General features: G+C 62.2%; 197 protein-coding genes and 4 pseudogenes (2 of these 201 only partly in view). 121 read left to right on the forward strand and 80 right to left on the reverse strand.

Going from position 1 to position 230,686, the window contains the following annotated elements; all coding sequences use genetic code 11:
* The 4 genes from AB8B02_RS06385 to AB8B02_RS06400 all read right to left on the reverse strand — a co-directional run.
* A protein-coding gene (locus AB8B02_RS06385) for an LLM class flavin-dependent oxidoreductase (RefSeq protein WP_439063457.1) crosses the window boundary here: on the reverse strand, window positions 1-131 show its beginning. Its footprint begins 895 nt before the window's first position; only the first 131 of its 1,026 coding nucleotides appear in the window; the start codon lies at window positions 129-131; the stop codon falls past the left edge of the window.
* A gap of 78 nt (window positions 132-209) precedes the next feature.
* Window positions 210-908 (reverse strand): fumarylacetoacetate hydrolase family protein, encoded by a 699-nt coding sequence (locus AB8B02_RS06390; protein WP_439063458.1) that lies wholly within the window; start codon window positions 906-908, stop codon window positions 210-212.
* Between the two features lie 78 nt (window positions 909-986).
* Complete coding sequence (locus AB8B02_RS06395) at window positions 987-2,789, reverse strand: ABC transporter ATP-binding protein (RefSeq protein ID WP_439063459.1); 1,803 nt, start codon at window positions 2,787-2,789, stop codon at window positions 987-989.
* 246 nt (window positions 2,790-3,035) lie between these two features.
* The gene (locus tag AB8B02_RS06400; protein ID WP_439063460.1) at window positions 3,036-3,845 is read right to left on the reverse strand and encodes an outer membrane protein; all 810 of its coding nucleotides are present in this window, start codon (window positions 3,843-3,845) and stop codon (window positions 3,036-3,038) included.
* Window positions 3,846-4,137: 292 nt separating this feature from the next.
* On the opposite strand from AB8B02_RS06400, the gene AB8B02_RS06405 reads away from it, so the two are divergent.
* On the forward strand, window positions 4,138-5,160 hold the full coding sequence (locus AB8B02_RS06405; RefSeq protein WP_439063461.1) for an AraC family transcriptional regulator: 1,023 nt from the start codon (window positions 4,138-4,140) through the stop codon (window positions 5,158-5,160).
* Window positions 5,161-5,168: 8 nt separating this feature from the next.
* Here AB8B02_RS06405 and galE read toward each other — a convergent pair whose 3' ends face one another.
* A complete protein-coding gene (gene galE / locus AB8B02_RS06410; protein ID WP_439063462.1) occupies window positions 5,169-6,182 on the reverse strand; it encodes a UDP-glucose 4-epimerase GalE in 1,014 nt (337 codons plus the stop codon).
* A 115-nt stretch (window positions 6,183-6,297) separates the two neighbouring features.
* Between galE and AB8B02_RS06415 the strand changes: the two genes are divergently transcribed.
* A complete protein-coding gene (locus AB8B02_RS06415; RefSeq protein ID WP_439063463.1) occupies window positions 6,298-7,356 on the forward strand; it encodes a glycosyltransferase family 4 protein in 1,059 nt (352 codons plus the stop codon).
* Here AB8B02_RS06415 and AB8B02_RS06420 read toward each other — a convergent pair.
* Together AB8B02_RS06420 and waaF are read right to left on the reverse strand one after the other, a co-directional pair.
* Window positions 7,338-7,868, reverse strand: coding sequence for an HAD family hydrolase (locus AB8B02_RS06420; protein WP_439063464.1), 531 nt, complete (start codon window positions 7,866-7,868; stop codon window positions 7,338-7,340). The two genes, AB8B02_RS06415 and AB8B02_RS06420, sit on opposite strands and share 19 nt — an antisense overlap.
* Window positions 7,865-8,938, reverse strand: coding sequence for a lipopolysaccharide heptosyltransferase II (gene waaF / locus AB8B02_RS06425; RefSeq protein WP_439063465.1), 1,074 nt, complete (start codon window positions 8,936-8,938; stop codon window positions 7,865-7,867). Before waaF ends, AB8B02_RS06420 begins: the two co-directional genes overlap by 4 nt.
* Window positions 8,939-9,129: 191 nt before the next feature.
* Here waaF and rfaD point away from each other — a divergent pair, with 191 nt between their 5' ends.
* The 3 genes from rfaD to AB8B02_RS06440 are packed head-to-tail and all read left to right on the forward strand — an operon-like array spanning window position 9,130 to window position 13,509.
* A complete protein-coding gene (rfaD, locus tag AB8B02_RS06430) occupies window positions 9,130-10,110 on the forward strand; it encodes an ADP-glyceromanno-heptose 6-epimerase (RefSeq protein WP_439063466.1) in 981 nt (326 codons plus the stop codon).
* A 22-nt stretch (window positions 10,111-10,132) separates the two neighbouring features.
* Window positions 10,133-11,602 carry a D-glycero-beta-D-manno-heptose-7-phosphate kinase gene (gene rfaE1, locus AB8B02_RS06435; protein ID WP_439063467.1) on the forward strand — a complete coding sequence of 490 codons (1,470 nt, stop codon included), beginning with the start codon at window positions 10,133-10,135 and terminating at the stop codon, window positions 11,600-11,602.
* Complete coding sequence (locus tag AB8B02_RS06440) at window positions 11,599-13,509, forward strand: SDR family NAD(P)-dependent oxidoreductase (protein ID WP_439063468.1); 1,911 nt, start codon at window positions 11,599-11,601, stop codon at window positions 13,507-13,509. The genes rfaE1 and AB8B02_RS06440 overlap by 4 nt, the downstream gene beginning before the upstream one ends.
* A 7-nt stretch (window positions 13,510-13,516) precedes the next feature.
* Here AB8B02_RS06440 and AB8B02_RS06445 read toward each other — a convergent pair whose 3' ends face one another.
* On the reverse strand, window positions 13,517-14,530 hold the full coding sequence (locus AB8B02_RS06445; protein ID WP_309946299.1) for an MraY family glycosyltransferase: 1,014 nt from the start codon (window positions 14,528-14,530) through the stop codon (window positions 13,517-13,519).
* 256 nt (window positions 14,531-14,786) lie between these two features.
* On the opposite strand from AB8B02_RS06445, the gene AB8B02_RS06450 reads away from it, so the two are divergent.
* From AB8B02_RS06450 to AB8B02_RS06485, 8 genes are all read left to right on the forward strand, one after another.
* Window positions 14,787-15,785 (forward strand): NAD-dependent epimerase, encoded by a 999-nt coding sequence (locus AB8B02_RS06450; RefSeq protein ID WP_309946298.1) that lies wholly within the window; start codon window positions 14,787-14,789, stop codon window positions 15,783-15,785.
* Window positions 15,786-15,794: 9 nt separating this feature from the next.
* Entirely contained in the window at window positions 15,795-17,207 is a 1,413-nt protein-coding gene (locus tag AB8B02_RS06455; protein ID WP_439063469.1) for a mannose-1-phosphate guanylyltransferase/mannose-6-phosphate isomerase, read from the forward strand.
* A 392-nt stretch (window positions 17,208-17,599) separates the two neighbouring features.
* Window positions 17,600-19,183 carry a TolC family outer membrane protein gene (locus AB8B02_RS06460; protein ID WP_089268214.1) on the forward strand — a complete coding sequence of 528 codons (1,584 nt, stop codon included), beginning with the start codon at window positions 17,600-17,602 and terminating at the stop codon, window positions 19,181-19,183.
* Window positions 19,184-19,399: 216 nt separating this feature from the next.
* Window positions 19,400-21,586, forward strand: coding sequence for a type I secretion system permease/ATPase (locus AB8B02_RS06465; RefSeq protein ID WP_089268213.1), 2,187 nt, complete (start codon window positions 19,400-19,402; stop codon window positions 21,584-21,586).
* Complete coding sequence (locus AB8B02_RS06470; protein WP_120290683.1) at window positions 21,573-22,907, forward strand: HlyD family type I secretion periplasmic adaptor subunit; 1,335 nt, start codon at window positions 21,573-21,575, stop codon at window positions 22,905-22,907. Before AB8B02_RS06465 ends, AB8B02_RS06470 begins: the two co-directional genes overlap by 14 nt.
* Before the next feature lie 222 nt (window positions 22,908-23,129).
* Entirely contained in the window at window positions 23,130-24,167 is a 1,038-nt protein-coding gene (locus AB8B02_RS06475) for a transglutaminase-like cysteine peptidase (RefSeq protein ID WP_309946295.1), read from the forward strand.
* A gap of 124 nt (window positions 24,168-24,291) precedes the next feature.
* Window positions 24,292-24,636, forward strand: a complete 345-nt coding sequence (locus AB8B02_RS06480; protein ID WP_309946294.1) for a hypothetical protein — start codon at window positions 24,292-24,294, stop codon at window positions 24,634-24,636.
* A gap of 637 nt (window positions 24,637-25,273) precedes the next feature.
* Complete coding sequence (locus AB8B02_RS06485) at window positions 25,274-43,222, forward strand: T1SS-143 repeat domain-containing protein (protein WP_439063470.1); 17,949 nt, start codon at window positions 25,274-25,276, stop codon at window positions 43,220-43,222.
* 172 nt (window positions 43,223-43,394) lie between these two features.
* On the opposite strand, the gene AB8B02_RS06490 is transcribed toward AB8B02_RS06485, so the two are convergent.
* Window positions 43,395-43,886 carry a hypothetical protein gene (locus tag AB8B02_RS06490; RefSeq protein WP_439063471.1) on the reverse strand — a complete coding sequence of 164 codons (492 nt, stop codon included), beginning with the start codon at window positions 43,884-43,886 and terminating at the stop codon, window positions 43,395-43,397.
* A gap of 274 nt (window positions 43,887-44,160) precedes the next feature.
* Here AB8B02_RS06490 and AB8B02_RS06495 point away from each other — a divergent pair, with 274 nt between their 5' ends.
* The 5 genes from AB8B02_RS06495 to AB8B02_RS06515 all read left to right on the forward strand — a co-directional run bounded on the left by AB8B02_RS06495 (window position 44,161) and on the right by AB8B02_RS06515 (window position 50,916).
* Window positions 44,161-45,171, forward strand: a complete 1,011-nt coding sequence (locus AB8B02_RS06495) for a Gfo/Idh/MocA family protein (protein ID WP_089266940.1) — start codon at window positions 44,161-44,163, stop codon at window positions 45,169-45,171.
* A gap of 78 nt (window positions 45,172-45,249) precedes the next feature.
* Window positions 45,250-46,401 (forward strand): DegT/DnrJ/EryC1/StrS family aminotransferase, encoded by a 1,152-nt coding sequence (locus AB8B02_RS06500; RefSeq protein ID WP_439063472.1) that lies wholly within the window; start codon window positions 45,250-45,252, stop codon window positions 46,399-46,401.
* 43 nt (window positions 46,402-46,444) lie between these two features.
* Window positions 46,445-47,977, forward strand: coding sequence for a murein biosynthesis integral membrane protein MurJ (gene murJ / locus AB8B02_RS06505; protein ID WP_439063473.1), 1,533 nt, complete (start codon window positions 46,445-46,447; stop codon window positions 47,975-47,977).
* Window positions 47,978-48,079: 102 nt separating this feature from the next.
* On the forward strand, window positions 48,080-50,377 hold the full coding sequence (locus AB8B02_RS06510) for a xanthine dehydrogenase family protein molybdopterin-binding subunit (protein WP_439063474.1): 2,298 nt from the start codon (window positions 48,080-48,082) through the stop codon (window positions 50,375-50,377).
* Window positions 50,378-50,469: 92 nt separating this feature from the next.
* On the forward strand, window positions 50,470-50,916 hold the full coding sequence (locus AB8B02_RS06515; RefSeq protein WP_439057874.1) for a c-type cytochrome: 447 nt from the start codon (window positions 50,470-50,472) through the stop codon (window positions 50,914-50,916).
* Window positions 50,917-50,993: 77 nt separating this feature from the next.
* On the opposite strand, the gene AB8B02_RS06520 is transcribed toward AB8B02_RS06515, so the two are convergent.
* Complete coding sequence (locus AB8B02_RS06520) at window positions 50,994-51,416, reverse strand: CHRD domain-containing protein (RefSeq protein ID WP_439063475.1); 423 nt, start codon at window positions 51,414-51,416, stop codon at window positions 50,994-50,996.
* Between the two features lie 164 nt (window positions 51,417-51,580).
* On the opposite strand from AB8B02_RS06520, the gene AB8B02_RS06525 reads away from it, so the two are divergent.
* The 3 genes from AB8B02_RS06525 to AB8B02_RS06535 all read left to right on the forward strand — a co-directional run bounded on the left by AB8B02_RS06525 (window position 51,581) and on the right by AB8B02_RS06535 (window position 55,335).
* Window positions 51,581-52,501 (forward strand): c-type cytochrome, encoded by a 921-nt coding sequence (locus AB8B02_RS06525; protein ID WP_309949122.1) that lies wholly within the window; start codon window positions 51,581-51,583, stop codon window positions 52,499-52,501.
* A gap of 153 nt (window positions 52,502-52,654) precedes the next feature.
* Window positions 52,655-53,629, forward strand: a complete 975-nt coding sequence (locus AB8B02_RS06530) for a DMT family transporter (protein WP_439063476.1) — start codon at window positions 52,655-52,657, stop codon at window positions 53,627-53,629.
* 275 nt (window positions 53,630-53,904) lie between these two features.
* Complete coding sequence (locus AB8B02_RS06535) at window positions 53,905-55,335, forward strand: aldehyde dehydrogenase family protein (protein WP_068738114.1); 1,431 nt, start codon at window positions 53,905-53,907, stop codon at window positions 55,333-55,335.
* 199 nt (window positions 55,336-55,534) lie between these two features.
* Here AB8B02_RS06535 and AB8B02_RS06540 read toward each other — a convergent pair whose 3' ends face one another.
* Window positions 55,535-56,494 carry an SMP-30/gluconolactonase/LRE family protein gene (locus AB8B02_RS06540; protein WP_439063477.1) on the reverse strand — a complete coding sequence of 320 codons (960 nt, stop codon included), beginning with the start codon at window positions 56,492-56,494 and terminating at the stop codon, window positions 55,535-55,537.
* Between the two features lie 146 nt (window positions 56,495-56,640).
* On the opposite strand from AB8B02_RS06540, the gene AB8B02_RS06545 reads away from it, so the two are divergent.
* On the forward strand, window positions 56,641-57,456 hold the full coding sequence (locus tag AB8B02_RS06545; protein ID WP_439063478.1) for an NAD-dependent epimerase/dehydratase family protein: 816 nt from the start codon (window positions 56,641-56,643) through the stop codon (window positions 57,454-57,456).
* 87 nt (window positions 57,457-57,543) lie between these two features.
* Window positions 57,544-59,250, forward strand: a complete 1,707-nt coding sequence (locus AB8B02_RS06550) for an IlvD/Edd family dehydratase (RefSeq protein WP_439063479.1) — start codon at window positions 57,544-57,546, stop codon at window positions 59,248-59,250.
* Window positions 59,251-59,252: 2 nt separating this feature from the next.
* Here AB8B02_RS06550 and AB8B02_RS06555 read toward each other — a convergent pair whose 3' ends face one another.
* Both AB8B02_RS06555 and AB8B02_RS06560 read right to left on the reverse strand, forming a co-directional pair.
* Window positions 59,253-60,164 (reverse strand): ribokinase, encoded by a 912-nt coding sequence (locus tag AB8B02_RS06555; protein WP_439063480.1) that lies wholly within the window; start codon window positions 60,162-60,164, stop codon window positions 59,253-59,255.
* Window positions 60,165-60,169: 5 nt separating this feature from the next.
* Window positions 60,170-61,063, reverse strand: coding sequence for a sugar kinase (locus AB8B02_RS06560; protein ID WP_089266953.1), 894 nt, complete (start codon window positions 61,061-61,063; stop codon window positions 60,170-60,172).
* Between the two features lie 204 nt (window positions 61,064-61,267).
* On the opposite strand from AB8B02_RS06560, the gene AB8B02_RS06565 reads away from it, so the two are divergent.
* Window positions 61,268-62,113, forward strand: a complete 846-nt coding sequence (locus AB8B02_RS06565; protein WP_439057888.1) for a VOC family protein — start codon at window positions 61,268-61,270, stop codon at window positions 62,111-62,113.
* Window positions 62,114-62,119: 6 nt separating this feature from the next.
* On the opposite strand, the gene AB8B02_RS06570 is transcribed toward AB8B02_RS06565, so the two are convergent.
* The 3 genes from AB8B02_RS06570 to AB8B02_RS06580 all read right to left on the reverse strand — a co-directional run bounded on the left by AB8B02_RS06570 (window position 62,120) and on the right by AB8B02_RS06580 (window position 63,590).
* A complete protein-coding gene (locus tag AB8B02_RS06570; protein WP_089266955.1) occupies window positions 62,120-62,431 on the reverse strand; it encodes a HigA family addiction module antitoxin in 312 nt (103 codons plus the stop codon).
* A gap of 34 nt (window positions 62,432-62,465) precedes the next feature.
* Window positions 62,466-62,741: a type II toxin-antitoxin system RelE/ParE family toxin gene (locus tag AB8B02_RS06575; RefSeq protein WP_231077406.1), complete on the reverse strand. Its 276-nt coding sequence runs from the start codon at window positions 62,739-62,741 to the stop codon at window positions 62,466-62,468.
* Window positions 62,742-62,828: 87 nt separating this feature from the next.
* The gene (locus tag AB8B02_RS06580; RefSeq protein WP_120291166.1) at window positions 62,829-63,590 is read right to left on the reverse strand and encodes a sulfite exporter TauE/SafE family protein; all 762 of its coding nucleotides are present in this window, start codon (window positions 63,588-63,590) and stop codon (window positions 62,829-62,831) included.
* Window positions 63,591-63,821: 231 nt separating this feature from the next.
* Between AB8B02_RS06580 and AB8B02_RS06585 the strand changes: the two genes are divergently transcribed.
* The 12 genes from AB8B02_RS06585 to cnbZ all read left to right on the forward strand — a co-directional run bounded on the left by AB8B02_RS06585 (window position 63,822) and on the right by cnbZ (window position 78,672).
* A complete protein-coding gene (locus AB8B02_RS06585; protein ID WP_309949136.1) occupies window positions 63,822-64,481 on the forward strand; it encodes a TetR/AcrR family transcriptional regulator in 660 nt (219 codons plus the stop codon).
* Between the two features lie 194 nt (window positions 64,482-64,675).
* The gene (locus AB8B02_RS06590) at window positions 64,676-65,407 is read left to right on the forward strand and encodes an ABC transporter permease (protein ID WP_246297556.1); all 732 of its coding nucleotides are present in this window, start codon (window positions 64,676-64,678) and stop codon (window positions 65,405-65,407) included.
* A 73-nt stretch (window positions 65,408-65,480) separates the two neighbouring features.
* Window positions 65,481-66,473, forward strand: a complete 993-nt coding sequence (locus AB8B02_RS06595; protein WP_439063481.1) for an ABC transporter substrate-binding protein — start codon at window positions 65,481-65,483, stop codon at window positions 66,471-66,473.
* 50 nt (window positions 66,474-66,523) lie between these two features.
* The gene (locus AB8B02_RS06600; RefSeq protein WP_439061341.1) at window positions 66,524-67,375 is read left to right on the forward strand and encodes an ABC transporter ATP-binding protein; all 852 of its coding nucleotides are present in this window, start codon (window positions 66,524-66,526) and stop codon (window positions 67,373-67,375) included.
* A gap of 11 nt (window positions 67,376-67,386) precedes the next feature.
* Window positions 67,387-68,802, forward strand: coding sequence for a hypothetical protein (locus AB8B02_RS06605; protein WP_439064603.1), 1,416 nt, complete (start codon window positions 67,387-67,389; stop codon window positions 68,800-68,802).
* A gap of 2 nt (window positions 68,803-68,804) precedes the next feature.
* Window positions 68,805-69,956 (forward strand): Gfo/Idh/MocA family protein, encoded by a 1,152-nt coding sequence (locus AB8B02_RS06610; RefSeq protein WP_089266960.1) that lies wholly within the window; start codon window positions 68,805-68,807, stop codon window positions 69,954-69,956.
* Window positions 69,957-69,964: 8 nt separating this feature from the next.
* Window positions 69,965-71,164 carry a dihydrodipicolinate synthase family protein gene (locus AB8B02_RS06615; RefSeq protein WP_175366683.1) on the forward strand — a complete coding sequence of 400 codons (1,200 nt, stop codon included), beginning with the start codon at window positions 69,965-69,967 and terminating at the stop codon, window positions 71,162-71,164.
* Between the two features lies 1 nt (window position 71,165).
* Window positions 71,166-72,029 carry a sugar phosphate isomerase/epimerase family protein gene (locus tag AB8B02_RS06620; RefSeq protein ID WP_093761907.1) on the forward strand — a complete coding sequence of 288 codons (864 nt, stop codon included), beginning with the start codon at window positions 71,166-71,168 and terminating at the stop codon, window positions 72,027-72,029.
* Between the two features lie 660 nt (window positions 72,030-72,689).
* On the forward strand, window positions 72,690-73,397 hold the full coding sequence (locus AB8B02_RS06625; RefSeq protein ID WP_175366681.1) for a TetR/AcrR family transcriptional regulator: 708 nt from the start codon (window positions 72,690-72,692) through the stop codon (window positions 73,395-73,397).
* Window position 73,398: 1 nt separating this feature from the next.
* Window positions 73,399-74,595, forward strand: a complete 1,197-nt coding sequence (locus AB8B02_RS06630) for an efflux RND transporter periplasmic adaptor subunit (RefSeq protein ID WP_089266964.1) — start codon at window positions 73,399-73,401, stop codon at window positions 74,593-74,595.
* A 116-nt stretch (window positions 74,596-74,711) separates the two neighbouring features.
* The gene (locus tag AB8B02_RS06635; protein WP_175366680.1) at window positions 74,712-77,801 is read left to right on the forward strand and encodes a MexW/MexI family multidrug efflux RND transporter permease subunit; all 3,090 of its coding nucleotides are present in this window, start codon (window positions 74,712-74,714) and stop codon (window positions 77,799-77,801) included.
* 127 nt (window positions 77,802-77,928) lie between these two features.
* Window positions 77,929-78,672 carry a 2-amino-5-chloromuconate deaminase CnbZ gene (gene cnbZ / locus AB8B02_RS06640; protein ID WP_439057897.1) on the forward strand — a complete coding sequence of 248 codons (744 nt, stop codon included), beginning with the start codon at window positions 77,929-77,931 and terminating at the stop codon, window positions 78,670-78,672.
* A 3-nt stretch (window positions 78,673-78,675) separates the two neighbouring features.
* Here cnbZ and AB8B02_RS06645 read toward each other — a convergent pair whose 3' ends face one another.
* Together AB8B02_RS06645 and AB8B02_RS06650 are read right to left on the reverse strand one after the other, a co-directional pair.
* Window positions 78,676-80,139, reverse strand: coding sequence for a UdgX family uracil-DNA binding protein (locus tag AB8B02_RS06645; RefSeq protein ID WP_439063482.1), 1,464 nt, complete (start codon window positions 80,137-80,139; stop codon window positions 78,676-78,678).
* A gap of 21 nt (window positions 80,140-80,160) precedes the next feature.
* Window positions 80,161-81,402, reverse strand: a complete 1,242-nt coding sequence (locus AB8B02_RS06650; RefSeq protein ID WP_439063483.1) for a putative DNA modification/repair radical SAM protein — start codon at window positions 81,400-81,402, stop codon at window positions 80,161-80,163.
* Between the two features lie 162 nt (window positions 81,403-81,564).
* Here AB8B02_RS06650 and AB8B02_RS06655 point away from each other — a divergent pair, with 162 nt between their 5' ends.
* Genes AB8B02_RS06655 through AB8B02_RS06665 form a run of 3 tightly spaced genes read left to right on the forward strand, consistent with a single transcriptional unit; the run spans window position 81,565 to window position 87,189 of the window.
* Window positions 81,565-82,356 carry an ImuA family protein gene (locus tag AB8B02_RS06655; RefSeq protein ID WP_439063484.1) on the forward strand — a complete coding sequence of 264 codons (792 nt, stop codon included), beginning with the start codon at window positions 81,565-81,567 and terminating at the stop codon, window positions 82,354-82,356.
* Window positions 82,250-83,836, forward strand: coding sequence for a Y-family DNA polymerase (locus AB8B02_RS06660; protein WP_439063485.1), 1,587 nt, complete (start codon window positions 82,250-82,252; stop codon window positions 83,834-83,836). The genes AB8B02_RS06655 and AB8B02_RS06660 overlap by 107 nt, the downstream gene beginning before the upstream one ends.
* Window positions 83,833-87,189: an error-prone DNA polymerase gene (locus tag AB8B02_RS06665; RefSeq protein ID WP_439063486.1), complete on the forward strand. Its 3,357-nt coding sequence runs from the start codon at window positions 83,833-83,835 to the stop codon at window positions 87,187-87,189. The genes AB8B02_RS06660 and AB8B02_RS06665 overlap by 4 nt, the downstream gene beginning before the upstream one ends.
* Before the next feature lie 32 nt (window positions 87,190-87,221).
* On the opposite strand, the gene AB8B02_RS06670 is transcribed toward AB8B02_RS06665, so the two are convergent.
* Window positions 87,222-87,509 (reverse strand): hypothetical protein, encoded by a 288-nt coding sequence (locus AB8B02_RS06670; protein WP_068738081.1) that lies wholly within the window; start codon window positions 87,507-87,509, stop codon window positions 87,222-87,224.
* Window positions 87,510-87,607: 98 nt separating this feature from the next.
* Between AB8B02_RS06670 and AB8B02_RS06675 the strand changes: the two genes are divergently transcribed.
* From AB8B02_RS06675 to AB8B02_RS06690, 4 genes are all read left to right on the forward strand, one after another.
* Window positions 87,608-89,005: a CoA transferase gene (locus AB8B02_RS06675; protein WP_439063487.1), complete on the forward strand. Its 1,398-nt coding sequence runs from the start codon at window positions 87,608-87,610 to the stop codon at window positions 89,003-89,005.
* A 220-nt stretch (window positions 89,006-89,225) separates the two neighbouring features.
* Window positions 89,226-90,395: an efflux RND transporter periplasmic adaptor subunit gene (locus AB8B02_RS06680; RefSeq protein ID WP_089266974.1), complete on the forward strand. Its 1,170-nt coding sequence runs from the start codon at window positions 89,226-89,228 to the stop codon at window positions 90,393-90,395.
* Between the two features lie 36 nt (window positions 90,396-90,431).
* Window positions 90,432-93,554: an efflux RND transporter permease subunit gene (locus tag AB8B02_RS06685; RefSeq protein ID WP_439063488.1), complete on the forward strand. Its 3,123-nt coding sequence runs from the start codon at window positions 90,432-90,434 to the stop codon at window positions 93,552-93,554.
* Window positions 93,555-93,803: 249 nt separating this feature from the next.
* A complete protein-coding gene (locus tag AB8B02_RS06690; RefSeq protein ID WP_439063489.1) occupies window positions 93,804-96,368 on the forward strand; it encodes an HWE histidine kinase domain-containing protein in 2,565 nt (854 codons plus the stop codon).
* Window position 96,369: 1 nt separating this feature from the next.
* Here AB8B02_RS06690 and AB8B02_RS06695 read toward each other — a convergent pair whose 3' ends face one another.
* A complete protein-coding gene (locus AB8B02_RS06695; protein ID WP_089266977.1) occupies window positions 96,370-97,785 on the reverse strand; it encodes a TolC family outer membrane protein in 1,416 nt (471 codons plus the stop codon).
* Between the two features lie 330 nt (window positions 97,786-98,115).
* On the opposite strand from AB8B02_RS06695, the gene AB8B02_RS06700 reads away from it, so the two are divergent.
* Window positions 98,116-99,966, forward strand: a complete 1,851-nt coding sequence (locus AB8B02_RS06700) for an acetyl-CoA hydrolase/transferase C-terminal domain-containing protein (RefSeq protein ID WP_439063490.1) — start codon at window positions 98,116-98,118, stop codon at window positions 99,964-99,966.
* Here AB8B02_RS06700 and AB8B02_RS06705 read toward each other — a convergent pair.
* Window positions 99,963-100,742 (reverse strand): enoyl-CoA hydratase, encoded by a 780-nt coding sequence (locus tag AB8B02_RS06705; RefSeq protein WP_439063491.1) that lies wholly within the window; start codon window positions 100,740-100,742, stop codon window positions 99,963-99,965. The two genes, AB8B02_RS06700 and AB8B02_RS06705, sit on opposite strands and share 4 nt — an antisense overlap.
* Before the next feature lie 76 nt (window positions 100,743-100,818).
* Complete coding sequence (locus tag AB8B02_RS06710; RefSeq protein ID WP_439063492.1) at window positions 100,819-101,502, reverse strand: hypothetical protein; 684 nt, start codon at window positions 101,500-101,502, stop codon at window positions 100,819-100,821.
* Between the two features lie 332 nt (window positions 101,503-101,834).
* Between AB8B02_RS06710 and AB8B02_RS06715 the strand changes: the two genes are divergently transcribed.
* Both AB8B02_RS06715 and AB8B02_RS06720 read left to right on the forward strand, forming a co-directional pair.
* On the forward strand, window positions 101,835-102,380 hold the full coding sequence (locus AB8B02_RS06715; protein ID WP_093761877.1) for a sigma-70 family RNA polymerase sigma factor: 546 nt from the start codon (window positions 101,835-101,837) through the stop codon (window positions 102,378-102,380).
* Window positions 102,381-102,382: 2 nt separating this feature from the next.
* Window positions 102,383-103,021, forward strand: a complete 639-nt coding sequence (locus AB8B02_RS06720; RefSeq protein ID WP_439063493.1) for an NrsF family protein — start codon at window positions 102,383-102,385, stop codon at window positions 103,019-103,021.
* Between the two features lie 39 nt (window positions 103,022-103,060).
* On the opposite strand, the gene AB8B02_RS06725 is transcribed toward AB8B02_RS06720, so the two are convergent.
* The 4 genes from AB8B02_RS06725 to AB8B02_RS06740 form a co-directional block, all read right to left on the reverse strand.
* Entirely contained in the window at window positions 103,061-104,389 is a 1,329-nt protein-coding gene (locus AB8B02_RS06725) for a flavin-containing monooxygenase (protein ID WP_439063494.1), read from the reverse strand.
* The gene (locus tag AB8B02_RS06730) at window positions 104,386-105,360 is read right to left on the reverse strand and encodes an NAD-dependent epimerase/dehydratase family protein (protein WP_439063495.1); all 975 of its coding nucleotides are present in this window, start codon (window positions 105,358-105,360) and stop codon (window positions 104,386-104,388) included. The genes AB8B02_RS06725 and AB8B02_RS06730 overlap by 4 nt, the downstream gene beginning before the upstream one ends.
* A 190-nt stretch (window positions 105,361-105,550) precedes the next feature.
* The gene (locus AB8B02_RS06735) at window positions 105,551-106,663 is read right to left on the reverse strand and encodes a DUF2336 domain-containing protein (protein WP_120290751.1); all 1,113 of its coding nucleotides are present in this window, start codon (window positions 106,661-106,663) and stop codon (window positions 105,551-105,553) included.
* 69 nt (window positions 106,664-106,732) lie between these two features.
* Window positions 106,733-107,881, reverse strand: a complete 1,149-nt coding sequence (locus AB8B02_RS06740; protein ID WP_439063496.1) for a GGDEF domain-containing protein — start codon at window positions 107,879-107,881, stop codon at window positions 106,733-106,735.
* Between the two features lie 551 nt (window positions 107,882-108,432).
* Between AB8B02_RS06740 and AB8B02_RS06745 the strand changes: the two genes are divergently transcribed.
* From AB8B02_RS06745 to AB8B02_RS06760, 4 genes are all read left to right on the forward strand, one after another.
* Window positions 108,433-109,002 (forward strand): sigma-70 family RNA polymerase sigma factor, encoded by a 570-nt coding sequence (locus tag AB8B02_RS06745; RefSeq protein WP_089266985.1) that lies wholly within the window; start codon window positions 108,433-108,435, stop codon window positions 109,000-109,002.
* Window positions 108,999-109,733, forward strand: coding sequence for a hypothetical protein (locus tag AB8B02_RS06750; RefSeq protein ID WP_115033649.1), 735 nt, complete (start codon window positions 108,999-109,001; stop codon window positions 109,731-109,733). The genes AB8B02_RS06745 and AB8B02_RS06750 overlap by 4 nt, the downstream gene beginning before the upstream one ends.
* Before the next feature lie 80 nt (window positions 109,734-109,813).
* The gene (locus AB8B02_RS06755; RefSeq protein ID WP_439063497.1) at window positions 109,814-111,565 is read left to right on the forward strand and encodes a S8 family serine peptidase; all 1,752 of its coding nucleotides are present in this window, start codon (window positions 109,814-109,816) and stop codon (window positions 111,563-111,565) included.
* A gap of 407 nt (window positions 111,566-111,972) precedes the next feature.
* Window positions 111,973-112,494, forward strand: coding sequence for a TIGR03809 family protein (locus AB8B02_RS06760; protein ID WP_231077383.1), 522 nt, complete (start codon window positions 111,973-111,975; stop codon window positions 112,492-112,494).
* Here AB8B02_RS06760 and AB8B02_RS06765 read toward each other — a convergent pair.
* The 15 genes from AB8B02_RS06765 to AB8B02_RS06835 all read right to left on the reverse strand — a co-directional run bounded on the left by AB8B02_RS06765 (window position 112,491) and on the right by AB8B02_RS06835 (window position 127,696).
* Window positions 112,491-113,861, reverse strand: a complete 1,371-nt coding sequence (locus tag AB8B02_RS06765) for a TIGR03808 family TAT-translocated repetitive protein (protein WP_439063498.1) — start codon at window positions 113,859-113,861, stop codon at window positions 112,491-112,493. The genes AB8B02_RS06760 and AB8B02_RS06765 overlap by 4 nt on opposite strands.
* A 1,255-nt stretch (window positions 113,862-115,116) precedes the next feature.
* Window positions 115,117-115,374 carry a hypothetical protein gene (locus AB8B02_RS06770; protein WP_089267288.1) on the reverse strand — a complete coding sequence of 86 codons (258 nt, stop codon included), beginning with the start codon at window positions 115,372-115,374 and terminating at the stop codon, window positions 115,117-115,119.
* Between the two features lie 113 nt (window positions 115,375-115,487).
* Window positions 115,488-116,741: a multidrug effflux MFS transporter gene (locus tag AB8B02_RS06775; RefSeq protein WP_439063499.1), complete on the reverse strand. Its 1,254-nt coding sequence runs from the start codon at window positions 116,739-116,741 to the stop codon at window positions 115,488-115,490.
* A 153-nt stretch (window positions 116,742-116,894) separates the two neighbouring features.
* Window positions 116,895-117,563 (reverse strand): pyroglutamyl-peptidase I family protein, encoded by a 669-nt coding sequence (locus tag AB8B02_RS06780; RefSeq protein ID WP_439063500.1) that lies wholly within the window; start codon window positions 117,561-117,563, stop codon window positions 116,895-116,897.
* A gap of 200 nt (window positions 117,564-117,763) precedes the next feature.
* Window positions 117,764-118,747 (reverse strand): methylmalonyl Co-A mutase-associated GTPase MeaB, encoded by a 984-nt coding sequence (meaB, locus tag AB8B02_RS06785; RefSeq protein WP_439063501.1) that lies wholly within the window; start codon window positions 118,745-118,747, stop codon window positions 117,764-117,766.
* Window positions 118,744-119,550: a hypothetical protein gene (locus AB8B02_RS06790; RefSeq protein ID WP_439063502.1), complete on the reverse strand. Its 807-nt coding sequence runs from the start codon at window positions 119,548-119,550 to the stop codon at window positions 118,744-118,746. The genes meaB and AB8B02_RS06790 overlap by 4 nt, the downstream gene beginning before the upstream one ends.
* Window positions 119,547-119,903: a HepT-like ribonuclease domain-containing protein gene (locus AB8B02_RS06795; protein ID WP_158596821.1), complete on the reverse strand. Its 357-nt coding sequence runs from the start codon at window positions 119,901-119,903 to the stop codon at window positions 119,547-119,549. The genes AB8B02_RS06790 and AB8B02_RS06795 overlap by 4 nt, the downstream gene beginning before the upstream one ends.
* Before the next feature lie 43 nt (window positions 119,904-119,946).
* Window positions 119,947-122,100 carry a methylmalonyl-CoA mutase gene (gene scpA / locus AB8B02_RS06800; RefSeq protein WP_320443706.1) on the reverse strand — a complete coding sequence of 718 codons (2,154 nt, stop codon included), beginning with the start codon at window positions 122,098-122,100 and terminating at the stop codon, window positions 119,947-119,949.
* A 199-nt stretch (window positions 122,101-122,299) separates the two neighbouring features.
* Window positions 122,300-122,767, reverse strand: coding sequence for a GFA family protein (locus AB8B02_RS06805; RefSeq protein WP_093759041.1), 468 nt, complete (start codon window positions 122,765-122,767; stop codon window positions 122,300-122,302).
* 11 nt (window positions 122,768-122,778) lie between these two features.
* Entirely contained in the window at window positions 122,779-124,650 is a 1,872-nt protein-coding gene (locus AB8B02_RS06810) for a methylmalonyl-CoA mutase family protein (protein ID WP_439063503.1), read from the reverse strand.
* A gap of 260 nt (window positions 124,651-124,910) precedes the next feature.
* Window positions 124,911-125,402: a 2-amino-4-hydroxy-6-hydroxymethyldihydropteridine diphosphokinase gene (gene folK, locus AB8B02_RS06815; protein WP_089266998.1), complete on the reverse strand. Its 492-nt coding sequence runs from the start codon at window positions 125,400-125,402 to the stop codon at window positions 124,911-124,913.
* Window positions 125,403-125,405: 3 nt separating this feature from the next.
* Window positions 125,406-125,771 (reverse strand): dihydroneopterin aldolase, encoded by a 366-nt coding sequence (gene folB / locus AB8B02_RS06820; RefSeq protein ID WP_089266999.1) that lies wholly within the window; start codon window positions 125,769-125,771, stop codon window positions 125,406-125,408.
* Entirely contained in the window at window positions 125,768-126,613 is an 846-nt protein-coding gene (gene folP / locus AB8B02_RS06825; protein ID WP_089267000.1) for a dihydropteroate synthase, read from the reverse strand. The genes folB and folP overlap by 4 nt, the downstream gene beginning before the upstream one ends.
* Before the next feature lie 235 nt (window positions 126,614-126,848).
* Window positions 126,849-127,256, reverse strand: coding sequence for a DUF4332 domain-containing protein (locus tag AB8B02_RS06830; RefSeq protein WP_439063504.1), 408 nt, complete (start codon window positions 127,254-127,256; stop codon window positions 126,849-126,851).
* A gap of 74 nt (window positions 127,257-127,330) precedes the next feature.
* A complete protein-coding gene (locus AB8B02_RS06835) occupies window positions 127,331-127,696 on the reverse strand; it encodes a hypothetical protein (protein WP_068734292.1) in 366 nt (121 codons plus the stop codon).
* 368 nt (window positions 127,697-128,064) lie between these two features.
* On the opposite strand from AB8B02_RS06835, the gene AB8B02_RS06840 reads away from it, so the two are divergent.
* From AB8B02_RS06840 to AB8B02_RS06855, 4 genes are all read left to right on the forward strand, one after another.
* Window positions 128,065-129,687 (forward strand): helicase HerA-like domain-containing protein, encoded by a 1,623-nt coding sequence (locus AB8B02_RS06840; RefSeq protein ID WP_439063505.1) that lies wholly within the window; start codon window positions 128,065-128,067, stop codon window positions 129,685-129,687.
* Between the two features lie 137 nt (window positions 129,688-129,824).
* Complete coding sequence (locus tag AB8B02_RS06845; protein ID WP_439064604.1) at window positions 129,825-131,117, forward strand: glycosyltransferase family 87 protein; 1,293 nt, start codon at window positions 129,825-129,827, stop codon at window positions 131,115-131,117.
* Window positions 131,118-131,129: 12 nt separating this feature from the next.
* Window positions 131,130-132,533, forward strand: coding sequence for a M20/M25/M40 family metallo-hydrolase (locus AB8B02_RS06850; protein WP_231077372.1), 1,404 nt, complete (start codon window positions 131,130-131,132; stop codon window positions 132,531-132,533).
* Between the two features lie 211 nt (window positions 132,534-132,744).
* Complete coding sequence (locus tag AB8B02_RS06855) at window positions 132,745-132,960, forward strand: hypothetical protein (protein WP_093759036.1); 216 nt, start codon at window positions 132,745-132,747, stop codon at window positions 132,958-132,960.
* A gap of 170 nt (window positions 132,961-133,130) precedes the next feature.
* On the opposite strand, the gene AB8B02_RS06860 is transcribed toward AB8B02_RS06855, so the two are convergent.
* Both AB8B02_RS06860 and AB8B02_RS06865 read right to left on the reverse strand, forming a co-directional pair.
* Window positions 133,131-133,910 (reverse strand): class II aldolase/adducin family protein, encoded by a 780-nt coding sequence (locus AB8B02_RS06860; protein WP_439063506.1) that lies wholly within the window; start codon window positions 133,908-133,910, stop codon window positions 133,131-133,133.
* Window positions 133,911-134,049: 139 nt separating this feature from the next.
* Window positions 134,050-135,054 carry a GlxA family transcriptional regulator gene (locus AB8B02_RS06865; protein WP_439064605.1) on the reverse strand — a complete coding sequence of 335 codons (1,005 nt, stop codon included), beginning with the start codon at window positions 135,052-135,054 and terminating at the stop codon, window positions 134,050-134,052.
* Between the two features lie 61 nt (window positions 135,055-135,115).
* Between AB8B02_RS06865 and AB8B02_RS06870 the strand changes: the two genes are divergently transcribed.
* Both AB8B02_RS06870 and AB8B02_RS06875 read left to right on the forward strand, forming a co-directional pair.
* Window positions 135,116-135,832: a DJ-1/PfpI family protein gene (locus tag AB8B02_RS06870; RefSeq protein ID WP_439063507.1), complete on the forward strand. Its 717-nt coding sequence runs from the start codon at window positions 135,116-135,118 to the stop codon at window positions 135,830-135,832.
* Window positions 135,833-135,874: 42 nt separating this feature from the next.
* Window positions 135,875-136,243 carry a nuclear transport factor 2 family protein gene (locus AB8B02_RS06875; protein WP_439063508.1) on the forward strand — a complete coding sequence of 123 codons (369 nt, stop codon included), beginning with the start codon at window positions 135,875-135,877 and terminating at the stop codon, window positions 136,241-136,243.
* 7 nt (window positions 136,244-136,250) lie between these two features.
* Here AB8B02_RS06875 and AB8B02_RS06880 read toward each other — a convergent pair whose 3' ends face one another.
* On the reverse strand, window positions 136,251-137,747 hold the full coding sequence (locus AB8B02_RS06880) for a PLP-dependent aminotransferase family protein (RefSeq protein WP_439063509.1): 1,497 nt from the start codon (window positions 137,745-137,747) through the stop codon (window positions 136,251-136,253).
* Window positions 137,748-137,856: 109 nt separating this feature from the next.
* On the opposite strand from AB8B02_RS06880, the gene AB8B02_RS06885 reads away from it, so the two are divergent.
* Window positions 137,857-138,813, forward strand: a complete 957-nt coding sequence (locus AB8B02_RS06885; protein ID WP_439057957.1) for a DMT family transporter — start codon at window positions 137,857-137,859, stop codon at window positions 138,811-138,813.
* Here AB8B02_RS06885 and bla read toward each other — a convergent pair.
* Entirely contained in the window at window positions 138,773-139,642 is an 870-nt protein-coding gene (gene bla, locus AB8B02_RS06890; protein WP_439063510.1) for a class A beta-lactamase, read from the reverse strand. The two genes, AB8B02_RS06885 and bla, sit on opposite strands and share 41 nt — an antisense overlap.
* A 227-nt stretch (window positions 139,643-139,869) precedes the next feature.
* Between bla and AB8B02_RS06895 the strand changes: the two genes are divergently transcribed.
* Entirely contained in the window at window positions 139,870-140,583 is a 714-nt protein-coding gene (locus AB8B02_RS06895) for a DNA helicase (protein WP_439057961.1), read from the forward strand.
* Window positions 140,584-140,727: 144 nt separating this feature from the next.
* Here AB8B02_RS06895 and AB8B02_RS06900 read toward each other — a convergent pair whose 3' ends face one another.
* The gene (locus AB8B02_RS06900) at window positions 140,728-142,377 is read right to left on the reverse strand and encodes a glycosyltransferase family 39 protein (protein ID WP_089267010.1); all 1,650 of its coding nucleotides are present in this window, start codon (window positions 142,375-142,377) and stop codon (window positions 140,728-140,730) included.
* A gap of 352 nt (window positions 142,378-142,729) precedes the next feature.
* Here AB8B02_RS06900 and AB8B02_RS06905 point away from each other — a divergent pair, with 352 nt between their 5' ends.
* The 4 genes from AB8B02_RS06905 (at window position 142,730) to thrS (ending at window position 146,840) form a co-directional block, all read left to right on the forward strand.
* Entirely contained in the window at window positions 142,730-143,593 is an 864-nt protein-coding gene (locus tag AB8B02_RS06905; protein ID WP_439063511.1) for a hypothetical protein, read from the forward strand.
* A 161-nt stretch (window positions 143,594-143,754) separates the two neighbouring features.
* A complete protein-coding gene (locus AB8B02_RS06910; protein ID WP_089267012.1) occupies window positions 143,755-144,168 on the forward strand; it encodes a MucR family transcriptional regulator in 414 nt (137 codons plus the stop codon).
* Window positions 144,169-144,694: 526 nt separating this feature from the next.
* Entirely contained in the window at window positions 144,695-145,291 is a 597-nt protein-coding gene (locus tag AB8B02_RS06915) for a DUF6456 domain-containing protein (RefSeq protein ID WP_439063512.1), read from the forward strand.
* Window positions 145,292-145,628: 337 nt separating this feature from the next.
* Window positions 145,629-146,840, forward strand: a complete 1,212-nt coding sequence (gene thrS / locus AB8B02_RS06920) for a threonine--tRNA ligase (protein ID WP_439063513.1) — start codon at window positions 145,629-145,631, stop codon at window positions 146,838-146,840.
* A gap of 72 nt (window positions 146,841-146,912) precedes the next feature.
* Here thrS and AB8B02_RS06925 read toward each other — a convergent pair whose 3' ends face one another.
* Window positions 146,913-147,356 carry a SufE family protein gene (locus AB8B02_RS06925; RefSeq protein WP_068734257.1) on the reverse strand — a complete coding sequence of 148 codons (444 nt, stop codon included), beginning with the start codon at window positions 147,354-147,356 and terminating at the stop codon, window positions 146,913-146,915.
* 92 nt (window positions 147,357-147,448) lie between these two features.
* Entirely contained in the window at window positions 147,449-147,838 is a 390-nt protein-coding gene (locus AB8B02_RS06930) for a DUF5330 domain-containing protein (protein ID WP_231077364.1), read from the reverse strand.
* Between the two features lie 408 nt (window positions 147,839-148,246).
* Here AB8B02_RS06930 and AB8B02_RS06935 point away from each other — a divergent pair, with 408 nt between their 5' ends.
* From AB8B02_RS06935 to AB8B02_RS06945, 3 genes are read left to right on the forward strand one after another with little or no spacing between them, the layout of a single operon-like run.
* Complete coding sequence (locus tag AB8B02_RS06935) at window positions 148,247-150,091, forward strand: PAS domain-containing sensor histidine kinase (RefSeq protein WP_439063514.1); 1,845 nt, start codon at window positions 148,247-148,249, stop codon at window positions 150,089-150,091.
* Window positions 150,084-150,812, forward strand: coding sequence for a peptidoglycan-binding domain-containing protein (locus AB8B02_RS06940; RefSeq protein ID WP_231077362.1), 729 nt, complete (start codon window positions 150,084-150,086; stop codon window positions 150,810-150,812). Before AB8B02_RS06935 ends, AB8B02_RS06940 begins: the two co-directional genes overlap by 8 nt.
* A 33-nt stretch (window positions 150,813-150,845) precedes the next feature.
* A complete protein-coding gene (locus tag AB8B02_RS06945; protein WP_309944772.1) occupies window positions 150,846-151,190 on the forward strand; it encodes a DUF1491 family protein in 345 nt (114 codons plus the stop codon).
* Here the strand turns inward: AB8B02_RS06945 and AB8B02_RS06950 are convergent.
* Together AB8B02_RS06950 and AB8B02_RS06955 are read right to left on the reverse strand one after the other, a co-directional pair.
* Window positions 151,187-152,164, reverse strand: a complete 978-nt coding sequence (locus AB8B02_RS06950) for a DUF2336 domain-containing protein (RefSeq protein WP_439063515.1) — start codon at window positions 152,162-152,164, stop codon at window positions 151,187-151,189. The two genes, AB8B02_RS06945 and AB8B02_RS06950, sit on opposite strands and share 4 nt — an antisense overlap.
* A gap of 107 nt (window positions 152,165-152,271) precedes the next feature.
* Complete coding sequence (locus AB8B02_RS06955; RefSeq protein WP_439063516.1) at window positions 152,272-153,189, reverse strand: class I SAM-dependent methyltransferase; 918 nt, start codon at window positions 153,187-153,189, stop codon at window positions 152,272-152,274.
* Window positions 153,190-153,423: 234 nt separating this feature from the next.
* Here AB8B02_RS06955 and AB8B02_RS06960 point away from each other — a divergent pair, with 234 nt between their 5' ends.
* On the forward strand, window positions 153,424-153,630 hold the full coding sequence (locus tag AB8B02_RS06960) for a hypothetical protein (protein WP_068730489.1): 207 nt from the start codon (window positions 153,424-153,426) through the stop codon (window positions 153,628-153,630).
* Window positions 153,631-153,646: 16 nt separating this feature from the next.
* Window positions 153,647-154,438, forward strand: a complete 792-nt coding sequence (locus AB8B02_RS06965; protein WP_439063517.1) for a hypothetical protein — start codon at window positions 153,647-153,649, stop codon at window positions 154,436-154,438.
* 32 nt (window positions 154,439-154,470) lie between these two features.
* Here the strand turns inward: AB8B02_RS06965 and AB8B02_RS06970 are convergent, their stop codons facing one another.
* Both AB8B02_RS06970 and AB8B02_RS06975 read right to left on the reverse strand, forming a co-directional pair.
* Window positions 154,471-155,457, reverse strand: a complete 987-nt coding sequence (locus tag AB8B02_RS06970; RefSeq protein ID WP_439063518.1) for a sterol desaturase family protein — start codon at window positions 155,455-155,457, stop codon at window positions 154,471-154,473.
* Between the two features lie 133 nt (window positions 155,458-155,590).
* A complete protein-coding gene (locus tag AB8B02_RS06975; protein WP_439063519.1) occupies window positions 155,591-156,352 on the reverse strand; it encodes an outer membrane protein in 762 nt (253 codons plus the stop codon).
* Window positions 156,353-156,653: 301 nt separating this feature from the next.
* Between AB8B02_RS06975 and AB8B02_RS06980 the strand changes: the two genes are divergently transcribed.
* Window positions 156,654-157,787, forward strand: coding sequence for a helix-turn-helix transcriptional regulator (locus AB8B02_RS06980; protein ID WP_175367481.1), 1,134 nt, complete (start codon window positions 156,654-156,656; stop codon window positions 157,785-157,787).
* Between the two features lie 103 nt (window positions 157,788-157,890).
* Here AB8B02_RS06980 and AB8B02_RS06985 read toward each other — a convergent pair whose 3' ends face one another.
* From AB8B02_RS06985 to AB8B02_RS06995, 3 genes are read right to left on the reverse strand one after another with little or no spacing between them, the layout of a single operon-like run.
* Window positions 157,891-158,469: a DUF1254 domain-containing protein gene (locus tag AB8B02_RS06985; RefSeq protein ID WP_089267023.1), complete on the reverse strand. Its 579-nt coding sequence runs from the start codon at window positions 158,467-158,469 to the stop codon at window positions 157,891-157,893.
* The gene (locus tag AB8B02_RS06990; RefSeq protein ID WP_439063520.1) at window positions 158,466-159,044 is read right to left on the reverse strand and encodes a DUF1214 domain-containing protein; all 579 of its coding nucleotides are present in this window, start codon (window positions 159,042-159,044) and stop codon (window positions 158,466-158,468) included. Before AB8B02_RS06990 ends, AB8B02_RS06985 begins: the two co-directional genes overlap by 4 nt.
* Window positions 159,045-159,068: 24 nt before the next feature.
* Window positions 159,069-161,357, reverse strand: coding sequence for a transglycosylase domain-containing protein (locus tag AB8B02_RS06995; protein ID WP_093759020.1), 2,289 nt, complete (start codon window positions 161,355-161,357; stop codon window positions 159,069-159,071).
* Window positions 161,358-161,648: 291 nt separating this feature from the next.
* On the opposite strand from AB8B02_RS06995, the gene AB8B02_RS07000 reads away from it, so the two are divergent.
* The gene (locus AB8B02_RS07000; RefSeq protein ID WP_068730717.1) at window positions 161,649-162,161 is read left to right on the forward strand and encodes a YcgN family cysteine cluster protein; all 513 of its coding nucleotides are present in this window, start codon (window positions 161,649-161,651) and stop codon (window positions 162,159-162,161) included.
* Window positions 162,162-162,354: 193 nt separating this feature from the next.
* On the forward strand, window positions 162,355-163,965 hold the full coding sequence (locus AB8B02_RS07005) for an MDR family MFS transporter (protein ID WP_439063521.1): 1,611 nt from the start codon (window positions 162,355-162,357) through the stop codon (window positions 163,963-163,965).
* Between the two features lie 21 nt (window positions 163,966-163,986).
* On the opposite strand, the gene AB8B02_RS07010 is transcribed toward AB8B02_RS07005, so the two are convergent.
* Window positions 163,987-165,474 (reverse strand): serine hydrolase, encoded by a 1,488-nt coding sequence (locus AB8B02_RS07010; RefSeq protein ID WP_439063522.1) that lies wholly within the window; start codon window positions 165,472-165,474, stop codon window positions 163,987-163,989.
* Window positions 165,475-165,704: 230 nt separating this feature from the next.
* Between AB8B02_RS07010 and AB8B02_RS07015 the strand changes: the two genes are divergently transcribed.
* From AB8B02_RS07015 to AB8B02_RS07025, 3 genes are all read left to right on the forward strand, one after another.
* Window positions 165,705-165,869 (forward strand): Flp family type IVb pilin, encoded by a 165-nt coding sequence (locus AB8B02_RS07015; protein WP_093759013.1) that lies wholly within the window; start codon window positions 165,705-165,707, stop codon window positions 165,867-165,869.
* A gap of 166 nt (window positions 165,870-166,035) precedes the next feature.
* Entirely contained in the window at window positions 166,036-166,320 is a 285-nt protein-coding gene (locus AB8B02_RS07020) for a DUF3551 domain-containing protein (RefSeq protein WP_439063523.1), read from the forward strand.
* A 29-nt stretch (window positions 166,321-166,349) separates the two neighbouring features.
* The gene (locus AB8B02_RS07025) at window positions 166,350-166,658 is read left to right on the forward strand and encodes a hypothetical protein (protein WP_139285854.1); all 309 of its coding nucleotides are present in this window, start codon (window positions 166,350-166,352) and stop codon (window positions 166,656-166,658) included.
* A 46-nt stretch (window positions 166,659-166,704) separates the two neighbouring features.
* On the opposite strand, the gene AB8B02_RS07030 is transcribed toward AB8B02_RS07025, so the two are convergent.
* Window positions 166,705-167,169 (reverse strand): hypothetical protein, encoded by a 465-nt coding sequence (locus tag AB8B02_RS07030; RefSeq protein ID WP_170849707.1) that lies wholly within the window; start codon window positions 167,167-167,169, stop codon window positions 166,705-166,707.
* A 12-nt stretch (window positions 167,170-167,181) separates the two neighbouring features.
* Between AB8B02_RS07030 and AB8B02_RS07035 the strand changes: the two genes are divergently transcribed.
* From AB8B02_RS07035 to AB8B02_RS07065, 7 genes are all read left to right on the forward strand, one after another.
* Window positions 167,182-167,907: a hypothetical protein gene (locus tag AB8B02_RS07035; protein WP_439063524.1), complete on the forward strand. Its 726-nt coding sequence runs from the start codon at window positions 167,182-167,184 to the stop codon at window positions 167,905-167,907.
* A complete protein-coding gene (locus AB8B02_RS07040; protein ID WP_439064606.1) occupies window positions 167,876-169,147 on the forward strand; it encodes a DNA-packaging protein in 1,272 nt (423 codons plus the stop codon). The genes AB8B02_RS07035 and AB8B02_RS07040 overlap by 32 nt, the downstream gene beginning before the upstream one ends.
* Window positions 169,148-169,183: 36 nt before the next feature.
* Complete coding sequence (locus tag AB8B02_RS07045) at window positions 169,184-170,374, forward strand: phage portal protein (protein ID WP_439063525.1); 1,191 nt, start codon at window positions 169,184-169,186, stop codon at window positions 170,372-170,374.
* A 206-nt stretch (window positions 170,375-170,580) separates the two neighbouring features.
* A complete protein-coding gene (locus AB8B02_RS07050; RefSeq protein ID WP_439063526.1) occupies window positions 170,581-171,411 on the forward strand; it encodes an outer membrane protein in 831 nt (276 codons plus the stop codon).
* A gap of 172 nt (window positions 171,412-171,583) precedes the next feature.
* Window positions 171,584-172,264: a metallophosphoesterase gene (locus AB8B02_RS07055; RefSeq protein ID WP_439063527.1), complete on the forward strand. Its 681-nt coding sequence runs from the start codon at window positions 171,584-171,586 to the stop codon at window positions 172,262-172,264.
* Window positions 172,265-172,339: 75 nt separating this feature from the next.
* On the forward strand, window positions 172,340-172,597 hold the full coding sequence (locus AB8B02_RS07060; protein ID WP_089267034.1) for a hypothetical protein: 258 nt from the start codon (window positions 172,340-172,342) through the stop codon (window positions 172,595-172,597).
* 59 nt (window positions 172,598-172,656) lie between these two features.
* On the forward strand, window positions 172,657-172,806 hold the full coding sequence (locus AB8B02_RS07065) for a hypothetical protein (protein WP_320443747.1): 150 nt from the start codon (window positions 172,657-172,659) through the stop codon (window positions 172,804-172,806).
* Window positions 172,807-172,859: 53 nt separating this feature from the next.
* Here AB8B02_RS07065 and AB8B02_RS07070 read toward each other — a convergent pair whose 3' ends face one another.
* On the reverse strand, window positions 172,860-173,411 hold the full coding sequence (locus AB8B02_RS07070) for a tetratricopeptide repeat protein (protein WP_439063528.1): 552 nt from the start codon (window positions 173,409-173,411) through the stop codon (window positions 172,860-172,862).
* Window positions 173,412-173,527: 116 nt separating this feature from the next.
* On the opposite strand from AB8B02_RS07070, the gene AB8B02_RS07075 reads away from it, so the two are divergent.
* The 3 genes from AB8B02_RS07075 (at window position 173,528) to AB8B02_RS07085 (ending at window position 174,889) form a co-directional block, all read left to right on the forward strand.
* Window positions 173,528-173,743 (forward strand): hypothetical protein, encoded by a 216-nt coding sequence (locus tag AB8B02_RS07075; protein ID WP_139285850.1) that lies wholly within the window; start codon window positions 173,528-173,530, stop codon window positions 173,741-173,743.
* Window positions 173,744-173,756: 13 nt separating this feature from the next.
* Window positions 173,757-173,939 carry a hypothetical protein gene (locus tag AB8B02_RS07080; RefSeq protein WP_439063529.1) on the forward strand — a complete coding sequence of 61 codons (183 nt, stop codon included), beginning with the start codon at window positions 173,757-173,759 and terminating at the stop codon, window positions 173,937-173,939.
* Between the two features lie 245 nt (window positions 173,940-174,184).
* Window positions 174,185-174,889, forward strand: a complete 705-nt coding sequence (locus AB8B02_RS07085; protein ID WP_439063530.1) for an HK97 family phage prohead protease — start codon at window positions 174,185-174,187, stop codon at window positions 174,887-174,889.
* A 28-nt stretch (window positions 174,890-174,917) separates the two neighbouring features.
* Here AB8B02_RS07085 and AB8B02_RS07090 read toward each other — a convergent pair whose 3' ends face one another.
* On the reverse strand, window positions 174,918-175,829 hold the full coding sequence (locus AB8B02_RS07090; protein WP_439063531.1) for an outer membrane protein: 912 nt from the start codon (window positions 175,827-175,829) through the stop codon (window positions 174,918-174,920).
* Window positions 175,830-175,899: 70 nt separating this feature from the next.
* Here AB8B02_RS07090 and AB8B02_RS07095 point away from each other — a divergent pair.
* A pseudogene (locus AB8B02_RS07095) lies at window positions 175,900-176,109 on the forward strand (phage major capsid protein); the annotation flags it as partial.
* 75 nt (window positions 176,110-176,184) lie between these two features.
* Here AB8B02_RS07095 and AB8B02_RS07100 read toward each other — a convergent pair.
* Entirely contained in the window at window positions 176,185-176,349 is a 165-nt protein-coding gene (locus AB8B02_RS07100; RefSeq protein ID WP_439063532.1) for a hypothetical protein, read from the reverse strand.
* 197 nt (window positions 176,350-176,546) lie between these two features.
* On the opposite strand from AB8B02_RS07100, the gene AB8B02_RS07105 reads away from it, so the two are divergent.
* Window positions 176,547-177,806 carry a phage major capsid protein gene (locus tag AB8B02_RS07105; RefSeq protein ID WP_439063533.1) on the forward strand — a complete coding sequence of 420 codons (1,260 nt, stop codon included), beginning with the start codon at window positions 176,547-176,549 and terminating at the stop codon, window positions 177,804-177,806.
* Between the two features lie 49 nt (window positions 177,807-177,855).
* Here the strand turns inward: AB8B02_RS07105 and AB8B02_RS07110 are convergent, their stop codons facing one another.
* A complete protein-coding gene (locus AB8B02_RS07110; protein WP_439063534.1) occupies window positions 177,856-178,185 on the reverse strand; it encodes a hypothetical protein in 330 nt (109 codons plus the stop codon).
* Between the two features lie 111 nt (window positions 178,186-178,296).
* Between AB8B02_RS07110 and AB8B02_RS07115 the strand changes: the two are divergent.
* From AB8B02_RS07115 to AB8B02_RS07130, 4 genes and pseudogenes are all read left to right on the forward strand, one after another.
* Window positions 178,297-178,503: pseudogene (locus AB8B02_RS07115) on the forward strand (phage major capsid protein); the annotation flags it as partial.
* Window positions 178,504-178,591: 88 nt separating this feature from the next.
* Window positions 178,592-179,431 carry a hypothetical protein gene (locus tag AB8B02_RS07120; protein ID WP_439063535.1) on the forward strand — a complete coding sequence of 280 codons (840 nt, stop codon included), beginning with the start codon at window positions 178,592-178,594 and terminating at the stop codon, window positions 179,429-179,431.
* 20 nt (window positions 179,432-179,451) lie between these two features.
* Window positions 179,452-179,799: a DUF2019 domain-containing protein gene (locus tag AB8B02_RS07125; RefSeq protein WP_320443757.1), complete on the forward strand. Its 348-nt coding sequence runs from the start codon at window positions 179,452-179,454 to the stop codon at window positions 179,797-179,799.
* Window positions 179,800-179,883: 84 nt separating this feature from the next.
* Complete coding sequence (locus tag AB8B02_RS07130; RefSeq protein ID WP_093758999.1) at window positions 179,884-180,195, forward strand: hypothetical protein; 312 nt, start codon at window positions 179,884-179,886, stop codon at window positions 180,193-180,195.
* Between the two features lie 81 nt (window positions 180,196-180,276).
* Here AB8B02_RS07130 and AB8B02_RS07135 read toward each other — a convergent pair whose 3' ends face one another.
* The 3 genes from AB8B02_RS07135 to AB8B02_RS07145 form a co-directional block, all read right to left on the reverse strand.
* A complete protein-coding gene (locus tag AB8B02_RS07135; RefSeq protein WP_089267048.1) occupies window positions 180,277-180,486 on the reverse strand; it encodes a hypothetical protein in 210 nt (69 codons plus the stop codon).
* A gap of 221 nt (window positions 180,487-180,707) precedes the next feature.
* Window positions 180,708-181,040, reverse strand: a complete 333-nt coding sequence (locus tag AB8B02_RS07140; RefSeq protein ID WP_439063536.1) for a hypothetical protein — start codon at window positions 181,038-181,040, stop codon at window positions 180,708-180,710.
* A gap of 112 nt (window positions 181,041-181,152) precedes the next feature.
* A complete protein-coding gene (locus tag AB8B02_RS07145) occupies window positions 181,153-181,914 on the reverse strand; it encodes a S1 family peptidase (protein WP_439064607.1) in 762 nt (253 codons plus the stop codon).
* A gap of 118 nt (window positions 181,915-182,032) precedes the next feature.
* Between AB8B02_RS07145 and AB8B02_RS07150 the strand changes: the two genes are divergently transcribed.
* The 8 genes from AB8B02_RS07150 (at window position 182,033) to AB8B02_RS07185 (ending at window position 186,072) form a co-directional block, all read left to right on the forward strand.
* Entirely contained in the window at window positions 182,033-182,605 is a 573-nt protein-coding gene (locus AB8B02_RS07150; RefSeq protein ID WP_439063537.1) for a head-tail connector protein, read from the forward strand.
* Window positions 182,602-182,922 carry a head-tail adaptor protein gene (locus tag AB8B02_RS07155; RefSeq protein ID WP_439063538.1) on the forward strand — a complete coding sequence of 107 codons (321 nt, stop codon included), beginning with the start codon at window positions 182,602-182,604 and terminating at the stop codon, window positions 182,920-182,922. Before AB8B02_RS07150 ends, AB8B02_RS07155 begins: the two co-directional genes overlap by 4 nt.
* Window positions 182,923-183,086: 164 nt before the next feature.
* Window positions 183,087-183,494 (forward strand): DUF3168 domain-containing protein, encoded by a 408-nt coding sequence (locus AB8B02_RS07160; protein WP_439063539.1) that lies wholly within the window; start codon window positions 183,087-183,089, stop codon window positions 183,492-183,494.
* 78 nt (window positions 183,495-183,572) lie between these two features.
* Complete coding sequence (locus tag AB8B02_RS07165; RefSeq protein ID WP_439063540.1) at window positions 183,573-183,980, forward strand: phage major tail protein, TP901-1 family; 408 nt, start codon at window positions 183,573-183,575, stop codon at window positions 183,978-183,980.
* Window positions 183,981-184,150: 170 nt separating this feature from the next.
* Window positions 184,151-184,477, forward strand: coding sequence for a gene transfer agent family protein (locus AB8B02_RS07170; protein WP_439063541.1), 327 nt, complete (start codon window positions 184,151-184,153; stop codon window positions 184,475-184,477).
* The gene (locus AB8B02_RS07175; protein ID WP_439058028.1) at window positions 184,474-184,689 is read left to right on the forward strand and encodes a rcc01693 family protein; all 216 of its coding nucleotides are present in this window, start codon (window positions 184,474-184,476) and stop codon (window positions 184,687-184,689) included. Before AB8B02_RS07170 ends, AB8B02_RS07175 begins: the two co-directional genes overlap by 4 nt.
* Window positions 184,682-185,251 (forward strand): phage tail tape measure protein, encoded by a 570-nt coding sequence (locus tag AB8B02_RS07180; protein ID WP_439063542.1) that lies wholly within the window; start codon window positions 184,682-184,684, stop codon window positions 185,249-185,251. Before AB8B02_RS07175 ends, AB8B02_RS07180 begins: the two co-directional genes overlap by 8 nt.
* A gap of 182 nt (window positions 185,252-185,433) precedes the next feature.
* Window positions 185,434-186,072, forward strand: a complete 639-nt coding sequence (locus tag AB8B02_RS07185; RefSeq protein ID WP_439063543.1) for a phage distal tail protein, Rcc01695 family — start codon at window positions 185,434-185,436, stop codon at window positions 186,070-186,072.
* 31 nt (window positions 186,073-186,103) lie between these two features.
* Here the strand turns inward: AB8B02_RS07185 and AB8B02_RS07190 are convergent, their stop codons facing one another.
* Window positions 186,104-187,672, reverse strand: coding sequence for a serine hydrolase domain-containing protein (locus AB8B02_RS07190; RefSeq protein WP_439063544.1), 1,569 nt, complete (start codon window positions 187,670-187,672; stop codon window positions 186,104-186,106).
* Window positions 187,673-187,773: 101 nt separating this feature from the next.
* Here AB8B02_RS07190 and AB8B02_RS07195 point away from each other — a divergent pair, with 101 nt between their 5' ends.
* The 4 genes and pseudogenes from AB8B02_RS07195 to AB8B02_RS07210 all read left to right on the forward strand — a co-directional run.
* Window positions 187,774-188,640 carry a DUF2163 domain-containing protein gene (locus AB8B02_RS07195; RefSeq protein WP_439063545.1) on the forward strand — a complete coding sequence of 289 codons (867 nt, stop codon included), beginning with the start codon at window positions 187,774-187,776 and terminating at the stop codon, window positions 188,638-188,640.
* Window positions 188,641-188,866: 226 nt separating this feature from the next.
* Window positions 188,867-189,232: a BP74-related protein gene (locus AB8B02_RS07200; RefSeq protein ID WP_309944700.1), complete on the forward strand. Its 366-nt coding sequence runs from the start codon at window positions 188,867-188,869 to the stop codon at window positions 189,230-189,232.
* A gap of 39 nt (window positions 189,233-189,271) precedes the next feature.
* The gene (locus AB8B02_RS07205; RefSeq protein ID WP_439063546.1) at window positions 189,272-190,354 is read left to right on the forward strand and encodes an alpha/beta hydrolase; all 1,083 of its coding nucleotides are present in this window, start codon (window positions 189,272-189,274) and stop codon (window positions 190,352-190,354) included.
* Between the two features lie 7 nt (window positions 190,355-190,361).
* Window positions 190,362-190,499, forward strand: a pseudogene (locus AB8B02_RS07210) (phage BR0599 family protein); the annotation flags it as partial.
* A gap of 104 nt (window positions 190,500-190,603) precedes the next feature.
* Here the strand turns inward: AB8B02_RS07210 and AB8B02_RS07215 are convergent.
* Entirely contained in the window at window positions 190,604-191,365 is a 762-nt protein-coding gene (locus tag AB8B02_RS07215) for an SDR family oxidoreductase (protein WP_439063547.1), read from the reverse strand.
* 34 nt (window positions 191,366-191,399) lie between these two features.
* Window positions 191,400-192,632: an MFS transporter gene (locus tag AB8B02_RS07220; RefSeq protein ID WP_439063548.1), complete on the reverse strand. Its 1,233-nt coding sequence runs from the start codon at window positions 192,630-192,632 to the stop codon at window positions 191,400-191,402.
* A 170-nt stretch (window positions 192,633-192,802) separates the two neighbouring features.
* Here AB8B02_RS07220 and AB8B02_RS07225 point away from each other — a divergent pair, with 170 nt between their 5' ends.
* Entirely contained in the window at window positions 192,803-193,726 is a 924-nt protein-coding gene (locus tag AB8B02_RS07225; protein ID WP_231081004.1) for a LysR substrate-binding domain-containing protein, read from the forward strand.
* 205 nt (window positions 193,727-193,931) lie between these two features.
* On the opposite strand, the gene AB8B02_RS07230 is transcribed toward AB8B02_RS07225, so the two are convergent.
* Window positions 193,932-194,072 (reverse strand): hypothetical protein, encoded by a 141-nt coding sequence (locus AB8B02_RS07230; RefSeq protein ID WP_439063549.1) that lies wholly within the window; start codon window positions 194,070-194,072, stop codon window positions 193,932-193,934.
* Between the two features lie 526 nt (window positions 194,073-194,598).
* Here AB8B02_RS07230 and AB8B02_RS07235 point away from each other — a divergent pair.
* Window positions 194,599-197,166 (forward strand): autotransporter family protein, encoded by a 2,568-nt coding sequence (locus AB8B02_RS07235; RefSeq protein ID WP_439063550.1) that lies wholly within the window; start codon window positions 194,599-194,601, stop codon window positions 197,164-197,166.
* 41 nt (window positions 197,167-197,207) lie between these two features.
* Here the strand turns inward: AB8B02_RS07235 and AB8B02_RS07240 are convergent, their stop codons facing one another.
* From AB8B02_RS07240 to AB8B02_RS07250, 3 genes are all read right to left on the reverse strand, one after another.
* Window positions 197,208-198,398: a helix-turn-helix transcriptional regulator gene (locus AB8B02_RS07240; RefSeq protein WP_439063551.1), complete on the reverse strand. Its 1,191-nt coding sequence runs from the start codon at window positions 198,396-198,398 to the stop codon at window positions 197,208-197,210.
* Window positions 198,399-198,665: 267 nt separating this feature from the next.
* Complete coding sequence (locus AB8B02_RS07245) at window positions 198,666-199,190, reverse strand: DUF3455 domain-containing protein (RefSeq protein ID WP_439063552.1); 525 nt, start codon at window positions 199,188-199,190, stop codon at window positions 198,666-198,668.
* Window positions 199,191-199,209: 19 nt separating this feature from the next.
* Window positions 199,210-199,632, reverse strand: coding sequence for a GFA family protein (locus AB8B02_RS07250; RefSeq protein ID WP_439063553.1), 423 nt, complete (start codon window positions 199,630-199,632; stop codon window positions 199,210-199,212).
* A gap of 196 nt (window positions 199,633-199,828) precedes the next feature.
* Between AB8B02_RS07250 and AB8B02_RS07255 the strand changes: the two genes are divergently transcribed.
* From AB8B02_RS07255 to AB8B02_RS07295, 9 genes are all read left to right on the forward strand, one after another.
* Entirely contained in the window at window positions 199,829-200,269 is a 441-nt protein-coding gene (locus AB8B02_RS07255) for an NlpC/P60 family protein (protein WP_439063554.1), read from the forward strand.
* Entirely contained in the window at window positions 200,269-204,123 is a 3,855-nt protein-coding gene (locus AB8B02_RS07260) for a baseplate multidomain protein megatron (protein ID WP_439063555.1), read from the forward strand. The genes AB8B02_RS07255 and AB8B02_RS07260 overlap by 1 nt, the downstream gene beginning before the upstream one ends.
* A 101-nt stretch (window positions 204,124-204,224) precedes the next feature.
* Window positions 204,225-205,295, forward strand: coding sequence for a DUF2793 domain-containing protein (locus tag AB8B02_RS07265; protein WP_439063556.1), 1,071 nt, complete (start codon window positions 204,225-204,227; stop codon window positions 205,293-205,295).
* Window positions 205,296-205,338: 43 nt separating this feature from the next.
* On the forward strand, window positions 205,339-206,115 hold the full coding sequence (locus AB8B02_RS07270) for a glycoside hydrolase family 19 protein (RefSeq protein ID WP_439063557.1): 777 nt from the start codon (window positions 205,339-205,341) through the stop codon (window positions 206,113-206,115).
* A gap of 2 nt (window positions 206,116-206,117) precedes the next feature.
* Window positions 206,118-206,705 carry a 3TM-type holin gene (locus AB8B02_RS07275; RefSeq protein WP_439063558.1) on the forward strand — a complete coding sequence of 196 codons (588 nt, stop codon included), beginning with the start codon at window positions 206,118-206,120 and terminating at the stop codon, window positions 206,703-206,705.
* A gap of 76 nt (window positions 206,706-206,781) precedes the next feature.
* A complete protein-coding gene (locus tag AB8B02_RS07280) occupies window positions 206,782-207,447 on the forward strand; it encodes a response regulator transcription factor (RefSeq protein ID WP_089267078.1) in 666 nt (221 codons plus the stop codon).
* A gap of 22 nt (window positions 207,448-207,469) precedes the next feature.
* Window positions 207,470-208,846, forward strand: coding sequence for a sensor histidine kinase (locus AB8B02_RS07285; protein WP_439063559.1), 1,377 nt, complete (start codon window positions 207,470-207,472; stop codon window positions 208,844-208,846).
* Between the two features lie 98 nt (window positions 208,847-208,944).
* A complete protein-coding gene (locus tag AB8B02_RS07290; RefSeq protein ID WP_439063560.1) occupies window positions 208,945-209,415 on the forward strand; it encodes an RT0821/Lpp0805 family surface protein in 471 nt (156 codons plus the stop codon).
* 99 nt (window positions 209,416-209,514) lie between these two features.
* On the forward strand, window positions 209,515-210,894 hold the full coding sequence (locus AB8B02_RS07295) for a hypothetical protein (protein WP_439063561.1): 1,380 nt from the start codon (window positions 209,515-209,517) through the stop codon (window positions 210,892-210,894).
* A gap of 59 nt (window positions 210,895-210,953) precedes the next feature.
* On the opposite strand, the gene AB8B02_RS07300 is transcribed toward AB8B02_RS07295, so the two are convergent.
* Both AB8B02_RS07300 and AB8B02_RS07305 read right to left on the reverse strand, forming a co-directional pair.
* On the reverse strand, window positions 210,954-213,029 hold the full coding sequence (locus AB8B02_RS07300; RefSeq protein ID WP_439063562.1) for a 2Fe-2S iron-sulfur cluster-binding protein: 2,076 nt from the start codon (window positions 213,027-213,029) through the stop codon (window positions 210,954-210,956).
* Window positions 213,030-213,086: 57 nt separating this feature from the next.
* Window positions 213,087-213,704: a glutathione S-transferase family protein gene (locus AB8B02_RS07305; protein WP_439063563.1), complete on the reverse strand. Its 618-nt coding sequence runs from the start codon at window positions 213,702-213,704 to the stop codon at window positions 213,087-213,089.
* Window positions 213,705-214,078: 374 nt separating this feature from the next.
* On the opposite strand from AB8B02_RS07305, the gene ccmI reads away from it, so the two are divergent.
* Genes ccmI through AB8B02_RS07325 form a run of 4 tightly spaced genes read left to right on the forward strand, consistent with a single transcriptional unit; the run spans window position 214,079 to window position 218,194 of the window.
* The gene (ccmI, locus tag AB8B02_RS07310) at window positions 214,079-215,197 is read left to right on the forward strand and encodes a c-type cytochrome biogenesis protein CcmI (RefSeq protein WP_439063564.1); all 1,119 of its coding nucleotides are present in this window, start codon (window positions 214,079-214,081) and stop codon (window positions 215,195-215,197) included.
* A gap of 6 nt (window positions 215,198-215,203) precedes the next feature.
* Window positions 215,204-215,713 carry a cytochrome c maturation protein CcmE gene (gene ccmE / locus AB8B02_RS07315; protein WP_231080987.1) on the forward strand — a complete coding sequence of 170 codons (510 nt, stop codon included), beginning with the start codon at window positions 215,204-215,206 and terminating at the stop codon, window positions 215,711-215,713.
* The gene (locus tag AB8B02_RS07320; protein ID WP_439063565.1) at window positions 215,710-217,692 is read left to right on the forward strand and encodes a heme lyase CcmF/NrfE family subunit; all 1,983 of its coding nucleotides are present in this window, start codon (window positions 215,710-215,712) and stop codon (window positions 217,690-217,692) included. Before ccmE ends, AB8B02_RS07320 begins: the two co-directional genes overlap by 4 nt.
* 4 nt (window positions 217,693-217,696) lie before the next feature.
* Window positions 217,697-218,194, forward strand: coding sequence for a cytochrome c-type biogenesis protein (locus AB8B02_RS07325; RefSeq protein WP_439063566.1), 498 nt, complete (start codon window positions 217,697-217,699; stop codon window positions 218,192-218,194).
* Window positions 218,195-218,236: 42 nt separating this feature from the next.
* On the opposite strand, the gene AB8B02_RS07330 is transcribed toward AB8B02_RS07325, so the two are convergent.
* The 3 genes from AB8B02_RS07330 to AB8B02_RS07340 form a co-directional block, all read right to left on the reverse strand.
* Entirely contained in the window at window positions 218,237-218,968 is a 732-nt protein-coding gene (locus tag AB8B02_RS07330) for a sulfite exporter TauE/SafE family protein (protein ID WP_120290905.1), read from the reverse strand.
* A gap of 570 nt (window positions 218,969-219,538) precedes the next feature.
* Window positions 219,539-221,308, reverse strand: coding sequence for a hybrid sensor histidine kinase/response regulator (locus tag AB8B02_RS07335; protein ID WP_439063567.1), 1,770 nt, complete (start codon window positions 221,306-221,308; stop codon window positions 219,539-219,541).
* A gap of 57 nt (window positions 221,309-221,365) precedes the next feature.
* Entirely contained in the window at window positions 221,366-222,028 is a 663-nt protein-coding gene (locus AB8B02_RS07340) for a response regulator (protein WP_439063568.1), read from the reverse strand.
* 147 nt (window positions 222,029-222,175) lie between these two features.
* Between AB8B02_RS07340 and AB8B02_RS07345 the strand changes: the two are divergent.
* Window positions 222,176-222,678 (forward strand): annotated as a pseudogene (locus AB8B02_RS07345) (IS630 family transposase); the annotation flags it as partial.
* Window positions 222,679-222,722: 44 nt separating this feature from the next.
* Here the strand turns inward: AB8B02_RS07345 and AB8B02_RS07350 are convergent.
* On the reverse strand, window positions 222,723-223,409 hold the full coding sequence (locus tag AB8B02_RS07350) for a GntR family transcriptional regulator (protein WP_120290919.1): 687 nt from the start codon (window positions 223,407-223,409) through the stop codon (window positions 222,723-222,725).
* A complete protein-coding gene (locus AB8B02_RS07355) occupies window positions 223,406-224,314 on the reverse strand; it encodes an amidohydrolase family protein (protein ID WP_439063569.1) in 909 nt (302 codons plus the stop codon). Before AB8B02_RS07355 ends, AB8B02_RS07350 begins: the two co-directional genes overlap by 4 nt.
* Window positions 224,315-224,450: 136 nt before the next feature.
* Here AB8B02_RS07355 and AB8B02_RS07360 point away from each other — a divergent pair, with 136 nt between their 5' ends.
* The 4 genes from AB8B02_RS07360 (at window position 224,451) to AB8B02_RS07375 (ending at window position 228,597) form a co-directional block, all read left to right on the forward strand.
* Complete coding sequence (locus tag AB8B02_RS07360; protein ID WP_439063570.1) at window positions 224,451-225,419, forward strand: Bug family tripartite tricarboxylate transporter substrate binding protein; 969 nt, start codon at window positions 224,451-224,453, stop codon at window positions 225,417-225,419.
* 38 nt (window positions 225,420-225,457) lie between these two features.
* Window positions 225,458-225,853 (forward strand): carboxymuconolactone decarboxylase family protein, encoded by a 396-nt coding sequence (locus AB8B02_RS07365; RefSeq protein WP_439063571.1) that lies wholly within the window; start codon window positions 225,458-225,460, stop codon window positions 225,851-225,853.
* Window positions 225,854-226,041: 188 nt separating this feature from the next.
* Window positions 226,042-227,637 carry a Do family serine endopeptidase gene (locus AB8B02_RS07370; protein WP_089267098.1) on the forward strand — a complete coding sequence of 532 codons (1,596 nt, stop codon included), beginning with the start codon at window positions 226,042-226,044 and terminating at the stop codon, window positions 227,635-227,637.
* Window positions 227,638-227,916: 279 nt separating this feature from the next.
* Entirely contained in the window at window positions 227,917-228,597 is a 681-nt protein-coding gene (locus AB8B02_RS07375; protein ID WP_089267309.1) for a response regulator transcription factor, read from the forward strand.
* 93 nt (window positions 228,598-228,690) lie between these two features.
* On the opposite strand, the gene AB8B02_RS07380 is transcribed toward AB8B02_RS07375, so the two are convergent.
* Together AB8B02_RS07380 and AB8B02_RS07385 are read right to left on the reverse strand one after the other, a co-directional pair.
* A complete protein-coding gene (locus tag AB8B02_RS07380; RefSeq protein ID WP_439063572.1) occupies window positions 228,691-230,043 on the reverse strand; it encodes a hypothetical protein in 1,353 nt (450 codons plus the stop codon).
* Between the two features lie 313 nt (window positions 230,044-230,356).
* On the reverse strand, window positions 230,357-230,686 hold the 3' portion of the coding sequence (locus tag AB8B02_RS07385) for an HD domain-containing protein (protein WP_089267099.1). 327 nt of this gene lie beyond the right edge of the window; only the last 330 of its 657 coding nucleotides appear in the window; its start codon lies beyond the right edge, outside the window — the gene reads right to left on this strand; its stop codon occupies window positions 230,357-230,359.

A 230,686-nucleotide genomic window follows, 5' to 3' on the forward strand; every position in this document is an offset into this window, starting at 1 on the left:
TCGACGCCGAGCTGATCGGCGAGGACGGCCTCGTCGATGACATTCCGGATGACTAGTGCATGTGACAGCATTTCGCCGTCTGCACCACGTGTGACGTCACCGAACGTGTCGAGACCTAGTTCGAGCGGCATGGATCGCTTCCCTGATGGAGCCGAAACGAAAAAGGCCGCGCATCATGCGCGGCCTTTCGCAGTAAAGGCGTGCGGCCCTTACTTGGGCGCGGTGATTTCGAACTTCAAGGTGCCGATGCCATCGACGCCGCATTCGACCTTGTCGCCTGGCTGAAGCGCTGCAACGCCGGCCGGGGTACCGGTCAGGATCACGTCGCCGGCGCCGAGTTCGACCTGCAGCGAGAGCTTCGCGATGATCTCGGCGATATTCCAGATCATTTCGGACAGGTCACCCTTCTGGCGTTCGGTACCGTTCACCGAGAGCCAGATCTTACCCTTGGAGGGATGGCCGACCTTCGAAGCGGGCACCAGCGCGCCGGTGGGCGCTGACATGTCGAACGACTTTCCGATTTCCCAGGGCTGCTCCTTCTTGCGCGAGATGGTCTGGAGGTCGCGGCGGGTGAGATCGACGCTGACGCCATAGCCCCAGACGTGATCGAGTGCCTTTTCCGGCGAGATGTTGAGGCCGCCGCTCTTCAGCGCGACAACGAGCTCGACCTCGTGCTGCATGTCCTTGGTCAGGGTCGGGTAGGGGATCTCGCTGCGATCCGGCACGATCATGTCGGCGTGCTTGGCGAAGAAGAAGGGAGGGTTACGCTCGTCATTGCCGAGTTCGCGGATGTGCTCGAGATAGTTGCGGCCCACGCACCAGACACGGCGCACCGGGAATTTCGAAGTCTCGCCCTGAACGGCGATGGCGGCCTGTGGCGGAGGGGCGATAACGAACGATGCGGTCATGGACGGCTCTCGGGCTGGTTGTGAAGGCTGGGATCAAAACGAATGCCGCGCTTGCGCGGCAGAAAACAGTAGCAAGTCTTACGCCGACGCCTCGAGCGGGGCCAGCGGCGAAGCATCACGATGTTGCAAGCGGAAGAACGAGGCGTAGCGCCCGCCACGGCGCAGCAGATCGTCGTGGCGGCCGCGCTCGACGATCTCGCCGCCTTCGACCACCAGAATGGCGTCGGCATGCATGATGGTGTGCAGGCGGTGGGCGATCACGATCGTGGTGCGATTCTGGCAGAGATGCTCGATGGCTTCCTGCACCGATTTTTCGGATTCGGAATCCAGCGCTGCGGTAGCTTCGTCCAGCAGGATGATCGGTGCGTTCTTCACCAGCGCGCGCGCGATGGCGATGCGCTGGCGCTGGCCGCCGGAGAGTTGCGCGCCGTGCTCGCCGACGGGCGTTTCGTAGCCCAACGGGAAACCGAGGATGAAATCATGGGCGCAGGCGGCCTTGGCTGCCGCGACGATCTCGTCTTCCGTCGCGCCCGGTTTGCCGAAGGCGATGTTCTCGCGGATCGTGCCGCGGAACAGATAAACGTCCTGGCCGACATAGGCGGTTTGACCGCGCAGTGAGCGCCGCGAGACCTGGCCGATCGACTGGCCGTCGATCGTGATATCGCCTTCGCTGACTTCGTAGAGTCGCAGCAGCAGCGCGAGCACGGTGGACTTACCGCCCCCTGACGGGCCGACCAGTGCGGTCACCTTGCCGGGCTCGGCGACGAAGCTCATGCGGTTGAGCACGACCTCGTTGGGGCGATAGCGGAACGTCACGTCATGCAATTCGACGCGCGCATCGGTCAGCTTCAGCGCCGGTTTGTGATCGTCGTTGGGTTCGGACGCCGGACTGTCCACGATCTCGAGCAGCGTATGCGCGCCGATGATCTGACTGTTGAGATCGATGTTCAGCCGCGCCAGGCGCTTCGCCGGCTCATAGGCCAGCAGGAAGGCGGTGACGAAGGAAAAGAATTGCCCGGGTGTCGCGCCCATCGCCACCACGCGATAGCCGCCATACATCAGCGACGCCGCGATGGCGAAGCCGCCCAGCGTTTCCATCAGCGGGCTAGAGCGGCTGGAGACGCGCGCCATCTTGTTGGCGTTCTGCTCGACGGCCGTGATGCTCGCTTCCATGCGTTGCTGCATGGTCTTTTCGAGCGTGAAGGCCTTCACCGTGCGGATACCCTGCAGCGATTCCTGCATCACTTCCAGAATTTCGGTGGTACCGGTGAACTGGTTGCGGGCGAGGCCCTTGATGCGGCGGACCAGCTTGCGCAGCACCAGCATGGCGGGCGGCGCGACGAGGAAGCCGAACAGCGCCATATATGGATCCTGCATCACCATCACGCCGACCAGCGCGATCAGCGACAGCAGGTCACGGCCGACGGCGTTGATCAGCAGGCTGAGCACCTGTGTCACCGAATTGGCGCCTGCGGTGAGCCGCTGCAGGAATTCCGATGAATGCCGCTCCGAGAAGAAGCCGATGCTCTCGTTCATCAGCTTGGCAAACAGCCGGCGCTGATTGTTGGCAACGATGGCGTTGGAGATCTTCGAGAGAATGACGGTGTGGCCGTAGGTTGAGGCGCCCTTGATCAGGAAGATCACCACAACGAAACCCGAGAACAGCGCGATCCGCTCGATGCTCTTGTCCACATAGGCCTGATTGATGACCTCGCCGAGCATGTAGGCGGCGCCCGCGGTGGTCGCGGCAGAGACGGCCATCAGCAGGAAGGCCAGGAGATAGCGCCGCCAATAGGTGACCGCCTGTTCGGCGACCAAGCGGCGGATCAGCGCCCAGGCGCCGTAAGGATCGTCAGTGACTTTGCGAGTAATCTTGGCCATCCGCGGTCCAGCGACGGCGCCGGGCAGGGATTTGCCGAGGCGTCAGGGTCAGCTTGCGAAACAGCCGCCTGATTGCCCGTTAAATCGCGGTTTTTCAAGCCAAAATCGGGCTTGCCAAGACTTTGTTAACCCATTGGCCCGGCGGTGTCCGTCGCCGGATTCGGGCCGATTTTGCCCTAGAATCTCTCGAAAGCACGGCACGCGACAGGTACGCGCCATGCTTCCGGTTGGCAGGATGTAACCCGATCAGAACCGGTAATTCACGCCCGCTTTCATGGTGTGGAACCTGGTATCGACCGAGATGCTGGAGTTGGAGGAGAAGCCATTGGCGACGTCGTTGACGGCGGTGGAGAACAGCGTGCTCCGGCCGAGATCCACATAGAGATATTCGGTCTTGAATGACCATTGGGGCGCGAAGGCATATTCAAGGCCGGCACCCGCGGTCCAGCCCCACTGTGTCTGGCCGGCTGACACCGCCGCAACCTGGCCGAGCACACCATTCGGGCCGGTCAGAGTAAAGTTCCCGTTGGTGTTGACCCGGCCATAGGCGCCGCCGCCGGTGCCGTACAGGAACACGCGGTCCCATGCATAGCCGAGCCGTCCGCGAATCGTGCCGAACCATTCGACTTCGGAGCCGGTGCCGAATGCCGCGGACGTGGTCACGCCGTTATTGTTCAGCGTCTGATTACCCTCGAAGCGGCCCTTGATACCGGACCACTGGAAGTCGGTCTCGATGCCGACGACGAAGCCGCCGTTGTATTGATAGTTGTAACCAGCCTGTCCGCCGCCGAAGAAACCGCTTGAGGTTAGGCTGAATTTACCCGCGGTGCTGGCAACCAGAGGATCAGTTTCGGCCTGCAACTGCCGCTGTGTAGCCTGAAATGGATAGTCGAACTTGTCGCCGCCGAAACCGACATTGGCGCCGACGTAGAAGCCTGTCCAGGAGAACACCTGGACGGGCGCGACTGGCGCCTTCACCGGATAGGGCATGTCCGCCGCAACGGCAGGAACGGCTGCACCGATAAGCAGTGCTGCGCCAGCGAATACTCTCTTCATGATCAGGCCTCTCAGTTTCTTGCGCGCGGCAAGTGATTTCCGATGCATCGCCGTCATCGGCGATCGCATGTGAAGTGTCGTCGAGCCAAGGCATCTGCGAATGATGCCGGGACTCGCGGCTTCCACGTGCACAATGACAGGGCTGGCGGAGAGGTCTTGTTCATGCGCGTAGCAGATTTTAGTTCTCGCGCACTGCCACTAAACTTCGCGTCGATGTGGCGTTGTCGCAACAGCACATATGCGCACTACACCAATACGGTCGCAGGATTCCGTTTTGCATTGACGAGCATTCGTGCGTGATGAGATCGTCTGGTGCTGCTACACTAATGGTCGGAAGCGAGTTGGACGTATGCATCAAGCCAGTTTCGTCTCAGATGGGTTTGGTCCGGAATTACCGGATCACCAGAAATTCGCGCTGTGGTGCGAAAACATGGAAGCGCTCACCTGCTGCGTGGACATCACACGTGCTGAAGATCGGCCGTTCTCGGCGTTCGTGCACTGGGCAGATTATTCGAATGTGCGGGTCACCCGGTTCGGCGGCACGTTCAGTCGAATCCGACGATCCAGAACGGCAATCTCGCGCGGGCCGGACGATGATTTCTGTTTGATGTTTCATCGAGGCGAGGGGACGCTGGTCGTCGATCAGGTGGGGCGCGAAACGGCCTTGTCGTCAGACTGCGCTTTTCTCGGCACGAACGGACGTCCGGCAGATTTGCGCTCGGATGCGGATTTCTCGTCGACGACGCTGACCGTCAGTAGGGAGCGCCTGTTGCCTCTCATTGGAAATGTCGACGATCTCCTGATCCAGCCGCTCGACGAACGGCGCGCAGCCGTAGCTCATCTGCGACGCTACATCGACATCTCGGTCGATCTGCTGCGCGATCCGTATGATGCGGAGCTCGACAGCCATATCAGCACGACATTGCTGGATCTGACGGCGCTCGCGCTAGGTGCCCGCGGCGACGCTGCACAACTTGCGTCGATGCGCGGTCTGCGCGCGTCGCGAACGCAGGAGATTATTGCTGAGATCGATCGCCATTTCGCCGATCCGGATTTTTCGGTGGGGCAGGTCGCACGCCGCCTGGATGTGTCGCCGCGCTATCTCCAGGACCTCCTGCAAGATACCGGATCGAGTTTCACCGAACGCCTTCTGGAGTGCCGTCTGCAACATGCAATGCGTTTGCTGACGAGCGAGCAGGGCGATCGGCTGAAGATCAGTGAGATCGCGCTGGCCAGTGGCTTCAACGAGATCTCATACTTCAATCAGCGGTTTCGACGGCGTTTCGGAGAGACGCCGACGCAGTGCCGGCGCTGATCGGATGCTTAGGCCGACTTCGCTATTAATTCGATCCCATAGCGCTCTCGGGCTAGCTTTTCTTCCCAGGCCAGCGCGTGACGTGCGATGGTTTCTAGATCGTCGTATTGCGGCGTCCAGTTCAGCGTGGCGCGGATTCGGGACGTATCGGCGATCATGGTCATGATGTCGCCGTCGCGGCGCGGCGCGTATTGAACGGCGAAGTTGCGGCCCGATGCACGTCGTACGGCTTCGATGGTCTCCAGCACCGAATAGCCGCGGCCATAGCCGCAATTCAGGGTGGTCGATGCTCCGCCTTCGCGCAGGTAGCTCAGCGCGGCGCGGTGGGCCTGCACAAGATCGCTCACATGGATGAAGTCGCGGATGCAGCTTCCGTCGGGCGTCGGATAATCGGTGCCGAACACGTCGATCTTGCTGCGCTGACCGGTTGCGGCCTCGACTGCGATCTTGAGCAGATGCGTCGCGCCCATGGTGGCGAGGCCTGTGCGACCCTGCGGATCGGCGCCGGCGACGTTGAAGTAACGCAGCGCGACAAACTCCATGCCATAGGCCGGTGCGATGTCGTGCAGCATAATCTCGGTCATCAGCTTCGATGATCCGTAAGGCGACAGCGGACGCGTTGGGGCATCTTCTGCCACCGGCGTGAAATCGGGATTGCCGTAGACGGCAGCGGTCGATGAGAAGATGAAGCGCTTGACGCCGCATTTCACTGCCGCGCTGAGCAGGTTGCGTGTCGTCATCGTGTTGTTGCGATAGTAGGCAAGCGGGTCGCGCATCGATTCCGGCACGACGACAGAGCCCGCAAAATGGATGATGGCGTCGATGCCATGGGCAGCAATGACGCCCTCGACAAGGTTCTCATCAGCGACATCGCCGATAAACAGCGGAACGCCCTCGGGGAGATATGTTGAGAAGCCCGTCGACAAATTGTCGATCACGACCACGCTCTCGCCGGCTTCCACCAGCGCATGGACCATGTGACTTCCGATATAACCGGCGCCGCCGGTGACAAGGACGGTCATTGGATTTACTCACTCTCCCGTTTTGGGAACGCTATCGCGCCCGGGATGAAGAGTGGGTTTCGACGGCCGGCAACTGGCCACTATGCTTAATGTTGCGTATAGGAAATCGGGCGAAATGGAGTCACCTGTGCCGATTGCGGGCAAAACGGCCGATAAACTGCAGCTGATCGTCACGAATCTGCACTGGCGCTACTCCGGTGTGACGGCGACCAATCGCATGGTGGCGCCGAAACTCGCAGACATGTTCGATGCGGCTTGGCTTGGATCCGACGCGCCCGCCGGCATTGCGCGCATGGATATCGGCGACCTCATGAAATTGTGGCTGCGCCGCAAGCCTGTGATCTGGCACGCGCGGCGCAACAACGAGATGATTGTCGGCGTTCTGCTCAAGGCGCTCGGGTGGCCGCTGAAACTGCTCTTCACCTCGGCAGCGCAACGCCATCATACCTGGATCACACGCTGGCTGATCAGCCGGATGGACGCCATCATCGCGACGAGCGATATTTCCGCGTCATATCTGAAACGGTCTGCGACGGTGGTGACGCATGGTGTGGATACCGACCGCTACGCGCCGCCCATCGATCGCCGAGCGGCGTTTGCCGAGGCGAAGCTATCGGGGCGCTATGCAATCGGCTGCTTCGGCCGCGTGCGCGCGCAGAAGGGCACCGATCTGTTTGTCGAGACGATGTGCGAGTTGTTGCCGCGCTATCCCGATTTCATCGCCGTCATCGTCGGCGCAATCACGCCGGACCAGATCGGCTTTGCAAATGACCTCAAGAAGAAGATCGCCGATGCCGGTCTGCAGTCGCGCATCGTTATCACCGGCGAGTTGCCGATCGAAGAGGTCGAGCGATGGTATCAACGCCTGACGATCTACGCTTTCACTTCGCGCAATGAAGGCTTCGGTCTGACGCTGATCGAGGCGATGTCGGCGGGGGCCGCGCTGGTCGCAACGCGTGCGGGCGCCGCGGAGATCGTGGTCGAGGAGGGCGTGACCGGCAAGCTCGTGCCGACCGGCGATGCAGTGGCACTCATGCTGGCATTGGAGCCGCTGATGCGCGATCCCGATGCCGCTGCAGCCATGGGTGAACGTGCACGCCAGCGTGTGCTCGACAAATTCAGTCTCGATGCAGAAGCGCGCGGAATCGCGGAAGTTTATCGCAGGCTGCTCTGACCCTGCAGGATATCCGCAACGAACGCGTCCAAGTCACCGCCGGCAAACAGGAAGCCGGGTAGATGCGCGGCCTTGGCCGCTTCGATATCCGTATCGCGGTCGCCGATGGCAAAACTGCCTTTGCGTTGCACAGGCCAGTGCTGCATCAGATCGAGGATCATGCCCGGGCTCGGCTTGCGCCAGTGATGATCTTCCAGATAGCCCGCAACTGATCCGGCCGGATGGTGCGGGCAATAGCGGACGTCATCGATGCGGGCGCCTTGTGCGGCGAGTTCGGAGCGCATCCACTTAAACAGCGTATTGAGTTCGTCTTCGGTGAAATAACCGCGTGCGACGCCGGACTGGTTGGAAAACAGGAAGACGAAATAGCCGGCATCGTTGAGCCGGCGAATGGCCTTGGCCGCGTTCGGCATCCAGCGGATGCGATCGGCCGTGCCCATATAGCCGTCGTCGTAATTGATAACGCCGTCGCGATCCAGAAACGCTGCGGGTTTTGTCTGCGCGGTCGTCATATCTGTGCGCTTCTGTTGGACGCCTCGGCCATCACGCTTTGGATAATCTCGGCGACATCGTCGGCCGGAATGTCCCGCATGCAAGCATGGTTGTTCATGGTGCAGACCGGTCTGTGACACGGCTGGCACGGAACGATGGTCTTGGTCTGCACGGTCGCCGCCAGCGGATTGAGCGGTCCCCAAAGCTGCGGGCTGGTCGGTCCGAAAATGCCGATGGTCGGCGTGCCGACAGCCGCAGCAATATGCATCAGACCGGAATCATTGGCCAGGGCGACATTGGCGGCGGCCATGCCGATCACGCCATTGCGCAGGTCGCCCGTGGTGAGGTCGCGAGCGCGGGGACCGGCGGCGGCAATGATCTCGTTGGCGAGGTTCTTCTCGCCGGGGCCGCCGATGACCCAGACGTCCAGCCCGCGCGCGACCAGCAGTTTTGCCGCCTCGGCATAATAGGTCCAGCGCTTGGACGAGCCCACCGAGCCGGGCCCGAGCGCCACGGCCGGGCCGGTTCCCAGCCCATTGGCCTGCCGCCAGCGCGCGATTTCGTCGGCGGGCACGCGGAACTGGGGCACCGGCCATTCCGGCGGCAGCGGCGTGCCGTCTGGCAGCGCCAGCGCGCATTTCTTGTCGATCATGCGCGGCAGCTTCTTTTCGCCCCAGCGCCACTGATTGATCAGGCCGAAGCGCGCCTCGCCGACAAAGCCGATGCGCTCCGGGATGCCGGCCAGAGCGGGTGCCAGAGCCGATTTCCAGGTCCGCGGCATCACCAGCGCGGTGCCGTAGTTCCGAGCGCGCAGGGTGGCGGCCAGTTCCCATTGTTTGGCGAGCGCAAGCTGGCTGCGGGGCAGGTCCCAGACGATGCCTGAGCGCACGCCCGGCATGTAGTCGACCAGCGGGGCGACCAGTCTGGTCACCAGCAAATCGACCGGCCTGTTCGGCCAGCGCTCTTTCAGGACCCGGACGACCGTATGACCCCGGACGAAATCGCCGATCCACATATAGGGCACGATCAGGATCGGCCGGGTATCGTCCGGATCGACCGTCACGCCCTGGTATGGGGAATTTACGTTCATTCTTTCAAGGACTTCGCTGTTCTACCGCGGGCAACATCCGGCTCAAGTCGGTACCCGCTCCGTTCCGGCAGGTAAAGCCATTTGGGTTGCTTCCAAATATGTCCCCACGGTCTTTATGACATCCCTGCGCCCAAGTTGCCTGTGGGGCAGGGTTGGGGCAAAGGTGGGTCAATCATGAGATCGGGGACTTCATGCTGCTTGTGACCGGAGGGGCCGGTTTTATCGGATCGAATGTCGTGGCCGCGTTGAACGACGCCGGCCGCGCGGACGTGGCCGTCTGCGATGTGCTCGGCCATGATGGAAAATGGCGTAATCTCGCCAAGCGGCAACTTGCGGATGTGGTGCCGCCAACCGAACTGATGGACTGGCTGAAGGGCCGCAAGCTCGATGCGGTCGTTCATCTCGGCGCGATTTCGGAAACCACCGCGACCGACGGTGATCTGGTCATCGAAACGAACTTCCGCCTCTCGATGCGCCTGCTGGACTGGTGCACGGCCAATGCGACGCCGCTGATTTATGCATCGTCCGCTTCGACCTATGGCGATGGTGCGCAGGGCTTTCGCGACGAGCAGACCGTTCCCGAACTCAAAAAACTGCGGCCGATGAACCTCTACGGCTGGAGCAAGCACCTGTTCGACCTCGCGGTGGCCGAGCGCGTCGCCAAGGGCGAAAAGATGCCGCCGCAATGGGCCGGCCTGAAGTTCTTCAACGTGTTCGGGCCGAACGAGTACCACAAGGGCTCAATGATGAGCGTGCTGGCGCGGCGCTTCGACGACATCAAGGCCGGCCGCGGCATCCAGCTGTTCAAGTCGCATCGCGAAGGTATTCCCGATGGCGATCAGCGCCGCGACTTCATCTATGTCGAGGACGTCGTCCGCGTAATGATGTGGCTGCTGGCGTCACCCAATGTCAGCGGCATCTTCAATGTCGGGACGGGAACCGCGCGCAGCTTCAAGGATCTGATGCTGGCTGCCTACACTGCACTCGGCACCAGGCCGAACATCGACTATATCGACATGCCCGAGCAGATTCGCGGCAGCTATCAGTACTTCACGCAGAGCGAAGTCGATCGGTTGCGCGGCGCCGGCTACAACGGCGGTTTTACAACATTGGAAGATGCGGTCTCGCATTATGTGAAGGGCTTCCTCGACCAGCCCGATCGCTTCCGTTGACGGCACAACAGGTACCGGTGTGATGTTTGATTTCGACGCCCTGTCGCACGCGATTGCCGACCAGACAGTGCTCTGCGTCGGCGATCTGATGCTTGACGAATTCGTCTATGGCGAGGTGTCGCGGATTTCGCCGGAAGCGCCTGCGCCGGTCATCGCGGTCCAGCGCAGCGAGATCAATATTGGCGGCGCCGGCAATGTCGCACGCAATATTGCAGCCCTCGGCGCGAAATGCATCTTTGTCGGTCTGGTCGGTGAGGACGATGCCGGTGCAACGCTCAAGAATGCGCTCACGCAGGAGCCTCTGATCGAAGCATTGCTGGTCGCGGATTCATCGCGCCCGACGACACGCAAGGTGCGCTTCGTGTCCGAGCATTTCGCGACGCATATGCTGCGCGCCGACTGGGAACTGGCTGCGCCCGCGTCCGCCGCCATCGAGAAGCAATTGATCGATACGATTTTGCCGCAACTCGCGCGTGTCGACATCGTACTGCTGTCCGACTACGCCAAGGGCGTGCTGACCGCGCGGGTGATCCGCAACGTCATCGACGCGGCGAAGAAGCTCGGCAAGCGCGTCATCGTCGATCCCAAGAGCGCAAATTTTGCGATTTACCGCGGCGCGACCTTGCTGACGCCGAACCGCAAGGAATTCGCCGAGGCAACGCGTAGCCGTGCAGACAGCGACATCAACATCGCGACCGCCGCGCAGGAAGCGATGATTCTGGCGGACTGCGCCGCGATGCTGGTGACCCAGAGCGAGCATGGCATGACGCTGGTGCCGCGCGATGGCGAGCCCATCCATGTGCCGGCGCTGCCGGTCAAGGTGCGCGACGTCTCGGGTGCCGGCGACACGGTGGCGGCGATGCTGGCTGTAGCGCTCGCGGCCGGAGTTGACTGGGAAGCGGCATTGCGCGCGGCAACTGCCGCAGCAGCGGTCGCTGTCAGCAAGATGGGGACGGCGGTGGTCACACCGTCCGAACTGCGTCGCCGGATTTTGCCGCATGCATTTCTGGCCGCTGAAGAGAAAATCGTGGCATCGACTGAGCTCAATGCGCAACTGGCCGACTGGCGCAAGCAGCAGTTGCGGATCGGTTTCACCAATGGCTGTTTCGATATCCTGCATCCCGGTCATGTAAAGGTTCTGACGGCAGCGCGCGCGACTTGCGATCGCCTGATCGTCGGCCTCAACAGCGACGCGTCGGTGAAGCGTCTGAAGGGCGAGGGGCGCCCGGTGCAGGACGAACGCGCCCGCGCAGAAGTGCTTGCGGCGCTGGAAGCGGTCGATCTGGTCGTGATTTTCGAAGGGGATACCCCACTGAACCTGATTACGCAGATCGCGCCGGCGACGCTGGTCAAAGGCGGCGATTACACGCGAGAGCAGGTGGTCGGCCATGAGGTTGTCGCCGCCAACGGCGGAGAGGTGATCCTGATCGATATCCTGCAAGGCCACAGCACGACGTCGCTGGTCGAGCGCGCGCGCAGCGGACAGTCATGACACGCATCACACAGTTTTCTGCCCGCAACTGGCTGATTGCGACGCATGACGCCATCGTCACGGCGGCCGCGGTCGTTCTCAGCTTCGTGCTGCGTTTCGATGGCGAAAATCTGTGGGATCGGCTGCCGCTGCTCCTGAAGATCCTGCCGTATTTCGTCGTCTTCAGCTTTTTCGTCTGTTACCTGTTCAATCTGACGACGACGAAGTGGCGCTTCATTTCGCTGCCCGACCTGCTGAATATCATCAAGGCATCCACGGTGCTGACGGGCGCACTTCTGGTGCTCGACTACATCTTCCTGGCGCCGAACGTGTACGGCACGTTCTTCCTCGGCAAGACAACGATCATTATCTACTGGTTCATCCAGATCTTCTTTCTGAGCGGATCGCGACTGGCCTATCGCTATTTCCGTTATACGCGTACGCGCAATCAGGCGCGCGCGATGGATGCGTCGCCGGCACTGCTGATTGGTCGTGCGGCCGATGCCGAGGTGTTCTTGCGCGGCATTGAGAGTGGTGCCGTCAAGCGCATGTGGCCGGTTGGTATCTTGTCGCCTGCGAACTCCGATCGCGGACAGGCGATCCGAGGTGTGCCGGTCCTCGGCGGCATCGACGATCTCGGTAATGTCGTTGATGACTTCAGCACGCGGCAACGCCCGATCGAACGGATCGTGATGACGCCGTCGGCGTTTGAAGCAGAGGCGTTGCCCGAGTCGGTACTGATGCGTGCGCGCAAGCTCGGGCTGACGGTCAGCCGGATTCCGTCGCTCGAGGAAAGCCGCGATACGCCGCAATTGGCGCCGGTGGCAGTCGAGGATCTGTTGCTGCGGCCGAGCGTCAAGATCGACTATGCCCGACTGGAGAATTTCGTGCGCGGCAAGGCGATCGTCGTGACCGGCGGTGGCGGCTCGATCGGCTACGAGATCTGCGACCGCGTCATCACGTTCGGCGCGGCACGGCTGCTCATTATCGAGAATTCAGAACCGGCGCTTCATGCGGCTATGGAAAAGCTGGCGGCCAAAGTCACCAGCGCAGCGATCGAGGGCCGCATCGCCGATGTCAGGGACCGCGAACGCATTCATCAACTGATGATCGCCTTCAAGCCGGATGCGGTGTTTCACGCAGCCGCGCTGAAACATGTGCCGATCCTGGAGCGTGACTGGGGCGAGGGTGTCAAGACCAACATCTTCGGTTCTGTGAATGTCGCCGATGCGGCGCTCGCATCGGGCGCTGATGCGATGGTGATGATCTCGACCGACAAGGCAATCGAGCCGGTGTCGATGCTTGGCCTCACCAAGCGTTTTGCCGAGATGTATTGCCAGGCGCTCGATGGCGACGCTATCAGCGGCAGTGACGCCAAATCACCCATGCGGCTAATTTCGGTGCGGTTCGGTAATGTTCTGGCGTCGAATGGGTCCGTCGTGCCGAAGTTCAAGGCGCAGATCGAAGCCGGTGGGCCGGTGACGGTGACGCACCCCGATATGGTGCGCTACTTCATGACCATCCGCGAGGCCTGCGATCTGGTCGTCACCGCGGCAACCCATGCGATGAACGCGCAGCATGCCGATGCATCGGTCTATGTGCTCAGCATGGGGCAACCGGTGAAGATCGTCGATCTCGCCGACCGCATGATCCGGCTGTCCGGTCTTCAGCCCGGCTACGATATCGATATCGTGTTCACCGGTGTCCGACCGGGCGAGCGGCTCAACGAGATATTGTTCGCCGAGCAGGAGCCAACCAGCGAGATCGGTATTGCCGGCATCGTCGCTGCCCGCCCGAACGAACTGCCGTTGGAGACGCTGAACAGCTGGCTTGCGATCTTGCGGAGCGCCATTGAGGCGGATCAACACGAGGTCGCTGTGGCGACGCTGAAGGATGCGGTGCCGGAATATCGGGCGGCGGCGCAGTGAGTCTGCGTCAGCGGCGCGGCGTCGAGAATGCCTTCAATACCGCGGCGACGGCGACGCTGCCAAGGACAAGCAGAGCTGTGTCGGCGACGCCTGAGCGGAAATAGATCGACAGCCCGGCGAGGGCCGCCAGGCCGATATTGAGTACGAACACCGTTCGCACCACCTCGATCACGGCGAAGCCATTGTCCGTCGCGCGCTGGTAGAAATGCGAGCGATGCGCCAGCCACACCGGCTCGCGTTTTGCCAGCCGCCGGAGCAGGGTGATGGTCGCGTCGGCAAGGTAATACAGCGGCAGCAGGATGGCGGCAGCCAGATGGTGCGCATAGGCCAGTTGCAGGAAGCACCAGGCCAGCAACAGCCCGATGGGGAGGCTGCCGACGTCGCCCAGAAACATCTTCGCAACGGGCCGATTGAACGGCGCGAAGCCGAGTGTGGCGCCGCAAAGCGCAGCGGCAATGAGCGCCGTCGATAACGGCAGTTGCCCGGAGAAGCCGATCAGCACCAGCGCTGCGGTAATCGGTATCACCTCGGCCACTGTGATCCAGTCGAGCCCATCCATGAAATTCACGAGATTGACGAACCAGAGTGCGGTCAGCAGCAGCAAGCCGCGTTCGATCCAGAGAGGCAGGCCCGGTGTGATCTGCAGTGTCGGGGGCAGGGCAAACAGGATCGCGGCAATACTGACGGCTTGCAGGAGCAGTCGCGGCGTCACGGAAATCGGACGCAGATCATCAATTGCGCCGATGGTCGCGATCAGGATCGTTGCAGCGAACAGCACCCACAGCGCCGGTGTCGCTGAAACGGAAAGACTTGCAATCGAGCACCCGGCAACCAGCAGTGTGACTGATATCACCGCGATGCCGGCGCCTTGCGGTGTCGGCACCTTGTGGGACGATCGGGCATTCGGTCGCGCCATTGCATAACGGATAAGCAGCGGATGAATGGCCTTGATGCAAGCCGCGGACAGAACAGCGGCTACAACCAGAGCGACGAAGGTTGTAATCAATTCGAATGACGACATCGGGATGACATTGATCGCAGGAAAGACATGCGTTGCGGGGAAGATTTGGGTCGCAATGAGACAAATAGTTCGAAGTTATGCACGGCGGCTCTTCTTACCCTGTTTTCATGGCATAGCTAGCGGCGAAGGCCGCGCTTCTGACGCAATCGGATGCTGCGATGCCGAAGTGTTGCAACATCATCGCCTGGATGGCTAATGGAATGCGACACGGATCGTCATGCAACATGGCGATTTCTGGCGAATGTCTGGGGACACGATGTCTGAACAACCCATCCTTGTCACCGGTGCTGCCGGCTTCATCGGTTTCCACGTGACGCGGCAGCTGCTGGCCGAAGGCCGAACGGTCGTTGGTCTCGATAGCGTCAACAGCTATTACGATCCGGCGCTGAAGGAGGCGCGGCTGAAGCTGCTGGAGGGCCAGCCTCGCTTTACCTTTGTGAGGGCGAATCTGGCAGATCGTCCCGCGATCGCGGCGTTGTTTGGCGAATACAAATTCCCTGTTGTCATTCATCTCGCTGCGCAGGCGGGTGTGCGCTATTCCATCGAGCAGCCGCACGCCTATGCCGATGCCAACCTCGAGGGCTTTCTCAATATCCTCGAAGGATGCCGGCACAATGGCTGCGCGCATCTGCTCTATGCGTCGTCATCCTCGGTCTATGGCGCCAACAAGAAGAAACCGTTCTCCGTCAGCGACAGAGTCGACAACCCGGTCAGTCTCTATGCTGCGACGAAGAAGGCCAACGAGTTGATGGCGCATTCCTACAGCCATCTCTATCGCCTGCCGACCACCGGGCTGCGTTTCTTCACCGTCTATGGTCCTTGGGGCCGGCCGGATATGGCGATCTTCCTGTTTACCAAGGCGATCCTCGACAAGCAGCCGATCAAGCTCTTCAATCACGGCAACATGCGACGCGACTTCACCTATGTCGACGACGTTGTCGGTGCTATCGGGCGGCTGATTGATCATGTGCCGACCGGTAGCGAGGACGAGGCGCCAGCGCGAATCTACAACGTCGGTAACCACAAGCCAGAGGACCTTTTGCATGTGGTCTCGGTTCTTGAGAAGGAACTGGGGCTTGAGGCGATCAAGACGATGCTGCCGATGCAGCCGGGCGATGTGCCTGAGACTTTTGCCGATGTGGACGATCTGATGCGTGACGTCGGCTTCAAGCCGGATACCTCGATCGAGGAGGGGATTCGGCAATTCGTGACGTGGTATCGCAGCCACTACGGTAATCTGAACGCGAAGGGTTGAGAGCGACTGATGAGCAAGCGCATTATTCCCCTGATCATGTGTGGCGGTGCTGGTACGCGCCTGTGGCCGTCATCGCGTGAGGGGCGCCCGAAGCAATTTCTGCCATTATTCGGGCCGCGCTCGACCTTTCAGGACACCGTGATTCGCGTGTCCGATGCTGGCTTGTTCGATCGTCCCATTGTCATCACCAGCGCCGCCTATCGGTTCATGGTGCGCGAACAACTCGCCGAGATCGGGCTCGATGCAGACATCCTGCTCGAGCCGGCGCGGCGCGATTCAGGCCCGGCCATTGCCGCCGGTGCTGCTTTTGCACAGGCTCGGGACGAGGAAGCCGTCGTGCTTGCGCTTGCCGCCGATCACGTGGTGCGCGACGTGCCGGCTTTCGTGGCGGCGTGTCGGGCTGGGCTGGCGGTTGCCGATGCCGGCCACATTGTGACGTTCGGCGTTCAGCCGGAGCGTCCGGCCACCGAGTACGGCTATATTTCACCCGGCCAGGTGCTTTCCGGCGAGGTGAAGAGTGTCGCCAAATTCGTCGAGAAGCCGGATCTGCAGACGGCAACCGGTTATATTGAGGCCGGGTATCTCTGGAACAGCGGCAACTTCATGTTTCGGGCGGGGATGCTGCTCGATGAATATCGCCGCGTCGACAGCGATAGTGTCGAGACCATCACCAGCGCTGTGGCGAAGGCCGGCCGCGATCTCGGCTTCTTTACGCTCGATGCGGACGCTTTCGGGAAGGCAAAATCGATCTCTGTCGACTATGCCGTGATGGAGAAGACGACGAAGGCGGCCGTGGTGCCGGTGTCCTGCGGCTGGTCGGATGTCGGCTCGTGGCTCGCAGTGTGGGAGCTGTCCGACAAGGATGCACAGGGCAATGCCGCGCAGGGCGTGGCGGTGTTCGAGGACTCGCGCAACTGCAACGTGGCCAGCGATGGTCCGGTGGTGGCGCTGGAGGGCGTCGACGATCTCGTGGTGGTCGCGACGCACGACGCCGTGCTGGTCTCCCGCCAGAAGGATGCCAACGGCTTGAAACGGCTTGTGGCGAAGCTGAAGGTCACGGCGCCGCAGGTCACCGAGGATCATCTCAAGGTGCATCGCCCATGGGGATCTGTGCAGGCTCTTGAGGATGGCGAGCGCTATCAGGTGAAACGTCTCGTGGTCAAAGCCGGCGAGCGGCTGTCACTCCAGATGCACCACCATCGCTCCGAGCACTGGATCGTTGTGCGTGGTACCGCGAAGGTGACGATCAACGATCAGATCAAGACCGTCCACGAGAACGAGTCGATCTACATCCCGCTCGGTGCCACGCACCGTCTGGAAAACCCCGGCAAGATTCCGCTTGAGCTGATCGAGGTGCAGACGGGCAGCTACCTTGGTGAGGACGACATCGTTCGCATCGAGGATGACTACAAGCGGAGCTAGCGGCGGCCGGGCGATACTCGCCCGAATCGATGCACCCACAGCGTGCATTCGCCTGAATTGGTGGCGGCGAGGGGCTACCACGGTCCCTTCATGCCGTATCTTTTTCCATTTTACGAAATAGCGATGGTTGCCACAATTGGGCGCGCTCTGACCCGCCCAGCGCGCATTCATCGTCCTGGAGGTGGTTCTGCCACTCACGAAATCGTGTTAACCTGTTGTTAGGCATTGATAAATGCCTGAAATCAGGGACGAAAATGACAATGCCGTGACGGATAAGCGGACCGTGCCGCCTCCGCACAAGGTAATGCATTCTTGCAACAATGAGTCAGTTTTCGATCTAAAATGTGGCTTTCGGATTGCGGCAAGTTCCGTTTCTTGTTAGCGCTCAATCCATGAAGCAGATCGCAAAGATTTTCCTTGTAGTTGTATTGCTGGGATCGAGCGGCAAGTTCGCTTATGCAGCCGAGCCATTTTTCATTCTTGACGCCATCAATCAGGCGGTAAAGACGAACCCAGGTGTCGGCGAGGCTTCTGCCAATCGCCGCGCCACCGAAGCCGAACTTCGCCAGAGCCAAGGTACTTTGCTGCCTCAGATCAGGCTGCAGGCGAATACCGGCCCTGAGATGTTGAACCGGGCAATCGTTCCTGCGCCGGCCGGCAATGGCTCTTATGTGAACGGCAGCGAGGCGTCGGTAACGGTGCGCCAGCTGGTGTTCGACGGCTTTGCGTCCATCAACGACATCTGGCGTCAGGCTGCGCGCGTCGATGCTGCTGCGTTCCGGGTGCTTGAACGGACCGAACTGATTGCGCTCGATGCGGCCGAAGCCTATGTCGATGTGACGCGTTATTTGCGTCTGGTCGCGCTTGCCGAACAAAATCTCAAGGTTCATCTCGAACTGCGCGCCAATGTCCGCGCGCGTTTCGCTGGCGGTCGTGCCGGTGAGGGCGATACCCAGCAGGCGGAAGAGCGTGTAGCCGCGGCAGAAGCCGTGCTGTCGGATTTCCGCCTCAGCCTCGATTTTGCACGCGCCAAGTATCGCAAGACCGTTGGTCTTGAGCCGTTCAATGTGCGTTTCCCCGGTCGCTTGCCGGATATGCCAGCAACCAAGAACGAGTCGCTCGACGTCGCCTTCAAGTACAATCCGACGATCCGCGCCGCTGGTGCAGATGTCGATGCGGCCAAGCGTGCTTTCGACTCGACCGCCGGCGCATTCGTTCCGAACGTCGCCCTGGAAGGCCGCGCGCTGCGCGGCAAGGACTCGATCACCTATCCGGGCAATCGCGATGAAGTCAGCGGCAAGGTTGTCGTCAGCTGGGATATCTTCCGCGGCGGTCAGGATGCGTGGAAGCGCGCCGAAGCTGGCGAACGCATGATCGAGCAGCAGCAGCGCCATGCACGCCTGCAGCGTGATGCGCTGGAGTCGCTCGACAAGGCGTGGGCTGCGCGGACGATCACGACGGAGCGTGCAGCAGCGCTGGTGCGTGAAGTTGAAGCCGCCCGTCGCACCTTCGTGGCCTACAACAAGGAATATGAGCTCGGTCAGCGCACGCTGATCGATCTGCTCAACTCGCAGAACCAGTACTTCAACGCCAACGTCTCGCTGGTGTCTGCACGCGGCGTCACCGTGTTCGCCGACTATCAGTTGCTGGCGGCCATGGGACAGCTGCTGTCCTATCTGAAGACCGGCAAGCCGCCGGAGTCTGAGCCGATCGAGAGCCGTGCATCCGGCCTGATCCCGTATCGCCTGCCGCCGATCTTGCTGACGGCGCCGGAGCCGGGATCCGAACCGCTCAATACGGTTCTGCCGTTCCAGACCTGGAATTCGCCTTTCGCACCGGCGCTGGAACCGAAAGCCGTGCTGTTCGGTGATCGCTGGGCCTCGCAAGATCTGTCGAACGCCAACGCATTGTTCGTGACATCGGGCCAGGTCGGGCAGGGCAGCGTGTCGGCCGATGCTTCTGCGGGGCGCCGTTAACCAATTAAGCACGCGGATTTATAATCCGCGGTCGGATTTACCGTAAGTTCAGCAATTCGTCTGAACCGCGAAATAGTACAGGCGCTCCGCAAGGATCGCCTGTAAAGCTGGCAAGTCATATTTTGTAAGGCCAGTAGATCCGCGCACGGGTCATACAAGGCGCCTGGAATTTCCGAGGCTGCATTGAACATTCGCTCACCCCAGTTCGATATCGCAATGGACCTGCCGGCTGCGCCCGTAGCGGAGGTCGAGCATCAGCATGCCGATCCGTTAACGGACAGCCTGCTTTATCTCGCCGCTCACCACGGCAGAGCTGTCAGCCGCAGTGCACTCCTTGCCGGTCTCCCGGTTGAGCGCGGCGTGCTGACAACGGCACTGTATGAGCGTGCCGCGCAGCGGGCGGGCCTTGAGGCCGAACTGAACGAGCGACCGCTCAAGGATATCCCTGCGCTGGTCCTGCCTGCTGTGCTTCTGTTTCACGATGGTTCGACGCGGATTCTGCGCGGCATCGATCTGGCGAGTGGCCGTCTGACACTGGCAACCCCCGTCGGTGACGGTGCGATCGCCATGGAGCGCATCGAAGCCGTCGAAGAGAAATATGCCGGCTTCGTCTATTTCGTTCGTCCGGCGTCCGTCAGCGATCCGCGCGCGATCGCCGCCGGCGATTTGCCGAAGGCGCACTGGTTCTGGTCCGTCGTCAGCCGGTTCGGCTCCAACTACAGCCATGTCGCCATTGCAGCTTTCATCGTCAACATGCTGGCGCTCGCCGCGCCGCTGTTCACTATGAGCGTGTATGACCGCGTCATTCCGAATGGCGCGATCCCGTCGCTGGTTGCACTTGGTATCGGCCTGTCGCTGGCGATCGCATTCGACTTCCTGCTCAAGGTGGTCCGCAGCCGCATCATCGACATGACCGGCAAGAAGATCGACGTGGTGCTGGCGTCGAACATCTTCGAACATGTGATGGCGCTGAAGATGGACAAGCGTCCGCCCTCGGTCGGCATTCTCGCCAATCAGATGCGCGACTTCGACTCGGTGCGCGAATTCTTCACGTCGGGCACGGTCGTGTCGGCGACCGATATGATATTCGCGATCATCTTCATCGCAGTGCTGTTCGTGATTGCCGGACCGCTGGCCTGGATCCCGCTGGCGATGCTGCCCGTCATGATCCTCGTCGGTCTCTTGATCCAGCGGCCGCTCGATCGTGCGATGAAGCGCCTGCAGGCGGAATCGGCTGCACGCCACGGCATCCTCATCGAGTCGCTGAACGGCATCGAGACCGTTCGCGCTGTCGCCGGCGAAAGCCGCGTGCAGACAGTGTGGGAACGTTCCGTCGCCGCGACGGCGCGTTCAAGCGAAGGCGTGCAGTTCTGGTCGTCGCTGGCGATGACAAGTGCGAGCGTGGCGACGCAGCTGTGCAGCCTGTTGCTGGTCGTGGTCGGCGTGTTCCTCATTCTTGACGGCAAACTGTCGGTTGGTGCGCTGGTTGCGGCCAATATGTTGTCGGGCCGCATTCTCGGCCCCATCGCGGGCATCGCGGCTGTGATGACGCGCGCGACACAGACCATGTCGGCCCTGCGGTCGATCGATCGCCTGATGGCGACGGAGCGCGAGCGGCCGCCGGAAAAGATCTTCGTGGCCCGCGAGATCACCAAGGGCAGCATCGAATTCCGCAATGTCAGCTTCTCCTATCCGAACAGCCCGGCCAAAGCGCTCGACGGCATCTCTTTCCACGTGAAGCCTGGCGAGAAGATCGGCATCATCGGCCGGGTTGGCTCAGGCAAGACCACGGTTGGCCGTCTGGCGACGGCTTTCTATCCGCCGAGCGAAGGCAGCATCCTGATCGACGGCATCGATATCCGGCAATACGACCCGGCGGACCTGCGCGCCGGCATCGGTTTCGTGCTGCAGGACACCGATCTGTTCTATGGCAAGCTGCGCGACAACATCACGCTTGGCCGTCCCGATGCGACCGATGAGGAAGTGCTCGCGGCTGCACGGCTGTCTGGCGTCGAGACCTTCATCGCCGGTCATCCGCAGGGCTACGATATGATGGTTGCCGAAGGCGGCCGTAGCCTGTCGGGCGGCCAGAAACAGGCGATTGGCCTCGCCCGTGTGCTGATCCGCAAGCCGCGCGTGTTGTTCCTCGACGAACCCACTGCGCATTTCGATGTGCGCAGTGAAGGTGAATTCCTCGATCGCCTCAAGACACTCGCCAAGGGTGAGATGTCCATTATCGTCTCGACCCATCGCCCGTCGCTACTGTCGCTGGTCGACCGCATTCTCGTGTTCGACAATGGCAAGATCGTCGCCGACGGTCCCGCCGATCAGATCCTGACGCGCTTGCGTCCGCAGCCGCAGGCTCCTCAAGCCGCGGGGAGGCCGGTCAATGTCGCAGTCTGATTTCGCATTTTCGAACGACGTTCGTGCGGCCATGGAAATGCGTACGCCGCGCACGGCGCGGATGTTGTTGATGACCGTCGCCGGTCTCCTCATCGTGTTCCTGCTCTGGGCGCATTTCGCGGTGCTGGATGAAGTGAAGCGCGGCAATGGCAAGGTGGTGCCGTCGCGCCAGACCCAGGTGGTGCAATCGCTCGAAGGCGGCATCATCAGCGAATTGCTGATCCAGGAAGGCGCGATCGTCAGGAAAGATCAGCCGCTGGCCCGCATCGAAGATACCAACTTCGCAGCGCAGTTTGGCGAAATCCGCGAGCGGCGTGGTGCCATGGCTGCCCGCGTGATCCGATTGGAAGCAGAGACTTTCGGCAAGACCAGCGTCGAGTTTCCGGAAGATCTCACAAAGCTTGCACCGCGTGCGGTTCAGACCGAGCGCAGCGTGTTCGACGCCCATATGCGCAAGCTTGCGCAGGACATCGACGTGATCGCCCAGCAGGAATGGCAGAAGAAAAAGGAAATCGACGAGCTCCGTGCGTCGGAAACCCGCTTCTCCGAGACGCTGACGCTGCTGACCCGCGAAACCTTGCTGACGCGCCGGCTCTATGAGCAGAAGGTCGTTCCCGAGATCGAGATGCTGCGGTCCGACCGGCAGGCCACCGACATGCGCGGTCAGCTCGCGGTGGTGCAGGCGACCATGGTCAAGACCGAGGCCGCCGTGAAGGAAGCGCAGTCGCGGCTTTTGAATATCACCACGGCATTTCGTTCCACGGCGGAGGATGATCTTGCGAAATCGCGCGGCGATCTCGCGGTGCTCGACGAGAACATCAAGTCCGCGCAGGATCGCGTTCGGCGTACTGAACTGCGGTCGCCGGTCTACGGCATCGTTAACAGACTCAACGTCACAACGATTGGCGCGGTCGTGGCACCTGGCGCCAGCGTGATGGAGATCGTGCCACTTGAGGATACCCTCCTGGTCGAAGGCCGCATTCGTCCGCAGGACATCGCCTTCATCCGTCCGGACCATGAGGCGGTTGTAAAGCTCAGCGCCTATGACTCCTCCGTCTATGGATCGCTTCACGGCCGGGTCGAACGTATCAGCGCCGATACGATCACCGACGAGAAGGGCGACAAGAATGAGCGCGGCGAGACGTTCTATCGCGTCATGGTGCGTACCGAAAAAAACCATCTCGGCACTGCCGAGCAGCCGCTGCCGATCATTCCCGGCATGGTGGCGACAGTGGAAGTCCTGACCGGCAAGAAGTCGGTGCTGGATTATCTCGTAAAGCCTGCGCGCATGCTGCGCGACGAGGCGTTTCGCGAACGCTGATAGCGCGACGGAGCATCCGGTGGTCCGTATGTTACCTGGCTCCCGGTCCATCAGAGTCAACGAACTCTTAAAACGCAGGCTTCGCTAAAATTCGAGCGAATGCGTTGGTAGGCGATTGAGCGCGTTCAACGACATACAAGCCCAGGTTGACGCGTTTTAACCGGCCTGAAGCAGCCCCCGATTTATCCCTGATGCCACAAGATCCGGACGGGGATCGACGCAATGACGTCGGCCGATGCTCCGGACAACGGGGCGTCAGTCATGTTGCGTATCGATCAGGCGCGGGCATTCCCGCGTGCGCTGGGGTTCGTGCTCGCCGGTGTCGTAAGCGTCAGCGCTTGCGATGGAGCATTTGCAAAGTCACGCGCGAAGAAGACGGTGCTTGAACGCCCTGTCATGGATACGCCGAACGCGGGCATGACCGCGCCGCCGGTTCGGTTCTTCACGATCAACCAGGTGCTGGCCAAGCGTGACAGCGAGAACCGTGCAAAGCCCGGCAATATCGAACTCGCATCCTTGGACGCGTCGCAGGGATCAGATGCCAAGGTGATCAGCGATGCGCCGTCTCCGGCCGCGATCCTGCCTGCCACCAGCGAGGAGCCGTTCGGCCTGTTCACGTTCCGCGCGCCTGAAGGGCTGCTATGGACGAAATGGCGCGGCGTGGAAGCGCGTATGCGCGCCGACTTGAAATCGATCGAGGACTGCAAGGCTGATAGCGAGAACTGCGCCGCCGGTGGGCGCAAGTTTGTCGCCGTCACGCGTTCCGCCGCCGAGTTGGGTCTGCGCACACGCGTCGAGGCGATCAATCGCGACGTCAACTATGCGATCCGCTATGTCGGAGACTATCAGCAACACGGCGTCGCCGATCTGTGGAGTTCGCCGCTGGAGACGCTATCTGCGGGCATCGGCGATTGCGAAGATTATGCGATCGCCAAATTCGCCATGCTCGTCGCAACGGGCGTGCCGGAGGCCGATATCAAGATGATGCTGGTGCGTGACATGGCGGTGCGCCAGGACCATGCGGTGCTGACCGTCCGTGTCGATGGCCGCTGGCTGGTTCTCGACAATCGCTACTCCCGACTTTCGGAAACGCGCGATCTGCCGCATTTCATGCCGCTTTTCGCCATCGACCACAAAGGCGTCAGCCTGTTCGCCGCGCCCTATGCCGCGCGTCCGCATCATGAGAGTGAGACCGACATGTTGCCCGCGGCCGAGGTGGACGGCTTCGGGGGCGGCTCTTCCTTGCCGCTGGCGCTCTGAGATAGTTCGACAACACAACGTCGACAATCGGCCTGATATCGGCGTTTTATGCGCTTCGCGATCTTGTACTTCCATGCATCTTGGGCTCTTAATGCGTCAGGGTGAGGTCGACGAGGGGATTGAGATGCGCTTCAAGCACACGCTGTTGGGTTTGTTGGTGGCTGCCGGAACGGCTTCCGGCGCAACTGTCTCGCATGCCGAAGGCCTGCTTCCAGGCGCTGCCTTCTCCGTCGATTGTCAGAATGGGGCGGTCTACAAGCTGACCTCCGGCCGTCTGACCTTTCCCGGTGATATCGTCACCGGCCATCTGTACCTGACCCCGCACCGTGCGATGCCTGTTCGCCTGATCCCGATGGGTGAGGGATATCGCTATGCAGGCCGTGGCGTATGGCTGGATGGCATTCGCGAGCATGCGCTTTTGTATCGGGCCAAGTATAGCCCGGTCGCGTGCGTCGTTACCCGCATCTAGACTTTTATCCTATCAATTATCTCCTGCGGTAGCAGTCCTGCGATAGCGACTTGCGTATCTGCGCAGCTAGCTGATTCACGTCTGTGCCCGGAGAACGAGTCCGCGATCCCAGAGATTCGCGGAATGCGCACTGCAAATGGCGACCTCGCCATCAGGCTGTGACGCGAATGCGCTTTAAGCAACTGTCCCATTTCGAAATTTGCTCGCGACGGGCGACCACTACGCGACGGTTCGCGCGGCTGTCGATGTCTGCTCGCGAAAGCAAATTCAGGCGGCCGTCCAATATTGGCGGAGGTGCCTGTGGTTGTGAGCTGATTTCGTTGTTCCGCGGGATGTGAGAAGTCATCTTATCAAGTATAAAATAAGTCGTTTTTTCGAATACCTTCTTATTTTTACAATAGATACGCCGCGATTTGTGGATTTTTCCGGGCATTCCCAAAAATAGACTGTCTATAACAAGTATTACTATCGAATGGTTCATATTTATTAATACGCTGTTTCATTTTTGAACTTAACCAATGCAACGAAAACGCTTCAAATTTTACAGGTATTCATTGACGTCTCTACGTTCTTAAGAATATTTTAACCCTCGCAGGACTTGGACGTTTTTCGGTCCGATCAGCTTGAGGTTGTAGTCATGAACGCTCCCGTATTGCTCGCGCAACTCGCCGGTTCCACCACGCAGACCCCGCCGTCTCCGAAGAACCTGAAGCTTGAGAAGCCGCAAAATGGGCAGGCCATTTCGGTCCATCTCGACGGGAACACCAAGCTCGATTTTGCCGATATCGCGAGCGAGAAGCTGACCTTCGTCAAGGTCGGTGAAAAGCTGATCATCCTCTTCGACAACCAGTCGACGGTGACCGTCGATCCGGTGTTCGACTCGATGGGCAAGCCGCTCACCGATCTCGCATTCGACATGGGCTCCGATCGCACGCTGACAGGCGAACAGTTCGCGCAAACATTTCCGATCACCACCGATCAATCGGTTCTTCCTGCTGCCGGCGGAGCGACGGGCCCGACGGGGGGGGCTAATTTCGGCGATGCGACCGTTGGTGCGCTCGGCGCCTCGGGCGCGCGTCTTGCGCTCCTCGCGGGCGAAGACACTGGCGGCGGCTTCGACAATCTGAACGATGGGACACCTAACCCGTCGCCGATTCCGGGCGGCGTTACGGCCGTCACGCTAAACGAAGATGGCTTTGCGGAAGGCAATCCCGGTGGCACCGGCGATTCCGGCGGCATTGCCACGTCGGTCACGGGATCGTTGAACGTCGACTTCGGCACCGATTTTGTGAATCGCAGCTTCGCATTCTCGCTCAATCAACCGACGCTGGCGGGCCTGACCTCGGACGGTCAGGCGGTTCAACTTGCATTCACCACCGTGAACGGCCAGCCGGTGATGATCGGTTATGTCGGCGGCGATTTCACTGTGGCTGCCAATCAGGTCTTCACGGTATCGCTCGACGCCTCGTCGCTGCAGGGCAGCTATACGTTCACGCTGCTGCGCCCGCTCGATCATCCGATCCATGGCACCGAAGATACAATCAATCTCTCGATCAACGTGATCGCCACGGATGGCAGCGGTGACACCGCGCCCGTGACGATCTCGATTGGCATCAATGACGATACGCCGGTTATCGGCACGCCTGCGGATGCCGCGCTGACGGATCCGCTGTCTGGGAATCCTGCGACGCAGACGGGCTCGCTGGGAATCTCCTGGGGTGCCGATCGCTACAACGATCATGTCGATGGCGGCGTATCCGCGACCACCGGCGCAACGGGCGATCGCTCGGTCGTGTTTGCCGGCACGCAGGTGACGGCCACCGGCGATGGCACGACGACGATCGGTACGCTGACGTCGCATGGCGATACGGTGCACTATGTGCTGCTCGCAAACGGGACCGTGCTGGTGGCCTATACCGGCGACACGGCGCCGACGAGTCTTGCCGGCCTCCAGCAGAGCGGCGAAGGTGAGGGCGGCGAAGGTGGAATCGCCAGCAACATTGTCTTCGTTGCCACGCTCTCTGATGCCAGCAACAGCGGCAGCTACGTTGTCACCCAGTATCGGTCGCTCGATCATGTAAGTGACGGGCAGACCTTCTCATCCATCAATCTGTCGTTCCAGTTCACCGCGACAGATAGCGACGGCGATTCCGTTTCCGGCACGTTTAACGCATCTGTCGCCGACACCCTCCCGACGCTCGGCGAACCGGTGGCTCAGCACGCGGTTGGCGAAGACGGGCTGCCGGGCGCGAATATGAGCGGTCCAGAAGGCGGTTTTGATGCCGTGGACAACACGTCGGTCACCGGTGCTCTGAACGTCAATTGGGGTGCTGATAACGATATCCGCGGCGTGGGCGACACCTTTGGTCGCACGCTGTCATTCCTGACGAATGGCGAGACGCCGACGGCAATCGCTGGCGGTTCGCAGACGATCAGCAACCTGAATCTTGTTATCACCGGTGAATCCGGCACAGTTCTGACCTCCGGCGGTGTCGAGCTGCAATATGTCGTGACGGCCAATGCCGACGGCGGCGAGACCTTGACCGCCTATAAGGGAGTTCCGGGCGAGGGCAATGCGGTCTTCACCCTGACGCTGGATCCGACCTCGAGCCATGGCAGCTATACGTTCACGCTGCTGGGGCAGCTCGACCATGCGTCAGAATCGAATTCGATCGGTCTGACCTTCACGGTGCAGGCAGCGGACGCCGACGGCGACACGATCAACACGAGCTTCGTTGTCAATGTTGAAGACGACGTGCCCGTTGCGCAGGTTGTCACGGCGTCGACGGTTCTGGACGACGAGGCGCAGACGGTGTTTGCGGGCAATGCCGGCGGCACGGGCGACGTTGCGAACACCAATGTCGCGCATGGCAACGCGGGCGCGCTGTTCACGGCGGGCGCGGATGGCGTGAAGTCGGTGTCGATCTCCGGCGGCGCGTTCCAGGTTATCTATAAGGATGCGAACGGCTTTGCGCTGACGGAGAGCGTGACGTGGGGTGCCGGCGTCACGGACGCCAACGGCAACACGACGTTCACGGCGACGAGCGCGCATTATACGGGCACTGATGGCAGCAGCGTTGCAGCGACGCTGGTGATCAATGTCGACGGTTCCTACACCTACACGGCGTCCGCGCCGGTGGTTCAGGGGACCGCGACGTCGGGGGCAAATCCGACGGAAGAGAACGCGACGATCAAGGTCAACTTCATCGTTACGGACGGAGACGGCGACACCGCCAGCGGCTCGCTGTCGGTCAATGTCAACGACGATACGCCGGTGGCGCATAGCGTGACGGCGTCGCGTGTGCTCGACGACGAAGCGCAGACGGTGTTCACGCCGACTAATCCGGGCACGGGCTTCCTGAACCTGGGCGACGTGTCGCCGAACTATAATTCTGTCACCGGCGCAGCAGGTTCGCTGTTCACCGCAGGTGCCGATGGCGTCAAGTCGGTCGCGCTTGCCGGACCGGCTTTCAATGTCATCTACAAGGATGCGCAGGGCTTCGCGCAGCAGGAGAGCGTGACGTGGGGGGCAGGGGTCACCGACGCCAGCGGCCACACGACGTTCACGGCGACGAGCGCGCATTATGCGGGCGCGACCGGTGCGGCGACGCTGGTGGTCGGCGTCGATGGCTCATACACACTGACGCTGTTCGCGCCGGTCGTGCAGGGTACCCAGCTTGCCGGGATCGAGGAGAACAAGACGCTGTCGTTCGGCGTGACGGTGACGGATGGCGACGGGGACCAGGCGACGGCAACCCTTCGGGTCGATGTCAATGACGACACGCCGGTTCCGGTCGCTTCGATCGTATTTGCCTCGCAAATCATGGATGACGAGGCCCAGACTCTGTTCACCCCGGTCAACAACGGTGGCATCGGCGACGTATCGCCGAATGTCGGCGTGGTCTCCGGTGGTGCCGGTGCGCTGTTCAGCATGGGGGCCGATGGGCTTGGCTCCCTGTCGGTGGGCCTGCCGGGCTTCAATGCGATCTACAAGGCCGACGGTTTTGCCAAGGTCGAAAGTGTCGACTGGAGCAATGGCGTCCGCAGCGCGGACGGTGTCACCACCTTCACCGCAACCGGCCATGTGTCGGGCAATAAGGTCGGCGTGCTGGTGATCAAGGCCGACGGTTCCTACAGCTTCACGCTGTCGGAGCCGATCGCCCAAGATCTGCAGCTCTCGAGCATCGAAGATACCAAGACGCTGACCTTCACCTACACGGCCAAGGACGGCGACGGCGATGCCGCCGTTGGTTCGCTCTCGGTGAGTGTCAACGACGACGTCCCGACGGCCAAGATCGTCACCGCCAGCACGGTGCTGGACGACGAGAAGCAGACGGTGTTTGCGGGCAATGCCGGCGGCACGGGTGACGTTGCGGATAACAATGTCGCGCATGGCGATGCGGGCGCGCTGTTCAGCGCAGGCGCGGATGGCGTGAAGTCGGTGTCGATCTCGGGCGGTGCGTTCCAGGTCGTCTACAAGGACGCGAACGGCTTTGCGCATACGGAAAGCGTGACGTGGGGTGCAGGTGTCCAGGGGACGGACGGCACGACAACGTTCACCGCGACGAGCGCGCATTATGCGACGGCAGCGACACTGGTGATCGGTGCCGACGGCTCCTATACCTACACGGCGTCCGCGCCGGTGGTTCAGGGGACCGCGACGTCGGGGGCAAACCCGACGGAAGAGAACGCGACGATCAAGATCAACATCACCGTGACGGATGGAGACGGCGACACCGCGGCCGGCTCGCTGTCGGTCAATGTCAATGACGATACGCCGGTGGCGCATACTGTCACGGCATCGCGTGTGCTCGACGATGAAGCGCAGACGGTATTCACGCCGACCAATCCGGGTACGGGCTTCCTGAACCTGGGCGACGTGTCCCCGAACTACAATTCGGTGCAGGGCAATGCCGGCTCGCTGTTCACGGCGGGTGCGGATGGCGTGAAGTCGGTGTCGCTTTCCGGCCCCGCATTCGCCGTGGTCTACAAGGATGCACTGGGTTTTGCGCAGACGGAGAGTGTGACGTGGGGCACCGGCGTCACGGACGCCAACGGCAACACGACGTTCACGGCGACGAGCGCGCATTATACGGGCATTGGCGGCAGCAGCGCTGCAGCGACGCTGGTGATCAATGTGAACGGTTCCTACACGCTGACGCTTTCGGCGCCGGTTGTGCAGGATGTCCATTTCTCCGGGACCGAGGAGAACAAGACGCTTTCGTTCGGCGTGACGGTAACGGACGGCGATGGCGACCAGGCGACGGCGACGTTGCGTGTGAACGTCAATGACGACACGCCGGCCCCGATTGCCTCGATCGTGGTTGCTGCGCATGCGCTGGACGACGAAGCTCAGAGTCTGTTTACGCCAACCAATGCCGGCGGGTTTGGCGATGTGTCGGACGCCAAGACGGTGACGGGGGCGGCGGGTACGCTATTCAACATGGGGGCCGATGGCCTTGGCTCGCTGTCGGTCACTCTGCCGAGCTTCAGCGTGATCTATAGCGATGGCGGCTTTGCGAAGACGGAAGGTGTTGACTGGAGCGCCGGCGTGCGCAGCGCGGACGGCACGACGACGTTCATGGCGACGGGCCACACCTCCGGCAGCACGGTTGGCATGCTGATCATGAAGGCAGATGGTTCGTACGCGTTCGAGCTGGATGCACCGGTTGTGCAGGATCTGCATATTCCGGGGGTCGAAGAGAGCAAGGCCCTGACCTTCCTCTACACGGTGACGGACGGTGACGGGGATTCGGCTGGCGGCTTGCTGTCGATCACCGTCAATGACGATACGCCGGTTGCGAAGGTGATCACGGCGCCGACGGTTCTGGACGATGAGGCGCAGACGGTATTCTCCGGCAACAACACGCCGGCCGACGGTGTGACGAACACCAATGTCGCGCATGGCAATGCGGGCACACTGTTCACAGCGGGTGCGGATGGCGTGAAGTCGGTGACGATCTCCGGCGGGGCGTTCCAGGTTATTTACAAGGACGCGAATGGCTTTGCGCTGACGGAGAGCGTGACGTGGGGTGCAGGCGTCCAGGGGACGGACGGCACGACGACGTTCACGGCGACGAGCGCGCATTATGCGACGGCGGCGACGCTGGTGATCGGTGCCGACGGCTCCTACACCTACACGGCGTCCGCGCCGGTGGTTCAGGGGACCGCGACGTCGGGGGCAAATCCGACGGAAGAGAACGCGACGATCAAGGTCAACTTCATCGTTACGGACGGAGACGGCGACACCGCCAGCGGCTCGCTGTCGGTCAATGTCAACGACGATACGCCGGTGGCGCATAGCGTGACGGCGTCGCGTGTGCTCGACGACGAAGCGCAGACGGTGTTCACGCCGACTAATCCGGGCACGGGCTTCCTGAACCTGGGCGACGTGTCGCCGAACTATAATTCTGTCACCGGCGCAGCAGGTTCGCTGTTCACCGCAGGTGCCGATGGCGTCAAGTCGGTCGCGCTTGCCGGACCGGCTTTCAATGTCATCTACAAGGATGCGCAGGGCTTCGCGCAGCAGGAGAGCGTGACGTGGGGGGCAGGGGTCACCGACGCCAGCGGCCACACGACGTTCACGGCGACGAGCGCGCATTATGCGGGCGCGACCGGTGCGGCGACGCTGGTGGTCGGCGTCGATGGCTCATACACACTGACGCTGTTCGCGCCGGTCGTGCAGGGTACCCAGCTTGCCGGGATCGAGGAGAACAAGACGCTGTCGTTCGGCGTGACGGTGACGGATGGCGACGGGGACCAGGCGACGGCAACCCTTCGGGTCGATGTCAATGACGACACGCCGGTTCCGGTCGCTTCGATCGTATTTGCCTCGCAAATCATGGATGACGAGGCCCAGACTCTGTTCACCCCGGTCAACAACGGTGGCATCGGCGACGTATCGCCGAATGTCGGCGTGGTCTCCGGTGGTGCCGGTGCGCTGTTCAGCATGGGGGCCGATGGGCTTGGCTCCCTGTCGGTGGGCCTGCCGGGCTTCAATGCGATCTACAAGGCCGACGGTTTTGCCAAGGTCGAAAGTGTCGACTGGAGCAATGGCGTCCGCAGCGCGGACGGTGTCACCACCTTCACCGCAACCGGCCATGTGTCGGGCAATAAGGTCGGCGTGCTGGTGATCAAGGCCGACGGTTCCTACAGCTTCACGCTGTCGGAGCCGATCGCCCAAGATCTGCAGCTCTCGAGCATCGAAGATACCAAGACGCTGACCTTCACCTACACGGCCAAGGACGGCGACGGCGATGCCGCCGTTGGTTCGCTCTCGGTGAGTGTCAACGACGACGTCCCGACGGCCAAGATCGTCACCGCCAGCACGGTGCTGGACGACGAGAAGCAGACGGTGTTTGCGGGCAATGCCGGCGGCACGGGTGACGTTGCGGATAACAATGTCGCGCATGGCGATGCGGGCGCGCTGTTCAGCGCAGGCGCGGATGGCGTGAAGTCGGTGTCGATCTCGGGCGGTGCGTTCCAGGTCGTCTACAAGGACGCGAACGGCTTTGCGCATACGGAAAGCGTGACGTGGGGTGCAGGTGTCCAGGGGACGGACGGCACGACAACGTTCACCGCGACGAGCGCGCATTATGCGACGGCAGCGACACTGGTGATCGGTGCCGACGGCTCCTATACCTACACGGCGTCCGCGCCGGTGGTTCAGGGGACCGCGACGTCGGGGGCAAACCCGACGGAAGAGAACGCGACGATCAAGATCAACATCACCGTGACGGATGGAGACGGCGACACCGCGGCCGGCTCGCTGTCGGTCAATGTCAACGACGATACGCCGACTGCGTCATGGTTGGGGGCCCAGCCCGTAACGGAGAGCACCGATGTAGCAGGCGTCTTCGTCCCGTCCGTCAGCACCGGCACACTGGCATTCAGCGCGGGCGCCGATGGTGGGAAAATTACCAGCGTCGTCTATCGTTTCGGCAACGCGATCATGGAGCAGGCTGAGGGGGCCGGCGATCCACAGAGCTTCCCGGCTCTAACGTCACACGGCGTTGCCGTGGTGATTGGCACGGTTACGGACGGAACAGCGTTCGGCGGCCAGGGTTCGATCACACTGACCGGCACTGCAGGTGGCCAGACGGTATTCACCTTGGTGGTGAACCAGACCACCGGTGCCTATACCTACACACTGAGTGGTCCGATCGATCATCCGGATATCGACCAGAGCGGGGCAGCCGACGCCCTGACCATGGTGTTCGATTTTCAGGTCACCGACGGCGACGGCGACAAGACGGCAGCCTTCAATGAAGGCATATTGCAGATCGACATTCGCGACGATGCACCGACGATCGCTAGCCCTACGTTGGGCGCGAATCTGATCACGAATGGTCAGTTCCTCGATAACACCGGTTTTGGTCCGCCGCAGCCAGGCTGGGGCGGCGAGACTGCGACCGGCTCGATCCTGGGCTGGGCCATCAGCGGCGTCGGCCTCGAACGCAATCCCTCGGGATGGTACGTGGCCGATCCGGTCAACGGTGGCCGTGTCGTCGATCTCGACGCATCTCCTGGCGATGTCACGATCGCGCAGACCCTGACCAATCTGACGGCGGGTGAAAGCTATACGCTGAGCTTCGACGCCGCCAAGCCGCTCGGCTTCGATGCCACGGCGCAGGTGTGGTGGAATGGTGTGCTGGTTGGTACCGTCAACCCGAGCGCCAGCGGCTTCCAGCAGTTCAGTTTCACCTTCACGGCGATTGCCGGAACAAACACGCTCGAATTCCGCGAAGTTGGTGTTGCCGACAACGGCGGCACATTCCTCGCGAACGTCCAGCTTCACACATCGGCATCGATCGTCGATGAGGATGCGCTGAGCGGCGGCAATGCCGGCGGGCAGGGCGATGCGCCAGGCACTGCGATTGCCACCGGCAGCCTCGGCATCCATTGGGGCGCCGACAGCAGCGACACGTCTGACGCCGGTGGCGTGCAGGATGGCGCGGGCGCTGCGAACAACGTTTCCAGCAATGTGGCGGCCCTGACCGGACGCGCCGTTTACTTTACAGACTCGGATTCCGCCACCAGCGGACTTCAGCCGGCTGTGATCGCCACCGCGGGCGCAACGGCCATTGCACTAACGTCACAAGGCCAGGCCGTGCACTATCAGGTGCTCGAGAACGGCACGACGGTGGTCGGCTATACCGGCACGTTCATTGCCGGCAACACGTCGAACTGGGTCTTCAAGGCCTCGCTCTCCGACGAAGCCAATGGCAGCTACAAATTCACTCTGTTGAAGCCGATCGATCATCCGGTTGGCGGCAGCGAAGATGATATCAGCCTGAGCTTTGCTTATACGGCGCGCGATTTCGACGGCGATACGGTGTCGGGTACATTCAGCGTCACGGTAGATGATGATACGCCGGTGGCCACTGCTCCTGCCGAGACGGTCACGGTCAGCGAAGTTGGTTTGCCCCAGGTCGATGCGCATACAGGCTTCCTCAATGTCAGCTGGGGCGCAGACAAGGGTGATGCCAAGCATCTGAATTTCGCCAAGGACAGCAACGGCAACGTCGTCGGACCTGTACTTCACTCCAATGGTGTCCTGCTGGCCTATCGCGTCGAGCCGGAATCGGCTGGCAGCGACAACGAGCGCCTGATTGCCTATCGGGTTGGTGATCCGACCCAATCAGCCGTGTTCAGCATTACGCTCTACGAGCCGGGCAACCCGTATTACACGGTCGCACTGTTCGGCCCGCTCGATCACGCACCGGGAAGCGATCCGCTGACGCTTGGTTTCACCGTTACTGCGACCGATGCCGACGGCGACTCCGTGAACGTGCCGATCACGGTCACCGTTGTCGATTCCGTGCCAGTTGCGACTGCGCCCTCGGAGGCGGTGACGGTCAGTGAGGTCGGCTTGCCGCTGGTCGATGCGCATACCGGCTTCCTCAATGTCAGCTGGGGCGCAGACAAGGGTGCCGCCAAGCACCTGAATTTCGCCAAGGACGGCAATGGCGTGATCATCGGACCAGTGCTGCATTCGGACGGCGTTCTGCTGGCCTATCGCGTCGAGCCGGAATCGCCCGGAAGCGATAACGAGCGGCTTGTTGCCTATCGTGTCGATGATCCATCCCAGTCCGCGGTGTTCAGCATTACGCTCTATGAACCGGGTAATCCTTATTACACGGTGGCGCTGTTCGGTCCGCTCGATCACGCGCCTGGAAGCGATCCACTCACGCTCGGCTTCACCGTGGTCGCCACGGACGCCGACGGCGACTCGCTGAATGTGCCGATCTCGGTTGTCATCGTCGACAGCGTTCCGACGGCCGGTCCTGCCGATTCCAGCTCGGTGAATGAGCATGACCTGACGACGCAGATTGGGTTCGGCCAGGGCTTCGAGAGTGCGACAGACGGCACGTCGGCCGGGTTTTTCGAGGGCGGAGTAAACGGCCATCTGGCGATCAAGGCGTCAGGAGTCGATGGTATTGATACCAAGACGCATAGTGGCAATTATGCGCTGGTGACGCAGACGGCGGGCCAGTCGGCACCGTTCACGCGCTTTGGCGGCAACGATTCCACATTCGACGGCGGCTTCAAGGCTTCGGTCGATATCTATCTCGATCCGAACAAGATCGGCTCCGGTGAAGGCTTCGACTACTCGGTTGCGGTGAACAAGACGGATGGCTCGTTCCTGCGCGACTTCATCTTCCACGTTGGTGAGGATTCACAGGGCAATCTCCATATCTCGGCCAACAACAACACCGGCTTCGATCCGCTCACCGATGCGCAGTGGGCTGCGACCACCATCAAGACCAACATCCCGGCAAGCGCCGCTGGCTGGTACACCTTCAGCCAGACGTTCCACGACGATGGCACCGGCCATCTTGCGGTCGACATGATCGTGCGCGATGCGTCGGGTGCAGTGGTGTTCACCCAGACGATTGTGTCGGGCGACCTGATCTCCGACACCGGCGGGCATCGCTACGGCTGGTTCACCAATGTCGACGTTGCCAACGGCATCGCGATCGACAACGTGTCGCTGACGCAGCACAACGACAGCACCTCGGCGACCTCGGTCGCAGGCTCGCTGCACATCAATGCGGGCGCCGACGGGCTGGGATCGCTGGCCTTCGGCGGCATCGTCGATGGCAGCGCCGTTACCGACAGCAGCAATCAGGCTGTCACCTCCGGCCACCAGGCTGTGCGCTATCACGTGGTGGACAGCCACACGCTGGAAGGCGTCACGGCGGGCGGTCAGGTGATCTTCACGGTCACGCTGGATCCGGCGACGGGTGGCTACAACTTCGTGCTGGCGCATCAGATCGATCATCCGGCTCCGGGCACCGATGGTGTGGCACTGCGGTTCGGCTATGTCGTGACCGACGGCGACGGCGATACCGCGAGCAACACGTTCACCGTAACGGTCGGCGACGATGTGCCGACGATTGCCGGGACGGCAACGCCAGTAAACTTGCTCACCAATGGCGATTTTGCAGGCGGTATTTTTGCGCATACCGAATCCTGGGGCCAGTGGGCCACCGACGACACCGGCTGGAAGATCACCGGCACGCAGCCCGGTCAGACCGGCGTTCAGCTTGAGCGTATTGCGAGCGGTTACCTGGGCGTTGTGACGTCGAACGGCCATCCGATGGTCGATCTCGCCGCAACTCCGGGCGATATCGCAATCTCGCAGACCATCAACGGCTTGCCGCCGGGCCAGCACTACACGCTGAGCTTCGAGATCGGTGCGTCCGATCCGTCGTCGGCGGGACTCGAAGTCTATTGGAACGGGCAACTGGTCGGGACGTATCACCCGGGATCGACGATGGCGATCCAGACGCTCGATCTGATCGCGCAGACAGATCCGAACAACGCGCATCCTGCAAACACCGTCACCTTCAAGGAGGTCGGCAGCGCAGACAACACCGGCACCTATCTGGCGAATGTCAGTCTCGTTCAGGCGTCGTCGTCGCTGCCCGTGTTCCATGCCGATATCGGCGAAGACGGCACGTCCGTCGTGTCGCTGGTCAGCGGAACCGATTTCCGCTTCGGTGCCGATGGCCCGGGCTCCGTGGCGTTCGACACCGCACACGCCACCATTTCCACTCCGACAGGCACCACGCTCGGCGTGCCGACGCTGTCCTATGACCCGGTGACCGGCAAGCTGACGGTCAATCCGGGCTGGGGCTTCAACGGCTTGAGCGAAGGTGAAATCGCAACGCTGTCGGTGCCATTCACGGTCACGGACTCCGATGGCGATACCAAGACCGGAATCTATCAGTTCACGATCCACGGCACCAATGACGCTGTTTCAACTTCGGTTGGCTTCCCTGATAGCGGAACCATGACCGAATACGCCGAAACCGATCCGCAGGCGGGATCAACGGCTGATCGCACGCGCTTTACCGATAGTTCGTGGGGCGGCGGCTATAACGGCGGCGGCTTCTGGATCTACGACGATCAGGGCGACACCCATACGCTGACGGTGACGCCTCAGGGCACCGGTTACCTCGGACATATCACAGCGGTCGTCGCTCAGGAGACGTTGAACGACGGTGCAGGCTTCGTCGATTGGCAGTATCACGTCACCGATGCCGACCTGAATCCGCTGGCGGCCGGCGAAACCAAGATCGAGAAGTTCACGATCACGGTTGATGATGGTCATGGCAGCACGACCTCGCGTGTGATCACCGTCACGCTTGTCGGCACCAACGACTCGCCAGTGATCAGCACGAGCTCGGCCGTTGCGGGCACAATCATTGAATCCGGAGATCCGTCCGGCATCAACGAGGCCGGCCTGGGTGGCAGTCTCGATCTGACGCCAGCCATGGCGGCTGCAATCCTAGCGCATCCTCTGGTGTCGAATGGACTGGCCGGCTTGCAGGCCGATCCGTCGCAGGTTCACGCGCTGCTCGCGACGATCCAATCGGAGCTTGGCGTTAATGCTGGAACGGCGATCACGATCATCTGGAACGCGCTGGACGACGCCTACGTCGCGCAGGGTGCAAACCAGATCACCATCAATGAAGCCTTCACGCGCCTTGGAATCGAATACGCGGCCTATGTGAAGGCAGGCGGTACACCGCTGCTCGATGTCGTCGCGAAGTACACTACGGATACCAATAACGATGGCATTCCCGAACGGCTGCAGTCACTGCACGACAACCTGCTCGGCAATCTGAGCGAGGCCGCCTTGCAGCAGCGCTATGGCGCCGACCCGCTGCATGGCATCTTTGCAGGCCAGATTTCGGCGATCGATCCCGATCTGCTGGATCGCCCCTATGCCAGCGGCAATGCCGGCAGCGCAGGCAACACGGCAGCCCATGCCTGGGATGTCGCCAATGGATTTGCAGACCAGATCTCCGGTCAGTTGATCGCGACGGACGTCGATCACGGTGCGACGCAGGCGTGGACCGTTACGGGACCGGCGACCTACGGCACGATGGCGATCGATGCCACCGGCAAGTGGACCTACACGCTCGACAACACGCTCACCACCACGCAGGCCCTGGCACAGGGGGACTCCGTCCAGCAGACCTTCACTGCGACGGTGACCGACGACCATGGTGCGACGGACACGGTTCAGGTCACGGTGACGATCACCGGGTCCAACGATGCGCCGGTGATGACATCGGGCGCGGCATCGGCGGTGGTGTTCGAGGCTGGTGGCCTGAACAATGTTGTCACCGCGGACGTCGCGGTCGATCACAAGTTCGAGCCCGTTCGGAATGTTGATGGCGTGGCGGACGATGCGATCGGCAGCACGATCAATACTGCAGCCGACATGAAGGCGGTGGTCTTGGCCGTCCAGTCCGCGCTCGGCGGCGGTGCGACCATGGCTGACGCCATTGCGGCGGTCTGGGATTATCTGGACGACGCCCGAGGTGTGATTCCCAATGTCGATGCAGCTTATTATGCGCAGTCGATCAACAAGGGTACGGTGCTGCTCGGCTTGGTCTATGGTGAGTATCTGCAGCAGGGCGGACGTCCGCTGCTCGACGTGATCGTGAAGTACCAGCCGGATGGTGCGCTCAGCTACATCAATGGCGGTGTGCCAGATGGCGCTCCCGATCGTGTGCAGTCGATGCACGACAACCTGCTGGGCGCTGTCGATACGCCATCGATCAACGACAAGTTCTCGTCGGATCAGGCGCTGCTGACGAACCTGAAGGCGCAGATTCTTGCAGCTGGTCTGACTGACCGTCCGATCTACAGCGGCGAAGAAGGCGTTGCGAATAACGCTCTGGCCTGGGATCAGGCGCATGGCTTCCTGTCGGTCGCCAGCGGCCAGATGACGGCCACGGATGTGGATCATGGAGCGGTGCTGACCTGGTCGATCAACGGCCCGGCGACCTACGGCAATATGGTCATCAATCAGGCGACCGGCGTGTGGAGCTACACGCTCGACAACGGAAGCGCCGCCACGCAGGCGCTCGCCGAGGGTGAAACCAAAACACAGGTCTTCACGGCAACCGTGACCGACGAGCATGGCGCGACGGCGAACCAGACCGTGACCATCACGATCCACGGCACCAATGATGCGCCGGTGATCCACGTCGACAATGGCGACAGCGACGCGAAGTTCTTCACTGAAACCAACGCCGGCCTGACCGCCGGCGGCACGCTGAGCGTGACCGATGTCGATGTCTCCGACACTGTCACGGCAAATGTCCTGTCTGTCTCTGCGTCGGGATCTGGAATCGAGAATCACTTCACGTCAGCGCAATTGCTGAGCTTCCTCTCGCTTGGCGCGAGCCAGGTGAAGGCGGCTGGTAGCACAACCGGTGACATCGCCTGGGCGTTCAACTCGCAGAGCGAAGCGTTCGACTTCCTGCCGAATGGCTGGGAATCGAAGATCTCCTACACGATCCAGGTCTCGGACGGTCACGGCGGCATGGACACCCATGTGGTCGAGATCAAGATCCATGGCACCAACGACGCGCCTGTGGTCGATCTGAACGGTGCTGTGACAGCGGGTAACGATGTCATCGTCACCGCGGTCGAGCAGATGCCGCAGTGGATTCTGAGCGGCGCGACCCTCACCGACGTCGATTCCACGACGATGCATTCGATGAAGGTCACATTGACAACGCAGCCGGATGGGCTCGGCGTCGAGGGTCTGTCGTTCAATACGAGTGCGCTGGACGCTCTCGCAGCGGCTCACCTGAACTATGTCTACGATGCGACAAACGGTGTGCTCACCGTGACCGGCGATGCGTCGACAGCTACCTACCAGACCATCATGCGCGGTGTTGTCTATCAGTACACCGGCGATGCCCCGAGCACGGGCGACCGCACGGTGACCGTGGTCGTCAATGACGGTCTGGATAACAGCATCACGCATACGGCGACGGTGCATGTGCTGCCGATGAACGACGCGCCGTCGCTGGCAGGTCCGCTCGCGGCAACGGTGACCGAAGGTGGTATCCATACCCTCACGGCCGCCGAACTCGGCTACACCGATCCGGACAACACCGCCTCCGAGGTCGTCTTCCACGTATCGAACGTCCAGCACGGCATCATCACGAATGGCGGCGCTCCGGCGACGTCGTTCACGGCCGCCGAGCTTGCCGCCGGCCTGATCAAGTTCATCCATGACGGCTCGGAAGACTCGTCGACGACATTCCAGGTCTATGTCGAAGACGGCAACCAGGACGGCTCGACGCCGGTCCCCGGTACCTTCACGTTCACCGTGGACGGCGTGAACGACGCGCCGGTCATCACTTCGGCACCGCTGCAGACGCATGCCGACATCTATGCCGCTGGTTTCCTCGACCACGCGGTGACGGCGACCACTGCCGCGGACCACAAGTTCGAGATTGATCAGAATATCGACACGCAGATCGGTGCGCTGCTGGCGGCGACGCCGGCCGACATGCATGCGGTTCTGGTGGGCGTGCAGGCTGCGCTTGGCCATGCCGCCGGCTTCGCCGATGCCATCGCTGCAGTGTGGGACTATGTCGACGATCACTACAGCTACTACGACACGGCCATCAATGCGGCCGGTGTTCGCCTCGCGATCGAATATGCCAAATACGTTCAGGACGGTGGCGCACCGCTGAGTGGTGTGGTCGTGAAATACGAGGCTGATGGTACGGATTATGGCACCCTGCCGGACCGTGCGCAGTCGATGCACGACAATCTTCTTGGTAATCTCGATAAGGCCTCGATCGACGACAAGTTCCTGCCCGGCGGCGCCGGCGGCTCGAACGGACCGCCGAACGGTGTTGCGGATGTGGCGCTGCATGACCAGCTGATCGCGGAGATCGCGGCGGCGGGTCTAAGCGGTCGGCCGTATTATGCCGGATACGAGGATTCATTTGCGTCTCCGTCGCAGCAATGGGACGCGGCGCATGGCCTGCTGCCGGGCGGCACGCACCAGATCATCAGTGGCCAGCTCACGGCCACGGATGCCGACATCAATGATGCGGGTCATCTGACCTGGTCGCTGAACACGACAGCGTCGCCATACGGCACGATGTCGATCGACCCGGCGACCGGTGTGTGGAGCTACGATCTCGACAACGGCCTCGCTGCAACAAAGGCGTTGCATGTTGGCGAAGTCGTGACGTTGAACTTCGTCGCGACGGTGATCGATGCCCACGGCGCCAGCGCCAGCCAGACGGTGACGATCACTATCCACGGCGGCAACGACGCGCCGGAGCCCCAGAACGACGTCTACACCATCAGCGAGGATCAGATTCTAACGGGGGTGAATGTACTCGCCAACGACACCGATCCAGATGGCGATACCCTGATGCGGGTCGGCCTTGTGACCCAGAGTGTGTCGAACCTGTTCAGCAACCCATCGATCGGGGCCAATGGTGATCTGACATACACGCCCGACGCGAATGAGAGCGGCTACTCTGTCCTGACCTATCAGGTGTCCGACGGGTTCAGGTCGTCGCCGGGAACTATTACTATCAATGTTCGTCCGGTCGCGGATGCGGCGGTGCTCTCGGCCTCGGGCGGCAATGAAGACACGTCGTTCGCTGTCCATATCGCTCTCGGCGATACCGACGGTTCGGAGAAGGCCACCCATATCGAACTCAGCGGCTATCCCGCTGGGACGACTTTCAATCAGGGTTCGATACAGGGCGGCGTCTGGGTTATCGATAATCCCGCCGGGATCGACCTGGCACATCTGACGATGACCCCGCCAAACAACTACAATGGCGCGTTCAACCTCGGTGTCAGCGTGACGGTGGTCGATCACGCCACGCTCACCACCGGTCTCGTAACCGATACCGCGACTTCGACGGGCACGATCGGAGTGACCGTCAATGCGGTGAACGATCTTCCGGTGATCGTCTCCGATGGCGGGGGAACGCTTGCTGCACTTTCAGTCCCCGAAAACACAACGGCAGTCACTACGGTTCATGCGACGGACGTTGACAGTGCGCTGATCACTTATTCCATCAGTGGTGGCGACGATGCGGGCAAATTCCATATCGACGCTCAGTCGGGCGCGCTGACTTTCAACACGGCTCCGGATTACGAGAACAGCCAGGATCTGAACCACGACAACATCTATCAGGTAATCGTGAGTGCGTCGGATGGTTCGCTGACCGCCACCCAGACGATCAACGTCACCGTGACCGATGTGAATGAGGTGCCGCCGCTGACGGCGGTCAATGACGTCATCTATACCAACAGTACTGGCCAGATCGCTGTTTTCGGGGAATCGTTGCTCTGGAACGATCAGGCAGCGGAGCACGGCGTGCTGTCGATTGCTAATGGACAAGGCGCGGGTGTGAATTACAATAGCATTACCGACGCGTTGAAGTTCACTCAACCGAGCAGTGGTCATGACCGGACTTTCGAGTATCACCTAACCGACGGGGCGGCTTCCTCAATAGGTGATGTAACCGTCCATTATACCGCTTCTTTCACGCCGACATCGGGCAACGATTTCTTCATATCCACCAGCGGCAATGGCGATACCCTTCACCTGGGTGATGGCAACGACGTGATGTTTGGCAGCGGTAGTGCATCGAGCACAATTTACGGTGACGGTGGGAATGATCTGATCGTCGGCGGCAGCGGGGTCAACACCAACAATCTCTACGGTGGTAGCGGCGACGACGTCATCTACACGGGCACAGGCGGCAACCAAAACGTCTGGGGGGATGACGGTGCTGACACGATCTATGGTTCTGACAGTGCAGGTCATGTCGAGTTGCACGGCGGAACTGGAAATGATGTGATCCATTCCGGCAAGCAGTACGGGACCTTGATCTACGGAGACGATGGTAACGACCTCATTTATGGTGTTGGCGTCTCTGCGGAAATCCGGGGTGGCTCAGGAAACGACACCTTTGCGTTCGATCATGTCGGTTGGAATGCGGATAAGGTGCTGGATTATAGCGCTGCCGATACGATCGATCTTACGGCGCTGCTCGGGTCGGCAGCAGGCATTGCCGCTGACGGATCGAATATCGGTAATTTTGTGAGTTTGACCCAGTCAGGTACCGATATTTCGGTTCGTGTGGACGTCACTGGGCATCACAACTTTGACGGCCAGAGCGCTGTGATTCTTCAAGGATATGGAACCAGCAGCAATGCCGACATCGTCAACTTCGCTTTCCAGAGCGTGAATGCTCAAGTGGAACATATCGCGATGACCGTTTGACAGTGGCTTCGACTCTAACTCTGGAGGGGACACCCTCCAGAGCGCACCTGTTGGTCAACGGCGTGTTTGGGAACGAGCTTGAGGTATCGAGTTCAAATAAGTGGGGTCTTCGTCCGAGCGCTGCGAGGCATGTTCGAGACGTGTCGAACGAAGGCCTGATCGGAAGAGATGATTAGATCTTCTGTCCCTGCGGCGCCTTCGGCCCGGCCGGCGCTGCGCCGCCGCTCCCGCCCACATCGATCCTGATCCGCTGCACCTCCGTGCGTCCTGCTGGATACTTCACTTCGATCGTGACCTCGTCGCTGCCGACGAAGTCCGCCTTCGATTGATAGAAGGCGATGAAGCCGGGGACTTCGAGCGCGAGGCACTGCTTGTAGTTGGTGGCGCTGACCTTGCCGCGCTTGATGCTGATGGTGCCATTGGCCGGTGGCGTCACCATACGCAATGCGGGCAGGGTGCCCGAGGTGCAGTCGGGCTGAACATTGAGATAAACGCCGACCTGGAAGTTACGCGCGGTCGGGCCCTTGGCGGTCCGCTCGACGACAGTGGGTGTCGTGGCAGGCGGCGCTGGCGATGGTGTCTGCGCCCAAAGGGCGGTTCCGGCACCGGTTCCCGCCAGAGTGCTTATGACGAGACTCAGCGCGACCACCGGCTTGCGAAACATGGAATTTCTCTCGATTGGCGGGTGATAACAGCGCGGCGCGACATCCCAAGGATGCAGCAAAAGTGCTGTCATATCAATGGATCGCAGGCCCATGGGCCGGATCGATGAGGGGCGGTTGGCCGGTCTCACGACTTGGTGTAATTCTTTGAATCAAAACGTGTTTGGGTAGCTCCGCGGGGCAATCGCCACATCTGTGGCGGGCATGCTAGGAGAACCCACGGCGCCAGTATGGTGAATCGCCGCGCCGGCTCTTAAGAATTCTGAGGTTTGTTGAATGGTGTCGAAAGAAACTTCCGCAGCGAAGGATGCGGTGCGCACGCTGCGTGTCGGCGTCGTGGGCGCAGGTGTCATGGGCACCAATCATGGCCGCGTGCTGGCCGGGCTGCCGGGCATCGAAATGGTCGGCATCGTCGATCCCATGCTCGAACATCGCACCCGCGCCGAGAAACTGATCGGCTGCAAGACCTTTGCCGATCTGGACGCACTGCTGGCCGCTGGCGTCGATGCCGTGACCATCGCAGCGCCCACTCACTTGCATCACGAAGTCGCGCTGGCCTGCATCGCCAAGGGCATTCACGTGCTCGTCGAGAAGCCGATTGCGTCCACCGTGGAAGAGGGACGCGAGATCGTCGATGCCGCGCAAAAGGCTGGCGTGACTCTGATGATCGGCCACGTCGAGCGTTTCAACCCCGCCGTCGCCACCATCAAGAAGGCGATCGAGGGCGAGGACATTCTGTCGATCGGCATCACGCGCGTCGGCCCGTTCCCGCCGCGCATGTCCAATGTCGGCGTTGTCATCGACCTCGCCGTGCATGACATCGACCTGATCCGCTGGTTCACCGAGAGCGACATCGTCGAGGTGCAGCCGCAGCTCGCCTCCGCCGTCGCCGAGCGCGAAGACATCGCGCTGCTGCAGTTCCGCACGGCATCTGGCGTGCTCGCCCATATCAACACCAACTGGCTGACGCCGTTCAAGGCGCGCACCGTCACGGTCGCAACGCGCGGCAAATATGTGATGGGCGATCTGCTGACGCGGCAGGTCACCGAATGTTTCGGCTTCAAGACCGACGGCAGCTATTCGATGCGGCATCTGCCGGTCGGGCAGGACGAGCCGTTGCGCGCCGAATTGATGGCGTTTCTCGATGCGGTGCGCACCGGCGGCGTGCCGGCGGTGACCGGAGAGGAGGGTGTCGCCTCCCTCGAAATCGCGATCCAGTGCCTGGAAGCGCCAAAGAAGCGCGCGGCCACAGCATCACGCCCGGCGCCCCGCAAGGTGGTTGGCTGACGCAAGCGCGACCCGGCGCATGCATGCGCCGGCGTCCAATATCCAGACTTCAACACGACACTCTGCAGGCCAGGCATCATGAACCAGCACACCCGCATCGACCCCGTTCCCTTCATCGACCTCAATGCGCAGCGTCAGCGGCTGGGTGCGTCGATCGACGAGGCGGTCACCCGCGTGCTCAATCACTGCCAGTTCATCAACGGCCCGGAAGTCACCAAGTTGGAGGCCGAGCTCGCCAAATATTGCGGCGCCAAGCATGTGATCAGCTGCGCCAGCGGCACCGACGCGCTGATGATGGTGCTGATGGCCAAGAAGATCGGCCCGGGCGATGCCGTGCTGTGCCCGTCCTTCACCTTCTGCGCCACCGGCGAGGCCGTGGCGCTGGTCGGCGCGTCGCCCGTATTTGTCGAAGTCGATGAAGTCACTTTCAACATCAGCCCTGAATCCGTGAAGCGTGGCATTGCCACCGCCAGGAAGGCCGGTCTGAAGCCCCGGGCGATCATCCCGGTCGATCTGTTCGGCCAGCCCGCCGATCTCGATGCGGTCAACGCCATCGCCGAGGCCGAGGGCCTGTTCGTGCTGGAAGATGCCGCGCAGGCCTTCGGCGCGACCTATAAAGGCAAGCGCATCGGTACCTCGGCGCTGGCCACCACCACCAGCTTCTTTCCGGCCAAGCCGCTCGGCTGTTTCGGCGACGGCGGCGCGATCTTCACCGATGACGACCAGCTCGCCGAGGACCTGCGCAGCATCCGCATCCACGGCCAGGGCTCCGACAAATACGACAATGTCCGGTTGGGGATCACCGGCCGCCTCGACACCATCCAGGCCGCGGTGTTGCTGGAAAAGCTGAAGATCTTCGACGACGAAATCGCCGCCCGCAACAAAGTAGCCGACCGCTACGCCCGCAGCCTCGGTAACCTCGTCACCGTGCCGCGGGTCGCCGAGGGCAATACGTCGATCTGGGCCTGCTACGTGATCCGTCTGCCCAAGGGCACCGACCGCGACGCCTTTGCCAATGCGCTGAAGGCGCAGGGCGTGCCATCAGCGATCTATTACGCGAAGTCGATGCATATGCAGACGGCCTATAAGGACTATCCGGTCGTCGATGGCGGCCTGCCGGTCTGCGAGGCGCTGTCGGCCGACGTCATCAGCTTGCCAGTGCATGCCTATCTCGACGAGGCCACCCAGGATCGTGTCATTCAGGCTGTGCGCGACGCGCTGGCCGCCTGATTTGGCCGTTTTGCACCGCCGCTTCATGCTGTAGAAGCGGCGGATGCTGGGACGCATTTTCACCGTCGGCGGATATACGCTGCTCTCGCGGATCACCGGTTTCGCGCGCGACATCATGCTCGCGGCGATCCTTGGCGCCGGGCCGGTGGCTGACGCCTTCTTCGTGGCGCTGCGACTGCCCAATCATTTCCGCGCCATTTTCGCCGAAGGCGCATTTAATGCCGCTTTTGTGCCAGCCTATGCCCATGTGACCGGTAAGGGCGGCCCACAATCGGCGCATCTGTTCGCCGATCGCATCTTCACGCTGCTGTTTGCATCGCAGGTCGTGTTGCTCATCCTGGCCATTCTGTTCATGCCGCAGGCCATGAGCATCCTGGCGCCGGGCTTCACCGATGATCCCGCGCAGCGTCATCTCGCCATCGAGCTGACACGCATCACTTTCCCCTATCTGCTGCTGATCACGCTGGTGACGCTCTATGGCGGCATGCTCAACGTGATGCAGCGCTTTGCCAGTGCGGCGGCGGCCTCGATCTTCCTCAATATCTCAATGATGGCGACATTGGCGCTGGCTGCGTTCTTCCCGAGTGCAGGTCACGCCGCCGCCTGGGGCGTGCTGATTTCGGGCTTTCTGCAATATTTCCTGCTCGCCGGAGACCTGCAGCGCCATGGCGGACTTCCTCGTTTTGCGCCGCTGCGCCTCGACGAGGACGTGCGGGGATTCTTCCGCGCGCTCGGCCCGGCGACGCTCGGCTCAATGGGCACGCAAGTCGCATTATTTGCCGATACCATCATCGCGACCTTCTTGCCGGTCGGCGCGCTGTCGGCGCTGTATTATGCCGACCGTCTCAACCAGTTGCCGATCGGGGTGATCGGCATCGCCATCGGCACGGTGCTCCTGCCGGAAATGTCGCGGCGGATGGCGGCAGACGATCACGTTGGCGCCATGGGCGCGCAGCGCCGCGCCTTCCTGTTCACGCTGTTGTTCTCGCTGCCCTTCGTCGCCGCATTTCTCGTGGTGCCCGATGTCATCATGCGGGCGATGTTTGCCCGCGGGGCTTTCACCAAGGCCGATGCTGCCGTCGCTGCGGCGACGCTCGCCGCCTATGCCATAGCGCTCATCCCTTTCGTGATGATTCGCAGTGCGGTCGCAACTTTCAACGCGCGCAAGGACACCACGACGCCGATGATTGCCGCGCTCACCGGTATCGCAGTCAACGTCGCGCTGAAGATTCTGCTGATGGGACCTCTGGCGCAGATCGGCCTCGCGCTTGCTACCGCGGCGGGAGCCTGGATCAATCTGTTGCTGGTCATCTTCTTCGCTATGCGGGCCGGCTATCTCGAATTCGATCGAGCGTTCCTGCTGGCGCTGGGCAAATTCGCGTTGACCGGCGTGGTCCTCGCTGTGGTGCTGTGGGGGACCACGCGTCTTGCGGCGGAGCAGTTTGCGGGCCTCACCAGCCTCCGCGACGAAGCGACGCTGGGAGTTCTCATCATCGTGACCGTCCTGGTCTATTCGGCATTGGTCCTGATGCTTTTCGGCAAAAGCTGGCTGCGCAGCCTGGTCCGCGCCAGATAGCTCGCTTCATCGTGTCCCAAAGTCGGGCAGGGCGACGCTCTGTGCCACTTGCCGCCATCCTCCCGCAGTGTAGATTGAGTCTAAACTGCATGCGGAGGAACGATGGCCCCCATCAAATTCGGCGTCGGACAGAGTGTCCTGCGCAAAGAAGACGACGCCCTCATTCGTGGCCGTGGCCGCTATACCGACGATCATGCGCCCGTCACGCTGCATGCCCTCGTGCTGCGCTCGCCGCATGCCCATGCCAATTTCACCATCGATGTCAGCAAGGCGCGCACACTTCCGGGTGTCGCTGCGATTCTGACGGCGGAAGACACCAAGGACCTCGGCGGTCTGCCCTGCCTGTTCAATCTCGAAGATCATCCTTTCACCGGGCCGGATTATCCGATCCTCGCCGCCGGGGAAGTCCGCCATGTCGGCGACGCCGTGGCCTTCGTCGTTGCGGAGACTGTCGCGCAGGCGCGCGATGCGATTGAGGCGATCGAGGTCGGCTGGAAGCCGCTGCCGTCCGTGAACGGTCTGGTCAATGCCGTCGCCAAGGGCGCGCCGCAGGTGTGGGCCAAGCATCCCGGCAACATCCTGTTCGATGTGCCGATCGGCGACAAGAAGGCGGTCGATGCGGTGTTCGCCAAGGCGCCAGTTGTCGCCGAGGTCAAGATCGTCAATCCGCGCGTCATCATCAACTATATGGAGACCCGCGCGGCGATCTGTGAATACGACGCCAAGCGCGATTACATGACGCTGACCATCGGCAGCCAGGGCAGCCATCGTCTGCGCGACATCCTCTGCGATAACGTGCTGAAGATGCCCAAGGACAAGATGCGCGTGATCTGTCCCGATGTCGGCGGTGGTTTCGGCACGCGGCTGTTTCCCTATCGCGAATATGCGCTGGTGGCCTTTGCCGCCAAGAAGCTCGGCAAGAATGTGAAATGGGCGGCGGATCGCACCGATCACTTCCTCGGCGACGCGCAGGGCCGTGACAACGTTACCCATGCACGCATGGCGCTGAGCGAGGATGGCAAGTTTCTCGCCATGGATGTCGACCTGATGGCCGACATGGGCGCCTATCTGTCGACTTTTGGGCCGTACATTCCGCATGGCGGCGCCGGCATGTTGCCGGGGCTCTACGACATCCAGGCCTTCCACTGCCGCGTCCGCACGGTGTTCACCAATTCTGTGCCGGTGGATGCCTATCGCGGCGCCGGCCGTCCGGAGGCAGCCTATGTCGTCGAGCGTCTCGTCGATCAATGCGCGCGCAAGCTCGGCATGACGCCGGATGCGATCCGCCGCAAGAATTTCATTTCGCCGAAGGCGATGCCGTACAAGACCGCGACCGGCAAGGTGTACGACTCCGGCGATTTCACCGCGCATATGAAACGCGCGATGGATGTCGCGGGCTGGAAGGAATTTCCAAAGCGGGCCAAGGCCGCGAAGAAGGAGGGCCTGGTTCGCGGTATCGGCATGGCCACCTATGTGGAAGTCTGTGGCACCATGGGCGACGAGACCGCCAATGTTGCTGTTGGCGCCGATGGCGACATCACCATCCTGATCGGCACGCAGTCGACCGGGCAAGGGCATCACACGGCCTATGCCCAGATCGTCGCCGAACAGTTCGGTGTGACACCGGACCGCGTCCACATCGTCCAGGGCGACACGGCGAAGGTGGCGACCGGTCTCGGTACCGGCGGCTCCGCATCGATCCCGACCGGTGGCGTCAGCGTGCAGCGCGCCACCAGGCAGCTCGGTATCAACCTCAAGGAGCTCGCGGCGGATATGCTGGAAACCAGCGCCGCCGACCTCGAGATCGATGGCGGCGTGGTGAAGATCGCCGGCACTGACCGCTCGGTATCATTCGCCGATCTCGCTAAGAAGGCTAATCCGTCGAAGCTCAATGCGTCGGAAACCTTCAGCAGCGCCGACGGCACCTTCCCCAACGGCACCCATCTGGTCGAAGTCGAGATTGATCCTGCGACCGGCAAGATCGCCATTGTCAATTACGTCATCGTCGACGATTTCGGCGTCACGCTGAATCCGTTGCTGCTGGCCGGCCAGGTTCATGGCGGCACCATGCAGGGCATCGGCCAGGCGCTCATGGAGCAGGCGATCTACGATCCCGAGGACGGCCAGCTCGTCACCGGCACTTTCATGGACTATGCGCTGCCGCGCGCGGCCGACGGCGCGCCGATCTCGTTCGAGACCCACAACATCCCCTGCGTGACCAATCCGCTGGGGGTGAAGGGGGCCGGCGAGGCCGGCGCCATCGGCTCCTGTCCGGCCGTGATGAACGCCATCGTCGATGGCCTCTATCGCGAATACAAAATCGAGCACATCGACATGCCCGCAACCCCTGAGCGGGTGTGGATGGCGATCCGCGAGCACGAACGGCTCCACACGCTGTAGAGCGTCGCCGCCGGGAATAGCCCGATGGCGGCGGGGTTCATCTACATGTTGCGAACTAGTCCTAATCGAATTCCAAACAGGGGTATTGGTCGATGAAACGTGCGCTTCTCGTTGTCGGAGCTTTGCTGTTGAGTGTGGGGGCGGTCTCGGCCCAGCAGGAGATCGTCAAGGAACGCCAGACGCTGATGAAATCCAACGGCCGCGCCTTGGGTGGTACGCTCAGCGCGATGGCCAAGGGCGACAAGCCCTATGATCAGGCCGCGGTCGAGGCCGCGTTGACCGTGCTGGACGAAACCGCCAAGAAGCTGCCGACGCTGTTTCCGGACAGCACCAAGGGTCTGAAGGCCGAGGGTGACTATTCGACGTCGCCGAAGGTCTGGGAAGACAAGGCCGGTTTCGATGCCCACATTGTCACCTTCGCCAAGGCGGTCACCGACGCCAAGGCCAAGATCAAGGATCTCGACAGCCTCAAGGCGAATGTCGGCGGCATCGGCAAGGCATGCGGCGGCTGCCACGAGACGTTCAGGCTGAAGATCTGAGCTCGATTGTGAACTCTGAATGAAAGGGCGAACGCCGCAGCGCTCGCCCTTTTGTCCAACCACCGTCGATTCGAATGTTACTTCGTGACCTGTCCGCGGATCTCGCCGCCTTTGTTGGCCTCAGTGTGGATGTTGACATAGTACTTGCCGGCCAACAGGTCGGCGGCCTGTGCGTCGGTCAGCGTGGCGCTGCCTTCGGAGCCGGATGTGGTTGGTGTGATCGGTACGGCCACTCCGGCATTCTTGCCGGCTTCGGCGGGGCCGTGGAAATGCGCCATGGTCGCAGGACCCGTGAGGCCGGAATAGGTCAGCTTCCAGGTCAGCTTCTTGGTGGCGGGATCGAAGTCGATATCGGCGGTGCCCTTGCCGGCGCTGGTATTGGCGGGCACTTCGGAGGCGCTGTCGAGGGTCGCCTTCATCTTGTCGGCGGAAGCGGGGCCGGCGAGGGCGATGCTGGCGCCGAGTGCGAGGGACGCGAGCATGATCGAACGAGGTGACATGGTTTTCTCCCTGATGATGGTGAGGTCGTCATGGCTGGAAACATCCGAGACGCCAATTCATTCCCCCGGTAGCCTAAGGGATGGATCACGGTTTCGTTCCGGCAGCGGCTGTTCAAGGCGATGCGCCCGTTGATGTTTGACCCGGCTACCGATTGGACATGCACGTGCTGAAACGGCTTTTCATTCTCGCATTTGTCGCGGCTGTCATCGGCCTCGGCGTGTTCTGGTGGCTGACGATTCCAGTAACGGTGGCTGCGAGCACGCTCCCGCCGCACACGCCCAATCCCGGCAATGGCGCAGTGGTCTTCAATGCCGGTGGCTGCTCGTCATGCCATGCGACGCCGGCGCAGCAGGATCGGCTCAAGCTCGGGGGCGGGCTCCCGCTGACATCGCCGTTCGGTACGTTCTATGTGCCCAACATCTCGCCCGATCCCACGGCCGGTATCGGCCGCTGGAGCGAGGCTGATTTTGTGACGGCGCTGCTGAAGGGCACGTCGCCGAACGGCTCGCATTACTTTCCGGCTTTTCCCTACACGTCCTACCAGCAGATGAAGGTGGAGGATATCAGGGACCTGTTCGCTTTTCTGAAGACGCTGCCACCGGTGGCCAGCAAGGCGCCGGATCATGCGGTGCCATTTCCATTTAACATCCGCCGCAACCTCGGCGTCTGGAAGCTGCTGTTCCTCGATGGCAAACCCTTCGAGGCGGATGCTTCGAAGTCGCCGCAGTGGAATCGCGGCAGCTATCTGGTGAATGCGCTGGGCCACTGCGCCGAGTGCCACAGCCCGCGCAATGCATTGGGCGGCATCGTGACGGCACAGCGCTTTGCCGGCGGTCCGAACCCCGACGGCGAGGGTTGGGTGCCCAACATCACCCAGAAGCGTCTCGGTGACTGGAGCGAAAAGGACATCGCGTATTTCCTGGAAACCGGGCAGACGCCGGACGGCGACACCGCCGGTGGCTCCATGGCCCGCGTGATCCGCAATACCTCCCAGTTGAGCGCAGACGACCGCTCGGCGATGGCGCTCTATCTGAAATCGCTCCCTGCGGTGGAGGGGCCCATTAGGCCCGCCAAAAAGGGCTAAACCCGCGCAAGGTTGGGTTGTGGCGAGGTGCAGCCTTGCATGGAAACCCGCCAAGCCATGTCGCATCGGCGGTTTTCGTGAGGAGGCTCACGTGATTGTGTGCTGCAACATGAAGACCCCCACGATTCCCCTGATCTCCATTTCCCCGAACTCATGAACATCTTCAAAGCCGTGTCGCTGAAGATTGCCAGCACCATGGCGTTTGCCATCATGGGCGCGCAGGGTCGCTATCTCGGCAGCGAAGTGCCGCTCGGCGAGATCGTGTTCGCCCGCGGGTTGTTTGCGCTGATCCCGATCGTGCTGTTTTTCGGCTGGCGCGGCCAATTGTGCGGCGCGCTGCGCACCAACCGCGTCTCCGCGCATCTGGTGCGCGGTTCGTTCAGCGTGATCGGGACGTTCTGCACCTTCGGCGCGCTGGCGCGATTGCCGATCGCGGACGTGACCGCCATTGCCTTCATCGCGCCGCTGATCACCGTGGTGTTCGCCTCGATCTTCCTGAAAGAGCAGGTCCATGCCTATCGCTGGTCGGCGGTGGCGATTGGCTTTTCCGGCGTGATCCTAATGCTGTCGCCGTATTTCCACGACCACGCGGCGCTGACCACGTCGATGATCATCGGTCTGTCGCTGGCGCTGCTCAATGCCTTCTCGTCGGGCGGTGCGACCATCCAGATCCGCCGGCTGACCGCAACGGAGTCCTCATCCGCGATTGTCATCTTCATGACGCTGATCGTGATGGCGGCGTCGCTGCTCACGGCGCCATTCGGCTGGCGCTGGCCCACGAGTTTCGAATTGGCGCTGCTGATCGGCATCGGCATTTCCGGTGGGCTCGGGCAGATGCTGTTCACCGAGAGCTATCGCTATGCGCCGGCGTCCTTCCTTGCACCGTTCGACTACACGGCGATGTTGTGGGCCTTCTTGCTCGGCTTCTGGATGTTCGGCGAAGTGCCGACGCCTTACGTGGTCGGCGGCGCGGTAATCGTCGCGGGCGCAGGCATCTTCGTCATCCTGCGCGAGCGCCATCTCGGCCTGAAGCGGCTGCGCGACACGCCAATGTCGCCGATTTCCACCATGGCCGACGATGAAGCCGACCCGGATGCGCCCATCGCTGTCCGCGCAAAGTCACGCTGATTTTTCGCTCAATTTTGTTGCAATGCACACTGCGCTTTGCTGGCAAGCTGTGCCATTTCGATTTTAGAACGCGCGCAAAACACGGGGCCTTGCTCCTGCCACGCGGCTGGATTTATATGCATTTGCTGCTTTCACGCGGCACCCCGTGCATGACGGGCTCATGAGGCGAAATGACCGCGCAAGGGTGCTTGCCGGACGTGTCGTTCCTTCCCAGATAGACCCGGCTGCACAGAATTTTCTGACGACAGACGTTCCCGCAATCAAAGAGGTTACCAATGGTCAACCGCCTGCAATTCTACATCGATGGCGCCTGGGTCGATCCCGTCGTCAAAAAGACCACCCCTGTCGTCAATCCGGCGACTGAAGATGCGATGTACGACATTGCGCTGGGCTCCAAGGCCGACGTCGACAAGGCTGTCGCCGCTGCCAAGCGCGCTTTCGAGACGTTCTCCCAGACCACCCGTGAAGAGCGCATCGCGCTGCTCGAAAAGATCATCGCGGTCTACAAGACCCGCATGTCGGATATCGGTGCGTCGGTCTCCGACGAAATGGGCGCTCCGCTGCCGATGGCCGAGAAGCTGCAGGCCGGTGCCGGCCTCGGTCATCTCGTCGCCACGCTCGACGTGCTGAAGACCTACAAGTTCGACGAGGCGCACAACGCCGCCATGATCACGAAGGAGCCGATTGGCGTCGTTGGCATGATCACCCCGTGGAATTGGCCGCTGAACCAGATCGCCTGCAAGGTCGCGCCTGCGCTCGCCGCCGGCTGCACCATGCTCTTGAAGCCGTCGGAATACACCCCGACCTCAGCGCTGATCTTCGCGGAAATCCTCCATGAAGCCGGCGTGCCGAAGGGCGTGTTCAACCTCGTCAACGGTCTCGGCCCGGATGTCGGCGTCGCCATGAGCGAACATCCCGATATCGACATGATCTCCTTCACCGGTTCGACCCGCGCCGGCATCGACGTTGCCAAGCGCGCCGCGAATACCGTGAAGCGCGTCAGCCAGGAGCTCGGTGGCAAGTCGCCGAATGTGATCCTTGACGGCGCAGACTTCGTGAAGGCCGTCACCGGCGGCGTCGCGCACATGTTCAACAACTCCGGACAGTCGTGCAACGCGCCGAGCCGCATGATCGTGCCGCAGGCGAAGATGAAGGAAATCGCTGCCATCGCGAAGGCGCAGGCCGACAAGACCAAGGCCGGCGATCCGCGCGCTGACGGCACTGTCATCGGTCCGGTGGTCAATCGCGGCCAGTGGGACAAGATCCAGGGCCTGATCCAGAAGGGCATCGAGGAAGGCGCCACGCTGGTCGCCGGCGGCCCCGGCCTGCCGGAAGGCGTCAACAAGGGCTTCTATGTGCGTCCGACGATCTTCGCCGACGTCACCGAGAACATGACCATCGCGCGCGAGGAAATCTTCGGGCCGGTGCTTGTGATCATGGGGTCCAAGGACGAAGCCGATGCGCTCCGCATCGCCAATGACACCCCGTACGGCCTCGCTGGCTACGTCTCGGCTGACACGGTCGAGAACGCCCGCAAGTTCGGCCGTCGCATCCGCGCTGGCAACGTCAACCTGCAGGGCGCGCCAAACGACCGCACTGCGCCGTTCGGCGGCTACAAGCAGTCCGGCAACGGCCGCGAATGGGGCAAGCATGGTCTCGAGGACTTCCTCGAGGTCAAGGCAATCGCCGGCTACACCGCGGCGTAAGACCGCGTCGTTGAAGCGCAAGCTTCGTGACTGAAAACGCCGGCATGGAGCTATCCATGCCGGCGTTTTTGTTTCTACGATGGTCTCTCCGCCGTCATTGCGAGGAGCGAAGCGACGCGGCAATCCAGAAGGCCACAAGCGTGGAAAGACTGGATTGCTTCGCTACGCTCGCAATGACGTTGAGAGGGCGGTGTACCCGTCAGCCCCCAAACGCCCCCTGCGTGTTTACATACACCGCATAGATCGACTGGCTCGATGCCATGAACAGCCGGTTGCGTTTCACGCCGCCGAAACAGACATTGGCGCAGCGCTCGGGCAGCGCGATGCGGCCGATCTGTTCGCCGTCGGGCGCGAAGATGAAGACACCGTCTAGCTCCGGCTTGCCCATGCCCCAGCCGCACCACAGATTGCCGTCGATATCGCAGCGCATGCCGTCGGGCGTGCCCGGGCCCGCATCGATCAGTACGCGCTTATTCTTCAGCGTCTTGCCGTCGGCGGCAACGTCGTAGGCGAGAATCTTGCGGTTCGGCACGCCGCGGGATTCCACGACATAGAGCAGCTTCTCGTCGGGCGAAAAACACAGTCCGTTCGGGCCGAGCACATCATCGGCGACGATGGTGGACGTCAACGTATCGCCATCGATGCGGTAGATATTCTGCCCGATCTCGGATGGCGCCTTGTTGCCCTCATAGTCGCTCATCAGGCCGAATGGCGGATCGGTGAACCAGATCGAGCCATCGGACTTGACGACCACATCATTCGGCGAGTTCAGTTTCTTGCCTTCGAAATTATCCATCAGCACTGTGATGGTGCCGTCATATTCGGTGCGTGTGATCCGGCGCCCGTGTTCGCAGGTGATCAGGCGCCCCTGGCGATCCCGCGTATTGCCATTGCCGTAATTCGATGGTTTGCGGAAATCGCTGATCGCGCCGGTTTCCTCTTCCCATTTGATAATGCGGTTGTTGGGAATGTCCGAACACAACAGATAGCGGCCGTCGCCGAAATAGACCGGCCCTTCGGCCCAGCGCATGCCGGTGGCGATGCGTTCAATGGCGCCGAGCTTGATCCAGTATTTTTCGAAGCGGGGATCGAGGGCGTGAATGGCGGGGTCGGGATAATAGGTCGCTGGCTGCCAGCCGCGCGATGTTATGTCGGACATTGGCGTCTCGTTCTCTGTCGTTTCCTCGGATGCGTTTGCTAACATCGGCGAGGGTAGGCGGCAAGCAATGCCGCTTGCACTGCCTTGCCGTCGCGCCCGCGCCGCGCCATACTTGTCTGACAACTGACAACATCACGAGGGACGGAATGAAGATCTTGATGACGGGCGCATCTGGCGGAATCGGCACGCGCTTGCGGGAATTGCTCCCGCTGATCTATCCGGACCTCGTGCTGAGCGATCTCACAACGCCGCCAAATCTCAAGCCAAACGAAAATTTCAAGCAGGCCGATCTGGCCGATCTCGCCGCGGTGGAGGCGATCTGCGAGGGCGTGGACGGCATCCTGCATTTCGGCGGCTTCTCGGTGGAGGGTCCGTGGGACACCATCCTGCAGGCCAATATCATCGGCGGCTACAATCTGTTTGAGGCCGCGCGCAAGAAGGGCGTCAAGCGCATCATCTTCGCGTCATCGAACCATGCAGTTGGTTTTTATCCGCGTCACAGCAAAATCCCGCCCGATGTCACCGCGCGGCCGGACAGCCGCTACGGTGTCAGCAAGGTGTTCGGCGAGGCGGTGGGCTCGCTCTACGCCGACAAATATGGACTGTCGGTGACATGTCTGCGCATCGGCAATTTCGGTGACCGTCCGCTGGATCAGCGCCGGCTATCGATCTGGCTGAAGCCGGAGGATCTGGTGCAGCTCTGCCAGATCGGCCTCGAACATCCCGCGATCCATTTCGAGGTGCTGTATGGCGCATCCTATAACGAGCGCGCCTGGTGGGATAACTCCCGCGCCTATGAACTCGGTTATCGCCCGATCGGTAAAGCCGAGGATCACCGCGAACACGCAATGGCGGAACAGGCGAAGATGAAACCCGATCCGGTCGGTGATTTCTATCAGGGCGGCGCATTTTGCAGCGCCGAATTCGCCGGCGATTTCAGCAAGGTGTGGGAGCCGAAATAGGGGCCCAGCCAGTCCGTCCCGCGCATTGACAAGAATTTTGGCGGCTTCATAAGAAGCATTCAAAACAAGCTTGGAATGGGAACGCACATGGCCGACGGATTGCGCAAGGGGCTGACCAGTTACGGCGATGCCGGGTTTTCACTGTTCCTGCGCAAGGCCTTCATCAAGGCCATGGGTTATTCCGACGATGCGCTGGACCGGCCCATTGTCGGGATCACCAACACCCATAGCGATTACAATCCCTGCCACGGCAATTCGCCCCAGATCATCGAGGCGGTGAAGCGCGGTGTGATGCTGGCCGGCGCGCTGCCGATGGTGTTTCCGACCATCTCCATCGGTGAAAGCTTCGCCCATCCGACCTCGATGTATCTGCGCAATCTGATGGCGATGGATACCGAGGAGATGATCAAGGCGCAGCCGATGGATGCGGTGGTCGTGATCGGCGGCTGCGACAAGACGCTGCCGGCGCAGATCATGGCAGCGCTGTCCGTGGATCTGCCGACGGTGGTGATCCCGGTCGGCCCAATGGTGGTCGGCCATCACAAAGGCGAGGTGCTCGGCGCCTGCACCGATTGTCGGCGCATGTGGGGCAAGTTCCGCGCCGGCGAGATCGATCAGCAGGAAATCGACGATGTGAACGCGCGTCTCGCGCCGTCGGTTGGCACCTGCATGGTGATGGGCACGGCGTCGACCATGGCCTGCATCACCGAGGCGATGGGTCTGTCGCTGCCGATGAGTGCGACCATTCCCGCGCCGCACGCCGAGCGCTTCCGGTCCGCCGAAGCCAGCGGCAAGCTTGCCGCGACGCTCGCCAAGAACAAGGGGCCGAAGCCGAGCGAATTTCTGACGCCGGGCTCGTTCCGCAATGCGCAGGTGGTGCTGCAGGCGATCGGCGGCTCGACCAACGGACTGATCCATCTCACGGCGATGGCCAACCGCACGCCGAACCGGATCGATCTCGCCGCTTTCGACGAGCTTGGCCGCGACGTGCCTGTGCTGGTCGATCTGAAGCCGTCGGGTGATCACTATATGGAACACTTCCATCACGCGGGCGGCGTGCCGAAACTGATGGCGCAGCTCGGCGATCTCATCGATCTCGACGCGAAATCTGTCACCGGCGAGACGCTGCGCGAGATCGTGGCCAATGCCGAAGAGGTGCCGGGCCAAGACGTGATCCGCTCGAAGGACAATCCGATCAAGCGCGAAGGCGGGCTGGCGATCCTGCACGGTAATCTGGCGCCGCGCAGCGCCGTCATCAAGCATTCCGCTGCGTCGCCCAAGCTGATGCAGCACACCGGCCGTGCCGTTGTGTTCGAGTCCGTCGAGGACATGACCAACCGCGTCGACGACCCCGATCTCGATGTGACTGCAGACGACGTGCTGGTGCTACGCAATGCCGGTCCCAAGGGCGCACCGGGCATGCCGGAGGCCGGCTATCTGCCAATCCCCATGAAGCTGGCGCGTGCCGGCGTGAAGGACATGGTGCGTATTTCAGACGCGCGCATGAGCGGTACAGCCTTCGGCACCATCGTGCTGCACATCACGCCGGAGAGCGCCGTGGGTGGCCCGCTGGCGCTTGTGAAGAATGGCGACATGATCCGTCTGGATGTGGCGAAGCGCTCGATCGATCTGTTGGTCGACGATGCCGAGCTTGCGAAGCGCCAGGCTGCGCTCCCGCCAGCGAAGACGCCGGACTGGGCGAAGCGCGGCTATGCGCATCTGTTTCACACCACGATCCTGCAGGCCGATGACGGCTGCGATTTCGACTTCATGACGGCGAAGGGGAAGGGCTGACGCTAGCCGGCAGCCGCTGACACTTCTTCCGCGGTTGGCATCGACGGCCCGGCGCCCATCCGCTGTATGCAAAGCGATGCGGCGACATTAGCATAGCCAATGGCGCTCTGCAGTGAATGTCCATCCGCAAGCTTTGCGGCAACAGCCCCCACGAAACAGTCGCCGGCACCGGTGGTGTCAATGGCCTTCACGATGCGGGCGGCTTCGAGGTGGACCCGGCCATCGATCAGCGCGATCGCGCCGCGCTTGCCCAGCGTGATGCAGATGTTCGGCCGATGATCGGTTTGCAATGTGGATGCGGCGGCGATGAAGCGCGCATCGGGATCGGTGTCGTGCAGTTCGAGACTTGCAAGCAGGCCGAGTTCGCTTTCATTGAGGATCAGAATATCCACCAGAGCCATCAGCTCACGGTCAATCGGCATCGCCGGTGCCGGATTGAGAATCGTCGTTGCACCGGATGCGCGCGCCCGCGTGAAGAAGGCCGTGATGGCCGGCAGCGGAATCTCGAATTGGCTGACGGCAACGTCGCCCTGCCGGAGTGCGGGCGCGGCGACATCGGCCGCACTCACCAGCGCGTTGGCGCCGGGAATGACAATGATGGTGTTGTCGGCATTTGCGACAGTAATGATCGCCGCTCCGGTGCCAACGCCAGTGACTTCGCGCACGTGAGCGAGATCGACGCCCTGCATGGCCAGAAATGCCCTGGTGTCGCGGCCAAAGGCATCCGCGCCGGTACAGCCGATCAGCATGGTCGCTGCACCAAGTTTCGCCGCAGCCACGGCCTGATTGGCGCCCTTGCCACCGGGAAAATACAACACTTCGCGGCCTGCTACAGTCTCACCGATTGCCGGATGGCGGTCGGCTGTCGCGACCACGTCCATATTGATGCTGCCGGCGACGACAATCCGGCCCATGGTGGTCACACCTGCGCCCGATATTCCTCACGCACCGCCGCGATATCCGACAATGTCGGCAGTCCCGCTTCATTGCCCAGGCGCTGGATCTTGAAGGTCGATGCGGCCCGCGCGAATTTGAAATGCTCGGCCCAGCTATGGCCGGGATTGGCGAGATATGAATAGACGTAAGCACCGTGGAAAACATCGCCGGCGCCATTGGTATCGATCACCTTCTCGCGCGGGATCGGCAGCGCGGGCAGCGTGTGCACTGTGCCGGCCTCGTCATACCAGAGCAGGCCCTTCTCGCCGAGCGTGACGCCGCCGACGCGGCAGCCGCGGCTCTTGAGATAGTCGAGCATCTTCTCCGGCGTCAGGTCCATCTGCTCGCACAGACGTTCGGCGACGATGGCGACGTCGATGAACTCAAGCAACTCATGGGTGTTGGTGCGCAATCCGCCGCCGTCGAGTGAGGTGAGGATGCCGGCCTCGCGGCAGAGCTTCGCGTAGTGGATCGCGGCATCGGGCTGATGGCCGTCGATATGCAGCGCGCGACAGGCGCCGAGATTGAGCAGCGGGAAGGGATGGATGTGTTCGTCGTCACGGCAGCGGACGATGGCACGCTTGCCGTCTTTCGGCATGATGAAGGACAGCGACGAACTCGCCACTTTGCGCGGATGGACCTCGATGGCATATTTCGCCGACATGTCCATGAACATGCGGCCGAGCCAGTCATTGGCGACGGTGGCGATGAGATCGGGCACAATGCCCAGCTTGGCGCAGCAGAAGGCCGCTGTCACCGCATTGCCGCCGAACGACACGGCATAGTCGGAGGCGACATGCTTCTCGTCGCCGGTCGGCATATGGTCGGTGATGAACGTGACGTCGATATAGGTCTGTCCGATAAAGAGTGCCTTCATGAATCCGTCCGTCTCGCCTGAGGGATGGCTGCACCCGTCCGGAGACGGCGCATCAGTCAGCTTAACAGCGGTTGCGACGAGGTCACCACCGAAATTGTGCGATGCCGCAGGATGCCGCAGCCGGGTGGACTCGGTTTTCAGCATTGCAGCTCGAAAACTGGCATAGTTCGATCACAACAACGCCACGAAGACGGGAGGGATGCGATGATCACCGGGCTGGATCACGTCGTCATTTTGCTGGAGGACCTGGAGGTGGGGATCGCCACCTATCAGACCCTGTTCGCCCGCGCGCCCGCCTGGCGCAGCACCAGCGACGGTGCGGCCATGGCGATCTTCACGGTGGCCAACATGTCGGTCGAGCTGATGGCACCTGTCGGTCACGGCCCGGCCGCCGATCGCATCAGGGCCGTGCTGCCGGAGCAGGGTGCGACGCTGGCCAGCATCTGTTTCCGGACTGGCGATATCGCTGGGATGCATCGCCGGCTCGATCGCCTGGCGCTGAAGCCTGATCCCATCGCCGAGGTCGAGAGCAGGGATACCGAGACCGGCGCCACACTCTCCTGGAAGCGTACCCGTGCGGCGACGGACGCGACGCGCGGCGTCCGGCAATTCTTTCTCGAACTGTCCGACGAGCGTCCGGTGTCGCCCCCGGTGGGCGATGCGCCGTTCCTTGGCCTCGACCATATCGTTGTTGCCACGCAGGATCCGGAGCGCGCCGCTGCGCTCTATGGCGCGCGACTGGGCCTCGACATGGCACTGGATCGCTCCAATCCGGAGTGGGGCCATCTGATGTTCTTCCGCTGCGGCGATCTGATCGTCGAGGTCGTGCATCGCCCCGACGACAAGGCCGACAAGAATCGCGACAAGCTCTGGGGCATGACCTGGCGCGTCGCTGACGCGGATGCCGTCCGCGAGCGCTTGCTCGCCGCGCATGTCAACGTGTCGGAGGTGCGTAGTGGCCGCAAGCCGGGCACCCGTGTTGTCAGCCTCCGCGATGGCACCTGCGGAATTCCGACGCTGCTGATCGAGCGGACGGGGAAGGATGTGTGAGCGCCATCAAGCGACCTTCAGCGTCTCGATCCCGCTGACGTCGACAGTCTGTTCGGCGTGCCATGTGTCATAGGCTGCCTGCATCCGCACCCAGATGCCAGCACCGTTGCCAAACAATTTGCCGATCCGGACCGCGACCTCGGGTGAGATTGGTTTCTTCTCTTCGAGGATGTCGTGCAGATGCTGGCGGGAAATGCCGAGCAGGCGGGCGATCTCGGTCTTGGATCGCTTGACGGCGGGGATCACGTCTTCGCGCAGCACGGCGCCTGGATGGGTCGGGCAGCGGGACGCGCTGCGCTTGGCATTTTGCTCAACCATCGTGGCTCTCCTTGATCCCCGGCGCGAAGCGCCCTTAGTGATACTGCTCGAAGTCGACACGAAGCGCATCGCCGGCCTCGAATTCGAATGTGATGCACCATGGTCCGTTGACGTGAACGGAATAACGCTCTGGTTTGCCGCGCAGTGGATGGAAGTTGAAGCCGGGCAGGCCCATCTCGGCCGGCAAGGTTGCGACGTCCAGCATGTCGAGCCGGCGGAGAATGCGGCCATGCATTTTTTTGTCAATCTTGGCTGACGTCTTCCTGCTCCAGAGCTCGTTCAGACCGGGATGTATGAAGGATCTGATCACAGGCGCCTCGACGGCTACGGATCGACTGCCCGAACTGTAAGCTATTAGCTTACAGTTCGTCAAGTGGTTTTCTGCAGGTCGGGCGAACTACCGCCACAACATCGAACAACCCTGCCATAGCAGCACCAGCGAGATCACCAGCAGCAGCGCATAGGCGATGTTGTAGAACAGATTGGTGGGCGTGTGCTTCACGAGCCAGATGCCCATGAAGTTCGCAATGATGGCCATCGGCAGCAGTGCAAGCGATGTCGCGAAATTGCCGGCGTGGAATTGGCCGAGCGCGAAATAGGGCACGATCTTCAGCGCGTTGACCACGGCGAAGAAGATCGTCGTGGTCCCGACCAGCACCAGCTTCGGCAGCCGCTGCGGCAGCACATAGACCTGGAACGGCGGGCCGCCGGCCTGGGTCATGAAGGATGTGAAGCCCGATACCGCGCCCCAGAATACGCCGCCGGCCGGACCCATGCGGGTCGGTTCGATCCTCGCGCGCTTGCGCCAGACATCGATCACGAAGATGAGGCCGATCAAACCGACGGTGATGCGCACAGCATTGTCGGAAATATAGGAGGCGAGCAGCCACGCCAGCGTCATGCCGGCGACGGCGCCGGGCAGCATGATTTTCAGATTCGAGGCGTCCCACTCGCGGCGATAGACGTAGATCGAGATCAGGTCCTGCGTGATCAGCACCGGCAGCAGCAAGGCAGCCGCTTCCAGCGGTGGCAGATACAGCGCCAGTAGCGGCGTGGCGGCAATGCCGACGCCGGAGAAGCCGCCTTTGGAGAGGCCAAGGAAAATCACCGCCGGAATGGCGACGGCATAGAAGAACGGGTCTGTGATGATGGCAGGCACAAGCAGGTCCGGTTGGGGCAGGGCAGTGATAGCGACGGCACCCGCAAAAGGCGATGCCCGTTTGCGCATATGGCCCAGAACATGCTTTGTTCTCAAGCGGGCAAACGCATGCTACACGCGATAGACGTGCGGCTGTTGCGTCATTCCGCTGAGCGACGGGATCCGGGTTTGGTAAAAACAACTAAAAAAGCGCCGAAGAAAGCATTGAAGTGGCAGCGTGACCCGGAAGGGATGCGTCTGCGCATTCTCGAGGCTGCCAAGAAGGAATTCGCGAGCAAGGGTCTCGCCGGTGCGCGCGTTGATCGCATCGCCGCACAGGCCGGCGCCAACAAACGCATGCTCTACTATCACGTCGGCAACAAGGATGCGCTCTATCTTGCGGTACTCGAAGGTGCCTATGAGCAGATCCGCGCCGAAGAACGCACGCTCGATCTCGAACATCTCGATCCGCCTGAGGCCATCGAGAGCCTGATCGCCTTCACCTGGAACTATTTTATCCGCAACCCGGAATTCCTCGCGCTGCTCAACACCGAGAATCTGGAGCGCGCGAAGCACATCAAGCGCTCCACGAAGGTGAAGTCGATGCATTCGCCCTTCGTGGAGATGATCCGCACGGTGGTTTTGCGCGGCGTCGCGTCAGGCGATTTCAAGGTCGCGATGGATCCGGTGCAGCTCTACATTTCCATCGCCGCGCTGAGCTTTTTCTATATCGGCAACAATGCCACGCTCAGCGTGATTTTCGGCAGGGATCTCCTGGCGAAGGAGGCGAGGGACGAGCGGCTGGCGCATATGGTGGCGCTCGTCCTGGCGGCGCTCACCGGCCGATCCGTGGCCGAATTCCAGCTCCCGCCGGCGACGGTTGTCCACACCTCGGCCCGCCAAAGCGCCTGAAATCATTGTGTAATTTTCGCTAGTTAAGCGGCCAATTGACAACGGTGAAGCCATGCGCTGTATTTATCCAACGAGTTAAATGCGACCGCGAAGCCGGCATCTGGGAGACGAGACGCGTGAGTGAGAAGAAAGCACCCGGCAGTATATCGAAGCTGCTGAACGCCTCATGGCTGCGCCCATTCCTGTTGCTGGTGATGATCGTGGTCGGCTGGGATCTCGCGATCCGCATCTTCAACATTCCCGCCTATCAAATCCCTGCGCCCGGCGACGTCGTGAAGGTGCTCTATACCGACTGGCCCGAACTGCTTGCGCAGTCAGGGCCGACGACTTACGCGACACTGCTCGGCTTCCTTGCATCCGCCGTGTTCGGCATCCCGATTGCCATGCTGATCGCCGGTTCGCGGACCGTCGAAAGCTATGTCTATCCGCTGCTGGTGTTCTCGCAGTCGATTCCCAAAGTCGCCATCGCGCCCTTGTTCGTGGTGTGGTTCGGCTTCGGCATCGTGCCGAAGATCATCGCGGCATTTCTGCTCGGTTTCTTTCCCGTCGTCGTGTCGGCGGTGCAGGGGTTCAAGTCGGTCGATCCCGATATGGTCGATCTCGCCCGCGCCATGAAGGGCAGCCGCTTGCGCGTGTTCTGCGCGGTGAACCTGCCACACGCACTGCCGGCGATCTTCTCCGGTCTCAAGGTGTCCGTCACGCTCGCCGTCGTCGGCGCGGTGGTCGGTGAATTCGTCGGCTCCAATTCCGGCATCGGTTATGTGCTGCAGCGCTCCATCGGCACCTTCGATCTGCCGACGATGTTTGCGGCTCTCGTGATCCTCGCGCTGCTCGGCGTCATTCTGTTCTGGCTGGTCGATCGTATCGAACGCTTTGCGATTCCCTGGCACGTCAGCCAGCGCGCGGATGTTTTCATCGGGTCCTGATCGGGACCTGCAATTCCAAACAAGCGGTCCGGCGAAACGGGCCGCGATCACCTGCTTCAATGGGAGGCTAAAAATGCTGAAATGGGTTACTGCTGTTTCGACTGCTGCGATCACGCTCTCGCTCGCACTCGCCACGCCGGCGGCTGCCGCCGACAAGGTGACGCTGATGCTCAACTGGTATGTCTATGGTGAGCATTCGCCGTTCTATTACGGCAAGGCCAAGGGCATCTATGAAGCCGAAGGCATCGATCTCGACATCCAGGAAGGCCGCGGTTCGGCGGCCACCGTGCAGGCCGTTGCCGCCAAGAGCGTGAACTTCGGCTATGTCGACGTTCCCACCATGATGCGCGCAGCCGTGAAGGGCGCCCCGGTGATCGCCACCGGCGTGCTGCTGCAGACCTCGGCCATGTCGGTGATGGGCTTCGTCGACAAGAACATCAGGAAGCCGGACGACATCAAGGGCAAGACCGTGGCGATCACGCCGGCGGATTCCATGACCCAGATCTGGCCGCTGTTCCTCAAGAAGGCCGGCCTCAAGGAATCCGATTTCAAGACCGTCGCCGGCGACGGACAGACCAAGCTCAACGCCGTCATCAACGGCCAGGCTGATCTGCTGCTCGGCTACGTCATGGACCAGTCCATGAAGATCAAGGATGCCACCGGCAAGGATGTGTATCCGATCAAGTTTGCCGATTACGGCATTCATCTGGTGTCGTCGGGCATCGTCACCAATACCGACTATGCCAAGGCCAATCCGGATCTCGTGAAGCGCTTCATGTCGGCCACCACCAAGGCCGTCGAAGCTGCGTCGAAGGAGCCGAAGGCTGCCGCGCAGTCGATCCTCGATGCCAATCCGAAGGGCGGCAAGATCGAGACCCTGACCCAGGGCTTCGAACTCACCATCCCGCTCTACACCACGCCGGAAACCAAGGGTAAGCGCCCGTTCCAGGTCACCGATCAGAACATGAAGGACTCGGTGGAGCTGATGGTCGAATATGGCGGTCTGGAAGCCAAGGCCAAGGAAAATCCGAAGGCCTTCTACACCAACGAATATCTGCCGAAGTAACCGGCCCGGTTATCTCGACCGAACTGACGAAATCAACAGGACTAGCCGTAATGACTGCAGCGATGAGGACCATGAGCGTCGATCAACCGAGTGCGCATCTTCGCGTCGTATCCGAGCAGTCCGCACCATCAAAGGCGTCGGGGATCAATCTCTCCGGCGTCTCCAAAACCTATGGGACCGGCGACGGCCAGGTGCAGTCGCTGCGTCCCCTGGACTTCCACATCAACGACGGCGAGTTCTTCGTCGTGGTCGGACCTTCCGGCTGCGGCAAGTCCACGCTGCTCAAACTGATCTCGGGCCTTCTTGCGCCGACATCTGGCGAAATCCACGTTGACGGCAACAAGGTCACCGAACCCCATGGCGATGTCGGCATCGTGTTCCAGAACGCGCTGCTGCTGCCGTGGCGGAACATTCTGAACAACGTGTTGATGCCGATCGATATGAAGAACCTGTCGCGCGAGAAATATATCCCGCGCGCCAAGGAACTGCTGAAGATGGTGGGCCTCGAAGGTTTCGAGAAGAAGCTGCCGTGGCAGCTGTCCGGCGGCATGCAGCAACGCGCCTCGATCTGCCGCGCGCTGGTGCACGATCCCAAGATCATGATGATGGACGAGCCGTTCGGCGCGCTCGACGCCATGACGCGCGAGAAGATGAATGTCGAGCTGTCGCGCATCCAGCGCACCACCGGCAAGACGATTCTCCTCATCACCCATTCGATCCCGGAAGCGGTGTTCCTTGCCGACAAGGTGCTGGTCATGACCGAGCGCCCCGGCGGCATTGCCGCGATCTATGACGTGCCGCTCGGCCGCGAGCGCACGCTCGATGCGATGTCGAACCCGATCTTCACCGATCTGGTCGCGCGCATCCGCAAGCACTTCATGACCAACAGCACGCTGGACTAAGGCCCATGTCCATGTCGACACGGATCGCCTTGCGAGACATTACGCTGTTCGAGCGCCACGTGGCATTCGTGCGGCCGTTTCGCTTTGGTGCCGTGACGGTCAATGCCGCGCCGCAGGCTTTCGTGCGGGTCGAGCTTGAGGTCGAAGGCAAGGGCGTGTTCGTCGGCGCCTCAGCCGAACTGATGGTGCCGAAGTGGTTCGACAAGCGGCCGCATCTGGCCATCGGCGACACCGTGAACGAGCTGCGGCAGTCGCTGGTCATCGCCAAAGAGCTCTATCGCGCGCAGTCCGGTTTCATCTCGGCCTTCGGCCTGCATGCGGCCTGCATCGGCGACCAGATGAAGGCCTGCGCCGAACTGGACATTCCACCATTGGCGGCGGCTTTCGGGCCGGCGGAGATCGACAAAGCTGTGCTTGACGCACTGCTACGTGGCTTGGGCACGGATTTCTTCACGGGCATGAAGGCCAACGTCGCCGGTCTTACCGCGCGTCTTGCGCCCGATCTCGGCGCTGACGATATCGCGACGTTCCTGGCCAACCGTCACCGGCTTGGGCGCGTCGCGCTGCGCCACACCGTTGGCCTCGATGATGTGATCGAAGGCGAGGGCGGTGTCGCCGACCCCAGAGAGAGTAGCGGCGCACGATACTTCAAGCTCAAGATGAATGGCGATCCCGCGGCAGACGCCGCACGCCTGACCCGGATCGGCAACGCGCTGACGATGTTGCCTTACGATTATCAGGTGACGCTCGACGCCAACGAGCAATATGCCGATCTCAACGCGCTCGGCGCGCTGGTCGATCGCCTCGACAATGACAGCGCACTGGCGCCGATTGCATCCAGGCTACTTTACATCGAACAGCCGATGCCGCGCGACATCACGCGCGAGTCGGCGCTCGGCAATTTGTCGTCGCGCAATTTCATCATCGACGAAGCTGACGACAGCTGGGACGCCTTCCCGGCCGCCAAGGCGCTGGGCTATCGCGGCATCTCCTCGAAATCCTGCAAGGGCTTCTACAAGTCGATTGCGAATGCGACCCGTGCTGCCGCGTGGAGCGCGCAGGGTGTCAACCATTTCATCACCGGCGAGGATCTCACCTGCCAGGCCGGGCTCGGCGTGCAGCAGGATCTGGCGCTCGGCGCGCTGATCGGCGTCACCCATGCCGAGCGCAACGGCCATCATTATGTCGACGGCTTTGGCACGGCGCCGGAAGGCGAGGCCGAGGCATTCCTGAATGCCCACCCCGATCTCTACAGCCGCGATGGCGACGAAACCATCCGCTTGTCGATTCACGACGGCGATCTTCTTACGGGATCGCTGACCTCTGCCGGATTTGCATCCGGCGTACATCCGGACTGGTCGGTGCTGTCGCCGCTCCAGCTCGCTTCATCCGATCATTCTCAAACTAAAGTTCTCCAGGAGTCCTGACTATGGCTGTCCACCGCCTCGGCATCATCATGAACGGCATCACCGGCCGTATGGGTCTCAACCAGCATCTCGTGCGCTCGATCGTCGCGATCCGTGCGCAGGGCGGCGTGACCCTGAAGAACGGCGACCGCATGATGCCGGATCCGATCCTGGTCGGTCGCAATGCCGAGAAGATCGAAGGCCTCGCCAAGAAGTACGGCATCGAGCGCTGGACCACTGATCTCGACAAGGCTTTCGCCGACAAGAACGACAGCATCTTCTTCGACGCGGCGACCACCCAGGCACGCCCGGGTCTGCTCAACCGCGCCATCGAGGCCGGCAAGCATATCTATTGCGAGAAGCCCATCGCGACCAATCTCGAAGCCGCGCTCGACGTCATCAAGAAGGCCAACGCAAAGGGTCTCAAGCACGGCACCGTGCAGGACAAGCTGTTCCTGCCCGGTCTGAAGAAGCTTGCGATGCTCCGTGACTCTGGCTTCTTCGGCAAGATGCTCTCGGTACGCGGCGAGTTCGGCTACTGGGTGTTCGAAGGCGACTGGCAGGAAGCCCAGCGCCCGTCCTGGAACTACCGCGCCGAAGACGGCGGCGGCATGATCCTCGATATGGTCTGCCATTGGCGTTACGTGCTCGACAACCTGTTCGGCGAAGTCGAGAGCCTGACGTGCCTTGGCACCACCGACATCCCGGCGCGCTGGGACGAGCAGGGCAAGAAGTACACGGCCACTGCCGACGACTCGGCCTATGCGACCTTCAAGCTGAAGGGCGGCGTCATCGCCCACATGAACATGTCCTGGGCCACGCGCGTCTATCGCGATGATCTCGTGACCTTCCAGGTCGACGGGACCCACGGTTCGGCCGTTGCCGGTCTCACCGAGTGCATGATCCAGGCGCGTCAGGCGACGCCGCGCCCGATCTGGAATCCCGACGAGAAGCGCACCCACGATTTTTATGCCGACTGGCAGAAGGTTCCGGACAACGCCGTCTATGACAACGGCTTCAAGGAACAGTGGGAAATGTTCATCCGTCACGTCTGTGAGGATGCGCCCTACAAGTACACGCTGCTCGAAGGTGCCAAGGGCGTGCAGCTCGTCGAATGCGCGCTGGAAAGCTGGAAGGAGCGCCGCTGGATCGACGTTCCCACACTCAAGGTCTGAGGTCCGCCATGAACAAGCCAGTCATGCCCACGTCGACTGCGTCGTCTCTGTCGCTGAAGCTGCCGAAGGCCGATCGTTCGATCGAGACCTATCGTCTCGCAGCGTCGCGCACGTTTCCGGCCAAGCTGGAAGGCACGCTGAACCGCATCGCCTTCTCGGCGGCGCATATCGTCGCCGATCCGCTGGCGGAGTGCGATCCGTGGCTCAATCAGACCATCGATTGGGACCGCACCATCGCATTTCGTGAACACGTCTGGGATCTCGGTCTCGGCGTCGCAGAAGCGATGGACACCGCTCAGCGCGGCATGGGTATGGACTGGCCGACCTCGCTCGAACTCATCACGCGCTCCGTCGCGGCGGCCAAGCCGCGCGGCGCGCTTGTGTTCTCCGGCGCCGGCACCGATCACCTCGCGGTGGAAGATGCCAAGTCGATCGACGACGTGATCAAGGCCTATGAACAGCAGTTCGAAGCGATCGAGAAGGTCGGCGGCCGCATCATCCTGATGGCGTCGCGTGCGCTGGCCAAGCTCGGCAAGAGCGCCGAGGATTACGGCCGCGTCTATGACCGCATCCTGTCGCAGTCGGCGCAGCCGGTGATCATCCACTGGCTCGGCGACATGTTCGATCCGGCACTGGCGAATTACTGGGGCACGTCGAGCCTCGACACCGCGATGGATATCGCCGTTGACGTCATCAACCGCAACGCCGCCAAGGTCGACGGCGTGAAGGTGTCGCTGCTCGATGCGCAGCGCGAGATCGACATGCGCCGCCGCCTTGTGCCCGAAGTGAAGATGTATACCGGCGACGACTTCAACTATGCCGAACTGATCGCCGGCGACGACAAGGGCTTCTCCCATGCACTGCTCGGCATCTTCGATGCCATCGCGCCGGCGGCATCCTATGCGCTGTCGCGTCTGGCGGCCGGTGACGAGGCCGGTTTCCACGACGTGCTTGGTCCCACGGTGCCGCTGTCGCGTCACATCTTCAAGGCGCCGACGCGATTCTACAAAACCGGAATCGTGTTCATGGCCTATCTCAACGGCCATCAGGATCACTTCACCATGATCGGCGGGCAGGAGAGCACGCGCTCGACCCAGCATCTCGCCGAACTGTTCCGTCTCGCCGACAAGGCCGGTCTTTTGGCCAATCCCGAACTGGCGACGCAGCGCATGAAGGCGATCATGGCCACACGTGGGATCGAAGCCTGAGATGCGTGACTTTTCCAACGACCATCGCTGGCTGTCGCTGAACACGGCGACGGTCCGCAAGCAGGGTGACTTTGTCGCCATCGCCGAAGCCTGTGCCCGCCACAAGATCCGCGGCGTCTCGCCGTGGCGCGATCAGGTCGCCCATGTCGGCCTCGACAAGGCCGTGAAGGCGGTGCGGGATCACGACCTCGAACTGTCCGGCTATTGCCGCGGCGGCATGTTCGTCTCCGACGAAGCCCATCGCCAGCAGCAGCGCGACGACAACAAGCGCTGCGTCGACGAGGCCGTGGCATTGGGCTCACCGTGCATCGTGCTGGTCGTCGGCGGCCTGCCGCAATATTCGCGGCCGGGCTCTGCGCCGTCGAAGAACATCATCAATGCGCGTGCGCAGGTCGATGATGGCATCGCCGAGATGATGGAATATGCGAGGCAGGCGAAGATGCCGCTGGCCATCGAGCCGCTGCATCCGGCCTATGCGGCCGACCGTGCCTGCGTGAACACCACGGAACAGGCGCTCGATATCTGCGACCGTCTCGATCCCAACCGCACCGGCATGCTCGGCGTCGCCCTCGACGTCTATCACATCTGGTGGGACCCCGAACTGCATGCCCAGATCGCGCGGGCAGGGCAGGATCGTCTGCTCGCATTTCACGTCTGCGACTGGCTGGTCCCGACCAAGGACATTCTCAACGACCGCGGCATGATGGGCGACGGCGTCATCGATATCAAATCCGCCCGCGCGGCTGTCGAGGCGCAGGGCTTCGCCGGTTACTCCGAGATCGAGATCTTCTCGGAGAACTGGTGGAGCAAGTCGATGGATGAGGTGATGACGACCTGCATCGAGCGTCACAAGACGGTGGTGTAACTCACGGTGTAGTGCCGAAACGCACGAACCTCTCAATTGTCATTCCCGGGGCGCGCTCTTGCGCGAGCCCGGAATGACAATTGAGAGGGTAGAGCTTAAACATTTTTTCCTATATATCTTGACAGTATACCTAGAAGGACTGTCCTCCGCTCATCCAGTTCGCGAGGGCGCTTCTAGAGGCGTCTTGAGGTGGAGCTGGGATTGCGGCGCCTACGGGCGGGAGGGAGACGTTCCCTCGCGCACTCGGGAGGCCCTAGGTAGCCGTCCGGGCCCACTACAGGCTCTGACGGAAACGGCTGGACTGGGACAGGCAAAAGCGGGGAAACCGGCCGGCGCCACGTCCCAGGAAGCACGGCCCCGGGGACAGAAATCGCCCATAGCAGTCGCAGACTGCGTAAACTTGTCTGCGGTGTGGCGCGTCGTGAGGCGTTGCGCGGTTGCAGCTTACCGGCGTTCCGGCGGAGTGGATCGCGATAAAAACCACCCTTTGCGCCTCACGGCGCGCTGCCACCCCTCATCTTGTGGGGAGCGCATAACTCGGGCGCATTGGCGTCGCGAGAATGCAACACTGTGGCGGCTAGATACCACCTGCAGTCATTCTCCGGATGCGATGCACCATTTTCTTGACACGAATAGAGGTGAGTGCTTACTCACGACGCTATGAGCACACTTCGAATGACCCATGACCTCAGGCGCGAGCTGATCCTCAGTGCGGCGAAGCGATGCTTTGCGCGCAATGGATTTGCTGGCACCACGACTAAGAGCGTGGCGGCTGCGGCGTCGATTTCGGAAGGCTTGCTGTTCAAGCACTTCCCGACCAAGTCGGCGCTCTATGCCGAGATACTGGCGGAGGAATGCGAAGCCGACCCCGGACTGAACAAGCTGCTCGGTCTGCCGCCGTCGACCGAGACATTGGTGATTCTGATTCGCGGCATGGTTGGACATTTCCTCGACATTCCGCGCGATCCCGATCCCGATCATGAAGAGGCGCAGCGCCTGCGGCTAATGGTCATCAGCCAGTTGCAGGACGGCGAATTCGCCCGGCTGCTGTTTGACAAGATCGGCGAACTGATTGGCCCGACCTTTACGGCGTCACTTGAACACGCTGTCCGAACAAACGACGCGGTTCGGATCGGAAAAGAGCCGATGGGTCTTTTCTGGTTCGCGCACCACACCGCGATGATGGCGGCATTATCGCGCCTTCCCTCGGTTCCCTGTTTGCCTTATGCCAGCACCGCCGACAACGAGCGGCAACTTTGTGAGTTTATTCTCCGCGGTATCGGACTGAAAGACACGGCGATCGCGACGTATATCGATCGCGAGCTTCCGGCGTACCTGATGCCAGCGACTACGACAGAAAGCGCATGACATGACACTCACGACCGAACCCAACAGCACTACGGCGCCGCGCGCGACTGTCGAGAAGCCCCGTCCGCGTCCGCGGATGGTGCGTTGGTTCATCATCGTCGGCATCCTGCTGGCGATCCTGGTGGGCGGCCTGGTGGGCTTCAACGCGTTCCGCGCCCACATGATCAAGCAGTTCTTCGCCACCATGAAGCCGCCGCCGACTGTGGTGAGTGTTGCGGATGCCAAGTCCGAAGTGGTGCCCAACCTGATCAGCGCCGTCGGCGATCTAGCCGCTGTGCATCAGGTCAACGTCACCTCCGACGTCAACGGCCGCATTACCGACATCCAGTTCACCGCGGGCGCGACCGTCAAGGCTGGCCAGCCGCTGGTGCAACTGTTCGACGGTCCGGACCAGGGCGACCTCGCCAACTTCAAGGCGGCTGCCACTGTTGCGCGCATCAATCTCGACCGCGCCAAACAGCTCGCCGAGCGTCAGGTTGGTCCGCAGGCCACCGTCGACACCACGCAGGCGGCGTATGATCAGGCGCAGGCCAATATCGCCAAGACCGAAGCGGTGATTTCGCAGAAGCAGGTGCGCGCGCCGTTTGATGGCGTGCTTGGCACGCGTCGGGTCGAAGTCGGCCAGTACCTGACGGCCGGCACGCAGATCGTGTCGCTCACTGATCTGTCCGCCGTCTACAACAACTTCACGGTCACGGAAAAAGACTCCGGCAAGCTGCAGGTCGGTCAGGCTGTGCGCATTTCGGTGGACGCTTATCCGGGCCGCAAGTTCGAGGGCAAGATCACCACGATCGAGCCGCAGATCAGTGCGGATACGCGCAACATTCGTGTTCAGGCGACGCTGCAGAATCCGGAAGGCATCCTGAAGCCAGGCATGTTCGCGACCACGACCGTCGTGCTGCCGGACAAACCGGCTGTGATCACCGTGCCGGAAACCGCAGTCGACTACACGCTTTATGGTGACTCGGTTTACCTGATCACCGAGAAGAAGACCGACGATGGCAAGACCGAGCTCTCGGCGGTGCGCACCTTCGTGCGCACTGGCGACCGCATCGATGGCCGTGCGGTGATCACGCAGGGCCTGAAAGCCGGCGATCGCGTCGTGGCGGTCGGACAGCTCAAGTTGCAGTCCGGCGCGCTGGTGTCGATCTCGACCGATCCATTGCCGCAGATTCCGGCGAAGCCGCCGCTGAACTGAAACCCGATGGACGGGCCGCGAAATGCGGTCCGTCCCGGTTCATCTGAATGAATTTTCTCGCATCGTCGCGCGGCCTGTAATGGCCGGCAGATGGTGCCGATGACGGAGCGACCGCAATGGTCTTCACGGATATTTTCATCAAGCGCCCGGTGCTGGCGCTGGTCGTCAGCCTGCTGATCCTGCTGATCGGTTTCAAGGCTGCAACCAGCCTGCCGATCCGTCAGTATCCGAAACTGTCGAATACCGTGATCACCGTCACCACGGTGTATCCCGGCGCGTCGCCGGACCTCATGCAGGGCTTTATCACCACGCCGATCGAGCAGGCCGTCGCGGCTGCTGAAGGCATCGACTATATGACGTCGGCATCGACGCAGGGCCAGAGCCTGATCTCGGTCTATATCAAGCTCAACGTCGATCCCAATGCCGCGCTCACCGAAGTGCTGTCGAAGGTCAATTCGGTCAAATATCTGATCCCGCGCGAAGCGAATGACCCCGTCATTCTGAAGTCCACGGGGTCGACGACGGCGGTGATGTATCTCGGCTTCTCCAGTGAGGAACTGTCCGGCTCGGCGATCTCCGACTACCTGACGCGCGCGGTGCAGCCGATCCTGTCGACGGTGGACGGCGTGGCGTCGGCCGAAATCCTCGGCGGTCAGACCTTCGCCATGCGCCTGTGGCTCGATCCGCTGCGCATGCAGGGCCGCGGTGTATCTCCGGACGATGTAGCTGCGGCGATCCGCGCCAACAACTTCCAGGCGGCGGCCGGTCAGACCAAGGGCTATTACATCGTCTCCAATGTGACGGCGAATACCGACCTGCAGAACGTCGAGCAATTCAAGCGCATGACGGTGAAAGCCAAGGACGGCGGCTTTGTCCGTATGGAGGATATCGCCACCATCGAGCTTGCCGCGCAGAGTACAGACGCGAGCGTGGCGTTTAGTGGCGAGCGCGCGATCTTTATCGGCGTGCAGGCGACACCGCTCGGCAATCCGCTCAACATCGTCAAGGGCGTGCGCGCGCTGTTCCCCGAACTCGAGCGTAACCTGCCGCCATCGCTGAAGATGAAGGTCGCCTACGACTCCACCAAGTTCATCACGTCGTCGATCGAGGAAGTTCAGAACACGCTGATCGAAGCCGTCGGCATCGTGATCGTGGTGATCTTCCTGTTCCTGGCTTCGTTCCGCTCGGTCATCATTCCGGTGGTGACGATTCCGCTGTCGCTGGTCGGCGTCTGCAGCCTCATGCTCGTCATGGGCTTCAGCATCAATCTGCTGACCTTGCTGGCGATGGTGCTCGCCATCGGCCTCGTGGTCGACGACGCCATCGTGGTGGTGGAGAACATCCACCGCCATCTCGAGGAGGGCAAATCGCCGGTGCAGGCGTCGCTGGAAGGCGCGCGCGAGATCGTTGGTCCGGTCATCTCCATGACCATCACGCTGGCGGCGGTGTATGCGCCGATCGGCTTCATCGGCGGTTTGACCGGTGCGCTGTTCCGCGAATTCGCCTTCACGCTGGCGGGCTCGGTGATCGTATCCGGCGTTATCGCGCTGACGCTGTCACCGATGATGTGCTCGGTGCTGTTGAAGCAGGAAGAGCCGGGCTGGTTCGCCAAGAAGGTGGACAAGGTGTTCGGCGCCACCACGCGCTGGTATGGCCGGCAGCTCGATCGCTCGCTGGACTATCGCCCCATCACGGCCATGTTCGCCGTTGTGATCCTCGGTCTCGTCGGCTTCATGTACATGAATACGTCGAAGGAGCTGGCGCCCGAGGAAGATCAGGGCATTCTGTTTGCGGTGACCAAGGCACCGAAATACGCCAACATCGACTACGCGGATTTCTATGGCGATCGCATGGACGAGGCGTTCAAGAAGTTCCCGGAAACCGATCTGCGCTTCATCATCAACGGCACCAACGGTCCGAGCAACGGTATCGCCGGCATGCTGCTAAAGCCGTGGGACGAGCGCAAGCGTTCGTCCACGCAGCTGAAGCCGCTGGTGCAGGCCGAACTCAGCAAGATCGAGGGTGTCAACGCCTTCGCATTCAACCTTCCGGCGCTGCCGGGCGGTCCCGGCGGTCTGCCGATCCAGATGGTGATCAGCTCGACCAACGGTTTCCAGTCGGTCTATGAGGAGATGGTCAAGTTGAAGGACACCGCGCGCAAGAGCGGCCTGTTCATCGTCAGCGACAGCGATCTCGATTTCAATCAGCCGGTGGTGCGCGTCTCCATCGATCGCTCCAAGGCCAACGACCTCGGCATTACGATGTCGAGCATCGGCAGTACGCTGGCGACGCTGCTCGGCGGCAACTACACCAACCGCTTCAACCTCGAGGGGCGCTCCTATCAGGTGATCCCGCAGGTGCCGCGCGGCATGCGGCTCTCGCAGGATTCGCTGGCGAACTACTATGTGCCGACGATCACGGGTCAGCAGGTGCCGTTATCGACGCTGGTGAAGGTCGAAACGGGCACCAACCCGAACGCGCTGTCGCACTACAACCAGCTGAATTCGGCGACCTTCCAGGCGGTGCCGATGCCCGGCGTGACGGTGGGGCAGGCGGTCGACTTCCTTGAGGGTGCCGCCAAGCAACTGCCGTCGGGTTTCAACCACGATTATCTCGCGGATTCCCGGCAGTATGTGCAGGAAGGCAATCAGCTGGCAGTGGCGTTCGGCTTCGCGCTGATCATCATCTTCCTGGTGCTGGCAGCGCAGTTCGAAAGTCTGCGCGATCCGCTCGTGATCATGATTACTGTGCCGATGGCGATCCTGGGCGCGTTGATCCCGCTGTTCTTCGGCATGGCGACGATCAACATCTACACCCAGGTCGGCTTGCTGACGCTGGTCGGTCTGATCTCGAAGCACGGCATCCTGATGGTGGAGTTCGCCAACGAACTGCAGCTCAAGGAAGGTCTCGATCGTCGTTCGGCCATCGAGATGGCTGCCCGCGTGCGTCTGCGTCCGATCCTGATGACCACGGCTGCGATGGTCACCGGCCTGTTGCCGTTGCTGACCGCGGCGGGCGCAGGTGCTGCGAGTCGCTTCTCGATCGGCCTCGTGGTCGTCTCCGGCATGATGATCGGTACGCTGTTCACGTTGTTCGTGCTGCCCGCGGTTTACGTGGCCATCGCCACCGATCACCGCGCCGGCAAAGAGACGGAGCGCGCCAAGCAGATCGAGGAATTCGATCTGGAGCATACGCGGACTGCCTGATCGCACGGACGCAGCCTTGCGAAGCTGAGCTTGCGGGGACACATGGTTTGAGGTTGGATGGCGGATCGCTTCATGCGATCCGCCATTATCTTTTGGCGGCCCGCATGGCCTCCACAGGACCCATCCCATGACGCGCGATTTTCCGGCCGGCAATTATCGCTATCTTCCCGCAGTTTTTCAGTATTCCAGCGGCGTTGCCGCCAATGCGGATTTCGAGATCGAGCGCGTTCGTTTCGACACGTGGCTGCCATTGGCCGATGGGTTTGCGCGTATTGCCGATTACATTCTCGCGGCGGATCGCCCGCTGACATCGTTCTGCGCCTGCGAGTTGCGCTCGCCTGCAGTGGTCGACGAAGCTGGCTTCCGGACATTCAACGAGCACTATGTCAAGACGCTTGCTGAATGGGGCATCTTTGACGGCACGAATAATCCCGTCGCGCGCAGCAATGTGTGCCTCGAGATCGATCCGCCAAGTGAACCGTCGTTTTACGCGTTCTCGTTCACGCGGCCGTCGCTCGGTGCCAAGCCGACTTTCGTGATTGCGGGTGGTGCTGAAGCGCGCGGCGGTCCTGGAACATATCCCGAGCGCATCACGCGCTATCGCGAGACCTCGCTGGACGCATTCCGGGAGAAAACGCGGATGACCATGAGCAATATGGAAGAACGCCTCGGCGCCTTCGGCTTCTCGTGGAAGGACACCACCGCGACGCAGATTTACACGGTACAGGATTTCCATCCCGTGGTGGCCGATGAATTGGCTAAGCGCGGTGCGTCGCGGCAGGGCATGACCTGGCATTTTGCGCGGCCGCCGGTGGTCGATCTCGAATTCGAGATGGATACGCGGCGTGTGATGCGTGAATTCGTGATCTGACCGTCAGGCAGCGCGCGCTGATTTGCAGAGATGCGCGGCGACGATGCGCAGGTCTTCGACGAAATGCGCATATTCGCGTGCCTTGGCATCCTCGTCGGGCAGTCGTAGCAGATAGGATGGATGCACGGTCACGAGAACCTGTGTGCCGTCGTCAGCCTCGATAATACGGCCACGAGTCTTGCCGATCGGCGTGATCTTGCCGAGCACGCTTTGCGCGGCTGTCGCGCCCATCGCGACGACGAGCTCGGGTTTCACGGACGCTTTTTCGCGCTCATACCAGGGACGGCACGCCTTGATTTCCGGCGTCGCCGGTTTCTGGTGCAGACGGAATTTTCCGCGCGGCACAAATTTGAAATGCTTTACGGCATTGGTGACATAAACCTTGTCCCTGACAATGCCGGCTTCCTTCAGCGCCTTGTCGAGCATCTGTCCGGCTGGTCCGACGAATGGCTTACCGGCAAGGTCTTCTTTGTCGCCGGGCTGTTCGCCAACCATCATCACAGAAGCATGCTGCGGGCCTTCGCCGAACACGGTTTGCGTCGCATCTTTCCACAAATGGCAGGCACGGCAATCGGCGGCTTCGTCGCGCAATGCGGCAAGACTTTCCTTCCCGGTATGTTTGGCTGTTTTGGTCGCATGCGACTTGACCATCGTCTCCTCCCGACGTTGCGGTTTCTTGGGCGCGCTGGCTTCTGCCGCGATCATGTCACCTGTGATGCGTTCAGCTTGCGCGATCAGCGGTTTGATCAGCGCGGCTTCGGGCAAGTTGCGCCAGTATTTCTTCGGCATCTCGTTCTGCATCGCCTTGGTCTTCAACCGCGCCGGATTGAAGATGTTGGCGTAATAGGTCAGCCACACCTCTTCGAGCCGATCTTTCGTCGGCGCATCCGACTTGCTGACACCGGGCGTGGTGGAAATCGCATGGCCATCCCAATGCGCGCAGAGATCCGGCGTCAGGATCGACCACGCCATGTCGGCAAAGCGCCGCGCGAAGAACGGCGCCGCGAGTTCGACGATGTGATGTTCGGGCTCGAACCAGGCGACGAAATGCGACTTCGGCTCACGGCCGATTTCGCGAAACCGCACGAAAGCATGCATCTTGTGTTCGTCGCGCCGGACAGCCTTGGCCATCGCCTGCAATTTAGCGATGTCGGAATCGATCGCGACGTGGATCAGATTGGGATTGTCGCGCAGCCGCCACAGCAAGCGATAGAGCAGGGCGAAGCGTTCGGGATCGCGATGCAGGATCGCGGTGTGCGCCAGTTCGACGAATTTGGCCGAGACGTTGAAAGTGCCTTGCGTGGCGTCAGAGAGCAACGTCTCGGGCGAGGCCGGAAACAATTCAGGCTCGGCGCCTGCAACCGTCCATGTCACGTCAGTGGGAGCAATGTCGTTGATCGCCAGTTTGCGTGCCGCCTTGCGCCAGCCTTCGAAATCGGTGTCGCTGTCCAGCACTATGGTGTGCATCGGGTCTCCTGAAATGAAATTCTAGAACCCAAATCCCAATTGCGTCGCCTTCGGCTTGAAACGCTGCGCCAGTCTCGCGCCGTCCAGCAAATTCACGGCGGGGCGGTGATCCGGAAGAACGATGAAAGGCAGTGCCTTGTTCCGCGAGATATGCAGCCGGGCGAGATCGCCAACGCGGATCGACGAGATGCGGCGCGTTTCGATGATCCGCTGCACGGCCTTGGCGCCGAAACCGGGCACGCGCAAAAGGTCTTCACGGCTGGCGCGGTTGACGTCGAGCGGGAAGCGGTCGCGGTTTCGCAGCGCCCAGGCGAGCTTCGGATCCATGTCCAGCGACAGCATGCCGTCATTGTCATCGACGATCTCGTCGGCGTCGAAGCCGTAGAAGCGCATCAACCAGTCAGCCTGATACAGCCGATGCTCGCGGAGCAGCGGCGGGGCGCGCAGCGGCAGTGCGCGGCTGGCATCGGGGATCGGGCTGAAAGCGGAGTAATAGACACGCTTCAGATTGTAGGACCCGTACAGATTAGCCGAAGTCCGGATGATGGTTGAATCATTGGAGCTGTCGGCGCCGACGATCATCTGCGTGCTCTGGCCGGCTGGCGCAAAACGCGGCCCGACCTTGCCGCGCGGCGTCGGCTTGCGACCCTCGCGGGCTTCATCGAGCTTCAACCGCAATCGACCCATGGTGCGACGAATGGCGCGGACGTCTTTCTCCGGCGCCAGCTTTGCCAGGCTGTCTTCTTCGGGCACCTCGATATTGATCGAGAGCCGGTCGGCATATGTGCCGGCCTCGGTGATCAGCGCGTCGTCGGCTTCCGGAATGGTCTTGAGGTGAATATAGCCGCGGAAGTGATGCTCCTCGCGCAGTTTTCGCGCGACGGCGACAACCTGTTCCATCGTGTAATCGGCGCTGCGGATGATGCCCGACGAGAGAAACAGTCCCTCGATGTAATTGCGTCGATAGAAATCCAGCGTCAGTTGCACCACTTCCTCCACGGTGAAGCGGGCGCGCGTCACATTGCTGGACGCCCGGTTGACGCAATAAAGACAATCGTAATTGCAGGCATTGGTGAGCAGGATCTTCAGCAGCGAGATGCAACGGCCGTCCGGCGCATAGGAATGACAGATCCCTATGCCTGCGTCGGTCGAGCCGATGCCTTTGCCGTCGCGGGAGTCCCGTTTCTCGGTACCGCTGGACGCACAGGACGCGTCGTATTTCGCGGCATCCGCCAGGATCTCCAGCTTGCGCTTCACGTCCATGTTCAAAAATCCCTTTGATTCCAAACGCTAAAAAAGTGGCTGATGATCCCGATTGACTCGGCTTGCCATCTTAGCTTTATATTAGAACATATCATGAACAAATGGGCCGGCAATGGGTTCACTAAAAACCCGCCACGGCAAAACAATTTCGAGGAGCGGCGCATGACCGGCGCACGCATGACCACGCTCGCGCAATTGCGCGGCAGCATTGAACGCATCGAGACCCACAGCGATACCTATGCGCCGGATCGCGTGTCGCTCGGTCATGCCGAGGCGGACGCGGCGCTGCAAGGCGGGCTCGCGCGTGGCACCATGCATGAGGTGTTCGCCGAAGGCCGGCACAGCGCGGCGGCCACGGGCTTTGTCGCCGGCCTCGCGCACCGTGTCTCGGCAAAGCGACCGCTGCTGTGGATCCGGCAGGATTTCTCCGAACGCGAATGCGGTGCGCTGGCCATGAGCGGCTGGCGGGAACTCGGTCTCGATCCGCGCTTGCTGGTCACCGTGCGCGCGCCCGATGTCGAGACGGCATTGCGGACCACGGCTGATGCGCTGGCCTGCGACGCGCTGGGCAGCGTCGTGCTGGAAACCTGGGGCGACAGCAAGCAGTTCGACCTGGTCGCCAGCCGCAAACTCACGCTGGCAGCGCGCGGGTCGGGCGTCACGTGCCTGTTGCTGCGGACCGCAGGTGTTCCGGTCTCGAGTACGGCGGAAACTCGCTGGATCATCCGCTCCGCGCATTCGCCGCCATTCAAGCCCTGGCAATCATGGGGCGTGCCCATGCTCGACGTGCAACTGGTTCGAAATCGTCACGGCCCGAACGGGCAATGGATCATGGAATGGAAGTGTGATGAGTGCGTTTTCCGTGACACATCGGCGCATCCTCAGCCTGTGGCTGCCGCGCCTGCCAACCGATCGCATCAAACGTCAGCTCGCGCGCAACGGCGCGCCAGCTAATCTGCAAGCAAGTATTGTCGTCGCCAAGCAAAGCAATGCGCTGCAGATTTCCGCGCTGGACGATGCCGCGGCGAAGCTCGGCCTCGAACCCGGTCTGCCGCTCGCCAATGCCCGTGCGGTCTGTCCGGACATTCAGGTGTTCGATGCTGATCCTGTCGCCGATACGCAGGTACTGACCGACATCGCCGATTGGTGCGACCGCTTCACGCCACTGGTGGCGCTGGATCTGCCGCATGGCCTGTTTCTCGACATCACCGGCTGTGCCCATCTGTTCGGTGGCGAGGCCGCACTGATGGAGCAGCTCTGCGCGGCGCTGTCGCGGCAGGGTTTTATTGTCAGTGCAGCGATTGCGGGGACATCGACATGCGCGCGCACGCTCAGTCGATATGTACATGGCCGGATCGTCGCCGCGGGCGAGGAGGCCAAGGCAGTGACGTCGCTGCCGTTGTTCACGCTCGGCGCCGATGAGGCGATCACCCGCGGATTGCGCCGCGCCGGCTTGAAGACCATCGGCGATGTCGCCTCGCGCTCGCGCCCCGAAATCACCGCACGTTTCGGCGCGGAATTCACGACGCTGCTGGAACAGGCGCTGGGGCAAAGCGATGCGCCGATCTCGCCGCGCAAGCCGCTGCCGGATTATATCGTCGAGCAACGTTTCGCCGAACCGATTGCGACCGATGGTGTGATAGCCATCACGCTGGCCAAGCTGGCACGCACGCTGATCGATGCGATGGACAGGCAGGGCAAGGGCGCGCGGCGGCTGGAAGCGGCGTTCTTTCGCACCGACGGCGCGGTGCGCGTGATCACCGCGGAAACCGGCCTGCCGGTGACCAAAGGCGAGGTGATCGACCGGTTGTTCCGCGAGCGACTGGACGCGATTGCCGATCCGCTCGATCCCGGTTTCGGTTTCGATATGATCCGCCTGTCGGCCAGCCGCACCGAGATTGTCGTACAGCAGCAGCGCGACCTCGATGCCAATGTTCACGCCAATGACGAACTGGCCGACCTGATCGACCGTATCGCCGCGCGGATTGGTCCTCGCCGTGTGCTGGTTTATCTGCCTGTCGAGAGCCACATTCCCGAACGCGCGATGCTGGGGGTACCGGCACAGCATCATCTGGCTGCCGCCATGCAGGCAGCATGGCCGGCGCGTGAAGACGAACCGCCTTTGCGGCCGTTACGGTTGTTCGAGCAGCCCGAACTGATCGACGTCCCGCTTGCGGAGTTTCCAGACAAGCCACCGAAGAAGTTCACCTGGCGACGCGTCTCTCACAATGTCGTTCATGTGGAAGGTCCGGAGCGTGTGTCGATGGAGTGGTGGCGTTCGCAGGAAGCGAAGCCCACGCGCGATTACTTTCGCGTCGAGGATGAGGCAGGTCAACGTTTCTGGCTCTTCCGCGACGGGCTTTATGGTGAGATCAGAGACGCGGACGATCAAGCCGTTTCGCCGCAATGGTTCGTGCATGGACTGTTCGCATGAGCACGGGCGGCGTCGGCGCGCCTGATTATGCCGAGATTGGTGTTACCAGCAATTTTTCGTTCCTGCGCGGCGCGTCGCATCCGCAGAACTATGTGCATCTGGCCAGTGCCGAGCGGCTTTATGCCATCGGCATTGCCGATCACAACACCATGGCCGGTGTGGTGCGTGCCTTTGCCGAGCTGGACCACAAGGATCTTGTCTACAAACCGAAGCTTCTGATCGGCACACGGCTGGTCTTCAATGACGGCACGCCTGACATCCTTGCCTATCCGTGCGACCGCGCTGCCTATGGTCGACTGTGCCGGCTACTGAGCATGGGCAAGCTGCGCGGCAACAAGGGTGAATGCCTGTTGCAGCTCGGCGATCTCGCTGACTTTAGCGAAGGGCTGCTGCTTGTTTTGATGCCGGCCTATCGTATTGACAGCAACCTTGTCCTTCGCACGTTCGATGCACTGTCTCAATTTTCGACAGGCGGTGTATGGCTCGGCGCCAGTCCGTTTCATCGGGGTGATGACAAACGCCGTCTGGCCAAGTTGCAGCGCATCGCAGCCACTGCGCGCGTGCCCCTGATTGCTACCAATGATGTGCTCTATCACACGCCAAATCGCCGCATCCTGCAGGACGTGGTCAGTTGTATTCGCGAGAAGACCACCATCGAGCAGGCTGGCCGGGTGCTGGAAATGAATGCCGAACGGCATCTCAAGTCAGCGGCCGAGATGGTCAGACTGTTTCGTGATTATCCCGATGCGATCCGTGAAACCATCCGTTTTGCCGATCGCATCACGTTTTCATTGAACCAACTCCAATACCAATATCCCGACGAACCGGTCCCGCCGGGAAAGACCGCGCAGCAGCATCTCGCGGATCTGACCTGGGAAGGATATGCCCGGCATTTCCCGAACAGTGTCGATGAGACACTCGAAGCCACATTGCGCAAGGAGCTCGCGCTCATCGCCGAGCTCGGTTACGCGCATTACTTCCTGACCGTGCATGACATCGTTCGCTATGCGCGCAGCCAGAAGATCCTGTGTCAGGGGCGGGGCTCGGCGGCCAATTCAGCGGTTTGCTATATGCTCGACATCACCTCGGTGAATCCCGCCGAGGTTGATCTCCTGTTCGAGCGCTTCATCTCCAAGGAACGGCTTGAGCCGCCGGACATCGACGTCGATTTCGAGCACGTCCGGCGCGAAGAGGTGATGCAGTATGTCTACAAAAGATACGGCCGTCATCGCGCGGCAATCATCGCCACCGTCATCCACTACCGCCCGCGCTCGGCGATCCGCGATGTCGGCAAGGCGCTGGGACTGACCGAAGACGTCACCTCGGCGCTGGCCGATACTGTCTGGGGCAGTTGGGGCAAGGGTCTCAACGAGATGCAGGTCAAGCAGGCAGGGCTTGATCCGTCCAATCCGATGATCGTGCGGGCCGTCGAACTTGCCACCGAGCTGATCGAGTTCCCGCGCCATCTGTCGCAGCATGTCGGTGGCTATGTGCTGACGCAGGACCGGCTCGACACCTATGTGCCGATCGGCAATGCGGCAATGGATGATCGCACCTTCATCGAATGGGACAAGGACGACGTCGACACGATGAAGATGATGAAGGTCGACGTGCTCGCGCTGGGCATGCTGACCTGCATTCGGAAATGTTTTGACCTGATCTTTCGTCATAAGAGCAGGCGCTACGAACTCAAGGACATTAAGGCTGAGGCCGACGACGCTCCGCCTGTTTTCAGAATGCTTCAGCGCGGCGAATCCCTCGGCGTCTTCCAGGTCGAGAGCCGCGCCCAGATGAACATGCTACCGCGCCTGAAGCCGGAGAATTTCTACGATCTCGTCATCGAGGTTGCGATCGTTCGACCGGGACCCATCCAGGGCAATATGGTGCATCCGTATCTGAAGCGGAGAAACGGAATCGAGAAGGTTAATTACCCATCTCCATCACCTGCGTATGGCAAGGAGGATGAGTTGCGAAATGTGCTGCACAAGACGCTTGGCGTCCCGTTGTTTCAGGAGCAGGCAATGCGCATCGCTATTGAGGCCGCGAAGTTTACGCCTGAAGAGGCCAACGAATTGCGCCGGGCGATGGCAACGTTTCGCAATGTCGGCACCATGCACACCTTTGAAGAGAAAATGGTGAACAGCATGATCGCGCGGGGGTATCCGAAGGAGTTTTCGGTAAGCTGCTTCGATCAGATCAAGGGCTTTGGCAGCTACGGTTTCCCCGAAAGCCATGCGGCCGCCTTCGCGCAGCTTGTCTATGTTTCGTCGTGGTTGAAGCACTACCACCCCGATGCATTCTGCTGCGGGCTGTTGAACTCACAGCCGATGGGGTTTTATGCGCCGTCGCAGATCGTGCGCGATGCGCGCGACAACGGCGTCGATGTGCGGGAGATCGATGTGTCCTTCAGTCATTCGCAGAATACGCTAGAAGAACCGAGCGGAGACTATTGCGCCGTTCGCCTCGGCTTTCGCCAGATCGATGGATTCAAATGGGCGGATCCGGATGAGAAGCGCGAACGTGAAAAAGCTGGCAAGCCGCCGGGAGAAGATTGGGGCAAGCGCATCGTTGCCGCGCGAGAGCTACAGCCTTTCACCTCGCTGGAAGATTTCGCCCGCGATACCGCTTTGCCAAAACGCGCGCTGATCATGCTCGCCGATGCCGATGCATTTCGCTCCATCGGCCTGGATCGTCGTGCAGCATTATGGGCGGTAAGGCGCTTGCCGGATGACGTGCCGTTGCCGTTGTTCGAAGTTGCGACCGCGCGCGAGCAGCCGGACGAGAATGCGAAGCCTCTGCCTGAGATGCCTTTGCCCGAACAGGTGGTCGCCGATTATCAGACTATCCGGCTGTCACTGAAGGGACATCCGATGGAGTTCTTGCGCGCGAATTTCACGCGGGAAAAAGTGGTGACCTGCGCGAGCATTGTGGATGCTAATGACAGACGGCGGGTGCGTTGTGCCGGCGTCGTGCTGGTGCGGCAGCGGCCGGGCAGCGCCAATGGCGTTGTCTTCATGACACTGGAGGACGAGACCGGCATCGCCAATATCGTAGTATGGCCGAAGGTGATGGAGCAGTTTCGCAGGGAGGTCATGGGTTCCAGGCTCATCCTGGTCGAGGGGCGCATCCAGAGCAGTCCAGAAAAGGTCGTCCATCTGGTTGCCGAACGGCTGATCGATCGCTCGGACGATCTGAAGTATCTTGGCAACGATGCGCTTGGTGGACCCCGACAAATGCTGTCAGGTCCAGAAGCGATCAATGACGATCGCCGTGAGCATCCCGACAATCCCGCCCAGCGCATTCGCCATCCGCGCAATGTCCGGATCCTGCCGCGCTCGCGGGATTTCCATTAAGCGCCGTTCAGAAACCATTCAGCCGCTATTACCTATTCAGGTGATGCACCGACTGGCGGTCCGCCGGGTGGCCGGTGCAGGAAAGTAATAGTGGCATAGGCGCCGATCCATGAACCGACGGCGGCGAACCCCACATACATCCAGTTTTCGGTATAGCTGATGACGGCATAGGACGAGAGTACATACCAGACGCTGCTCCAGGTGGCCGCAGGTACGCGCCGACGGGCCACCACTGCAGAGGTGAACATCACATAGACCGCGTCGGTGGCAGCCGTGGCCAGCACCACGGCACCGGCTGTCAATGGATCGATGGTGGCCATGGTCTCTCCTCCATGCTTGTACAAGATGATGCGATGATGGATGTAGTCACCTGGAAGCGTGAGCTGAATCGGTGTCGTGGGAAAGGGGGAGAGCGTTGATGTACGGCATTCGTGAACTGCTCGCTGACCTCTGGACACAGGTTGGCGGTGATATTGCGGCGCTCCAGCGTGTCGCGCTGACCGGCAATGAGCCGCAATTACCGTCGTCATTCCATGTCGGTGCAGCCGCTCAGGTCAGCATCGCTGCGGCCGGAATGGCGGCTGCCGAGATCTGGCGGCTACGCAGCGGACAGACGCAGACTGTCTCCGTCGATATGCGCCATGCCATCGTCGAATGCCGCAGCGAGCGCTATCTGCGCTGCGACGGCAATCCGCCGCCGCCCGCCTGGGATGCGATCGCCGGTGTCTACAAGACCGGTGACGGCAAGTTCGTCCGGCTGCATACCAATTTTCCGCATCATCGCGACGCTGTCTGCCAGGTGTTGTCATGCGCGCCGGAGCGCGAAGCCGTGCAGGCGGCTTTGATGCAATGGAACGGCGAAGCCTTCGAGACCGCGGCCTATGCGGCCGGCGGTGTCGTGGCGCTGATGCGATCCCATGACGAATGGATGGGGTTGCCGCAGGCCAAAGCCGTTGCTGAATTGCCGCTCGTCGAGATCACCCGGATTGGCGACGCCGAACCGAAGCTGTGGCCGATCGGCGCCCGGCCGCTTGCCGGTCTGCGCGTACTCGATCTCTCACGCGTCATCGCCGGTCCCGTCGCTGGTCGCACGCTTGCGGCCCATGGCGCGGATGTGATGCTGGTCTCCAGCCCCGATCTGCCGGCGATCCCGTGGCTCACCATCGATACCGGCCGCGGCAAGCTCTCGAGCTTCGTGGATCTCCAGAGTGAGCAGGGGCGCGACACCTTGCGAGGATTGCTCGCGCAGGCGGATATCTTCTCGCAGGGCTATCGTCCGCAATCGCTTGCGGCGCTCGGCTTCTCGCCGGACGAGGCGGCCCGTGTCAGTCCCGGTATCGTCTATGTCTCGCTCTCCGCCTATGGCCGTTCCGGGCCATGGGCCGGGCGCCGCGGCTTCGATTCTCTCGTGCAATGCGCGACCGGCTTCAACCATGCCGAAGGGCAGGCGGCCGGCGTCGATGGGCCCAGGGAATTACCGGCCCAGATGCTGGATCACGCCACCGGCTACTTAATGGCGTTCGGCGCCATGATCGCACGTGCACGCCAGGCGCGTGAAGGCGGCAGCTGGCACGTGCAGGTCTCTCTTGCCCGCACCGGTCAATGGCTGTGGGATATGGGAAGAATCGCGGAAGGTCTCGCGGTCGACGACCTCAAGGGTGAGATGGTCAAAGCCTTTACCGAGGATATGCCGTCCGGCTTCGGCCAGTTGTCGGCGGTCCGTCATGCAGCCGTGTTATCGCGAACCCCGGCATCGTGGACGCGTCCGGCCATGCCCCTCGGCAGCCATCCGGCGGTATGGCCGTCCGGCAATTGAAACCCATTTGCAGGATTTCAAAATTTTAACGAAGATTCGTAAGTGCACACGCGTTTTTAGATTGTCTGAACGCCCAGATGCGCACTATTAGCGCGTGAATGGGACAAATCGCCGCGGAATAAGTGCGTTTCCTACCAAGGACTGGACAGTGACGAATTTAGATCAACGATCTCAGCTGTTTAGCGGAAAGCGCCTGATTGCGGGCGGTTGCATTGCTGCCATGCTGGTCGCCGCAGGCATCGGCTACGTGCGGTTGTCCACCCCGTCGAAGGGGCATTCCGACGTTTCGAGCCAGTCGCGGAAGAACCCGCAGCGCTATACGACGTCGCCGTCTGAATGGGCCAGCCTGACCATCGAGCCGGTCACCGTGCGTGCCTTCCGCGCCGAACACGTCACAGAGGGCAAGATCGCCGTCGATGAGGACCGCTCGACCCCGATCTTCTCACCTTATGCCGGCCGCGTCACCAAGCTGCTCGCCAAACCAGGCGACCACGTCGAAAAGGGCCAGCCGCTCTTCGTCATCGAAGCGGCCGACACTGTCGGTGCGCAGAATGATTTCGTTGCCGCGACCACGGCTCTTAACAAGGCGAAGTCGCAAGTCGACCTCGCACAGATCCAGGACAAGCGTGCCCGCGACCTGTTCGAAGGCAAGGCTGTGCCGCTGAAAGACTATCAGCAGAGCCAGGCCACGCTGCTGCAAGCACAGAACGATCTGCGCACCGCCGACACGGCACTCGAAGCCGCACGCAATCGCCTGCGTATTCTTGGCCTCTCGGAAGACGCCATTACGGCGTTTCAGGAGAAGGGCCGCATCAATCCGGAAACGACGATCTACGCGCCGCTTGCAGGCACGGTGGTTCAGCGCAAGATCGGCCCCGGCCAGTACATCAGTGCCGGCGCTGCCGACCCGGTCTTCGTGATCGGCGATCTCTCATCGGTGTGGCTCACGGCCTTCGTGCGCGAGACCGAAGCTGCTGCCGTGCAGATCGGTCAGGAAATGAGTTTCACCGCACTCGCGCTGCCGGGCCGTGTGCTCACTGGCCGCATCAGCTATGTCGCGACTGCGCTCGATCCCGCGACGCGTCGTCTGCTGGTACGTGCCACGCTGGACAACAGCAACGGTCTGCTGAAGCCCGAAATGTTCACCACCGTGACGATCTACGCGCCTGGCGACCAGCCGACGATAGGCGTGCCGAAAACGGCGCTGATCTATGAAGGCGATCAGGTCCGCGTCTGGGTCGCGCATGACGACAAGACCATCGAGCTGCGCACGATCAAGACCGGTATGACCAATGGCAATCTCGTCGAGGTCCATGGCAACCTGAAAGCCGGCGAACGCATTGTCACCAAAGGCAGCCTGTTTATCGATCGCGCGGCCTCCGCCAGCTAAAACCCAGCTTCGGCTCTTCTGAAAGGTCCGATCTGGATGGATCGTCTTGTTGCCCTGGCCGTCGACCGTCGCTTCCTGATGGTGGCGATGTTCGTCGCCGTATTCGTCGGCGGTTTGTTTGCGTTCAATCAGCTGAACATCGAAGCCTATCCCGATCCGACCCCGCCGATGGTCGATATCGTGACCCAGAGCAACGGTCTCTCTGCCGAGGAAATCGAACGCTACATCACGATTCCGATCGAAGCGCAGGTCGCGGGCATCAAGAACCTCAAAACGATCCGCACCATCTCGCTCTACGGCCTCTCGGACGTCAAACTGCAGTTCTCGTTCGACTACACCTATGACGAAGCGTTGCAGCAGGTCCTGAACCGGTTGTCGCAGCTCGGGACCTTGCCGGGCAATGCGCAGCCGACGATATCGCCGATCTCTGCGGTGGGTGAAATCTTCCGTTATCGTCTGGTGGGGCCGCCGAACTACAGCGTACTCGATCTCAAGACCCTTCAGGACTGGGTGATGCAGCGCCGCTTTCGTGCGGTGCCAGGCGTCATCGACGTCATTGGTTGGGGTGGCAAGACCAAAACCTATGAAATCCAGGTCGACTTCAGCAAGCTCGTTGCCTATGGCTTGACGCTGCCACAACTGCTGACCGCCGTCGGCAATGCCAATATCAATGTCGGCGGCAACACCGTGAATATCGGCGCGCAATCGGCCGTGGTGCGCGGCGTCGGCCTCATTCGCTCGATCGACGACCTTTCCAGTACGATGATCTCCCAGACCAACGGCAATCCGGTTCTGGTCAAGGACGTCGCCACGGTGTCGGTCGGCGAGAAGCCGCGCCTCGGCATTGCCGGTCTCAATCAGGAGGACGATATCGTCCAGGGCATCGTGCTGATGCGCCGCGGCGAGAAGAGTTCGCCGACCATCGCGCGTGTCGAACAGCTGGTGCAGCAGATCAATCGCGGAGGCATCTTGCCGCCCGGCGTGCGGATCGAGCGCATCTATGACCGCAAGGACCTGATCGATACCACCACGCATACGGTGCTGCACAACATGGTCGTCGGCATCCTGCTGATCGTGCTGCTGCAATGGATGTTCCTCGGCAACCTGCGCAGCGCGCTGATTGTTGGCGCCACTATTCCGTTCGCGTTGTTTTTCGCTGTCATCATTCTGGTGCTGCGTGGTGAATCCGCCAACCTGCTATCGGTGGGCGCCATCGATTTCGGCCTGATCGTCGATGGTACGGTCATCATGGTAGAGGCTATCTTCAGACGGCTGACCCAGACCACAGAGCTTTCCGAAGCGGAGCGCAGCCACATCTCGCCCGAGACCATCATGGGCATGAAGAAGCATGGTATCCTCAGCGCATCCGCTGACGTGTCGCGCTCGATCTTCTTTGCCGCCGCTATCATCATCGCCGCGTTCCTGCCGCTGTTCACGCTGTCTGGCGTCGAGGGCAATATCTTTGGGCCGATGGCGCGGACCTATGCTTATGCGCTGGCCGGTGGCCTGATCGCGACATTCACCGTCACGCCTGCGCTGAGCGCGATCATTCTGCCGGCGCATGTCCAGGAGACCGAAACCTGGATCATGCGCCAGCTGCATCGCCTCTATATGCCGGTTCTGCACTGGGCGGTCGCCAGCCGAAAGATCGTACTGGGCATTGCGATTGGTCTCGTCGTGGTGACTTTCTTCATGGCGCGTTTCCTCGGCCTGGAATTTCTGCCGAAGCTGGAAGAGGGCAATCTCTGGATCCGCGCCACGCTGCCGCCGACGATCTCGCTGCAGGAAGGCAACACTTACGTCAACGAGATGCGCAGGCTGATCCGCCAGCAGCCCGAAGTGGAATCCGTCGTCTCGCAGCATGGCCGTCCCGATGACGGCACCGACGCGGCTGGCTTGTTTAACGCGGAATTCTTCGCCCCGCTGAAGCCTGCCTCCGAATGGCCGGCGCCGCAGGACAAGGATGCGCTGACGGCGCGCCTGCTCAAGGAACTGCAGACGAAATTTCCCGGCGTCGAGTTCAATTTCTCGCAATATCTGCAGGACAACGTCTCTGAAGCCGTCTCCGGCGTGAAAGGCGAGAACTCGATCAAGCTCTACGGCAACGATCTGGATGCACTCACCAAGACCGCTAACGAGATCAAGGCCGTACTGTCGACGGTGCAGGGCGTGACGGATCTCGCCGTGTTCACATCGCTGGGGCAGCCAACCATCCAGATCGACGTCGACCGTGCCAAGGCTGCGCGCTACGGATTGTCGCCCGGCGATATCAACGCCACCATCAAGGTGGCCATCGGCGGCGACTCCGCTGGCGATCTCTATGAGCCCGGCAGCGATCGGCATTTCCCGATCATGGTGCGGTTAGCGCCGGAATATCGCCGTAGCGCTGAGGCGATTCAGAATTTGCGCATCGGCGCGCCCGGTCCGAACGGCACGATCGCGCAGATCCCGCTAAGTGAAGTGGCGTCGATCAATCTCGTCTCCGGTGCGGCCTATATCTATCGCGAGAACCAGGAGCGTTATCTGCCGATCAAGTTCTCGGTACGCGAACGCGATCTCGGCAGCGCCATTCAGGAAGCGCAGGACAAGGTCGCCGCGCTCGTTCAGCTGCCGCCGGGCTCGCGGACCGAATGGGTCGGCGAGTTCGGCAATCTTCAGGACGCTATCGCACGGCTTTCCATCGTGGTGCCGATCAGCCTCGCTCTGATCGGCGTGCTGCTCTGGTTCAACTTTGGCTCGATGGCCGACACACTGCTGGCCATGAGTGTGATCCCGATGGCGATCTTTGGCGGCGTGCTCGGTCTACTGATCACGGGCATTCCGTTCAGCGTATCGGCGGCGATCGGCTTCATCGCGCTGTTCGGCATTGCTGTCATGGACGGCATCCTGATCTTGTCACAATACAATCAGCTGATCGACGAGGGCTATGAACGCATCAAGGCTGTGATCCGGACCGGCGAGTTGCAACTGCGGCCGGTGCTCATGACCTGCATCGTTGCGGGCGTCGGCCTGCTGCCGGCGGCGCTGTCGGAGGGAATCGGGTCTCAGGTCCAGAAGCCGCTCGCGGTTGTCGTCGTCACTGGCATGATGCTGGCGCCGCTGGTGATCCTGATCACCCTGCCGGTGCTGATCTCGTTCTTCTCAAGCCGGGCGCGTTAAACCAGCTTGCGACGGGAGCGGCTCGGGCTGTCCCTGAGGCAGCCCAATCGCGCATACCTAAAAAACCGGCCTCGAAATGGATCGAAACCGGCGCTTGCCCGTTGACCGGTTCCCCACCGGGCTATTCCGCCCGTGCGCGTTGCGGTTGGTGCTCTTGAACGCTGTATTTGCTGATCTTTTTCAAAACATGCAGTCGTGCCATGCTGGTGGCCGTCGTTTCGAGCGCCGTATCTTTTCAGAGACCCTTTGATGCTCATCAAGACCGACCCTGTCAACCTGACCAATTGCGATCGCGAGCCGATCCACATTCCCGGCAGCATCCAGCCCTATGGCTGTCTGCTCGCCTGCGACGGATCCGTCGGGATGGTCCGGCGCCATTCGGTCAATGCGGGTGCGATGCTGGGCGTGGGATCAAGCGACATAAATGGCCGCAGGCTGGACGATCTGATCGGCGAGGGGCCGGCGCACGATATTCGCAATGCCATCGCCAAATGGGGCAACCAGCAGCGCCCGGGACTGCTGATTGATTTCAAGGTCGCGCATTCGCAGACCGCGTTCAACGTCGCTGTGCATCGGCACAAGGGCGTCAACATCATCGAATTCGAGCCTGTGGACGCCAGCGAGGCGACACCGCCTCTGGAGTTGTCGCGCTTGCTGATCGGCCGCATCGGTCAATGCAACGATCTCGACGTGCTGTTTGACAATGCGGCGCGGCTGCTGCGTGGCGGACTCGGCTACGACCGGGTGATGGTCTATCAATTCGCTCATGATGGTTCCGGCCGGGTGATCAGCGAGGCGCGCCGCGGCGATCTCGAGAGCTTTCTGGGGCAGCACTTCCCGGCCGGCGACATCCCGCAGCAGGCGAGGGTGCTTTACGTCCAGAACACGGTGCGTATCGTCTCGGATGCAAGCGGTGAGCGCGTGGCCATCGAGCCAGAGTTCGACACATCCGGTGAACCGCTCGACCTGTCCTTTGCACATCTGCGCAGCGTTTCGCCTATCCACTGCGAGTATCTGCGCAATATGGGCGTCGGTGCGTCGATGTCGATTTCCATTATCCACGACGGCGTGCTGTGGGGGTTGATCGCCTGCCATCATTATGCACCGCGCGCGCTTTCCATGGAGAAACGCGTTGCTGCAGAGATGTTTGGCGAGTTCTTTTCCATGCAACTGGCCGGGCTTCTTCAAAAGCGCAAACTGGCTGCTAGCGAAAGCGCGCGGCGCTATCTCGACCAGCTGTTGCACAATGTTTCGCATCACAGCGATATCGAAGACCTGCTCAAGGAAAGCATTCGCGATTTTAGCGTGCTGATGCCGTGTGACGGTATTGGCCTATACCTCAACAAGACCTGGACGTCTTATGGCAGCGCGCCGCCGGCTGCGGCAGTGCCGGCGCTGATGGGCTTCATCAATTCGGTCGCCGAGGGCAGGGTGTGGGCGACGAGCGCATTGTCAGATCGATTGCCGGCGGCTGAAGACTATGCCCTTGCTGTTTCCGGCGTGCTGGCCGTGCCCTTGTCGCAACTGCCGCGCGACTATCTTCTGTTCTTTCGCAGCGAAGTGACGCAAACCCTGAATTGGGCAGGCGATCCCAACAAGACATACGAAATTGGCCCGTTGGGCGATCGGCTGACGCCACGCAAGAGCTTCGCGATCTGGAAGGAGATCGTGCAACGCCAGTCGCAGCCATGGCTGCAAAACGAGCGCGACACCGCCGAGGCCGTGCGCTCGGCTTTGGTGGAAGTGGTGCTTCGCCACAACGAATTACTGGCGGATGAGCGGCACAAGGCCGACCTGCGCCAGAAAATGCTGAATGAAGAGCTCAATCATCGCGTCAAGAATATCCTGGCACTGATCAAATCGCTGGTCTCGCACCCGGTCGAGGATGGGCGCAGCATTGAGGATTATGTCGCCTCCCTGAAGGGACGTATTCAGGCCTTGTCGCTTGCGCATGATCAGGTCATCCGCGGCGCCGGTGGCGGCGCGCTAAAAGGATTGCTCGATGCGGAATTTTCGCCGTATCGCGAGTCGGTGAAAGCGATCGAGGTGACCGGGCCCGATGTTTCGCTCGACGCTCGGGCCTATTCGGTACTCGCATTGGTGCTGCACGAACTGGCCACCAATGCCGCCAAATATGGTGCGCTTTCCGTAAGCACGGGGCGCTTGTCGCTCGAGTGGAAACGCACCGATATCGGCGATTGCGAAATCTACTGGCTTGAGCGCGACGGCCCCCTTGTCATACCGCCATTGCGGCCGGGCTTTGGATCGATGCTGATCAGTCGCAGCATTCCCTATGATCTCGGGGGTGAAAGTGATGTCGATTATGAGCCGGCCGGCGCGCGCGTGCGGTTGCTCGTCCCGGCGCGCTTCGTTGTCTGGCCCGCACCGGTGGCGGCGCGCAACGTGCGCGTCCGACGCGAGGACGACAAGCCGATGGCGTCGATGCGCGGCTTGAAGGTGTTGATGGTCGAGGACCAGCTTCTGATTGCCATGGACGTCGAGACCATGCTGACCCACGAGGGCGCGGCATCGGTCGAGACGGCATCTTCGGTCAAGGAAGCATTGATCGCGCTGACGATCATGAGGCCTGATGTGGCCATCCTCGACGTCAATCTCGGCAATGGCAGTTCGGTGCCGGTGGCCCAAGCATTGCGCGAGCGGGGCATCCCCTTCGTCTTTGCCACAGGTTATGGCGAAACCAGCCTGATCCCGGCGTCGATGGATGACGTGCCGATCGTACGCAAGCCCTACGACCTCGCATCGCTGGTCGCCGCGATGACCACGGCGATGGCAAAGAAGAGTTCAGCCGGATAATTTATTGCCCGGAAGGCGTGCGCAGCCCGTGCCAGGCATCGCGTACCTGATGGTAATGAACTTCTGGTAGATAGTCTGGCGTGTTCAGCCCAAGCGTCTTCACATCCAGCCTGCCAATTGCGCTGAGCAGCGAATAGGATGCGATGACCCGGTCACGTTGCGCGCCAATCAGGCGTGCCTTTGCCTGTACGAGATCTTGCTGTGAGTTCAGGACGTCGACAGTGGTGCGCTGACCGCCCTGGGCCTCGCGCTGTACGCCCTGTAGTGCAACGCCAGCAGCGCGTACTTCGGCTTCCGCGGCACTCACCGCCGTCTTCGCGCCTTCATTTGACACCCATGCACCGACGACTGCGGTGCGGGCCTGATTACGGACCTGCTCGAGCACCAAGCGGCTGACCGACGACAGTTCCTTGGCCTGGCGTGTCTGCGCAGCACCGAGGCCGCCGTCGTAGATCGGCGCCGTCAATTGGCCGACAATCGAAGCCTGGTCGGTGCCAAAAGTGCCAAGCGTCGGATCCGATTGGCTGGATTTGCTGGCGCTGCCCTGCAGCGTCAGAGTAGGCAACAGGCTGCTCTCCGCCACCTTGATCGTCGTGGTCGCCACATCGACATCGTAGCCGGCTGCCAGCACGGCGGGGTGCGCCTTGAAGGCCTGATTGACGGCATCGTCGCGGTTGCGCGGCAGCAGCCGATCCATCGGTTCCGCCGGACTGAGCCGCGAGGGTGCAGCACCAATCACCTGCGTATAAGTTGCCTGGCTGATGGCGAGATTGACCTCAGCGGCATTGAGATCGGCCTGGCCACGCGCCAGTCGCGCTTCGGCCTGTGACGTGTCGGTGGGGGTGACGTCGCCGGCGTTGAGCCGCTTTTGGGCGATGCCGAGGGTTTCGCGCAGGGAGGTGACGTTGGTGCGCTGGGCTTCGACCAGCGATTGGTTGGCGAGAACATTGGTATAGGCAACGACAGCATCGAGCAGCACACCTTGGCCGACATTGCGCAGCGCTTCCCGGCCGGACTGGACCTGCAATTCCGCGACGCGGACACTGTTGGCTGTCTTGTTTCCGTTATAAAGCGTCTGGGTGACCGTGACGCCGATGGTCCATGGCTTCAGCGTTGCGCCCTGGATGGTGTTGTCTACGAGCAGGTTGCGCACGGCCTGAAGGCCATAGCTCAGTGTGGCTGCCACCTGGGGCCGGTAGCCGGCCATCGCCTGCGGAACGTTCTCATCGGTGGCACGCTGGCGGGCCCGTTCGCCGTTCAGCTGCGGATTGGACTGATAGGCTTTGGCAAGGGCTTCCGACACCGTTTCGGCTCGGGCATCGACCGCAGCAAAAATGCCATAGCCAATCAGGCTCAGGGCCATGCCTGTCCGAAGCGCGCGCCTTGCGGCGAGGCCAAATATGCCGTGACGAACCATATTATCCCAAAGCAATCTTCGGACGTCCGCCCCCGCTGACGTCTAGGTATGTTTAGAGGGCGTTGCCTTTGCAGGCAAACCATCCGGCGAAGAACCTCCGGGCTTTTGCGCTTTCCCCACAGGGCATTTGGCTGCCCCGATTTGCTTGATTGATCAGGACTCTAGGGAGGATGGGGCGCTCCGTGAATGCGACGAATAAACCCGCTTCACATGGCCGCGTGTGTTGCATGTCGGGCACATTTCTGAATAACCGCACGCAGTGGTAACTCTGTCCGGCTTTGCTGCGCGATTGCGCTGAGGAGCTGCCGATCCTGCCCATCCGGAATGCTTATGCCCAAGATCTTCACTGATCCCGACGCCATCGCCGAAGACATCATTCGCGACGTTGGGACGACGCTCGTGGTCGGGCTGCCGCTCGGGCTTGGCAAGGCCAACCATATCATCAATGCGCTCTATCAGCGCGCGCTGGCCGATCGCAATGTCAGACTGACGTTCTTCTCTGCCCTGACACTGGAGAAGCCGAGACCATCCAGCGAGCTGGAGAAGCGCTTCATCAATCCGGTGATCGAACGGCTGTTCGGGGGCTATCCCGATCTCGCTTATGCAAACGCGCTGCATAAAGGTGAGCTGCCGCCAAACATTCAGGTCAACGAATTCTTCTTCCTTGCGGGAAAATGGCTGCGGGTTGCCGACGCGCAGCAGCACTATATTTCGGCAAACTACACCCATGCGTCGTCCTATCTTCTGACGCGCGGGCTTAACGTGATCACGCAATTGGTGTCGAAGCGTGTGGTCGATGGCGCCGCGCGCTATAGTCTGAGCTGCAATACCGACACCACGGTTGATCTGATGCGGGCGCGCAATGAAGGTCGCGTCTCGTTCAGGCTAATCGGTCAGGTCAATTCGGAATTGCCCTTCATGCCGGGGCAGGGTGATCTTACCAGCGATGAGTTTCACGCGGTGCTCGAGAGCCCGGAGACTGAATTTCCGCTGTTTGCGCCCCCGTCCGAACCGGTCAACGACACCAAATACGCAATTGGATTGCACGCTGCCGGCCTGGTGCGCGACGGCGGCACGCTGCAGATCGGCATTGGGCAAGTGGGCGATGCGCTGGCGCAGGGCCTGATCGTTCGCCACCGCGACAATGCAGCGTTCCGCGATCTGATGCAGCGTCTTGCCCCCGCCGCGCCTCCGAAGGAAGTCGCGACGTTCGAACGTGGTCTCTATGGCGTGAGCGAAATGCTGTTCGAAGCATTTCTCGGTTTGATCGACGCGGGCATTCTCAAGCGCGAGGTGGATGGCACCATCGTGCATGGCGCGTTCTTTCTTGGGCCGAAGGCATTCTATCAGGCGCTGCGCGACATGACGCCGGAGCGTCTGGCGAAAATCCAGATGATGCCGGTATCGTTCACCAATGAGCTCTATGGCAACGAAGAGGCGAAACGGCAGGCGCGTGTCGATGCGCGCTTCGTCAACAATACGATGATGGCGACGCTGATGGGCACCGCGATCTCCGACGGTCTCGAGAACGGCCAGGTCGTGAGCGGCGTCGGCGGACAGTACAATTTCGTCTCACAGGCTTTTGCTCTGGAGGGTGCACGCTCGATCCTGACTCTCGAAGCGACGCGCGCCGGCAAGAAGCCAGCCTCCAATATTCGCTGGAGCTACGGTCACACCACGATCCCGCGACACCTGCGCGATATCATCGTGACGGAGTATGGTGTCGCCGATCTGCGCGGGAAATCGGACGCCGACGTGATCGCGGCCATGCTTCAGGTGTCCGACTCGCGCTTTCAGTCGGAGCTGATGAAGCAGGCCAAGGATGCTGGAAAGCTTCCCAGGAGCTATGACATTCCCGCTGCGTATCGCGACAACGTGCCCCAGCGGATCTCCGCTGCCCTCAAGCCGGCGCGGGACGCTGGTCTGCTGCCCATGTTCCCGTTTGGTAGCGACTTCACCGAAGTAGAACAGCGCCTGATCCCTGCGCTGCAGGTCCTGAGCGCCGCATCGGTGTCGCCACAACAACTCGCAGGCCTTTTCTGGCAGGGCATGACACACGCACCGAGTGCGTCAGATGAAGCGGCGCTTGCGCGGCTTGGGCTCGATCGTCCGGCCACATGGGCCGAACGCGCCTATCGTGTGCTGGTGTCCGCGGCGCTCGCGCGTAGTGCGTCCGTCTAGCGGTTCTTGTTGACCGGCTTCCGCTTCTCGATGAAGGCGGCCATGCCTTCGGAGCGATCCTCTAGCGCAAAGGTCGCATGAAACAGATCGCGTTCGACCTTGAGGCCTTCGGTGAGCGGTGTCTCGAAAGCGCGGTTGACGGCGTTCTTCGCCATCGTCGCCACGGGCCGCGACATGGCCGCAATCTTTTCCGCCATGGAGATGGCTTCTTCCATCAGCTTGTCGGCCGGGACAACGCGGCTGACGAGACCGGAGCGCTCGGCTTCCGCCGCATCCATCATGCGGCCCGTCAGGCAGAGGTCCATCGCCTTTGATTTGCCGATGGCGCGGGTGAGGCGTTGGGTGCCGCCGATGCCGGGAATGGTGCCAAGCGTGATTTCCGGCTGGCCGAATTTGGCTGTGTCGGCTGCGATCATGATGTCGCACATCATGGCGAGCTCGCAGCCACCACCGAGCGCATAGCCTGAGACGGCAGCAATGGTCGGTTTGGTACAGGTGGCGACACGGTCGCCGCCGATCGCGGTGAAGTCGCTGGAGAACATGTCGATGAAGCTCTTTGGCTGCATCTCCTTGATATCCGCGCCGGCGGCAAATGCCTTCTCGCTGCCGGTCACGATGATGCAGCCCACGGCAGTGTCCGCTTCCAGCTCGTCGACGGCGATCTTGATTTCGCCGAACACACCGAAAGAAAGGGCATTGAGCATCTTCGGGCGATTCAGCGTGATGATGCCGACCGCGCCTTTGCGCTCAACGATGAGGTGTTCGTAGCTGCTCATGTTCCATCCCGCGGATTTTTGCCGAAGCCGCCAGGATCGGCGGCCCCGCGCAATTTGCCCGCTCGGGGGATGGGGTTCAAGCCATAAACATGCGGGCCGCAGAGGCCACGGTAAGCAAACCGCCAAATGCGATGAAGATCTTACCAACAAGGGAGGTCTTGTCCCAGGTCGTGCTGTTCTCGCTGGCGACTTCCAGCGCCGGCGTATCGATGGTGGCCTTTGCGAGCGTCAGCGGCGGTTTGTCGTTGCTGATGGCACGATCGAGGTCGTTGAGCTGGTCAGCGGCAACGAGCTGCGCATTGCTGGCGCCGGAATCCGGCGTGGTCGTTGCGGGTTGTTCCTGCTGGCCGCCGATTTGGCCAAGCGCGCTGCCGGCTTGCGATGATATGTTGTAGGTGTTGGTCGCTGCGGTCTCAGAGGGCCATTGCGCATTGGCATTGGCGACCAATGACGGGATGGCAGTATCGCTGCTTCCCGGCTTCGCGTCTTCCGTCTTGGCGGCGTCCTCCTCAGCGGGCTTTTTCGACGCCTTGGTGGCCTGCCGGTCGGACTTGCGCGATTTCGTTTCGCTCTTCCTGGCACTGCGGTGCTTGGTGGCCTTCGCTGCTGGTTCGGCGGATGTGTCTGCGGCGCTGCCGACCGCTGCGGCCGGCTCGGACGCCGGGGCATCGTTTTCGGTCGCGTGAAGCGGTGCCGATGTGCAGATCCACAATCCGGCTGCGATGACCAATGCCGCACGCCCGCTGGCTCTGATGTTCATGGAAATCTCCCCAACAATACCGGCCCCCAATGGCCGCAAGGGAAACTGCGCAGGTGTTCACACCGGGGCAAAAAAAGGGAATCTTCGGACGAGTCCGGCAAAAACGGGGCATGAACACCGCCGCAGCCATCGTCTCCACAGACGTCGGCAAAAATCTGCCTTTGAAATCAAGGCGACGGATGCCACTCTGACGGTTCGATGTTATGAGCCGGATGTCTTTGAAATCTTCGGTTCGGGGTTGGGGCGCAGGTGAGGGCTTCACGGTTCCGTGATTTTTCTCTCGGCTGACGTAACAAATTAAACTATCCGCCGAATTGGCTTTAGGAGCGCGCGTGCGCGGACGTGACGACGAATGGACCGATCTGATGCGGTCGGCCAATGCAGGGGATAGCGTTGCTTATCATCGCCTGCTGAAGTCGGTTACGCCCGTGCTGCGTGCCGGAGCGCGGCAGGGCCTGTCACGGGCTGGCCAGCCGCCCGATCAGGCCGAGGATATTGTGCAGGACATTTTGCTGGCGGTGCATTTGAAGCGGCAGACCTGGGACGCGAACGCGCCATTCGCGCCGTGGCTGTTTGCGATCGCTCGCAACAAATTGATCGATGCGCTGCGCCGGCGCGGGCGTCGGACCTTCGTCAACATCGACGATTTTGCCGAGACGATTCCGAGCGAACCGCCCGCCGAAACATTACCCACCGTCGAGATATCCAATCATCTCGCCGATCTTCCGCCGCGGCAGCGCGACGTGTTGCGATCGATCGCGGTGGAAAGCGCATCCATCAAGACCACGGCGTCGAAATTGTCGATGACCGAAGGCGCCGTGCGCGTGGCGTTGCATCGTGGGCTCGCGAGCCTCGCAGCTAAGCTGCGAAAGGATTGACCATGGATACCGATCGCCTGATTCAAACGCTCGCCGCCGACAATGATCAGAGGCCGCGTCCCGTGAGCACGCAGCTCGCGATGGCCCTGTTGGTCACGCTGCCGGTCGTTGCAGCGATGTTGCTGGTGACGCTTGGCATTCGCCCGGACTTCATGTCGGCGATGCGGAATCCGTTCTTCGATACGAAGTTTCTCGTGACCTTGGCGCTCGCCATTCCAGCCATTGTCATCAGTGTCCATCTGTCCCGGCCCGAGGCGTCGTTGGGGCGCTGGATCTGGCTGTTGCTGCTGTCGCCGTTCATACTCATCGTGGCGTTGATCGTCGAAATGACGATGCCGCAGCGCGCGCCGATGATGGTGCGCATTATCGGCAGAAACTCATCGCTGTGTTCGGCGGCGATCACGTTGCTGTCGCTGCCGATCCTCGGCGGCGCGATGATCGCGCTGCGCGACGGCGCGCCGTCACGCCCCGCCGTTGCCGGTGCACTCGCGGGATTGATGTCAGCCGGCCTAGGGGCGACGTTTTACGCCGCGCATTGCGCAGACGACTCGCCGCTGTTTGTGGCGACCTGGTACACGCTCGCAGCTCTCGTCGTGGCGGCGCTGGGTGCAGCTATCGGTTCGAAAGTGCTGCGCTATTGAGCGGCGCGTGAGCCACGCGCTCCGCGAAAATGAATCCGGTCAGGCCGATGCCATGGCCGCTGGACGCCCACTTGCTGCCTTTGCAATGTCGCCGTTGAGCTCGCCGGCATAATCCTTGAAATCGACTTCCAGCGTGTAGCGCGCTGAATTGAGCCAGGTGCTGATCTTCCTCTGGTGAAAGTCGCGGACCTCCAGCGCCATATCGCCAGGGCTGGGCAGGGCGACCTTTCCGGTCAGCACAGATGCGATCCATCGGGCCTGGATTTCGACCAGCGGTATGGTCGGCCCGATGGGCTGCACCAATCCGGCAAAGAACAGGCCGGGTCGGTTCGGCGGCGTGATGCGCCGATAGAGATCGACCATGCCGCGATCTTCCGGCACCGAGAAGATCTCGTGCGCGAGGAACGGGAAGCTGGTCTTGTAACCGGTTGCGTAGATCACCGCGTCGAAGCTCTCCTGCGTACCATCGGCGAAGGCGATGGCGTCCCCCTCCAGCGCGGTGACGTTTGGCTTGATGCTGATCCAGCCATGGCCGATATAAGGCAGCAGCTCCTGGCTCAATGTCGCATGTTCGCGCCACATGGGATGTTTCGGCTTCGGCACGCCGAAGCGGGTCTGGTCGCCGACAGCGAGATAGATCAGCCGTGCCATGATCATGCGTGTCAGCAGTGTCGGGAATTTCAGCTTGCGCGCGAAGAAGGCTGACCAGCGATCGATCGGGATGCCCATCATGTATTTCGGCATGATATGGGCACCGGTTCGCGTGGACAGCACGACGCTGCTGGCGCGCTTGCAGAGATCGATGGCGATATCGACGGCCGAATTTCCGATGCCGACGACCAGCACCTTCTTATCCTCGAAAGGCTGCGCGGTGCGATACTGGCTGGAATGAATCGCCGTGCCGTTGAATGTGCCAGAGAACGTCGGCCAACGCGGATCCCAGAGATGGCCGTTGGCGACAATCACCGTCTTGTATTCGCGGGTGCCTTCCTTCGTCGTGACGCGCCAGCCGTCATCGGTCTTTTCGACCGAGGTCACTTCGCAGTTGAAGCGGGTGCGAGATCGTGCGCCAAACCGATCCGCATAGGCTTCCAGATATTCCAGCAACTGCTGGTGCGACAGGAAGTCGGGCTTGTCGGCTGGAATCGGAAAATCGGAGTAGCCGAGATTGTTGCGGCTGGTGTCGATATGCAGACTGCGATAGGCGCAGGACAGGCCATTGTCATTGCCGTAGCGCCACATCCCGCCGATATTTGAGCCCTTCTCGTAGATGTCGAAACTGAGCCCCTTGTCGTGCAGGGCCTTGGCAACGGCAATACCGGATGAGCCGGCGCCAATGATGCAGATGTCGACTGCAGGCTCGGTCATGCAGCAGATTTTTCGGCAAGACGCTGGCGATACTGGCTCACGATGTCCTCGAAACTCTTGTCGGCGACGACGCCGAGGGATGGCGCACGGGTGGAAATGAAACCTTTCGGCCAGCTATCGACGATCTTCTTGAGATCGGGATCGAGGGTATATGTCACGTTCGGCGTGGTGTTGGTGACACGTGCAATCGATTCAATGATGTCGTCCATGCTGATCGTCAAAGCAGGCTGATTGAGCGCGCGTTTGCCGCGCATCTTGGCTGGATCGGCATTGTGAAGCGTGATCAAATTCTGCGCAACGGTCTCCACCGAAACGATCGGCACTTTCGTGTCCGCGCGCAATGGGCAAATCGACGGCTTTCCGGCGACGCCATCACGAACGATGCCCGCGATCCGGTCGGATACCGACTGTGTTGGCGGGCCGGGGTGCACCAGCACGATCGGCAGGCGCAGGGCACGTGCATCGACCATTCCGTGACGCGTGGCGTCCGCCAGCATCAATTCGGCGATGGCCTTGTGCGTGCCATAGGAGGTTTGTGGACGCTGCAAATGATCGTCATCGACGTGATCAGGCAATAACCCGCCGAAGACCGCGATCGAACTTGGAAAGATCAGGCGGGGCGGAGCATCCTTCGTGCCAATGGCGTCGATCAATTCCGCCAGCGCCGAAACATTCACCGCCAGCGCGCGCGCCGGGTCCTGTTCTGCGGCGCTGGTCAGCACAGCGGCGAGATGAAACACGCTATGGGGTTTCCATGCAGCGATTTTCTTCAGCGTATCGGGTGCGTCGATGTCGGCTTGCAAGTGCCTCACATGTGGGTCGGATGCAGGCGGCAAATGCATGTCGAGAAGGAGGAACTCCTCGATTGTTTCGCTTGTGCCTGTAGCATTGGTGAGCGCGCCTGCTTGAAGCAGCGCAGAAGTGAGCGTTCTGCCGATGAAGCCACCGGCGCCTGTAATCAAGACGCGCATGAATCCCGCCCTGCTTGATGCCAACCCGTTCCGGCGTTATTCGCCGTGATCGAGGCATCACTATCAGCGCCTTCACCGGCAAGTCGATGCCTGCTGACGGAATGGCTGCTCAGCGCAATTGGCGTTGCGGCGCTCGGTCTCAATGGCCAGACTGCGGCCATTCGCGTGGAAACATGTCGACTGACAAACGTCAGGCGGCAGGTAGGTCGGACGTCGCCTGCTGCATACGGTGGAAGCGCAGGACCTGTTGTGCCGCGGAGATGCGCAGACGTTCATAGGTCTCGCGGTCGGTCGCGCTGTCAGACAGCTGTGTTCCAGCGAGTTGCTCGCGCATGTTGATGATGGTCTTGACGGTCTTCCACGAAAAATTCGCGACCTTGCACAGAATGAAAATGCCCTCGCTGCGGGATTCGACCATCATGGTTTCCGCGACGGAGATTGGCACGTTGGCCAGGCACGCGAGCGCGGCGTTAGCCTCGTCGAACTTGCCGGCTTCGGCGAATTTCGCCACTTCGTTTTCATCCAGCCGACCGTCTTCAAACAGGGAGCGTACGAGACCATGGGCGATGACGGTCTGCTGACTGATGCTGCCTGGTGCGGAACGAGCCCGCCGGGCAACCTGCTGAACCACCAGAGATATGTCGGCGGTGTGGTGGACGTGGGCGGCTTCCAGCTTCGCCCGGACCGAGGCCGATGCCTTGGCGACGAGCTTCAGATAATGGTGGCGCGGAATGGAGGGACGCAGGCCAACACATGTCGCAATCGTATCGTTGCCGTCAGCGCGAGAGAGCAGGGTATTGTAACCGCGCTCTGAAATGTCGGCGCCGCGGTTGTTGACGGTGCTGGTGACGACGGCGTCGTTGCCGCGTTCGACGAGAATATCCGTCAGGGCGCCGCTCAGGACCTTGCGCGTCGAAATCGCGAGCAGATGGTCCTGGCTTTTGGTGCGTGCATTCTCGATCAGGGCATGGTCGTCGAGCTGCTCCGATTGAGAGAGCACGGGTGCGGCGACCTCGATCAAATCGTCGAATGCGAGGGTCCGGATGACCCGGGGCGGTGCAATAGAGACGGGTGCCAGTCGCTCGGCCAGAAGGGCCCTTGCAGACGCTTCCATATGCGTCAGCAGGCAATCGAAGATGTCGTCGAACACTGCGATCTGCGCGTCGGAGTAATCCACGGCATTGTTGACGAACAGATCCGTGACGCGGCGCAGCGTTTCCACGCGCCGTGCGACCGTTCCGTGGGCCAGTGCGGCGTCAAGTTCGTCGAGTAAATTTGCCGATAACGGTGACTTCGAAGACATAAATCAAATCCCGTAATTCTAATCGTGTCCTGCCGCTAATATGTTGCGGCCAGGGGTCGTAAAATTCGTTCAGGCGCTTGCAATTCGATTTCGTCCGCGCTCCTTGGCGGCATAGAGTGCGCTGTCGGCGCGTGCGAGTAAGGTGTCTGGCGTGTCGTTCGGACCCAATGTGGCAACGCCGCCCGAAATCGTCACGGTCAAGCCGTCGGAAAATGCGCTCCAATCCAGGGCTTCGACAATCCCCCGCAAACGGTCGAGCATTTGCACGGCCTTGTCATGCGGCGTGTCCGGCAGCACCAAAAGGAATTCCTCGCCGCCATAGCGGCCGAATTTGTCGATGCTGCGGATATTGGCGAAAATGGTGATGGCGAAGGTCCGCAGTACTTCGTCGCCGGTTGGGTGTCCGAAATTGTCGTTAATCCGCTTGAACCAGTCGAGGTCGATCAGCGCGGCGGTGCAGGGTGTGTTGCTGCGCTGTGCGCGGATGATTTCATCGTCAAGCAGCCGCATGATGCAGCGGCGATTGAACGCCCCCGTCAGTTCATCAAGTTCTGCGAGCTCTTCGATGCGCTTGTAGGCGGCCTCGAGTTCAACGCGGCGCCGAAACAGCGCGTCGCGTAGTGAGCTGGAGAAAATGCCAATGAACATACTGCGGGCGATGGTCATCGAGAATGTCAGCAAGGTGCCGAAGCGTTCGATCGAGTTGCTGGAGGGGAGCGTCAAGGGCAGATCGATGAGGAAACACAGCAATGCGAGGCCGCCGGTCATGACGGTCCAGGCGCCGACACCTTCACGGGGCGAGGTACGCAAGGCGATGACATTGGCCACAAGAAACAATGCGCAGAGAAACACGACGGCGACATTGGGCGCGGTGTAAACGAAGGCGAGCAGAAGTGCGTAAGTGACAGCCGTGTAGGGCGCCGCGAAGAAATGATCGCGCCAGTCATCCGTCAGGCCGCTCTCGGAGATCGCGAGGAAGATCAGGACAGAGGCAAAAGCGCAGCCGGCATAGGCCGCGACGATGGTGCCATCGATAGTGCCTGCTGCAAGGAAGACGAAAAGCAGCACGACATTGACGGCATGACTGGCAGCCGCGAGTGCGAGCATCTGCCGTCGCCGCTTCAGGCGACGTGCCAGCATATCAGACCGCAACTCTCCATCGACGGCTTCGAAGTCGCCGTTGACTGGATTCAAGACTGATGAAGCGGCTGCGGTCATTGAGCCCATCGATGGGTTTTGCTGATGGAACTCTAGTGCTCAAAGCCTTTAGGTTTGGTATCTATTGCCGTGAGTCAAATCTGGTAACCGGCTACTCATTAGCTGCTCCCGGCGACAAATGTTGACAGATCGCGTACTGCGGGACTGCCAGAAGGTTTCAAGAATAGCTTTGTTATTTAAGTAAAAATGCCCGGGCCGATGACGGGCCCGGGCGAGTTCACTTGATGTGGCGGACAAGCCGCCAGGGCAAGTTACGGTATTCATTGATGAGGGTTTCGGGATATGGCTGCAAAATGCAGGTTCCTCCGTCTCAAGGCTGTTCCGGAAGCCACGACTTGGTAAGGTTGCCGTGTGAATCGCTGGCGTTCGGGTCGGAAATGCCCCAGCATTATGCTACCTGTTACCCGTTCCGCCCAAGAAAAGGGCGGTAAAAGCCCGTTCGGCGCGGCTAAAGCAGCCGCGACCGGTATATTCCTGCCCATTCGAGAAGATTTTATCTTGTCAATCGAACCTCTTACATCCTCATTCAGACCAACCTTGCGAGACGGGCAGTGAGTGCAACACAGGCGGCATCGGATGAGATTCTGATCGCCCGGATTGCGCAAGGCGACCGTCTTGCCATGCAGGTGCTTTATGGCAGGCACCATGTCCGGGTGTTTCGCTTCGGCCTTCGGCTGGTGCGGAACGAACAGATTGCTGAGGATCTTATCAGCGAGGTGTTCCTGGATGTGTGGCGGCAGGCAGGCAAATTCGAAGGCCGTTCCGCGGTCTCGACCTGGCTCCTGGCGATTACGAGGTTCAAGGCGCTGTCCGCGCTGCGCAAGCGCAAGGACGCCGAACTGGACGACGAGACGGCCAACGCGATCGAGGATACGTCCGATAATCCCGAAGTGTCGGTTCAGAAAAAGGATACCAGTGACGCGTTGCGGAAGTGCCTGACATCCCTTTCGCCCGAGCATCGGGAAATCGTCGATCTCGTCTACTACCACGAGAAGTCCGTGGAAGAGGTGGCCGAGATCGTCGGAATTCCCGAGAACACCGTCAAGACGCGCCTGTTTTATGCGCGCAAGAAATTAGCCGATCTGCTCAAGGCAGCCGGCATTGAACGAGGCTGGCCATGATGGCGATGAGCAACAAAGTGCCGACCCAGGAGCCAGGCGAGATCGAGGCATTGCTGCCTTGGCACGCCGCGGGCACGCTCAACGCGCGTGATGCGCGCCGCGTCGATGATGCACTGGCCAAGGATCCGGAACTGGCGAAGCAATATGCCGTGATCCAGGAAGAATACGCGGAGACCATTGGCCTCAATGAGAGCCTCGGTGCGCCGTCCTCACGGGCGATGCAGAAGCTGTTTGCTGCAATTGACGCCGAGCCGGTGCGCAGCGGATCAACGTCGGTCGGTCTGTCGGCGCGGATTTCCGGATTTTTCGCATCGCTTTCGCCGCGGACGCTGGCGGCTTCGGCCGCTGTTGGCGCGCTTGCGATCATGCTGCAGGCAGGTGTCATCGGCACTGTGCTGATGCAGCGCGATACACACTCATTCCAAACCGCGTCCTATGAAGCCGCGCCGTCGCCAGCGAGTGCACCGACCACTGTCACCCGGTCGCTCGCGCCGGCACCGGTCTCGGTAGAAGCCCCGACGCGCCTGTTCGTCCGTTTTGCGCCGACTGCGCGGGTGTCTGACATCACAGCGCTGCTCGACGGCTATCAGGGCACGATTGTCGATAGCGGCAAGGACGGGCTGTTCCGGCTGCAGTTCGGCAATCGGGTGATGACCAAGGACCAGATCGCCGGGCTGATCCGCCGGCTGGAGAACGAGAAGATCGTCAGCATGGCGGTTCAGGCGCAATAGGCGCCGTCGGTTGATCCGATCCGCATTATGCGTGCGAGGCCTGTTCCATGAGACATGATCGTGGTGCCTCCAGACCAATGATGAAATGCACGGCCGCTGTGCTTTCGCTCGCCGTCGCGTGGCCGTTCAGCCTTTCGGTCGCTGGCGCGCAGAGCATGATGCGCTCGCCGAGCCTCAATATCGGTTCGCGCATTCCCACGATCGCTCCCAGCACAACGCCGCGCATCAATCCGAACATCGCTGCCGGCGCGGGTCGCATCGCCGGCCGTGGCCCGAATATCGCGAGCCGTGGACCCATTGTTGGTCGCGTCGGTATCACCGGCGTCGGCCCGCGCGGGGCGGCGATCGGGACGACAGCCAGCCGGACACCGCCCATATCCACGCGGCCAGGGCGCACACCGCCGCCGAAGATCGTGGGCGTACTGCCAACCATTCCTTATGTACGCTATTCCCCCAACACCTATCCGAGCTGTGCCTATGCCAATCGCGCGGCATCCGGCGAGTGCAACGAGAAGCCATTCGTTGCTGATCTGGGCGGCGGTGGCCCGACGCCGCGCAGTCAGAATGCCGGTGGTGGACCGCGCAGCAATGGCCCGCAGGCGGCCCTCAATACGCGCTATGTCCCCCGGCAGATTGTCGCCGAACTCGACAGCGCGCTCACGCCCGACCAGACGGATGCGCTGGCGCGCCGTCTGCGCCTGGAGCGTCTGTCGTCGCAGGACTTTCCGCTGATCGGCGCCAATATCAGCCTGTTCGGCATCACCGACAACCGTTCGGTCGAGACTGTCGAGTCCCAGATGCGCGCCGAGGCTGACGTGCGCGCTGTGCAACCCAATTTCCGCTATATGCTGCAGGACCAGGTGACAGTGCCGACGATGGGCGAGGGCGATCCTGCGCAATATGCGCTGGCGAAGTTGCGTCTGCCCGAGGCGCACAAGCTGTCCGCCGGTGCCAATGTCACAGTCGCTGTGATCGACTCCGGCATCGACGTCGCGCATCCCGAACTTGCTGATGCCATCGTGGGTTCGTTCGATGCGCTTGGCAGCAAGGAAGGTGCGCATGTGCACGGCACCGGCATTGCGGGGGCGATCGTATCGCATGCGCGACTGATGGGAAGCGCGCCGCGCGCGCGCATCTTGGCCATTCGCGCTTTTGGTGTGTCGCAGGGCGGTGCCGAGAGTTCGTCTTTCATCATCCTTAAGGGCATCAACCACGCGGCATTGAATGGCGCCCAGGTCATCAATATGAGCTTCGCCGGCCCGCAGGATCCACTGATCGAGCGCGGTATTGCGGCGTCAGCCAGCAAGGGCATCGTGATGGTCGCGGCATCAGGCAATGCCGGCCCGAAATCGCCGCCGCTTTATCCTGCTGCAAGCCCCAGCGTGATCGCAGTCAGCGCCACCGATGCGTATGACAGGCTGTTCTCCGCGTCGAACCGTGGCAGCCACATCGCGGTGGCTGCGCCGGGCGTCGATATCTTCCTGCCCGCACCGGACAACAAGTACCAGATGACGTCCGGCACCTCGTTCTCGGCGGCTTATATCAGCGGGCTCGCCGCATTGATGATCGAGCGCAATCCGCAACTGCGGCCGAACGAGATCCGCAGCATCCTGATGACAACCGCGCGTGATCTTGGTGCGCCCGGCCGTGACGACCTGTTCGGTGCCGGAGCGGCGGATGCCTATAGCGCGGTATCGGCAGTGCAGGGCGCTCAGCACCCCGTGGCGACAGCGCCTGCGCCTGTCACGCCTGTTGTCGTCACCGCGCCGGCGCCGACGACGCGTGCGGTCGAGGCATCGTCACCGTCGATGGCGTCAGACGTCCAAAAATAATCTCCTGATCGTTGAACGTTTGGCCGGGTGGACCGGACATATGAATGTGGGAGCGGCATTCCCTCCCCAACGAGGCCATATCCGGCGCATGCGCCCAAACATTCGCGCCGGTATAGCTTGACCCGTCCGGTTGTCCCCCCGGACGGGTCTTTCGTTTTTGTTAACCAAAAATTTTAACCTTCAGGTCATAGATTGCCGGTGCATGGCCCGGCATCGAGCAAGGCTCAAGCAAGGCTTGACTGCAATACCTTAGGTTTGACGGGGCTTTCTCACGTGTTTCCAACGCAATTGTCCAAGTTTGACCACATTGCGCTGGACCCCGAAAACTTTTCCACAGAAACTCTCCAAGTATTGGTGAGTGATTCGTTTGTTGCTTTGCGTCCGTTTTTTCTCTTGCGGACATTTCCATGTCATCTCACCTGAATTTTCCTTACCCGCATGCTGGCATTGGTCGGCCACTGGCCCAGCGCTGGTGCGCTCTTGCCGAGAGCCGGCTGGATTACCTGACAGAACTGTTCGAGAGCGGGCGCTGGCGCCGTTTTCACAGTGAAGCCGAGTTTCTCGACAACATTCAGGAAGCCAAGGAAGCGGTTGAACGCTGGCGGCTGATGGTCGAGGGCGAGACCGCCGCCGTGAGGCGCGTGCTGTCTTCGGAAGGGGTGATCTACCGGGCGCCGCGCGCCCCTGAACCACCACGGCCTGCTGCCGTCGCGGCTCCTGCCATTGCAGCGCCTGCGGTTGCGCCCTTGCAGCCCGACATCGAGCCGGTGGCTGAAGCGGCTTCGCCCGTCCTGATCCCGATCGAAACCCTGTTGCGGCAGGCTCCGCCGCGGCAGGCGGCGGTGACGCCGGCGGATCTTGATTGGCAGAAAGCGCTTGATCCTCTGGTCATGAGCGCGCGCTACCCGATGCTGCGGACAGCGCTTTAGCGCACCGTGTTCCCGGAGAGGGCAATCTGCTGATAGCGCTGCGCGCCATCGGCGGTGAGGTCAGGCGTCACCGGCTTCGCATGATCGAGGCCGACGACAGCGCCACGCGACGCGCCCGAAATCATGTTGTTGCTCACCAGCGCGGTGCCGGCGCCCGGTGCGATCGATACACCGATGCCGATAAAGCTGTTGCGCACGACGTTGCCGGTGATGGCGACATCGCGCAGATACTTGCCCCAGCCCGCGATCATGCCAAAGGACGGCGCGTTCTCGACGACATTGCCGCTGACGCTGGCGTCCGCCTCGATATAGATGCCGATGCCGGCATCGTCGTCGGGCGCCGTACCGATCGGCCGCTTCGGGAGCAGGTTGCGGATGATGTTGCCTTGTACCACTGCGATGCGGCCGCCCTCGTTGAAGTTGCAGACGGAGACACCGAGCGCCGCACCATCGACGGTATTGTTGGCGATCACCGCAGCCTCGAAGGCAAATTCCGAATAGAGCGCGACTTCGCGCACGCTCGACACGCTGTTGCCCGTGATGTGGATGTTCGATGCTGAGTTGCCGCGCACCGCGGAGTAATCGCAGTTGCGGATGCGATTGCCGGAGACGATGACATTGCCCGCACGATAGGCGTTGATGGCGTTGCCATATTGACCGGAGCCGCCGGGACCGGCCTTGATGTCCTCGATACGATTGTCGATCACTTGCGTGCCGTCATCGCCGATGGCGGTGCGTAGGATCTCGATGCCGTTGCTGCTGGTGCCGGAAATGGTGTTTTGCGCGACGATCAATCCCTGCGCATCGAACGAGACGATGGCCGTGGTGGCGATGTTGGTGAGTGTATTGCCGGTGATCGCGCCCGCCGTGTTGTCCAGCCAGATGCCCGCGCCGCCGCTATTGGTCACGGTGCAATCGCTGATGCGGAGTTCGCGCGCCTGCACCATGTGCAGCAGCCCGCGCCGCGGCGGCAGGTTGGCAAAATTGCCGTCCAGCGTGAGGCCGCTGAGGCTGACATAGTCCGCGCCTTCGCCTGACAGCAGTGACGCGCCGCCGCTGAAGGTGAGGGTCGTTGCACCGCGCATGCCGATGATCTGCGAGCCGCGCGCGAGCCTGAGCATGCCGGTGCGATAGTTGCCGGGCGGCAATGCGAGCGGTGCCTGCGCACGTGCCGCCTCGTTGATGGCGCGTTGCAATGCGCGCGTTTGGTCGTCCTGGCTATTGGCGCGCACGCCATATTGCGCGGCGTCGCGTCCGAGCGTCGAGGTGAGCGGGGCGGCGCGTGCCGCATCGCTCGATGCGGCGAATGCGCCGGCGGCGAGACCCGCGCCGGACGCAGTCAGCAGATGGCGGCGATGCAGGTCCATGGTTCGAGGTCCCGGTGGATGTCCGCTGATGACGTAGCGCAAGATGATGCGTGTGACGTTGCCAGGCGAGAGTAGCCGCGATGAATGTGCAGGGTAGGGTTAATGAGGCTCTGACATATGGAACGGTAAGAGCGTGTGCATCACTCTCGGTCGTCATGGCCGGATGGCGCGAAGCGAGCTTCGCAATAATCCCAGGCTTCTCCCCACGTCATGGCCGGGCTTGACCCGGCCATCCACCTTGTCTTGTGCGACGGTGTGCGGGCCAAGCTGGATCCCCGGGTCAAGCCCGGGGATGACACCTGTGGGTGCGGCGCCTTCATCGCGCCATCACAGATTCAATTGTCAAACAGCCACTGTTCTTCAGACATGCGTTATCGCCCCCATTGTTTGCGGCGCGGGGGCGCCGTCGTGGTTTGCATTCCCACCCTCCTGTGAGAGGGCGTGCGGAACGCCGGGTGCCCGTTGCACCCTTGGGCCTGATGCGAATGCGGTCTTCCGCAATTGAGAGTGCATCAGGACTTTCGGAGGCGCCGAGCGCGTGCCCGACGTTCCGCCTGCGGTGTTTTTTCGGTTGCTTGCACTTTGCCTCGACGAACGCTCCGATCGCGAATTAAAGTCCCAAGGCGATGGGAAGGGAGCCTCAAGCGAGTAAGCCGAACGCGTTTTGACTTGGTCGTCCGTCACACTGTCCAGGGGTCTGTCCATCCGAAGGTCGGCCGTCTCCTTGCCAGTGGCAGTGCTGGCGCAGATCCGTCCTGCCCGAAGACAGACGTCACCCATGAACCGCGTGACGCCGCATCTCCGGCGTCCACCGCATCCTGCCCCGCGAACGTGACGATCGCGATCGCCCCTCTCGGTGGGGCAGGACATAGGGGAATATAAACCTGATGGGGATATTGTCAACGGGAGATAGGAAAAGATGTTTTGGTACTGTCCTGCCGTCTCCCACCCGTCATTCCGGGGCGGCTGCGCGCCTTCGCGAAGACGAACCCGAAATCCCCACCTGTTCAGCGCAAAAGCACACCGAGATTCCGGGCTCATGCCGGCCCGCTGCGCGGTCCGTCCTGCCCCGGAATGACGAGTGTGGATCGAGATTCCCCACCACTCCAAGCGGAGTTGCTGAGGTTCGCGCTCTCAGCTTCGCTGAGACCGCGCCCGGAATGACGACGTGTGTTTGGGAGAAAGGCCAACGGCGGAGCGCGCAGGCGCTTAATGTCGAACGTCGCTTCGCTGGGGCGCCCGAGGGCCCCGCGCGCTATCGTCCCGTCAGCGCGAGCTGGAAATCCTTCTCGGCCTGGGCGTCGCGTTCGTTCTTTTCCGGGCATTCGCCGGGCTCCGCCTGGCAGGGACGGATCTCGTAGTCGTTGTCGAGCACGCGGCGCGGTGTCGGCTTCGAATTCTTGGCTTCGACATCGGTGACAAGGCCGCTCTCGGCGGCAAGTTTCCACACGTCGGCTTCGGTCGGATAGGCTTTACTCAGTTTCGCGTCGTCACAGAACAGTGCATAGGGCATCGGATTGCTCCGGTAAAAATTGATAACGTTCATGGCGGCGTCGGGTTCGCCCCGACGTATTCCCAGACATTTCAAAATTGCGCGGCGGCCATTCGGCTGCGTCGCGAGAGCGTTCAGCTCACCATCTTGTGAGACTTGAACAGGCGGCCCTTTTCCACCACGAGGATCACCGCGAATGCAGTGAGGGTGCAAAGAAAAAGGCCGGTCGCGAACGGCAGCAGAGTGCCGTCATAGTGCTGGCCGATAACCGTGCCGATGGCGATACCCAGCAGCGTGGTCAGCGTCCCGTAGAGCGAGGAGGCCGTGCCGGCGATGTGGCCCTGCGGCTCCATCGCCAGTGCGGTGAAATTCGAGAACATCAGGCCGAAGGCAAACATCATCAGCATCGACAGCGCGATGAACAACCATAGCGGCATGAAACCCATCGCCACGGCCAATAACATCGCCGCGCCAGCAGTGACGAAACCGAGCAGGGCGCCGTGGGAGAGTGCGCGCATGCCAAGGCGATGGACGACGCGCGAGTTGAAGAAGCTGGCCGCAGCGACGCCGAAAGCGATGGAAGCAAAGGCAAGCGGGAAATATGGCCCGAGATGAAAAATCTCGGTGAACACCTGCTGCGAGGTAAACACGAAAGCGAACAGTGCGCCCTGCAGAATGCCGGCAGCGAGGCCGTAACCGAGCGTCTGCCGATGGCTGACGGTTTGCCGATAGGCATACAGCACATCACGAATGGCGAGCGAGCGGCGTTTGGCGACCGGCAGCGTCTCCGGCATTCGCCAGGCACTCCAGGCCAGCGTCAGCAAGCCGTATAGCATCAGCACGACAAAGATGCCGCGCCATTCCGTGAGCACCATCAGGGCCTGCCCGAAAGACGGGGCGATGACCGGCACCGAAATGAAAACCATGATGGCCAGTGACATGACGCTGGCCATGCGGCCGCCGGCATAGCAGTCCCGGACGATCGACACCGCGATCACGCGCGTCGCCGCGGTGCCGACGCCCTGCAGCAGGCGGGCAAGCAACAGGATTTCGAACGACGGTGCGAACAGCGCGAGCACGCTCGCAGCGCAATAGACGGCCATGCCGCCGAGCAGGATGGGGCGCCGGCCGTAGCGGTCCGACAGCGGGCCCATGGCGAACTGGGCCACGCCGAAGCCGAGCAGAAAGACCGAGAGGACGGTCTGAAGGTGGTTGGCATCAGGGACCTTGAAGGCCGCACCGATATGCGGCAGCGCCGGCAGCATGATGTCCATGGCAAGAGGATTCAGCGCCATGATCGAAGCGATCACGACGACGAATTCGCCAAATTTCATCGGGCTATGGGTCGATGACACCACCAGGGCGGCGTCGGCGTTGATGTCGGTCACAAAGCTATTCCTGAAAGCATTCCCGCCATTAGGGTGTTCATGCTGCGATGCACAAGTTGACTTTCGGCATGGCTGCGTCGCGGAAACCGGCGGAATTTCCCAATTGTATGAATTAATGTTCAGAGAATGGCCGGGAGCGTCGTTTCGACGGTCTTAAACCCCGGAATTCCGGGCCGCGTCACGCAGCTTGACCCGGGTCATGCGGATCATTTCCAGCAGGATCGCTTCACCGGTATCGGAGAGTTCGTCGGAGGTCATGCGGTGCGAGGTGGTGTCTTGTGCCAGCAGCGGCACATGGACGAAGGTCGCGAGGCGTGGCCCGTTCGGCGCGCGGGTGGCCTCGATGCTGCGCCAGGACAGATAATTGCAGAGATAGCGGCCGGCATCGCGGGAGGAGCGCACGTGGGCGCCGGTGGCGAGGGCGGCCCGGAACAGACGCGCCGTGTGCGGGCCGAAGTTTTGCGCGCTGGCGCCAGGTACGATGCTGGCGCGGCGCACCGTGGTGTGGCCGGCATCGGGCCACAGCATCGACACCGCGTTGCGGGCGCGCGTCTCGATCCGGATATAGGGCGTGCGCGCGGCGAGGCCGAACATCAGCAGCGCATCCGGACGATGGCGTGCGATCAGCTCGGGCAGTTCGCGATCGACGGTGGCATAGGTGACGTCGAAAATATGCGCGATGCGGGTGATATCCGCGAAAGCGGGACGGCGCAGCGTTGCGAGTTTTCGCACCAGCGCCTGCGTCGGGTTCACCGGCGCGCCGGGGAAGGGGCCGAAGCCGGTGATGAGGATGCGGGGGGATGTACCGGGACGGTTCAACATTCGCCTCCATGATCGCGACGGCGCGCTAACCTCTCCCCGCTTGCGGGGAGAGGTCGCCTGTAACATGCGAGGCATGTGGAAGGCGGGTGAGGGGGACTCTCCACGAACTCGGAGCGAGTGGATAGTCCCCCTCACCCGTCTGGCTTCGCTGCGCTCCGCCAGCCGACCTCTCCCCGCAAGCGGGGAGAGGTTAGGGCGCGCTACCTCAACAACTCCACGATCGCTTCCGCCGCGACGGCAGGCGTCATCGTGCCGTCGGCGACGTCGCGTTCGACTTGTTTGACCTTGCTGCGAATGCCGGGATCGCTGCGCAGCCGTGCCTTCAACCGATCCTCCAGCATGGTCCACATCCACTTCACCTGCTGCTCGCGGCGGCGGGCGGCGAAATCGCCGGAGGCATTCATGGCGGTGCGATGCGCGACGACCTTGTCCCAGAGTTCGGCGATACCCGTCTTGGTCAGCGCCGAATAGGTCACGACTGGCGGATGCCAGTGCTCCGAGCGCGGCGCCAGGATATGCAGCGCGCCGCGATAATCCCCAGCGGTGATATTGGCGCGTTTGAGGTTGTCGCCATCGGCCTTGTTGATGGCGATCATGTCGGCGAGTTCGATCAGGCCTTTCTTGATGCCCTGCAACTCGTCGCCGCCGCCGGGCAACATCAGCGCCAGAAAGAAGTCGGTCATGTCGCAGACCGCGGTTTCCGACTGGCCGATGCCGACGGTTTCCACCAGCACCACGTCGAAACCTGCCGCCTCACAAAGTAACATCGCCTCGCGCGTTTTCGCTGCGACGCCGCCGAGCGTGCCGGAGGACGGCGAGGGACGGATGAAGGCGTTCGGATGGGCGGACAGATCGTTCATCCGCGTCTTGTCGCCGAGGATCGAGCCGCCGGTGCGCGCCGAGGAGGGATCGACGGCCAGCACCGCGACCTTGTGGCCGCGCTCGATCAGATACATGCCGAGCACATCGATGGTGGTCGACTTGCCGACGCCGGGCGAGCCGGTGATCCCAACGCGAAACGCTTTGCCTGTGGCGGGCAGCAGTGCCTGCACGAGTTCGCGCGCGGCGGCCTGATGATCGGCGCGGCGGCTTTCCACCAGCGTGATCGCCCGCGCCAGCGCGGCGCGGCTGCCGGCGCGGAGGTCTTTGGCGAGCGCGTCGATGTCGATGGGGGCTTTGGTCACTGCGGCCCCTTGTCGTCGTCCTTCGGCCGCTCGCCGGCGAAGATCGCGCTGCCTTCGGCCGACAGATAGGGCTTGAATTTCTCCCACGGCACGAAGGCGTCGTAATCGCCTTCGGCATAGGAGCCGACCGCATAGGGGCCGTAATGGAAGCTGAGGCCGGAGCTCTTGTCGGCTGATGTCGACGGCGCCAGCGATACCGGCCCGATCTTGAGCAGCTTCGGCTCCAGCGCATCGACGAGGCTCATGTCGGGATTGTCGTTGTCGCGTTTTGTCTTCTCGACTTTGAGATCGGCGACGACCGCATCGCGGATCGCCGTCATCGCCGGCCCGCCATCGGCGAGCTCGGTGAAGAAAGGGCGGATGCTGATCATCTTGCCGGCCTGCCTGTCCCACAGCAGCGTGTCGTTGGCACGATTGGGATGCGCGCCGCCGGTGTAGTTGTAGTCCGCGCGAATGATGCTGACATAGCGGGCCGCGACCAACGAGCTTTGCGCATAGGTCCGCTCGGATTCCCATGGCCGGTTGCGCATGTCGGCAGGGAGATCGTTCATCTCCTTGCGCTGCGCGGCAAGCTCCTTGAGCGTCTTCGTAGCCCAGCCATTGCTGGCGGATGTGAGATATTTCAGCAGCGGCGCATCGGACTTGATCGCGGCATCGAAGAACACGGCGACCTCGGTGTATTTGGCCTTGAGCTGGATGTCGGGTGTCGGCTCGGCGGCGAGGGAGATCGCTATGGAAGTGATTAGGAAGGCACAGGCCAAGCCTGCGAGACGAGAAGTATTACGGATATAAGCAAGTTTCATTCTGGAGACCTGAGCCGCGCGGCGCACCGTTCGAGAGGAGGCATCAAATCGTGAGCCCAATGTAGAAGAGTGTCTGGCTCAACTCTGATTGCGACGTTGCCGAGACGATCACTCATCTCGGCAACCGCTGTCCAGTCTACTTCAGCTTCGCGCTTCTTTATCTCATTCGGGATGTGATCCGAAGCAATTCCGATAATCTCGAAAAATCGCTCCATGGCCACGCAAGTCCTCATGTCCTTGGCGAGGTCTGCCGACGTGCGACCAGCGATAGCTTCTTTGACCAGCGCAATTTTCTCGTAGATATGCGAGAAACGCTCTGCAACGGACGGTGGCGGAATTGTGCCAGTTTCCATGGACCAGCTCATCAGGCACCCGATTGGTTGATTGTGGTCTTGATTACTCCGCCGCCTCGCTGTGTCCCAGCCGCGCATTGAGCTTGTGGATCAGCTCTTCGGCCGCCTCCGAGATCACCGTGCCCGGCGGGAAGATCGCCTCGGCGCCGGCCTTGTAGAGTTCGTCGTAATCCTGCGGCGGGACGACGCCGCCGATGATGATCATGATGTCCTCGCGGCCCTGCTTCTTGAGCGCGGCCTTCAGCTCCGGCACCGCGGTGAGATGGGCGGCGGCCAGCGACGACAGGCCGAGGATGTGTACGTCGTTCTCGACGGCCTGCCGCGCGGCTTCATCGGCGGTGGCGAATAGCGGCCCGATATCGACGTCGAAGCCGACATCCGCGAAGGCCGAAGCAATCACCTTCTGGCCGCGGTCGTGGCCATCCTGGCCGATTTTCGCGACGAGAATACGCGGACGGCGGCCCTCGGCGTCCTCGAAGGCATCGATCAGCGCCTGAACCTTCTGGACCTTGTCGTTCATGGTGGACGCCTCGCGCTTGTAGACACCGGTGATGGATTTGATTTCGGCGCGGTGACGGCCGAACACTTTCTCCATCGCGTCCGAAATTTCGCCGACGGTGGCCTTGGCACGTGCGGCATCGATGGCCAGCGCCAGCAGGTTGCCGTTGCCGTCCTTGGCCGAGCGCGTCAGCGCCGCCAGCGCGGCATCGACGTCGGCCTGGCTGCGCTCGCCACGAAGCCTCTTCAATTTGTCGATCTGCAGCCGGCGCACGGTGGAGTTTTCCACCTTGAGCACGTCGAGCGCTTCTTCATTCTCCGGCTTGTACTTGTTGACGCCGATCACAGCCTGGCGGCCGGCATCGATGCGCGCCTGGGTCTTGGCGGAAGCTTCCTCGATGCGCAGCTTGGGCACGCCGGCCTCGATGGCCTTGGCCATGCCGCCGAGCTCTTCCACTTCCTGGATATGCGCCCAGGCCTTGGTGGCGAGATCGTGCGTCAGGCGCTCGACATAATAGGAGCCGCCCCACGGATCGATGATGCGGTTGGTGCCGGTTTCCTGCTGCAAAAATAGCTGCGTGTTGCGGGCGATGCGGGCCGAGAAATCGGTCGGCAGCGCCAGCGCCTCATCGAGCGCATTGGTGTGCAGCGACTGGGTGTGGCCCTGCGTCGCCGCCATCGCCTCGATGGTGGTGCGCATCACGTTGTTGTAGACGTCCTGCGCGGTCAGCGACCAGCCCGAGGTCTGGCAATGGGTGCGCAGCGAAAGCGATTTCGGGTCCTTCGGATTGAACTGCGTCAGGAGCTTGGCCCACAGCAGCCGCGCGGCGCGCATCTTGGCGACTTCCATGAAGAAGTTCATGCCGATCGCCCAGAAGAACGACAGCCGCGGCGCGAAGCGGTCGACATCGATGCCGGCGGCAAGACCCGCGCGCAGATATTCGACGCCGTCGGCGAGCGTGTAAGCCAGCTCAAGATCCTGCGTCGCGCCGGCCTCCTGCATGTGATAGCCGGAGATCGAAATCGAATTGTACTTGGGCATCTTTTGCGAGGTGTAGGCGAAGATGTCCGAGATGATCCGCATCGAGGGCGTCGGCGGATAGATATAGGTGTTACGCACCATGAACTCTTTCAGAATGTCATTCTGAATCGTTCCGGTCAGCTTCTCCGGCGGCACGCCCTGTTCTTCGGCGGCGGCGACATAGAGCGCGAGGATCGGCAGCACCGCGCCGTTCATGGTCATCGACACGCTCATCTGGTCGAGCGGAATACCGGCGAACAACGTGCGCATGTCGTAGATAGAGTCGATCGCCACGCCGGCCATGCCGACGTCGCCCGACACGCGCGGATGATCGCTGTCATAGCCGCGATGGGTGGCGAGATCGAAGGCGACCGAGAGGCCCTTCTGGCCGGCGGCGAGATTGCGGCGATAGAAGGCGTTGGAATCTTCCGCGGTGGAGAACCCGGCATATTGCCGGATCGTCCAGGGCTGGTTGACATACATGGTCGGGTAGGGGCCGCGCAGGAATGGCGCGATGCCGGGATAGGTATCGAGGAAATCGATGCCCTTGACGTCATCCTCGCCGTAACCCGGCTTCACCAGAATGCCTTCCGGCGTCAGCCACGGTTCGCCTTGCGATGGCGCGCCGGCGGCGATGGGCGAGAAAGCGATGTTGGTGAAGTCAGGAATCTTGGTCATGGTCGTTTCTCGAATTCTCGATTGCGTTCGATGAGTCTCTGAACGTTCTTCTTGTAGGTCGGGTCGTCTGACGGGGGCGTTTCAGTTTTCCGCCAGAGTACCACGTCAAACACTTTCTCAAGCACCTTGGCGATCGGCCACATCAGCAAGTCGAATAGCAAACTGCCCATGTGCGTGATCCTTGTTGAAACACGCTATCTCAATCATGATCCGGATGCTGATAGCTGAACACTTCCGCGCATTTCTCCGGTCCAAAATTCTGCATCGTCGTCTTGCTCGGCAGGTTCGACACGTTGCCGACCCAGCCCAGGCGTGACTCGGTGCCGAATTGCTGCGTCGGCACCACGCGGTCCGGCCTGTCGAAGGCGCCGGTCATGATCTCGATCTTGGGGCCGCCGATGGCGCGGTAGCTCAGCGGCGTGCCGCATTTGGCGCAGAAGTCGCGTTCCGCAATCGACGATGACTTGAACGCCGCCGGCTTGCCGCGGGTCCACGCAAAATTCTCGTTCGGGATATCGGCGAGCGAGGCGAATGGCGCGCCGGTGGCCTTCTGGCACATGCGGCAATGGCAGATGCTGACCCGGGTCGGCGCAGCCGACAGCGCAAAGCGGATCGCGCCGCATTGGCAGCCGCCGGTCAGCGCGGGTTTGCTCGCCGTTGCCGTCATGGCTTACTCCATCAGGCCGAATTTAGTAGATCATGGGCCTGCACCAGCATCGCCAGCGCATCGCCGCCGGCAATGATAAAATCCCTAACGCCTGCGTCGCGCAAGGGCGCCTCGAGGTCGCCGGGGCGGCCTGCCAGATAGATATGCTTCGCGCCGGCGGCCTGAAGCGCTTTTGCTGCGGGCGCGGCCTGGCCGGCATAGAGCTTGTCGGACGAGCAGATACATACCAGCGCGGCGCCGGAGGCCTTCCAGGCCTTGGCGAGTACGGCCGGATCGGAGAAACCGTCGCTGTCGAGGGCTTCGATGCCGCCGGTCTCGAAAAAGCTCTTGGCGAAGGTCGCGCGGGCCGTGAAATCGGCCGGCGTGCCGAGATTGGCCAGAAACACTTTCGGACGGGCACCCTTGCGTGCCAGCAGGTGATCCGACTTGTCGCGCAGCGCCTCGAAGGGCGAGGCCAGCCGGATCGGTTCCAGCGGGTTGAACTTGATCTTGTCCTTGCCATAGGGCTTGCCGGGGATCGGCTTCACCTTCAGCACACTGGCGCGGGCCTCATGCAGGTTCGGGAATTCGCTGGCGCCGGTGAGCACTTCGCGGCGCTTGGCGACGCTGGCCTGACGCGCGGCACGGGTGGCGGCGACCTTCGGCTGGATCACATTGTTGCCAAGCGCCGGGAAGGCGCCGCCGGCTTTTTCGATGTCCTGGAACTGGGCCCATGCGGCGTCGCACAGTTCGCGCGTCAGCGCCTCGATGCCGCCGGCACCGGCGGCGGGATCGGTGACCTTGGCGAGATTGGACTCTTCCAGCAGCACCAGTTGGGTGTTGCGCGCAGCACGGCGCGCGAAACCGTCGGGCAGGCCGAGCGCCAGCGTATGCGGCAGCACGCAGATGGAGTTGGCGCCGCCGAGACCGGCAGCAAAGGTGGCCATGGTCGCGCGCAACATGTTCACATAGGGATCGCGCTGGGTGAGCATGCGCCATGCGGTGTCGGCAGCGATGAACAGCGGCTTCGGCGCGAGGCCGCAGCTTTCCTCGACGCGCGCCCATAAGAGGCGCAGCGCGCGGAATTTCGCCATGGTGAGAAACTGATCGGCATCAGCCGCGAGACGCGCATAGACCATGCCGCGGGCCGTCTCGAGCGGAATGTTGTGGTCTTCCATCGCGCGCAGATAGGACACCATCACCGCCAGGACGTAGGACAGTTCCTGCACTTCGGAGCCGCCGGCATCGTGGATAATGCGGCCGTCGGCGACGGCGAACGGGCCCTTGAAGCCTTGCGCGGCGAGCTTCTTGATGGCGTCGGTGACGGCCGGCGCCATCTCCCACCAGTTATAGGCGCTGGTGCCCCATACTGCGGTGGCGCCGATGGGATCGAGACCAAAGCGGATGTCGCATGTGGCGGGATCGATGCCCTTCGTCTTGATGTAATCGGCCAGATGCGTCACGGCCATGCGCGACTGCGGGCCGGCATGGAGTTCGATGCCGATCCCGGCGTCGAGATAGATGCCGTCGAACAGCGTCTCGATGGTGTCGGGCGAGGCGACGAGGCCGAACCCCCGCGCGCCATTGGCACCTTCGAACACCAACGTGAGACCAGTGGCGCCGTTTTCGAGATCGTGCAGCGCCTGCTTGTTCGACTTGCCGGCATCCGGGTGGTCGATCCGCTGCATGATCTGCCATGGGGCCGCGGGCGGGCGGCTGGCAATCGGCGCCGCATCCCGGCCGCGCGGATAGATCGGCTGGATCTTGACGCCGTCATAGGTCTTGCTGATCAGCTTCTCGAACGGCGCGCCTTTCAGCACGCCATCGACGAGCTTGCGCCAGTCATCGTAACTCGCAGGCGCAAAATCGGCGGCCAGCCGCAGGTCGTCAGTCGCAGTCGACATTGAGGAACTTCACTCCCGGTATTGCTTCGTGGTTGAGCCGGAAAATGCCATGCCGAGAAGGGGTTGCCAATGGCTGTTCGAGCATGGGGATGCGCGGAATTGGCGCTTTCTTCCCTCTCCCCGCAATGCGGGGAGAGGGCGGCGTCGCGCAGCGACGACGGGTGAGGGGCGGGGCACAGAGCCAAACCAATCTGGTCCGAGCTGGTCGCGCCGTGGGATCTGCGAGTGATCTTGTGAGGATAGTTCCGGCGTGTTGGCGCTCAATCGAGGTCGGGCAGCTTCTCGATGCCGGCGGTTGAGAGCGCCTTCAGATGCTCGGCAACGGTCTTGCCCGCGATCACCCGCTCCGGGGCGATCTCGGCTAGCGGCACCAGAACGAAGGCGCGGGTGGTGGCGCGCGGGTGGGGCAGGTGCAGTTCCGGCTTGGCGATGACCACGTCGTCATAGGCGATCATGTCGAGATCGAGCGGCCGCGGACCCCAGTGCCCCTCGGCAACGCGGTTGCGGCCGAACTTGTGTTCGATCCTGTGCAGCGTGAACAACAGCGCGTGCGGATCGAGTTCGGTCTCGATCTCGATTGCCGCATTGACGAAGTGGTCCTGCGGCACATCGCCGACTGGCGGCGTGCTGTAGTCTGCCGAGCGTTCGATCAACGCGGCCTGCGTCATGCCGCAGATATTGCCGATCGCCTTGCGGAAGGTCATGCGGACATCGCCGACATTGCCGCCGAGCGCGATGAGGACGCTGGCCATCGGTTACGCCCGCGATCTGCGCAGCACCACGCCGACATCGTCGAAGATCGCGGCGATCGGCGCGTGCGGCTTGTGCACGGTGACCTTGACCGAGCTGATGCGCGGAAAATCCGCGAGCACCGCATCGGCCACCGCACCGGCAGCGCGTTCCAGCAGCTTGTAATTGGTGTCCTTGAAAGCGGCGATCGCGGTGGCGACGACATTGGCATAGGACACGGTATCGGCAAGGCGGTCGGTGCGCGAGGCAAGGTCGATATCGGCATCGAGTTCGAGATCGATGACGAAGCGCTGCCCGACGACGCCTTCGTAGTCGAGCACGCCGTGATGGGCATGCACGGATACGCCCTTGATGAAGATCATGTCGGTCATCTTAAGTCCTCGATGGCTGCGGTGACGCGCAGGGCCTGAACGGTTTCCGCGACGTCATGCGCGCGGACGATTTTGGCGCCGTGCCGCACCGCCAGCAGATGCGCGGCGAGGGATCCGCCGATGCGCTGCTGCGGCTCCGACGGTACGACGGTCGATATGAATTTCTTGCGCGAGGCGGCGATCAGCACCGGCAGGCCGAAGCTGGTCAGCGCGTCGAACCGCGCCAGCGCAATCATGCTCTGCTCAGGCGTCTTGCCGAAGCCGATGCCGGGGTCGAGTACGATGTGGCCCGCAGGGATGCCGGCCCTGGCGGCGATCTCCAGCGAGCGCGCGAAGAAGCTTTTCATGTCGGCGACGATATCGATGCTGCCATCGACCTCGTCGCGGTTATGCATGACGACCACAGGCGCGCTGTGCTCGGCGATGACGCGCGCCATGTCGGGATCGCGCTGCAGTCCCCAGATGTCATTGGCGATGGCGACGCCGGCGGCGAGCGCTTTCGCGACGACGGACGCCTTCATGCTGTCGATCGACACCGGCGTGCCGAGCGCGACCACGTCGGCCAGCACCGGCACGAGCCGCGCCCATTCTTCATCGGCGGTGACAGGCCGGGACCCATAGGGGCGCGTGGACTCGGCGCCGATGTCGATGATCCCCGCGCCCTCGGCGATCATTCGCCTGGCCTGCGCCAGCGCACGCTCGGGGGCATCGAACTGGCCGCCATCGGAGAAGGAATCCGGGGTGACGTTCAGGATACCCATCACGGCAGGCACCGGCGATGCCAGCAGCGCGGCCAGCACCGGGTGGACCGTCGGAGCAGACGTTGTCGGACGCGCGATCATGAGGTCGCTTTGCGCGGTCGGGGGGAGGGAGTCAAGATGGATCAAAACGTCATTCCGGGGCGCATGCGGCGTGAGCCGCAGGCGAACCCGGAATCTTGCAGCGTGAAGCGATCCGGCGTTTCAGCCATCTCGGGATTCCCCGTCACTCCAATCGGAGTGGCTGAGGTTCACGCTCCGCTAGCGCTGCGCGTGCCCTCAGGCACACCAATTGGTGTGCCGGGGAATGACGAGAGGCTCAATACGAAATCTTCAGCGGCAGCTGGCGGGCCTTTTCGATCAGGTCGCCGACCGACTTCTCGGAGGGCATCGCCCGCACCAGCTTGCGCTTGTCGTTGGCCTCGCGCATCGCCTGAGCCAGGCGGGACGGGTTGCGGTGGGTCAATTCGCGTACCGTGTTGACGCCGGAGGCGCGGAGCAGTTCGGCCTTGGCCTTGCCCATGCCGGGGATGCGCAGGTAGTCGGCGAGGTTCGCCCATTCGAGCAGTTGCTGTTCGCTGAACCCGGTCTTGGCAGCGAGTTCCTTGCGGCACTTCGCGGAGTGAGCGGCGTCCAGCAGCCCTTCCATGGTGCGGATGCCTGCCTTTTTCAGTTTGGTCGCGGCGAAGGCCGTCAAACCGTCAATCTTGGAGATGGGATATGTCATGGTACTCAGACGTATGAAGATCGGACGTATGAAGATGCTGGACGCTTACGCGCGGCTGCTGACGTAACAGACGGTCAGGAGAACTGGCTCAGGCCAGGTGTGCCGGCAACGATCTCGTCCATGGCATCCGCGCCGATCTTCTCGCGGCCGAACTTGAACAGTTCGCGCGCGACGCTCTGGATCTCGCCCATGCCGAGGCCGAGACCCATCAGCTTGCTGCCCAGGGCCATGATGCCGCCGCCCATCAGGCTGCTCAATCCACCACCGCCCTCTGACGATGCGATGGCTGCATCCGCACCCGGAATTTTTTCGATGAGCGCATTGACCGGCGCGGCCGGTGCTTCCTTGCGCAGGAACCCCAAGATAATGCCGACAGCCTTTTCAGCCACAGCTTCGTCGATGCCGACCTTTGCGGTCAGCGCTTTGATTAATTCGTCCATGATGCCCCGCCTCACATCGGTTGAGTGCCGATGCCCTTATGTTGAAAAGTGATCTTGAGCCGCTGTGATTCGAATTACAAGCGCGCCAACTCGCCCGACGTGCGATTCAGTGTGATCGCGTATCGAGTGTTGCACCAATGCAAGAGCAAACGTGAAATTTTGGTCAATTGTTCGCAGATGCGACAGCGCCGTACTTTGGAAAGAGCAAAAAGATACGGCTTGTGTTTCGTCCGTGGGAACGACGGACGGGTTTCAGGTGTGGCGGGAACGCTTTGCGTTTCAATCGCTCGCCAAGATGCGGTAAGATCATGGTGAGCCGCAAATTTTTTTGAAATCTTTTTCTTGATGCGCGCGACAGAGGCGATCCGATGGCGACCACCGAACTGAAGTCAGGCGATACCGACGGCAAGATCTTCATCGGCAAGGGCGACCAACCGGCATGGCTGACGCTGGCCCTCGGCAATCGCCACGGTCTCGTCACGGGCGCGACGGGAACAGGTAAAACCGTATCGCTGCAGGTGATGGCGGAGGGCTTTGCACGTGCCGGTGTGCCGGTCTTCGCTGCGGACATCAAGGGCGACCTCTCGGGGATAGCCGAAGTCGGCGAGGGCAAGGACTTTATTTTGCAGCGCGCCAAGGAGATGGCGCTGACGTTCCAGCCCGATCAGTTCTCGACCGTGTTCTGGGACGTGTTCGGCGAGCAGGGCCATCCGGTGCGCGCGACCATCTCGGAGATGGGGCCACTATTGCTGGCGCGGCTGCTCGATCTCAACGATGTGCAGGAAGGCGTGCTCAACGTCGCCTTCCGCGTCGCCGACGAGAACGGTCTGACGCTGCTCGACATGAAGGATCTGCGCGCGCTGCTCGATGCCATCGTGCCGATGACCGCCAAGAAGGACGAGGTCGATCCACTCGCCGATGTCCGCAAGTCAGCCTTGAGCTTCGGAAACGTCACCAAGGCGACGATCGGCACCATCCAGCGCCAATTGCTCGTGCTGGAGAACCAGGGCGCCGATAAATTCTTCGGCGAGCCGGCGCTGGAGCTGAAAGATTTTCTCAAGACCGACCGCGACGGCCGTGGCATGGTCAATATCCTCGTCGCCGACAAGCTGATGTCGAGCCCGCGGCTCTACGCAACCTTCCTGCTGTGGCTGCTCTCGGAACTGTTCGAGGAATTGCCCGAAGTCGGCGACCTGCCGAAGCCCAAACTGGTATTCTTCTTCGACGAGGCGCATCTCTTGTTCAACGATGCGCCGAAGGCGCTGCTCGACAAGATCGAACAGGTCGTGCGCCTGATCCGCTCCAAGGGCGTCGGCGTCTATTTCGTCACCCAGAACCCGATCGATGTGCCCGATCGCGTACTCGCCCAGCTCGGCAATCGCGTTCAGCACGCTCTGCGCGCCTTTACGCCGCGGGACCAGAAGGCGGTGCAGGCGGCAGCACAGACCTTCCGTGCCAATCCGAAACTCGACACGGCCACGGTCATCACCGAACTCGGCAAGGGCGAGGCACTGGTCTCGTTCCTCGAAGGCAACGGCACGCCTGCGATGGTCGAACGCATCATGGTGCGTCCGCCGACCGCACGTATCGGGCCGATCACGCCTGAGGAGCGCAAGGCGATCCTCGCGGCGAGCCCGGTGAAGGGCAAATACGACACCGCGATCGATTCCGAATCCGCCTACGAGACGCTGCAGAAGCGCATCGCCGGCACGGCGGCGACGCCCGCCGAGGCTGGCGACGCGGCGGGCGGTGGTGGCGGCGGATTTCTGGGCCAGCTCGGTGCCATCGTGGGCACCATCTTCGGCACCAATACCGGCCGCAACAGGCTCTCCACCGGCCAGGTGATTGCGCGGAGCGTCACCCGCAGCGTGACCAATAAGGTCGTCGGTGGCATCGTCGCCAATATCGGCAAGCAGGTGGGCGGCTCGCTGGGAAGCTCGATCGGCCGCGAGATCGTGCGCGGGACGCTGGGCGGGATTTTGAAGCGGTAAGTGCCATTCACCACGTCGGTATACGCCGGTCTGCGCCTTTGCAGGTCCGGCGCCATCTGCTACCCACCGCGGTCTGAACGCGCTGCCTTGGTGCGTCTTTGAAGCGGGACTGCGAAGTGACGAAAAGTGACGGCGAAATGCCGGTTTTGCGGTGGCCGTCCTTGCGGCAGCCGCTGGACGTGCTGTTCCTGATCACCTGCGTCCTGCTGACGGCGGATGTGCTCGTCCCGGAAATCTTCGGCAACGGCAAGACCAAGGACTACGCGCTGTGGTTCTGGGCTGGGCGGCAGGTGCTGCATGGTGCGCCGCTCTATGAGGCGAAGACCAATGGTGCGCTGGACTTCATCTATCCACCGCTGTCCGCGGTCTTGCTGGCGCTCCCGAGCTGGTTCGGCAAGATCCCGCTCTATCTCTTGCTCTCGATCTTGAATTCGGCGGCCTGGGCGATCACCAGCCAGCTGTCCAATGCCATGACCGGCTCGAAGAAGATTCCGGCGGCCTGGCTCGCGGCGCTGCCGGGCTTTGCGACCATCACCTTCGTGTTCGACATGTACGATCTCGGCCAGCCCAATCTGGTGCTGCTGGCGATGATGCTGCTCGGCTTCTGGTGGATGCAGAAGGATCGGCCGTGGCTCGGCGGCAGCATGTTTGCGCTCGCCACGGCCATCAAGGTGTTTCCGGTGGCGGTGCTACCCTATCTGATCTGGCGGCGGCACTGGGCGGCCTCGGCCAGCATGATCATCTGCACGCTGCTGTTGCTCTATGTGGTGCCGGCGCCGTTTCGCGGCTTCGCGCGCAATGCGGCCGAGGTGAAGACCTGGTACACCGAAATGGTCGGCTCCAGCTCCGAGAAGGGGTTCGGCCAGCGCGACGAACAGAACTGGTCCTGGGTCAATCAGTCGATCATCGCGATGACGCATCGTCTGGTGCGGCCGATCGATTATTTCCAGGACGATCGCAAGCGTGGATCGGCCACGATGAACGTGATCGATGTCAGCTACAAAACCGCGAACCTGATCGTGCTCGCGGTGTCTGGTCTGATCGGCCTCGGCTTCATTTGGTCGCTTTTGCCGCGATCGAAACTCACGCCGCGCTCACGTGCCGAAGAACTCGGCATCCTGTTCTGCCTGATGACGGTGGCATCGCCGCTGGCGCGGCAATATTACTTCATGTGGCTGTTTCTGCCGCTCACGGTGCTGATGCATCGCGCCGCCGATGATCCCAGGCCGAATGTACGGACCGGGACATGGTGGCTGCTTGGCATCATTGGCGTGCTGATGGCGCTGTCGATCCCGGTATTCCCGGCGATGCTGCAGGCCTGGGGCAATAATCTGCTGGCAACGGCCATCCTCGCAGGCGGATTGATCTGGCATATGCACCACCCGCCGGTGCTGCTAGATTCCACCGAAATTCCGGACCATCACGCTTAAGGAAATTCGCTCATGTCCAATACGCAGCTTGCATCCGTTCTCGATCGCGTCGATGCCGATTTCGACAAGGCCCTGGAGCGGTTGTTCGCGCTGTTGCGGATCCAGTCGATTTCCGCCGATCCGGCTTACGCCGAGGACTGCAAGGCGGCGGCAAAGCATCTGGCCGGCGAGATCGAGGGCCTGGGCTTCAACGCCGAGGTACGGCCGACGGCGGGCCATCCCGCTATCGTCGCCACCGCCAAGGGCAACACCGGCAAGCGGCCGCATGTTCTGTTCTATGGTCATTACGACGTTCAGCCGGTCGATCCGCTGAACCTGTGGCATCGTCCTCCGTTTGAGCCGGTGGTCACCAAACATGCCGATGGCCGCGACATCATCGTTGCGCGCGGTGCGCAGGACGACAAGGGCCAGCTCTCGACCTTCGTGGAAGCCTGCCGGGCCTGGGTGAATGTCACAGGCTCGCTGCCGATCGATCTCACCATCTGCATCGAAGGCGAGGAGGAGGTCGGCTCGAAGAATTTCGTGCCGTTCCTCGAAGCCAACAAGAAGGATCTCGCCGCCGATTTCGCGGTGGTGTGCGACACCGGCATGTGGGACCCGAGCACCCCGGCGATCACCACGTCGCTGCGCGGGCTCGTCTATGAAGAGGTGAAGATCACTGCAGCCAACCGCGATCTGCATTCCGGCATCTATGGCGGCGGTGCGCGCAATCCGATCCGCGTGCTGACCAATATTCTCGGCAAGCTGCATGACGACAATGGCCGCATCACCATTCCCGGCTTCTATGATGGCGTGAAGGATTTGCCTGCCGATATTCTGGCGCAGTGGAAGGGCCTCGGTCTCACCGCGGAGAGCTTCCTCAAGCCGATCGGTCTCTCTATTCCGGCCGGCGAGCGGGGCCGCGAACTGATCGAACAGATCACGTCGCGTCCGACCTGCGATATCAACGGCATCGTCGGTGGGTACACGGGCGAGGGCTCCAAGACGGTGATCGCCTCGCATGCGTCGGCGAAAGTTTCGTTCCGCATCGTCGAGGGTCAGGACCCCGGCAAGATCCGCGATGCGTTCCGGGCTTTCGTCACGTCGCAATTGCCCGGCGATTGCACGGCGGAGTTTCTCGATCATTCCAATGCGCCGGCCATCGCGCTCGACTGGAACATGAAGCCGCTCGCCGCTGCGCGCGATGCGCTGACCGACGAATGGGGCAAGCAGGCGCTGCTGATCGGCTCAGGTGCGTCGATTCCCATCGTCGCGGATTTCAAGCGCACGCTCGGTCTGGACTCGCTCCTGATCGGCTTCGGCCTCGATGACGACAATATCCATTCGCCGAACGAGAAGTACGACCTCAAGAGCTTCCACAAGGGCATCCGGTCGTGGGCGCGGATCATTGCGGCGCTGGCGGATGTGAAGAAGTAAGCTGGCAATAGCCGTCATGCCCGGCATATGCCGGGCATCCACGTCTTGGCCGCGAGCTGAGGCGCGGATGGCCGGGACATCTAGCGAAGCTGCGCTTCGCGCTTTAGCCCGGCCATGACGGAGTGTTGGGATGACGACTGCCTTCGCGTTGACCCACATCAAGGCTTGCGTCAGGCTTTCCTGATCGAAAGACAAAAAAAGGGAGGATGCAATGTCCGCAGCCGAAATCGCCAATACTCATTTCTCTGCCGCGATGGCGGCAGCTCAGACCGCCGGGGTCGATCAGGACAGCGTCTGTCGCTCCCTCGTGAATCTCGTGGTCTCGAAGTATCTGGAGACAAGGACCACGGCTGACGTACAGTCGGAGCTGCATTTCGTTGCCGATAATTGCGATCCCGACACGGATTTTGCGTTCATGCGGCCGTGATCCCAGGCTCGTCATTCCCCGCCATTCCAAGTGGAATGGCCGAGGTTCGCCTGCGGCGTCGCACGCGCCCCGGAATGACAGTCTGCACCAAACATAAAAACGCCGCCCGGAATTGGACGGCGTTTTGAATCACTGTGTAGAGGTATGTAACCTCTCTATAGCACCAAATCTCAGGTCTTGTAAGACGGATCGCGGCGGTCGAGCTTGCGCAGCATCGGCGGCCAGACCAGCTTGGTCGAGCGCAATTCGGCCTTGTCGGGGTTGCCCACCAGCACGGCGTTCTTGTCGATGACGATCTGGTCGACCGGATAGGCGGTCGGGCCGAGCATCCGGGTGCGGACCTGCATGGTGCAGGCGCGTTCCAGGTAATACATGCGCTCGAACGCCGAGGCGACCGAGCGGCCGACGGTCAGCGTGCCGTGATTGCGCAGCAGCATGGCGTTCTTGGTGCCGAGATCCTTCTGCAGGCGGGGGCGTTCGTCGTGATCGAGCGCGACGCCTTCATAGTCGTGATAGGCGAGTTCGGGGATCACGAGCTGAGCAGTCTGGTTCAGCGGCTGCAGGCCCTCCATGCAGGAGGCCACTGCGGTGCCGTCCGGGGTGTGCAGATGCATCACGCAGCCGGCGTCTTCGCGGACTTCGTGGATTGCCGAATGGATGGTGAAGCCGGCCGGGTTGATGCTGTATTCGCTTTCGGAGAGCTGGTTGCCGTCGAGATCGACCTTGACCAGCGACGATGCCGTGATCTCTTCGAAGATCAGGCCATAGGGATTGATCAGGAAGTGATGGTCGGGGCCGGGCACGCGGGCGGAGATGTGGGTGTCGATGAGATCGTCCCAGCCGTAGAGCGCAACGAGGCGATAGGCAGCGGCGAGATTGACGCGCTGGGCCCATTCACCCTCGCTCATATGCGATGGCACTTCCTTGAGGCGGGCTTCGGCTGGTGACATGGTGAGTGCTCCCGGATTGACTGGCAGTGTTTTGGCGTTCGGCTGATGCCAGCCTAATCCCGCCCTGTTGCGGCAGCAAGCCGGACGGTTTGCGCGGCAGACATGCTTACCAGGGTGGTAGAAGGCCCGATCGCGACATTCAGGAACTGAAACGCGCGCGATAATCCTGTGGCGTAGCAGAAAGCAATCGCAGGAAGCTGCGTCGCATGGTTTCTTCGGAACCGAAGCCGCAGCGTTGCGAAATGCGTTTCACCGGCAGTTTCGTTTCCGAGAGCAGCCGCCGCGCGGCCTCGACGCGCAACTGCTCGACGGCGCGGGCGGGCGTGATGCCGGTGGCGTCCGCATAGTGCCGGCTGAAGCTGCGTTCGCTCATGCCGGCCTGTTCTGCCAGCATGGGTAGCGAAATGTCGTCGGCGAGATGCTTGCCGATCCAGTCATGCAGCGCGCCGAATTTGTCGTCCGCGGTCTGTAGCGATAATGCCGCGCTGAATTGCGACTGGCCGCCGGGGCGCTTGAGAAACACCACGAGATGACGCGCCACCATCAGCGCGACGCTGCGTCCGAGGTCTTCCTCCACCAGCGCCAGCGCGAGATCGATTCCCGCGGTCACGCCGGCCGATGTCCAGAACGCGCCGTCGTGGACGAAGATCGGGTCGGACTCCACATGCACGTCGGGAAAGCGCTGCGCGAGTTCGGAACACCAGGACCAGTGGGTGGCGGCACGACGGCCGTCGAGTACGCCGGTTGACGCAAGCAGGAACGCGCCGGTGCAGACCGAGGCGGTGCGCCGCGCCTTGGCCGCGCGCTTGCGGACCCAGGCGACCATAGCTGGATCGGAAGCGGCGGCATGGACGCCGGGACCGCCGGCAATCAATAGCGTGTCGATCGGTTCGGCCTGGCGCGGCAGATCGCTCACGGCGAGGCCAAGTCCGGCAGAGGCGGTCACACTATGGCCGCCGCGCGCGATCACGCGCAGCCTATAGGGCGCAGGTTGTCCCTTGCGCTGCATGATCTCATTGACCGTGGCGAAGACCTGCAGCGGGCCGGACACGTCGAGCAGTTGCACCGACGGGAACGCCAGCACGTCGATAACGCGCGGAACCGTCGCAACAGAGTTTGGCGGAGAACGAGGGGTCTTTGGCATATTCGCCAGACTGTGCCGGGCTAGGTTCGGCTTGTCCATTCACAAATGCTTGGAGCATTCCATGATCCCGCCAGACCAACATCTCCAGATCGGCTCGCTGTTGTTTGAGGGGCTTGACCAGATCGATCTCACCGGCCCGTTCGAAGTGCTGTCGCGAATCCCGAATTCGACCTATCGAATCTATGGCAAGACCACCGACCCCGTGCGCGACTACAGGGGGCTCCGTATTACGCCGGATGCCGCCATTGGCGACGCGCCCCAGCTCGACGTGCTGCATGTGCCCGGCGGCTTCGGCCAGGAAGCGCTGATGGACGATACGGTTGTGCTCGATTGGCTCCGTCAGCAGGCCGGACATGCTCGAATCTTTTCGGTCTGCACCGGCGCGCTGATCTGCGGCGCTGCGGGATTGCTGATGGGCCGCCGCGCGACCACGCATTGGGCGTCGTTTCATCTGCTGCGCTATTTTGGCGCAACGCCGGTCAACGAGCGCGTGGTGATCGACGGCGACTGGATCTTCGCCGCCGGCGTGACGTCGGGCATTGATGGCGCGCTGCGTCTGGCTGCAGAACTGCGCGGCGACGAGGTGGCGCAGGGAATTCAGCTGTTCATGGAATACGCGCCACAGCCGCCGTTCCACAGCGGCACGCCCGAAACCGCACCGGCGACGGTGCTGGCGCAGACCCGTCAGTCGGTGGCGAAGATCACCGCGCAACGCGAGGCCACCGCACAACGCGTCGCGACGAAGCTTGGCATCATCGTGCCGACAGCGGCGGAGTGAGTTGCGCAAGCCGCTTCTAATATGATCGAAAGGATCATGATCATGAACCTCACGCACATCCATGCATTTACCCAAGCGATGCAGCGCAAAGACCTCGATGCCATGCTTTCGCATATGGCCGACGACATCGTTCTGAAGACGCCGCTTGCCGCGGAGCCATTCAAGGGCAAGGCGGCAATCCGTCCGGTGGTGACAGCGCTGCTGGGTGTCGTCGACAACTTCGATTTCCGCGAAGTGCTGCAGGGGCCCGAACACGTGTCCGCCTTCTTCGGTATCACCGTTGGAACAGAACAGCTGGATGGCGTCGACTACTGGCGTCTGAACGACGCCGGCCTCATACAGGAAATGACGGTGCTGTGGCGACCGCTGCCGGCGGCGCTGGCCGTCGAGAGGAAGCTCGCGGCTGCATAGGAACGCGTCAGCCCTTCGGCCGCTTCGGTGGCTTGCCGGAGCGGCCGCGTGGCGGAGCTGTGGCGCGCAGCACCTGTCCGACGATGGCGGCGGCCTTGTCGATCTCCTGTTCGTTCCAGGCGGAAAAGCCCATGAACAATCCCTGGCCGGCCACAGGTCCGGTGAAATACATCGATAGCGGGCGGCCGGTCACGCCGAGCTCGGCAAGTCGTGCCGAAATGGTGCGGTCGTCGCGATCGAGATCGAGATGGGCGAGCAACTGCATGCCGCCGGCCGGCGGTTCGATCGTCAGGTGATCGCCGGCATGAACTTGCAGTGCCTGCAGCAGGTGATCGCGCCTGCTGCGATAGATACGCGTCATCTTCCGGATATGCGCCGCGAAGTGACCGTCGTCGATGAATTCGGCCAGCGCATCCTGCACCGGCGCCGGCACGATATGGCTGCCGTGGCGCTGCGCCTTTTCGAACAGGTCGGCAAGATCCGGCGGCACGATGGCGTAGCCGCTGCGCACATCCGCGAACATCGGTTTCGAGAACGTGCCCACATAGAACACGCGGCCGCTGTCATCGAGGCCCTGCAGGGCGGCGACGGGGCGGCCGTCATAGTGGAATTCGCTGTCATAGTCGTCCTCGACGATGGCAGCCCCGATGTCATTGGCAAATGCAAGCAATTGCTGCCGCCGGCTCACAGGCATCAGCCGTCCGGTGGGATGCTGATGCGACGGGGTCACGAAGATCAGCCGCGGGCGATCGCGCCGACCTTTGATGGAGAGGCCGCTGCCATCCAGCGAAATGCCGCGCATGGTCGCGCCGGCCGCATTGAGCGCCGCATATGCGCCGCCATAGCCGGGGCTTTCGACCCAGGCGAGATCGCCGGCATCGAGTAACACGCGCGCGATGAGTTCAAGCGCAGACTGCGCCGATGGCATCAGGATGATCTGTCGTGCCTCGGCCCGCACGCCGCGATAGGCGATGAGATGGCGGAGCAGGGCGTTGCGCAACGAGGCGCGATTGATGGCGGGATCGCCGGTCGATCCGCGTCGCGCCGCGCGGCGCAGGCAGCGCGCCCAGATGTCGTGGGGAAACAGCCGCGCATCTGCCAGCGCCGGGGCCAACAGCAGTGGCCGCCCTTTGTTGATGAACGGCCAATCCGACTTCTGCACGCGCTCGGCCCAGCGCGACAGGCCGAGCGGCTTCGGCGTCTTGCCGGCAATGTTGCGCCCGGTCAGCAACGCCTTGCGCTCGGCGGCGGCGACCATGGGGCGTCGTCCCTGTGCGACGTCGAGATAGCCTTCCATGGCCAACTGATCGATGACGGACGAGACGGTGTTGCGCGCGAGGCCGAGCTGCAGCGCGCAGTCGCGGCTCGACGGCAGGCGATGGCCCGGCGGCAGCGCGCCGCTCAGGATCGCCGCGCGGAGCTGATCATAGAGCTGCCGCGTCAACGTCTCGCCGCTCGCGGATCCGCGCGCGATATCGATCAGCCCTGCGAGAATGTCGCCCATCAAACTGGCTCAGTCATTTTTACTGGAATGGATCTTTGATTGGGGCCAGTAAAACCTAGTGTCCTCGGTCTGTCGAGTGCGCCATGCACCGAAGCCGTGAGATGAAGCCATGTCCGAACATCCCCTGTCGCGCCGCACGGCGCTGCTGCTGTTTGCCGTCGTCGTGACCATGTGGGGGCTGAACTGGACGCTGACGAAATTTCTGGTGCAGCACATTTCGCCGCTGTGGTCGGTGGCGATCCGCGCCGTGATTGCCACGCTCGCTCTTGCGGCGATTACGCTGGCGCGCCGGCAATTCATCGTGCCGCGGCGCGGCGACATGCCTGTGATCGTCAGTGTCGCGGTTCTGCATATGGGCCTATTCTCGGTGCTGGTTGCCTTCGGCCTGCAATTTGTGCCGGTCGGGCGCTCCATCGTGCTCGGCTACACCACGCCGCTCTGGGTCGCGCCGGCCGCTTGGCTGCTGCTGCGTGAGCCCGTTCCGCGAGAACGTCTCGCGGGCATCGTGCTCGGGCTTGCCGGCATCGCTGTCATGTTCAACCCGTCGGCATTCGACTGGAGCAACGGCAATGCGCTGATCGGCAGCGGGCTGTTATTACTCGCGGCGCTGTGCTGGGCGGCGAACATCGTCTATGTCCGCGGCCACCGCTGGATCTCCGAGCCGTTTCAACTCGTGTTCTGGCAGGCGCTGCTCGCGAGCGTGCTGCTGACAGTGCTGGCGCTGATCCGCGAAGGCGTCCCCGATATCGCCTGGACGCGCGAACTCGTCGGCGCATTGCTGTTCGGCGGGATCTTCGGCACGGCGCTGGCGCATTGGGCGATGGTGATCATCAACCGCAGCCTGCCGGCGACCATTACGTCGCTCGGCCTGCTGGCAACGCCGGTAATGGGCGTTGCGATTTCCGCGCTGGTGCTGGGCGAGGCGATCGAGCTGTCGCTGATCGCCTCGATGGCCATGATTCTTGGCGGGATTGTCGTCGGAACGATGTCGCGCCGGAAGCCAGATGTTCTGCCGACGACGCAGCCTATCCCAGTTGCCGCCCGACCATCTCGCCAATCGCCGTGAACACCGTCTCCAGTTGCGGAGCCGTCGGCGTGCCGCCCTGCGTATAGGCGGCGATGACGACGGGCTGGTCTGGCTTCGGCCAGGTCACGGCGATGTCGCCGGCGGCGTCCTTGCCGTTGTTGCCGGTCTTGTCGCCGATCTTCCATGTCTTCGGCAGCCCGGCGCGCAGGCGCTTGTCGCCGGTCTTGCAGTTCACCATCCAGTCGGTGAGGCGTTCGCGCGAGGCGGGCGTTAACACGTCGCCTGTCACGAAGCGTTTGACGTTGCCGGCCATCGCGGCAGGTGTAGTTGTGTCCTGCGGATTGCCGGGACGCGAACGGTTCAATAGTGGTTCGTTGTGATCGAGGCGCGAGACGCTGTCGCCGGTCCTGTTCCAGAAGGCGGTGAGGGCGGCCGGACCGCCAACGCGCGCCAGCAGCATGTTGGCGCAGGTGTTGTCGCTGAGCTCGACGATGGCCTTGCACATGTCGGCCACCGACAGCGCACCCTTGGCAAGATTGTCGCGCGCGACCGGCGCGTAGTCGAGCAGGTCCGCCGCGGCGTAGGAAATCATCTGATCGGGCTTGTCCTCGCCGCGGTCGATGCGGGCGAGAACGCAGGCGGCGAGCGAGGCCTTGAACGTGCTGCACATCACGAAGCGCTCATGGGCGCGCCACGCGATCTTTGCGCCCGTCTTGAGGTTTTCGGCATAGACGCCGATCCGCCCGCCGGTGTCGCGTTCATAGGCTTGCAACGCTGCCGGCGCGTCCTTTGCCGTTTCCTTGGCAAAGGCCGGCCACGCCATGAGCGCCGGCGCAGCCGCCAGCAATGTTCGTCGATTGATCATCATGGCGTGTCATTCGCGGGCGAAGAGGGAGAATTGATGGCGGGCGATTGGAAGTCCGCAATTTCGCGGGGAAGGGGATTGCGCTACACTGTGATTCTGGCGCGGCCCACGCCTCCCCCCTCCAGCGGGAAAGTATCGATCATACCGGGCTCTCTGATCACCGAACCAACTGTTCGAGCATCAAGCATAAGGAGGGGTTGTGACAACGCTCGCACCAGGAGGTTCTCACAATGCGTCTTTCTGCGCCTGTTTATCAATTGAAGCGCAAGGCCAGGCTTCTATCCCGCGCCGATAACATTCCTCTGCACGAGGCACTCGACCGGATCGCCGTGCGAGAAGGCTTTGCTGCCTGGAGCCTGCTTGTGGCCCGAATGTCTTCGGTGGCACCTGCCGCGAAACTGTTCGAACAACTGTCTCCTGGCGATCTCGTGCTGGTCGGCGCGCGCCCGGGCCATGGCAAGACGCTGATGAGCCTGAAGCTCGCCGTGGAGGCGATGCAATCCGGCCATCGCAGCGTGTTCTTTTCGCTGGAATACAGCGAAAAGGACGTGCTGGACCGTTTCAGTGCCATCGGCGTGGAGCGGGGGCGTTTCGATACTCTGTTCGAATTCGACAATTCCGACGACATCAGCGCCGACTACGTCGTCCGGAAACTGGCCGATGCGCCGCGCGGCACGCTTGTGGTGATCGACTATCTGCAACTGCTCGATCAGAAACGCGAGAACCCGGCCTTGATGGTGCAGGTGCGTGCGCTGCAGTCATTCGCGAGGGAACGCGGGCTGATCTTCGTCTTCATCTCGCAGATTCATCGGTCCTACGACCCCGCCGTGAAGCCATGTCCCGATCTGGACGATGTGCGGTTGCCGAATCCTGTCGATCTCGGCCTGTTCAGCAAGACGTGCTTTCTGAACAACGGCGACATCAGGTTTCAGGCGGCGCGTTAGTCTACGACACGGGCCATGAACAACAAGAGTCGTCATGGCCGGGCTTGTCCCGGCCATCCACGCCTTTCATGATCGCCAAGACGTGGATGCCCGGCACAAGGCCGGGCACGACGAAAACTTGGAACTTAGTACTAACGCAGAATTTTACGGCGCGGGGATCGCGAGCAGGCTCGAAATGCTGCTGCCGCGGATGTCGTAGACTTTGGCGAAGACGACGTCGTCGCGCTTGATCTCGGCAATCACGGGGGCGGTGAGGCCCTTGCAGTAGAACTCGCCGAGCGTCATCGCAAAGTCGGCCGACTGGCTGTCCCAGCCGATGGTGAAGTCGGGACCGAGCGCGACCTGTGCCGGACGCTGCGGGCCGCACACGGCGACCTTCCACTTGCGGCCGACCGGCGGGCTTTCCTGGCGCTCGACGATCTGCTCGCGCAGCGCATCGGAGGCCTGCTTCAGCGCAAGGCCCCAATAGTCCAGCATGTACAGCGCATCGGCCTGGCGAACGGTGCCGGCGATGTAGTTGAAGTGGGTGTACTGATACGGATGCAGCCGGATCATCTCGGCCGTCGGCAGCATCAGGCCGAAGGAGAACACGGCGACGGCAGCCGCTTGCGCGCCGCGATGATTGACGCGCAGCCAGTCCATCAGCGCCGCGAAAGCCGCGCCGCCGAGCACGGCCATCGGCGGAAGCACGAAGATGAAATGCCGGATGCCGTTATACAGCGCCGGGCGCTTCACCATGGCGATCACCAGCGGCAATGTGGCGGCAAAGGTCAGCATCAACAGGATGGTCTTGCGACGTGCGGGCACGGTGTCGCGCGACAGCGACATGATGGTCAGCGCGATGCCGCCGAAGGTGAGGCTGAGCAGCACTTCCGGAAGCTGCAGCGCGAACAGCGTCGGCAGATAGGACCACGGCATGTCCGGCACCGAGATCATCGCGCCGTCGAACATCTCTTTCCACGGTTTCTCGAAGAAGTGAGAGAAGTAGCCCAGGGCGCGCAGCGGATTGGCGGGCTCGAGAATCGACCACGGCCAGATCAGGCCCATGATCAGATAGCCGAAAGCGAGGCCGGGCAGCAGCACGTAAAGGACATGCAGCAAGCGGTGCACGCTCTCGCGCACGCCATTGGTGCGGACATCCTCGATCCACAGCGGCATGAAGCCGATCACCGCGTAGATCAGCGTCAGGCCGGCGAGAATGCGGCAGCCGATCGCGCAGCCGGCACCGAGGCCGAGGATCAGGACCGTGCGCGGCGACGGATTCGGATATTCCTGCGCAAGGCGCACCAGCCCGAGCATCAGGATGACCATCGCCACGGCGAAAGGCGCATCCTTCGGGTTCATGAACATATGGCCGTAGAAGGTCGGGCACAGCGCCAGCAGCAGCAGCGTGGCGAGGCCGCCCACGGGGCCGGCGACACGGCGGCCGAGGCGCCAGGTGACGCCGAGGCCGATGACGCCGACGATCGCGCCGAGCAGGCGTCGCGTCTCGAACAGCTCAAGCGGGATGATCTTGTGCAGCAGCGCGGCCGCCATATCGAAGCCGCCGCCATACATGTAGAGATTTGCAAACGACAAAGCGCCGGTGTCGGTGAAGCCCGACCCGTACATCTTCAATAGAAGATCTGCATATTCAGCGTGAGTATAGTCGTCCCATCCGAGACCGTAGTCCCGGAACGTGAAGCTTGCGACGATACTGACAACGACAAGCGCCAGGATGGCGAGGTCGTCACACGTCCGTTCCACCGAGCGCCTTACTGGCGTGTCGATGGCCGCAGTCGTAATCGATGACATGGCGATGGATAACCCGGTGTCCCCAATGGCTCAGCTTTAGCGCTCTTTGAGCCTCGTTTCCCCGGCATCGATATAGCGCACTTCTCTTTTGAAGTAATTGAGAATTGTGGCTGAAGTTTCTTAATGCGTTGCAACAAACAGGACAAGGTAAAAGCTTTACCGTTTAGGGATAGATCGGCGTCGGCTGTCCCAAACCTGTTGTCTCCGGTGGAAGAAAACTCTCCCAAAACTTACCACCAGGCCGATGTACAAGGGATGAACGCAAAATGCCGTTTGGCGGTGCACGCAATATGACGCTATCGTGGCACCCATGACGAGACTCGCGAGTGGTCCGTCGAGGAGTTCGAAGACTATGAAATTGCTGCTGATTGCCGGGATCGGGGTCATTCTGGCGGGCCTTGCCGCGATCGGCTTCGGCATTCCGGTCAAGGAATTCGGCTTCGGCAATACCCTGATCCTGACCGGAACGGTCGGCGCCTGCACCGGCCTGATCATGGTCAGCATGGCGCTCGCCGTCCGCGAGCTGAAGAAGTTTGGACCACAGGGCGAGATCGATGAACTGGTTCCGTCGCCCCGGCTGCCGCGCCGGGAACTGAAACTGCCGCCGGTTCCGAGGGAGGACGCAGAGGAGGCGGATGACGCGCCGGCGCCGGCCCCGCTGTTCAGCCGTGACCAGCCGGCCGCGCGACCTGCCGTTCCGGAGCCAGGTGTTCCCCCATGGCAGGACGAAGTGCTGCGCGACCGTGAGCGGCTTGCGTCCGCGGCCGCCGAGGCACCGGTGCCTGAGGAGCCGAAGCGTCGCAATCTGCTGTTCCAGTCGTCGCGCCGGGAGCGGGAGAGGGCCGAGGCAGCTGCCGCATTCGAGGCGGCCATGCCAACGCCGGAGGCGCCCGCCGAGCAGCCGAAGAGTTTCGAGGATGCCTGGCCGCAGCCGGATCGGTCGCGCTCCGACGCGATCCGCCGCGCCGCCCGTACCTCGTCCTCGCCAAGCGACAAGCTGCCCGATGCCGCGCTGATTCCGGATCGCTACGTTCCGCCGACGCCGGCTGAAGAGCCGTCGCAAGCACCGGACGTCACCGTGCTGAAATCGGGGGTCGTCGATGGCATGGCCTATTCGCTGTATTCCGACGGCTCCATCGAGGCGCAGATGCCCGAAGGCATGATGCGCTTCGCCTCGATCGACGAGTTGCGCGAACATCTCGACAACAGGGGCTGACGCTCAGCCCATTGCCGTTGGCGGTCACTTTCAGCTGATCTCGACTAATCTTGCGCGCAGAATGAAATCGGCGCGCTATACGTTGTTATTGCCCTCGTGGCTGTAATGCCCGCATGATTGTCAAGTAAAGTGCGGCTCCAATCCTTGAAAGACGACGGATCATGAACGACATCGCCGGCAAGAGCTTCATCGATCTCACGGCGACGATCGTGTCGGCCTATGTCGGTCACAATCCAACACCGGCGTCAGAACTGCCGGCGCTGATCGGTCAGGTTCACGCTGCCCTGGTGCGGGTGTCGAACGGCCGGCCGGAGGTCGCAGCGGAGCCGGCCAAACCGGCGGTGTCCGTCAAGAAATCGATGACCGCCGAATATCTGGTCTGTCTCGAGGACGGAAAACGCTTCAAGTCGTTGAAGCGCCATCTGCGCACGCAGTACGCGATGACGCCGGAACAATATCGCGAGAAATGGGGCCTGCCGGCCGACTATCCGATGGTCGCGCCGAACTATGCGGTGGCGCGTTCGCAGCTCGCCAAGAAAATGGGGCTGGGTCAGCAGCGCCGCCGGCGCAAGTGACCTGAACAGGTGACCTGAGCAAGCGATCCCGCAAGTAATCCGCACAAGTAAAGCTAAGCAATAAAGTCAGGTTCCATCCGCAGGAACCAATATAGAACAAATCGGAGACGAAGAAAGTTCTACGTCGGGATGCGGGATACATCTCCCGCCACGCGCAATTGGTGTGTGACACCACAGGCAGGCGATACGTGAACTTGGCGGGTATGACGGGAGACTTTCAAGCGGACGTTGAGGCCATCCCGCGCATCGATGCCGTGCCGCGAATTCTGGACGTGATCTGTCGGACGACAGGGGTGGGCTTTGCCCGCAGGTCGTGGCCGAAGACTGCGATGAACTCTTCGCGCGCGCCGGCCGCGGATCAATCGCGGTCGCCGCCGGAAACCCGCTTTCTCAACGCCGCAGCTTCGAGCGATCGTGCGAAGGCACTCGTTCCTTTGAATAAAAGCCGATAAAGGAATAAAGTCTAAAATTCTGCTTGCCGGGCCGTTCGGGATGTGAGCTTATTGTCCTAAATGGAGTCGCCCCGATGAAGACATCCCGCAGCACCGCCAAGCATCCCGACCGCGTCGACCACCATCGCGCGCAAAATCTATCGCTGGAAACGCGGCAGATCCTCACCGATGACGGCGTCGCCAGCGTCCTCGTCAATGACAGTGAAAGCCCGCTCGGCTGGCTGGCCCGGCGCAAGGGCCGCGATGGTCGCAGCATGATCAGCCCGCATCAGTTCATCGCCGGCGAGAAACTGCGTGCCGATTTCACGCGCGGCAACATGGCGCCGCGCATGACGGCGAACTGGGCCGCGCCAACCGGCGGTCGCCCACGCGGGGCCAGCAGTAGTCCCGGCGAGATGACGGACGTCATGGTGACGTCGCGCCAGCGCGTCAGTCAGGCGCTGGAGGCCTGCGGGCCCGAATTTTCAGGGGTTCTGATGGATGTGTGCTGCTTTCTGCGCGGCCTCGAAGACATCGAGCGCGAACGCAACTGGCCGGCGCGTTCCGCCAAGGTCGTGTTGCAACTCGCGCTGGATCGCCTCGCGCGGCACTACGGCTTCGCCAGTGAGGTCAGGGGGCAGCCATCGAAAGTGCGAACCTGGCTCGCAGACGATGCGGCGTTCGAGAGCTAGGGTGTGGAGTCGATAGCGCGCAGCCAGATGCTGATGGATGCGAGCTTGACGACGGCCAAGTCGTTCGCCGCGATCATAGGCCCGCGCATCATATATCTGCGACGCCAAGCAGCTTTCGTTGACGCCTGGGCGTTTTGCCGCCATATACAGCGCATGAACAAGCTTCGATCAGCTGCATTGACCACCACGGCGACCGCTCACGGCGGATCGCCTTCTGGTCGCGCGCGCTAGAGACAAGCGTACTTCACCCAGAAAAGGCCCCGCCGGTGACGGACGGGGCCTTTTCTGTTTCTGATGATCCCCGTCCGCGCTTTTTCCCCTCGTAAGGAACACAGCCATGGACGATCTCGACCACAGAAATCTCGGCGTACAACTCAAACTCTGGCACCTGCAGGACGATGCGCCGGGCATGGTGTTCTGGCATCCGCGCGGCTACGCGATCTACCGGGTGCTGGAGGATTATCTCCGGCGCAAAATGCGCCAAGCCGGCTATGCCGAGGTCCAAACGCCACAGCTGCTGCCAAAGGAGTTCTGGGGTCGCAGCGGCCACTGGGACAAATTCCGCGAGCACATGTTCCGGGTCGATGACGGCGAATTGGCGATGGCACTGAAGCCGATGTCATGCCCCTGCCACGTGCAGATCTTCAACAAGGGTCTGCGCTCGTGGCGAGAGCTTCCAATCCGCTATGCCGAGTTTGGCGCTTGTCACCGCAACGAGCCATCCGGTTCGCTCCACGGCATCATGCGAACGCGCGCCTTCGAGCAGGATGATGCGCATGTGTTCTGCCGCGAGCAGGACGTGGAGGACGAAGTCGCGCGCTTCATCGCTTTGCTGGGCGAGGTCTATTGCGATCTTGGCTTCCCCGACTACGAAGTGGCGCTGTCGACGCGTCCGGCGATGCGCGCTGGCGACGACGCGACGTGGGACTGGTCGGAGGCGAAGCTCGGCGATGCCTCGCGGCAATGCGGCCTCGCACCTCAAATCAATCCTGGCGAAGGCGCGTTCTACGGACCGAAGCTGGAATTCGCGTTGCGCGACCGGCTGGGACGATCCTGGCAGTGCGGCACGGTGCAGCTCGACAGCGTTCTCCCGCAGCGGCTCGACGCGTCCTACATCGCCGCCGACGGCAGCCGCGCAAGGCCCCTGATGATCCACCATGCCATCTTCGGATCGCTCGGCCGCATGATCGCGATCCTGCTCGAGCACCACGGCGGCGTGCTTCCGTTCTGGTTGTCGCCGGATCAGGTCGCGGTTGCGCCGATCTCGAAAGACCAGGCCGGATACGGCGCTGACGTCGTGGCGGCGTTCGAGGATGCAGGGATTAGGGCCATTGCCTATAACGGCGCCGATACCCTTTCACGGCGCATCGTGGCGGCGCATGACATGGCGGTGCCGGTAATGGCGATCGTTGGCGGACGCGAGATGAGGGACGGCCGGGTGGGCCTGCGCGAGCGCGACGGCTCACAGGCCGACATTCCTTTGGCCGAGGCGGTGTCCCGGCTGCAGGCGAGGGCGCGGTCGGGCGCGCTTGGGGCTGAAGCCCGGTAAACGGGCCTCAGCTGCGCTCCGATCAGTGAATCCCTGGCGGAGCGTTGGCGCAGCACCCGCAGCCGCTCGAGCCTATGGGGTCACGCCCTGGTTCGCGTCTGCCAGCGTCTCGGTGGCGTCCCGGCGGATACGCTCGACCATGGCGCGCAGGCCATTGGAGCGCTGCGGCGTGAGGTGTTCCTTGAAGCCGAGTTCGTCGAACACCTTGATGGCGTCGGTGGCCAGAATGTCCTCGGCCTTGCGGCCCGAATACAGCGTCAGCAGGATCGCGATCAGCCCGCGAACGATATGCGCGTCGCTGTCGCCGAGATAGCTGAGCACCGGCGTGCCGTGGTCGCGAGCGACCTGGCGCGACAGCCAGACCTGGCTCGCGCAGCCATTGACCTTATTGGCGGAGGAATGTTCCTCATCCGGCATCGGCGTGAGGCTGCGCCCGAGTTCGATGACGTACCGGTAGCGGTCGTCCCAGTCCTCGAGTAGCTCGAAATTATCGCGGATATCGTCAATCGTGGTCATCGGGGCCTGCAAGCAATGTCAGGCCCTATATAGGGACGAACAGCGCCGAAAGCGACCGCTGTTTGCGGTAATTATCCGCCGCAATCAGCCGTTTAGGGAGCAGCGGTGGGTGGCTGCCATTCGGCGGCGAGGTCGTCCTGGGTGAGCGTGTCGGGTTTGACCATGGCGATCGTCCCCTGGTTTTCACCTTCGCCACCGATCGAGCCGGTAGTATCCGGCTTCTTCTCGGTGATGATCTGGTAGATTTTCTTCGCGCCGTCCTTGGCACGTTCGCCGATCACGGTGGCCGCATGGCCGCCGACTTCGCAGGTGGCCGGCTGGCGCTTGCAGAATTGAGCCATGTCGGACATCGCCGCACTCGCAGCCGATACCGCATCGGACGCGCCGATCTGCGGCAGCTTGTCCGATTCCGGCGTCTTGTCCCTCGGCAGCAGCACGAGCACGAGCCCGAGCCAGAATGCCATGCGAAGCAGGAAGAACATCGCGAACCCCGTTAGTCTCTTCGAACCGTTGCGATTTGTCGCAATTGGGATCGAAGTTAGCAGCAGTCGATAAATTGCAAGTATTTGCGATGCGGTTAAATCGACGAAAATTCGCTTCATTCGGTTTGGCGTAAATTTTCCATTGATGAGCTGTTCGTGCGTTTTCCGACACGATGTTGGGGATGCACACTTTCGAAACCATATGGACGCGGCGATGGAAACTACTCGTTCACCATCGTTGCCGAATGGAAATGCGAAAACTCCTCTTAAATCAGCACTTGCACGTTAGGCATGGCGAACGCGGCGGTCACTTTAGTGTTCGCTTAATGTCGCTCTGACACGTTGGCACAACGATAAAAGGAGGCGTTTCGGCGCGTCTGAATTGACGATCAAGCCGAAGCGAGACCAGTGACAGTATCGACCATCATCCGCGACTGCCTTGATGCCATGCTGCACCCTTCAGTGCGCTACGATGCGCTGACGAGTGCGCGTCACCGCGCATTCATGGCGCCGCGTCTGCTCGGCAGCCTTGCGGCCTTTGCGGCTTTTCCTGTCTATCTCGCGCTGCGCGGCGCGCCGAACGCGATCGAGGTCGCGGCTTTCGCCTGGCTGATGGCGCCGATCCTCTGCTCATATTTTCTGTCGCGCACCGGTCGCTATGAAAGCGCACAGGTGCTGTCGTCCGTCGCACTCGCCGGCCTCGTGATGATGATGGCGATCTCCACCGGTGGCATCAATTCGTTCGCGGCGATCTGGCTTGTCGTGGTGCCGATCGAGGCGGCGCTCTCGGCTTCGCGGCGTATCGTTGCCTTTGCATCGGCGCTGGCGCTGTCCTGCGTCAGCATTCTCATCGTGCTGACCAGCCTCGATTGGTTGCCTGTATCTGAAGCCGGGGTCGCCGGCCATGGCGTGTTCATGGCTTTCGGCATCGCGTCTGCCACCATCTACGCTGCCGGTCTCGCCTTCGGCGCGGAGTCGCTGGCGCGGACCAGCGTCTCGCTGCTCTATGTTGAGGAAGACCGCTATCGCCTGCTGGCGCGCAATATGAGCGACGTGATCTCGCGTCATCGTCACAATGGCGCCGTGCAGTTCATTTCGCCGGCGGCTGAAGCACTGATCGGCGCGCCCGTGCAGCGATTGCTCGGCCATGGCCTGTTCGATCGCGTCCATGTTGCGGATCGCCCGGCCTATCTCACGGCTCTGTCCGACGCCGCACGCGGCGGCGAAGCCCGCAGCGTCGAATTCCGCCTGCGCCGCGATGTCGTGCGCGGCAATGATCGCATGCGTCCGTCTGGCGCCGAATTCATCTGGGTTGAAATGCGCTGCCGGCCGATGGAGCAGGACGTCGACACGTCGATGCCGGTCAATGCCGATGCAGAAGTTGTGGCCGTGCTGCGCGATGTTACCGACCGCAAGTTGCAGGAAGAGGCATTGGCGCAGGCCCGCATTGAAGCCGAGCGCGCCGATGCGTCGAAGACAAGATTCTTGGCCACCATGAGCCACGAGCTGCGCACGCCGCTGAATGCCATTATCGGCTTTTCGGACATGCTGGTGCAGGAAGAGCTGATGATGCTCGATGCGACCAAGCGCAAGGAGTATGCCCAGCTCATCAACGATTCCGGCCAGCACCTGCTGTCGGTGGTCAACGGTATCCTTGACATGTCGAAGCTGGAATCCGGCAATTTTGAGATTTCGCCGGAGCCCTTCGCCCCGCGTCCGGCGCTGATCAATTGCTGCAATCTGCTGGCGCTGAAGGCGCGCGAGAACGGCATCGATCTCATCACCGATGCGCCGAAGGATCTGCCTGAGGTCAACGGCGATCCGCGTGCATTCCGGCAAATCCTGCTCAACCTCGTATCCAATGCCATCAAATTTACCGAGCGCGGCGGCAGCGTTACCGTGGCAGCGGGCGTCGAAGGATCACGCTTGATGCTGCGCGTCAGCGATACCGGCGTCGGGATTGCATCGGACGATCTCGCCCGCATCGGCGATCCGTTCTTCCAGGCCGGCAAGACCTATCAGCGGCGCCATGAGGGCACCGGCCTCGGCCTGTCCATTGTGAAGAGCCTCGTTGGCATGCATGGTGGCGAGATGCAGGTGCAGAGCCGGATCGACGAAGGCACCACCATCACCATCGCGCTGCCGCTGGAGTTTACGCCGCAGGCTGAACACGTCAGTAATATCGCGATCTTGAATCCCGCGGCGCGCACCGCGCCGTCCGACCAAGCCCATCAGGTGAAGAAGAGTGCCTAAAGCCAGTTCCAAAGCGACCAAGTCCAAACGCGGCCGCGCCGTCGCCATCGTCGACGAGCCCGCGGAGCGCGGTATCGTCCTGCGCGTGCTGCTGCACAGCCCGAAGGACATGGTCGCCGGGTTGATCGCATTCGCTGCGGTCAGCGCCATCATCGCCAATGCCATTTTCCTGCAGAAGGGCCATCATCCGTCGCCGATGTTCGGTTCGAGCACCGTCGTTGCATTTCCGGCACCGGCGCAGGTCGCCAATCCGCTGCCCAAGCCGCGTCCGCTGGATGCTGCTTCGCCGGACACCAAGCTCGATTCCCGCATGCTGGATTCCAAGCCGGTCAACAGCGCCAATGAGCCGAAGCCGTCACTCGCCGCCAAACCCGTCGAGCAGCGCGCGGCCGATCCGGTCGGCAATCTCCTGAAGGCGCCGGCACCACCGGCCTCACCGGCGACCACGGGCGCCGTGGCGCGCCCGCCGGCGGCGATCCCGAATGCGACCCGCACCGATCCGCTCGGTGATCTCATCACCAATACGCGCCGCGTCGCCGCTGTTCAGCGTGCGCTGACGGAATACGGCTATGGTCAGCTCAAGCCGACCGGCAATGTCGGCTCGGACACCGCGGCTGCGATCCAGCGCTTCGAGCGTGAGCGCAAGCTGCCGGTCACCGGGCAGGTGTCCGATCGCATGGTGCGCGAACTCGCCACCGTCACCGGGCGCGCGATCGACTAGCGCCAGCCCTGCGGCTGGCTTATCGTCGATTCCATGAGATTGAAGTCAGCAATATGGGTGGCCGCATATCTGCGCCGCTGCCAGACCGAAGGCGTGTTCGGCGCCGTGCGCCGTCGTGGTGCGGAGGAGGCGGGCGCCGTGTTCGTGAAGGTCGCGCTGCTGGATGGCACCGCGATGCTCTACACGCCGGCGCCGCAAACCGCCTATGACGAGAGCCGCCCTGTCGATCGCGTCTTCGCAGCCTCACCGCCGCAGCCCGTCGAAGAACGCAAGATCGAAGAGCGCTTGCAGAAGGAGATCTCGTTCGATCCCGACGTGTGGATCGTCGAGACCGAGGACAAGGCCGGACGGCATTTTCTCGAATTGGCGAAGGGCTAGCGCCCCGACGAATTCCGCGTCACGCGCGTGATATCCACATCCGGCTGGACGTTTGGCCGTGCCTGCGGCGCGCTCGGCCGTGCGCGATGGCGTTCGTCGTCATAGAGCGCGGGCCGGAACTTGGCGCGCGTCGCGGCCATATGCGCGCCGCGCCAGGCGGCGACCATGATCAGCGCCGAGCGTTCGCTCAGCACGTCATACATGCGCGCGATCCGGTAGACGTTCGTCACCGAGGTGCCGAATTCCGGATTGAGGAACAGCAGGACACGCTGGAAGATGTCGCTCCGCATGCCGAGCGCCTTGGCGCAGCAGGCGAGGGGCTCGCCGCCGGGATCGCTGACGACCTGCTCGGCAATGGCGGCGGGCAGCATCAAGGCTTCGCTCAGCTCGCGCGCAAAGTTGTCGCGGTCTTCGGCGAAGGCGGCCATTTCGAGGATATGCATGGCGCGGGCGGCGCGCGCTTGCGGAATCCGGGCGGAGGATCGCAGCGGCGTTTCGGCGAGGTTATGCAGGATCTGCGCACGCTCGCTGCTCGATGCGGCAAAGAACAGCGTACTGATCTCGGACGCGTCCCTGGGCGCCATGGCCATATTGGCGGCGACACGCATCTGCGCTTCGCTCGGCTGCTTGACCGGCGGCGCGGGAGATTCTGCGGCGGAAATGGGCTGCGCGAGCGGCACCGATTGGCCGGGTTCGGTCGGGCGCAGATTGAGCCGGTTGAGGATCGCGCGCGGGGTGTTCGGATAGATCGACAGCCGCGCGCGCACCGCGGCGCGGGTGGCATCGTCGACCTGATCGATCAGGCGCGCGGTGAGTTCGACGAACTGCTTCTCTTCGTCGATCGTATGGTTCGGTGCCTGGACATAAAGATCCGTCAGCACGCGCAGCAAGGTCGGTCGTACGTCCACACCTTCGCGACGCGAGAGCGTCAGCAATCCGTCAAAGCCCGGAAACATTGGAGGTGAGGCAGGCATGGCATACGCTTAACTAAGGGAACCTTGCCTCAAATTATCGCGGACGCATTAATATGTGTTTAACCATGGGTCGTTGGCCGAGGCAGATCTGATTCCGACGAGTCGCTTCAAGCCTGAGCGTTGTAGTAGCGCGGCATCTCGCGCGGCTTGATGGCCCGTTCGGCCCGGCGGCCCATGAAATACACGCCTGACGCCGCATCGGCGCGGGCACGCGAGCGGCCGAGGCGATCGAAGTAGCGCAGCCAGAAGAATGGCAGGGTGAAGAGGCGCGAGAATTTGTCGCCGGCGCCCAGCGTGCGTGAAAAATACCGGATCGACCAGAGCAGGCCGATACCGGCGCCGCTGACGGCTCCGGCATCGATCTCGGTAAATTTCTTGAACAGCCAGCGGTGTCCACTCTGGGTGAAGCGCGAGAAGTCATAGGCGCGTTCGTGCACCTGCTGCATGAAGGGTGTCTCGGCATAGACAATGCCGTTCTGGCGCAGCACCCGATGGATTTCGGCCGCGACGGTGGCCGGCTCCAGAACGTGTTCGAGCACAGCCTGAATCCAGACGCCGTCAAAGGTCGCGTCCTCGAATGGCAGTCTGTGCGCATCGGCGACCAGCGCGGTGTTGTCGGTGGAGAACACGTCGGTTCCGACAACTTCGACATCCGGATCATCATAGAGGCAGTCCGCACCGGAGCCGACGGTGCCGCCGCCGACAACGAGCACGACGGGTCTCGCAGTCTCCTGCTTGAGAAGGTCGAGGAATTTCTCGCAGTTCTTGGCCGCGACAGGATTTTCACCAAACGTGAAGCGATGCAGGCGCGTACCGATCGATTGGCCGGCGACATCCCGCGGCATCACCGAGCCATTGTCGCGATGATACAGGCGGCGGTCGAACACACTGGACTCGAAGTCAATGAGTACCGGCTGCCCATCGACAACCGGGAATCCGGCGTCGCTGTAGTCGCAGTTATAGTTCACGCAAGACGGCTTGGTTTGAATATCGGAGATCGATGAGCCGCAGCGCGGGCAGCGCATGCGGAATTTCCAGTCCGTAGAATGGGAGCATTCCATTAGGGTTCCAACAATGTCGCTCATGAAAAAATGCGCCCCTATGTCATTCCACTTTTGGTCAATGCTGCGACGCCCAATCATGTTCCTCAAGGCGGCCAGCATATGGCGGCATGGCGGCGTTAACATGCTGTTAACCATGAATGTCCTTAATGACCGTGCGTCGGCAAAACGGGCGAAGCGGCGCGGAGAGACTGGATAATGAGCACCATCATCAAGTTCCCGGCGGATGCGGCAGCGCGACGGCTGGGCGTGAATGTGGCGCCATCTCCCCGCGAAACTTCCGCAGAAATCCTGATCCTGCCGGTGATCCGAATCGAGCGTCAGATCGACGACAGCAATGGTGGCAGCGGCCCGGAAGAGGGCACTGCGCCGGGACGCCGCCGCAAGCGCCGCGCCCGTTCCTGACCCCGGATCGATCCTGATGTCGGCTATATCCCATCCGAACCGGATACGGCTTCGGCGCAAGACGTCATTTCTTGCGCCGTGTTTCATAGTTGCGACGTTGATCGGCAGCACGCTCGGTGGCTGCGCCGGCGGCGATTTCGGCCGTACCCGCAACAATGCAGTGACCGACGACATGCATCGCTGGATCGGCGTCGAGGCAACCGGCAGCGTCGGCCTGAAGTCGTCGGAATTCCAGCTCACCGATCTCGAACGCCAGATGCGCGATCTCGCTTATCCGCTGATCGAGCCGCCGCATTCGCGCCCTCTCTGGAAGAGTGTGTTCGGCGACTACAAGCCGATCGCATCCCCATGGCGGCAGAACGTCACCTACGATCGCACGGCCTATGGTCGGCTGCTGATCGACGAGCCGCATCGCTCGCATACGTCGCGCTACAGCGTGCTGATGGACGACGCGCGCGACGACATCCTGCGTTTCGAGGGATTTTATGCGACGGCTGCAAAGGTCGTCGAACTCGATCGCAAACGTAATGCCAGCCTGAAGCTGGTGTCGGCACTGGAGCCGAAGGAGCGCGCCGACGCCATCGCACGCATGGATGAGAACGCGCTGATCGTGCAGTGGGTCGAGCAATGCCTGCAGCGCCGGGTGTCGTCCTATAAGTGGGCGCTGGAACGCATGGTGATCCACGCCCCCGATGGGATGGCGTCCAGCGCCGATATGCTGATCGGCGAATTGGCGGCGCAGACCACGGCCATGGCCGGCAGCCTCACGCCGGTGCGCTCCGGCAAGGTGCTCCAGGTCGGCGGATAGCTGGACGTGTAGGGCTGGAAGTGTAGGGCGGATTACGCTTCGCTGATCCGCGCTACGGCGTCGGACTTTTCCACTGGCTTCACCTGATCGTCCGGCACGGTCTGACGGCCAAGAATCTGCCGCGCGCCCTTGCGCGAAAACGGCTGCACGATCTGTCCCAGAAAATCCGATGCAACCTTGCCGCTGATGCCGAGCCGGTCCGGTGACGCCTTGGCGGGATTGAGATAGGTGCCGAACACATGGTCCCACACCATGATGTTCTCGCAATAGTTGCTGTTGCCTTCCGTCAGCGTCTTCGAATGATGCCAGCGATGCAGTTTTGGCGTCGCAAAGATCGGATCGAACAGCGCCGTGCGCGTCTCCACATTGCAATGGGTGAGCAGGCCGGTGATCGCCGTCACCGCGCCGACCCACAGGAAAACTGGCAGCGGCGCATCGAGCAGGTAGAGCGGCGCCTGGCTGAGCACCATCTTGATCAGCGAGTCGATCACATGGAAGCGTCCGGTATTCACCACCCAGAGCCGGACCACGCTGTGATGAAGCGCGTGAAAGCGCCAGAAGAACAGGTTTTCATGCGCGACCCGGTGTGACCAGTAGAGGCCGAATTCGGCAATCACCAGCGCGAGCACGACCTGCGCGATCAGCGGCCACTGTGTCGGCCACAGATGCGAGGCATGATCGTTCGCGCGCGTCAGGGTCGCCATCGCCATCGCCATCGGAGCGATCGCGGTGGCAGCGACAGCCAGTTGCGCCGTGCCCTTGGTCAGCAGCGTATGCCCGATGTCGTTCAGTGTTTCGCCATCATGCCGCAGCCATTCGGCGCGATGCGGCATCAGCCGTTCGAGGGCGATGATGGCGAGAAACAGCGCGGCATAGACGATATTGAACCAGAACAGCGGCGCATTGCTGGCGAAGGCCATGCCGGCACCGAGCAGCGCCCCGAAATACAGCAGCGGCCACCAGATTAGGGACAGGAAATAGCTGACGGCCGTATCGGACGGCTCTTGGTCGTGTTGCATGGAGGCCCCGCATTCGCGCCGATTCGTGGGTCGGCGATGGATGCGGAGCTTCGCTGCGGGAGATTGCAGGCAGATTACGCCAGAGGGCTCCCTGGACGTTTTCTATGCGGAAAAACGTCACGCCGAGGTCGTCTTACAGCTGATAATTCACGCCGATGCGGACGATATTGCCTGTGATGTCCGAATTAACGCCCATGATCGGCTTTCCTGGCCAGGCCGCGAAGGTGGCCTTGCTTAACGTCGTATCGCTGATCGTTCCGAGATCGAAATGCAGATATTCGACCTTCGCTGTCCAGTTCGATGCGATCTTCGATTCCACGCCGCCGCCGATCGCCCAGCCGATCCGTGTCTCCGATGCAGACCCTGCGGAGCAGAGAGCGTTCCGGGCACATGGAAATGTCGGCTCCGGCACAAGAGTGGACGAGACTTTCACGTGGCCGTAGGCCAGACCGCCGGTAGCGAAGAATAATGTCTCCGGTGTCACCAGATAGCCCAATCGTGCACGCGCGGTACCAAACCAGCTCAGCTCGGTGTTATGGCTGGTCAGGGTTTCCGGATTGGCACCAATCTCCGGGGCGTAATAAGTGACGCCCGCGCCCATTTTCGAATAGGATAAGTCTGTTTCCAGACCTGTTACCCAACGGTCGATCTGCCAGTTGTAGCCGATTTCAGCGCCACCGATGAATCCATCAAAGCGGGAATTGAGCGACCGGGGCATCGTGCCCTGCGACAGGAAAAATGGCGTGATGATCGTGTCGATGGCCGTAATGGTGGACGCACTTTCGGTCCAGCCATAGCCCAAGGTGGCGCCGATATAGGCGCCTGTCCATGTCACGATTTGTGGGGACACTGCCGCCTTGTAGTGCGGTTGAGCGAGATTGTCCGCGGCCAGCACGGGCGTTGACGCAAGCAGAACGCAGCCGATTACGCAGGCCAACTTAGCGGATTTCGACATCGAGCTCTCCAGTACTTCGAGACGTGACTTCCAGACGTGCGGGCCCGCCGGACAAGCAGGCCGCTCATTCGCGCCCCCGAAAAGTCGAGGGTCGCCATCGCCACTGCTACGCGTGGCGGAATTCCGTGTCGTCACCCCGAAGTGTGATGTGGTAAAATATGCTGCGTGTGCGCGTCCGGAAATTGACTTCGATCTCGCCCTGCCACACCAGAGCGCGCGCAATCACGGATTTGGAATGTTCATGGACGTTGTCGACAATGACGTACTCTCTTCAATCATCGGAGATATCTACGACTGCGTTCTGAACCGTGAGGGATGGTCGCGTGTTCTCACCCGCATCACACAGACGATGGATGCGGCCTACACCACGATTGCGCTCGCTGGCACGTCGGACAATCACGGCCGGTTTGCTGCCCAATCGCCCTGGGATGCCGAGCGCATGCGCGCGCTGCAGGACTACAGTTTCGATGATATTCCGGGCCTGAAGGCTGCAGTGGTCGGCGATATCGATACGCCCGTATCCACGCTCTCGCTGATGCCCGAAAGTGAATTGCAGCAGACCGCTTTCTTTCGTAATTGGGCCGGACCGCAGGGATTGCGGGAAGGGTGCATTGTCAAATTCGTCCACACGCCGGACCGCATCGGTCTGCTCGGCTGCACCACCTGGGCGGACAAGGCTGCCGTATCTGCCGAGGATCAACGGTTTCTGACCTTGCTGTCTCCGCATTTGCGCAGGGCCGCGATGATCAGCGACCTGCTCGATGACGTGCGCGTGACCGCGCAGCTGTTTCGTGAATCGCTTGAGAACCTCGCGGTGCCCGTCGTGTTGACCGACGCGGCCGGATCGGTGCTCCATGCCAATGCAAGTGCCGAACGCATGTTCGCAACTGATGGTCCGATCCTGCGTCAGGGGCGAACCATTCAGGCACAGAACGCATTGATGGGCGACGCCTTGCTGCAGGCGATCGCAAGCGCTGCCTCGGACCTCTCGCTCGGCGCCAAAGGCATTGGCTTGCCGGTGTCGGCGGCAGGACAACCGCCCGCGGTCGCCTATGTCCTGCCTTTGACCGCTGGTACGGCGCGCGCCGCTTTTCGCCCCGCATGTGCGGCCGTCTTCGTCTCGACAACGACCTCGGCCTCTCCAATGCCGGAGGCCGTGTTGACAACGCTGTTCGAGCTCACGCCCGCCGAAGCGCGCGTGCTCGTGAGCGCCGGAAAGGGGCTCAACCCGTCCCAGACGGCCACTTCGCTCGGGATCTCGGAGAATACGCTGAAGACACATCTCAACCGGATCTACGCCAAGACCGGCAGGTCACGGCAGGCTGATCTCGTGAAGCTCGTGGCGGATATCGGCACGCCGCTGGCTACGGGATAGCGCACGTAGGATGGGTAGAGCGCAGCGAAACCCATCAAATACACACGACGACATGATGGGTTTCGCGAAGACGCTCTACCCATCCTACGATGACGATCGCTTATCAGCGCTTGCCCTTCACCGGCGCAGCCGGCGGATCGGTCTGCACCCGACAATTCGATGCGGCGAGGGATGCCTGTGCCTGGATCATCAGGCCGGGTTCGGCGGCGAGCGCCTTCAGCACGATCAGGCCGGTCGCGGTCGGCGAGTCGATGATGAGGCGGTCGGCGGACGTGACGTCCTCTTCCTCGGGCAGCGCTTCGTGCTGCGCCTCGGTCATCAGATCGAGCTCGATGACGCGGCGGCCGGCGGAGCGGTCGTTGATCGCGTAGTAAGCGACGTCGCTGCGGGTATAGAACGACACCGACGTGTAGGACTGGCTGACCGGCACGGTGAGCTTGATCGGTCCTTTGGCTAGGTCGTAGCGGCAGACCGCCATGGCGAAGGCCGGGTCCATGAATGGCAGCAGCGCATTGGCCGGCTCGGTCTGCGGCAATGCTGTCACCGCATTTTCTTTCGTCACCGAAGCGAGGCGCGAATAGGCGTCCTGCGTCGCGATACGCGGCAGCGCCAGCACGCTGACAAGATGCACGATGCCGCCAAGCACGACACCCCCGATGAGCGCGAACATCAGCCGGATCATGGGCAGCTCACCGTGGCGATGGCGGGCATCGGTGCGTCTTTCTGCGTCCGGGTGGCAACGCCAACCGGCGTATCGTACAGCCGCAGCATCAACACATAGCGTTCCAGCGCTGATGTCGGCAGCCAGTTGCCCGCGCGCGAGCGTGCAGCGATGCGGATCTCGAACGCGCCGTCGGCATTGCGCACCACTTCCTGGCTGGTGAAGCCGTAGCGCTGCAATGTGTTGGGCACCAGGCGGCCCTTGGTGTCATAGAGCGAGAGCGTCCAGAAACGCGCAGCCGGTGTCACGCCTGACACGACGATATCGCAGCGACCGTCCAGCGGCTTTTTCCTGTCGTCGGTGGTGGCAGTGAAGGTGACGCCGTCGCCCGTGCCGATCGGCAATTCGCCCGACCGTGCAATGGACGCACGCGCGTAGGGATCGATCTCGCTGGTGCCGGTGCGCGGGCGCGCCGTCCATGCACCGATCGTGAGTGTACCAAGGTCTGTGCCGCGGGTCGCGGTGGTCCAGGTCAGGCCGAGACCGACGGCAGTGGCGATCGCGAGCGCCAGAAGCGTGAGGAAGATCAGCCGCACGTGCGCACCGTCATGATAGCAGCTTCAGTTCTTGCGCGACGCGGGGGCGGTTGCGGATGTGGTCGTTTTGGCATCCGGTGCATCATTCGCCGACGCGTAGCTCTCGGGGAAGGCCAACGCGGAGGAAGCGCGGGGCTTCAACGGTTCGTTGGATGATGTGCGGCCGGCGGTCTTGCCGGCGTCGTCGAGCAGCTTCTCGACACGCAGCAGGACGTCGGCGCCGCGGCGCGTCAGCACCGGTGGCGGGCCGGGCTTGGCGTCCTGCGCGTTGGCGGCCATCACAGATGAGGCGGCTGCGGCAGGATTCTTGGTACCCGCGCCGACACCCGGGATTTCCTTGATCTCGATGCCCTGATGGGCCGCGACCATGATGTCGTGCCATGTCTGCGCGGGCAGCGAGCCGCCGGTCATGCGGTTGGTCGGCGAGTAGTCGTCATTGCCGTACCAGACTGCACAGCTGAAGTTGCCGGTGTAGCCGACGAACCAGGCGTCGCGATACGCATTGGTCGTGCCGGTCTTGCCTGCTGTCGGAATGCCGTCCAGCGCGGCGCGGCGCGCGGTGCCCTCGCTGACCACGTGGCTCATCATGCCGGCCATATCGGAGGCGACGGAGGCGGGGATCGCCTGCAACTGCTTCGGGCCGTCGCGGTCGAAGCGCCAGACCAGATCGCCGGCGCCGGTACGGACTTCCAGCACGGCATGTGGCTTCGACGATCGGCCTTTGTTCGGGAAGGTCGCATAGGCGACGGCGTGTTCGAGCACGGTGACTTCGGTGGAGCCGATCGGCAGCGACGGTGTATCGAGCAACGGTGCCGTGATGCCGAAGCGGCGCGCGGTCTCCACGATCTTGACGCGGCCGGCCTTGGCCGGATTCTGCGCCCCCTTGCCGAGCGCAATGGAGATCTTCACCGGCACGACGTTGATCGAACGGGTGATGGCCTGCGTCAGCGTCACGTTGCCGGAATAGGAGTGGCCGTAGTTCTGCGGGCACCAGTTGCCGATACAGACCGGGCCGTCGAGGATGATCGAGGTCGGCTTGTAACCGTTGAGCAGCGCCGTCGTGTAGACATAGGGCTTGAACGACGAACCGGGCTGGCGCATCGCGTCCACCGCGCGGTTGAACTGGCTTGCGCCGTAGTCGCGGCCGCCCACCATGGCGCGGACGCCGCCTTCGAGGTCCGACACCACCGTGGCGGCCTGCGTCGCATGATAGTCGCGGCCGAACTGGCGGAGCTGGTTTTCGACGGCGGCTTCGGCGGCGCGCTGCACATTCATATCGATGGCGGTGCGGACCACGAAAACGCGTTCGACATAGGATTTCGGGAATGTATCGACGAGCTTGCGCATCTCGTCGAAGGCCCAGTCGAGATAGTAGTTCGGCGAGATTTCCTGACGACGATCGACGGCGACGGCGGGATTGCGCCGCGCACCGAACACCTGACCTTCGGTCATGAAGCCGGCATCGACGAGGTTGTCGAGCACCACGTTGGCGCGGGCGCGGGCGGCGGGCAGGTTGATATGCGGCGCGTATTTGGTTGGGGCCTTGAACAGGCCGGCGAGCATCGCGGCTTCCGCGAGGTTCACGTCGCGCGCGGATTTGTTGAAATAGAAATGCGCTGCGCCGTCGACGCCGAACGTGCCGCCGCCCATATAAGCGCGGTCGAGATAGAGCTTCAGAATTTCGTTCTTGGTCAGGCGGGTTTCCAGCCAGATGGCCAGGAACGCTTCGTTGACTTTGCGCTCGATGGTGCGCTCGTTCGACAGGAACAGATTTTTCGCGAGCTGCTGCGTCAGCGACGAACCACCCTGGCGCACGCCGCCGGCCTGCGCATTGGTGACCAGAGCGCGCGCGGTGCCGGCGATGTCGATGCCGAAGTGATCGTAGAAGCGGCGGTCCTCGGTGGCGAGGGTGGCCTTGATCAGGTTATCCGGGAAATCTTCCAGCGGAATGGAGTCGTTGTGCTTGATGCCGCGGCTGCCGATCGGATTGCCGTAGCGATCGAGGAACGTCACCGCGAGGTCGGATTTCTTCAGCCAGTCTTCGTCCGCAGTTTCGCGAAACGCCGGCTGCGCCAGCGCCAGCATGAGGATGAGACCGCCCAGGCCGATGGTGGCCATTTCCGACAGCGGCTCGATGAACACCCAGCGCTTCCAGCGACCGACATAGAAGCGGTCCATGAAGGTGGAGTAGCGTTCCCACAGCTCGCGGGTGCCGCGGCCGGACGAGAACAGGCCGGAATCGATGCGCGCATCCAGATCCAGCAGGAAATGCCGGAATTTGGTCTTCCAACGGGATGGCACGATCTGAGGCACAGGGGCCCTTGGTTTGTTGCAGCGTTCGCGTGCACCCACCGGCACCGCGCGGACGTCATGCTGAAATAATGCGGCAACCCGGCGGCAGGTTTGCGGCCGCCGGAGAGTCGTTCAAGTTCTAGCCGAGCAGGGCGGATAAACCAATGGCATTGCTTATCATTTGCACGACAGGGCTAACAGCTTGGCGGTTTTGCCCTTGTTTGCGAGCCGGCCGACACGATGTTGCTTGCAGAGCCTGCACCGCAACTCCTAGAAGGGCGTTTCGCCGCAACCTGGATCGATTCAAATCGCATGACCGCGCGTCCCCCGCGTCCTTCCGCACAGGAGGGAATGTTCTGGAAAACCAAGACGTTGGAAGAGATGTCCGGCGCCGAGTGGGAAAGCCTGTGCGACGGCTGCGGACGTTGCTGTCTGGAAAAGCTGGAAGACGAGGATACCGGCAAGATCTATTACACCCATGTGTCCTGCCGATTGCTCGATGCGGGTCTTTGCGCCTGCAAGGATTATCCGAACCGCTCCGACCATGTTCCCGATTGCGTGCGGCTGACCCCGGACAATGTCCGCACCCTGAGCTGGCTGCCGCCGAGCTGTGGCTACAAGCTCGCAGCCGAGGGCCGCGATCTCTACTGGTGGCACCCGCTTATCTCGGGCAGCGCCGACACCGTCCATGAAGCCGGCGTATCGGTCCGCGGGCGGGTCGAGGGCAGCGAGGACACGATCTCCGACGACGAGTTGCAGGATCACATTGTGACCTGGCCGGCGCTGCTGCCACGCAAGGCGAAGCTGAAGAAGCGGCCGGCGTAGAATCCGCAGCGCGCGGTGTCCGATCACGCGCATATGACGGTCAGATGATTGCCGCGGGACGCTCCCATGCAAGGAAACAACTGTTGCTGTACGGAGCAGGGGAATAGATTTCTTTCAAAGAGAGTCTGTGCGCGGGAGTTCGCGCCGATATGGCTCTCGGGTTACCTCCCAAGTCCTTTGAATCCGAAGTTTCATGAACAAGTTCGAGCGACAGAGCCGGTCAGCGGCCGATGATCAGGTATTGCCCGAGGAAATCTCGTCGGATGAGCTCCTGTCGGACGAAATCGCGCAGGAACTGTCGCGGATCCCCACAGAAGTAATCGAACCCGGCGACGCGCCTACTGTGAAGGCGCCGCTGACCCCCGCCGAAGTCCGCACCATCCTGATGAGCCTGCTGCTGACCATGTTCCTGGCAGCGCTCGACCAGACCATCGTCGCCACCGCGCTGCCGACCATCGGCCGGCAATTCGCCGACGTGAACAATCTCTCCTGGGTCATCACCGCCTATCTGCTCGCATCGACCGCGGTGGCGCCGGTGTTCGGCACGCTCAGCGATATCTATGGTCGCCGCGCGATGATCATCACCGCGATGTCGCTGTTCATGGTTGGCTCGATCATGTGCGCATTGGCGCCGAACATGATCGTGCTGATCATCGCACGTGCCCTGCAGGGCCTCGGCGGCGGCGGCATCCTGCCCATCGTGCAGGTGGTGATTTCCGACGTGGTGTCGCCGCGTGAGCGCGGCCAGTATCAGGCTTATTTCAGCGGCGTGTGGGTGGCGGCCGGCATCGGCGGCCCGATCATCGGCGGCCTGTTCGCCGAACATCTGCACTGGTCGATGATCTTCTGGATCAACATTCCGCTCGGTGTGGGATCGCTGGCGCTGTTGCTGCCGAAGATGAAGAAGCTTCCTGTGTTTCATCGCCGCCGCAAGGTCGACTGGTTCGGCGGCATGCTGCTGATGGCCTCGGCCGTTGTCTTCATGCTGGTGCTGACATGGGGCGGCACCAAATTTTCATGGGCGTCGCCGACCATTGTCGCAATGATCGGCGCTGCAGCGGTGATGGCTTTCGCCTTCATCTGGCATGCGATCCATCACGACGAGCCGTTCCTGCCGCTGCCGCTGATGTCGGGCTCGGTGGTGCCTTTCGCGATGGCCGCCGGCGGTTGCGCGATGGGTGCGATGCTCGGGCTGACCGTACACATGCCGCTCTATTACGAAGTGGTCTACGGCCTGACTGCAGGTCAAGCCGGCGTTGCGCTGATCCCGATCGCGGCGGTGTCAGTCGGCGGCGCTGCCTTTGCCGGCCACATGATGACCAAGGCGAAACACTACAAGCGCGTGGCCATCGCCGGCACCGCCATGTCGGCGCTGATGGGTCTGGCGCTGGCGCTCGCGACGCCGCTGCCACTCTGGGCGCTGCTCACGATGCTCGGCCTGTTCTCCATCGGGCTCGGCACGGCATTTCCGGTCAGCCTGGTGTCGATCCAGAACGCCGTGCCACGCCCGCAGATCGGGACCGCGACCGGCGCCATGAACTTCTTTCGCGCGCTGATGGCGTCCTTCACCGTCGCCGCCTTCACCACCATTCTCCTGATGGCGCTCGGCACGGACATCTCGATCTCAGGCGAGCATGCCGCCAGCACGCATCCGATCGCGGCCAGCGATATGGTCAGCGCCTTCCGTTACGTGTTCGAAGCCGCGGCAGCCCTGCTGGCGCTGTCGACACTGTTCCTGCTGCTGATGGAAGAACGCCCGCTGGCCGGGCCAGCAAAGGCGAAGCCGTCACTGGTTTCGGAGTAGGGCGAAACCCGTCATCCGACTTCAGGCATGCCCCGCTGCAATGCGTGTGAAGGCGATGTCCTTGACCAGCGGTTCGAGCGGGACTGCCACGCTCGCAATATTCCCGTCTTCGCCAGTGGAAAATGAGAGGGAAATTCGGCTCGGCATCAGGCCGCCCGGTGAATCGGGTGCCTCGGGCAGCTCGAACGTGTCCGAGCCCCGATGAGCGAGTGGCTCGGACATGCCGCGGAACGCCCAATGTAATTTGCCTTCGCTATGCGTGATCGTCATGCGGCCGTAGCCAGGATGCTCGTAGTCACCGGCATAATCCGCGAGGTCACGGTGCGGCTCGGTGGCCGGCGTCGGTGCGGCTTTCCCGGCCTGCAGCCAAGCCTCGTATTGCGTCACGAATTTGCGGCGTTGCTCGCGGAAGCGACCGAAGCAGGGTACCGGTTCCTTGCCGCAGACGCGGTCGAAGACATAATTCGCGAGGATGTGCGGAGCGAGTATCGGAGTCATGCCATTATTGGCGAGCACCGCGACACCGACGCTGCGATCGGGCAACATCGTCATCAGCGCATTCGTGCCGGTGAAGCCGCCTCCGTGCCACACCACGCGCTCTCCGCGATACCAGTGCGAGCGGAAGCCGAAACCGTAATGCACATCGCTGTATTCGGCGAATCCGGTTGCCCCGACATGCACGCGCGGCTTCTGGAGCTCCTGTATCAAGCCGGATGACAGAAGACGTTGTCCTTCAAACGCGCCCTGGCCGAGATGAAAACGAAGCCAGTTCGCGAAGCTTGTAATCGACGTGCTCATGCCGCCCGCAGCCGGCACGCTGATGGGCCAGAGTTTCGTGCGCTGACAAGTGTCTCCCATCATCCCGTAGGGCACGGCCGCGTCGGTAGCTGCGGCAAGCTCCTCCACAGTGAACGTCACCTTCATGTCCAGCTTGTCGGTCAGCGAGCGGGTGAAGTCGGCCCAATTCCGGCCGCTGACGCGCTCGGCCACCACGCTCGCAATGAGGTAGCCGAGGTTCGAATACTGAAAGGCGCTGCGAATGTCGGCGCTCGGTTCGAGATAGGGCAGCGCTGCCAGCATTTGGGCGGGTGACAGATCGCCGGGCAGCCAGATCCAATCGTGACGTGGTAATCCGGAATGGTGGCATAGCAGATCGCGCACCGTGACGCGGTCGCTCGCAACGGTGTCATAGAGCCGGAATTCCGGGATGTATTCCCGCACCGGCTTCTTCCAATCCATGCGTCGCTCGTCAACCAATAAAGCCAGGCCCGTAGCAGCGAACGACTTCGAGACCGACATGATTTGAAACTGCGTATCCGTCGTGACGTTCAGGCCGGCTTCGATATCGCGAAGGCCATAGGTCCCGACGAACGCAACCTCCAAGTCTTGCACGATAGCGACGGCGAGGCCCGGGACCTTCCACTCCTTCATGACCTCTACGACAAGATGCTCGAATTCGGGAATGAACGCCGCGACGGATTGGCTGCCTGCGACAGGTTCAGATGCCATTGGGACAAGCCTCGACACTTCTGGTTAAGCGCAAGCTGAAATGCAGACGATACCCGGCTCCACGATACTCCCAAGTCCCGCTGCTCCGGGCGAGCGCACATATAGTTACCGCATGATTAATTCATAATTGAGCCTGTTGGTGAACCTTCCTGCAACCTCTGCCGCTTAGGTTGAGTGCAGTTTTCAGGGGACGGCGTGGAAGAAATCCGCGGCCGTATGAGGAGATTTCCGTGTTGCGTTTGATTTCGAAATTTATCGACGATGAGTCCGGTGCGACGGCCATCGAATATGCGCTGATCGCTGCCGGCATCAGTCTCGCGATCATCGTGGCCGTGCAGGGCCTTGGTACCACGCTGAACGGGCGCTACGCCGCCGTGAATACCTCGCTGAAATAGGGCAGCGAAGACCGGCCGGTGCCGGGCGCGCCGCCATTGCAATCGACAAAAGACATGGCTGTCTTGTCGAAACGCAATGTTGTGAATGTCCTATCGATTGCGGTGCTGCACCCTATATGATCGTGCGCGGGCCTCGAGCCTGCGCATTTTCATATGGATGACCATCATGACATTGAATTCGCGTTTGGAGCTTTCGGCATTGGCCGGTTTGGGATTTGCGGCATTCGTCCTCGCGGGAGCAACGCCGGCCTCGGCGGCTGGTGCGCAATTCTGCATCGCCCAGAGTGGCGCCAACGGCGAATCCTCCTATGTCAGCAACTGCATCTTTTCTGACTACCAGCAATGCATCAATGCTGCCGTCGGTACGCGAGGCAACTGCGTGGGCAATGTCGAGTATCGCGGCGGAGCTGCCACGGAACCCGCGCCACAACGTCGCCGGCGCGCGCGGTGAGTGATCGCCCGCTCGTGAAGGACGCATCGATGACAACAAGGATTCGCAGGCTCCTATGGGCTGTGGCCGCGATTGCAATCGCGTCGGCGTCGTTGCCGGCTGTGGATTCTGCGCAGGCGCGGCCATCGGTCGCGGCCAGCTCCGGTATTCCGCCGTTCTGCGTGTTGACCGGCGGCCCCCGCGGGCCGGGGAGTGTGCCGCAGATCTGCCGGTTCTTCGACTATCAGCAGTGCCTGCAGGCCGCGGCTGCGTTGCGCGGCAATTGCGTGGTCAATATCGACTATCCCGGCAAGATCACCGGTGCGCCGGGAGCGGCGTGGTCGCAGCCGCCGCGATAGCCAGCGCGTTGATCGCGCGGACAAAATTCCGATTTCAGGACTAAATTCAAATTCTAGGATTTTTAGCCTTGACAGCGTTGCGCTGTCGAAGTAGGTTTGCGGCATGCTCCACAATTGGGTTCGCAGGAAACGCCGCTGCTGATTGGCGGCGAATCTGCGCCGCGCTGTTTAGCCCGGTGTGCGGTGAATATCCGGAACATCGATCCAAATCCTGCGTTGCTTTCCATACGGTGCCGCAAGGAATCTCATCGGCATCCAACAGCAAGCCAAACGAGGGTGCCATGATAATCAGGAATTCGGCAACCAAGCAAAAAGAGCAGATCGTCGAATCCGCGACGGAGGCACGCCAGGCCGAACCGGGCCCGTCGATCCTCGCGCTTTTGGCGATCAGCCTCGGCCTCGCTGTGTTGATCCTCGGCGTGGTCTGGTTTGTGTTCTTCAGGACGTGATCGGTTTCGGCGATCGGCCGATCAATTTCAGTCAGTCCGGCATGATCGACTGACAGCAGCAACGAGTTCCCAACATGGTCAGAAAGCCCATAGCCCGCCCGGCGAGAACGCCGGCGCGGGCTGCTGTCGTTGTCAAGGCCGCGCGGAAACCAAGGGCGGCGAAGAAGAGCTCCAAGAACTCGAAAGTGAAGAATTCACAGAAGACATGGAGCGCCGTTGACCCGGCCACCATGGCAGCAGCCGCTGAAAAAATCCGAGCCAGTGTGGCGGCCCGGAAGAGGACGATTGCGGCAACGACAATCTTCGCCGGACCGGGGAGGCCGAAACCATCATCTGCTGCTGAAGTTGATATACCTCCAACTCAAATCAAGAAGCGACCGGCCGCAATGAAAGCTGTTGCCAAGAAGCGGTCCAGCGCTCCGCGTGCAAGACGGCGAACGGCCGTCGATCAGTTCAATGATTTGCCGCCTGATGCGCCGCTGACCGATCGCGTTACCCATGCCATCGAACGCGAACTCGATTCGATCCAGAAGATCGTTGGCCGCCGGCGCTTGAATGAAGCGTTGCGCACAGAGGCCGAGCGCCGCGCCCGCACGCTGGCTTCCCTGGCGCGCACATTGACCGAACTGAAGAAAGTGCAGGGCGGCAACGAACAGAGGTCCGCCGAAGATGACGACCGTCCCCGAGACCTCGACGAACTCCGTCGACGCATTGCTGAACGTCTTGCAAGACGGCCTGGCGGGCGACCGCCAATTCCTGTCGACGGGAATGACGCCGGGCGAGAGAGGCTTCCTGAGTGAGTGCTGGAATGTCTTCGCGCATGCGCATCAGGTGCCGCCTGACATCGCGCCGAATGGTGCGCCGTGGCTGACATGGCTCATGATTGGCGGACGAGGCGCAGGCAAGACACGCGCCGGTGCCGAATGGGTGCGTGCGCAGGCGCTCGGTCAGGCGCCACTGGCGCACGAAAAAGCCCGTCGCATTGCGCTTGTTGGCGAAACCGAACACGACGTGCGTGAAGTGATGATCGAGGGAGTGTCCGGGCTGCTCAGTGTGCATCCGGATCACGAGCGCCCGGTCTGGATGCCGTCGCGCAAGCGGCTGGAATGGAGCAACGGCGCGGTCGCTCAGGTGTTTTCCGCGGAGGACCCCGAGAGCCTGCGCGGCCCGCAATTCTCCTGCGCATGGTCCGACGAGATGGCGAAATGGCGTTATGCCGAAGCCGCTTTCGACATGCTGCAATTCGGCCTGCGGCTGGGCCGCCAGCCGCGGCAGATGATCACTACGACGCCTCGGCCGACGGCGCTGCTGAAGCGGTTGATGGGTGATCCGACGACGGCGACGACGCGCGCCGCGACCGTGGTCAATGCATTCAATCTCGCGCCGACATTTTTGCAGAGCGTGATGGGCCGCTATGCCGGCACGCGGCTGGGACGGCAGGAACTGGACGGCGAGATCATCGAGGACCGGCCCGATGCATTGTGGTCGCGCGCGCTGCTCGAACGATGCCGCGTGCGCGAGGTGCCGCCATTGCAGCGCATCGTCGTGGCTGTCGATCCGCCAGTGTCGTCGGGCAAACGTGCGGATGCCTGCGGCATCGTTGCGGCGGGGATCGCTGAGGACGGCACGGTCTATGTGATGGCCGATGACACCGTATCGGCAGTGACGCCGACGGCCTGGGCTAACAAGGCGATCGCGCTGTGGCGCAGGCTGGAGGCCGACGCGCTGGTGGTCGAAGTCAACCAGGGCGGCGAGATGGTGCGCAGTGTGATCAACGAGGTGGATCATACCGTGCCTGTAACGCCGGTCCGCGCCTTGCGCGGCAAATGGCTGCGCGCCGAGCCGGTGGCGACACTGTACGAGCAGGGGCGCGTGAAGCACGCCGGCAGTTTTGCCGCGCTCGAAGACGAGATGTGCGACTTCGCAAGTTCGGGGCTGTCGTCGGGGCACTCGCCGGATCGTCTCGACGCCATGGTCTGGGCGGTTGCCTCGCTGGCGCTGGTGCCGCGCGGGGATGGGCCAAGGATCAGGGTGTTGTGACCTCGTGTCCCGTGCACAGTTGAATTGGATCATATCATGTTCGATCGCTTGAAAGCCTATCTGGCCGCACCTGAAGCGAAGGCGTCGTGCACCGCGCGCGTGCTCGCATTCGAGAGCGGCGGGCGTGCGCGATGGACGCCGAAGGATTTTGCAGCGCTGGCGCGCGAAGGCTATCTCTCCAATGCTATCGTGCACCGCGCCGTGCGATTGATCGCGGAGAATGCCGCGGCGTGCAGCTTTCTCGTCTTCGACGGCGCGCCGGAACGCGAGGCGCATCCGCTGGCGCAACTCTTGACGCGGCCGAATCCGCGGCAGGATGGCGGGGTGTTCTTCGAGACGCTCTATGCGCATCTGCTGCTCGCCGGCAATGCCTATATCGAAGCCGTGACGCTCGACACGCAGGTGCGGCAGCATGAGGTCCGCGAACTCTACGCGCTGCGGCCGGATCGCATGAAAGTCGTGCCTGGCAGCGATGGCTGGGCCGAGGCCTATGACTACAGCGTCGGCGGCCGCAGCGTGCGCTTCGATCAGCAGGCGTCGGGCGTACCGCCGATCCTGCATCTGACTTTCTTTCATCCGCTCGACGATCACTATGGTCTGGCACCGATCGACGCGGCCGCGACGGCGCTCGACACCCACAATGCCTCGTCGAAATGGAACAAGGCGCTGCTCGACAATGCGGCGCGGCCGTCGGGCGCGCTGGTCTATGCGGGACCGGAGGGATCGGTGCTGTCCGAGCCGCAGTTCGATCGCCTCAAGCGCGAACTCGAGGGCAATTATCAGGGCGCATCGAATGCCGGGCGGCCGCTGCTGCTGGAAGGCGGGCTCGACTGGAAGGCGATGTCGCTGACGCCGAAAGACATGGATTTCCTCGACGCCAAGCACAACGCCGCGCGCGAAATCGCGCTGGCCTTCGGCGTGCCGCCGATGCTGCTCGGGATTCCCGGCGACAATACATTCGCGAATTTCCAGGAAGCCAACCGCAGTTTCTTCCGCCAGACCGTGCTGCCGCTGGCGGCGCGCACCGGCAACGCACTGGCGCAATGGCTGGCGCCTGCGTTCGGTGACGGCATCCGCATCGACATCGACACCGACCGCGTGGATGCGCTCGCCGCCGATCGTACCGCGCTGTGGGAGCGCGTCAGCAGCGCGGACTTCCTGACGCTGAACGAGAAACGCGAAGCGGTGGGCTATGCGCCGGTGGAGGGCGGGGACCGGCTGGGGTAGGGGCCTGACTGCAACGCGTTCTCCAAGCGGTGCGGACGGACCCGCCCGACGTCATGGACAGACGCAACAGTACTGGAGTGTATTGCGCATTTGTTCACAATCAGGGGTTGAGTTTGACCGTGGGTGTTGCCGTCGCGTGACAGCATTCGGGCCGGGGGCGGCCTAGGATCGCTGACATAATAAGACGACAGACTTGGGAGATTCTCGTGAACAAGATCATTTTGGCAGCTTCGGTTCTCGCCTTGAGCGCAACCTCTGCATGGGCCGCCGATATGGCGCCGCGCCCATACACGAAAGCGCCGGTGATGGTCGATCCCGTTTACAGCTGGACCGGCTGGTATATCGGCGGCAATGTCGGCTACGGCTTCGGTCGCAGCGGAGCCGATACGGTTCTCGATCCGACCAGCAGCTGGGCCATTGAATCGCCTGCTTTCCGCAACGAACTGATCGGCCTCAGCAACCAGCGCTACAGCCCGCAGGGCGTGGTCGGCGGTGGGCAGGTCGGCTACAACTATCAGGTCGGCAGCTGGGTGTTTGGCCTCGAGGCCGATATCAACGCGTCCGGCATGAGCAAGACGATTGCCTTGTCGGGCCTCAATGGTGGCTTCATCACCCGCAATTTCACGGAGACCACCAAGAGCGACTGGTTCGCCACTGTGCGTCCGCGCCTGGGTTACGCGGTGAACAATACGCTGTGGTACGCCACTGGCGGTCTGGCGGTCGGCGATGTGCAGGGCAGCTGGACGCTGCTGTCGAGCAATGGCTACAACAAGACCGGCTCGGGCAGCGAAACCAAGGTCGGCTGGACGGTCGGCGCTGGCGTCGAGCATGCCTTCCAGCCGAACTGGACGGTGAAAATCGAATATCTCTACACTGACCTCGGCAGCATCTCCTATAACTCGACCTATATTCCGGGCAGCACCTTCGCTCCGCCGGGCTTCAACTACCGCGAGAACATCTCGCAGGATTTCACATTCCATACCGTGCGCGTCGGTTTGAACTACAAGTTCGGCAGCCCGGTGGTTGCGCGCTACTGATGACCTGAGATCTTATCCCGAAAACGTAAGAGCCCGGCCTTGTGCCGGGCTTTTTCTGTGGCAATGCACGGAGCGTGCGGCTCATGTCACATGAATGACAGAGAACGGGACGTATCACCGCTGCCCAGTTGCGCCGGTGGAGAGATCGCGCCAGTTGGGATATGATTGCGCGATGCCACTCACTTACGTCATCCCCGATCTGCACGGCCGGCGCGATCTGCTGGATCGGGCGCTGGCTGAGATCGAGACGCATCGGGCTGGTGAAAACGCCACGCTCATTGTGCTCGGCGACTATGTCGACAAGGGTCCGGACTCGCGCCGCGTCATTGCGCGGCTGCGGGCAGGGGTGGCACCTGGCCTGCGGCTGGCGATGCTCAAGGGCAATCACGATGCGCTGATGGTCGCTGCGCTGCGCGGCGATGTGGCGATGGCGAGCTGGATGACGAAAGGCGGCGATACCGCGCTCGCCTCCTATGGCGGCGACATCGCCGATGTGCCGGTGCATGACATCGACTGGCTCGATGGCCGGCCGCTGTGGCACATGGATGCGCATCGCGTCTATGTCCATGCCGGCGTCGATCCCGCGCTGCCGCTGACGCAGCAGGACCCGGTATTGCTGATGACCAAGCGCTATGCGGATGACGATGCGTCCGGCCATGATGCCGGCGAGGGCGCGCGCCATGTGGTGCATGGCCATGACCGCCATGCCGATGGGCCGCTGCTGAAACAGGGCCGCAGCAATCTCGACACCTATGCCTGGAAGACAGGCCGTCTGGTAATCGGCGTGTTCGATGACGCGCTGCCGGGCGGGCCGGTAGAGCTGATCGAGATCACCGCGCCGCCGGCGCCTTGAGGCGGATATGACCTCTTGAACCAAAGACCGCGCCGCGACGCCTAACCGGCAACGCAACTGAACCGGCACGCTGGCATGTCCTCGATCATCGAAACCGTCGTCGAATTTTTTGCCGAGCTCGTCTGGGGCTGGGTGACAGCGCGATGGCCATGGGTCGGGGACGCCGTAGGAGCGACCTGCCTCGTGGCCGGCGCGGTCGTGGCACTGTCGTCATCCGGCACTGAGCGCGTGCAGGCACTGGTGATCGGTGGTCTTGTCGGCATCGGTGCTGGTGGGTTGCTGCTGGTGTGGTTCTGGCGCCTGCGCCGCGCGGCGGCGACGCGGACGGAGTGATCGCCATGACTGTGACACCGGCGATGCTCGGCGCCACGACTGACTGAGGAGATGCACCGATGCCGGACTGGATCTTGCCGCTGCTGTTGATCGTCGCGATCCTGGCGTTTCTGTATCGCGCTTTCCTGCACACGCCGCGGGCGCCGCCCAGCGGCAGGAACCACGACGAAGGCGTGACCAATTACTGGGACGTCCACCGCGATCGCTGACAGATATCGGCGCGCGGCGCTGCAGGGCGCCCCGCCGGAGCGCATGAGCGCCGTCACTTCCTGATATATTTTCGTGCCGTCAGCACCGGATCGATGCGGGTGGCTTCGGCGATGTCGCGGGCGGAGCCGGCGATATCGCCGATCGCTTCCCGAGCGATGCCGCGCTGGATCAGCGACGACGCATCTTCGGGATCGAGGCGAATGGCTTCGCTGAAATCGGCAATGGCGCGGGCAGGCTCGTTCTTGTTCTGCCAGGCACTGCCGCGGCTCCAGAATGCGACGGCATCCGCGGGATCGCTCTGGAGCGCGGCATCGGCATCGGCAATGGCGGCATCCGCATCGCCCGCCAGCAGATAGCCGACCGATCGGCTGACATGGAGCATGGCCAGTTCGGCGCCGCGATAGTGATCGCGCGCGATGGCGCGGGTGCAGGCGGCAATGGCGCGGTCGTCGGTGTCGCCGATGCAGATGTCATAATCGCCTGTCGGGCCTGTCGGTGTCGGCGTGGCGGCCGTGACCTGCGTCGCGCTGAGGCCGGCGATCAGCGCGGCCACAGCCAGCATGCGGAAGCGGGGCAGGCGCAGCGGCGGGGTCGCAGACATCATGGGCGCTCGGCAAAAGGGGCGGGACGGCGTTGCTGCTTGGTCGGCGGCGTCAGCCGAAAGGTTCGACGGCGCGTGAACGCGGCAGCGGGCGCGCGCAAGATGGAAGTACAATCGCCATGGATGACCTGATCCGCATTTTCACCGAGCGCGGCGACCTCGCGCATCTCGCTTTGTTTCTGTGGGCGAGCGTGGCCAGTGCCGCGGCCCTGTTCGCGCTGCGTGAACTCGCCGGTGCCTCGCGCCGCTTCGACGAATTCGTGCGGCAGCTCGCGCGCTTCAACCGCCGTGCGCATCGCCGCCACCGCATGCGCGACGAGACCGATGACATCTGAAAGGGGATCATCCATGGACAGTCTGCACGACGTGATGCGTTCGATCCGCCCGGAGACCAAATCGGGCAAGGATCATCTCAGCGTTTTCAGAGAATTTCTGGCGCATCTCGACCAGTTGCAGCGCAAGGCGCAGGCTGTGAAGACGCGGGTGAAACCGTCGGCGCGACGCAAGCCGCCGCGGCGCGCGAAAGTGTAGTTCGCTTTTTTTCTTCCCCTCTCCCCCAGCACGGCGAAGCCGTGCGCCGCGGGAGAGGGTGCCTGAGCGTAGCGAAGGCGGGAGAGGGCGCAACAAGCGACGTCGTATGTCGCGCCCCCTCTCCCTGACCCTCTCCCGCCTTCGCGTGGCTGCGCCACGCGCGGGGGAGAGGGGACACTGCTGTCTGAGCGAAGCCACGACACCACGATCTCTCTTCTTCCCCCCCGCATCTCGCGAGGCCTCCGATGCATGCCCCGTTGCCATCACCCCAGCCATCCCCCGCGCGCCTCGCACTCACGCCGGACGGCGTGATCGAGGGCTATGCCTCGCTGTTCGGCGAGATCGACCAGGCGCGCGACATGGTGATGCCCGGCGCCTTCACGCAGACGCTGAAGCTGCGCGGCTTGCGAAAGATCCCGATGCTGTTCCAGCACGATCCCTCCGAGCCCGTCGGCGTCTGGCTCGAGATGAAGGAAGACCTGCGCGGCCTCTGGGCGCGGGGCCGGTTGATCCCGGATGTGACACGCGCCCGCGAATTGCTGGCGCTGCTGCAGGCCGGCGCGGTGGACGGATTGTCGATCGGCTATCGCACCCAGCGTGGCCAGATCGAGCCGAAGACGCGGGTGCGCAAACTCTATCAGGTCGATCTCTGGGAAGTGTCCATCGTCACATTCCCGCTGCTGAACGGCGCGCGGGTGAGCGCCGTGAAGGACGCGCCGCGCTCGCGCCTGCGCGATCAGGCCGAGCGCGACTGGACCCAGCTCACCGGCCAACACGTCATCGACTCATATCGCACCGATTTGAGCGGCGCCGCGGATGCACCGGCGCTGGTCATCCGGCGTGGGCGCAAAGCGGGCGGACCTGTCCAGGCCTGTTCGCTGCGCGCCCGCGCCGATCGCAAACGCGCGCTGCACGGCGTCGCCGCCCACGCCCGGTTCGCCGGGCGCTGAGGACAACGCGCCGCGCCGCGATGCGCGCTCAGAACAGTTTGTTGATCGTCGCCGTGATCGCCTGGGTCTGGGTCCGCGCGGCGGCGGTGCCGACCATGGTGCCCTGGTTGGTGGTGCCGCCGGTGCCGTTCGGATTGGTGAACGGGCTCGCATAGTTCGCGGTGTTGTTTTCGGTCATGGCGAACATGTAGTTCACATCCACGAACCAGGTCGGATCGAGGAAGTAGGTGGCGCCGACCATGGCGGCGCCGCCGAGCACCCAGCTCTTGCTGGTCAGGTTGATCGGCGCGCCGGAGACGTCGGTGCGGCTGCCGTTGAGGTCGGCGAAGCCGATCAGGCCGTTGAGGTCGGTGCGGACCTGGGTCAGCGTCGGGCCGGCGCCGAGATAGACGAAGCCGCGGTCGAACGCATGGCCGATGAAGGGCACGAACGTCATCTGGTGATCGATATGGATCTGGTAGGACTGCACCAGCGCGTTGCCGGTGAACGGCACCACCGTGCTCGTGCCGGTCGGCGTGAACGATCCCACCTGTGGCAGCAGCGCCGCGCGGATGTTGGAACTGGCGCCGAGATAGCTGTAGCCGAACTTGGCGCCCCACAGCCAGTCGCTGCCGGAGAAACGGGAGAAGTAGCCGCCCTGCGCCGAGAAGGCGATCTGCGCACGGTCGTCCGGATACAGCGTCGCCGGGCCGGCGGCCGATCCCGAGGAGGTCAGTACGCCGTTGGTGAAGACGTTCGACGTCCCCACCGCATAGACATTCTGGGTGCCGAAATCGAGCGTATTGGCGCTGCCGCCGATGCCGACGAAGAAGCCGGAGTGCGGCACCCACGAGGTCTCGGCCGGCGGCAGCCGCGGCGCCTTGACGGTCACATCGGCCGCTTGCGCGGCTCCGGCCGCGACCAGGCCGGCGAGCATTCCAGTCATGGTGATGTTGCGCATGTCGTTCCCCCGGCGGGGCGAATCCCCGCTTGCAGCAGCCTAGGCAGAGCGGGGGAGGCGGGTCTGTGCCATTCCGCACAGTTCCGCCGCGTCCGAGACAAGTGACCTCGATCATCGCCAATCAACGCCGCGCGAGGACTACGACGAACTGCGCAACACGTTCGAGGAATTCAAGTCCGCCAATGACGAGCGCATCGCGCGGATCGAGCGCGGGCGCGGCGACGTGCTGCTGGAGGAGAAGGTCGATCGCATCAACCAGGCGCTCGATGCGCAGCAGCGCTGATCGCAAGCAGGCGCTCGGCGCCGTGAGCGCCGGTGTCGCGTTTCGCCGGAAATCTGAAAACCGTGTGAGGACCTAGTGCAGCTCGTCGCGCGAAATCGGCAGGTGCAATTGCGCCGCGCGCTCCTCACGCTCGCGCTTGCGGAATTCGCTTTCGCGCCGCTCGAAGGCGAGCATCTGGTCCTGCGCCTGCTGCAGGAACTGCTCGTATTTCGTCATCGGTGGTTGAGCGTGTTGCATCGCGTCGGCTCCGTGTTGGTCACCAATACCGGGCCATAACACCATACCCCGCCCGCGGGTTCACTGTTCCAGATCAAATTCAACGTCGCTCGCAGCAAGTTTCGCAAGCACCGCCGCGCCCGTCAACGTGCCAGCGCGGCTCTGTTCGCGTGACCTCGGTTCCATCACCCCAACGACCCTTCAACGGAGATCTGCCCATGAATTTCGATATCACTGATGCTGCCCCCGAACACAAAGCCGGTTTCTCGACCGGCGCGCGCGACGACTATGATGAGTTGCGGCACACTTTCGAGGAGTTCAAGGCCGCCAATGACGAGCGGCTGGCTGTTATCGAGCACAAGCGCGGTGACGTGCTGCTGGAGGAAAAGGTCGATCGTATCAACCAGGCACTGGATGCGCAGCATCGGCGGCTCGATGATCTGGCGCTGCGCCAGGCGCGGCCCTCGCTCGATGGCATTCGGCGGCAGCCGCGCGATGGCGTGGCGCGCGAGCACAAGAGTGCCTTCGATGCCTATGTGCGTGCCGGCGATGTCGATGGCCTGCGCCAGATCGAGACCAAGGCGATGTCGGTCGGCAGCAATGCCGATGGCGGTTATCTGGTGCCGGTCGAGCTCGAACACGCGATCAACCAGCGTGTGATGGCGATCTCGCCGATCCGCAGCATCGCCTCGGTGCGCGAGATTTCCGGCAATGTCTACAAGAAACCGTTCATGACCGCGGGGCCGGCGACGGGCTGGGTCGGCGAAACCGACGCGCGGACGCAGACGACGTCGGCGACATTCGACGCGCTGTCATTTCCGGCGATGGAGCTTTATGCCATGCCGGCAGCGACGGCGACGCTGCTCGACGACAGCGCCGTGGATCTCGACCAGTGGATCGCCTCCGAAGTCGAACTGGTCTTCGCCATGCAGGAAGGCGCGGCGTTCGTTGCTGGTGACGGCGTCAACAAGCCGAAAGGCTTTCTCAGCTACACGACAGTCGCCAACGCTTCCTGGGGCTGGGGCAATCTAGGTTATCTCGCCTCTGGCGCGGCGGGGGCGTTCGCGGCCTCCAACCCGTCCGACATTCTGGTCGATCTGATCTACAGCCTGAAGGCCGGATATCGCCAGAACGGTAGCTTCGTGATGAACCGCAAGACCCAGGCGACCATCCGCAAGTTCAAGGACTCCACCGGAGCCTATCTCTGGCACCCACCGGCGCAAGCCGGAGGGCGCGCCACGCTGATGACGTTCCCGCTGGTGGAAGCGGAGGACATGCCGGACATCGCGGCAAATGCGCTCGCATTGGCCTTTGGCGATTTCCAGCGCGGCTATCTCATCGTCGACCGCGTTGGCGTCCGCGTGCTGCGCGATCCGTATTCCGCCAAGCCCTATGTGCTGTTCTATACGACCAAGCGGGTGGGCGGCGGCGTGCAGGACTTTGATGCGATCAAGGTGCTGAAGTTTGCGGTGAGCTGAGGGCGGGCGATCGGTGCGGGCGATGTGCCGTCGCCCGCCATTGCCTGGTTCAGCAATAGCGGTAGTTGCAGCCAAATTGCTGGCGGCCAACAAGCAGCTCCGGCGGCACACCATAGTGGCTGTAGTAATAGGAAACCTGCGGCGGACCGAAATAACGGTGAACCTGAATTGGAGCTCCGCCCGGGGACGAATAAGTGGTGACCTTGTCGAATGGCGGGGATTCGACGGCAAGGTAACGCCCGCCGCCAACAAGCGGCGCCGGCTCGACCACCTGACCTTGGCCATAGCGCGGAGTGCCCGAGAGATCGGCGGCTGTCGCCGGCAGCGTCACAGCAGCAGCGATGCAGGCGAAAGCGAGCTGGCGCAGCACGACTGGCATTCCTTCTGATCGGCGGGTCACTGCGCGAGAGCGATGGCGACGTATATGCGTTGCATGTTTGCCAGAAAGAGCTTGTGTGAGGCTGATCTGACGTGCGCGACGTGTATCGCAGATATGCCGAACGTGGTCGCCGGATCGCTGTCGATTGCTTTCGGCGATTTCCGCCGCAGCTATCTGATCGTGGACCGCCAAGGTGTGCGCGTGCTCCGCGATCTCTATAGCGCCAAGCTTTATGTGTTGTTCTACACGACCAAGCGGGTCGGGGGCGGGGTGCAGGATTTTGATGCGATCAAATTGCTGAAGATAGCGGCGAGCTGAGGAGAGCGTTCAGCTCGATCTTGATTAACCGAAGCCGGCCCTTGGGCCGGCTTTTTGTTTGGCCTCACCAATGCTCGGAACAACTCGCATGGACCCGCGCGGGAACGTCTATCTGCGGCATCAGCTGCAGCGCTTCATGCGGCCTGATGCGGCGCGCTACTTGGATCCGCACGCTACGCGGTTTCTGAAGCCGGGAAGTGAGAAGGCAGATGTCTATCCGGCGCTGGAGCGAAAGTATGAAGGTCAGCCGCGAATTCCGGAGGGCGAGGAGGGCGGTGGGCAATTCACATTCGGGCGGGATCCTGACCGCACTGGAACCGGATCCGGGAGGCCGTATGTCATTGTCAATCAGCTCGAAGATCTCGGGGCTGGTGGAGACAATGACAGTGGAGATGCCTGGGAAAATGTGCAACTGGCAGGAGACCTTGGCGGGCCGACCGAAGAACCGCCGCAAATTCCCGACGACAAGCCACCAAAAAGTTCGCAGCGCAACGCGGTTCTTCGCTCGATCGCGAGTTTTCTCGGCCGAAATAGCGGCCTGATTGCAGATGTTTTCATCGGTCTGATGAATGAAATCGAGTGGCTTGAAAGCTATCAGGACTTGATCCAAGCCGCTCGCGATCCGCCGAAAACTATGCGCGAGCTGCAGAATGCCGTTGGCAAGGGAAGGCGGGGTTACGATGATCACCACATCATTGAGCAGACAGCCGCAGAGCGATGGCGCCTGTCACGAAGCCAGATTGATGATCGATCGAATGTTGTCAGTATTCCGAGATTGAAGCACTATCAGATCACGGGATGGTACATGACCAAGAATGCCGACTTTGGCGGCCTTACGCCTCGCGAATATCTAAGCGACAAAAGCTTAGAGGAACGTCGGCGAGTAGGTCTAGACACACTGGAGCTGTTCAAGGTTTTGCAGCGATGAAGCGGATAGCACTTACTGAGATGTCCACGGCTGATCTGGTGAAATCGTTCGCTGAAATTGTGGTGGCGCAGGACGAAGCCAGTCTTGGCGGTCAAATAGAAAAGTTCAACCGTCTCTTCGACAACATGATGGATGTCTCAAATGAACTGAAGCGCAGAAAGGGCGATCAGCGCATTCTGCTGCTCGATCTTTTCAAGCATCCAAACGTCCAGGTGCGCTTGCAGGCCGCCAAACTCACGCTTGCGGTTGCACCTGGCCAAGCGCGAGCTCAACTTGAGGAGATCGTACAATTGCAATGGTTTCCGCAGTCAGGGGATGCAGGCATGTCGCTCCGAAACTTAGATCTTGGTGTTTTTAAGCCGGTATAATTGCCGTTGCTGGCCTACGTCCGCACGGAACCATTCCCCCGCTGCCGTCGTTACCTCCATTCACGCAAGCTTTGGAGAACGACAATGAGACTGACCGAACGCGTCGCGTGTGCGGCCGTGATTGCCGTGATGGGATCCTTTGCGGGATCGGCAGCTCAAGCTGCTGACCAGACCTTCACGGGGGTCGTCACCATCCTCGATCGCACCACCAGCGAAGTGGTGATCAAGCAGGCGCCGGCTGGCGAGACCGTCGGCGCGAATACGCCGGGCGCGGTGGAGAAATTCAGGCTGCGCACGGTTCCGGAGTCGCTGCATGCCGGCGAGCGCGTCACGGTGACCTATACCGAGAGCAATGGCGTCAAGACGATCAGCAATGTGACCGAGAAGAAGGACTAGCCGATACGGGCGCATGGGCTGCTGTCGCAGGCGATACTGCTGCATGGGACCATGCGCCCGGAATTCCTGGTGTGGACAGGTTCAATCCTTCAGCACGAACTTCTTGCGCAGTTCCACGGCCACTTCGTCGGCGAGCTGCTGGGCATAGGTGGCGTGTTTCGGCGCGGTGATCACCATCGGCCGCCAGCCGAGCAGGGCATCCCTGCGTACCGACACATAGACGCCGCCGACAACGATGCGCTGGGCGATCATTTCCTCAAGTTCGGCTTCGGTCTTTTCTTCTTTTCCCATAACCGGCTTCCCGTGATGCTCTGAAGCACCCCTCTAGCTAGGGAGGCATTTCGGAAATGCAGTTCACAAGAATGAGAGACGCCACTATCACAATGTCGCAGGCAATGCTGTCGCATGACAATGCGGTCGCAGGAAAATGCGGTCGCAGGAAAATGCTGTCGCAGGAAAACGCTGTCGCAGTCTGAAGCCTCCGCGGCCGGCGCGCCTGTTCCGTGCCGCGCTCAGCAATAGCCGTAATAGCCGCAGCCATAGGGCGCGCGGCTGAAGATCGTTTCGGACGGAGTGCCGTAATAGTTGCGGTAATAATAGGAATTCGGCTTGCCGTAATAGCCATGCACGATGGAGGAGATATCCACCTCCGGCGCATATTGCACGATCGGCTCTTCCATCGGCCGTTCGTCCTTGACCACCACCACGCGGCGGCTCTTCACCACCGGCTCGTCGAACAGGCGGCCGATGCGGCCCTGGCCGGCCATGTCAGCGGCCTGCGCGCCCGCGATCAGGGCAGCGGCTGAAATGGCCACGGAAACGGCGGGGATAAGCAGGCGCAGCATGCGGGATGTCTCCATGATTCGCGGATCATAGCGGAGAACCTTTCACGGATCTTAACGACACCTGCCTTGCGCGGCGCTTGCTTGCACAGCGTTGCCTGAATGGCGCCTGCGATCAGAGCGGCGTGCCCCAGGCGCGCGCCGTCTGCAGGATCCAGTCGCGATACAGCGTCAGCGGCGTCACGCCGGTGAGGCCGCCGCAGCCGGCGGCGTTCTTCGCGCCGGTGGACCACGACACCACGCCGATCACGATGTTGCGGCCATTTTGCTGTTGCAGCACGGGCCCGCCTGAATCGCCGGTGCAGGCGCCGAGGCCGTCGCGTGTGTTGTCGGTCGCGGGATCGACCAGTCTTATCTGCAATTTGCCGGGATGGCTGGTGGAGGTGAGCTGCGCCGCGCGCACGGTGCCGCCGCTCTTGCCGTCGCCGCGCGCGGCGACGCCGATGCCGGCCACGAGATAATTCTGCCCGGCGGCGAAGGGCTCGGTGGGCACGCCAAGCGGCAGCGCGGTCTTGCCGGGCAGCGGCTCCGCGAGCTGCAGCAACGCCACATCGGCGCTGGCGCGATGCGCCTTGATGCCTTCCGCATTGAATTGCGGATGATCGGCGACGCGCTTCACCGCGAGCAGTTGCGGCTGCCGCTGGGCGTCATAGAGCACGATCTTGTAACTGGCGCCGGGCGTCACGCAATGCGCAGCCGACAGCACCAAAGTTGGCGCGATCAGTGCGCCCGAACAGAAATTGCCGCGCGAGCCGACAATGGTGATCACCGCGCGGCCGATCTCGTCATCGCGCACGCTGGCGCCGCCGACCAGGGCGGAGGCGGGAATTGAGATGAGCGATGCAAGCGCAATGCTGGCAGTGGCGAGAGAACGAATGACGGCGCGTGAGCGCCGCGGCATGCGGGAACCTGTCTGAATCATGGCAGGGATGTCAGCCCCGCGGACCCGCGATGTCAATTCCCTGATTGGTCACACGAGCCTCCCGGAGATCCCCATGTCCGCCATCTTGCTGGTGCCGCCGGCAAGCGAACCGCTGTCGCTTGCCCAGGCCAGACAATTTCTGCGTGTCGACCACGCCGACGATGATGCGGTCATCACCGCGCTGATCGCCGCCGCCCGCGCGCATGTGGAAGCGCTGACACGCCGTGCACTGCTGACGCAGACCTGGCGGTTCGTGCTGGACGCATGGCCGGCGAATGGACCGTTCACGCCGCGCATTGGCCCGCTGCAGACACTGCTCGCCGCGCGGGTGTTCGACGCGGTCGGCGCGGTGCATGCGCTGGATGTCGAGAGTTTTGTCGTCGACCGCGTCGCGAATGTCATCGCCGCGCCGTGCTGGGCCTTGCCCGCACCGGACCGCGCTGTCGCCGGCATCGAGCTCGATGTGATCTGCGGCTTCGGCGCGCTTGCGAGCGACGTGCCGGCGGATCTCATTCATGCGCTGAAGATGCTGCTGGCGCATTGGTATGACAATCGCGGGCTTGTTGGCGGCAGCGGCGGCGCTGCGGCGTCGCAGCCTGCGAGTCTGCATGCGCTGATCGCGCCGTATCGGGGGCTGTCGCTATGATCGATCCCGGACGGTTGAAGACACGCCTGGTGATCGAGGCGCCCATCGAGGCCGATGACGGGCAGGGCGGCGTCACGCGCAGCTACAGCGCCGTCGCCACCGTCTGGGCCGCGGTGCTGCCGGCGCGCATGACGCACGAAGTCGAGGCCGATGCCGACGGCGCGCTGGTACATCTGCGCATCATCCTGCGCAGCGGCTTCGCGCTGACCCTGCGGCATCGCTTCATCGACGCCGCGAAAATCTATCGCATCACCGCGCTGCGCGAGATCGACGAGCGCCGATTCGTCGAGATCGACGCCGAATGGCGCATCGACTGACCCTTACCCTCCCCTGAAGGGGGAGGGTCGTCACGTGCATAGCACGTGGCGGGGTGGGGTGAATGTTCATCGACGATGCTTGTGGCTTCACCCCACCCCGATGCTCGCTGACGCTTCGCATCGACCCTCCCCCTTCAGGGGAGGGTAAAAAGAGGGATCATCCCATGCCCGCAGCTCACGTCGCCTTGCGCGCGGCGATCTTTGATGCGCTCAAGGCCGACACCGCGCTGGGTTTCGCGCTCGGCGGTCACCGCGTCTATGACGAGCCGCCTGTGAATGTGGCGTTTCCCTATGTCACGCTGGGCGATGCGCGCATCATCGATGTCTCCGCCGATGACGGCGCGGTGCAGGAGCATCAGCTCACGCTGCATGCCTGGTCGCGGCAGGGCGGCCACAAGGAGGCCCATGTGATCACCGGCGCGCTGCTGCAGGCGCTGGACGACGCGCCGCTGACGCCGGATGGCCATCGGCTGGTCAATCTGCGCTTTGCCATCGCCGATATCCGGCGCGAGGCCGATGGCCGGACCTATCACGCCGTGGTGCGGTTTCGCGCCGTCACCGAACCGCAGTGATCTTTGCTTGACGCGTTTTCTTGACGCGAACCGGCATCCACTTCGCTTGAAAACGCTATTTTATAAAGGGAGCACGCGATGGGCGCACAGAAGGGCAAGGATCTGCTGATCAAGATCCATAACGGCACCACCTTCGTCACGGTGGCGGGGCTGCGCAGTCGGCGCATCGCCTTCAATGCGGAGATCGTCGACATCACCCATGCGGAGTCCGTCGATCGCTGGCGCGAGCTCTTGGCCGGCGCCGGCGTGCGGCGCGCCTCGATCTCCGGCCGCGGATTGTTCAAGGACGGCGCCTCCGATGCCCTGGTGCGGCAGGCGTTCTTCGACGGCACGATCAATAACTGTCAGGTCCTGGTGCCTGATTTCGGCGATATCACCGGCCTGTTCCAGATCGCCAGTCTGGAATTTGCAGGGGAACACAATGGCGAAGTGAGCTTCGATCTCGCGTTGGAGTCCGCGGGCGCGCTGACCTTTGCCGCGGTGTGACCCTTACCCTCCCCTGGAGGGGGAGGGTCGTCACGTGCGTAGCACGTGGCGGGGTGGGGTGAATGTTCATCGACGGTGCTTGCGGCTTCGCCCCACCCCGTCTCGCATTGCGCTTCGCGCGCTGCTCATCGACCCTCCCCCTTCAGGGGAGGGTATGAACGGAGATCATCATGCCGAACAGATTACGCGGCGAGATCGCCGCCGAACTCGGCGGGCGCAGCCGCACGCTGGTGCTGACGCTCGGCGCGCTGGCGGAGCTCGAAAGCGCGTTCGGCGCCGACGATCTCGCGGCACTCGCCGAACGTTTCGGCTCCGGGCGGATGTCGGCGCGCGATCTCATCCGCATCATCGGCGCCGGATTGCGCGGGGCAGGTGAGGCCATCAGCGACGACGAGGTTGCGGCCATGACCGTGCCGGGCGGCGCCGCAGGCTTTGTCGGCATCGCCGCCGAACTGATATCAGCCACCTTCACCGATACGCCGCAGGGCGCACGATGACACAGCCCGCGCCATTTCCATGGGCCGAGGCGATGCAGTTTGGCTTTGGCGTGCTGCGGCTGTCGCCCGATGCGTTCTGGCGGATGACGCCGCGCGAATTGGCCCATGCCATCGCGGCGGTGCGCGGCCCTGTATCGACGCCGATGGATCGCGGCGCGCTCGACGCGCTGATGAAACAGTTTCCGGATTCCGGGGAGCCTTTGCATGAGTGACACCAGTGACCTCTCCGCGGCGTCCGGCACGCTCGACAGCATAACGACGAAGACTGCTACTCTAACGTCTGCTGCCACCACTTTCTCGAAGGTGATGACCCAGGCCTTTTCGAGTTCGGTCGCGTCGGGCCAGAAGTTCGACGATGTGCTGAAATCGCTGGCGCTGAAAATGTCGGACCTGGCGGCGAAATCCGCGCTGCAGGCCGGCGCGGGCGCGATGTCATCGAGCATTTCCTCGCTGGTCTCGAGCCTGTTCGGCGGCGCGGGCAAGGCTGGTGTCAGCAGTCCGGTGAAGGCGTTCGCGTCGGGCGGCGTGATCGGCACGCCCAGCTATTTTCCGATGCCCGGCGGCGGCACAGGCCTCGCAGGCGAGGCCGGACCGGAAGCGATCATGCCGCTGCAACGTGCCGCGGACGGCAGCCTCGGTGTCGCCACGCAGGGCGGTGGCAACACCATCAATGTGCAGATCGCGACACCGGATCTCGACGGCTTCCGTCGTTCGGAGAACTACGTGACCGGCCAGATCGCGCGGGCGGTGGCGCGCGGCCAGCGCAGTCTGTGATGGATAGCGTGCGATCTGCTTACCCTCCCCTGGAGGGGGAGGGTCGTCACGTGCGCAGCGCGTGACGGGGTGGGGTGACTGTTCATCGACGGTACTTGTGGCTTTACCCCACCCCGTCTCTCATCGCGCTTCGCGCGCTGATCGTCGACCCTCCCCCTCCAGGGGAGTGAAGGAAGAGTTTCATGACAGTCTTTCACGACATCCTGTTTCCGCTCGATATCGCGCTGAAGAGCGCAGGCGGGCCGGAGCGACGCACGGAGATCGTGTCGTTCGGCTCAGGCCGAGAGGAGCGCAACGCACGCTGGGCGCATTCGCGGCGCCGCTACGATGCAGGCTATGGCATCAGGACGCTGGCGGCGCTGCAGAGCGTGGTGGCGTTCTTCGAGGAGCGGCGGGGACGACTGCATGGCTTTCGCTGGCGCGACCGGCTCGATCAGACCTCGAACATATCAGGCGAAGCGATCTCGCCCCGCGATCAGGGCATCGGCATCGGCGACGGTGCGACCGCCTCGTTTCAATTGATGAAGACCTATGGCAGCGCTTTTGCGCCGTATCAGCGGCCGATCACCAAGCCCGTCGACGGCAGCGTGCGCATTGCCGTTGCCGGCGACGAGATCGTGGGCAGTGCCTTCAACTGCGATGTGACGACGGGCCTCGTGACATTCGCCAGCGGGCATATTCCTGGAGCGGGTGCCGCGATCACCGCCGGCTTCCAGTTCGATGTGCCCGTGCGTTTCGATACCGACTATCTCGAAGTCGATCTGTCGGCCTTCGCCGCCGGTGCAATCCCGAAAATTCCGCTGGTGGAGATCAGAATTTAGGAGGCGCATCGGTCGTGAGGGGGGCGGACTATCAGTCGGTAGTCTCGCCGTGCAGTTCGAGCTTGTAGCTGTCGGTGTTCTCGAAATTGACCGTGACCTTCTTGCCCTCGAAAGCCAGCGTCCAGGACTGCATTTCGCTGTGGCCGAGAATACGGCGCTCGACGACAAAAGTATTGGTGTTCGTCCATCGCCCCCGCACCGCATCGACACCATAGCTGACGGGAGAACCGGTCCGGAAGTTGCCGTCAAGTCCAAGTGGACCGGTGAAGCGGCGGGTCTGCTCGGGCTTGCCGGTGACGGTGGTGATCTCCCATGACGGGCTATCGCCGACCAGGGTCAGGCTGAACGTCCCGACCCGGATTGCATTTTGGGTGAAGCGGTAGGTCTTGCCGGAGACGTCTTTGGCCAGATCCGGCGTCAGGCCGAGCGGTGACGGCCGCGGCGTTGCCGCGTTGCGGATCGATGCGGCCAGCAGGGCCTGCGCAACGGGATCGTCGGGCAGGGCGCTCTCGGATTTCACTGCGCCGGCGATGTCGTCGATCAGACGGCGGGTCGGATAGAATTCATCCTTGCGCATGCTGCCGGTCAACACGGCGACAATATCGAGTTTCGGCAAAACCATGATCAGCTGCGAGTGCAGACCACGCGCCATATAGGCGCCTTTCTCAGGGATCGACCACCACAGATTGGCGTAATGATTGTCGGCAGTTGCGACGATCTTGCCCTCGGCCGCGCGATCGACCCATGACGGCGGAATGATCTCGCGGCCTTCCCAGACACCGTTTTGCAGATAGAGATAGCCGATCTTTGCCATGTCATGCGGCGGGATATAGAGCCCGGCTTCGCCATCGGTCACGCCCTGCGCGTCGGGGCGGCCCCAGTCGACGTCGGTAATGCCCAGCGGTCCGAACAATTCGCGCTTGGCGAATTCGAGCGCGTTCTGTCCCGTCTTCTTGTTGATCAGCGCGGAGAGCAGATAGGGATTGCCGCTATTGTAATAGAACCGCTCGCCCGGCGCCCGGCTCATCTCCTGGCCGAGCACGAATTCGGTCGGATTTTTGCTGCGATACATCCGGTCAAGCGTTTCGTCGGATGTATAGGCTTCCTCCTTCCAGGCGATGCCGGAAGTCATGTCGAGGAGATGCTGGATCGTAATGGCCTTCTTGCGATAATCCAGTTTGTCGATCTGGTTGTCGGCGAACAGATCGATGACCGGGTGATCGACACTGTCGAGTATCCCGTTTTTCAATGCGATGGCGATCAGCGTCCCGGTGACGCTCTTGGTCACCGAGCGCAGATCGTGGCGCAGGCCGGCGACATAAGGCGCGTAATAGGCATCGGCGACCAGCTTGCCATGGCGCACGATCAACAGGCTGTCCTGCTGGCGTGCGCCGACGGTATCGATCAATTGGGCGAGCCTGCCGGAATCCATCCCTTGCGATTCCGGCGTTGCGACCTGCCAGCCCTTGGTCGGCCATGGCGCCGTCGTCGCCGGCGTTTCGTCCGGCGCACCTGCTGCGCGAATGATGGTCGCGGGAGTAACGATCAGTGTGACGATTGCCGCGAGCACGGCGATCCCGGCAAGGCGTTGTCGCAGCATCCGTCCGCTCCCTGTGCCCGGCCTGTTGCATGCCGGTACTGTGAGAACAATTAGAGCGCGAAGGATGGTCGCGCGCAATGACGACGTTTCAGGATTCAACCATGCGCAGCATCCCTGCAGCCCTGCAGGCCAAACTGGATTCCGGCGTCACGACGCTGGCGCAGGTCTGGAAATTGACGCGGCGCGATGGCGTCGTTGCGGGTTTCACCGATCACGACTGCGATCTCGTCATCGGCGGCGTCACTTATCGCGCCGGCACCGGGCTCGCCGCGTCGGAGGCCACGAGCCGCTTCGATCTGTCACTGGATGGTGGCGATATCGCCGGTGCGCTGGACGACGACATCCTCACCGACGCGGATCTCGCGGCGGGGCGCTACGATGCCGCGCAGGTGGAGACCTGGCTGGTGGACTGGAGCGACACATCACTTCGCGTGCTCACGGCACGCGGCACGCTCGGTGAAGTGAAGCGCGAAGGCACCGCATTCATCGCCGAATTGCGTGGGCTTGCGGCGCTGCTGTCGCAGGAGAGCGGGCGGCTTTATACGGCGCGCTGCGGCGCCGATCTCGGCGACGGCAAATGCCGCATCAATCTCGCAGGCTGGCAAGGCACTGGTGCGGTCGAGGCGCTCGAAGGCGTGTCGATGTTTTCCGCGAGTGGCCTCGGTGCCTTCGCAGATGATCTGTTCAGCGCGGGGCGTCTGACATGGACGAGCGGCGGCAATGCCGGGCTCGCCATGGAAGTGAAGCAGCATCGCGTCACGCCGGGCCATGTGCGGCTGTCGCTGTGGCAAGCCATGGCGGAGCCGATTGCAACCGGCGACGCATTCACCGTCACGGCCGGCTGCGACAAGACGCTGGCGACCTGCCGCGATCGCTTCGGCAATGTCGATAATTTCCGCGGCTTTCCCGATATCCCCGGCAACGATTTCGTTATGAGCTATCCGACGCCGGGGACGGGTGGGGGATGACTCGTCACCCTTCGTCTGGACAAAGAAGAAAGTCCGCCAACGCCCCTTCAAAGGCCGCCGTATCACTCAACTATGAGTCCGGGTACTAAAGCGCTCAATCCAAGCCCGCCCTGCATGAAAGACTCAAGACCTTATTGTAAATCGGAATGAGTTCTGTCAGCCTTGATGGATATTGCGAACGAGTTTCATTTTAGTTCGGGAATATTTTTCATCGAGGCATTTTCCAATGGCATACTTCCGTTGCTATCAACAAAGCATTCACAAGTCGTTTGTCATCCAGTTAGAGACGGAGGCACTCGTAAAGGAAGCACGGGGCTTCGTATCTGGTAAACTAGCTGCCAAGTCCGTGATGGGCAGGATCGTGAAAGAGACCCGGCTCTATAATGCACCGTGGAGCTGGCATCTCGATCCACCGACAATAGAATTCTTCGAGACAACTACTGAAGTTTGCGATGCATCCATTTTAGATGTCGAAGCGCATTTGGCAGATGTCGGCGGCAGCTTTCTCCCAAAAAACGTATGGTGCCCGTGGCAATCGCGCGTGATCGAGGAAGTCCGGTTTTCTTTCTTTGGGCTTAAGACCATAGCTTAGGTAGTTATTGTGAAATTTTCATAGATTAGGGAGACGCTTGTGCAAAGATCAATTCGGGTTCGTTTTGCGACGAACCGCAATCGGGTTAACAACCTCGAAATATTTGGTTCTGATTTCTTTGGGAGCGACGGCAAGCGATACATCACTGGATCGATTAACGTCGTCCAGCAGTCCAATAAGCCAGATACAGGTTGGTATCCTGATCACACTACGCTTGTTCTGGATGAGCCTACGCAATCCGGAAAAGCGAAAGCTCCTCAGCCAAACGATATTGTCTCATTCGCTCGTGATCGCGCTACTGCCCAAAAACTGAGAAAGACTGGATCAGAGTTCGGGACAATTCTAATTCCTGGCTTCAATTCGACATTTATCAGCGCACTGCACAGCGCAGCCCAAATTGCAGACGCATATGGCGCGGTGGAGTGCTACTGCATTTCATGGCCTTCTAATGGTCAGTTTGGCCTAAAGCCATATAGATCCGACCAAACAAAAGCACAAAAATCCGGCACCTTCGTCGCTGATGTGCTGACAAAGCTGCTCGTATCTTTAAACACGGCATCCTCTGCTCAGAAGCCGCGGCTGAATCTCGTAGCTCATTCCATGGGCAACCGCGCACTTAGTGCAGCGATGCAAATCATCCGCGAAAAAACACCAAAGGAGATCACAGAAAACTTGTTTGAAGGCGCGGTTCTTGCGGCATCCGATGTGCCAGATAATGCGCTTTCGAAATCGGACCAATTGGCTCCGCTTGTGAAGCTGGCCAAACGTGTCACGACTTACTACGCTGGCGGCGATCTAGCGCTGACCCTCAGTAATGCGGTGAACTCGTGGACTCCATTGGGACTTGGAAAGCCACGTTCTCTTGAACTACTTCCCAAAACCGTTACCACAGTGGATTGCAGCGATGTTGCCACTACTTATGGCGACGACGGAAAAACGCATCACAGGCACCAATACTATCGATGCTCCGCGTGGGTTATAAATGACGTAATGCAGGTTCTGGCTGGTGTTGCGCCGAACAAGATTGAAGGCCGCAAGGCAGATGTGGCTGGTGGGATTGGAGGTAGAGCCTGGTGGATTCCTTATGATACAGAATCACTATCTGGTAACGGCGTGAAGTAATTCTCCCAGCGGCGCCAATGCCGGGCTCGCCATCGAGATCAAACAGCATCGTGTCACGCCGGGCCAGGCGCGGCTGTCGCTGTGGCAAGCCATGGCGGAGCCGATAGCAGCCAGCGATGCATTCACCGTCACGGCCGGCTGCGACATATGCGCGAGCTCACCGCGAATGTCGCCTGCAATTATTCTGGAGAAGTTTCGGTTTCGATCAGGAGGGCGTTTCGGGCAGGGCCTGGCGCTGTACGTTGTTGCTCACTTGCCGCCAGTGACATCGAGGAACGTGCCGGTAACGAAGGAAGCCTCGGCACTTGCCAGCCACAGGATCGCCCGCGCAACCTCTTCAGGCTGACCGCCTCTGCCCATCGGGATCGAGTCCTTGACGCGATCCACTCGTCCCGGCTCTCCGCCGCTGGCATGCATGTCAGTGTAGATGTGCCCCGGGCGAATGCAGTTGACGCGTATCCCATCCCGCGCGACTTCCTTGGCGAAGCCGGTCGTGAATGTCTCGACGGCGCCCTTCGATGCAGCGTAGTCGACATATTCGCCGGGGCTGCCGAGCCGGGCCGAAGCCGACGAGATGTTGATCACGGAACCGCCCCGCCCGTTGTGGCGATACGACATCCGCTTCACCGCTTGTTGGGCACAGAGGATCGGGCCGATCGCGTTAACCGCGAAGATGCGCTGCATCCGCTCGAATCCAAGATCCTCCAGCCGGGACTGCCGCGCAAGCATCGCGGCGTTGTTCACCAGCACATCGATCCGGCCGAACTTTCGGTCGATTGCAGCGAATAATTGAGCGACCTGCTCTGGATCCGCACTATCGGCGCGGACCGGCAAAGCCCGGCGCCCTGCAGCTTCGACATCAGCCGCCACCGCAAGGGCGGCAGACTCGTTGGAGACGAAGCTGATCGCCACATCGTAACCTTGCGTGGCAGCAAGCCGCGCCGTCGCGGCGCCTACGCCGCGACTTCCACCCGTTATCAGAATGAGCGGCGTCTGCGAGACTGTATCCATCTAACGAACCTTCATGTGATGGTGAAATAATAATCTAGGGCTGTCCGGATGAGTGCGATGCCAAATTGATTTCGACGTCATCGCTCAGATGTCTTGAGAGTGGGATCATGAACGGGCAGATCGCCAGCGCCGTCATTGCGGTCGCGGCCGTTGCCATTGCAGGTCCGAACGCGTCGCCCAGAAAACCATAGAGAACCGGGGCACCGGCACCCGCGCCGATGGTGCCGGTATAAAACAGGGCGAAGGCACGCGCAGTGCGATGGGGCGGGGTCAGTTCGGGGACCGTTCCATACAGCACCGATGACGTGCCGTTGAGCATCACCCCCAGCGCCGGCAGAATCACCATGACCGGGATGAGTGGCAGGACCAAAACACCGAGGATCAGAAGCGCAGTGGCAGCCTCGGTGAAGAGAACGGTGCGCCGGGTGCCGATCCTGTCGCCAAGCCAGCCGCAAGCGAACTTGCCGGCGGCTCCGCCGACGAAGAGAAGTGCCAGAGCAAAACCGCTGGTGGGAAGCGAGGCTCCTTTTGCAATCAGGAGAAATGGCAGAAAGGTGAGAAAGCCCATTCTGACGGCGCTATCGAGCATTCCGATCGCCAAGAGCCAATAGAATCCGCCCCGACTTCGACCGGTCTTGCTGGATCGTTCCTTCGCATCTGCTGCATGCCCCATGCCCACGGCCGGCATCCACACTGCCATGGCGACAGACACGGCGATGCCGGCGATAGCGAGCGCAAATACGGCATGGCGCCAGGCGATGGTGACAAGCAGCAGAGACATCAGCGCCGGGATGGCCGCCTTTCCGAGATCGCCTGTGAAATTGTAGATACCGAGCGGCCTGCGCGCAGCGCGCCCATAAGCCCGTGAAACGGCGGCGGACGCCAGAGGGTGTTGTGTGCTCGAGCCTGCGCCTGCCAATGCGAGCGCAAAGCTCAGTCCGATGATGCCACCGGAGATGCCCGCGAGAGCGTAGCCCAACGCCGATAGCGCCGTGCCGCAGCAGAGAATGAGTTTGGCATCGATCCGCTCTGCCAGATGCCCTGCCGGCATCTGCAGACATGCCATGGTGCCGGAATAAAGACCGCGAAAGATCGCAAGGACGCTATAGCTCAGCGCAAATTCGGTCTGCCAGATCGGCAGCAATACATAGATCGCGTCCGTGAAGCCGTCGTGCAAAGCGTGGTTGAGCCCGGTCAGCGCAAGCGTTCGCGCGGCGCGCGTCCGGTTTGCAGGAGCCATAGTGGTCGTGGTCTCGTGGTGGGTCATGTGCTGTTTCTTGGGTCTTCCGGCGCACGCACTGCAATCGCAGAAAATCTGAAGGTTGGTGCGCCAGAGCTGGTGTCTGGCGTGCAAAGCGCTGCTAAAGTCACTCTGAACTAGACTTCAGACTGTCACAAATCAGTAATACTCAGATCATGGGTTAGAAATTCTCAAGTATGTCCACCTTTGTCCCGCGCCGTAGTCTGCCGCCGCTGAATGCGGTCCGCGCCTTCGAAGCCGCCGCCCGCCTCGGCAGTCTGAAGGAGGCGGCCGTTGAACTCAGCGTGACCCACGGCGCCGTCAGTCAGCAGATCCGGCTACTGGAAGACTGGCTCGGTGCTCCGGCGCTGTTTCGGCGTTCGGTGCGCCGGGTCGTGCTGACGCCTGCCGGCGCAGCGCTGCTCACCGAATTCGGACCGGCGCTCGATCGTATTTCGGCTGCCGTGCAGCAGCATCGAACCAGACGGCATGACGCGCCATCCATCGTGCTGCATGTGAACGCCCTCGCAACTTTCAGTCTGCGATGGCTGTTGCGACGCATGGGCGCTTTTCGTGCAGAGCATCCCGACATCGAGGTACGCTTGAGCACGTCGAATGAGACGATCGACGCTCTGGCAGAGCCGTTCGATGTCGTGATCAGAGGTGGCCCGGACGCTTTTCCCGGTTACACCTCGCGTTTCCTGTTCGGGGAGCGGCGGCTGCCGGTGTGTAGTCCGACCATCCTGGATCGGGCGCCGCTGACCGATATCCGCGATCTGTCGCACCATACGCTGCTTCACGTCTCCTCGATGGCGCGGCTGTGGCGGGACTGGCTGGCTGAGGCCGGAGAGCCCGCCCTTCGCCCAGAGGCATCCCTGACCTTCGATCATTTCTATCTGACCATACAGGCAGCGATCGACGGACTCGGCGTGGCGATGGGTCCGACCGCTTTGGTCGCCGATGATCTCGCGGCCGGGCGATTGATGACGCCGTTTCCGGACATCAGTCTCTCGGCGCGAAGCTACTTCGCCTATCTGCCGGAAGCGCGACGGACCGATCCACATATCGCCGTGTTCTGCGACTGGCTCGAGCAACAAGGCCGCGATCTCGTCCGGAGCTAGCGTCGATAACACCGTCGCTTCCATGAACCGCTGGGGCAAGGCGCGGGCGGCGACGCCGATCAGGGCCTCGTCGGTCGCTCTCCGGCCCTGAACAGCTTCCTGGTGTATCGGCAATGTCGATAATTTCCGCGACTTCCCCGATATTCCCGGCAACGATTTCGTCATGAGTGACCCGACGCCGGGGATGGGTGGGGGATGATCGCGATCAATCCGTCCCCTGCAGCGTGACGGATGGCGTGTGGGTCGCATGTGATGCGATGGCATCGATTCGTTGCAGGGCGACGTAGTGAACGATCACGAAGCACGCGATTGCGGCGGCGTAGAGCAGACGTTCGAGTAATGCCATCGATGGTCCATCCGAATGAGAGACGCGCTTGTCGTGGCTCATCATCGATGGAGCAGTGATATCAAGCGTCCTACGAACGACCGATACGCGTTCACATTCGTCTGTTGCGTGCGTTGCCACGTTCCGACGCGAGAGACATCGAACGAGCGCACGCACTGATAGATCGAGCTTGCGATGTGCCAACCGGATTCGATCTCGAAAGACTTTGTTAAGCGTCTTTCGTTGCGCAAACGGCACAGGCCGCGCGTTTGTTCAGCGTGAACACGCTTCGATTATTGTCCGATTGTTGCGGCTCATCTAGCTTCGCAAGTGTCCTTCGCGGACTGCACGACAACAAACATCCGCATCCTCGAACGGTGTGGATTCGATCGAAGTGGAATAACGCATGCGCGAATGCATCGGATTTGCGACGATCGGACGACAGTCGGATGACACACGCTACAAAAGCCCGGATCGCACCCGGCGATCTCGATCCAGCAGCGCCCGAACGCGATTGCTTCGCTTGCTTTTGGCGAGCGCCTCGGCGATGGCGCTCACGGTTCTCTCTGCCGGATCGGCCGCGGCTCAAGTCAACTGGACCGGAAGCACAAACAACGACTGGATGGTCGGGAGCAACTGGCAGGGCGGCGCGGTCCCCGTCGGCGTTGCCGTCAACATCGGCACGACGTCGCCAAATCCGACGGTGCTCGGTGTCGGCGGCGCGGCGGCCGGAACGACCGGAAACATCTCCGTCGGTGTGATCGGCGTGACGGGCAATCTGACCATTCAGAACGGCAGCACGCTGACCAGCACCGGCGCCAACGTGCGGCTCGGACAAGGGGGCGGAAGCAACGGCATAGTGACTGTCACCGGGCCTGGATCGCAATGGCTGGTTACCAACGGACAACTTGTTCTTGGCTTTGCGGGAAATGGCACGCTCAACATTGAAAACGGGGCGAAAGTATCCGCATCAGCATCCTCCGGCACTAGAGTGGGCAGCGGCACCGGGTCTTCCGGCACGCTCAACATCAATAGCGGCGGCACGCTGGAGACCCGCACCCTGACCGGCAGCGGCGTCGGCCCCTCGCAGGTCAATTTCGACAATGCCATTTTGCGTGCCAAGAGTAGCGCTCCCATTGCCTTCATCGTCGCATTTTCCGGCACCGAGCTGAACCTTCTCGCGGGCGGACTGACCATCGATACCAACGGCTTCAATGTGGGGACCGACGCGACGTCCGGGTTCACTGGCGCCGGTGGCTTGATCGTGACGGGCGGCGGCGTTTTCAACTTGCTGGCGAACAGCCTTTATTCCGGCCAGACGTGGGTCCAGGCCGGCAGCACGCTCTTCCTTCAGGGCGCCGGCGACATTGCCAATTCGAGCAAAGTCATTGCGGACGGAACCTTCAATATCTCGGCCATTACTGCGGCGGGCACAAACATTCAGAGCCTGGCGGGAAGCGGCGCCGTCACGCTTGGCGCAAAGAACCTGACCATCACGAATGCGAACGATCTGTTCTCCGGCGTCATCTCCGGCACCGGCGGACTGACGCTCAGCGGCGGCATGCAGACCCTTTCCGGTGTCAACACCTATACCGGTGGCACCACGGTGAGCGGCGGCACGCTCAGCGTCAACGGCAGCGTCTGCGGCGCCATGACTGTGTTGGCCGGCGGCACGCTGCAAGGCACCGGCACGGTCTGCGACACGTCGAACGCAGGCATCGTCGCGCCCGGCAATTCCATCGGAACGCTCACTGTCGCCGGCAACTACACCGGCAACGGCGGAACGCTGCAGATCGAATCCGTGCTCGGTGGCGATGCCTCGCCGACCGATCGGCTTGTCGTCACCGGCAACACCGCGGGCAGCACCAATGTGCGGGTGATCAATCTCGGCGGCAGCGGCGCTCAAACCGTCGAAGGCATCAAGATCATCGATGTCGGCGGCGCATCGAACGGCGCGTTCTCGCTGCTCGGCGATTATGTGATCCAGGGCCAGCAGGCGGTGGTCGGCGGCGCCTATGCCTATACGCTGCAGAAGAACGGCGTCAGCACGCCGACCGATGGCGACTGGTATCTGCGTTCGAGCCTGATCAATCCGCCGGTCTCGGCGCCTCCCGGTCCGCTCTATCAGCCCGGCGTTCCGCTTTACGAAAACTATGCGCAGGTGCTACTCGGCATGAACGAACTGCCGACCATGCAGCAGCGCGTCGGCAATCGCTATTGGGGCGGCAGCGACGCCATGGCGCGCGCCGGTGTCGCACTGGCGCCAGGCGAGGCGTCGCCGACGCCAACGGCGTTCTGGGGCCGCATCGAAGGCGGCCAATCCAATTTGCAGCCCTCGACCACGACAGGCTCCACCTATAAGGCCGACCAGCTGAAAGTGCAGGCGGGCCTCGACGGTCTGCTGATGGAGAACGAGCGCGGAAGGCTGATCGTCGGTCTCACCGGGCAATATGGCCTGACAACCGCCAATATCGCATCGGCCTTCGGCAATGGCCGGATCCGCGTCGAAGGTTCGGGTGTCGGCGGCACGCTGACATGGTTCGGCGACAACGGCTTCTATGTCGACGGCCAGGCGCAATCGATGTTCTACCGCAGCGATCTCTCCTCGGTGCTGGCCGGCAGCATGACCCACGGCAACGAAGGGGTGGGCTATGCCTTCAGCGCTGAAACCGGCAAGCGGTTCTTTGTCGGCAACGGCTGGTCGCTGACGCCGCAGGCGCAGCTGTCCTATTCGAAGGCCGAGTTCGATCGCTTCACCGATCGGTTCGGCGCGCCGGTGTCGCTGCGCGACGGCGACAGCCTGCTCGGCCGCGTCGGCCTTGCGCTCAACCACCAGAAGACCTGGAACGACGGCGCAGGCATCGTGCGCTCGGATATCTACGGCATCGGCAACCTGCGCTACGAGTTCCTCGACGGCACCCGTGTCGATGTCGCCGGCACCGGCTTCGCCAGCGCGCAAGACCGGCTGTGGGGCAGCATCGGCGGCGGCGGCACCTATAGCTGGGCCAACGGTCGCTACGCCGTGTTCGGCGAGGTCTCCTATAGCGCGAGTCTTGAGGACGCGGCGGCGAACCGCAGCTACAAGGGCACTGGCGGCTTCCGCATCGTCTGGTGAGCGAACGCGATACGACATACTCGCGGCAAATTATCTGGCGTCTACCCGACCACGCGCGTCGCATAGCCGGCGAACAGCTTGACCAGATCCGCCTGCCGCCGGGTTCCGGTTTTGTAGAACAGACGGCTGAGATGCGTCTTGATCGTCGTTTCGGCGACGCCGAGCGCTGCAGCGACCTCCGGCACGCCGCCGACCTGGACGATCGCCAGTAGGACGCGAAGTTCTGACGGTGTGAACTGGAATGTCTTGCCGATGAGTTCGGGCGGCGAGGTGGCGTCGATATCCGCCTTGCGCACGAACAAGGCCGCCGTGGCCGAATAGACCAGACCGGCCTGTCGCCGTGCTCCCGATGTCAGCGGCAGGAGATGCGCGACGTATCGTTCGCCAGTGCTGCCGACGAGCGGCATGGCGATTCCGCGGGTGCCGAGCGCGCTGTCGCCTTCACCGGCGACGGCGAGGGCCTCCCGCAAGGCGCGATCGGCCTGGCTGTCGCGAGCGCTGAGGCGGCCGGAGGAGGCGCGCAGGACGTCCGCTGCATCGAGCATGGCATGGCCAGCAAAGTTGGCATGAACGATGCGCGCAGCCGAATCGACGAGGAACAGGCCGACGCTCAGCCCGTCCAGCGTATCCGCCAGCGTCGCGGCCTCGGCGGCTTTCAGATCGAACATGCGTCCGATCATCACGGCGCGGCGGATATGCGGCGCGATCAGCCGCATCCGGTGACGTGCGCGCTCATCCGCGACGCCGTCACGTTCATGCCGGAACACGCCGAACATGGCGACATTGGTGATGGACTTGTCGAGCACCGAATTGATGCAATCCGCCAGTCCCTGCGGCTGCACCCATTCCTTGTAGAAGCGGGTTTCCCTGAACTCCGCGTAAGGCAGGATGTCCTCGATCCCGATCGGTTCATCGAGCTCTGCGAAGAACTGCACGGTCGTGGTGGGATCGAGCGCAACATATTTGTCGAAATAGGAGCTTTGATAGTCCGCGGAAATGCCGACCACGTGGAGAATATGCCCCGACGGCATGGCTGCATTCTTGGTATAGAGGCTGGCGCCGACACCGCCGACGAATTGCATCGCGCGCTCGATCGCATTCGTCCAGGACGACGAGTCGAGGACGGTGTCGTAGATGCAGCCGATCAGATCGCTGAGCTGTTCTGCGCCTTCTGCGAGATCAGGCGATGCGAGCCGGGCGGCCATCGGCCAGAGCGGAGTCACTGACGTCATTTGCAACTATCTCTCGGGAAGGTGAGCATGCACCTTTGCATGCGTGCCTGTGCCGGCACACCGACGATGCGTGATTGGAAAGCTATGTGGTTCCGGCGGCGATGTCGTTGCCAAACGCGCGGAAGCTGTGTTTCAGCGCGCGAAATATTTTCCGGATGATACGCGGAATAAATCGAAAATCGCGGACGTGCGCCGATCGGTTTTTGATAGCAAAATGACGGCGCTGCGGCGCCGTCATTTGAGCCAAATTCAACTGATGCGGAACACTCAATCCTTGTGCAGGAATGCGTAGTCTGCCGAATAGGGCACGCTGAGAAACTGGCCGGCATCATCGCAGGGGCCGGCGGCAACGCCGCCTTTCGTGTTGATGCGCTGGATCACGTCGACCATTGCGAGCTTGCCGTCGCCATGCCGGTTAGTCACCGTCAATTTGAGCCACGGGATATCGCTCGCGGTTTTACCTGGTGCGCGGCCAACCGCTTTGCCGCCCAGCGTGCTGCCATCGGTGAGTTGCCAGTGCGGGCCCGCATAATGGCGGCCGACGGTCAGTCCATCGGACAGCAGCGTGGCGATCGGCTCGCGGAAGGTCCAGGCAAGCTTGCCGTCGGAGGCGGCCATGCACTCATACACCTGCGCGCCCTCCGCGTGATAGATCGCGACGATCGTGGCATCCGGCTCGGCAATTTCGGACGGCACCTGAGCCGCGGCCGGATGCGTCAGCGCGGCGAGGGCGGCGATGAGCGCCGCCCCGAACAGTCTGCATTTCACTTTGCAATTCATGTGATCGTTCATGGGACCTCGCGCGTGACGTCTATTCAGCGACGGCCTCGCCGGAGCCGCCGAGCTCCGCCGGAAAGTCCTTCAACTTTGGCAGGCCGTCCTTCATCGGCAGCACGGTCTCGGCATAATTGACGTGGACACCGGGTTCGAAACGAAGTGTCGGGATGGTCGCCGCAAAGACATCGACCAGACCGAACGTCGGATGATTGGTCAGCAGGTGCCCACCACATTTGCTGCAATATTGGCGCTGGCTGAGCGGTGTCTTCTGGAAGCTTGCAACATGCTTGGCGCCCGCAGTGATCCGGACGGCACTCGGCTTCCACAGGCTGAAGGCATTGACCGGACCGCCGGACCACGAACGGCATGAACTGCAGTGGCAATATCCCATCGCTTCCGGGGCACCATCCGCTTCCAGTTCAACTGCGCCGCAGAAGCACTTCCCAACATGTGTCATCGATCTCGTTTCCTCTTGCTCGTGCATTGTGTCCCGCGGTGAAGCCGGGGGCATCGAGCGTTCTGCTAGCAGGGACGCGCAAAGCGGAGCGTCATGCGATCGGATGAGCCAGCATCACAAGATGTGTCGATGCAATACGCGTGCCGGATGACGATGTGGCGCGTCGCGCAATCGCTGACGCGATGGAGTTCACGTGATGATCGAAACGCTCACGCCTATGGTCCTCGTTTCCGAGGCGCGGAGCTGGATTGGCACGCGCTATCAGCACCAGGCGTCGCTCAAGGGCGTCGGATGCGATTGCCTCGGCCTCGTGCGCGGCGTCTGGCGCAACTGCATCGGCGACGAGCCGGAAGCACCGCCGCCTTATGCGCCGGACTGGGCCGAGGCGCGGGCTGAGGAGTCGCTCGCGCAGGCGGCGTTGCGTCATCTCGTGCCTGTCGCGCTGGATGATTGCGGTGCCGGCCATGTCCTACTGTTTCGCTGGCGCGACGGTTATGTGGCCAAACACGCGGCCATTGCCAGCGGCGAGGGCACGATGATCCACGCCCATGACGGCGCGGCCGTCTGCGAGGTCGCCCTGACACCCTGGTGGCGTCGTCGTCTGGCCTATGCGTTCCGCTTTCCCGGAGTGAGCTGATGTCGCAACTGGTTCTCTCGACGGCCGGCGGCGCCATCGGCGGAATGTTCGGGCCGATCGGTGCAATCGCGGGCCAGCTCGCCGGCGCGGCGCTTGGCGGTGCGATCGATAGCGCGCTATTCGGCTCAAACGATCAGGCCACTAGCGGGCCGCAACTCGCCGATCTCGATGTGATGGCGTCCACCGAGGGCGCGCCGGTCCCGCGCGTCTATGGCCGTGCGCGGCTGAGCGGGCAGGTGATCTGGGCAACACCACTGGAGGAAGTCGGGACGTCGGGGACGGTGCCGACGGACGGCGGCAAGGGTCTGGGCGGCGGCCCGACGACAACGACGACGACCTATAGTTACTTCGCGAATTTCGCGGTGGGGCTTTGCGACGGCGTGATCGGCCGCGTCGGGCGGATCTGGGCTGACGGCAAGCCACTCGATCTCGAGGGTATCAATTTTCGCGTCTATCGCGGCACCGAAGACCAGATGCCGGACGGGTTGATCGTCGCGAAGGAAGGCGCGGGTAACGCGCCGGCCTATCGCGGGCTGGCTTATGTCGTGTTCGAGCGCTTACCGCTGGCGAGTTTCGGCAACCGGATTCCACAACTGTCCTTCGAGATCATCCGCCCGATCGGCCTGCTCGAAGCGATGGTGCGCGCGGTGACGCTGATCCCCGGCACCACCGAATTCGGCTATGAGCCGTCCACGGTGGTGCAGCTGCTCGGCCCCGGACAATCCGCCCCGGAGAACCGCCATCACGGCTCGGCGCGGTCCGATGTGGTGGCGGCGCTGGACGATCTGCAGGGCCTGTGCCCGAACCTGCAGCGCGTCGCCATTGTCGTGGCGTGGTTCGGTTCTGATCTGCGCGCCGACCACTGCGTGGTGCGGCCGGGCATCGACAATCCCGCCAAGACCACCAGTCCGCTGACGTGGTCGGTGGCAGGCGTCACGCGACCCTCCGCCTATGTGGTGTCGCAAATCGACGGACGCGCGGCATTCGGCGGTACGCCGTCGGATGAGAGCGTCGTGCATCTGATCGGCGAGCTGAAAGCGCGCGGGCTGAAGATCACGTTCTATCCGTTCGTGATGATGGATGTGCCTGATGGCAACGGCCTGCCCGATGCGTGGAGCGGGGCGGGCGCGCAACCAGCCTATCCCTGGCGCGGCCGCATTACCTGCGATCCCGCACCGGGCCAGCCGGGCTCGCCCGATGGCACCGCAACAGCCGGCGCGCAGGTCGACAACTTCTTCGCCGGAGGTGTCTGGAACTATCGCCATATGGTGCTGCATTATGCGCAGCTCGTATCGCTTGCCGGCGGCGTCGATGGCTTCCTGATAGGCTCGGAACTGCCCGGGCTGACGCGCGTGCGCTCGGCACCTGGCGTCTATCCCGCTGTCGCTCAACTGATGGCGCTCGCAGCCGACGTGAAGGCGATCGTCGGGGGCGGCACGGTCGTGACCTATGGCGCCGACTGGACGGAATACGGCGCGCATGTCGCAACCAGTGACGCGTCGGAGATCCGTTTTCCGCTCGATCCGCTCTGGGCCTGGGCTGCGATCGACGCAGTCGGGATCGATTACTATGCGCCACTATCCGACTGGCGCGATGAAGCCGATCATCTTGATCGCGATCTCTCCGACACGATTTATGATCGCGCCTATCTGCGCAGCAATGTGGCGGGCGGCGAGGCCTATGACTGGTACTATCCGAACGACGCCGCGCGCGACGCGCAGGCGCGCGTCGCGATATCAGATGGTCTCGGCAAGCCGTGGATCCATCGCGTCAAGGATCTCTGGAATTGGTGGGGCAATGCGCATCACGAGCGCGTCGGCCATGCCGAACTCGGCAGTTCGACGGCATGGGTCGCGCGCAGCAAGCCGATCTGGCTGACGGAAATCGGCTGTCCCGCCGTCGACAAGGGCGCCAATCAGCCCAGCGTGTTTCCCGATCCGAAATCGTCGGAGAACTTTGCGCCGTATTTCTCCAGCGGCGCCCGCGACGACCTGATGCAGCGGCGCCATCTGGAAGCATTGATCTCCGCCTTCGATCCCGCCTTCGGCGCCAGCGACGCGGAGAATCCGGTGTCGCCTGTCTATGGCGGGCGGATGATCGATGTATCGGCTATTCACGTCTGGACCTGGGATTCCCGGCCTTATCCGATCTTTCCGGCTGCCGATGACATCTGGGGCGATGGTACCAACTGGCATACCGGCCACTGGCTGAACGGCCGGCTCGGCGGCGCGCCGCTGGATGCGCTGGTCGACAGGCTTGCTGTTGATGCAGGCGTGACGGGGATCGATGCCTCGGCATTATTGGGCGGCTGCGATGGTTATGTCGTGGACCGGCCGATGGCGCCGCGGGCGATGATCGAGCCGCTGTCGGTGGCCTATGCCTTCGATGCGACAGCGGCCGATGGCACCTTGCGCTTCATCCCGCGCGGCAGTGCGCCCGTGGCGGAATTCACCGAAGACGATCTGGTGGCGCCGGATGACGGCGCGCTGGCGCGGCTGGTGCGCGCACAGGAGACCGAATTGCCCCGTCAGGTCAGCATCGGCTTCAGCGATGCGCTGACCGATTATCGGCGCTCGGCAGTCACATCGCGCAAACTCACCGGCGGCGCCAGCCGGATGCTGCATGCGGACCTTGCCGTCATCACCAGCGATACGGCAGCGACGCAGCGCGCCGAGGTCTGGTTGCAGGATCTGTGGGCGGGGCGCGAGCGCGCGGAGTTCGCGGTCGGCATGAATGCGCTGGCACTGGCGCCGGGCGACGTGATCGCGCTGACGCTCAACGAAAGGCGACGGCTGTTCGAGATCAGCGGGCTCGTCGATACGCAGGCGCGGCAGGTGACGGCGCGCAGTATCGCTCCCGACGTGTTTGCCGTGCCGCTGCTGGCGCCCGAGATCAAGCTGCCGCCGGTGCCGGCGGCGCTCGGGCCGGTGCAGGTACTCGCGCTGAATCTGCCTGTCATTGACAGTGGCAATACCGACGTGCTGACGCGGCTCGCTGTCTTCGCCAATCCATGGCCGGGCTCGGTGGTGATCTGGCAATCGAAGGACGGCGCGAGTTTCCAGGTCGCTGCGGTCGCGGCGACGCCTGCGGTGATCGGCGAGACACTGGATGCGCTGCCGGCCGGACCGACCGCACGATGGGACAATGCCAGCACATGCCGCGTGAAGCTCCATGGCGGCGCGCTGGCGTCATTGTCCGACGCGCGGGTGCTCGGCGGCAGAAATTCCGCAGCACTGCGGAATGCGGAGGGAGACTGGGAGATCATCCAGTTCGCCAATGCCGAACTGGTCGAGGCCAACACCTATAAGCTGTCGCGGCTGCTGCGCGGGCAGGCGGGGTCGGAATCCGCGATGGCAGCGCTATTGCCGGTTGGTGCGCCGTTCGTGATGCTCGACAGAAGCCTGGTGCCGATCGCACGGGGACTCGACGCACTCGAACGACCATTGTCGCTGCGCGTCGTCGGCAATGGCCGCAGCCATGACGATGCCTCAGCCGTCGCGCTGGTGCTGACGCCGGATCGCAGTGCGCTGCTGCCGCTGGCGCCCGCGCATGTGAAGGCCGCGCGCAAGAGCGACGGCATTCACATCTCATGGATCAGGCGAACGCGTCTCGATGGCGATGGCTGGAATGCCGAAGTGCCCCTCGGCGAAGACGGCGAGGCATACCGGCTCGAGATTTTGTCCGGCACGTCGGTCATCCGCAGCATCGCCTGCACCACATCGCAAGCGCTTTATGCGGTGGCCGACGAACTCGCGGATTTCGACGCACCGCAGCTGAGCCTGCATCTGCGCGTGGCGCAGCTCTCCGGCACCGTCGGTGCCGGGCATGCGACCGAGGGTATAATTTCATTGTGATCGTCATTGCGAGGAGCATAGCGACGAAGCAATCCAGCTCTTGGTTTTCTGGATTGCTTCGCTGCGCTCGAAATGACGGCTGAGAGCGCGAGACCGTAGACATGACCGACACGCCGAATCTCGGACTGCCCTTCATCGATGGCGGGCAGGCGCAGAAACACGTCACCCACAACGAGGCGCTGCGCATTCTCGACGCGGCGATCCAGATCTCGGTACTCGATGTGACGCGAACCGTACCGCCGGCGTCGCCGGCCGAGGGCGCACGGCATATCGTGGCGGCCGGGGCGTCAGGGGCCTGGAGCGGCCATGCGCTGGCCATCGCCACATGGCAGGACGGCGCCTGGGCTTTTCTTGTCCCGAAAGCCGGCTGGTGCGTCTGGTCGATCGCCGATGACGTGATGATGGTGTTCGACGGCGCGCTGTGGCGCGATCTGCGCAATCTTGCGCTCGACAATATCGACCATCTCGGCGTCAACACAGCGGCCGACAGCAGCAACCGCTTCAGCGTCAAGTCCGATGCCGTGCTGCTGTCGCATGACGATGTAACACCCGGCAGCGGCGACCTGCGGGTGACGTTCAACAAGCTGAATGCAACGAAGGATGTCGGCTTCACATTGCAGTCGAACTATTCACCGCGCGCCCTGATCGGCTTGCTGGGCAGCGACGATCTCTCGATCAAGGTCTCCGCCGATGGCGTGACCTATCGGACCGCGCTGGTAGTCGACAAGACGAGCGGGCAGGTCAGTTTCGAGCAGTCCCCGAAATTTCTCGCTTATTTGAACTTCGACAAATATTGCGCGGCGAACACCTTCACCAAGGTTCAGTTCAACAATACGGGGCATAACGACCAGAGCGTTTTCGATCCCGCGACCAACCAGTTCGTCGCACCGGTCGCCGGCATCTATGCGCTCGGCTTCCGCGTGATGTTCAAGGCCAATGCGGCGGTGCCAACCACGCTGACGGCGGCCATGTACAAGAACGGCGTCGAGCTGCTCGACGACACGCGCGTGCAGACGTCGTCGGCGCTCATCAGCAACCGGACGATGCTGAGCGGCCATGCGCTGCTCAAGCTCGCCGCCGGCGATGCCATTTCGGTCTGGGCCGCGATGGAGACCAACGACGGCTATATCGCCGCCGCGCAGAACGGCTTCTACGGCCACCGCATCGCCTAGTTGCGCGAAGGCGAGGATCTCGCTCTCTTACAGGATCATCATCATGAAGCTCGATGAAACAACCTTGCGGCGTCTCTGGCCGCAGGGCGATAGCCGCGTGCCCGGATTGCTGTCGGGTATGGTGCAATCGTCCGAGGCTGTGTTTGCGCGTTACAGCATCGCCACGCCTTTGCTCGCCGCGCATGTAATGGCGCAGATATCACACGAATGCGGAGCAGGGCGCGACGTCGTCGAGAACATGAACTACAGCGCCGGGCGCATGATGCAGGTCTGGCCGTCGCGGTTTCCCACCATGGCGAGTGCCGCACCTTATGCCGGCAATCCGCGGGCGCTCGCCAACAAGGTCTATAACGGCCGCATGGGCAATGCCGTCGGTTCCGACGACGGCTGGAATTTCCGCGGCCGGGGCGGATCGCAGACGACGGGCCGCGAAGGTTATGAGCGGGTCAGGAAGGCCACGGGGATCGATGTGGTCAAGCATCCCGACTACCTGATCGATCCGCGTTACTTCCTCACTTGCGCTGTGTCGGATTTCATCAATTGCGGCTGCCTGCCATTTGCTGGATACGACGATGTCGTTGGCGTTACCCGGCGGCTCAATGGCGGCACCGTGGGGCTCGCCGAGCGGAAGGCGTGGCTGGCGAAATGGAAGACTGCGCTGCGCGATGTGTCGCTGGCGACCGCGCCGTCCGTGGGGCTACCGCCCGTGATCGCATCGCCGCCGCTGGTGCCCGAACTGCCGGCAGCCAAACCCACCAATAAGCCTACCAATCTTTCCGCTTTCATTGCCGCGCTTGTCGCGGCCTTCCGGAGGACATGACCATGGACTGGGGTGACCTTGCCAAACAGGTGATTGCGCTGGGCGCGCCGATGCTGGGGACGGCATTGGGCGGTCCGCTCGGTGGTGTGGCCGGCGAAATCCTCGCCAAGGCGGTGGGCTCGGTGACGCTGACACCGGCGGCGGTGCAGGCGGCGCTCCCCGCGGCCGATCCGGCCAGGCTGGCTGAAGCCGAGGCGCATTGGGCTGACATGATCCGCGCCGAGGCGGAGACTCAGCGCGCGGCGATCAGCGAAACCCAGACCACGATCCGCGCCGAGATCGCCAGCGACGATCCGCTGCAGCGCTGGTGGCGGCCGGCCTACGCGCTGGAATTGACGGTAGAATGCGCCGCGCTCTGGTGTGTGCTGATGCACGAATTCTGGACCGGGGACATCCAGACCATCAACGCGCTGGTCAACGCCACAGCGCTCCTGGTGACCTATTGGGGGTTCCGGTTCGGCGTGCTAGGCGTCTATATCAGCGGCCGCACCCGCGAAAAGGTCAGTGCACTGACCGGGCAGGATTCGCCCGGCATGGTCGAAAAGCTGGTCAAGGCGGTTCTGGTCAAAGACGGTGTGAAGAAAAAGTAAGGTTGGCGGCCGTCGCCATTCATGGAGTGTTCACGCGTCCGGGCATCAATTCGGATTGTGAACGCGGAGAAGTCATTTGCGCCTGCTTGTTGTCGAAGATGATCCCGATCTCAACCGTCAGCTCACCACGGCGCTGACCGATGCCGGCTATGTCGTCGATCGCGCCTTCGATGGCGAGGAGGGGCACTTCCTCGGCGACAGCGAGCCCTATGACGCCGTGGTGCTCGATATCGGCCTGCCGAAGATGGACGGCATTTCGGTGCTGGAAGCCTGGCGCCGCAACAACCGCATCATGCCGGTCTTGATCCTCACCGCGCGCGACCGCTGGAGCGACAAGGTGCAGGGCTTCGATGCCGGCGCCGACGATTACGTCGCTAAACCGTTCCACCTCGAAGAGGTGCTGGCCCGCATCCGCGCGCTATTGCGCCGCTCCACCGGCCACGCCCAGTCCGAACTCACTTGCGGACCCGTGTCGCTGGATACCCGCACCGGCCGCGTCAGCGTTTCCGGCAATCCGATCAAGATGACATCACACGAATACCGGCTGCTGTCCTATCTGATGCACCATACCGGCCGCGTGATCTCGCGCACCGAACTGGTCGAGCATCTCTACGATCAGGATTTCGATCGTGACAGCAACACCATCGAGGTGTTCGTCGGCCGTATCCGCAAGAAGCTCGACGTCGATATCATCCAGACCGTGCGCGGCCTCGGCTATCTGCTCACGCCGCCGCAGCCGTGATCATCTCCGGGATCATGCGCTGATGCGCAACAGCTCGCTCGCAACGCGGCTGTTTCTGTCGGCGACGGCCTGGGTGGTGGTCATCCTCTTGATCACCGGCATCGTCCTGTCCTCGGTCTATCGCAGCGCCACCGAGCGCGCCTTCGATCGCCGCCTCAATCTCTATCTCCGCACCCTGGTGGCGGAAGTCGCCAATCCGCCGGACGCGCCCGATCACGACACGCCGTCGCTCGGTGAGCCGTTGTTCGAACTGCCGCTGTCGGGCTGGTACTGGGAAATCGCGCCCACCGAAGGCGCGAAGACCGAGATGCGGGCCTCGCGCTCGCTGTGGGACAAGAAGCTGCCCAAGCTCGAAGACCAGGGCGTCGAGCTCACGGCGTCGGGGATCCGCCAGGGCTATGTGGATGGGCCGGAAGAGCAGCGCCTGCGCATGGTGGAGCGTCCCGTCGATCTCGGCGCCGACGGCAAATTCCGCATCAGCGTTGCCGGCGACGCCACCGAGATTTTCGAGGAAACCCGCACCTTCGACTATTATCTTGGCGGCACATTCGCTGCCCTCTCGATCGTGCTCGTGCTCACCACGATCTTCCAGGTCCGCTTCGGCCTCGCGCCGCTGAAGCGCATGTCGGATGCCATTGCCGATATCCGGTCCGGCCGTGCCGAGCGGCTGGAGGGCACATTCCCTGTCGAGATCTCACCTCTGGCGGGCGAGATGAACGCGCTGCTTGATGCCAACCGCGCCATCGTTGAACGCGCGCGCACCCATGTTGGCAATCTCGCCCACGCGATCAAGACGCCACTGTCGGTCATCGTCAACGAGGCGAACAGCCGTGGCATCGACCCCTTTGCGAGCAAGGTGCTGGAGCAGGCCGATGTGATGCGCGATCAGGTGACGCATCATCTCGAGCGTGCGCGGATCGCTGCGCGTGTCACCATCGTCGGCACCGTCACCGATGTCGCGCCGGCGCTGGAGGCGCTGTGCCGGACAATGCAGAAGATTCACCGGGACCGCGGCATCACCATCGACCTTGAGGCCGATGCCGCGGCGAAATTCCGTGGCGAAAAACAGGACATCGAGGAGATGGTCGGTAACCTCGTCGACAACGCCTGCAAATGGGCGGACTCCCATGTCACCATCGGCGTGCAGGTCGAGCGCACCGGCGGTGCCGATCCGGCGTCGAAGCTGCGGATCATCGTCGATGACGACGGGCGCGGGTTGTCCGATACCGAGCGCGCCCAGGTCGCGCGCCGCGGCCAGCGGCTCGACGAGACCAAGCCGGGGTCAGGTCTGGGTCTGTCCATCGTGGTCGATCTGGCCGCGCTCTATGGCGGTAGCCTGACGCTCGGCAAGGCGCCGATCGGCGGGCTGCGGGCCGAACTGGTGTTGCCGGGTGTCTGAGTTCCGGCCATGTTGCGCCCCGTTGTCGCCCGAATTATCCCGTTCGTAACGTCTTTGACGTTTCCTGTGTTCCGGTTTGCGTTCGGGGTCTGCGGTCCATGGTCAAGTTCAACGCCTTCTGTGTTGCCGCCGTCGCGCTGACGCTGGGTGGTTGCGACGTGACGACGTCGGACGGCGGGTTGGGCCTCGGCACCGATACGATCGCCCGGGCCTACAGCAGCACCAAGTCGGCCGTTGGCCTGTCCGAGGAAAACGCAGCGGCGGCTGTGACCAATGCCGCCTTTGGCGGGCTGATCGGCGCCAAACTCGGCGCCCAGCTCAACGACGAGGACCGCCGGCTGGCCTACGAGGCCCAGATCGCCGCCCTCGACCGCGGTGCACCCGGCGCGCCGGTGCCCTGGCGCAACGCCACGTCGGGACGCTATGGCAACATTGTTGCTGGCCCGGCCTATAACCAGAAAGGCCGGGAATGCCGCGGCTTTTCCCACACGGTCACCGTCAATGGTGACCTCAAGACCGCCCGCGGTACCGCCTGCCGCAGCCCTGAAGGCACCTGGGCGGCGGCCTGATCCCGGTTCCTCAACGCCTTCTTAACGGGGCGCCTGCTACAAAAATCGGTGGCGATTTTCGGTTGTAGATCGACCGGAAAGCACGGATTCCTAGGCTGCATGAACAAAACCTCGATCGATCGCTTGCGGGAGTATTTGGCGCAACTGCCCGAGCAGTCGCAGATGCTGCTGATGCGCGAATATGAGCGCGCGATCGAGCGCGGCGAAGACGTCGTGGTCGCCAATTTCGTACTCGACCTGCTGCGCGGCGTGGTTCGCGGCCACGAGAATGCGGTGCGCCCGCGCGTCGAGGATCCGACCCGGCTGGTTTTCAAATCGCTCGAGCCGTTCCTTGTCGAAGGTGTGGGCAATGTCCGGCCCGGACAAATCCGGCGCGCCTCGCTGCTGCCGATCTGGCAGTGGCTGGAGCGCGACGCCGCGGACGCCGTGCGCGAGTTCGAGGCGGCCGTCACCGTATCGCCCGAGCCGGGCGCTTCGGACATCGAGCGCGCCGTCAAGAAATTCCAGCAGGCGGCAGCAGCCGCCATTACCACTGCCACATCGGGCAATCGCGGCGCGGCCCGCATCGGGCCGACCCATGCGGTCGAGGACCTGCCGTCCATCGGCGCGGTGCTGAAGGCGCGCGAGCAACTCGACGGCTTTGCGGGCAAGCTGCCGAGCGTGCTGCGCAGCTTCGGCGATAGCCAGATCGCCTCGGTGAACAGCGCGCTGAACGTGCCGACACTGACCACGCCGCAGGTGCTGCCTTTCGCACTCTCGCTGGTGATGCAACGGCTGGCGGCGCCATGGCAGATCATTCGTCTGGCGGTGAAGATCGCGGCCTCGGACGATGAAATCCGCGTGGCCGCCACGCCCTATGGTGTCGCCGTGACCATGGCGCTGTCCGATCTCAATCGCGTCGCGGCCGAACTGCGCTCCGATATCAGGCGCGGCAAGTTCGACAGCGCCCCCGAACATCTCAAGATCGCCCATGACGGCGTGCGCGGCCTGCGCACCGAACTCGACATGCGCAACGATTCCACTTGGGGCCGCCAGATGGCGTCGATCCGGGTGGAGATTTCCTCGACGCTGCAGTCGGAGATCGAGAGCGTGCCGGGCAGGGTGCGACGTCTGCTGCGCCAGCGCCCTGACAAGGATATTGCCGCGACGGCGACGATCGATTTCGCCGAGGTCGAGGAGACCGTGGCGCTGATCAATTTCGTCGCGGTGTGCCGGACCTATGCCAGCGAACTCGCCATCAACGAGGTGACGCTGCGGACCTATTCCGACCTGCAGCAATATGTCGAGAAGTCCACGGAGTCGCTGGTGCAGTCGCTGCGCGCCGGCGATGCCCGCGTCCGTAGCTACCGGCAGATGCAGGCCAAGGCCGCGATCCGCTTCTGCCAGGTGTTGTTCGGCCAGGAATACGCCTCGCTGATGAGCCGCGCCGCCGAACAGGCCATGGTCGTGGTCGAGCGCAAGCCGAAGCGGGCCGGCTAGGCCAGGCGATGCGAAATGGCTCGTCGGCGATGTGACATCCGCATCGCCTCATCCCGAGATCAGAGCGCCAATTGAATGCGATTGGCTTCGTTGCCGTTCTGTGCGGCCGGAACGGCACAGCAGATCAGGACTTCATCGTCGGCCACCGCAGCGGCTGGTTCTTTGACGTAGGTCACCGCTCCCGCCAGAAGCTTCGTTCGGCAGGTGCCGCAATGTCCTTCCCGACAACTGAAATCGGGGCTCAGGCCTCGGGATTCGGCGAGGTCGAGCAACGATCCCGACTCTGGTGTCCAGCGCGCTTCCTTCAATGACTCTGTGAACACGACATGCACCGATGTCGACGACGATGGCTGGCGCGCCGGCGCTGTCGCCGGGCTGTCGACGGTTCGTACCAGTGACGCGGGGCCGAATGTCTCGGCGTGGATACGGTTGTCAGCGATGTTCAGTGCACGAAGACCGTCATAGATCGACTGCATGAATCCGGAAGGTCCGCAGAGATAGTAATCGTAGTCGCCGACCGGCATGAACCGTGAAAGCAGGGCCATGTCGATACGCCCCGCAGTGTCGTAGTCGGGACCTTCTTCGGCATCCGCGATATCGCCGAGAACGCGGATAATGCGGACTGCGTCTCCAGCGGAGGCCGCAAGTTCGTCCAATTCGTTGCCGAAGGGGCGCTCGTTCTTCGAACGGGCTGCCTGAAAAAGCACGGTCGGTCGAATCTTGAGCGTCCGCAGCCCTTCGTAAATCACATGCCGCAGCATCGCGAGCATCGGCGTGATGCCGATGCCGCCCGCCAGAAGCACCGCTGGCCGCGCCTCAGCGGCATCGATGGTGAATTCACCGGCGGGCGCGCTTGCTTCGATCACGTCGCCAATATTGATGCCGTCGTGTAGCCGCTGCGACACCAGTCCATCGCGTTTGACGCTGATGCGGTAGACGTGATCCGAAGGCGCGACCGACAGCGTATAGGTTCGGATGGTGGTCTTCTCCGCTCTGTCAATGGGCAGTCTGATCGGGAGATACTGTCCGGCGCGATGAGGGAGGAGGCCGGCGCCGTCAGTCGGCTCGAGATGAAACGACCTGACCGTTGCGCTCTCATCGACGATGTTGATGACCTTGAACGGCCGCCATTTGGTCGCAAGTTCTGCAGCCCGCAGACGACCGGCTGCCTGCTCCCAACTGCCTGTCATGAGTGTGCTCGGAGCCCATCCGTCCGGCCGGGACGACCAGCGCAGGGACAGGGCACCGCGCCGAAGAACGACGCGCCGCGCGTTGAATTGCCAAAGGCGCTCGGCGCCCTGGAAGGCGGCGATCTCCGGGGCGTCCAGCACGACCCGGGCGTCACCGGTCATCTGCAGCACGTCGCCGGTCTCGAAATCGACAAACAAGAGTCCGGCTTTGCCGTTGATGAGGATGTTGCCCAGCGTCGCGAAAAAGAGATTGCCTGCGAAATCCGGGATTGTGAGCGTACCGTCGTCGGCAACGCGAACGAAACCGGGATTGCCGCCGCGGCTCGAGACGTCGACCTGTCGACGGGATTCTCGCTCGACATAGGACGCGACAAAGAACATGTCGGCGGCTTCGATCATGCGGCGTGCCGTTGCGTCGATTTCGGCTTTCTCTTCGATATTTCCCGTAAACAGTTTGCGTGGATCGCGGACGAACTCATAATCGCGGAGCTGGATGTAGCGCGGGCAATTGCCGAAACTTTGATCGACGTCGAAATGGATCGCGTTGTGGTCCGATGGTCCGATGACGCCGTTGACGCGATTCCGGCGGCGCGTGTGAAGTTCGATGCCGAGCAGGCCGATTGCATCGCCCTCGTGTATCCCTTCGCTGGCGGGATCGCTTGGCTCCCTGACGACATCGATATCGAGCGATTGCGCTGTTGGCGATGAGATGAAGCTAGGCTTGCCGGTGACAAATGTGGCCCATGCGTCACCTGCGCCGTCGACGCTGCCGAGCGCGATAAAGGGGATCTGGGCGTAGAAATCCCGGTGTTGCGCCGGCATGTAGTCGCGCACGATGCGCTTGCCGAGCTCATCCATGTGAGTCGAAACGCCGACCTTTTCCTGAATCGCCTTCTCGCCGGCGTGCCAGATGTCCAGTTTTGATAGCGACATAATATCGGTCATCGGTCCGCTCTCGTTGGCGGTGTCGGGCGTATGCCTGGATACGCCCGACACACGCAGTTAAGCCGCAGCGGCGAGGCCGACGGGGGTCTTGGCGAAAGGCACGAAGCCGGGCAGCGCTTCGATGCGGCGCAAGAAGGCGGTCACCTTGGCATAGCCGGACAGATCGACATTTCCTTCCGGCGCGCTTGCGATGTAGCTGTAGAGCGCCACATCCGCGATGGTCGGACCATTGCCGACAAGCCAGTCGCGATCGGCGAGATGCGCTTCGACCAGTGCCAACAAGGCGTGCGCGCGCTCGATGACTTCCTCTGGATTGAAGTTCCTGCCGAAAACGGTGATCAGCCGTGCAGCGGCAGGACCATAAGCCAGTTGGCCGGCAGCGACGGACAGCCAGCGCTGGATGGCCGCGCTTCCCTTCGCGTCATCGGGCAGCCACTCGGCTCGGCCGGACGTCTTGGCGAGATAAACGAGGATGGCGTTCGAGTCGGAGACGATGGTGCCACTGTCATCGAGGACCGGCACCTGACCGAACGGATTGAGCGCAAGGAAATCCGGCGTCTTGTGCGCGCCCGACTTCAGGTCAACCTCGATGAGTTCGTGGGGCAGGCCAAGGAGCGAAGCGAACAGATGCGCGCGATGAGAGTGGCCGGATAGTGGATGGTGATAGAGCTTCATGATTGTGATCCTGAATTCGTGGTCGGGTCCATTCCCGTTCAGCGAATGCAAGTTGCTTCATGATCCGGCGCGCGAGAATGCACGCTCTGTGCACTTCATCATTGCGCCGGATGAAATAACCGCGGCCTTTGTCGGCGCGCGACAGGCCCGATAGCGGTTTCATCAATCGCGTCGATGGGTCTTCCCGGAGGGCATCCACGTCGCGGAGGGGGCATTACTCGGAAAGCGGGCTCGCAGCCGCCGCAATTCTTGATCCAGAACAAGCGGCTGGACGTCGCGATGGCATAAAAGTCAATTGCGCGGCGTCGATGGCCATGGTGTAACCCGGCAAAGACGTCGTTTAGATCGACTCAAGACTACGCCGGAACCCATTGATGGCCTTATGGTTTGTGTTCGCCTTGATGACCGCCGCGGCGACTTTCGCCGTGTTGTGGCCGCTTGGCCGGACCCGCTCCGATGCCGGGGGTACCGAGGCCACTGTCTACCGGGATCAGCTCGCTGAAATCACCCGCGATACCGCCGCCGGCCTGATCGGGCCGACCGAGGCGGAAGCGGCACGTGTCGAGATCAGCCGTCGTCTGCTGGCAGCGGTCGACGCGGAGGGCGCGGCGTCTGTGGGCAGCAGTCCGGGCTTTCGCCGCGCGGTGGCGCTGGTGGCGCTGATCGGCCTGCCGCTGCTGGCCATCGGCTTCTATCTGCCGCTCGGTTCGCCTGCCATGCCGGACTTTCCGCTCGCCGCGCGCAACCAGTCGCCCAGTCCCACCCAGCCGCTGGACAATCTCGTCGCACAGGTCGAGCAGCATCTCGAGAAAAACCCGACCGACGGCCGTGGCTGGACCGTGCTGGCGCCTGTGCTGGCGAAGATCGGCCGTACCGACGATGCGGTGCGCGCGTTCCGCAATGCGATCACTTATGCCGGCGATACGGCCGCGCGGCGCGCCGATCTCGGCGAGGCCATGGCGATGGCCGCCAATGGTGTCATCACCGCGGATGCCAAGACCGAATTCGAACGCGCTGTCGCGCTCGATGCCGGAGAGGTGAAGGCACGCTACTTCCTGGGCCTAGCGGCTGAGCAGGACGGGCGTGGCAGCGACGCGGCGGTGATCTGGCGCGACATGCTGGCAAAGGGATCTGCGGATGCGCCGTGGCGTCCGGTGGTCACGGCGGCCCTGGCGCGCGTCGGCGGCAGCGCTCCGAAATCAGGCCCGAACCTGCCGGCACTGTCGGAAGACACGATCGCGTCGGTACAGGGCATGAATGCAGGCGACCGCAATGCGATGATCCATGGCATGGTGGACCGGCTTGCCACGCGGCTCAAGCAGGATGGCAGCGATGTCGAGGGATGGTTGCGGCTGGTGCGTGCCTATATGGTGCTCGGTGAGCGCGACAAGGCAAAGAGCGCGCTAGCGGATGCACGGGAGGCGGTCGGCACCGATGCCGAGCGGCTGCGCAAGCTGAACGATGGCCTGAAAGACACCGGGCTGGATGGGTAACGCGCAATGACACGCAAGCAGCGACGATTGACGATGATCGGTGGAGCGCTGGTGGTGCTCGCCATCGCGGCCGGACTCGTGCTCAACGCGATGCGCGACTCCATCGTATTCTTCTCGACGCCGCAGATGGTTGCCGAAAAGCAGATCCCCGTTGGCAAGCGCTTTCGTCTCGGCGGCATGGTCGAGCAGGGCTCGCTGGTGCGCGGCGATAATCTCGCCGTGAGCTTCAAGGTCTCCGATGGTGGCGCAACCTTGCCGGTGAACTACAAGGGCATCCTGCCGGATCTGTTCCGCGAGGGGCAGGGCGTTGTCGCCGAAGGCGCGATGGATGCGTCGGGCGTGTTCAAGGCCGATACGGTCCTGGCGAAGCATGACGAGAACTACATGCCGAAGGAAGTCGCTGACGCGCTCAAGAAACAGGGGCGCTGGCAGGAAGGCGAGGGCGGCAAGCCGGTGATGTCGCAGGGCGCTGCAAAGCCAGTGGTGACGCCTGCAAAACAGAGTGTTTTGCAGTGATTGCCGAGGCGGGACACTATGCATTGGTGCTGGCGCTGGCGCTGGCGTTGATCCAGTCGACGGTGCCGATCATCGGTGCGCGCCTGCGCGATCCTGCATTGATGAATGTCGCGCGCTCCACGGCACTGGCGCAGTTGCTGTTTGCGGGGCTGTCGTTTCTCGCGCTGACGACGCTCTATGTCACGTCGGATTTCTCGGTCGCCAATGTGTTCGAGAATTCGCACTCCGCAAAACCGCTGCTCTACAAGATCACCGGCGTGTGGGGAAACCACGAAGGCTCGATGCTGCTGTGGGTGTCGATCCTCGCACTGTTCGGCGGGCTCGTCGCCGCCTTCGGCAATAATCTGCCGCTGTCGCTGCGCGCGCATGTGCTGGCGGTGCAGGGCTGGATCGCCGCGGCGTTCTATCTGTTCATCCTGATGACCTCGAATCCGTTCCTGCGGCTGGCACAGCCGCCGCTCGAGGGCCGCGATCTCAATCCGGTGCTGCAGGATATCGGCCTCGCGGTGCATCCGCCGATGCTCTATCTCGGCTATGTCGGCTTCTCCATCGCATTCTCCTTCGCCGTCGCTGCATTGATCGAAGGCCGCATCGATGCCGCTTGGGCGCGCTGGGTGCGGCCATGGACGCTGGTGGCGTGGATCTTTCTGACGCTCGGCATCGCGATGGGCTCGTACTGGGCTTATTACGAACTCGGCTGGGGTGGCTGGTGGTTCTGGGATCCCGTCGAGAACGCCTCGCTGATGCCATGGCTGTCCGGCACCGCGTTGCTGCACTCCGCGGTGGTGATGGAGAAACGCAACGCGCTGAAGGTCTGGACCATCTTGCTGGCGATCCTTACCTTCTCGCTGTCGCTGCTCGGCACATTCCTGGTGCGCTCCGGCGTCCTCACCTCGGTTCACGCCTTCGCGACCGACCCGACGCGCGGCGTGTTCATCCTGCTGATCCTGTGCGTGTTCATTGGCGGCAGCCTGACGCTGTATATGTGGCGTGCGTCGTCGTTGAAGCAGGGCGGACTGTTCGCGCCGATCTCGCGCGAGGGCGCGCTGGTGCTGAACAACCTGTTCCTCACCACGGCCTGCGCCACGGTGTTCATCGGCACGCTTTATCCGCTGGCGCTGGAAATGCTGACCGGCGAGAAAATCTCGGTCGGCGCGCCGTTCTTCAATCTCACATTCGGGCCGCTGTTCGTGCCACTGCTGCTGGCGATGCCGTTCGGGCCGCTGCTGGCGTGGAAGCGCGGCGATCTCAGAGGCGTGACGCAGCGGCTGATGGCTGCCGGAATCGCCGCGCTTCTGGCGGTAGCACTGGTCTGGGCATGGACGACGGGCGGTGCGGCGCTGGCACCGCTGGCGATCGGGCTCGGCGTGTTCGTCATTGCCGGATCGATCGTCGATATCGCCGAACGCACCATGCTGTTTCGTTTACCGGTCGGTGCGGCGTTCCGCCGTGCGCGCGGATTGCCGCGCGCGGCCTGGGGCACGGCCTTTGCTCATGCCGGCATCGGCGTCGCGCTGATCGGTATCGTCTGCGAGAGCACCTGGAATACCGAATATATCGGCACCATGCAGCCGAATGATGTGGCGAAGCTTGCCGGCTATGAGCTCACGCTCAAGGATGTGACGCAGCGGCAGGGGCCGAATTTCCGCGAAAGCCTCGCGCGCTTCAGGGTGACGCGCGGCGGCGACGAGATCGGCGAGATGACGCCATCGAAGCGCAACTTCACCGCGCGGCAGTCCTCCACCACGGAAGCCGCGCTGCTGTCGCGCGGCGCCAGCCAGCTTTATATCTCGCTTGGTGAGGAGGCCGCCAGCGGCGCAGTTGCCGTGCGGATGTATCACAAGCCGCTGGTGCTGATGATCTGGTGGGGGCCGGTGCTGATGGCCTTTGGCGGGCTGCTGTCACTGTCCGACCGGCGGCTACGCGTCGGCGCGCCGAAGCCGGCCAAGGCGGCGCGCGCACTACAGCCGGCGGAGTGATGGCGTGACACGCATTGTCGCAAGCCTCATCGCCGTCATGTTCCTGCTCGCTGCGCCGCTCGCGCATGCGGTGCAGCCCGACGAGATCATGAAGGACCCGGCCCAGGAAGGCCGCGCGCGCAACCTGTCGAAGGAGCTGCGCTGCATGGTCTGCCAGAACCAGTCCATCGACGATTCCGATGCACCGTTGGCGCGCGACCTGCGCCTCTTGGTGCGCGAGCGCATCGCCACCGGCGAGAGCGACAAGCAGGTGCTGGATTTCCTGGTGGCGCGCTACGGCGAATTCGTGCTGCTGAAGCCGCGGCTCAACCTGCACACGCTGCTGCTGTGGCTGCTGACGCCACTGGTGCTGATCGGTGGTGGCGTTGCGCTATGGTGGCACAACCGGCGGCGGGGCCAAGCTGCAGGCGATGATGATGCCGTGATGAAACTCACCGCCGAGGAAGAAGCGCGGATCGAGCGGCTGATTGCCAAGGAAACGGTGCAGGACAAGCCGGTTTAGTTCGCCGACCCCGGCCAGCAGCCGACTATTGAGAGCTCGCATCTAGATCACAAGGCAAAGTCCCGAAAACAGCAACAAGCCCAGGATAATTCGTTTGAAGGCTGCTTCGTTGACCCGTCCGAACAGGACGATGCCTAAAGCCGTTCCAGCAGCCAAGGCGGGTAGAGACATGCCAAAGTTGATCAAGACCTTTAACGAAAGGCTGTGGTGCGAAAGCATGAGAGCAAGGGCGAAAAGCTGCATGACCCCTATGTAGGGTTGAACCAGACCGCGCTGCTGATTTTTCGGGAGACCATGGATGTCGCACCAGATCGCAGGAAGCGCGCCGGGCATCGCAGTCAATCCGCCGACCAGTCCCCCACCAAACCCTACCAGCGCGTTTCTGCTCTGGCTCTCCATCTGACGCGAGCAGGCAGGCGTTGGCCGGAACAAGGCATATGTCGCGTAAAGGGATACGAGAGCTCCAAAACCCAGTCTGAAGGTTCCAGTACCTACATTTTGCAGGAGATAGATCGCGATCGGAATGCCCAGCAGTCCACCCGCGATGAAAACGAGGCTGGTTTTCCATTGCATGTTCTTGCGTAGCGCAAACAGAGTGGCCGCTTGTACAGTGATGCTGCAAGCCATCATCAATGGCACAGCTTCCATAGGCGGAAAAACGTGTAGCAGGACAGCACCGGCGACCGCCGAGAACGCAAACCCGGAAAGGCCGGAAACGAACGCGCCCGCAAAGACCGCCCCGCTTAGCGTCAAATAAGCCGCTATATCTGACATGGCATCGCTTCCTTTGGAACGGTGATCGTCTTCAATAGCGGGAACGCTGGGGCGTCCGAACTCACTCAAGCGATAACAACCAATCCATCTAGTCGCCGTGGATCGCCGTTGTTGCCGTTTCGATAGGTTGGATACTCGACACGTGGTTCAGCATGTATCCTCCGACAACGTGCAAAATGCCGAAGCCAGCCAGGACAGCGATTGCCCACGCTTTGAGAGGAGACGGAGGAGGCGTTGGTCGACGGATGTGGGAGCTCTTGGTAACTGCCATATCCAAATTTCCTTCTTGCATGCGTTCGGAAAATTCGACTGTCACTTTGAAAGCGCGCTCCTGCTTCTAACTGCCGAATTCAAGATCGGCTGCTGCTTAAGCGCGTCCAGTTGGGGTGAACGATATCGCTGGGTTCATACGCGAGCGATACGGCAGATGTCGTATTTCGTCGTCGGCAAGGAGGCTAATGTCGAAAGGCCCTGCGCCGCCGCAGGTGGCGCCGCCGTGGGAGATCAGCGCCGAGACATAATCTCAACCGTGGCCGGGTGATCGCCAATCCGGGGCAGCTACATATGCTTTTAGCGACCGCTATCGATCGATTCCTTGCCCTCAACACAGGCTGCAACGATCGCTTCGTGCAATTCCTCGCCGGTGATCGGCTTGTGCAGAATACGATGACCGCTGGCGATGGCTTCCTTGATCCGCGACGGCGAGGTATCGCCGGTCACGATAACGGCAGGGACCGAGCGGCCGATATGGGCGCAAAGGGCCCCGATTGCGTCCAGGCCCGTAGCCTCATCTCTGAGGCGGTAGTCGGCAATGATCAGATCGACCGGTGCATCGCCGGCCTCGATCGCCTCTGCATGAATCTGTTGCACCTCGGCGGCAGATCGGCCGGCATAGACGCGATGCCCCTGCAGGGAGAGCAACTGTACCATGATGTCGAGAACATTCCTCTCGTCTTCCACGACCATGATGCCGACGGCGATGCCGGCTGGTGATGCCTTGTTGTCGGGCAAAGGAGTTTCCACCGCACTGGCTATCGGAACCGTAACGGAAAACATCGAGCCGCGCCCGGTGACGGAGACCAGCTTTAGCGGATGTTGCAGCAGTACGGCGGTGCGGCGAACGATGGCGAGGCCAAGGCCGAGGCCGAGCGCGCGATCCCTCGCCGGATTCTGCAATTGCACGAATTCCTCGAACACCATTGCTTGCTGATCTGCGGGGATGCCGGGGCCGGTATCCCATATCTGGATTTCCACCGAAGCGTCGCGCCTACGGCAGCCGAGCAGAACGCCGCCGGATCTCGTGTATCGAAAAGCGTTCGACAGCAGATTGTCCAAAACCCGTTTCAGCATCATGGGATCGCTGTCCACCAGCAGACGGCTTTCAACAACACGCCAATCAAGGCCGCGATCCTTCGCCACGGGCGCGAATTCGTTGCCGAGTTGATTGAAAAGTTGGGACAAATTCACCGTCTCCTTCGCAACAGTGACGACGCCGGCATCGAGCCGGGAGATGTCGAGCAGTCCATTCAGGAGGGCGCTGAGGTTGCCGACAATGGATTTTGCCTTGCCGGCCAGATCGCGAGCATCGCCCGATGCGACAGCGCCGCGGTGACCCAGCGCCGCGAGCGTGGCGATCAGTAGACTCAAGGCATGGATCGGCTGGCGCAGGTCATGACTGGCGGCCGCAAGGAAACGCGTTTTCGCATGATCGGCCGCTTGCGCGCGGTCGCGTTCTTCCTGCAGGTGGCTCACCAGTTCGACATTTTCCAGGCGCAACCTGATGGTCTCACGCAGCATGTGGTACGTTGTGCGGCAGTAATAGAGATTGATGGCCACAAGCCCCGCAAGCAGGGAGAGATATGCGCCGGAGATATCACCTCCATTGGTAATCGAGCGTACCGTGATCGGAAGCACCGTTGCTACGATCGAGCCGACGAGAGCGGGCGGAAAGGCCGAGAGCGACGGAACGGTGCCGCAGATCAGACCGGTCAAGACGATGACCGTGAATGAAAAAGGAATGGGCGCCTCAGGAAGGAACCCAACCCAGCCGAGCATTCCCCACAGCAGGCCTGACACGCAGGAAAACGCAGCCGCAAGCCAAGCCCATCGCAACGCGGATGTCGGCTCTCTATCTCGGCTGAAGAACCGGCGCGCCGCCAGGACGCGTATGGCAGTGAGCAGATACAACGCGCCGAGCCATCCGATCAACCAGCTCGCCGATACGACGCTCCTCAGTACGTATGCTGCCGCCAGGGAGATGAGGATGTTGGCGACCACCACTCCGTAGGAATTGCGATACAAAAGCTCGACGAGCGCCTCGCGTATCTTGTCTTCTTGCATCGAAACCTCTTCGCGCGCCGGTAGGTGCGGCGGCTTCGTTCGCGAGTTGCCGTTGCGCTAGCCCGCTGGAAGGCCGAGACGAATTGCGTAGGCTGCCAATTCAGCACCGCTGTGCAGATCAAGCTTCCGCATCAGATTCTCGCGATGTTTCCGGGCGGTCAGCGGGCTAATGCCGAGCCGATTGGCGATGTCGCGGCTGGTGGCACCGTGAGGGATCATCCCCAGGATTTGCCGCTCGCGCCGTGTAAGCGTGACCGGAGATATGATCGCAGCCGTGGGCTCCGGGGAGTCGTTCGGGCCGTCATGCTGGTCCACCGCAAAACGAACCTCCTCCGCCACATAGGCGTTGCCTTTTCTGATGGCATCGACTGCAGCGATGAGTTCGGATGGATCGCCGCTCTTGGTCAAATAGCCATTCGCGCCTGCAGAAAACGCTGCCCGAATGGAACGTGGCTCAACATTGGCGGTCACGACAAGAACTCGCAGCTCCGGCCATTCGGTTCTCAGGTTAGCTATGAATTGAAACCCGTTCACACCCGGCATGCCGAGATCGAGTATGAGAAGATCGGCGGAGCTTTCGTTCAGCAGCCGGTGAACGGCTTCACCGTCCGCCGCTTCTCCACTGACCGTAAGCCTGTCCACGGTCGACAGAAGCTGTTTCAGGCCTTCCCGAATGAAGGCATGATCGTCAGCAATGATCGTCCTCAGCAGTCCGCTCATGCATCGCCCCGCTACAACGGCGCTAGGATATAAGTCAGATCCAATCAAAGATTGGAATCCATGCATTCATTTGCCTGATGATCTTAATACAAAATACGCGAGTTGCCGTATTTTTACATATGGTCGCTGAGGCTCAGGACTCATTGAATCCAGGCGCTCGACCGCACCCAACCCGGCTTGCCGATGAAGAAGGGCCGCGTCGGGACGATGATCCACGACTACCAACGGCACGACCAATCTGTTTGCGGCGCTGAATATCCTCGACGGCACCATTATCGGCCGCAATATGCAGCCCCACCGGCACCAGGAGTTCATCCGCTTCCTCAACACCATCGAGGGCCAGGTGCCGGCACGAAGGCGATCCACGCCATCATCGACAACTACGCCAACCGCAAACATCCCAAGGTGCAAGAATGGTTGGCCCGGCATCCCGCTGGACGTTCCGCTTCACACCAACCTCGGCATCATGGCTCAACGCTGTCGAAGGCATCTTCGCAAAGCTTGCGAGACGCCGCCTCAAACGCGGCGTGTTCCGATCCGTGGATGATCTCAAAGCCGCCATCGATCGCTTCGTTACCGAAACCAACGCCGATCTAAAGCCCTTTGTCTGGACGGCCAATCCCAAACTCGTCCTCGTCGCTATCAAACGGGAGAAGCGTCAATCCACTAGTGCAGCTGTTGCCGCGGCCGGCGTCTATTCGGCGGGCAACACCGCCTGGATATTCCGACCCGTGCGTTCGATATGCTCCCGCAGGATCCGTGTTGCATCGCGGGTGCGGCGCTCGATCATCGCATGGGCCATGGCAGTGTGTTCTGCAGGCACATCGCGATCTGGCTGATGTTTCTTCAGGAAGATGCGGCGATAGCGATCGCTCTGATCGTGCAGCGTCGCGCAGAACTGCCGCAGCAGCGGCATCTGGCATGCCGAGATCAGTTCGGCATGGAAGGCGCGATGCGCAATCTCCCAGGCTTCCTGTTCAGCGGCCGAGCGTGAGCCGCGCTTGCAGCGGCTGAGCTGATGCAGCGAGCCGAGCACGCGTCCTTCCCAGGCGACATCGCCGTGTTCGATGGCTTCCTTGACGGCGAGGCCTTCGAGTTCGACGCGTAGCCGGATGATCTCGGCGAGATTGCTCGCCGAGACCGGCGTGACGCGATAGCCGCGCTGGTCGATCAGCGCGACGAGTCCGTCGTTCTCCAGACGACACAGCGCTTCGCGCAGCGGGCTGAGGCTGACGCCGAAGGCGGTGCGCAGGCGATCAAGATTGAGTTTGCTGCCCGGCAGTAGGTCGCCGCGCATGATCGAATCCCGCAAGCGGGCGACGAGCGTGGTGGACAATGTGGTCGGGATCGCGCCGGCCGTAGTGGTGTGTGCGGTGCTCATGATGCCTGTCCGATGCTCTCGAAACCGTAGAGCGAAGCCGGATTATCTACCAGTGCCAATTGCTGCGCTTTGGGATCCGGCAGCCAGAGCGGGATGAGATCGACGAGGTCGCCATCGTTCGGCATCGCGACCGGGCAGATCGGATGTGGCCAGTTACTGCCCCAGAGGATGCGGTCGGGACGCGCTTCGACCACGCACGCGATCATCGGCAGCATGTCGCGATGCGGATAGGGCTCTGCAGAGAGGCGATACAGGCTGGCGAGCTTGATCCAGCAGCGGTCGGTGTCGAGCAATCGCAGCAAGGTTTGGAACGGTTCGGAATCGACGCCTTCCGCGGCGCTGATCCGGGCGAGGTGATCCAGCACGAACGGACTGCGGACCTGCATCAGTTGAGGCGCGACATCGACCAGTTCGCTCGCTTTGTTGAAATGCAGCACGAGATGCCAGCCGAGATCGAAGGTCTCGTCCGCGAGGCCCGCCAGATGCGCAAAGGATGCGCCGCCGCTGACGACGGTGGACATGCGGCAGCCCCGCATGCCGCGGAGGTGCATGTCTTCGAGCTCCTGTTGCGGCAGGCCCGACGGGATCACGGCAACCCCGCGCAGTCGCCGCGGATTGAGGTCGAGGGCCGCGAGGGTCGCACTATTGTCGGTGCCGTGAGCGCCGCCATGCACGATGACGGCGCGGTCGATCCCGAGCGTTTCGTGGAGCTGCATCAGGTCGTCATAGGTGCAGTCTTCGGGCGTGTAGCTGCGCTGTTCGCTGAACGGAAATTCGACCTGCGGGCCGAAGACGTGGACATGGGTATCGCAGGCACCACGCGGCATCACGAATGCCGGCCGCTTCGGATGGCGATCGGGGCCGGGGCAGGGCTTCGGTGGGGCGCCAGGCGTATGCGCACTCATCGTGGCAACTCCCTTCAAATAAGCGATCTTTGTTCGCTGAAAATAAACGGTGGCAATCAGCCGATTTGACGACAGCCTTAAGTAGTGCCAACATAAAATCGACGAAGCAAGAAAAATCGATTATTTGGAGGTTCGCATGCGGCACGTGGTTTCTGCACTGGTGGCTCTGGTCATGTTTTCGCTGGTCGGCCAGGTTGCCCATGCAGGGTTTCCCGAACGCGGCATCAAGATCGTGGTGCCGTTTCCCGCCGGCGGATCGAACGACGTCGTTGCCCGCTTGCTTGGCACCAAGCTGCAGGAGCTCTGGGGACAGCCGGTGGTGATCGACAACCGTGCCGGCGGCGGCGGCAACATTGGCGCGGATGCAGTCGCGCGCTCGCCCGCTGATGGCTATACGTTGCTGCTGACGGCGCCCGGACCGCTCGCGGTCAATCAGTCGCTCTACGCGCAACTCCCCTTCAATCCCGCGCAGGATTTCACGCCGGTGGCGTTGATCGCGTCGGTTCCGATCGTGCTGGCGGTCAATCCGGGCGTGAAGGCGACGACGGTGGCGGAGCTGATCGCGCTCGCCAAGGCATCGCCGGGCAAACTCAATTTCGGCTCGTCCGGCCTGGGATCAACCAATCATCTGGCCGGCGAGCTGCTGAAGGCGCGCGCCGGCATCGATATCGTCCATGTGCCGTATCGCGGCGCGGCGCCGGCGATGAATGATCTGATCGCCGGTCAGATCCCGATGATGTTCGACAACATGCCCGCCATTCGTCCGCAGGTTCAGGGCGGCACGATCCGCGCGATTGCCGTGGCCGGCGCAGCACGTTCGCCTCTGTTCCCGGAGCTGCCGACCATGGCGGAGGCGGGTGTCGCGAATTTCGAGGCGTCGTCATGGTTTGGCCTCGTCGCGCCGGCCAAGATGCCGCCGGATGTGACGAAGCTGCTGGTCGACGGGGTGACCAAGGTGCTGAAGGACCCCGACATGGTGAAGCGTCTCGCCGATGTCGGCGCCGAGCCTGGCACGTTGTCCAGCGACGCGTTCGCTGCGTTTCTGCGCGCCGAGTCGGAAAAATGGGGCCAAGTGGTCAAGACAGCGGGCGCCAAGGTCGAGTAGGGACCTCATGCCAAGATCGATTTGAAAACGGGAATCATATGACGAAGAAAATTGCTGAGCTCGACGAGCTGAAGTCCCGCTACGAGACCATGATTGGCTTCACGCCGCTGAAGATCGCCAAGCGACTGGAACTCGGCATGCGCGTCGATCCCGCGCTGGTCACGGCGCTGGAGGACTGGAGGATTGCGGCGCTGACGCCGACGGCACTGGACCAGAAGACCGTGCAATTGATGTCGTTCGCGATCCTGCTGGTCCAGACGTCCGAAGCTGCTGCCAATCACGCAAAGGCTGCGATCAAGGCCGGGGCTACGCTTGAGGAACTGCACGCAAGCGCCGGAATCGCGGCGCTGTTCCGCGGCGTTGCAGCCTTCAACATGGCCGGCGAAATCCTGGCCGGTCTGTTCCCGGAGACGGCTCAAAAAACCGGCGGCTGATACCGCCGTTGCATCTGCGGATACCGGGATGATTCAGGCACGTTGTCCCCCGCGTCATCCCGCCACACCTGTATCCGCCAGATTACCAAACCTTAATTCCCCTGCCAGCCCACGGTAAGGTGGAAACCTCCATCTTCAGATCACACAAGGCGCCTTGCCCCCGCGCCGTTGCTCTGGAGATTTTCTCGATGTCCGACCGCCCCAACGATTTTTCCGAATTGCCGTCCTACAAGGCGTCCCGCCGTTCGCTGTTCTCTGCGCGTAAATTCGCGCTGATGGCGTCGGTTGTTGCGGGCCTTGGTGTTGCCGCTTATGGCCTGTCGCCCTCCAACGGTCCGGTCGACATCTTCACCACCACTGCGCACGCGCAGGTCGACAAGCAGGTCAAGTCGCAGGCCGCGCAGCCGGTCGGCTTCGCCGATATCGTCGAGCGCGTGAAGCCGTCGGTGATCTCGGTCAAGGTCAACATGAAGGAAAAGGTCGCATCGAAGGATGACGACAACAACGGCGATTCGCCGTTCCAGCCGGGCTCCCCGATGGAGCGCTTCTTCAAGCGCTTCGGCCAGGACGGCGTGCCCCCGGGCATGCGCGGTGGTCCGCGCGGCGGCGGCCGTGGCGTCGTGAGCGGTCAGGGCTCGGGCTTCTTCATCTCGGCTGACGGTTTCGCCGTAACCAACAATCACGTGGTCGATGGCGCCGACAAGGTCGAGGTCTCGACCGACGACGGCAAGACCTATTCGGCCAAGGTGATCGGCACCGATCCGCGTACCGATCTGGCGCTGATCAAGGTCGAGGGCCGCACCGACTTCCCGTTCGCCAAGCTCGCCGACGGCAAGCCGCGTATCGGTGACTGGGTGCTGGCAGTCGGCAATCCGTTCGGCCTCGGCGGCACCGTGACCGCCGGCATCGTCTCGGCCTCGGGTCGCGACATCGGCAGCGGTCCGTATGACGATTTCATCCAGATCGATGCGCCCGTGAACAAGGGCAATTCGGGTGGTCCGGCTTTCGATACGTCGGGCGAAGTGATGGGCGTCAACACCGCGATCTATTCGCCTTCGGGCGGCAGCGTCGGCATCGCGTTCTCGATCCCGGCCTCGACCGTGAAGACGGTGGTGGCGCAGCTCAAGGACAAGGGTTCGGTCTCGCGTGGCTGGATCGGCGTGCAGATTCAGCCGGTGACCCAAGATATCGCCGACAGTCTCGGCCTGAAGAAGGCGGAAGGTGCGCTGGTCGCCGAGCCGCAGGCCGATGGTCCGGCAGCCAAGGCCGGCATCAAGTCGGGTGACGTCATCACCGCGGTGAATGGCACGCCGGTCAAGGATGCACGCGAACTCGCCCGCACCATTGGCGGCTTCGCGCCGGGTAACACGGTGAAGATCAACGTGCTGCACAAGGGCGAGGACAAGGTTCTGTCCATGACCCTCGGCCAGTTGCCGAACACGATAGAGGCGAAGGCCGATGTCGATAGCGGTGACAAGGGATCGTCATCGCGCGGCAGCGACGTGCCGCGGCTCGGCCTCACGGTCTCGCCCGCGAGCAGTGTCGCCGGTGCCGGCAAGGACGGCGTGGTCGTGACCGGCGTCGATCCGAAGAGCGCCGCTGCCGAGCGTGGCTTCAAGGAAGGGGACGTCATTCTCGAAGTCGCCGGCAAGAGCGTGACCAATCCCGGCGATGTGCGCGAGGCGATTGTCGCCGCGCACAACGACAACAAGAACAGCGTGCTGATCAGGGTTCGCTCGAACGGCTCCTCGAAGTTCGTCGCCGTTCCCCTCGCGAAGAGCTGATCACCGCACATGAACGGAGAGTGTCGCCGGCATAGTCGCCCCCGCTGACGGCTCTTTCCAGGGGGCGAGCCACAAACTCGCTCCCGCTGCTTCCTTTCGATGGAAAACGCCCCCCTCCGTTGAAAGGCCAATGGGCGGTGAAGTTTTCCCCAGCTTCACCGCCTATTCTTCTTTCTGCCCCGAAGGATAACCGGCGGGCATTCCGCCGCCTTGCATGAAAGCCCGGTGCGCGCCATGGTGACCGAGACTCACAAGATCCACAGCGAATCCGATCCCCAGATGCGTCTGCTCATCATCGAAGACGACCGCGAATCCGCCGACTATCTGGTCAAGGCTTTCCGTGAGGTCGGCCATGTCGCCGATCACGCCAGCGATGGCGAGGAAGGTTTCGCGCTCGCCGATTCCGGCGATTACGACGTGCTGGTGGTCGATCGCATGTTGCCGAAGCGCGATGGACTCTCTGTTATCGGCGGCCTGCGTGACAAGGGTAACCGGACGCCGGCGTTGATCCTTTCGGCGCTGGGCCAGGTCGACGACCGCATCAAGGGCCTGCGCGCTGGCGGTGACGATTATCTGCCGAAGCCATATTCATTCGCCGAGCTGCTTGCGCGCGTCGAAGTGTTGTCGCGCCGCCAGGGTGGTCCCGCCGAAGAGACGACCTATCGCGTCGGAGATCTCGAACTCGATCGGCTGTCCCATGGCGTGACGCGCGGTGGCCAGGAGCTGGTCCTGCAGCCCCGCGAATTTCGGCTGCTCGAATATCTCATGAAACATGCCGGGCAGGTGGTCACCCGCACCATGCTGCTGGAAAACGTCTGGGATTATCATTTCGATCCGCAAACCAACGTGATCGACGTCCATATCTCGCGCCTGCGCTCGAAGATCGACAAGGGCTTCGAGCGTCCGCTACTGCACACCATTCGCGGCGCAGGGTATATGGTTCGCGATGGCATGAAGTGAGTCAAATCTCGGTTCAGTCAGTAGATTGACCCTTACGCGATCATTGCCGGTCATCATCGCGTCAATGGTCCCGGACTGCGAAAGTGATTGATCTCAATTGACGGGCGGGTGCGCGGGCGCTGACCCGGCGACTGACCGTTCGGGAACCAAGGCGCAGCGCGAGCCTTTAATGACCATCAGCGCCGTGGCCACAACGAGCCCCGTGAAGAGCAGGTAGGTGAGAGACATGTTCTCCCCTGCATCTGCCAGCAGCAGGTAAGCGAACAGTCCTGCAGTCGATGCGGCGTAGCCGAGCCACGCAAGTTTCGGAAAGCGGAAGCCGCTCTCATCACGCGAGAGGTCGAGCACCAGGTATATGGCCAGCAACGTGTTACACAGCGCCGCTGGTAGCAGGCCCATCACGATCTCGCGTTCGAATCCGAGATAGGACAGCACGCCGGAGACCTGAGCGATCACCGGAAACGGCAGGTAACGCGCATTGAGACAGGCGAGCCCGATGGACGCGACCTCGAACGCAAAGAAGTAACGATCGTGCATCTTCGGAAGCAGGTAGGGCATGATCATCAGAGATGCGCATGCGACGAGCAAAATGAACTCTGGGCCTTCTCGCTTGGACCGCGCGAGCAAGGCTGCCAGAGCCAGCCCGCCGAGCGCCGCCAATGCGAGCCCGATGGGGACACCCATCTGGTAGGGAACGCTGCCTGCGAACACCCAGATATTCGCGGCGTTCATGGTGAGGCGGTGGAACGTCTCAGCCTGCTCCATGTAGATGCTGAACACCGAGGCGATGGGTCTGCCGGCGACCACCACAGGAATGGCGAGGGCCGCATAGACCACGGGAACGGCAGCGAGCCATGCCCAGTGAATCTTGTCACGCAACATCATGCCAAGGACAAACGGCCCCAGGAATACGCCTTGCGCCTTCACCGCGACCGCGACTGCGAATGGCAAGATGCCGTTCCGATGCTGCATGAACGCGGCTATCGAAACGAGCGTGAAGAATGTCCAGATCGAGTCGGCCTGTCCCCACACAGCGCCGTTGAAGATTACTGTCGGTGCAAGCCAGACACAGCAAAAGGCAACGCACGCGCGCGATGGTGCCTTATTCGCCGACCACACGATCAGAGCTACCACAATCGCGCAGCCGAATTCGAATACGAACGAGATCGCCTTCACCAGAGTGAGGGGCTGGCCCAGCCCATTGAATTGCGCCGTGATCAACAACAGGTAACTGTAGAACGGCGTGTAGTTGGTGAAGGCTTCGCCAAGCCCGCCGATACCGCGGTCGCGCGCGAATATGTACCAGGGGATCAGGTATCGAACGGCGTCAGTGGTGGCATGCTCCCGAGCGAGGAAGCGGAGCAGGAAGCCTAAAAGAACGCATCCGATCACGATCAAGGAAACAGAAAGCCGCCGGCTATCCAACCGTCGAGCAAGCATCTGCATCAGCCTCAATTCCTCCCCCAAGCTACTTCATCTACTGCCCGATAGCGGTATTTGGTAGGATTAATCGGCCGAGTTGCCGATGTCGTTCTGGTTGTTGTCGGCCTCCAACCGGATCTGCCAAGATCCATGGAGCTTTATCCTCTTCACCCATAACTAAGGAGATTAGGCAAATTTACCCGTGATTCCCACACTTTCGCGCTTGATCAGGTCGCCGGCGAAACTATGGCAGCTGGCGAGATTGCCTTACGACAATCGTGACATTCTCCCGGAACCTGATTCTAATAAAGATGCAGCGGCGGTCCCGTCGCGCCATCTATGGCTGTTCTTCGTCGAACGGCGCGTTGATCACCAGTTCGACGACGGAGCTTGCCTTGTAGCCCGCCACGAAACGTTCGCCGAAATCGCGAATGAAGTTGTCGTAAGTGGTGCCGGGTTGGGTCCGGGCGATATGGCAGAAGCAGCGAGTCATTTTCTGCTTCATTCCCAAACGTGGAAATTCCGCGACAATTGCCGCAACGTCGCTCGGTGGAATAAGCTCATACTGCAAGCCGACGACATCGAAGCAGATGCCGGCGGTGCAGAGCGCGACTTCCGCTTCCTTGAACAGCCCAATCGACGGTGTGGAATTGAGCGCAACGCTATC

This window comes from Tardiphaga sp. 862_B3_N4_1, from assembly GCF_051811085.1.
In the GTDB taxonomy this organism is placed as follows: Bacteria; Pseudomonadota; Alphaproteobacteria; order Rhizobiales; family Xanthobacteraceae; genus Tardiphaga; species Tardiphaga robiniae.

What these genes read in the sequence shown, in the direction of transcription:
- AB8B02_RS06955 (WP_439063516.1), bottom strand. Translation starts at nt 153,189, where the DNA reads ATGCGCTGCCCGCGCTGCGGCTCATCGATCTCCGATATTCAAACCAAG.
- AB8B02_RS07010 (WP_439063522.1), bottom strand. Translation starts at nt 165,474, where the DNA reads ATGGCATCTGAACCTGTCGCAGGCAGCCAATCCGTCGCGGCGTTCATT.
- AB8B02_RS06460 (WP_089268214.1), top strand. Translation starts at nt 17,600, where the DNA reads ATGAAGCAGATCGCAAAGATTTTCCTTGTAGTTGTATTGCTGGGATCG.
- AB8B02_RS07360 (WP_439063570.1), top strand. Translation starts at nt 224,451, where the DNA reads ATGCGGCACGTGGTTTCTGCACTGGTGGCTCTGGTCATGTTTTCGCTG.
- AB8B02_RS06565 (WP_439057888.1), top strand. Translation starts at nt 61,268, where the DNA reads ATGATCACCGGGCTGGATCACGTCGTCATTTTGCTGGAGGACCTGGAG.
- AB8B02_RS06555 (WP_439063480.1), bottom strand. Translation starts at nt 60,164, where the DNA reads ATGGGCCGGATTGTCGTCGCCGGCAGCATCAATATGGACGTGGTCGCG.
- AB8B02_RS07250 (WP_439063553.1), bottom strand. Translation starts at nt 199,632, where the DNA reads ATGACACATGTTGGGAAGTGCTTCTGCGGCGCAGTTGAACTGGAAGCG.
- galE (WP_439063462.1), bottom strand. Translation starts at nt 6,182, where the DNA reads ATGACCGTCCTTGTCACCGGCGGCGCCGGTTATATCGGAAGTCACATG.
- AB8B02_RS06535 (WP_068738114.1), top strand. Translation starts at nt 53,905, where the DNA reads ATGGTCAACCGCCTGCAATTCTACATCGATGGCGCCTGGGTCGATCCC.
- AB8B02_RS07065 (WP_320443747.1), top strand. Translation starts at nt 172,657, where the DNA reads ATGCCGGACTGGATCTTGCCGCTGCTGTTGATCGTCGCGATCCTGGCG.
- AB8B02_RS07380 (WP_439063572.1), bottom strand. Translation starts at nt 230,043, where the DNA reads ATGCAGATGCTTGCTCGACGGTTGGATAGCCGGCGGCTTTCTGTTTCC.
- AB8B02_RS07110 (WP_439063534.1), bottom strand. Translation starts at nt 178,185, where the DNA reads ATGCCAGTCGTGCTGCGCCAGCTCGCTTTCGCCTGCATCGCTGCTGCT.
- AB8B02_RS06835 (WP_068734292.1), bottom strand. Translation starts at nt 127,696, where the DNA reads ATGGACGAATTAATCAAAGCGCTGACCGCAAAGGTCGGCATCGACGAA.
- AB8B02_RS06965 (WP_439063517.1), top strand. Translation starts at nt 153,647, where the DNA reads ATGTCGGCTATATCCCATCCGAACCGGATACGGCTTCGGCGCAAGACG.
- AB8B02_RS06790 (WP_439063502.1), bottom strand. Translation starts at nt 119,550, where the DNA reads ATGAAACTTGCTTATATCCGTAATACTTCTCGTCTCGCAGGCTTGGCC.
- AB8B02_RS07170 (WP_439063541.1), top strand. Translation starts at nt 184,151, where the DNA reads ATGCCGAACAGATTACGCGGCGAGATCGCCGCCGAACTCGGCGGGCGC.
- AB8B02_RS06705 (WP_439063491.1), bottom strand. Translation starts at nt 100,742, where the DNA reads ATGAGCAGCTACGAACACCTCATCGTTGAGCGCAAAGGCGCGGTCGGC.
- AB8B02_RS06915 (WP_439063512.1), top strand. Translation starts at nt 144,695, where the DNA reads ATGAAGACATCCCGCAGCACCGCCAAGCATCCCGACCGCGTCGACCAC.
- AB8B02_RS06480 (WP_309946294.1), top strand. Translation starts at nt 24,292, where the DNA reads ATGCGCTTCAAGCACACGCTGTTGGGTTTGTTGGTGGCTGCCGGAACG.
- bla (WP_439063510.1), bottom strand. Translation starts at nt 139,642, where the DNA reads ATGATGATCAATCGACGAACATTGCTGGCGGCTGCGCCGGCGCTCATG.
- AB8B02_RS07180 (WP_439063542.1), top strand. Translation starts at nt 184,682, where the DNA reads ATGAGTGACACCAGTGACCTCTCCGCGGCGTCCGGCACGCTCGACAGC.
- AB8B02_RS06895 (WP_439057961.1), top strand. Translation starts at nt 139,870, where the DNA reads ATGCGTCTTTCTGCGCCTGTTTATCAATTGAAGCGCAAGGCCAGGCTT.
- AB8B02_RS06690 (WP_439063489.1), top strand. Translation starts at nt 93,804, where the DNA reads ATGCTCATCAAGACCGACCCTGTCAACCTGACCAATTGCGATCGCGAG.
- AB8B02_RS06395 (WP_439063459.1), bottom strand. Translation starts at nt 2,789, where the DNA reads ATGGCCAAGATTACTCGCAAAGTCACTGACGATCCTTACGGCGCCTGG.
- AB8B02_RS06860 (WP_439063506.1), bottom strand. Translation starts at nt 133,910, where the DNA reads ATGTCACCAGCCGAAGCCCGCCTCAAGGAAGTGCCATCGCATATGAGC.
- AB8B02_RS07230 (WP_439063549.1), bottom strand. Translation starts at nt 194,072, where the DNA reads ATGGCATTACTCGAACGTCTGCTCTACGCCGCCGCAATCGCGTGCTTC.
- AB8B02_RS06620 (WP_093761907.1), top strand. Translation starts at nt 71,166, where the DNA reads ATGCGTGACTTTTCCAACGACCATCGCTGGCTGTCGCTGAACACGGCG.
- rfaE1 (WP_439063467.1), top strand. Translation starts at nt 10,133, where the DNA reads ATGTTTGATTTCGACGCCCTGTCGCACGCGATTGCCGACCAGACAGTG.
- AB8B02_RS06730 (WP_439063495.1), bottom strand. Translation starts at nt 105,360, where the DNA reads ATGCGCGTCTTGATTACAGGCGCCGGTGGCTTCATCGGCAGAACGCTC.
- AB8B02_RS07155 (WP_439063538.1), top strand. Translation starts at nt 182,602, where the DNA reads ATGATCGATCCCGGACGGTTGAAGACACGCCTGGTGATCGAGGCGCCC.
- AB8B02_RS06680 (WP_089266974.1), top strand. Translation starts at nt 89,226, where the DNA reads ATGCTGGTCGCCGCAGGCATCGGCTACGTGCGGTTGTCCACCCCGTCG.
- AB8B02_RS06520 (WP_439063475.1), bottom strand. Translation starts at nt 51,416, where the DNA reads ATGTCACCTCGTTCGATCATGCTCGCGTCCCTCGCACTCGGCGCCAGC.
- AB8B02_RS07195 (WP_439063545.1), top strand. Translation starts at nt 187,774, where the DNA reads ATGCGCAGCATCCCTGCAGCCCTGCAGGCCAAACTGGATTCCGGCGTC.
- AB8B02_RS07355 (WP_439063569.1), bottom strand. Translation starts at nt 224,314, where the DNA reads ATGAGTGCGCATACGCCTGGCGCCCCACCGAAGCCCTGCCCCGGCCCC.
- ccmE (WP_231080987.1), top strand. Translation starts at nt 215,204, where the DNA reads ATGACACGCAAGCAGCGACGATTGACGATGATCGGTGGAGCGCTGGTG.
- AB8B02_RS06645 (WP_439063482.1), bottom strand. Translation starts at nt 80,139, where the DNA reads ATGCACACCATAGTGCTGGACAGCGACACCGATTTCGAAGGCTGGCGC.
- ccmI (WP_439063564.1), top strand. Translation starts at nt 214,079, where the DNA reads ATGGCCTTATGGTTTGTGTTCGCCTTGATGACCGCCGCGGCGACTTTC.
- AB8B02_RS07150 (WP_439063537.1), top strand. Translation starts at nt 182,033, where the DNA reads ATGTCCGCCATCTTGCTGGTGCCGCCGGCAAGCGAACCGCTGTCGCTT.
- AB8B02_RS06795 (WP_158596821.1), bottom strand. Translation starts at nt 119,903, where the DNA reads ATGGAAACTGGCACAATTCCGCCACCGTCCGTTGCAGAGCGTTTCTCG.
- AB8B02_RS06605 (WP_439064603.1), top strand. Translation starts at nt 67,387, where the DNA reads ATGTCGACACGGATCGCCTTGCGAGACATTACGCTGTTCGAGCGCCAC.
- folB (WP_089266999.1), bottom strand. Translation starts at nt 125,771, where the DNA reads ATGACCGACATGATCTTCATCAAGGGCGTATCCGTGCATGCCCATCAC.
- AB8B02_RS07005 (WP_439063521.1), top strand. Translation starts at nt 162,355, where the DNA reads ATGAACAAGTTCGAGCGACAGAGCCGGTCAGCGGCCGATGATCAGGTA.
- AB8B02_RS07020 (WP_439063523.1), top strand. Translation starts at nt 166,036, where the DNA reads ATGACATTGAATTCGCGTTTGGAGCTTTCGGCATTGGCCGGTTTGGGA.
- AB8B02_RS06885 (WP_439057957.1), top strand. Translation starts at nt 137,857, where the DNA reads ATGTCCGAACATCCCCTGTCGCGCCGCACGGCGCTGCTGCTGTTTGCC.
- AB8B02_RS06985 (WP_089267023.1), bottom strand. Translation starts at nt 158,469, where the DNA reads ATGATCCGGCTGATGTTCGCGCTCATCGGGGGTGTCGTGCTTGGCGGC.
- AB8B02_RS07305 (WP_439063563.1), bottom strand. Translation starts at nt 213,704, where the DNA reads ATGAAGCTCTATCACCATCCACTATCCGGCCACTCTCATCGCGCGCAT.
- AB8B02_RS06725 (WP_439063494.1), bottom strand. Translation starts at nt 104,389, where the DNA reads ATGACCGAGCCTGCAGTCGACATCTGCATCATTGGCGCCGGCTCATCC.
- AB8B02_RS06670 (WP_068738081.1), bottom strand. Translation starts at nt 87,509, where the DNA reads ATGGCCACCATCGATCCATTGACAGCCGGTGCCGTGGTGCTGGCCACG.
- AB8B02_RS06545 (WP_439063478.1), top strand. Translation starts at nt 56,641, where the DNA reads ATGAAGATCTTGATGACGGGCGCATCTGGCGGAATCGGCACGCGCTTG.
- AB8B02_RS06420 (WP_439063464.1), bottom strand. Translation starts at nt 7,868, where the DNA reads ATGACGACCGCGCAGACAAAACCCGCAGCGTTTCTGGATCGCGACGGC.
- AB8B02_RS06625 (WP_175366681.1), top strand. Translation starts at nt 72,690, where the DNA reads ATGAGCACACTTCGAATGACCCATGACCTCAGGCGCGAGCTGATCCTC.
- AB8B02_RS06650 (WP_439063483.1), bottom strand. Translation starts at nt 81,402, where the DNA reads ATGGACGTGAAGCGCAAGCTGGAGATCCTGGCGGATGCCGCGAAATAC.
- AB8B02_RS07350 (WP_120290919.1), bottom strand. Translation starts at nt 223,409, where the DNA reads ATGAGCACCGCACACACCACTACGGCCGGCGCGATCCCGACCACATTG.
- AB8B02_RS06930 (WP_231077364.1), bottom strand. Translation starts at nt 147,838, where the DNA reads ATGTTCTTCCTGCTTCGCATGGCATTCTGGCTCGGGCTCGTGCTCGTG.
- AB8B02_RS06870 (WP_439063507.1), top strand. Translation starts at nt 135,116, where the DNA reads ATGATCCCGCCAGACCAACATCTCCAGATCGGCTCGCTGTTGTTTGAG.
- AB8B02_RS06610 (WP_089266960.1), top strand. Translation starts at nt 68,805, where the DNA reads ATGGCTGTCCACCGCCTCGGCATCATCATGAACGGCATCACCGGCCGT.
- AB8B02_RS06840 (WP_439063505.1), top strand. Translation starts at nt 128,065, where the DNA reads ATGGCGACCACCGAACTGAAGTCAGGCGATACCGACGGCAAGATCTTC.
- AB8B02_RS07045 (WP_439063525.1), top strand. Translation starts at nt 169,184, where the DNA reads ATGTTCGATCGCTTGAAAGCCTATCTGGCCGCACCTGAAGCGAAGGCG.
- AB8B02_RS07245 (WP_439063552.1), bottom strand. Translation starts at nt 199,190, where the DNA reads ATGAACGATCACATGAATTGCAAAGTGAAATGCAGACTGTTCGGGGCG.
- AB8B02_RS06830 (WP_439063504.1), bottom strand. Translation starts at nt 127,256, where the DNA reads ATGACATATCCCATCTCCAAGATTGACGGTTTGACGGCCTTCGCCGCG.
- AB8B02_RS06585 (WP_309949136.1), top strand. Translation starts at nt 63,822, where the DNA reads ATGCGTCTGCGCATTCTCGAGGCTGCCAAGAAGGAATTCGCGAGCAAG.
- AB8B02_RS06685 (WP_439063488.1), top strand. Translation starts at nt 90,432, where the DNA reads ATGGATCGTCTTGTTGCCCTGGCCGTCGACCGTCGCTTCCTGATGGTG.
- AB8B02_RS06400 (WP_439063460.1), bottom strand. Translation starts at nt 3,845, where the DNA reads ATGAAGAGAGTATTCGCTGGCGCAGCACTGCTTATCGGTGCAGCCGTT.
- AB8B02_RS06445 (WP_309946299.1), bottom strand. Translation starts at nt 14,530, where the DNA reads ATGTCGTCATTCGAATTGATTACAACCTTCGTCGCTCTGGTTGTAGCC.
- AB8B02_RS06865 (WP_439064605.1), bottom strand. Translation starts at nt 135,054, where the DNA reads ATGCCAAAGACCCCTCGTTCTCCGCCAAACTCTGTTGCGACGGTTCCG.
- AB8B02_RS07225 (WP_231081004.1), top strand. Translation starts at nt 192,803, where the DNA reads ATGTCCACCTTTGTCCCGCGCCGTAGTCTGCCGCCGCTGAATGCGGTC.
- AB8B02_RS07070 (WP_439063528.1), bottom strand. Translation starts at nt 173,411, where the DNA reads ATGATGTCTGCGACCCCGCCGCTGCGCCTGCCCCGCTTCCGCATGCTG.
- AB8B02_RS07035 (WP_439063524.1), top strand. Translation starts at nt 167,182, where the DNA reads ATGGTCAGAAAGCCCATAGCCCGCCCGGCGAGAACGCCGGCGCGGGCT.
- AB8B02_RS06810 (WP_439063503.1), bottom strand. Translation starts at nt 124,650, where the DNA reads ATGTCGACTGCGACTGACGACCTGCGGCTGGCCGCCGATTTTGCGCCT.
- folK (WP_089266998.1), bottom strand. Translation starts at nt 125,402, where the DNA reads ATGGCCAGCGTCCTCATCGCGCTCGGCGGCAATGTCGGCGATGTCCGC.
- AB8B02_RS07100 (WP_439063532.1), bottom strand. Translation starts at nt 176,349, where the DNA reads ATGCAACACGCTCAACCACCGATGACGAAATACGAGCAGTTCCTGCAG.
- AB8B02_RS07085 (WP_439063530.1), top strand. Translation starts at nt 174,185, where the DNA reads ATGCATGCCCCGTTGCCATCACCCCAGCCATCCCCCGCGCGCCTCGCA.
- AB8B02_RS07165 (WP_439063540.1), top strand. Translation starts at nt 183,573, where the DNA reads ATGGGCGCACAGAAGGGCAAGGATCTGCTGATCAAGATCCATAACGGC.
- cnbZ (WP_439057897.1), top strand. Translation starts at nt 77,929, where the DNA reads ATGACGCGCGATTTTCCGGCCGGCAATTATCGCTATCTTCCCGCAGTT.
- AB8B02_RS06540 (WP_439063477.1), bottom strand. Translation starts at nt 56,494, where the DNA reads ATGTCCGACATAACATCGCGCGGCTGGCAGCCAGCGACCTATTATCCC.
- waaF (WP_439063465.1), bottom strand. Translation starts at nt 8,938, where the DNA reads ATGAACGTAAATTCCCCATACCAGGGCGTGACGGTCGATCCGGACGAT.
- AB8B02_RS07375 (WP_089267309.1), top strand. Translation starts at nt 227,917, where the DNA reads ATGCGTCTGCTCATCATCGAAGACGACCGCGAATCCGCCGACTATCTG.
- AB8B02_RS07260 (WP_439063555.1), top strand. Translation starts at nt 200,269, where the DNA reads ATGTCGCAACTGGTTCTCTCGACGGCCGGCGGCGCCATCGGCGGAATG.
- AB8B02_RS07075 (WP_139285850.1), top strand. Translation starts at nt 173,528, where the DNA reads ATGGATGACCTGATCCGCATTTTCACCGAGCGCGGCGACCTCGCGCAT.
- AB8B02_RS07000 (WP_068730717.1), top strand. Translation starts at nt 161,649, where the DNA reads ATGACCGCGCGTCCCCCGCGTCCTTCCGCACAGGAGGGAATGTTCTGG.
- AB8B02_RS07275 (WP_439063558.1), top strand. Translation starts at nt 206,118, where the DNA reads ATGGACTGGGGTGACCTTGCCAAACAGGTGATTGCGCTGGGCGCGCCG.
- AB8B02_RS06485 (WP_439063470.1), top strand. Translation starts at nt 25,274, where the DNA reads ATGAACGCTCCCGTATTGCTCGCGCAACTCGCCGGTTCCACCACGCAG.
- AB8B02_RS06910 (WP_089267012.1), top strand. Translation starts at nt 143,755, where the DNA reads ATGAACGACATCGCCGGCAAGAGCTTCATCGATCTCACGGCGACGATC.
- AB8B02_RS07120 (WP_439063535.1), top strand. Translation starts at nt 178,592, where the DNA reads ATGGACCCGCGCGGGAACGTCTATCTGCGGCATCAGCTGCAGCGCTTC.
- AB8B02_RS06415 (WP_439063463.1), top strand. Translation starts at nt 6,298, where the DNA reads ATGGAGTCACCTGTGCCGATTGCGGGCAAAACGGCCGATAAACTGCAG.
- AB8B02_RS06660 (WP_439063485.1), top strand. Translation starts at nt 82,250, where the DNA reads ATGAGTGCGTTTTCCGTGACACATCGGCGCATCCTCAGCCTGTGGCTG.
- AB8B02_RS06980 (WP_175367481.1), top strand. Translation starts at nt 156,654, where the DNA reads ATGGACGTTGTCGACAATGACGTACTCTCTTCAATCATCGGAGATATC.
- AB8B02_RS07130 (WP_093758999.1), top strand. Translation starts at nt 179,884, where the DNA reads ATGAGACTGACCGAACGCGTCGCGTGTGCGGCCGTGATTGCCGTGATG.
- folP (WP_089267000.1), bottom strand. Translation starts at nt 126,613, where the DNA reads ATGATCGCGCGTCCGACAACGTCTGCTCCGACGGTCCACCCGGTGCTG.
- AB8B02_RS07295 (WP_439063561.1), top strand. Translation starts at nt 209,515, where the DNA reads ATGAACAAAACCTCGATCGATCGCTTGCGGGAGTATTTGGCGCAACTG.
- AB8B02_RS06720 (WP_439063493.1), top strand. Translation starts at nt 102,383, where the DNA reads ATGGATACCGATCGCCTGATTCAAACGCTCGCCGCCGACAATGATCAG.
- AB8B02_RS07335 (WP_439063567.1), bottom strand. Translation starts at nt 221,308, where the DNA reads ATGCAAGAAGACAAGATACGCGAGGCGCTCGTCGAGCTTTTGTATCGC.
- AB8B02_RS07060 (WP_089267034.1), top strand. Translation starts at nt 172,340, where the DNA reads ATGTCCTCGATCATCGAAACCGTCGTCGAATTTTTTGCCGAGCTCGTC.
- AB8B02_RS06495 (WP_089266940.1), top strand. Translation starts at nt 44,161, where the DNA reads ATGGTGTCGAAAGAAACTTCCGCAGCGAAGGATGCGGTGCGCACGCTG.
- AB8B02_RS06510 (WP_439063474.1), top strand. Translation starts at nt 48,080, where the DNA reads ATGGCCCCCATCAAATTCGGCGTCGGACAGAGTGTCCTGCGCAAAGAA.
- AB8B02_RS06695 (WP_089266977.1), bottom strand. Translation starts at nt 97,785, where the DNA reads ATGGTTCGTCACGGCATATTTGGCCTCGCCGCAAGGCGCGCGCTTCGG.
- AB8B02_RS07185 (WP_439063543.1), top strand. Translation starts at nt 185,434, where the DNA reads ATGACAGTCTTTCACGACATCCTGTTTCCGCTCGATATCGCGCTGAAG.
- AB8B02_RS06455 (WP_439063469.1), top strand. Translation starts at nt 15,795, where the DNA reads ATGAGCAAGCGCATTATTCCCCTGATCATGTGTGGCGGTGCTGGTACG.
- AB8B02_RS06740 (WP_439063496.1), bottom strand. Translation starts at nt 107,881, where the DNA reads ATGACCGCAGCCGCTTCATCAGTCTTGAATCCAGTCAACGGCGACTTC.
- AB8B02_RS06655 (WP_439063484.1), top strand. Translation starts at nt 81,565, where the DNA reads ATGACCGGCGCACGCATGACCACGCTCGCGCAATTGCGCGGCAGCATT.
- AB8B02_RS06665 (WP_439063486.1), top strand. Translation starts at nt 83,833, where the DNA reads ATGAGCACGGGCGGCGTCGGCGCGCCTGATTATGCCGAGATTGGTGTT.
- AB8B02_RS06905 (WP_439063511.1), top strand. Translation starts at nt 142,730, where the DNA reads ATGAAATTGCTGCTGATTGCCGGGATCGGGGTCATTCTGGCGGGCCTT.
- AB8B02_RS06635 (WP_175366680.1), top strand. Translation starts at nt 74,712, where the DNA reads ATGGTCTTCACGGATATTTTCATCAAGCGCCCGGTGCTGGCGCTGGTC.
- AB8B02_RS07190 (WP_439063544.1), bottom strand. Translation starts at nt 187,672, where the DNA reads ATGCTGCGACAACGCCTTGCCGGGATCGCCGTGCTCGCGGCAATCGTC.
- AB8B02_RS07330 (WP_120290905.1), bottom strand. Translation starts at nt 218,968, where the DNA reads ATGTCAGATATAGCGGCTTATTTGACGCTAAGCGGGGCGGTCTTTGCG.
- AB8B02_RS07240 (WP_439063551.1), bottom strand. Translation starts at nt 198,398, where the DNA reads ATGACGTCAGTGACTCCGCTCTGGCCGATGGCCGCCCGGCTCGCATCG.
- AB8B02_RS06710 (WP_439063492.1), bottom strand. Translation starts at nt 101,502, where the DNA reads ATGAACATCAGAGCCAGCGGGCGTGCGGCATTGGTCATCGCAGCCGGA.
- AB8B02_RS06960 (WP_068730489.1), top strand. Translation starts at nt 153,424, where the DNA reads ATGAGCACCATCATCAAGTTCCCGGCGGATGCGGCAGCGCGACGGCTG.
- AB8B02_RS06880 (WP_439063509.1), bottom strand. Translation starts at nt 137,747, where the DNA reads ATGGGCGACATTCTCGCAGGGCTGATCGATATCGCGCGCGGATCCGCG.
- AB8B02_RS06560 (WP_089266953.1), bottom strand. Translation starts at nt 61,063, where the DNA reads ATGAAGGCACTCTTTATCGGACAGACCTATATCGACGTCACGTTCATC.
- AB8B02_RS07365 (WP_439063571.1), top strand. Translation starts at nt 225,458, where the DNA reads ATGACGAAGAAAATTGCTGAGCTCGACGAGCTGAAGTCCCGCTACGAG.
- AB8B02_RS06500 (WP_439063472.1), top strand. Translation starts at nt 45,250, where the DNA reads ATGAACCAGCACACCCGCATCGACCCCGTTCCCTTCATCGACCTCAAT.
- AB8B02_RS06465 (WP_089268213.1), top strand. Translation starts at nt 19,400, where the DNA reads ATGGACCTGCCGGCTGCGCCCGTAGCGGAGGTCGAGCATCAGCATGCC.
- AB8B02_RS06450 (WP_309946298.1), top strand. Translation starts at nt 14,787, where the DNA reads ATGTCTGAACAACCCATCCTTGTCACCGGTGCTGCCGGCTTCATCGGT.
- AB8B02_RS07125 (WP_320443757.1), top strand. Translation starts at nt 179,452, where the DNA reads ATGTCCACGGCTGATCTGGTGAAATCGTTCGCTGAAATTGTGGTGGCG.
- thrS (WP_439063513.1), top strand. Translation starts at nt 145,629, where the DNA reads ATGGACGATCTCGACCACAGAAATCTCGGCGTACAACTCAAACTCTGG.
- AB8B02_RS07080 (WP_439063529.1), top strand. Translation starts at nt 173,757, where the DNA reads ATGGACAGTCTGCACGACGTGATGCGTTCGATCCGCCCGGAGACCAAA.
- AB8B02_RS07220 (WP_439063548.1), bottom strand. Translation starts at nt 192,632, where the DNA reads ATGACCCACCACGAGACCACGACCACTATGGCTCCTGCAAACCGGACG.
- AB8B02_RS07340 (WP_439063568.1), bottom strand. Translation starts at nt 222,028, where the DNA reads ATGAGCGGACTGCTGAGGACGATCATTGCTGACGATCATGCCTTCATT.
- scpA (WP_320443706.1), bottom strand. Translation starts at nt 122,100, where the DNA reads ATGACCAAGATTCCTGACTTCACCAACATCGCTTTCTCGCCCATCGCC.
- AB8B02_RS06970 (WP_439063518.1), bottom strand. Translation starts at nt 155,457, where the DNA reads ATGCAACACGACCAAGAGCCGTCCGATACGGCCGTCAGCTATTTCCTG.
- AB8B02_RS07160 (WP_439063539.1), top strand. Translation starts at nt 183,087, where the DNA reads ATGCCCGCAGCTCACGTCGCCTTGCGCGCGGCGATCTTTGATGCGCTC.
- AB8B02_RS07105 (WP_439063533.1), top strand. Translation starts at nt 176,547, where the DNA reads ATGAATTTCGATATCACTGATGCTGCCCCCGAACACAAAGCCGGTTTC.
- AB8B02_RS06700 (WP_439063490.1), top strand. Translation starts at nt 98,116, where the DNA reads ATGCCCAAGATCTTCACTGATCCCGACGCCATCGCCGAAGACATCATT.
- AB8B02_RS06760 (WP_231077383.1), top strand. Translation starts at nt 111,973, where the DNA reads ATGTCATCTCACCTGAATTTTCCTTACCCGCATGCTGGCATTGGTCGG.
- AB8B02_RS07090 (WP_439063531.1), bottom strand. Translation starts at nt 175,829, where the DNA reads ATGCGCAACATCACCATGACTGGAATGCTCGCCGGCCTGGTCGCGGCC.
- AB8B02_RS06515 (WP_439057874.1), top strand. Translation starts at nt 50,470, where the DNA reads ATGAAACGTGCGCTTCTCGTTGTCGGAGCTTTGCTGTTGAGTGTGGGG.
- AB8B02_RS06850 (WP_231077372.1), top strand. Translation starts at nt 131,130, where the DNA reads ATGTCCAATACGCAGCTTGCATCCGTTCTCGATCGCGTCGATGCCGAT.
- AB8B02_RS07255 (WP_439063554.1), top strand. Translation starts at nt 199,829, where the DNA reads ATGATCGAAACGCTCACGCCTATGGTCCTCGTTTCCGAGGCGCGGAGC.
- AB8B02_RS06590 (WP_246297556.1), top strand. Translation starts at nt 64,676, where the DNA reads ATGATCGTGGTCGGCTGGGATCTCGCGATCCGCATCTTCAACATTCCC.
- AB8B02_RS06780 (WP_439063500.1), bottom strand. Translation starts at nt 117,563, where the DNA reads ATGTTGAACCGTCCCGGTACATCCCCCCGCATCCTCATCACCGGCTTC.
- AB8B02_RS06750 (WP_115033649.1), top strand. Translation starts at nt 108,999, where the DNA reads ATGATGGCGATGAGCAACAAAGTGCCGACCCAGGAGCCAGGCGAGATC.
- AB8B02_RS07040 (WP_439064606.1), top strand. Translation starts at nt 167,876, where the DNA reads ATGACGCCGGGCGAGAGAGGCTTCCTGAGTGAGTGCTGGAATGTCTTC.
- AB8B02_RS06845 (WP_439064604.1), top strand. Translation starts at nt 129,825, where the DNA reads ATGCCGGTTTTGCGGTGGCCGTCCTTGCGGCAGCCGCTGGACGTGCTG.
- AB8B02_RS07055 (WP_439063527.1), top strand. Translation starts at nt 171,584, where the DNA reads ATGCCACTCACTTACGTCATCCCCGATCTGCACGGCCGGCGCGATCTG.
- AB8B02_RS06675 (WP_439063487.1), top strand. Translation starts at nt 87,608, where the DNA reads ATGTACGGCATTCGTGAACTGCTCGCTGACCTCTGGACACAGGTTGGC.
- AB8B02_RS06595 (WP_439063481.1), top strand. Translation starts at nt 65,481, where the DNA reads ATGCTGAAATGGGTTACTGCTGTTTCGACTGCTGCGATCACGCTCTCG.
- AB8B02_RS07235 (WP_439063550.1), top strand. Translation starts at nt 194,599, where the DNA reads ATGGCGCTCACGGTTCTCTCTGCCGGATCGGCCGCGGCTCAAGTCAAC.
- AB8B02_RS06600 (WP_439061341.1), top strand. Translation starts at nt 66,524, where the DNA reads ATGACTGCAGCGATGAGGACCATGAGCGTCGATCAACCGAGTGCGCAT.
- AB8B02_RS07270 (WP_439063557.1), top strand. Translation starts at nt 205,339, where the DNA reads ATGAAGCTCGATGAAACAACCTTGCGGCGTCTCTGGCCGCAGGGCGAT.
- AB8B02_RS06475 (WP_309946295.1), top strand. Translation starts at nt 23,130, where the DNA reads ATGACGTCGGCCGATGCTCCGGACAACGGGGCGTCAGTCATGTTGCGT.
- rfaD (WP_439063466.1), top strand. Translation starts at nt 9,130, where the DNA reads ATGCTGCTTGTGACCGGAGGGGCCGGTTTTATCGGATCGAATGTCGTG.
- AB8B02_RS07370 (WP_089267098.1), top strand. Translation starts at nt 226,042, where the DNA reads ATGTCCGACCGCCCCAACGATTTTTCCGAATTGCCGTCCTACAAGGCG.
- AB8B02_RS06925 (WP_068734257.1), bottom strand. Translation starts at nt 147,356, where the DNA reads ATGACCACGATTGACGATATCCGCGATAATTTCGAGCTACTCGAGGAC.
- AB8B02_RS07175 (WP_439058028.1), top strand. Translation starts at nt 184,474, where the DNA reads ATGACACAGCCCGCGCCATTTCCATGGGCCGAGGCGATGCAGTTTGGC.
- AB8B02_RS06950 (WP_439063515.1), bottom strand. Translation starts at nt 152,164, where the DNA reads ATGCCTGCCTCACCTCCAATGTTTCCGGGCTTTGACGGATTGCTGACG.
- AB8B02_RS07285 (WP_439063559.1), top strand. Translation starts at nt 207,470, where the DNA reads ATGCGCAACAGCTCGCTCGCAACGCGGCTGTTTCTGTCGGCGACGGCC.
- AB8B02_RS06945 (WP_309944772.1), top strand. Translation starts at nt 150,846, where the DNA reads ATGAGATTGAAGTCAGCAATATGGGTGGCCGCATATCTGCGCCGCTGC.
- AB8B02_RS06765 (WP_439063498.1), bottom strand. Translation starts at nt 113,861, where the DNA reads ATGGACCTGCATCGCCGCCATCTGCTGACTGCGTCCGGCGCGGGTCTC.
- AB8B02_RS07200 (WP_309944700.1), top strand. Translation starts at nt 188,867, where the DNA reads ATGGCATACTTCCGTTGCTATCAACAAAGCATTCACAAGTCGTTTGTC.
- AB8B02_RS07215 (WP_439063547.1), bottom strand. Translation starts at nt 191,365, where the DNA reads ATGGATACAGTCTCGCAGACGCCGCTCATTCTGATAACGGGTGGAAGT.
- AB8B02_RS06770 (WP_089267288.1), bottom strand. Translation starts at nt 115,374, where the DNA reads ATGCCCTATGCACTGTTCTGTGACGACGCGAAACTGAGTAAAGCCTAT.
- AB8B02_RS06550 (WP_439063479.1), top strand. Translation starts at nt 57,544, where the DNA reads ATGGCCGACGGATTGCGCAAGGGGCTGACCAGTTACGGCGATGCCGGG.
- AB8B02_RS06490 (WP_439063471.1), bottom strand. Translation starts at nt 43,886, where the DNA reads ATGTTTCGCAAGCCGGTGGTCGCGCTGAGTCTCGTCATAAGCACTCTG.
- murJ (WP_439063473.1), top strand. Translation starts at nt 46,445, where the DNA reads ATGCTGGGACGCATTTTCACCGTCGGCGGATATACGCTGCTCTCGCGG.
- AB8B02_RS06440 (WP_439063468.1), top strand. Translation starts at nt 11,599, where the DNA reads ATGACACGCATCACACAGTTTTCTGCCCGCAACTGGCTGATTGCGACG.
- AB8B02_RS06630 (WP_089266964.1), top strand. Translation starts at nt 73,399, where the DNA reads ATGACACTCACGACCGAACCCAACAGCACTACGGCGCCGCGCGCGACT.
- AB8B02_RS07135 (WP_089267048.1), bottom strand. Translation starts at nt 180,486, where the DNA reads ATGGGAAAAGAAGAAAAGACCGAAGCCGAACTTGAGGAAATGATCGCC.
- AB8B02_RS06390 (WP_439063458.1), bottom strand. Translation starts at nt 908, where the DNA reads ATGACCGCATCGTTCGTTATCGCCCCTCCGCCACAGGCCGCCATCGCC.
- AB8B02_RS06615 (WP_175366683.1), top strand. Translation starts at nt 69,965, where the DNA reads ATGAACAAGCCAGTCATGCCCACGTCGACTGCGTCGTCTCTGTCGCTG.
- AB8B02_RS06875 (WP_439063508.1), top strand. Translation starts at nt 135,875, where the DNA reads ATGAACCTCACGCACATCCATGCATTTACCCAAGCGATGCAGCGCAAA.
- AB8B02_RS06805 (WP_093759041.1), bottom strand. Translation starts at nt 122,767, where the DNA reads ATGACGGCAACGGCGAGCAAACCCGCGCTGACCGGCGGCTGCCAATGC.
- AB8B02_RS07140 (WP_439063536.1), bottom strand. Translation starts at nt 181,040, where the DNA reads ATGCTGCGCCTGCTTATCCCCGCCGTTTCCGTGGCCATTTCAGCCGCT.
- AB8B02_RS06470 (WP_120290683.1), top strand. Translation starts at nt 21,573, where the DNA reads ATGTCGCAGTCTGATTTCGCATTTTCGAACGACGTTCGTGCGGCCATG.
- AB8B02_RS07300 (WP_439063562.1), bottom strand. Translation starts at nt 213,029, where the DNA reads ATGACCGATATTATGTCGCTATCAAAACTGGACATCTGGCACGCCGGC.
- AB8B02_RS06900 (WP_089267010.1), bottom strand. Translation starts at nt 142,377, where the DNA reads ATGTCATCGATTACGACTGCGGCCATCGACACGCCAGTAAGGCGCTCG.
- AB8B02_RS06570 (WP_089266955.1), bottom strand. Translation starts at nt 62,431, where the DNA reads ATGGTTGAGCAAAATGCCAAGCGCAGCGCGTCCCGCTGCCCGACCCAT.
- AB8B02_RS06530 (WP_439063476.1), top strand. Translation starts at nt 52,655, where the DNA reads ATGAACATCTTCAAAGCCGTGTCGCTGAAGATTGCCAGCACCATGGCG.
- AB8B02_RS07265 (WP_439063556.1), top strand. Translation starts at nt 204,225, where the DNA reads ATGACCGACACGCCGAATCTCGGACTGCCCTTCATCGATGGCGGGCAG.
- AB8B02_RS07025 (WP_139285854.1), top strand. Translation starts at nt 166,350, where the DNA reads ATGACAACAAGGATTCGCAGGCTCCTATGGGCTGTGGCCGCGATTGCA.
- AB8B02_RS06855 (WP_093759036.1), top strand. Translation starts at nt 132,745, where the DNA reads ATGTCCGCAGCCGAAATCGCCAATACTCATTTCTCTGCCGCGATGGCG.
- AB8B02_RS06755 (WP_439063497.1), top strand. Translation starts at nt 109,814, where the DNA reads ATGAAATGCACGGCCGCTGTGCTTTCGCTCGCCGTCGCGTGGCCGTTC.
- AB8B02_RS06735 (WP_120290751.1), bottom strand. Translation starts at nt 106,663, where the DNA reads ATGTCTTCGAAGTCACCGTTATCGGCAAATTTACTCGACGAACTTGAC.
- AB8B02_RS07290 (WP_439063560.1), top strand. Translation starts at nt 208,945, where the DNA reads ATGGTCAAGTTCAACGCCTTCTGTGTTGCCGCCGTCGCGCTGACGCTG.